The organism is Rhizobium laguerreae (genome assembly GCF_019778565.1).
GTDB classification, from domain to species: domain Bacteria; phylum Pseudomonadota; class Alphaproteobacteria; order Rhizobiales; family Rhizobiaceae; genus Rhizobium; species Rhizobium laguerreae.
The window spans coordinates 1-216647 of record NZ_JAAXQT010000011.1; the positions used below are offsets into that span (position 1 = coordinate 1).

Here is a 216647-nt window from a genome sequence, read left to right on the forward strand (position 1 = left end):
CGCCGTCGAGCAGGCGCAGGCAAAGGGCATCGACGTCGTCGGCCCGATCTCGGCCGATACGGTGTTTGCCCGCGCCTATAACGGCGCCTTCGATCTTGTCATCGCCCAGTATCACGATCAGGGCCATATCCCGATCAAGCTCGTCGCCTTCGATACGGCGGTCAACGTCTCGCTCGGCCTGCCGATCGACCGCGTCTCGGTCGATCACGGCACCGCCTTCGACATTGCCGGCACCGGCAAAGCCAACCACGTCAACATGCTCTCGGCCATCGCCTATGCCAGGCTGATGGCCCGCTCGCCGCGGCAGAGAGCGTGATCGCGGCTTCCAGTAAGACCGACAGGCGCCGATCGCCGACACAACGATGTCGAACTTTGTTATGACACCTCATAGCAGAACCGGACTCTGTCGTTCAGGAACGTCACGCCGTTGACGCGCAAGCATTCCGCGCCTACATAGCTAGACAGTCTAGCTAGGAGCGGAATCGATGGAATGGCAACTGCAGGACGCCAAGAACCAATTTTCGAAGGTCGTGCAGAAGGCCCGACAAGAAGGGCCACAGGTGGTGACCGTGCGGGGCGAGCGCACCGCCGTCGTTCTGTCCGCCCGCGACTACGATGCCTTGCGCGCCGGTAGGCCGACCCTCGTCGACGACCTGCTCGGTGGCCCCGCCTGGGACGATGAGTTCGCCGATGCGGTCGAAGCACGCAACAAGACTCCGAGCCGCGACGTCGCCTTCTGATGTATCTGGTCGACACCAACATCGTCTCGGGGGCGCGACGCGGCACGCCGCAGGCGGTCTCCTGGCTGCGCTCCATCGATCCGCTCACCATCCACCTGAGCGCGCTGACGCTTGGCGAGATCATGCGCGGCATTGCCCTCAAACAGAAGTCGGATCCGAAGACCGCGGCCCATCTCACCGAGTGGCTGCGCAAGCTGCGTTATGATCATGGCGACCGGATCCTGCCGGTGACCGACGAGATCGCCGTCGAATGGAGCCACATCGCCGCCATCCGGCCGCGTGGCGATATCGACGGGCTGATCGCCGCAACCGCAATCGTCCATGATCTGATTGTCGTCACTCGCAATGTCGGCGATTTCGACGACACCGGTGCAGCGGTGATAAATCCATGGGAGACGGACGCGTGAGCAGTCGAGGCAGCCACCTCCTCGTTTAAAATGGCCTCCTGTGCAGTGTGACCAAGCCCCATCTGTCCGGCGTTTTGATCGGCTCTGCGAAACGTTGATTGCACCGCCAACCCATCACATGCCGAACAAACGGCGATCCCAGAAAACCGGTTGGTGAAGGCTTGTCGTGATCGACGGGAATTCCGGGTGGGCCGGATTGATCAGCACGTTGCGGTCGACGCGGGCGACGACGCTTGGCACCAACAGGATGGCGCTGCGCTTTTCCTGGCACCACCGCTCGCCGAAAGTCTTGCTGACGTTTGCCGGCATGCAGTCCCAGCCGGGCAGCGCGGGCTCGGAGAAGACCTCGTAGCTTAGCCCCCGCGGTAGGGTGATCGTGACATAGTGCTGGTTGGGCGGCAGCCGCCCGCTGCCATGGACGAGCTTTTCGAGCAGCGCCGTCGAATAGTGCTCGCTCGTATAGATGATCGGGCTGCCCGAAGTGTTCCACCGCCCCGGCGCGATGGTCGAGCCGGTGGCGTCGAAGATCGGATAGGTTCCATGGGGATCTCCGATGCGGATGGATGTCAGCGTTCGGTCGAGATGCTGTGCGCTCACGCAGCACTGCCGTATTTCAGGCTTCCGAGGATATCGAGCACGAGCTCGCCACCGATCTCGCTCTGGATGACCACGTCGATCGGCCGCCTGTCCTCCAGCATTGCATGCGGGCGAAACAGGAAATCACGTGCCTCGGTCTCGGTCTGCCAGACATCGAGTGCCGATCCCCAGACACGCGCGAGGCGGGCGAGTTTTATGCCCTCGTCGGAAGAGAGCCGATGCTTGGATTTGCGCCGCTCATAGGTGGCCTTCGGAACGAGCCTATATTTGAACTGGGTATCATCAGGCGCCAGAAGCAGCGCCATGCGATCAAGCGCCTTGACCGGCAAGCCTTCCTCGATGCTGGAGAGCAGGCCAAAGGCGGAACGCGACGCCGGTTCCCTGGCGGGCAGTCCGAGAACGTCGGCGATGACTGCAAATCCCGTCATGGCAAAGCTCCTTTTCACTTGAGGTTATATTTAGCCTCAAGTGAGCAAATGTTCAAGAGTGCCATTCAGACACGCGGGAGGCCTTGTCATATCCTGGAAGCGTCAGCGTTTCGGTGCCCGCACTGAACGGCTTTCAGTTTCGCCCCAGCTGCAGCCGACGGAAAATCCGCTCGATCTGGGCAACAGCGGCAAAAAAGACGATGCCGGAGAAAGAGGCGAGCACGACGGCGGCAAAGAGCCTTTCCGCCTGATAGTTGAATGTCGACTGGATGATGACGGCCCCGAGCCCCTGGTTCGAACCGATCCACTCCCCGACGATCGCGCCGATCACACAGGTGGTTGCAGAAATGCGCAGCGACGCAAAAAGCAAGGGGGCAGATCGTGGCGCGCGCAGGCGCCAGAACGTCTCCCACCCGCTCGCCGAAAGCACATGCATCAGGTCAAGCTCGCTCGTCGTCGCCAGATTGAGGCCCCGGGCCGTATTCACCAGGGTTGGGAAGAAGCAGATGAGAGCGGCGATGATGACTTTTGGCAGCATACCGAGGCCGAAGATGAGGATGATGATCGGCGCAAGCGCCAGCACGGGGATGGTGTTGAAGAGCAGGACAACGGGAAAATAGGCGGCCTGGAACCGCGGATTATAGACAAAGGCAATTGCCATGATCACGGCGAGACTGTTGCCCAGGAGGAAGCCGAGGCCCGCCTCACCCCATGTCGGGATCGCATTCGACAGAAGGAAGCGCCATTCCGTTCCGAGCGTACGCAGGATCGCCAGCGGTGTTGGAACGATATAGCTGGGAATACCGAGCGCCGGCACCAGCCATTGCCAGGCGAGAAGCAGCGAGAGGGCGCCGATAACAGGAAGGCCGATTGCCTCGGTGAGGGATAGCCGACGATGCGTCATGCAGCCGAACTCCCCTGCTGCAGCAATTGGCGCAGATGGGCTGCGGTCTCCTGGACATCGAGGCTCTCGCGCCGACAGAGGCCACGCTCGTCCTTCAGCGGTGCAAGGTCGATCAGCGCCTGGACGCGGCCCGGATTGGCCGCCAGGACCAGCACGCGTCCGCCGAGATAGATCGCCTCGATGACGCTGTGGGTCACGAAAAGGATGGTCGTACCGGTCCGGCGCCAGACGTCCAAAAGCTCGTCGTTCAGTCGTTCGCGCGTGATCTCGTCGAGCGCACCGAAGGGCTCGTCCATGAGCAGGATATCCGGCTCGCATTGAAGCGCGCGCGCTATGGCGACGCGTTGGCGCTGGCCCCCTGACAGTTGGTGCGGGTACCGATCGGCCAGATGCGACAGGCCGACCAGTTCAATCCAATGGTCGGGCCGCGGATCGACCGATCGCGAGACGCTGTTCTTCCCCACCTGCAGCGGCAACGCGACATTCTCCCTCACGGTCCGCCAGGGCAACAGCGTCGCGTCCTGAAAGACGAAGGCGACCTCGCGGCGCCGGCGCGCCTCCGACGCCGTTCTGCCGAGCACCGCCAGCTGCCCGTCAAGCGGCGGGAGAAGATCCGCCACCGCCCGCAGCAAGGTCGACTTGCCGCAGCCGGAAGGGCCGAGAATGGTCAAAAACTCGCCCCTGCCGACGCTGAGGTCGACGCCGGACAGAATGCGGGTCGTCTCGCCGGCGCCGGCATAACCGACAGCCAGATCCTTGGTTTCGATGGCCGCTGCTTCAGGCAAATCCGCTCTCACGCAATCTTCGGACGGTCGTCCGCCGTCATGTCGAGGATCCTGGTCGTATAGCAGTCCTCCAGCTTCGGCGCGCCGCTCTTGAACTGACCGATCTTGTCGTAGACGGAAATCTGCTCGGCAAGCGCGGCCGGATCGAAGCTGCCCCAACCATCCTTGCCGGTCGCTGCGTCGAAGCTCAGCGACAGGATGCGCGGCACCGTCTTCAGCTCTACGGCAAGGTCGAGCTGCGGATAGGCTTCCACCGTCAGTTTGACCGCCTCTTCAGGATGTTCATGCGTCCAGGCCCAGCCCTTGGCGACGGCACGCAGCACCTTTGCCAGTGTCTCGGCATGGCCGCTCACGGCATCGTCGGTGGCAAAATAGACATTGGCGTAGGAGGGCAGGCCCGTGTCCTTCATCATCAGATCGATGCGGTCGGGACCGATGATGGAAAGCGCCTGCGTGTTGGTGATCCACCCGGTGACTGCATCGACCTGGCCGGTCATCAGCGGCGTCATGTCGAAGCCGATATTGGTGATGGTCAGGCTCGATGGATCGATATCGTTCTTCAGCAGGATGGCATCGAGCACATAACGGGCTGTCGGCTGGATGCCGATGCGCTTGCCGACCATATCCTTGACGGTGCGGATCGGCGCCTTCGGCAGCGAATAGAAGGCGAAAGGCGCCATGCGGAAACCGCAGGCGAAGATCCTGATCGGCACGCCGGATGAACGGGCCAGAAGAAGCTGTGCCGAATCCGAGAACTGTCCGAGCTGCGCATCACCCGTGATCACGGGCGGCACCGTCGCCGAATTGGGACCGCCTGGGGAAAACTCGACGTCGAGACCCTCGGCCTGGAACAGTCCCCGCTTGACTGCGACGATATCGCCGATCTGTCCGTTGCTCATCAGCCAGTCATATTTAATGACGACCTTGGATGCGGCGGCTTTCGAGTGACGCGGCACGAACACGCTGATCCCTGCCGTCGCTGCAGCAAGGGCAAAGGCTCCGCCCTTCAGGACGGTACGCCTGCCGACCACGATTTGTTTGTCATCCCCGCTCATTTGCTTGCCTTTCCCCTTGTTGGATTGTTGGACGACCGGCCGATTGCGCTCGCTATTGCGGATCGATGTCACCGATCGGGCCGCCTGCGGACCACGCATAGATTTCCCAGAGATTGTCGTCAGGATCGGCGAAATAGACGCATCGCGCGTTCCAGACATAATCCTGCGGCGGCGCGTGGAAGAGCACGCCCGCAGCTTTCAGCTCCGCATAGGCAGCATCGACCTGCTCTGGCGAGGCGAGCTCGATGGCCGCGCAGGCCTTGTGCGCACCTGGAGGGGCACGGCGGCTTGAGACACCGGTATTCTCGGCAATATGCTCGATCTCCCACAGCGCCAATGTCACGCCCGCCCCTTTGAAATCGGCAAAGCCGGGAGCCCGGCGGCGAGGTTTGAAGCCAAGACGCTCGACATAGAAAGCCGATGCTTTGTCGATATCCTCGACCAGGAAGCAAATGTCGGTAATCGGATTGGTTTGGGCAAAAGCGGTCATATGGGCCTCCTGATGGGAAATGCCTCGCAGACCGCAGCCTCAAGAGATTTCAAATTCGTGCGGTTGTCTTTCGCAAAGCTGCTGATCTGTCATCGGCAAGAGCCGGCTCAAAGACGGACCGAACGCTGGTATTCTTTCGGCGTCGCCCCGATCAGACGACGAAAGACGCTGGAGAAATGCGCCTGGCTGGAAAAGCCCGTGGCATAAGCGATGTTTGCAAGCGTCTCCTTGCCATCGGCGAGGTAAAGCCGTGCTCGTTCGATCCTGCGTTCGAGAACGAAGCGGTGCGGCGCCATGCCGGCCGCCCGTTTGAATTCCCGGCTGAAGTGAAAGGGGCTCATATGGGCCACGCTGGCCAGCTCCTCGACACTCAGATCGGATTTGCCAAGCAGGTTCTCGATGTAATCGATCACACGCCGGAGATTGTCCGATGTCAGCGGACGGTCGCCGGCTTCAGGTTTGGCGCCCAGCAGTTTTACGACGCAGCAGGCGAGCGCCATCCCCAGATGCTGCATCAAAAGCAGGTCGGCGCGCCCGCTCTTCTCGGCGGCAAATGCGAGGGAGAGTGCGACCTGCAGCGTTGTCGGATCAGTCGTCGCGCTGAGCGCGTCACTATCCCAATGCTCGGGATCGAAGCGAGAGCCGCCAATGCCGCTGTAGAGCGCAGGGGACTGGAAGATCGAAATATAATCCGCCGCATCGCCATCGACTTCGAGGACCGTGGCGGCCGGTTGAAATCCCAGGGTGAACGGCGGCCTCTCAATTTTGCGGAACGCCCCGCTTCCAAGCCGATAGGCATATTTGCCGTGCGCGGTGCGGTTGATCGAAATTCTATGAAGGGAGCCCCTCGAAACCATTTGCCCCGCGGCGCTGCGATAGGTCTCGACGATCATGTCGCGGTGAACGAAGGCCTTGTAGCCTCCGAGGGATGGCCGGCTTATTGAGAAAATCTGCGGGTCTATATCTGGCATTGTTTCATTCTCCCTGGCAGCTGAGAGGCAAGTTGCGCGCCAAGTGGAGCGAAGCTTCGCGCTAGATATCAACATCGCAGCATAAAACCCGACGGTGCCCAGAAAATCGTGATCTTACGCCTGCTGTCGCGCCACACAGCACCGCGGCCTGGCAGGAGTTCGCCTTCGGCAAATTTGGTCGCATGCGCAAGAATTATGCAGTGCATGTTCTTCTGATCTGTGGCTGCAGACCCATCTGACCGCTCCGAAAACCGCCAGGCTTCCGAAATCATTCCCGGTCGCGGGAAACCGCGGCTCAGGGATGAGCTTTCGTTCCGTCCACTCTTTCCCCCGGAGATCGTTCTTTTGGAAATTCGTTCCTATCCATCCGCATTAATCCATTTAATCTATAGACATTATTAATTGGGAGAGAAATTGCGATGAGTATCGAAAAGTCTGAAAACGGTCTCGGAAGACGAGATCTACTGAAACTGTCTGCCGCGGCCGGGGTCGCCGTCGCCGGTGCATCCCTCATCGGGCAGAAGCCGGCTTTTGCCGCCGGCGAAGAACTGTCGCTGAAAGGCAAGCGCATCGCCATCAGCGCAACCGGCACCGATCACTTCTTCGACCTGCAGGCCTATAATGCCCAGATCGAGGAGGTAAAGCGCCTCGGCGGAGAGCCGATCGCCGTCGATGCCGGACGCAACGACGGCAAGCTGGTCTCGCAATTGCAGACGCTGATTGCCCAGAAGCCGGACGCGATCGTTCAAATCCTCGGTACGCTCAGCGTCATCGATCCCTGGCTGAAGAAGGCACGCGATGCCGGAATCCCGGTTCTGACCGTCGACGTCGGCTCGACCAATTCGATCAACAACACCACCTCCGACAATTGGGGGATCGGCAAGGATCTGGCGCTGCAGCTCGTCTCCGATATCGGCGGCGAAGGAAATATCGTCGTCTTCAACGGCTTCTACGGCGTAACCCCCTGCGCGATCCGCTACGACCAGTTGGTCAATGTAGTCAAATATTTCCCGAAGGTGAAAATCCTCCAGCCGGAACTGCGCGACGTCATCCCGAATACCGTGCAGGACGCCTTCACGCAGATTACGGCCATCCTCAACAAATATCCGGAAAAGGGTTCGATCAAGGCGATCTGGTCGGCCTGGGACATTCCGCAGCTTGGCGCGACCCAGGCCCTTGAAGCCGCTGGGCGAACCGAGATCCGCTCCTACGGCGTCGACGGCAGCCCGGAAGTGCTGCAGCTCATCGCCGATCCGAATTCGCCGGCCGGCGCCGATGTCGCCCAGCAGCCGGCGGAAATCGGCCGCACCGCCATCCGCAACGTCGCCAAGCTGCTCGCCGGCCAGACGCTGCCGCGCGAAACCTATGTTCCGGCCCTGCTCGCCAACAAGACCAATGTCGGCGAAGTCACCAAGAAACTCGGCATCGGCTGACATCTGAACACGAGCGATTCGGCCATGCCGGATCGCTCGGAATCTCTGTGCCTGGAGAAATCGATATGACGGCCATTTCGTTGAAGCAACCGGTGTCGGCACGCGACGACATCATCCGCCTTGAAGGCATCGTCAAGCATTTTGGCGGCGCGCAGGCGCTTGCCGGTGCGTCGCTGATCGTCAGGCGCGGCACCATCCACGGTCTCGTCGGCCAGAACGGCGCCGGCAAGTCGACGCTGATCAAGTTGCTGGCCGGTCTTCATCAGCCCGATGGCGGCCGGATCGAGATCGAAGGGCAAACATTCGACAGGCTGACACCGCATCTTGCCGAAGAGCTCGGTATCCACTTCGTTCACCAGGATCGACTGCTGGTGCCGACCTTCACCGTCGGCGAAGCCCTGTTCCTTGGCCGGGAACCGCGGATATCGGGCACGCCGTTCCTCGATCGCCGACTGATGCAGCGCCGGACATCTGACATTCTCAACGACTATTTCGGTATCCGGTTGCCGAACGCCGCCTTGATCGGCGAATTGTCGACGGCCGAAAAGCAGATCGTGCAAATCACCCGCGCCCTCCTCAATCAGCCGAAGGTGCTCGTCTTCGACGAGCCGACGGCCGCATTGGTGCGCCGCGAGGCCGATATCCTTTTCCGGCTGATCCGCCGTCTGCGCGACGAAGGCGTCACCATCATCTATATCTCGCATTACCTGAACGAAGTCGAAGAGCTCTGCGACCACGTCACCGTGCTGCGCAACGGGCTCGACGTGGCCTCCCTGCCGATCGGGGAGACTTCCGCCGGTGCGATTGCCCGGCTGATGGTCGAGCGCGACATCAAGGAAATGTTTCCGAAGCCGCAAGTGACGCCCGGCGAAGACATCCTCAAGGTCGAGCAGCTGTCGGCGCCGGGGAAATATAGCGACATCAGTTTCACGCTTCGCCGCGGCGAGGTGCTCGGCCTTACCGGCCTGCTCGGCTCCGGCGCAAAGGAGCTGGTCCGCGCGCTCTTCGGTCTGGAGACCCCGGCTTCCGGCCATATCGAGATCAACGGCAAGGCTGCCCGTTTCACCAATCCCACCCAGGCGGCCGGCCGCGAAATCGCCCTAGTGCCGGAAGATCGACGTCGCCATGGCGTCGCGCTCGACCTCAGCGTCGCGGAAAATATCAGCCTTTCGAGCCTTGGCCGCTTCACGCGTTTCGGCTTTCTCGATCGCAGGCGCGAACAGAGACAAGTCGACGCTCTGATTTCGCGGCTGCAGGTGAAGACCAATGGGCGAGATGCTCTGCTGCGTACGCTTTCGGGCGGCAACCAGCAGAAGGTGGCCATCGCCAAGTGGCTGAGCCGCCGTTCCGAGGTCTATCTGCTCGACGAGCCGACGGTCGGCGTTGATATCGGCTCCAAGGTCGAGATCTACACGCTGATCGGCGAACTCGCGTCGCGCGGCGCCGGCGTCATCGTGCTGTCTTCGGATCTGCCCGAACTGATCGGCATCACCGATCGCATCCTGGTGCTCTTCCGCGGCCGCGTGGCGCGGGAATTCATCTCGTCGGAGACCACGGCAGATGCGGTGCTGGCTCAATCGACCGGATCATCCGAGGGACAACGCCATGTCGGCTGAAGTGGAATTCGCGCCTTCCGGTTTTTCCGCTGCCGAACTGCCTCCCCGGCCGGCCGGCAATATTGCAGCTGCGGCATTGCGCTTCGGATCGCTGATCGCATTTGCCGCCATCCTGATCATTTTTTCGCTGACCGCACCCTATTTCCTCAGCATCGGCAATATCGGCAACGTGCTCGGCCAATCGGCCATCTCAGGTGTGCTTGCCATCGGTCTGACGATCGTGCTGATCGCCGGCGGCTCCAATGTCGTCACCGGCGGGATCGACCTGTCGCTCGCGGCCAATATGGGCCTGAGCGCCGCCGTCTACGCGAGCCTGACACAGTTCGGCTACGGCGATGCGACGGCGGTTGCCGCTGCGATCCTCACCGGCGCGTTGATCGGCACGGTCAATGCCATTGCCGTCGTCTATGCCGGCATCGTGCCGCTGCTGGCCACGCTGGCCGTCATGAACGTCGTCGCCGGCCTGGAATTGGTGCTGACCGGCAATACCGTCCTGCCGGCTTCGACGCCATTCCTGTCGGCGCTCTCGGCCTCGGACGCTTTCGGCATCCCGGTTCTCGCCTATGTGCTCCTCGCCTTCACGGCCATCACCACGGCGATCGTGCAATATACGCCGCTCGGCCTGCGTCTCTATGCCGTCGGTGAATTTCCGGATGCAGCGCGTGCCGCGGGTCTGCCGCTTCGACGGCTACTCGCCGGCGCCTTCGTCGCCAGCGGCGTCTCCGGCGGCATCGCCGGCATCCTGTGGGTTTCCTATCTGAGCGGCAGCACGACCGGCGCCGGCGAGATGCTGTTGCCGGTCGTCGTGACGGCCCTACTCGGCTCGGTCTTTTCGCGCCGGCTGGTTCCAACGGTCACCGGGACGCTGCTTTCGGCCCTTTTGGTCGGCTTCCTGGTTAACGGTTTCCAGCTGCTGAACATTTCGAGCACGCTGGTCAGCGGCGTCCAGGGTGTGCTCATTCTCATCGTCGTTTCCGCGACCACGCTGCTGCGCCGGCAGGAGGCCTGACCATGTCGCTCCAGACCCCTCCCCTCGCCACCATAGGCTTGCCGCGTCTGATCGCCGGCGGCCTGGTGCGCTATGGGCTGATCCTCGCCCTGATTGCGGTGTTTGCCGCCTTTTCCGCGGCAACGCCGACGTTCCTGACGCCCGCGAACTTGCAGAGCATCCTGGTCAACAATTTCACGCTGCTTGCCATCGTCTCCATCGCCATGACCTTCGCCGTCGCGTCGGGCGGCATCGATCTTTCGGTGGGAACGGCAATGGATTTTGCCAGCTTCGCCTTCGTTTCGCTCGTCCTCGCCGGACAGCCGGTGGCAGTCGCCGCACTCGCGGGACTGGCCGCCGGAGCGTTCGTCGGGGCCTTCAACGCGCTCTTGATTTCAGGGATCGGTGTGTCGCCGTTCCTCGCCACGCTCGGCACGCTGTTCATCGGCCGCAGCGTGCAGCAGCTGCTGACCAATGGCGGCAATCCGGTCTATCTGCCGCCGAACGGCGTGCCGGAAGCCTTCCGTTTCCTCGGCCATGGGACGATTGCCGGCTTTCCGGTACCGCTTGCCGCTGCCATCGTCGTCATCGCGGCGGCTGCCGTTGTCTTTGCCCGCACGCGCTTCGGCCGCGTCATCCTGTCGATCGGCATCCAGCCGGGCGTCGTGCGCTATTCCGGCATCGCCGCGCCGGCCCATGTCGCGGTGACTTTCATGCTGGTCGGGTTGATCGCGGCAATCGCCGGACTGATCCTGACGGCAACCGTCACCACCTACATCCCCTCCTCGGGCAATGCCTTCCTGCTGAATGCGATCGGCGCGACCTTCATCGGCACGACGCTCAGCCCGCTCGGACGGCCGAATGTGGGCGGGACCGTTCTCGGCGCGCTGCTGCTCAGCATCGTCGCCAATGGGCTGCTGCTGACCGATCTGAACTTCTATTGGCAGCAGGTCGGCACGGGAACGCTGATCTTCGCCGTGCTCGCCCTCAGCTTCATCAACAGAAAGGCCGCCGGCGCCGCTTAAGAGAAGTTGCGTCTCCTCGGAAGCGGTTCTATCCCGCCGAGGCGTCCGAAATCATTCTGGATACGGCATTCTTCCAGCCGATGATCTTGCCCTGCCGCTCGGTCTCATCCATCGAAGGGCTGAAGCGGCGGTCGCAGGTCCAGGCTTTCGCAAAATCCCGCTTGCCGGGCCAGATGCCGGCTTTCGAGCCGGCAAGCCAGGCTGCGCCGAGCGCCGTCGTCTCGCGGATCGCCGAGCGGTCGACAGGGTTTCCGGTCATGTCGGCTAGGCACTGCATAGTCCAATCCGAATCCGCCATGCCGCCATCAACGCGCAGCACCGTTTCCAGCTGGTTGGCGCCCCAGTCCTTCTTCATCGCCACCAGCAGGTCGAGCGTCTGGTAGGCGACGGATTCAAGCACGGCGCGGGCGAATTCCGCCGGCCCGCTGTTTCGCGTCAGACCGAAGATCGCGCCGCGCGCGGCCGGATCCCAGTAAGGGGCGCCGAGGCCGGTGAAGGCCGGAACGATATAGACCTGCTGCCCGGGATCGGCCTTGGCCGCAAGCACTCCTGCCTCGGATGCCTGACCGATGATGCCGAGGCCGTCGCGCAGCCATTGCACGGCAGCACCGGCGATGAAGATCGAACCTTCGAGCGCATAGGTCGTCTCGCCGTCGAGCCGGCAGGCGATCGTCGTCAGCATCCGGTTGGAGGAGGAAACACGATCCCGGCCGGTATTCAACAGAGCAAAGCAGCCGGTGCCATAGGTGGATTTCATCATCCCGGCCTCGAAGCAGGCATTGCCCATCGCCGCAGCCTGCTGGTCGCCGGCGACACCGAGGATCGGAAGCTCCGCACCGAACATAGCCTTGTCGACGCGGCCGAAATCATCGGCGCATTCCCTGACGTCAGGAAGCATGGCGGCCGGAATGCGGAGGATGCCCAGAAGCTCTTCGTCCCAGGCACCGTCGTCGATATTGTAGAGCAGCGTTCTCGACGCATTGGTCGCATCGGTGGCATGCACGCGGCCGCCAGTCAGATTGTAGATCAGCCAGCTGTCGATCGTGCCGAAGCAGACATCGCCCACTTCCGCCTTCTCACGCAGGCCATCGACATTGTCGAGCAGCCAGCGCAGCTTCGTTCCGGAGAAATAGGGGTCGAGCAGCAGCCCGGTCTTGGCGCTGAACAGCTTCTCGTAGCCGTCGGCCTTCAGGCTCTCGCACATTTCTGCAGTGCGCCTGTCCTGCCAGACGATCGCGCGGTGAAGTGGCTCTCCTGACCCGCGGTCCCAGACGACCGCCGTCTCGCGCTGGTTGGTGATGCCGATCGCGGTGATATCGGCCGCATCAAGTCCAGCGTCGGCGATCGCCTTGCGCACAGTATCGACGACGGATCGCCAGATTTCGGCGGCGTCGTGCTCCACCCATCCGGGCTGCGGATAATACTGGGTGATCTCCGCCTGCGCCGAGCCGGCCATTTTCATGTCGCCATCGAAGATGATGGCGCGCGACGATGTCGTGCCCTGGTCGATTGAAAGAATATAGCCGCTCATATCCGTCTCCGGCTCGCACGAAACCGCTCCGCCTGCAGAGGGTCGGCAGGACGCGGACGTTTCATGAGAGAAAGATTGTGGGTGCCACCGGCTTGTTGCCGGTGGCAGGAAGTGATGGCCGGAAGCCTCGTCGCTTCCGGCCGGGTCCGCCTTACTTCTTCTGCCAGCTCTTGACGAGTTCGTCGTAGTTGACAGTGACCGGCTTGTCCTTCTCGTTCTCGACCTTCAGCTGCGGGGCAAGGTTGCCGTTCTTCACCGCATCCGCGTTCCAATAGGCGAGATCATGCTCCTCGGCGAGTTTCGGGCCAATGTCGCCCTGGACCTTGGCGCGTTCCAGGCGCTGCAGCACCTTTTCCTGTTCGGCGCAGAGCGAGTCCATCGCCCCCTGCGCCGTCTTGGCGCCGGAAGAGGCATCACCAATCGCCTGCCACCAAAGCTGAGCGAGCTTCGGATAGTCAGGAACGTTCGTACCGGTCGGCGACCACTGCAGGCGGGCGGGCGAACGATAGAATTCGATCAGGCCGCCGAGCTTCGGCGCACGATCGGTGAAGGACTTGTGATCCAGCGTCGACTGGCGAATGAAGGTCAGGCCCATGTGGCTCTTCTTCACGTCGACGGTCTTCGAGGTGACGAACTGGGCATAGAGCCAGGCCGCCTTTGCGCGGTCGTCAGGCGTGGACTTCATCAGCGTCCACGAACCGGCGTCCTGATAGCCGAGCTTCATGCCGTCCTTCCAGTAGACACCATGCGGGCTCGGTGCGAAACGCCATTTCGGCGTGCCGTCCGCATTGACGACCGGCAGGCCTTCCTTGACGAAATCGGCTGTGAAGGCCGTGTAGGTGAACATCTGCTGGGCGACTTCGCCCTGCGATGGGACCGGGCCGGACTCGGAGAAGGTCATGCCCTGGGCGGCAGCCGGTGCATAGGCCTTCATCCAGTCCAGATATTTCTGGATGGAATAGACCGCAGCAGGGCCGTTGGTATCGCCGCCGCGCGCGACGCACGAGCCGACCGGACGGGAGTTCTCGTCGACCTTGATGCCCCATTCATCGACCGGCTTGCCGTTCGGGATGCCCTTGTCGCCGTTGCCGGCCATAGACAGCCAGGCATCGGTGAAGCGCCATCCGAGCGATGGGTCCTTCTTGCCGTAGTCCATATGACCGAAGACCTTCTTGCCGTCGATCTCGCGGCCGGTGAAGAACTCGGCAATATCCTCATAGGCCGACCAGTTGACCGGCACGCCGAGATCGTAGCCGTACTTCGCCTTGAAGTCCGCCTTGTTCTTCTCGTCGTTGAACCAGTCGTAACGGAACCAATAGAGGTTCGCGAACTGCTGGTCAGGCAGCTGGTAGAGCTTGCCGTCAGGCGCCGTGGTGAAGGACTTGCCGATGAAGTCGTCGATGTCGAGGCCGGGATTGGTGACATCCTTGCCTTCGTTGGCCATCCAGTCGGTCAGCGAGCGGGCCTGCTGATAGCGCCAATGGGTGCCGATCAGGTCGCTATCGTTGATATAGGCGTCATAGATGTTTTCGCCCGATTGCATCTGCGTCTGCAGCTTCTCGACCACGTCGCCTTCGCCGATGAGGTCGTGCGTGATTTTGATGCCGGTGATCGCCGTGAAGGCGGGCGCCAGCACCTTCGATTCGTATTCATGGGTCGTGATAGTTTCGGACACGACCTTGATGTCCAGGCCGGCGAAAGGCTTTGCAGCATCAACGAACCACTGCATTTCCTTTTCCTGGTCGGCGCGCGGAAGCGCCGAGAGATCACCGACTTCCTTGTCGAGGAACGTCTTGGCCTCGTCCATGCCGGCATAAGCCGATGCTGTCATTGCCAGCAGCAAGCCTGCTGTCGTCGTCAATAAGTGCCTTCGCATAATATCCTCCCAGGGTTTGCGATTGCAGTCACGTCTCAGGCGGCCGGTACCCCCGGCCATCTGTCTTCTCCTTGCCGTCACACGTAGCGGAAGACGCCGATGGCGTAGACCACGGAGATGGCGAGAGCCCACCACAGGTTGGGCCCACCGAGCCCAAGCCATGCAAGATGAATGAAAGCGCTGCCCAGCAGCGAAATGAAGAGCCGGTCGCCGCGCGTCGTCTCGAAACGCAGCACGCCCGTGCGCGGCGAGCCGCCCGGCGAAAAATATTCCCAGACACTCATGGCGATCAGAAGCGCCAGGATCGTCAGGAAGAACAGCGTTGTCGGCAGCGTCCAGGCCATCCAGGAAAAATTCATGACCGTCTCCTCCTCAAACGCGCCCGAGCGCGAAGCCCTTGGCGATGTAGTTGCGGACGAAATAGATGACGAGTGCGCCCGGAATGATGGTGAGCACGCCGGCAGCCGCCAGCACGCCCCAGTCCATGCCCGAGGCGGACACCGTTCGCGTCATGATCGCCGAGATCGGCTTTGCCGCCGTCGTCGTCAGCGTGCGGGCAAGCAGCAGCTCGACCCACGAAAACATGAAGCAGAAGAAGCCCGCGACACCGACGCCACTGGCGATCAGCGGAATGAAGATCTTGATGAAGAAACGCGGGAAGGAATAACCGTCGATATAGGCGGTCTCGTCGATCTCCTTCGGCACACCGGACATGAAACCTTCGAGGATCCAGACGGCGAGCGGCACGTTGAACAGGCAATGGGCGAGCGCCACGGCAATGTGGGTGTCGATCAGGCCGAAGGCCGAATAGAGCTGGAAGAACGGCAGCGCGAAGACCGCCGGCGGCGCCATGCGGTTGGTCAGCAGCCAGAAGAACAGGTGTTTGTCGCCGAGGAAGCGGTAGCGCGAGAAGGCATAGGCTGCCGGCAGCGCCGCCGCGACCGAGATCACCGTGTTCATCACCACATAGATGATCGAGTTGATATAGCCGTTATACCAGGACGGGTCGGTAAAGATGACTGTGTAGTTACGCAGCGTCGGGTTCGTCGGCCAGAGCGAGAAGGCGCCGGTGATTTCGGAATTCTCCTTGAAGCTCATATTGACGAGCCAGTAGATCGGCAGGATCAGGAAGATGATATAGATCGTCGGAACGAGCCAGGAGAGGCTGCCTGCAGGTTTGTATTTGTTGCTCATATCTCGCCCTCCCTTAGCTCGCGTCGCTGCTGGTCATCACGGTGTAGAACACCCATGAGAGCAGCAGGATGATGAGGAAGTAGATGATCGACATTGCCGCCGCCGGACCAAGATCGAATTGGCCGACGGCCGTCTTCACGAGGTCGATGGACAGGAAGGTCGTCGAGTTGCCAGGCCCGCCGCCGGTGACCACGAAAGGCTCGGTATAGATCATGAAACTGTCCATGAAGCGCAGGAGCACGGCAATCAGCAGTACCCGCTTCATCTTCGGCAGCTGGATGTAGCGGAAGACGGACCAGCGCGAGGCGCCGTCGATCTTGGCGGCCTGGTAATAGGCGTCCGGGATCGACACCAGGCCCGCATAGCAAAGCAGCACGACGAGGCTTGTCCAGTGCCAGACATCCATGACGATAACCGTCACCCAGGCATCGATGGGATCGCGGACATAATTATAGTCGAGGCCGATGGCTTCGAGCGTGTGGCCGAGCAAGCCGATATCGACGCGCCCGAAGACCTGCCAGATGGTGCCGACGACGTTCCACGGAATGAGCAGCGGCAGCGCCATCAGCACCAGGCAGACGGGAACGCCCGGTCCTGATTTCGGCATATTGAGCGCGATGAAGATGCCAAGCGGAATCTCCAGCGCCAGGATGATGAAGGAGAAAAGCAGATTTCGCTGTAGCGATTCCCAGAAGCGGTCGGAATGCAGGGTCTGGACGAACCAGTCGGTACCGGCCCAGAAGAACTCGTTATTGCCGAACGTATCCTGCACTGAATAATTGACGACGGTCATCAGCGGGATGACGGCCGAAAACGCCACGAGCAGCAGCACCGGCAGGACCAGAAACCAGGCTTTGTTATTCCACGTCTTCTGCATGGCTCAGGCCTCCCTGCCGACACGCCAACTGTCGGCGTAGATGCTGATGGCGGACGGATCGAAGGTGACGCGGGCGTCCGCGGGAATGTCGGCGTCTTCAGCCACGACGATGGCGATCGGCTGGCCGGCAAAGCGGGCGCGCACAATCTTCTGCCGGCCGATATCCTCGACCTTGCTGATCGTGACCTGCATGCCCTCCCGTCCGAGACGAATGAATTCGGGACGGATTCCGAGTTCGGTTTTGGCCGTGCCTGACGTCTTCGGTGCGTAATCGAGCGTCAGGGTCTCGTCTCCGACCTTGACCGCGCGGCCCTCGATCCTGGCCGGCATGAAATTCATGCCCGGCGAACCGATGAAATAACCGACGAAGGTGTGGCTCGGCCGCTCGAAAAGCTCGGCCGGCGTGCCGATCTGGACGATCTGGCCGTCATACATGACGACGACCTTTTCGGCGAAGGTCAGCGCCTCGGTCTGGTCGTGGGTGACATAGACCATGGTGAAGCCGAACTGCTTGTGCAGCCGCTTCAGCTGCGAACGCAGCACCCATTTCATATGCGGATCGATGACGGTCAGCGGCTCGTCGAACAGAATGGCGTTGACGTCGTTGCGCACCAGTCCGCGGCCGAGCGAGATCTTCTGCTTCTGATCGGCGGTCAGGCCCTGCGCCTTGCGCCTGGCCCAACCGGCAAGATCGATCATTTCGAGGATATCGCGGACACGCCGGTCGACATCCGCCTCGGCCACACCGCGGTTGCGCAGGGGAAAGGCGAGATTGTCGTAAACGGTCATCGTGTCGTAGATGACGGGAAACTGGAAGACCTGGGCGATGTTGCGGCTCTGCGTCGAAAGGTTCGTGACATCGTTGCCGTCGAACAGGATGCGGCCGTGCGAGGGCTGCAGCAGGCCGGAGATGATGTTGAGCAGCGTGGTCTTTCCACAGCCGGAAGGGCCGAGCAGCGCATAGGCGCCGCCATCGTTCCATTCGTGGTCGACTTCCTTCAGCGAATAATCCTTGTCGGACTTCGGATTGGCGCCGTAGGCGTGGCGGATATGGTCGAGCGTGATGCGTGCCATTGTGCTCTCCTATACCTTTCCGGCCGCGGCGATGGCGCGGCCGTCGCTGCCGAAGGCCATCAGGTGGCGGGTGTCAAGAAAGGCCTCAACCTCCATGTCGGGATCAATGTCGTGAATGCCATGCGCCAGCATCACCCAGCGCACACCGTCATATTCCAGGTGAACGAAGCTCTCCGAGCCGGTGATTTCGGAAACCAGCGTGCGCGCCTGCAGGCGGGCCGCGTCGCCGGTCTGCGGCGCAAGGCCGAGATGATGCGGGTGAAAGGCGATGGTGACGGGACCATCCGGCACGATGGCCAGATGCGAGGGAACTGAGATCGTCACCCCGCTCGGGCGCGTGAAGACATTGCCGGATTTCGTGACGTCGAGGGCGTTCAGCGGTGGATCGGCGAAAATGCCGGCGGTGGCGAGATCGACGGGTCGGCGATAGACCTCGATCGTCGGCCCGAACTGGGTCACCCGGCCCTGGTTCAGCGTTGCCGTATTGCCGCCAAGCAGCAGCGCCTCGGAAGGCTCGGTCGTCGCATAGACGAAGATCGCCCCGGATTGGGCAAAGATCTTCGGCAGTTCCTCGCGCAGTTCCTCGCGCAGCTTGTAATCGAGATTGGCGAGTGGCTCGTCCATCAGCACGAGGCTGGCATTCTTGACGAGAGCGCGCGCAAGCGCCGTGCGCTGTTGCTGGCCGCCGGACAGATTGAGCGGGGTGCGATCGAGATAGGGCGTGAGCTTCAGCAGCTCGGCCGCCTTGCGCACCTCACTGTCGATCGTGGCGGCATCCTTGCCCGATATGCGCATCGGCGAGGCGATGTTGTCGTAAACGGTCAGCGCCGGATAGTTGATGAACTGCTGGTAGACCATGGCAACGTTGCGCTTCTGCACCGGCATGCCGGTGACGTCAGTGCCGTCGAAATGGATGGAGCCGCCGGTCGGCCGGTCAAGCCCCGCCATCAGCCGCATCAGAGAGGTCTTACCCGCGAGCGTCGGCCCGAGCAGGACGTTCAGCGTGCCCCGCTCGAGAACCAGATCGGTCGGATAGATATGATAGTCCGCGCCCACCATCTTGGCGGCGTTTCGCAGTTCCAGCATTCCGATTCCCGTGCCTCCACGCATCGGGGACCACATGGCTCCTACCCGGCCATCGCCGGCATGGCAGCCATGTACTCCTCCAGTGACTGGGCCTGCTCCTTCGAAAGGCGCAGACCATCCTTTGTTCTCCTCCACAGCACGTCTTCGGCGTGCCGGGCCCATTCCTGTTCGACGAGATAGGTGACCTCAGCTTCGTAGAGATCGCCACCGAACAGCCGACCGAGATCGTCGATGCCGCGGGCATCGCCAAGCAGCGCCTCGGCCTTGGTGCCATAGCGGCGCACCAGGCGGCGGGCATGCCGATCGGCGAGGAACGAATAACGCCGCTTCAGCTTGGCGACCTCCGCCTCGTAACCCTTGACCGCGAAGTCGCCGCCCGGCAGATGGCTTTTGGCCGTCCACGGAGCGCCTTTGGCGCCGATCGCAGCACCGATCTTCTCCAGCGCATGTTCGGAAAGCCGGCGATAGGTGGTGAGCTTTCCGCCGAAGACGTTGAGCAGCGGCGCGGCACCTTCGCCTTCCAGCTTCAGCACATAGTCGCGCGTCGCCTCCTGCGCCTTCGAGGCGCCATCATCATAAAGCGGCCTGACCGCAGAATAGGTCCAGACGATATCCTCCGGCCTGACCGGCTCCTTGAAATATTCCGACGCCGCATTGCAAAGATAGACGGTCTCTTCCTCGGAGATTCGGACATCCCGGGGATCGGCGGTGTAGTCGCGATCCGTGGTGCCGATCAGGGTGAAGTCGCCCTCGTAGGGGATGGCGAAGATGATGCGGTTGTCGGGATTCTGGAAGAAATAGGCTCTCACATCGTCGAATTTCTTCTTCACGACGATATGGCTGCCCTGGACGAGGCGGACATGGTGGGCTTCGTTCTGGCCGAAGGCGGAACGAATGACATGGTCGACCCAGGGACCGGCAGCATTGACCAGCATGCGGGCCTGATGGCTGTCATTGCGACCGGTGACTGTATCGATGGTCTCGATCTTCCACAGGCCATTCTCGCGCCTTGCCGACACCACCTTGGTGCGCGGCATGATCAGCGCACCCTTGTCGGCGGCATCGCGGGCGTTCAACACCACCATGCGGGCATCGTCGACCCAGCCGTCGGAATATTCGAAGGCCTTGGAAAACAGCGCCTTCAGCGGCTTGCCGGCCGGATCGCTGCGCATGTCGAGCACCGATGTCGGCGGCAACAGCTTGCGGCCGCCAAGATGGTCGTAGAGGAAGAGGCCGAGCCGGATCAGCCAGGCCGGGCGAATACCGCCCTTGTGGTAGGGCAGCACGAAACGCAGCGGCCAGATGATGTGCGGCGCCATCGCCCAGAGGATCTCGCGCTCCATCAGCGATTCACGCACCAGACGAAACTCGTAATGCTCGAGGTAACGCAGGCCGCCGTGGATCAGTTTGGTGGCGCCCGACGAGGTACCCGAGGCGAAATCGTTCATCTCCGCCAGCGCCACCGTATAGCCGCGCCCGACGGCATCGCGCGCAATGCCGCAACCGTTGATGCCGCCACCGATGACGAATATGTCGTGAATATTTCGGCCCAATTCCCCCTCCGAGCCCGCCGTCGATTTCGCATCGCACAAAACTTGCGCAATTGCGAAAGTAACATCAGTTAAAACGAAAGGAATACGAATGTCAAACGAATGTTTGTGAGGGTCTGTTGTCTAGCGAGATCTGCCGTTCGTTTCGATCAGTTTCACATTGTTTTCGAGGCAGAGATTGCGGATCGACGGCACAGGACAGCGATCGGTGATGAAGGTATGAACCTGGGAAAGCTGACCGATCCTGACCGGCGCGGTACGTTCGAACTTCGTCGAATCGGCAACGAGAATGACATGCCGGGCATTGGCGATGATGGCCTGGGCGACCTTCACTTCGCGAAAATCATAGTCAAGAAGCGCGCCATCGATATCGATCGCCGACGCGCCGATCACGGCGTAATCGACCTTGAACTGGCGGATGAAATCGACGGCCGCCTCGCCGACGATCCCGCCGTCCGAACCGCGCACGACCCCGCCGGCAATGACCACCTCGATTGCCGGAAAAAGGCGTAATCTATTGGCAACGTTGATATTATTGGTGATCACCATCAGCTCGTGATGGTTGGCGAGCGCCTCGCCCACCGCCTCCGTTGTCGTTCCGATATTGATGAAGAGCGAGGCCCCGCTCGGAATCAGCTCGACCGTGGCAATGCCGATCGCCTGTTTCTCGGAAGCGGCGATCTGACGGCGCGCTTCGTATTTGACATTCTCCGTCCCACTCGGGAATGTGGCGCCGCCATGGATGCGCGTCAGCACCTGCGCATCGCAGAGATCGTTCAGGTCCTTGCGGATCGTCTGGGGCGTCACCGAAAAGCGGGAGGCGAGCTCCTCGACCAGCACTCTGCCGCTCGATTTCGCAATCGCCACGATTTCAATTTGCCGGTCGGTCAAGAACATGAACGCGCGCCTTTCGATCTGCTTTCGTTTTAAAGAAAGCGAACCGCAGCGCAATGCCTATCTGTTACCGGGCCGCCTTCACGGCCCGAATTCGACGCTACCGCTTCCGCATCACGTTGACGACGAGCACACCGAGGATTGCCATGACGCCACCGACCGCGCCGAGCGCTGTCGGCGTTTCGCCCAGCCAGACGAACCCGATCAGCGTGGCGACCGGGGGAACACCGTAGAGGAAATTCGAGGCGCGGGCGGCCGTCAGCCGCTTCAGGGCGATTGCCCAGGTGAGATAGCCGATCGCGGTCGGGAAGATAACGAGATAGGCAACGCCCCAGTTCACCTCCGCCGGTGCGGCGGCCAGCGCCTGAATCGTCGCCGGGACGGCCGGAAACAGTGGTACGGAACCGATGAGCAGGATCCAGGCAGTGACGGCAAGCGCCGGCAACCGCCCGAGCAGCGGCTTCTGCAGCACGCTGGCGACTGCCGAGCAGAGCGCCGCGCCAAGGATGAGGACGGCATTCGGATCGAGCTTAAAGCCGCCGTCGGAAGCGACCGCAATCAGCGCCACGCCGCCGAAGGAAACTGCCGTGCCCACCCAGCCCCAGCGGCCGAAGCGCTCGCCAAGCGCGAATGTGGCGATGAGGGCAGTGAAGACAGGCATGGTGTTGATGATGAAGCTTGCCGGTCCCGCCGCAACGGTCTGCTCGCCGGTGTTCAGCAGAACCGCATAGGCGGCGATGAAAAGCACGGCGGCAACGGAGAGGCGGAAAAAATCACGTTTTTCCGGCATCGGCCGATAGATGACGAGATAGACGAGAGCGATGACGCCGGCTGCCACATAACGCGCCGTCGCCAGTTCGATCGGCGTCAGCGGTCCGAGACAGATGCGGATCACCACGAAGGAGGAAGCCCAGGAGAGGATGGTGACGATGATCGCCGCAAAGGCCACCAGATCGAACCCGCCTTGCTGTTTCGTCGAAACCGGTACACTTGCCGCCATGCTCATTTTCGCCTCCATGTGTTGCTGCGACAGTGATTAGGCCTTCGATGCGTGCTTGAAAAGCATCGCAATCGATGATCAGATGTGCGCATGGTTCACAGCTCGCCAATTCTTCCGCCGCTCGATACGCTCGAGACCTTTGCCCGCGCCGCCCGGCTGGGATCGTTTTCGGCTGCGGCCGAGGAAAGCGGCATCACGCACGGCGCGGTGTCGCGCCAGGTCTCGCGGCTGGAGCGCTGGATGGGCGTTCGCCTGTTTGCGCGCGAAGCCCGAGGCGTGCGTCTGACGCCGGAAGGCATGCGGTTTTTCGCGCGGGCGGAAGAAGCACTTACGCTGCTCGGCAATAGCGGCGAACGCTGGCTGCCTCGCCGCAACAAGGCGGTGGTACGCCTTTCGGTGACGCCCTCTGTCGCCTCTCTATGGCTGTTTCAACGCCTGCCGAAGCTCGAAGGAAACGAGCTGCATGTCGAGCTGACGCTCGAACACCGGCTGGCGGATTTCGGCGAAGGCACGGATCTTGCCATTCGCTGCGGCAAAGGACCATGGGCTGGCGTGCGCGCCCTGCCGCTCTGGCAGGAGAAATCGTTTCCGATCGCCGCCCCGGCGCTGGCGGAGCGGCTCGGGCAGCGCTCCGATGCCTTGGCGCTGCTCGATCTGCCGATCCTTCACGATTCGAATATTGAAGGCTGGCGGCGCTGGCTCTCTCGTGAGGGCGTCGACTATATACCGCGCGGCCATGATCGGCGCTTCGAGGACTACAATCTGGTGATCGATGCCTGTGCGCAAGGGCTCGGCATCGCGCTCGCGCGGCCGCCGCTGTCGGATGCCGCGCTGGCCACCGGGCGCGTCGTCGCGGTGTCGGAGCGGACGCTCGACTATCATGTGGCCTTTCACCTAATTAGACCGGACGAGGCCCTTAGAAGCCCGGCCATCGAATTCGCCAGCCGCTTCCTGCGCGAGGCCGGTCACGACGAGACGACGATCGCCGCGTTCACCGCGCCAGGCCGGGCCAAAACGTAGGCGGATCGGACGGCCAGCGCTAGATCGAGCCAGTTTGTCATAGAGCAGACAAACGACGGCATTGCCGCTGCGCGGGCCAGAGGAAAGAAACCGCGGCGCCAGCCACTCGATGGCAACAAAGTCGAGGCCGCTCAACTATTTATCGCGAATGCACCAGCTAGGTGTCAGACGCTCCGAGCAACAGGATTTCTTATGATACGCAGCTCTTCGCGAAGCAATATCCTGAAACACACGGTACGATCCGATGCAGAAAAAGCGCGCATCTGTGCCGCTAACAATGCAGACTTGTATCAGGCGATGTTCCGTGCCCATGGACTGCCTCATCAGCGAACCAGTGCATTTTGGTCAAGCGATGCGATCGCACCCCCTACTATTCCAACATGACGACACTTGACCCGGATGCAACGGAGGAACAGCTGATTGAAATCGGTCGGCTGACAGATCGGCTAGGACGGCGACCTGGTTTCAAAGACGGGTTTTCCAGGCTCGATCTCGTCAACAAAGGGTTCCAGTTGTTGTTTTCCGCATCATGGATTTAGGCTGAACCTCACAGAATTTCAGCGCGTGAGCCTCAAAATTGGGCACGCATTCGCGATGCCGCGGCGCTGGATCTCTGGGAAAATTCCTGGAAAGAGTCTGGTAGCCAGACCGATGCCAACGTCTTCACACCGGCCCTGCTTTCCGATCGCAACATGCATATCTATGGCCGATGGGCCGGCAACGGTATTGATGCGGGCTGCATCGTAAATCGATCACCGGAGGCTGTAGGAATCTCCAATATCTTTAACTTGGCTGGTACGCCGCAGGCCTTCCGAGATGCCATTTCGTTGGCCACTATAGCCTTTTCACCCGATGTGCCGCTAGTCGGGTATGACAGTGGCGCAGCGCTAGACGAGATGACAAAGCTGGGCTTCAGGTCAGTCGGCAAACTGAGAATTTGGCTATCTGACGACGGTTCCTAAGTGTCTTTCTTTATTTGTTCTCCAATAACGTAGTTTGATGGGAAACCAACGCTACGCCCTCTGTAGTGCTACGGCGGCGTGCCGTAGCTATCCCAGATCTTCAGACAATGCCCCACCAGGACCTCGCCCTCGTCGGGCGTTGCCGTTCGAATATCATTATGTCGTGATCCTGCTTGGGCATGCGAGAGTGCGAAATCGCGCCTCAGACGAGATGGCCTCCCCTGCCGCGACGCGGCAGGGGACGTCAAAAGGCCATATCAATTCGCTGGTGTGAGCGTCATCGAGGCGCTGCCGGCCGCAACGTTGAGGCCGAGCTGACCGGTCAGGCTGACCGTCTGCAGATGGATCGAACCGGAGGTGCCACCAACCAGGAGATTGGCGCCGACACCGGCGCCGAGCGTGGCTTCGGCGGTGGCACCGACATAGAGGCCGGCGAGCGATCCGCGGTGATAGCCGGCCGTCGGCGCGAACACGGCCCAGATCAGGCGGCTGCGCGTGGTGAAGCCAAGGTCGATGCCGAGCTTTCTCATTTCACCGGTATAACGATCCGAAAGTTCGTTGCCGACGGTCGACTGGAAGATGCAGTCGGCCTCTTTGGAGGAACCGAGCACGTAACCCGTGCCGCCGCCGATATCGCAGGTGAGGTAACCGATCTTCACGCCATTGCGCAGGTCCGGCTCTTCATATGTCCTGGTGCCTAGATCGGCGGCATTGACCGCCCCAGCGCCGACAAACGTCAACGATACCGCGGCAAACGCCGTCGCAAGAATTTTGTTCATAAGTCTCTCCTTCTCAAATCGTGACGGGAGCATACCCGGCTACTCGCCACCAGATTCGGCAACAGATAACGGACGGAACCGCAAAACGATCCCGAACCGGCATCATTTACGCATCGCATGTCAAAGCGCCTGGGGGCGCAAGCGACAAACACGCTTACGGTTCAGCTCCCATTGGGACATTTCGAAGGCACCTTTTCGCGTCATCCGTTTATTTCACGATCTTGTCAGGGATGGTTGCCGGAAAGGCACGATCCTGATCGCCGTCAACTCACGACGAGCGGTATCATGCCACATCGCAGGCGTCCTATTGGACAGTCGATGGATGATCGCGCAGGTTGCCATGTCGTATAGATAGCTGTACTGTTTGAAGATACTCTCCATCCAGCACTGAAACTGGAGAGGAAACGGCATGATTGCTTGGCATTGCCGCAGATTTTCTGCTTGTTTTCCGGAATTCTGCTTCTGTTCGAACAGCAACTAAGTCTGAATTTGAGAAATATAATCAGGCGATATTTTCGCGGGGGCCGGACAATCGTACGCCCGCCGATCTCTATTGGAGATAACGGGCAATTTATCGGGAGGGAAAGATGCGCATACGCAGGACAAACATCATACTGGCGGGATGCCTTGCCGTCTCCGCCTGCCAGTCCGGCCCGACGTCGCAAGCCGTCTCGGATCGTAATTCCGAATTCGGCTGCATCGCCGGAACCGTCGGCGGCGCGATTGTCGGCGGATTGATCGGCAGCACGATCGGCGCCGGAACCGGGCAGGTGCTTGCTGTCGGTGCCGGCATCGGCGGCGGCGGTTACGTCGGCAACCGTCTGGCTTGCCGCTAATTGGGGAGGGATATCAAGCGATGAAGACCTTGGTTTTGGTGACCACATTCATACTGTGCCAATGCGTTGGGGCAGCGGCTCAACAACAGCAACAGCCCGGATCGATGTATCAGGGCCAGATGGATCGGCTTGACGCAAATACCAGCAAGACCGTCGAGCGATCGGAATACGAGACCTTCATGGGCACGGCTTTCGGAAGTCTCGACAAGAACAAGGACGGCAGCCTGCAGTCCGACGAGACGGTGCAGATCCTGACAGTCGAGCAATTCACTTTGACCGACGCGAACAACAACGGCCGCATTAGCCGAAGCGAATTCATGCAGCGGGTGATGGCGGATTTCGCGACAGCCGACCACGACCGGGACGGAAACCTTCAGTGACGGAGACGTCAAACCAAATGTGGTAATAAAGGAAAACCCGGCGGATGTTTCGCCGGGTTTTTATACTTTAATATGGTCGCGTTATACTTTTCGCATCAGTCGCATGACGAGCGATACGACGAACAGCACCAGGAAAATGAAGAACAGAACCTGGGCAATGGAAGCTGACGCCCCTGCGATGCCGCCAAATCCGAGGACGCCGGCAATCAAGGCCACGACGAGAAATACCAGAGCGTAGTAAAGCATCGCAATCTCCTTGTACGTTGCTGCGGAGATAACGGAGGCCGCCCCATTTGGTTCCCGTCCGTCTGATGGCCGGGACATGCAACGTCGCATCAGCTTCATTCAGCCGACGTGAAAGACGCCGCTGTACATCCGATCGCCTTCATTCGGCTCGGGAGGTTCGGCCGCGTCGAGATAGGCCTTGAGCGGCCCGGTCAGGACGAACCAGATGCTGGCTCCCAGCATGAAATAGGCTCCCACCGGATCGTCGATGCGGGCGATGAACGGAAGGCAGGCCGATGCGAAGAGGACGATGATCCGCACCGACCACTCCGCCTCACGTTTGGCGATGGCGCGCGCTCTCAGCGACTTGTATTCCCGGGCGCCGTAACCGCCTTGCCCTGCCTTCACAGCCGAAAGCAGCTTTCGCGCGGACGGCAGCGCCAGCATGACCAGCGCGGCAACACTGAGCGTGAAAGTCTCGCCGGCCATGACCTGCCCGCTCGCGATCAGGAGAAAGGAGAGCACAACGAGATTCCACGTCGGCTCCAGCAGCTCCGGCGGTTGCCGCGTGCGGAGATGCCAACTCCGCAGCAAACCCGCCGCGCCGTGCAGTAGCGGCTGATCGATATAACGATTGATCCAGTCCATGCCGATGCGCCCGTCCCCGATTGCATGAAGAGGCCTCCGAACACCACGGAATTTGGTCATCATCGTGGCGACAACCGTCGAATCCGTCCGCAACCGATCGAACCGCGTGTCGCAACCCCTAAAATTTGGAGCCGATTTCAGACGCGCGGCAGCCGTCTAGCGCAATTCCTGCGCGACTTCCCAAACATGGCCGATGGATCCGCAAAGGCCGCGGTGCGTTTTCTCCTCCGTTGCCCCGAGCGGCCAATCGATGTCGCTAGCCGGCTCTTCACTGGTCGTTTCGACACTGACGGTTTCGACATGCCGGGCAAAATAATCGTCAGCTTCGCAGGCCGGGCGCCTCCTGACCGGTGCGCGCCACATATTCGGTATAGCCGCCGCCATATTGATGGATGCCGTCGGGCGTCAGCTCCAGCACCCGGTTGGAGAGTGCAGCCAGGAAATGCCGGTCGTGCGACACGAACAGCATCGTACCCTCATATTGCGACAGCGCCTTGATCAGCATTTCCTTGGTGTCGAGGTCGAGGTGGTTCGTCGGCTCGTCGAGCACGAGCAGGTTCGGCGGGTCGAACAGCATCATTGCCATGACCAGCCGCGCCTTCTCACCGCCTGACAGCACCCGACACCGCTTTTCGATATCGTCGCCGGAGAAGCCGAAACATCCGGCTAGCGCACGCAAAGGCCCCTGCCCTGCCTGGGGAAACCGGTGTTCCAACGATTGGAAGACGGTGTGCTCGCCGTCGAGAATATCCATGGCGTGCTGGGCGAAATAGCCCATCTTGACGCTGGCGCCGAGAGCGACGCTGCCTTCGTCAGGCTCGGCCGTGCCCGTCACCAATTTCAACAGCGTCGATTTCCCGGCGCCGTTGATACCCATGATGCACCAGCGTTCCCGGCGCCGCACCATGAAATCCAGCCCTTCATAAATGCTTCGACTGCCGTATTTCTTGTGAACGTTCTTCAGGCTGACTACGTCCTCGCCGGAACGCGGCGCCGGCTGGAAGTCGAAGGAGACCGCCTGACGGCGCTTGGGCGGCTCCACCCGGTCTATCTTCTCCAGCTTCTTGACGCGGCTCTGCACCTGCGAGGCATGCGAGGCACGCGCCTTGAACCGTTCGATGAACTTGATTTCCTTGGCGAGCATCGCCTGCTGGCGTTCGAACTGGGCCTGCTGCTGTTTCTCGTTCTGCGCCCGCTGCTGCTCGTAGAATTCATAGTCGCCGGAATAGGCCGTCAGCGTGCCGCCGTCGATCTCGATGATCTTGGTGACGATGCGGTTCATGAACTCGCGATCGTGCGAAGTCATCAGCAGCGCGCCCTCATACCCCTTCAGGAACTCTTCCAGCCAGATCAGGCTTTCCAGATCCAGGTGGTTGCTTGGCTCGTCGAGCAGCATGACATCCGGGCGCATGAGCAGGATGCGGGCAAGCGCTACGCGCATCTTCCAGCCGCCCGACAGCGCGCCGACATCGCCGTCCATCATCTCCTGGCTGAAGCTCAGGCCCGCGAGCACTTCGCGGGCGCGTCCCTCGAGCGCGTAACCGTCCAGCTCCTCGTAGCGCGCCTGCACCTCGCCATAGCGCTCTATGATCTTGTCCATGTCGTCGGCCTGCTCGGGATCGGCCATGGCGGCTTCGAGCTCGCGCAACTCCGCAGCAACGATGCTGACCGGCCCAGCGCCGTTCATCACCTCGGCGACGGCGCTGTGGCCGGCCATCTCGCCGACGTCCTGGTTGAAATAGCCGATGGTGACGCCCTTCTCGCAGGAGACCTGCCCCTCGTCGGGCTGCTCCTCGCCGTTGATCATCCGGAAAACGGTCGTCTTGCCGGCGCCGTTCGGGCCGACGAGACCGATCTTCTCGCCTCTGTTGAGCGCTGCCGAAGCCTCGATGAAGAGGATGCGGTGGCTGAGCTGCTTGCTGATATTTTCGATACGGATCATGATTTACGCGGCGCCTGGAGAAAGAGATTTTGGCGCGCTTATGCCATGCGGAGAAACCGCAGGATAGCCCCGTTTCCCACCCCGTCGATCAAGAATATGATGCCGAAAAGCCTGAGTGGTTTTCGAACCACATCATGCTCACCTTCTTTAATTTGCAACAGGATTGGATAATATCGCGGCTCACGCCAACGGAGACCTGTGCCAATGAGCGTTCGTCCGCCGCAATCCTTCAGACAATCCGAGCAGGATAGAAACGGCTTCAACGTCCTCGAATACGAGTTGATGTCGGAACGCGCGGAATCGCTCGGACGTCACGGGCTAAAGGTGGAGGCAGCCCTTGCCGCCCTGAGGACCTGGACTGCCGACCACCAGAGCGGCGAAGACCACGAGAGGCTTCTCAACGAAGCCTCCGACGCCGTCTGGGCGTTCTTCATCCAGCGTGAGATTTGCGGCTTGCGGAACAACCGCGACGCCATCCAGCGCTACGGCATCCCGAACGAAGTGATCGCGAGATTGGGCGCGATCAGGAAATAACGAGGGCGGCGGATGGTGTGGCTGCCGTCCCGCCCTCTATTGGGTGGAAATCCCCCGTGCGGAACGGTATGGCTTGGTGCCGAACCAATGCGAAAGGAAACGCGATGCCAATCTCCATCCGGATCGGGAATGAGGATCTCACCGTCGATGTCTCCTCTCTCGGCGCCGAGATGCAGGCGCTGAGCTCAAGCGACGGACGCTCGTGGTTATGGACCGGCGACGCAGCCTTCTGGACCGGGCGGTCGCCGATCCTGTTTCCGATCGTCGGCAAGGCGCCTGATGACAAGGTAGCGATCGGCGGCACGGTCTATCCGATGGCCCAGCATGGGTTTGCCCGCCGCAGCGAATTCGTGCTTGCGGCCTCCACTGAGACGATGTGCCGGTTCGAACTGGTCGCCTCGGATGCGACGCGGTCGGTGTATCCTTTCGATTTTCAGCTGGCCGTGGTGCATGCGGTCGAGGGCCGTGTGCTGACTGTCACGGCGGAGGTCACCAATCGCGGCCGGAAGGCGATGCCCTTCGGCCTCGGATTCCATTCGGCCTTCGCCTGGCCATTGCCAGATGCTTCCGGGCGCGACCATGTCGTGACGCTCGACAATAAAGGCGAGCCGGGTCTTGTGCGGCTGGAAGGCGGTCTCATCAACCCCGCGCCCCTGCCCTCGCCGTTCGATGCCGGCCGGCTGGTGCTCGATCACGCCATGTTCGAGCAGGATGCGATGATTTTCCCTGATGGTGCGGGCGAAAGCTTGAGTTACGGCGCCGAAGGCGGGCCGGTCATGCAGTTCCATTTCGAAAACCTGCCCAACCTTGCGCTGTGGACCAAGCCGAGTGCGCCCTTCCTCTGCATCGAGCCCTGGCATGGGACGGCTGCGGAAGCTGGAGGGTCGAGCGAGCTGTCGGAGAGGCCGTCGACCACGATCCTAGCGCCGGGTGCGGTGGCGAGCTTCGCCTTCACGGTCAAAATTCCGGAATAGGGACAGGCAGAAAGCGCTCGCCGGGAAGCCGGGCGAGTGCCGCTGTTTCAATGAGCGCCGGCGCCACCACCGGCCTGCGGTTTTAGGGTGAGCAGCAGGGCGACGGCTCCAATGGCGAGAACCACGCCGATGACGGCGAATGTATCGGCAAACCGAGGATCAGAGCCTGGCGTTTGACGATCTGGCCAAGCGCCACGACGGCCTTCTGGGCTGCGACGGCATGGTCGGAGACCCATGCTGGACGAAGTAGGCTGTCAATTGGTCGAGACGGGTGCGGACTTCATCGCGGCCGGGTGAGCGACACTGGGAGTGAATGCACAGAGCGCAAGCGAAGGGCAATATTGAGCGACGTGCCGCGCGGCCCCCTCAACCGCCTGCCGGCACCTTCTCCCTGCTGGGGAGAAGAGGCGTGTGGCAGCGTCTTGCCATCTCTCCTTACCCGATACCCTTCGACGATACCGTCAGTTTGGCGGAGCGCCCAGCGCATGCAGGATGCCGCGCAGTTCGGCGAGGCCGCGCATGCGGCCGATGGCCGGGTAGCCTGGTGTGACGACCTTGTCGAGGTCGTCGAGCATGCGATGGCCATGGTCCGATCGGAACACGATGGTGTCTTCGGGACTGCGGCGGCGGTCTTCCGCGACCAGTTCGCTGAGAACGGCGACCATATCGACGTCGCCTTCCAGATGCGCGCTTTCATGGAATGTCCGGCCGTCACCCTCGCGCGTCGTGGCGCGCAGATGGGCGAAGTGGATGCGCGAGGCGAAGCGTCGGGCGATCGCCGGCAGGTCGTTTTCGGCGCGCACACCGAGGCTGCCGGTGCAGTAACACATGCCGTTCGCCGCCGACGGCACCGCATCGAAGAGAGCGGCATAGTCGTCCGCCGTCGAGGCGATGCGCGGCAGGCCGAACAGCGAACGCGGCGGATCGTCTGGATGCAGCGTCAGCTTGACGCCGCGCGCTTCGGCAGCCGGCGTCACCGCCTCCAGGAATTCGACCAGGTGCCGGCGCAGCCTCGCGGCATCGATGCCACTATAGGCGACGAGCTTTTCCCGGAAGGCCGGAATGGTCAGAGGTTCGGTGGTCGAACCCGGCAGAGCCGAAGTGATGATGCGGGTGATGTCGGCGATCTCGTCGTCCGTCATCGCCTCGAAGACGATACGCGCCCGTTCGCGGTCTTCGCTGGAATAGTGCTGCGCCGCATCCGGCCGCTCCAGAATGAAGAGATCGAAGGCTGCGAAGCGTTCATGGTCGAAGCGCATGGCGGTGGCGCCGGTCGGCGTCACGAAATCGAGTTCGGTGCGAGTCCAGTCCACCACCGGCATAAAATTATAGCAGACGATCGGAATACCGCAGGCGGCGACCGCTTCTAGGCTGGCGATCCACGCCTCGATTTCGGCCTTCGCCTCCCCGCCCTTGCGCTTGACGGCGTCGGGGATCGGGATGCTCTCGACCACCGACCAGACGAGCGGGGAACGGTCGCCGGGCGTCGTCTCGATCAGAGCTTGCCGTTCGCGCACTTCCTTCTCCGTCCAGGCCCTGCCGATCGGCACCTGATGCAGCGAAGAGACGATATTCGTCGCGCCCGTCTGGCGGACATCATCCAGCGTCACCGGCGCTTCCGGCCCGAACCATCTCCAACCCTGTCGCATCCTTCTTCCTTCCCTCTCGCTTTTCGTTTCGTGTTCTGGCCTGCTGTCAGCAGAAATAATCGGGGTAACGCGCGCGCAACTCGTCGACATCGGGAATGACGGCGCTTAAGTGATGGGTCATCGCGCTTCGTGCAACCGCCGCATCATGGGCGGCCAGTGCATCGCGGATGATCATGTGTTCCTGCACCACATTATCCATGCGCCCAAGGACCGGCAACGTCAGGCGCCGTGCCCGGTCGATCTGCACCTTGACCGTTTTCAGGATTGCCCAGATGCCGGGATAACCCGATATCTGCGTGATCGCCTCATGAAAGGCCTCGTCCTCCTCATGGAAGCTCGAAGCATTGCCGGTCGCGGCATGGGCCTGCTGGCGGGCTATGATGGCGTCGAGACGGGCGATATCGGTGGCCGTCGCGGTCAGAGCCGCAGCCTCGACGGTCGCGCCTTCGAGCGCCTTGCGCACGACGACCGCCTCAGGGATCGCCGAGACCGCCACCCGCGACACGAGGGTGCCCGACTGCGGGTAGATATCGACCAGTCCGCCTTCGGAAAGCCGGAGCAGCGCCTCGCGTACCGGCGTGCGGCTGACGCCGAAATCATCGGCGATCCGCTTTTCCTGCAGCAGCATGCCGGGCGGCATCCGCAGCGACACGATGTCGGCATAGAGGCGATCATAGATGGCGCCGGCCGTGGTGATACGGCGCAGCCTGCCCCCGGCCTCCCGCGACGTCGGGACGACCAAAACTTCGGTTTCTGATGCTTGCTGCATGGGGTATACCGGGACGCTGAAACCTCGTGGCATACTAGTATATCAGTTTTATCGCCGTGCCAAGACATACTGCTCGAGGTTCGACGCTTCGCGAATTGAGCAAGTCGACCCCCGGGCGGAGGCAAAAACATGGAACGGCAATTACAGTGCGCAAGCGCTGGTGAACGGCATAGACCTCGCGGAAATGAAAAGCTGATCTCTACGCCGAGGCACTCTTTGTTTGGAACTTAGATCGGCCAAGTTGGTTGAGATCCGCAAGGAGGCCCTCATGAAAAAGCCAGCACCACGCAAGACAAACGAAAATACGACTGACGGCGGCCGGCCGAAAACTCCACCCGCCGCGGACGCTGGCGGACGGAAGATGGTTCGGCGAGCCGCAAACCAAATCGACAGGCCGAGCGGCGGGTCGCCGGCAGCCAGCCGCGAGGAGGAGATCCGAGGAAGGGCATATTCCCTGTGGGAGAAAGAAGGCAGGCCGGAAGGCAAGCACGGGCATCACTGGACCCTGGCCGAACATGAACTCGATGCGCAGCAGGGCGAAGCCGACAATCCTCCAAACCTCGCAGCATTGCGAGAGGCCTCGCGCGAACATACGGATGCCTTCCTCGTCAAGACCGATCTCGAGGACGCCGATCAACGCGAAGCCTCCCCCGGCACACGCGAGCAGGATTGAACTTCCGCCTCGCGCCAATCTCAGACCTCTTGCCATTCAGAAAGGTGCCCGACATGACCGACAAACAGAACTTGAACGCCGGATTCACCGGAACGCCCGCTGAGCAGCCGGAGGGATTGACCAAGGTCGCGAAGTCGGCAGCCAAAGAGATGAAACGTGAGGCTTATGCCGTCGCCTTGGGTGCCAGAGAGCACCCGCATACCGCAAGCGCATTGCTGCTCACCACCGGCATTGTCGCATTCGGGCTTGGCTATCTCCTTGGTCGATCGTCGGCGGAAGGTTCGACACGCCCATATTGGCGATAGCGGCAGCCGCGTCACTTCAACGAGGCGCATGCATCGGTTCTTCGACTAGCCATGCCGATCCCGATGGCGCCGCCTTCTCTTTTCTCGGAGCGCCCCGTCGGGCTGCTTGCTACACCGTCACATCAAGCTCGCACCTCAGACGTGTTTTCTGTTCAAGCTGGCCTTACCGTCGCACGCACTTGCCACCCATCATCGAAAAGAACTACGTCTGTCCGGATGCCTGTTGCCGGAATACCACGTCGAATAAAGCCATAGATTGCACCGTTATCACAGCTTGACAGCTGTGATGACGATCCTTAGCGAGGCAGCATCGACACGGTCAGGACCGGCAAAGTGAATTATTTTAGACAACTCAAGATGGCAGTGCTTTATCCGGGGGACGAGGCCGGAAGCGCACTCGACCGAAACAACCGCATTGCCGTCTTTCTCTTTGCAATCCTTCCAGGGCTTTCGCCGAACTTTAACTCCTTCATCCTCCTCGCGTCGATGGTGTGGGGCGTCTACTGTCTGGCGACGGGCAGCCTCGCCTTGAACCTGTCGAAATCCGACCGGCTCGTTGCCATTTTCATGTCGATCTATCCGCTGGTGATGATTGCCAGCATCTTCATCAATCCGCCTTACTCCGAAGTACCGGACTGGATATTCCGGCTCCTGCCTTTCTTTTCCATCTGGCTGATATTGCCGCGAATGCGCCAATCTCCCGATGGCCGTCTCGTGCCGCTCTTTATCCTCGGCGCAGGCATCGGCATGATTGTCACCTTTCTTTTCAGTCTCCTGCAGATCATGTTTCTGATGGAGAGAGCAGAGGCTGGAACGTCCAACGCTGCACTCCTCGGCGTGATAGGTATTCTGTTCGGCGGCATTGCGCTTCTCAACATTCAATCTCCCAGAAGCGTGGAGCAAAGAATTGCGATATTGGGATATGCCGCGGGTCTAGGCTGCGTTCTGCTTTCCGGAACGCGCTCGGCCTGGCTGGTCATTCCCATCCATATCGTCATCTTTCTCTGGTATTTTCGCAAACACAGCTTCCATCTGAGTTTGCGCAGCCTGGCTATTACCAGCTCTCTGCTGTTGGTGGGACTTCTCACCTTGGGCAGCGGCCAGATCCTCCATCGCATCCAGGCGCTTCAGGAAAATCTGACGTCGCTCGAACGCACCGACGGCGAGATCACGTCGCTGAGTGCCCGGTTCGCCTTGTACAAAGGCGCACTATCAGCAATCAGTAAGGACCCGTTGACAGGTTATGGCCCGCAGAACCGAATGAGTTCGGTTTTGGCAGAGCTTCCCGATAATATAAGGCCGCAGTTGCCTTACTCGCATGTCCATAACGGCTTTCTGACCGCGGGAATCGACGCCGGCGTTTTCGGCATTGCAGCGCTTTCGCTGATGCTGCTGACGCCCGTGATCGGCGCGTGGAGAAAAGAACCAGGACCGGGCCGGGATTTAGCGATTGCGCTCGCTCTTCTGCTCGTTAGCAGCTACGTCATAACAGGCAGCTTTGGCATCATGTTCAATCAGAAAGCTTTGGATCCGATCTTCGCCTACATGGTCGCCCTTATTTGTGCGGATCGGGGCAGCACGTGTTTTGCGCCCGTCGTTCGGAACTGACGTCGGGCACGCCTTGAGCCTGCAGACCTTACAGCGTGCTTTGAATTGTCTGAGGCAGCCGTATTGGCTCGGCGCCGGTGAAAGCCAGATCCGAGACCTCACCTGTTGAGGAATAGCCGGAAACAAGCTCCGCCAATGTCGCACGTGCAGCGATCATATCGTTCCGGTCCAATGCCGCGTTGAGCGTGTTGAGCCTTCGCGACAGCTCCGGCCAGGACAGGAAATCCTCACGCGCCTTCATAATCCGAGGATGTTCGGTTGTTTCAGGGTTGTCCCCGATCAACAGTTCTTCAAAGAGCTTCTCGCCGGGCCGAAGACCGGTAACGGACAGCTCGATATCGCCTTCGGGATTGTCTTCGTCGCGGACGGCCAGCCCGGAAAGCTCCACCATCTTGCGGGCGAGATCTGCGATGCGAACCGGCTCTCCCATGTCGAGCAGGAAGACATCTCCGCCCTCGGCCATCGCGCCGGCCTGTATGACGAGTTGAGAAGCCTCCGAAATGGTCATGAAATAGCGGGTTATATCAGGATGTGTCAGTGTCACCGGGCCGCCCTCCTTGATCTGCTGCCGGAAAAGCGGCACGACGGATCCGGAGGAGCCGAGGACGTTTCCGAAACGGACCATGGAGAAATTCGTCCGCATTTTGTCGATAGCCGATTCCGCCGCAAGCGCCTGCAGAACCATTTCCGCCAGCCTCTTGCTGGCGCCCATTACATTTGTCGGACGTACGGCTTTGTCTGTGCTGATCAGCACGAAATTCGAGACGCCGCATTTATTCGCCGCGCGTGCCGCGACCAGCGTACCCATCACATTGTTCTTGATGCCTTCCACGGCATTGTGTTCGACAAGGGGAACATGCTTGTAAGCGGCTGCATGATAGAGCGTCTGAGGTCGCCAGCTCTGCATGACATGTTCCATGCGATCCTGATCGCGGACGGAACACAGAATCGGAACGATCTGCATATTTTCATGCTTGTACAGTTCGGCGAGCTTCTGCAATTCGGCATGGATATTATAAAGCGCAAACTCATTCTGATCGATGAGGATCAGGCTGGAAGGCCCGGTGCGCAATATCTGACGGCATAACTCGCCGCCGATCGAGCCGCCAGCGCCGGTGACCATCACCACCTTGTTGCGCATCGACTTGTCGAGTAGCTCCTGGCGCGGCGCGACCGCTTCTCTTCCCAGCAGATCTTCGATTTCCAGCTCTCGGATGTCGGAGACGGCGATGCGTCCCTGAGCCAGGGCAGTGAGATCCGGCAAGGTGCGAACATTGACCCTGGCTTTACGGATGTGCTCCAGGATTTCGTTGCGACGCTGCCGCGATGCGGAGGGAAGAGCAAGAAGCACGTTGTGCACGCCGAGAGATTCGGCAAGCACTGGAAGATCCGAGGGGTCGTAGATCGGCAAACCACCCATGACGCCGCCCTTGAGACGCGGATCATCATCCAGATAGCCGACGACATTGAGTTCGGCACTGTTGATCAAGGCACCGGCCAGTTGCCGCCCGGCCGTCCCTGCCCCATAGATCAGCACCTTGGCGAGCATATTCTTGTGAAGGATGCGCTGGTAGGCATCCCCGAGCCAGTAGCGGATACTCAACCTCGACAGCCCGATCGCAATCAACAGAAGGAAGGGCTGGAGGATGCCGACGGTTCTCGGAACACCGGGGACGCTGAGTGCTGTAAATATCGTCATGAAGGCGACGCCGTAGATCGCAATCGCCTTCAGAACAGTAATGAAAGCAGCCATGTTGGCATAACGGAAGATCGCCCGATACATGCCCATGACGATGAAGATGGGAAGGGCCATGCACAGTGAAACGAAGACCGGCAGCCACTGCACACCTGTCAGCACCGTCCATTCGTTCAGGCGGAAACAATAGGCCAGCCAGATCGTCAGAACACAAAAGCTGGAATCCAGCAGCAAGGCCAGAGCGCGTTTGGCAACCCGCGGCATCGCCAGCAAAGGGGCGACGAGCGCTTGCATCGGCATTAAGAACCATCCTGAGCGCGGCGTCTCAGTGGGGGTATTTTCGGGCATTGCTTACCAGCGTCTCGCGGATCAATCAGACAACCACCTTCTTGTCATTTTCTGCAACGAGCGCAACTGAAATAATCGGAAAGTAAGGTCTCCCGCACCGCTTATCTATCAGAAGTAGGTAGCTTAATGCCTTATTCCCTTACGGCGAATGACCTTCTCGGCCGTCATAAACAGGATGCTTATGTCGAAGCCGAACGAGCGGCGTTCGAGATATTCGACATCGAATTTTACCTTCTCCGGAATCGGCAATTCGTCCCGGCCATTGATCTGTGCCCATCCCGTCAGTCCGGGCAGGAGCTTGTCGACACCATGGGCCGTCCGCAACTCTATCAGATCATATTGATTGTAGAGTGCCGGCCGCGGTCCGACGAAACTCATCTTCCCCTCGAGAATGCACCAGAGCTGTGGCAGTTCGTCGAGGCTGGATTTGCGCAGAAACGAGCCGATGGGTGTCAGAAAGCGATCCGGATTTTCGAGCAGATGCGTGGCAACCGTCGGTGTGTCGATGCGCATGCTGCGAAATTTCGGCATCAGGAAGATCTGATTGAAACGGCCGACACGTTTTGACCAATAGAGGACCGGTCCGGGCGAGGTAAAGCGAACACAAAGAGCGACGACAAGGATTGGAACGAGCAGGATCGCCACCGCAATCAAAGCCAAGAAAAAATCCATCGCCCGTTTCAAACCCATGCTCCGCAGCTCTTCCGCCCCCATCGCCCGACCATCGCCATTCGCGCCGTCGCCTGCCGTATCGTCAAAAAGCGTTTCGCGTCAACTGCTGGGATGTAGTGTTTTTTCCATGAATCGGCTTGGTCGATCATCGCCTGCGGGGCTCTTCCGTCTCTCAAAATTTTCTCGGCCCTAACCCTCTGATCCGAAAGCCGGAAGCTGCCAACCAGAAACTATTTCGGCCTTTATTTCCGTTACACTCTGTTAACCATAATCGTTCGTCAACAGATCGTGAAGCGGCAGCTGGGTCACAACGCCGATGGCTTAGTGTCGCTTATGCTTTCACAAAGCCTGCTTGCGTTTAGAAGCCCCCACCCGAACACCGGGTCTTTCCCTGGCTTCCCAATGTCGTCGGTAAATTGCCTTATCTTTGCCTCCAGACTTTCGTGCGACATATCAGGATCGCCAGCAATCAGCACCGAGACCGCCGCCGTGATGAAGGGCGCAGCGAAGGATGTGCCGGTTTTTTGTCGGGCGCCGGAGATGGACGCCGCAGTCCAGACCCCCACGCCAGGAGCGGCAATGTCAATATAATCGCCACGCACGGCACGGCGATAAGGGTTGCGCCCCTTGTCAACTGCCGTCACGGCAATCACTTCGTCATAGGCCGCAGGGTAAACAGGCTTTGCGTTCGGGCCATCATTGCCGGCGGCGGCCACCAGGATCATCCCGCTTTCGGTCGCTGCTTTCACGGATTTTTCGAGCACCGCGTTCGCCGGGCCGGTCAAGCTCAGGTTGACGACCTTGACGTCGCGCTGAACGAGCATATCCAGCGCCCGCACGAGGTCGTAAATGTTGGCGATATCCGCAAATTTTCCGGAGCGCTGAAAGGCGTCGACGGCGATGAGTTCCGCTCCAGGCAGGAGCCCGGGGACGCGGCTGTCCGATGCACCGATCAAAAGGGCAGCAACGGCAGTACCATGCTGCGCGCCCGATTTTGTCGCCTCCCCTTCGCTGAGGCGGATGACCTCCAACCGCGTATTCATCAGGGTCACATGATCGATATTGATCGCCGTGTCGATGAGACCGATGCGGGGCGGCTTGGCACATCGGGTGATCTCACTGGTCGGCCACCCGACGATCTCGCGGACGAGTGCGCACCCCTCCCCCGAGCAGCCTGCCTTGTTCTCCGATTGCGGCTGGTAGAAATGGTTGAGATCGACCACGGCCGTCGCACTGCGGGCCACGACGGCAGCGCGCGCCGAATCGAGCGTCGTGCCTGCCGGCACGATGAGCCTCACCATTTCGCTGCCGATGAGCGAAACCTGGATGCGATCCTCAACGGCAAAGCCCTCCTGGGTCAATCCGGCAATCGCGTCTTCTTCAAGACCAATCGCGACGAGCTCGTTTTGCGCCTGTTCCGGCGTCGAGGCTGCGCGGCGCATGGGTGTACGACGCTCGCGGGATGGCCAGCGAAAGAGCGAGCGCAGATCATGGAAGCCGCCTCCGCCCCGATGGTATGCGGGATTGTCACGGTCTCCACCGCGGCCGTTATCGCCGCCACCACCACCACTGCCGCCGTCGTCGTCATCTCCATCATCGTCATCGGCAAGCGCAGCGGGCATGGTGAACCCGGCGTCACCCAACGGCAGGGGCAGAAGAGTAAGTACCCCGCCGATAGTTGCAGCAGCGAGGAGGCGCAACGACTTAATCTTGACTGTAAGCAGCATGGTCGGTCTCCTGCGGCAGTTTCCGATTGGATTCTCAGATCGAGAAGCCACTTTCGATCAAACTATCCCGAGAATACGTTTGACTCGACAGCTTATTCCCTCGCGTGCGAAAAAGCGAAATGACCAACGACACGCAGACAGTACCCGAACGGCTGGTTGCCTTCCTGCCGAACCTCAGGCGTTTTGCGATCTCGCTGTGCCGTTCCCGGGAATTGGCAGACGACCTTGTACAGATGGCCTGCGAGCGCGCTATCCTCGCAGCCGACAGCTTTGTACCCGGCAGCCGGTTCGATGCCTGGATGTTCCGCATTCTGCGCAATTTGTGGATCGACCACCTGCGCCGCCAGAAAACGGCCGGCCCCCAAGGAGATCTGGAGGATGCGCGCGATGTGTCGATTCCCTCCGGCGAGGCTGCATCGCTTGCGCGCATGGATCTGCTCGAAGTGACCGCCGCCCTCCAAAAGCTGCCGGCCGAACAGCGTGAAGTGCTGGTGCTTGTCTGCGTTGAGGAGTTCAGTTACCGCGATGCCGCCGAGGTTCTCGCTATCCCGATCGGCACGGTGATGAGCAGGCTTGCCCGCGCACGGAAAAATCTGATGGAGCTGACGGGAATAAGTTTTGGCGAGAGACGTTCGCCCGATTCGAAAGGCGGCGTTCTATGAGCAAGAAAGATTTTGACGATGAAACATTGATGGCATTTGCCGATGGCGAACTGGACGAGACGCAAAGCCGCGCGCTGGAAGAGGCACTTGCTAGCAACGAGGCGCTCTGCGAACGCCTCGCCGTCTTCCTCGACAGCCGCCAGTTGGTGGGTGACGCGCTGAAACCCCTGATCGACGAGCCGGTGCCTGAGGCGTTGCTTGCTTCGGTCCACAGGATGGCGGATGAGGTACGGCACCAAAAGCCGCAGGATAACGTCGTTTCCTTCCGTCCAAAACAACAGCAGCAGACGATGCGGCGCTGGCTCGTGCCGGTCGCGGCAAGTCTTGTGGCGATCGTGACCGGCGTTGTCGGTTTTACGCTGGGCCGCATAAACCCGTCTGCATCGAATTCCGGCGCAGAGATCACCGCTGTCCTCGACCGCGAGGTGTCTGGCCGGGACGTGACGCTGTCTTCCCCGGAAACCGTGCTGCATGTCGTCGCCTCATTCCGCGATGAACGCGGCGAACTCTGCCGCGAATATGAGCTGAAGCAACCGAAAAGCAGCACCCTCACCGTCGCTTGCCGGCAGAACGGCGTCTGGGCGACGCGGCTCGCACTAACATCTGCGAAAGCCGACGGATACGTCCCTGCCTCGTCACAGGAGACGATCGACGCCTATCTGGCCTCGATCCAGGCTGGGGCACCACTTTCGCCTGAGGAGGAACGAGAGGTTCTGGCCCCTGAATGAATATTTGCCATCATCGGGAATAAGTCCTTCCGGGCGCCGTTCATCCCGCATCGATTGACGGGAGAACAGCGATGACAATGGCCTTTTTGAATAAACCGCAGCCCGGATTGACATTTCTCTGCCGCAAGGAGGACGAGGGGGTTATCCCCGCTCCCGTGCGCGCCAAGACGGCGCTGCCCGACTGGTTCCGCAGGCTGCCTGCCGTCGATGAGGCGCATGTCTCATCCAACAACAGCGGCTTGACCGTGAAGCGTTGCATGCCCTTCCTCGACGCGATGGCGACGGGCTGGGTGATCGGGCTGGCGGCAAGCGTCCGCATGGAAATCTCCGACAATGGCAAAACGGTCGATTGCGGTTGGGATTTCGACCGCACGCTCGTCAGCAACCATGCCAGCCATCAGGTTGCCGGCAATCCGCGCGAGCCGCTGCCGCCGTGCAAGTTCCACAATTATTGGACCATCCGTACGCCGCCCGGCTGGAGCTGCCTGTTCGTGCCGCCGCTCAATCGACCGAATGGCGTCTTCGAGGTCGTTGCCGGGGTCGTGGATACCGACACGTACCAGTCGGAAATCCACTTCCCGTTCTTCGCCACCGGTGAGGACGGCCTGCATATGCTGGAGCGCGGCACACCGATTGTCCAGGTCATTCCATTCCGCCGCGACGCATCCGACCTCGACGCCGACATCCGCACGGAAAACCCGGAGGAAGGCACCGTTCGCAAGACGATCCTGCGCAAGACACTCGCATCGGACGGCTGGTACCGCCGCTTCGCTCGCGCGCAGCGATAGTTTTTTGACACGGATTTCCGGTTCGCCGTCGCTGCCCATCGCAGCGGCGGTGCTTCCGCGTGTGTTGCGGATTCAAATTATCCTATTGAAAATATTTCTGTTTTTTGAGGAATAAACATCCCTCGCCGCCGTTTCTCCCTCGCAGCCAAGGAGGCTGTCACTCAAAGGAGAAACGTCATGAAGAAGTTCATCGCAATCCTGAGCGCGTTCCTGGTGGTCGGTGCCGCGGCACCCGCGCCCGCCATCGCCGATGACCCGGTCACACGCCTTTTGCAGAAGATGACGCAAAGCAACAAGGCGAGCCACGCCCGCTATAACCGCGACCGGGACGATGACCGGCGCAGCAGCTGGAGTTCGAACCGCAACTCCAACAGTTCGTCGAACTCCTCCCGGAATTCCAACTCGAATTCCAACTCGAATTCCAACTCGAATTCGAGCTCAAACAGCAGCTCCAATTCGTCGAGCAACTCCAACTCGAACAGTTCATCGAACTCTTCGAGCAATTCGAACTCGAATTCTTCCTCCAATTCCTCGTCAAATTCGTCCTCCGACGACGATTGAGGCTCAGTCTGAAACCCGAAAGGAGGGCGATCGTGGCCCTATATGCAATCGCCCCTCTGGACCCCCACGCCAACCGGCGTGGGGAACCCTCTATGGCAACCGAGCGCACCGTGCCGCTTGCCCGCGTCAAGCAGATCGTCGCGGCGATCGTGCTCGCCTTCAGCGCCATGCTGATCTTCCTGGCGATCGACGATCTCACCCTGAAGATGCGGCTGACACTCGCCGTCTTCGTCGCATCGATCACCGCCTGGACCATCCTCGACCTGCCGGACACGCCCGTGGCGCTCGCCGCCGCCGCTCTTCTGCCGGTCGCCGGCGCGATTGACGAGGATGTGCTTTACCGCTCGCTCGGCAATGATATCGTTTGGCTGATGCTGGCGGCCTTCGTTGTGGCCGGCGTGCTGCGTCAGGTCGGCGTAATCGAACAAATTATCCGTCGGCTGCTCGCCCGGTTCGCCACCGTGCGAGGCTTGTTCTGGGCGCTGACGCTCTTGATCTTCGCCACCGCCTTCATCATCCCCTCGACCTCGGCGCGCGCCGCCATGCTGGCACCGGTCTATCTTGGTCTCGCCACCGCGATCGGCAATACGCGGGTCAACCGGGCGCTCGCGCTGCTCTTTCCCTCGGTCATCCTGCTCTCCGCCGGCGCTTCGCTGATCGGCGCTGGTGCCCACCTCGTCGCGGCCGGGATGATGGAGCGCCTGCAGGAGAAAGGGCCCGATTTCCTGGGCTGGATGGCGCTTGCCGGACCCTTTTCGCTGCTATGCTCGCTGCTCGCCTGCGCCGTGCTGCTGCGTCTTTTTCTTACCCGCGAGGAGCGGGCGATAGCGATAGCCGAGCGCGACGCCGACGAGGCCCCGACCCCTTTGACACGCCAGCAATGGACCGTGCTCGCCGTGACCGGCGCGATGATCCTGCTCTTTGCAGCGCAGCCCATGCACGGCATCGGCATGCCGCTCATCGGCATCGCCGCTGCCCTGCTGTTGGCGAACCAAAAGGTCTCCGGCCTACCGCTGAAGGCGGCGCTCAAGAGCGTGGAATGGAACCTCCTGCTCTTCCTCGCCGGCACGCTCGTCATCGGCGAGGCGCTGTTGGAGACCGGCACCGCGAAAGTGCTGGCCGAGCGGATGGTCGACCTTGCCGGAAACAGCATCGCGGCATCGCCCGCACTCCTGGTCTTTTTCGCTGCCGTAGTCGCGACACTTTCCCACCTCGTCATCACCTCGCGCACGGCGCGGGCGACCATTCTCATACCTGCGCTTGCCCTGCCGGTCGCAGCCCTCGGTGTTGACCCGCTCAATCTCGTCATGGTCGTTACGTTGGCGAGCGGCTTTTGCCAAACGCTGATGGTCTCCGCCAAACCGGTAGCGCTATTCGGCGCGATGGATCCGCCCCCCTTCGGGCAGGCCGACCTGTTCCGGCTCGCCGGTTGGCTGATCGTGCCCTTCGTGGTGCTGCTGGTCATCTTCGCCACACTCGTCTGGCCGCTGCAGGACCTGCCGCTGTACTGAACAGTTCGGATAGACAAAAGGGAGAGACCGCTGCGTGCGGTCTTTTTTATTTAGTCGGCTAATTTATTTTTATAATGCTGGAATAGCCTCGGTCCTGTCCCGTTCCTCCCCTGTCACATCATTGTCATAGTAGAAAGGAACATCCCATGTCGTTCACGGTTCTCGTCGCGCCCTCCGGTTTCAAGGAAAGTCTGTCGGCAGATCAGGCAGCGGATTGCATCGAAAGTGGCGTTCTGCGCGCCTTTCCCGGCCTTGCCGTCATCAAAACGCCTATGGTCGATGGCGGCGAGGGTTTCACCAAAGCGCTCATCAAGGCGACCGGCGGTACACTTCACCAGTTGACGGTGAGCGGCCCGGTCAACGAGCCGGTCGAGGCGCATTTCGGGTTCCTCGGCGGCAGCGACGAGCCGACCGCCGTCATCGAGATGGCCGCGGCCGCCGGGCTCAGCCTCGTGCCGCGCGACCGGCGCAATCCCTGCGTGACGACGAGTTATGGCGTTGGCGAACTGGTGCGTGCAGCGCTCGACCGAGGTGCACGCCGCATCCTTCTCGGCTGTGGCGATAGCGGCATCAACGATGGCGGCGCCGGCATGGCCGAAGCGCTCGGCATCCGTCTCCTCGACCAGGAAGGCAATCGCCTGCCCCACGGTGGCGCAGCGCTTTCCCGCCTCGCCGCCATTGATATGAGCGGCCGAGATCCTCGTCTTGAAGGCGTGCGCATCGATGCTGCCGTCAACTGGCACAATGTCCTCCTCGGTGAACGCGGTGTTGCGCGCATTTTCGGGCCGCAGAAGGGCGCAACGCCGATGCAGGTGGAACTGCTTGCTGCTGCCATGGAGACGTATGCCACCGCGATTCGGTGCACGACGGGCATCGATGTCGGCATGGCGCCCGGATCCGGCGCCTCCGGCGGGCTTGGTGCCGCGATACTCGGCCTCCTTGGCGGCAGATTGCATCCGCGTTACGACATCGTCATGCAGTATCTGGAGCTCGACCGGTTTATCGCACAGGCTGATTTGGTCATCACCGCGGAGGGCAGCCTTGACGGGCAAACCCCATATGGAAAGGTGCCTGCCGAAGTGGCTGCACGGGCAAAAATTGCCGGAGTGCCCGTCATCGCACTCGCCGGCACCATTGGCAAAGGCGTACGCCTTAATTTCGAGCATGGCATTGATGCCTTTGCGTCGATCCTGAGCAGGCCCTGCTCGCTGGAAGACGCCATCTTCAGCGCCCCGAAACTACTCTCCCGAGCGGCAGAGGATGCAGTCCGCATGGTCATGGTGGGCATGAGGCTTGGGGGCACGCTGGCGCCAGGTGCCTGACCTTGAGCAAGGGTAAAGGGGACAAAGTCAGCTTCTGCAAGCACCAATTCATCCCGTCTTAGCTCTAATCGGCGAATTGCTGCGGGCAAGGGCCATCAACATTGGTCCGATGGCGAATTCGCCTTTCTCGGCGCGTCGCGTCAGGTCGCGCAGGTAACCGCCGGCGGAGTTGATGTGCCCTGCCCTTTCGAGAACGCAGGCCATGACGGTGGCCGCATTTTCAGGTCCCATGATTTCGCAGGCCTGCTCATACGCCGATGGGCTGACGCCGAGCATCGAGCGAACGACCACAGCCGCGGCCATCAGCTCGCGCCATGTGCCGACCGAGCCCTGCGGTCCATAGGCTGCGATTTCCGGGCAGGCCTGCAACACCAGCCCCAGTGGGAAGGATTTGAGCGCGGCGCTGGCAGTGGGGGCAGAACTTGCGGCCGGCACACGCCCGTTCTTCTCTTCATCTTTCTGTATTCGGACTGTCGGTTCGGCCCGGCCCCCCGATCGTTCGTCCGCCGTTGCGTCCTGCTTCATTTCGGAAGCCGGTTCAAGTTCAATAATGGATTGTGGGTTTGAATTCTGTATGTGCCGCTCATAATGTTGGGCATTGCCGCTATGATTTCGAGTTTTAACCTGCATTTCCAACTGATTGGTGATTTCTTCGCGCAGCAGCTCCAATTCGTCGAGTGCGGCTGCAACCTGTTCGGCGGAAGGCGACCGTGGCAGCCGCTCGACGACATCGCGAAAATGCAGATGAACCCGGCTCCAATCGCCGGCGGCGCCCTCCTCCAATGCCATCTCGATGAGCTTGGCGACATCGCGCCGGCAAAGCGTCAGGCGTTCTCTGAGCCGCTGCAGGTGCAACCGTTCCGCAACCACCTCTGCCGCCAACCGCTCGATTTCCTCAGCACGCACTAGCAGCGGCGCCAGCGAAAAACCGAATGCCTCGCGGATCTCCCCACCCTGCTCCTTGCGGGCGTAGCGCTTGCCGTTCGGGCTGTCCTTGCGGATCAGCAGCCCGGCCTCGATGAGGGTCGCCAGGTGGCGACGGATCGTCTGCTCCGCCATTCCATGTGCGCGCAGCGAGAGCTGTGCATTGGAAGGGAACACCACGAGCCCGTTTTCCTCAGAGAGCTCCCCCTTGGGATGAAAGCTCAGCAAGGCGTTCAAGATAGCGAGCGCCCGGTCGGTGATGCCGAGCAGCGGCTTGGCCTCGCACAGGGCACGATAGAGTTTCCACTTGTCGATAGATTGGCCGGGCTCGATTTCTCGAGCAGCCGCCTGGCTTGCTAACATGCCAAGCGTCATCGGCCGCCGCCCGAAGGGCGTCGTCACATTTCCGCTTTCCATTTTCTTCGCCTTCTTCAAGGCAAAAGATCGCGGCTCACCAAATTCGGTGCCAAAGACTCTTGACTATGATTCGCGGAAATGTGATTCTCTGGGTGTCTAGATCAGAGAGGGCTTCCGCGACGGCAACGTTCGGGGGCCTTTTCTTTTGCTTATTGATCTCCGTTCTTGGTCAAATCCTGTGTCTTCTCGAACGCCTCGTAGAGACGATCCAGATTGCTGGCGATGTAGGCTCCAAAGGCAGACGCCTTCTCCGCCTTCAACGCGATGGTGAATTGTTTCCCGTCATCCTTGATCTTCGCCTTGACCGCGCCGTCCTTGCGCTGCCAGGCGTGAGCGGCGGGCTGAATTGCCGCTATGGATGAGGCCTGTTGTTGCCTCCTACTGATGAAGGCAACCAGCATATCGAAGCGGGCATCCGGCTCCGCCGTCCCGAATTCCCCCGATCTGGTGAACTCGATCGCTCGTGCGGCAATGTTTTCGGTCTCGAATTTCACTGACAGATCGTGCCACCGATCACGGCCGGTGGTCTTGGCCGCACCGATCGCGGTCAGGACTTCGGCCGGGATCCGCCTGGTGACGGACAGCATCTTGGAAACCGTCGTCTTGTCGGCGCTGAGCGCGGACATGATTGTTTCCCTGTCGAAGCCCAACGCGTCGAGCTTGTCGGCAAACATGGTCCTCTCGATGAAGGAGAGATCGGCGCGTGCCGAATTCTCCTGGCCCTGCGCAATGACATGGTCGCGATCGTCGAGTTTCTTGACCACGGCACGGACAGGTCGGCCGAGTTCCTTGGCGGCCCGGGCGCGACGGTGGCCGAAGGCGATCTGATATCGGCCGTCCTTCTCAGGATGCGGCCGGACGAGGATCGGCGAATCCTGACCGCGCAACCGGATCGCCTCGACCAATTCGCGAAACTGTTCGTCGGTATGCGCCAGCCGGTCCGTTACGAAGGAATCTTCGATCAGGGCAGGGTCGAGATCAATCACCGTCTCACCGGTCGCCAGCTTTTCCTCGATCGCTTTGGCCGCATCGGCCTTGGCAGCCAGCGCATCGATACTGCGCGTCACGGCACCGAGAGCGCCGATTCCCTTATAGGTAATCTGCTGCTTCTCGTCCCTGTGGAGTGGTTCGTCCTGATCGTTTACCGCAGTAAACTTCTTGGAATCGTCCATCAGGCCCGAAAGGAGATTCTTACGCGCCATCAGCCAGCTCCTCGTCCCAGTTTACCGCAGTAAACTTCTCGGTCATTTCCGCCCCCATGCCTTGTGGATGAGATCGGCGATCTCGGTATTGACGGAATCCATCGCCTCCATGGCGCGGTCATAGGTCGCGCGGGTAAACTGGTTCCGCTCGACTTCGTAAAGCGTCTGATTGGTCATCGCCGCATCGGAGATCGCGACGCTGCGCAACATCGGATTGGTGAGCACGTGGTTCTTGAACATCGAACGCATGAAGGCGACCATTTGCGTCTGCGGCCCGTCCTGCGGATCGTAACGGGTGACGAGATAACGCAGCCAGTCGAGGTTCATGTTGCCGCCGGCACCTTTCAGTGTGTTGAGCACCTCGCCGAGCATCTGCAGAAATTGGCACATCGACATCACGTCGAGCATCTGAGGATGAACGGTGATCAGAACTGCTGTTGCGCCGCAAATGGCGCTCATGGTCAAGAAGCCGAGCTGGGGAGGGCAGTCGATGATGACCACGTCGTAATCGTCGGCGACTGAGGACAGCGCCTCGTCCAGCCGCGCGAAGAAGACGCGTCCATAGTCACCCGCCTTGCCCTGAGCAAGGACGCGCGGCGTATCGTGCTCGAATTCCATCAGTTCGAGATTGCCCGGCACCAGATGAAGGTTCGGGAAATTCGTCGGACGGATGATCTCTCTCAGCGGCCGCCGCTGATCGTCATAACGAATGGCGGCGTAGAGCGTCTCATTTTCGTTGACGTCGAACTCCGGTTGAAAACCGTGGATGGCGGAGAGAGAGGCCTGCGGATCGAGGTCGACGGCAAGGACACGGTGACCCGTCAGGGCAAGATGCTGGGCAAGGTGTGCCGCACTCGTCGTCTTGCCGCTGCCACCTTTGAAGTTGACGACGGCAACGACCTGCAGATGTTCGTTGCCGCGGCGATGACGCATATAATGCGTCCCGGCGCGGGCATTGTGCTCCAGGAAGCTGCGCATCTCTTCCATTTGCTCAGCCGTATAGGATCGACGTCCCGACGGCGTGACCTGGGGAAGGGCGCCTTTGCCCTCCAGCGACAGGTTGCGAAGATAGCCGCTGGTGACACCGAGGAAACGCGCCGCCTCGGCAAGCTGAAATTCCCTCAGACCCTTCAATGCACGCGGCGGAAACATCTCGAGCCGATGCTGCTTCAGCTTGTCGGACAGTTCCTGCGCCTGACCAATAATCAGCTGGTCGACATCAGAAATTGCTTTTTCTATATGCGGTGCCATATTCATGGAAATCTCGAAAATGCGATTTAAAAGCCCCAGGCGCTGTGAAACCGCATTTAGCGCCGATTCTGGAGGGGTGGCAAGGCAAATAGGGTTAACAAGACCTTACCGTGAGGTTGTCCAATCTTTTTCAAAGGCTTGAACATGCCGCCCGGGCGGCCGCTGTCGGAGCAGCAATCGCGCATTCGCCAGCCGAATCGCAAGAGCAAGGCCGCGCAACCGGCATCATAGCCGATTGGATACTTCGGAAGCGAGATATCGAGCGTGCACAGCTCTTTGAAGTACGCCCGCAATGGGCAAAGCACCTGGACGGTCGGTGGCTGTTCAGGCCGCGTGGCGGAGAGCCGTCTTGATTGCTTGCCTGGGGGAGGGACACGCCGCTCCCGCCGAGGTTCTGCAACAGTACGCCCAGCGCAAGATCCAGGCGATAGGCCGAGAATTCAGCGCCCAGCTCGGCGCCGTCCCTAGGCCGTAGTGACGATTTAACTATTTGAGCCAAATAGCGATAGCGGCGAGTTTAACGAAGCCCATGAAGTTTGCGAGCAGCTTGTCGTATCGGGTTGCGACGCGTCTGAACCGTTTGAGCTTGTTGAAGAAGCGTTCGATACGGTTTCGCTCCTTGTAGAGATCGGCATCATAGTGGCGCTGGAGCTTGCGGTTGCGTTTCGGCGGAATGACGACGTCAGCACCGGTTTCAGTGATCTTGTCGCACAGATGATCGGCATCATAGCCCTTGTCGGCAATCGTAGCCGCAGCCTGGATGCCCTCGACGAGATCGTGAGCAAAGGCGATGTCGTTACGCTGTCCGGGAGACGCGATCAGACGAACCGGAAGCCCGAGCGACTCCGTTGCCGCATGGATTTTGGTGCTTAATCCGCCCCGAGACCGGCCCAGGCCCTGGGCATCCGCCCCCCTTTAACCTTACGCGCCCCTGCCGCATGCTGGTGTGCCCGCACGATGGTGCTGTCGATCATCAGCCATTCCAGGTCTGCTTCTCGGGCAAGCATCGCCAGCATCTCATCGAGCACACCCATTTCGATCCAGCGGTAGTAACGCCGTTTCACCGAGCGGTAGTCGCCCAGTCGCTCGGGCAGGTCGCGCCAGCGGCCGCCGGAACGGGCCATCCACAATAGCGCGTCCAGAAACAATCGATTGTTCGTGCGCGGACCACGTTTGCCCCTGGTCCCTCCCGGTACAAACCCTCTGATCCGTTCCCATTGATCATCCCGAAGGGCATCGCATTCCATCACTGACCTCCAAAAGTCAGCGTTGAATCTGATTTGCTTGCCCTTGGGAATCCCAAGACGTTAAATTGTCACTACGGCCTAGATAACGATCAAGCAAATGCCAAATCGCAAGCAGACCCTTTCGGGAAATGCCACTGATTGTCCGGTCGGCCCGCCAGGCGCAACGCTGCGATACCCGCCTATTCTCCGAGCGGAAGGATGATATCCGCTGCGGAGGCTCCCGATGTCAGACCGCGACTTTCCGCCTGCGCCATCGCCTTCACCAGCGCGATGACCGTTTCGCGGATATTGCTGTCCGCGATCTTCAGAAAGGCGCGATTGAGCACCAATCCCTCTTTCGTTCGCAGGAATTCGGCGACCGGATCCATATTCGCGGATAGATCCAGCCCTTGCAGCGTCAACGGCTCGGAATTCTCCTGTTCGAAGAAGAAGCTCGGCGACGTGTGCAGCACCTCGGCGATCCGCTGCAGCCGGCTCGCGCCGATGCGGTTGATGCCCTTCTCGTATTTTTGAACCTGCTGAAAGGTCACGCCGATCTGCTCGGCAAGCCGTTCCTGGCTCATCCCGAGCAACTGCCGGCGCATTCTGATGCGCGCTCCGACATAGCTGTCTATTGCATTCGCTGTCTTGACATTCATCACGTGTGTTCAGCCTCGATCGCATTTTCAATCGGCGCAGCTGTAGTATCACCCGCATGGCTTTTCCATGGTTGTTTTCATACAGCACAGCGGATATGCGACGATCGCGGCCGACTGTGATATGAAAGCCCCCGTCCAACGACGTGAAATCACGCAGAAATCACTCGGCGGCAGCGCAAATCGAGCAAAAGCCGTACCAATACGGATAAAACTGGGCTGTAATTGCGTTTCGGCTTACGCTAAATGCAATTCAGCGACCGTCGCACGAGAGTCTTCCCAGCCCCGATCGCCCGAAAATCCATCGAATAAAAGCGACATCGCACGGCACCGGCCGTGCCTGTGCAGGAGAAGTATTGATGGCAACCGTTGCCGAGGGTGCGCCCCGTTTCGAAAAAACAACGATGTCTATCCTCGTGGCGGTCAGCTTCTGCCACATGCTGAACGACATCATGCAATCGCTACTCGCCTCTCTCTATCCGCTGTTCAAGGCGAACTACGATCTCGATTTCGTGCAGATCGGTCTCCTCACCATGACTTTCCAGGTCACGGCTTCGCTGCTGCAGCCGCTGGTCGGCATCGTCACCGACCGCTGGCCGATGCCCTATTCGCTGCCGGTTGGCATGGCGAGTACCCTTTGCGGCCTCATTCTGCTCGGCAACGCCGGCAGCTTCGAACTGCTGCTGGTTGCCGCCAGCTTGATCGGCTTCGGCTCGGCGGTCTTCCATCCGGAATCTTCGCGCGTTGCCCGTCTTGCCTCCGGCGGTCGCCACGGTTTCGCGCAATCCTTCTTCCAGGTCGGTGGCAATGCCGGCCAGGCGATCGGTCCGCTGCTTGCCGCCTTTATCGTGCTGCCGCTCGGCCAGCACAGCGTCTCCTGGTTCGCCGCCATCGCCATGGTCGGCATGGTCGTGCTGAGCTGGGTCGGCAACTGGTACATGAGCCACAGGCGCCAGAATGCCAGCAAGCCGGCAATAAGCCGGACCCTGCCGCTGCCGCAGAACCGGGTCATCTGGGCGTTGCTGATTCTTGTCCTGCTGACGGCAACGAAAAATGTCTACATGGCGAGCGTATCAAGCTACTTCACCTTCTATGTCATCGACAAGTTTGCCCTCAGCGTGCAGCAGGCACAGCTGATGCTCTTCCTGTTCCTCGGCTCGGTCGCCGTCGGCACCTTCCTCGGTGGACCGATCGGTGACCGCTTCGGCGCCCGTTTCGTCATCTGGTTCTCGATCCTCGGCGTCATTCCCTTCGCGCTCTTGCTTCCCTATGCGAACCTTTTCTGGACGGGCATACTCAGCGTCGTCATCGGCCTGGTCTTCGCTTCGGCCTTCTCGGCAATCGTCGTCTTCGCACAGGAACTGGTGCCGGGGCGGGTAGGGTTAATCGCCGGGGTCTTCTTCGGCTTCGCCTTCGGGGCAGGGGGGCTTGGCGCAGCGCTGCTCGGCAGTTTCGCCGATACCCACGGCATCGATTTCGTTTACCGCATCTGCTCATACCTGCCGCTGCTCGGTCTCCTCACGGTCTTCCTGCCGCGTATTCCCAAGCAGAAACCCGTCTGAGGCGACATCGCTTGCGGTCAATCGATCGAGCCGGAATGTCACCGACACTCCGGCTCGATGCATGATGCAGTTTTGCACGTCGCCATCGCCCTCAGGCTCGAACGTATTTTTCTCCTCCTATGGGGAAGAGGGATCGCCATTCCTTTAATCCACTATTTTTATAGATAATATTCGTCCAATAATGACGTCGGTCTCGGCACGATATTGGAAGGAAATGGCATGTCTGCTCACAAACTGGTCGGCCTTGCGGGTAGCTTCAACCGCCCCTCGAAGACGTTTGCGCTTGTCGAAAACATTGCCGATCTCGCCGGCGAGAAATACGGCTTCGACAACACCATCTACGATCTGACAGATGTCGGCCCCTCGCTTGGGCAGGCGCTGCGCCGTGACGACCTCGACAGTCGCGCCAGGGAAGTTATCGACGACATCGTCAATGCCGATGTCCTGGTAATCGGAGCGCCAACTTACAAAGGCAGCTATCCCGGCCTCTTCAAGCATCTGATCGACCTGATCGACCCGCATGAACTGCGCGCCAAGCCAATCATCATCACTGCGACCGGCGGCGGCGACCGCCATGCGCTGATGGTCGAGCACCAGCTCCGCCCGCTCTTCGGTTTTTTCATGTCGCACACGCTGCCCACAGCCGTTTACGCGTCCGACCGCGACTTCACCGATTACCGTGTCTCGTCCGATCCACTTTCCAAGCGGATCGGCGAAGTCATCGGCGAGCTCAAGACGTTCTTTCCTGCGCGAAGTCGCGCCCTGATTGCTGCCGAATGAGGAATGCCGGAATGGGCTTGAGACGGCGCCGAGGAGGCGCCGTTTTCATTTTTGGAGCATGCTCTCGAGCCGCAATTAATCCATAAATTTGGTGGAAATTTATCCTGCCGATATCGATGGCAGGGCAAGAGTTTTTCCGGCCCTTCCTCCACATCAGACATTCGTGCTTCGCTCCCGACCCGCGCATTTGCCATGATCGGCCTGCTCGGGGCGTTCGGCCTCATTCAGTCAGACGGGATATACAATGACCAAGAACAAAAATCTTCACGGCTTCCACCTTTCGCGCCGGGCGGCTCTTGCCGCCGTCGCCGTTTCGGTGGCCGCAGTCTTTTCCTTTGCCGCTCCCGCTCCTTCCCATGCCGAGGATAAGTCGATCAAGGTCGGCATCATGGCCGGCGAGGAGGAGGATATCTGGCGCGTGGTCGCGAGCGAGGCGGGCAAGGAGGGTCTCAAGATCGAGACCGTCATCTTCAACGACTACACCCAGCCGAATGAAGCGCTGGAGCGCGGCGAAATCGATGCCAACGCCTTCCAGCACCAGCCCTATCTCGACAACCAGATCCAGCAGCACGGCTATCACATCGTTCGCGTCGGTTATACCGGGGTCTGGCCGATCGGCCTTTACAGCAAGAAATACAAGTCCGTCGCAGAGATCCCGGAAGGTGCCGTCATCGGCGTGCCGAACGATCCCTCGAACGAAGGCCGTGCGTTGCGCGTTCTCCAGAGCGAAGGCCTGATCAAACTGAAGGAGGGCGCCGGTATTCTCGCGACCGTCGCCGACGTCACCGACAATCCGAAAAAGATCGAGATCAAGGAACTAGACGCCGGCATCGTCGGCCGTTCGATCGACGATCTGGATGCCGGTATCGTCAACACCGACTGGGCGCTGAAGAGCGGTCTTTCGCCAGCTGAACGCATTGCCCAGGAACCGGTCGCCGACAATCCGTACCGCAACTTCATCGCCGTCAAGGACGACAACAAGGATGCCGAATGGGTCAAGACGCTTGTGTCTTCTTATCAGAACGACACCGTCAAGGCCGAATTCGACAAGGTCTACAAGGGCACGGGTCTCAGCGCCTATTGATCAGAGGCAGGGCTGGGGTTAGAGCCTTTCCGGGTTAGATTGAAGCATTCTGTTGGCTCAAACGGAGTCGGATGGTCGACCGGCCGGCGCGCGTCGTAGCCCAGCTCTACGGCCAAGCCGGCCGGTCGATCAGCCGGTCCGTTTTAGCCAACCCGAAGGGCCGGGCATCTTTTCGCCAGGGCAGAATGCTTCAATCTAACCCGGAAAGGCTCTAAGGCCTGCCGAGAGGCGGTCCGGGCGTTCTCTGCCCGGACCGCCTTCAGTATTTGTAAGGAAAAACACATGAATTCCCTTGTTTCTACCACGGCGATCGAGGCACAGTCGCAAGCGGCGGCTTCCGAAGAGGTGGTGAGACTGACCGACGTGAAACGGCGGTTCGGAGCCACTGCAGCCCTCGACGGTATTTCGCTGACGGTGAGGAGAGGCGAGATTCTCGGCATCATCGGCCGCAGCGGCGCCGGCAAATCGACGCTGATCCGCTGCCTGAACGGCCTGGAGCGCGCCGATAGCGGCGAGATCCTTATCGAAGGCCGAGACATCACCGGACTTTCAGAACAGGAATTGCAGCCGCTGCGCCGCCGCATCGGCATGATCTTCCAGCATTTCAATCTGCTTTCTGCCAAAACAGTCGAGGAAAACGTCGCGCTGCCTCTGAAGATCGAGGGTCTTGCAAAGAACGAGCGCCTGAGGCGGGCGCATGAGCTGCTCGAACTCGTCGGCCTTGCAGACAAGGCGAAGGCTTATCCCGCGTCGCTGTCCGGCGGCCAGAAGCAACGCGTCGGCATCGCCCGGGCGCTGGCGGCACGCCCGGCACTGCTGTTGTCCGACGAGGCAACATCGGCGCTCGATCCAGAAACGACCCGGTCGATCCTGGCATTGCTGAAGGACATCAATCGTAAGCTCGGACTGACCATTCTGCTGATCACCCACGAGATGGAAGTGGTACGCGGCATTGCCGATCGCGTCGCGGTCATCGATGCCGGGCGGATCGTCGAGGAGGGGCAGGTCTGGTCGGTCTTCGCCAATCCGCAGGCTGAAATCACCGGGAGCCTGCTTGGCGGCATCCGTCCGCAGCTTCCTGAGCATATCGCCGGCCGGCTGTCGGCGACGGCGGGCAGCGAAGCGATCCTCAGCGTCGATCTCGCCGGGCCACAGGCGCAGGGCGCGCTGTTTGCCGAACTCTCGGCAGCATTGCCGCATTCCTTCCGCCTCGTCCATGGCGGCATCGACCATATCCAGAACCAGCCGGTGGCGCGGTTCTTCATCGCCGTTCCCGCGCGCGACCCCGCGCTTGCCGGAAAGGTCGAACAATTCCTGACGGCCCGGTCCGCCCGGGTGGAGGTGCTTGGTTATGACACCGATCATGCTTGAACTGCTTATTCGCTCCCTTTGGGAGACAGTCCTGATGACCCTCGCCTCGGGATTGATCTCGCTCGTCGCCGGCCTGCCACTCGGCCTTGCCTTGGTTGCGACGGCGCGCGGCGGCATCGCCGAAAACCTCTGGATCAATCGCGTGCTAGGCGCAGTCATCAACGGCTTTCGCTCGGTGCCTTTCATCATCCTGCTGGTGGCGCTGATCCCGCTGACGCGGCTGATCGTCGGCACCGCGCTCGGCACTTGGGCGGCCATCGTGCCGCTCGCCATCGCCGCAACGCCCTATTACGCCCGTATCGCCGAAGTATCGCTGCGCGAGGTCGATCGCGGGCTGATCGATGCCGTGCGTGCCATGGGCGGCAATCGCTGGACGATCATCCGCGAGGTGCTGGTGCCTGAAGCGCTGCCGGGCATCGTCGCCGGTTTCACCGTCACGCTGGTAACGTTGATCGGCGCCTCGGCCATGGCCGGCGCCATCGGCGCCGGCGGCCTCGGCGACCTCGCCATCCGCTATGGCTATCAACGTTTCGAAACCAGTGTGATGATCGCGGTGGTGGCCGTCCTCATCGTGCTCGTCTGCGGTATCCAGTGGCTTGGCGACCGGCTGGTCGCCGGGCTGGACCACCGATAAATCAGCGCCGGAACTGGGCGGCGGGATGAGCAGCGGGCAACCTGCCGTTCCCGCCGAAAAGCTTCTGCCGCAACGGTCCGGCAGCATAATCCGCCTTGAAGACGCCGCGCTCTTGCAGCACCGGCACGACCAGATCGACGAAATCGCGCAGGCTTTCCGGCGCCACTGTCCGCGCCAGATTGAAGCCGTCGATATCACCCTCTTCGATCCATGTCGCGAGATGATCGGCGATCTGTTCCGGCGAGCCGACCACCGGTTTCATCCGGCTGCCGAGTATCATCTGGTCGATGATGTCACGCAGCGTTACCGGCTTTGGCGCCTGTTTCGTAATGGCCGCAAGTGCGGATTGATTGGCGTTGGTCGAGCTCTGGTCGATGACGTCGTCCAATCCATATTTCGAAAAATCGACGCCTGTCGAAGCGGAATAATGCGCAAGCGAGGCCTCGACGCTCGCATGGCTGCGGTACTCCTCCAGCTTGTCCTGGGCTTCCTTGTCCGTCCGACCGACGACAACAGTGATCAGGCTCAGGATCTTCAATGCGTCGGCGCCGCGGCCGAATTCCTCCGCCTTCGCCCGCAGCGCATCGACGGTCGGCCTCGCCGCCTTGGGATTTGGCCCGGCAATGAAGACGCATTCGGCGTGGCGGGCGGCGAAATCCTGGCCGCGTGCCGAGGCGCCGGCCTGGAAGAGCAGGGGCGTGCGCTGCGGCGAGGGTTCTGAGAGATGGATGCCTTCCATCCGGTAATATTTGCCGTCGTGACGGACAGAGCGCACTTTGGAGGGATCTGCATAGACGCCGCCCGCCTTGTCGCGCACCACCGCATCGTCGTCCCAACTGCCTTCCCAGAGCTTGTAGAGAATTTCGAGATATTCTTCGGCTGCGTCGTAACGCGCATCATGTTCCGGCAGCTTGTCGAAACCCATGCTGCGAGCCGCACTGTCGAGATAACCGGTGACGATGTTCCAGCCGATCCGTCCCTTGGTCAGGTGGTCGAGCGTCGACATGCGCCGCGCCAGCAGGAAGGGTGGCTCGTAGGTGGTGTTGACGGTGACGCCGAAACCCAGGTGTTTGGTGACATAGGCCATCGCCGAAATCGGGATCATCGGATCATTGACCGGGATCTGCGCGCCCGTCTCGATCACCGACGACGGGCTACCTCTGTAGATATCGTAGACACCGACGATGTCGGCCAGGAAGATGCCGTCCAGCTTGCCGCGTTCGGCGGTCTTGGCAAATTCCGTCCAGTAGTCGAGATCGGTATAGTGCGCTGAGCGGTCGCGCGGATGCGTCCACAGACCGTGGTTGATGTGCCCGACGCAGTTCATGTCGAAGGCATAGATCTGCATTCTCTTCATGAGGCGGGTCTCAAAGCCGGCAATAGAAATCAAGGATTTTTGGCATTAATTATCCAAGAGCATGATGCCGAAAAGTGTGAGCAGTTTTCGGACGACATCATGCTCTAACTCTATAATGTAGAATAGGATTCACATTGAGCCGGCTCGGCCTAAAATGATCCTCTTTCGGGCTCTATCGCACGATGAGCCTGTGAAATGGTAGGGTGGGGATGAAAAAAGCCGGAGGAACCGCATGACGAAGAAGACGCTGTCGGATTGGGCGGAGCTTGCTCAAAAGGAACTGCGCACCTCGCCCGAGAAGCTGACCTGGCAGACGCCGGAAGGCATTGCCGTCAAGCCGCTCTACACGGTCGAGGATCTTGACGGCGCCGGGCACCTTGGGTCGCTTCCTGGTTTTTCACCTTTCACCCGCGGTCCGCGGGCGACGATGTATGCCGGCCGGCCTTGGACGATCCGCCAATATGCCGGCTTCTCGACGGCAGAGGAATCGAACGCCTTTTATCGCCGCAATCTCGCCGCCGGCCAGAAGGGCCTGTCGGTCGCCTTCGATCTTGCCACCCACCGCGGTTATGACAGCGATCATCCACGCGTCGAGGGCGATGTCGGCAAGGCGGGTGTGGCAATCGACAGCGTCGAGGACATGAAGATCCTGTTCGACGGCATTCCGCTCGGCGAAATGTCGGTGTCGATGACCATGAACGGCGCCGTCATCCCGATCCTTGCCTCCTTCATCGTGGCCGGCGAGGAGCAGGGCGTCCCACGAGCCGACCTTTCGGGGACCATCCAGAACGACATCCTCAAGGAGTTCATGGTCCGCAACACCTATATCTATCCGCCCGAACCATCGATGCGGATCGTTGCCGACATCATCGAATATACGGCCAAGGAGATGCCGAAATTCAATTCGATTTCGATTTCCGGCTATCACATGCAGGAAGCCGGCGCGACGCTGGTGCAGGAACTTGCCTTCACGCTGGCTGACGGTCGCGAATATGTCAGGGCGGCGATTGCAAAGGGCCTCAACGTCGATGATTTCGCCGGCAGGCTCTCCTTCTTCTTCGCGATCGGCATGAACTTCTTCATGGAGGCGGCAAAGCTTCGCGCCGCCCGCCTGCTCTGGACCCGCATCATGGAGGAGTTCCAGCCGAAGAAGGCTTCCTCGCTGATGCTGCGCACCCATTGCCAGACCTCCGGCGTCTCGTTGCAGGAACAAGATCCCTATAACAACATCATCCGCACCGCTTTCGAGGCGATGTCGGCCGTGCTCGGCGGCACGCAGTCGCTGCATACCAACTCCTTCGACGAGGCAATCGCCCTACCGACGGAATTTTCCGCCCGCATCGCCCGCAACACGCAGCTGATCCTGAGCCACGAAACTGGCGTCACCAAGGTGGTCGATCCGCTGGCAGGCTCCTATTACGTCGAGAGCCTGACGAAGGAGCTTGCTGACAAAGCCTGGGCGCTGATCGAGGAGGTGGAAGCGCTCGGCGGCATGACGAAGGCCGTCAATGACGGCCTGCCGAAACGATTGATCGAGGAAGCGGCCGCGCGCCGCCAGGCAGCCGTTGACAAGGGCGAGGAGGTCATAGTCGGCGTCAACCGCTACAGGCTCGACAACGAGCAGCCGATCGACATTCTGGAGATCGACAACAGCGCAGTGCGCAAAGCGCAAATCAGACGTATCGAGGAAACCAAGCGGCGGCGCGATGGCGGAGCGGTGCGCGAGACGCTGGCGGCCCTGGCAGAGATCGCACAGAGCGGCAAGGGCAACCTGCTGGAAGCCGCCATTGAGGCGGCGCGGGCCCGCGCCACGGTCGGCGAGATATCGGATGCCATGCGCGATGCCTTCGGCGATCATGCCGCCACGCCTGTGGTGATCAAGGGCGTCTATGGCCGAGCGTATGAAAATGAGCCGGAGCTCGCCGTGCTCAAGACTCGCATGACCGAAGTGACGGAAGCCATGGGTCACCGGCCGAAGATCATGGTCGCCAAGCTCGGTCAGGACGGACACGACCGAGGCGCCAAGGTGATCGCCTCGGCATTCGGCGATATCGGTTTCGATGTGCTCGCCGGTCCCCTCTTCCAGACACCGGAGGAAGCCGCCGGTGTCGCGCTCAGCGAAAAGGTCAACGTCGTCGGCGTCTCGTCATTGGCGGCCGGTCACAGGACGCTGCTACCACAGCTGATCGACAGGCTGAGGGAACAGGGCGGTGGTGATATCATTGTCGTCTGCGGCGGTGTCATCCCGCGGCAGGACTATGAATTCCTGCATGAACACGGCGTTGCAGCCGTGTTCGGCCCGGGGACAAACGTTCTCGAGGCGGCAAACTCCGTTCTCGATCTGCTGCAGGGCAGGCGGAGAAACCAGTAGCTTAGCATCTCAGGAAAACGCGAAGCGGTTTTCCGCCCGGTAATGCGCGAACTCAAAGAGTTAGAGCAGGCCGCGCTTTGCCAGGTTGCTCATCAGCGCCGAAATGCCGAAGGTCCAGGGCGGGCATTCGGTGGAAAGGCGCACGGTGTTGACGAGGTCGCCGAGGCCTGCCGAGGAAATCTCGACGACGTCGCCAATCTTGTGGGTGAAGCCTTGCTTCGGCGCATCGCGGTCCTGCGTCGGCGCAAACAGCGTGCCGAGGAAAAGCATGAAACCGTCGGGATATTGATGATGGGCGCCGACCGTCTGCTTGACGAGATCGGTCGGGTCGCGGCTGATCTGTGACATCGAACTCTTGCCATGCAGCACGAAACCGTCCTGGCCGGTGACTTTCAGGTTGAGTTCGGCCTTGCGTACGTCATCCAGGCTGTAACCGGCATCGATCAGGCGGATGAAAGGACCGATCGAGCAGGAGGCGTTGTTGTCCTTGGCCTTGCCGAGCAGCAGCGCCGAGCGGCCCTCGACGTCGCGCAGGTTGACGTCGTTGCCGAGCGTCGCACCCTTGATTTCGCCGCGGCTGTTGACCGCGAGCACGATTTCCGGCTCGGGATTGTTCCAGGTCGAGATCGGATGCAGGCCGACATCCGCACCCCAGCCGACAGAGGAGAGCACCGGCGACTTGGTGAAGACTTCGGCATCCGGCCCGATGCCGACCTCGAGATATTGCGACCACATGCCCTCGTCGATCAGCGCCTGCTTGACCTTCGCGGCCTCCGGCGAACCAGCCTTCAGATTGGTGAGGCTGCCGCCGATCAGCGTGCTGACACGCTCGCGGATCGATGCGGCGCGTTCCGGACTGCCGGCGGCCTTCTCCTCGATGACGCGCTCGATCATCGACTGCGCAAAGGTAACGCCGCAGGCCTTGACTGCCTGCAGGTCGACGGGCGCAAGGAGATAAGGGCGCGTTTGATCCGGAGCTCCGGTGCTGTTGGCGGCGATGTCCGCCAGCGAGCCAACCGCCTTGCCACTTGCTGCACGGACGAAGGTGGCGGCATCCTGCCGCTCGAGCAGGGCGCTCAACGTCGGCGCCTCGCGCGAGGTGATGTCGACCAGCACCCCCTCCCTAAGCGTCACGATGCTCGGTCCCTCCACTTCGGGATTCCAGATGCGACCGACAAAAAGACCATCCGAAGCGGCGACATCGAGCAGAGGTTGAGACATGGTGATCTTCCGTCACAGGCGAGCGGGGAGCGCTCTTCAAAACATTGCGGGGTGTTGCCGCCCTCCAGCTTGGCAGCAGCCGAAATCGATCACATTCACGGAGGCGGGGCAAGATGCGTCGGGGAAAAAGACTTTCGCCTGATCGGCTCGGGCGGCTGGCTTCCTCGGGAATCCAACTGCAAAAGCTCACAAAATAACTATTTAGATACAAAATAACTGTTATATTTCAGATATTTAAATACAGGCTGTGACGATTTTTCCCTTCATCTCGCCTTGACAGGAGCCGGCTTTCGTTATCTGTTTTGCCCAACATGGAGGAGGCTGGCATTAGCCGGCCACACGAAAATCCCAGGAGGATATTGCAGCGATGTTGAGATTTGCCGTCGTCGGAATCGACCATGGGCATACGTTCGATCACGTGAAGGGATTGCTGGCCGCAGGCGGCGAATTCGTCGGCTATTGCCCGCAGACCTCGGTGCCGGCACTGCGCGAGGCCTTTGAGAAGACCTATCCTGACGCGCCGCAGATCGACAGGGAAAAGCTGTTCGACGATCCGTCGATCGACGTCATCTGCATCTCGGCGATCCCGCGCGATCGCGCCGGTCTCGCCATCCGTGCGATGAAATCAGGCAAGGACGTGATGACCGACAAGCCTGGGGTGACGACCTTCGCCCAGCTCGAGGACGTCAAGAAGACCGTCGCTGAAACCGGCAAGATCTTCTCGATCTGCTTTTCCGAGCGCCACTGCGTGCGCTCCGCCGTCAAGGCCGGCAAGCTCGTCGCCGAAGGCGCGATCGGCAAGGTGATCCAGACGCTTGGTGTCGGTCCGCATCGGCTGCAGCTGCCGACCCGGCCGGACTGGTTCTTCGATCCCGAAGCCTTCGGCGGCATTATCGTCGATATCGCTTCACACCAGGTCGACCAGTTCCTGTTTTATACCGGCTCGACCACAGGCGAGGTCATCGCCAGCTCGATCGGCAATTTCGGCATGCCCGACAAGCCCGCCTTCGAGGATTTCGGCGAGGTGCTTCTGCGTTCTGACAAGGCGGCGGGCTATGTCCGTGTCGACTGGTTCACGCCGGAGGCGCTGCCGACCTGGGGCGACGGGCGCCTGACCATCCTCGGCACCGAAGGCTACATCGAACTGCGCAAATATATCGACATTGCCGGCAGGCCGGGCAAGGATCATCTCTTCCTGGTCAACGGCAAGGAAATGACCCATATCGATTGCAGCGGCGAAAAGCTTGATTATTTCGACGCTTTCACCGCCGACGTCGGCAACCGCACGCAGACGGCGATGACCCAGGATCACGTTTTTGAAGTCTGCCGTCTTTCGCTCGAAGCCCAGGCGAAAGCCGCGCGCATCGGCGCTCGCTGAGGAGGATATCATGACCAGGAAATTGCGCGTCGGTGTCATCGGCGCAGGCATCGCTGCGCGGCATCTGGCCGGCTTCGGCTGGAACAAGGAGCTTTTCGAAGTTCCCGTGCTCTGCTCGCTCGATGAGGAGCGCGGCAAGGCGCTGTGCGAGGAGTTCGGCATTGGCGAATACACGCAGGATGCGGATTCGCTGATTGCCCGCGACGATCTCGACATCATCGACATTTCGACGCCGCCGAGCTCGCATTTCGAACTTTGCCGCAAGGGCATCGAATCCGGCAAACACGTGATCTGCGAGAAGCCGCTCTTCGGCTCGATCGCCGAGGTCGACGAGATGGGGCGCATCCTCGATCGTTACCCCGGCAGGAAGCTGATGCCGATCTTCCAGTATCGCTACGGTTCCGGTCTGCAGAAGCTGAAGCTGCTGATCGAACGTGGCCTCGCCGGCAAGCCGTTCCTGACCACGATCGAAACACATTGGTGGCGTGGACCGGATTATTACGCCGTGCCGTGGCGCGGCAAATGGGCGAGCGAACTCGGCGGCGGTCTTCTCGGCCACGCCATCCACGCCCATGACATGCTGAACTATGTGCACGGTCCCTGCGCCGAGGTGTTTTCCTATGGCGCCACGCTGGTCAATCCGATCGAGGTCGAGGATACGGCAGCCCTTTCGGTGAAGATGCAGAACGGCTCGCTGGCGACGCTGTCGATGACGCTCGGTTCGCGCAAGGAGATCTCGCGGCTGCGCTTCTGCTTCAACGACCTCGTCGCCGAAAGCATCATCGAACCCTATACGATGGGCCGTGACCCGTGGACATTCGTCGCCGGGACAGAGGAACATCAGGCGCGGATCGACGAAGTGCTCGCCGCCTATGTGCCTGGCGAGGATGGCTACACCCGTCAGTTCGAGCTCTTCCACAAGGCGATCGTCGAGGACACCGACCCACCGGTGACATTGCAGGATGCCCGCAATTCGCTGGAACTGGTTACGGCCGCCTATTCCTCGCAGCGAACCGGACAACCGACGCCGATGCCGATCGCCGCCGATCATCCGCTCTATCGTTCCTGGCTTCCGGCAGCGGAATGGCGTGCTGCGGCCACCGTCTGAACCGGGAAGGGCGCTCCGATGCTGAAATCCTTCGAGCATGTCGGCATGACGGTCAGCGACATGGACCGCACCGTCGATTTCTACTGTGGCCTGCTCGGCCTCAACCTCGCGCTGCGCAAGACGATGGCGAATGGCATGCAGGTCGCGTTCCTCGATGCAGGCGGCGGCATGCTGGAGGTCTTTGCGCCGCCCGGCGGCGCGTCGAGAGCGGTCGACGTGCCTGACGATACGGCCGGCGTCCGGCACCTCACCTTCTGTTTCGACAATGTCGACGAGACCTTCGCCCGCCTTGAACAGGCGGGCGTCGAGATCAAGGAGCGGCCGCGCTTCGCGGTCCACTCCGAGATGCTGAACAGGATCGCCTTCGTTCGCGATCCCGACGGCATCATCGTCGAGCTTGCCGAACGTTCTCAGAAACGCCAGGGCTGACACAGGTGCTGCCGATCGCTTCGCTGCGGGCGGTCAGACCGTCCCGCAGCAGATCGATCAGGCGCCGGACGAGTTTTGCCGCCATGCACTGTTCTTCCTCAGCTCGCCAACTTGGCGCTGATATAGTTGCGCCAGCCGCCAAGTGCGGTGATTTCCTCGGCACCTTTCACCGCATGGGCCTCGCAGACGAAGCCGGAGACGCTGGAACCGTCTTCGAGCGTGAGCTTACCGATGCCGAGGGGTGCCGGAATCTTCTGGACGAACCTGCCGAAAGCATCGGCCGGCAGTGCCCAGACCTCGACCTCCAGCCCCTGACCCTTATGGCCGGGTTCGCGCAGCAGTCCCGGTTTCGGCGGCGTGGTATTGGGCAGAACGAAGAGGCGATAATCGCCGGCCGTGCGGCAGGTCTTGATCAGACGCCCGTCGGAGCCTGCCAGTTCGTGATTGAGCGGCATGCCGGTCAGATGCGCACCAACGACCGCGATTTCGATGAAACCGTCATCGCCAGGCGCAATGCGGCTCGCTTCCGGTATTGCCGCCTGCCGGTCGATGCCCATGCCGGAACCTGCTGCGCGATGCAGCGCATCGGCAAGTGGTGCCAGCGCATCGTCGGTGAAGGCAGGCGCGATGACGGTGACGCCGCCCGGCAAGCCGCCTTTGCCGAAACCGGCCGGAACGGCGATCGCCGCGCAATCGAGCAGGTTGACGAAATTGGTGTAACGGCCGAGGCGGCCATTGAGCACGACGGGATTGGCCAGCATGTCGGCGACCGTGTAGGTGGTCGGTGCGGTCGGCAGCAGAAGCACGTCCGCCTTTTCCCATTCGGCTTCGGTCTTGCGGCGCAGCTCCTCCAGCCGGTATCGGCCGTTAAAGGCCTCGACCGCGGTCTTGCCCTTGGCGCCTTCGATAATCCCTCTGACCGTCGGGTCGAAATCGGCGGCGTTGGTGGCGAGGAAGGTCTCGACCGCGGCCAGGCGCTCAGCAACCCACGGCCCGTCGTAGAGCAGGGCCGCGGCCTCGCGGAACGGTGTGTAGTCGAAAGGCACGATGGTCGCTCCGAGCGCTTTGGCGCGTTCGATCGCCTGGTCGTAGAGCGCCTCCACCTCCTTGTCGCCGAAGAATTCTCGCTCGGCGTCGGTCAGGACGCCGATGCGCAAGCCTGATACCGGCAGGTTCGCCGGCTTGGCGTGACGCGAGAAAGGATCGGCGGCATCGAAGCCTTCGGCGACCTTGCGGATCGCGACGCCGTCGCCGACGGTCGCGGTAAAGATCGTGATGCAGTCGACGCTCTTGCAGGCCGGTATGGCGCCGGTATTCGGCAAGAGACCCGGCGTCGGCTTGATGCCGACCAGATTGTTGAAGGCGGCCGGCACGCGGCCGGAGCCGGCCGTATCGGTGCCGAGCGCGAAGGCGGCGAGGCCGGAGGCCACCGTGACCGCCGATCCGGAGCTCGAGCCGCCGGAGATATAGGCTGCATCGAAGACCGAACAAGGCGCGCCATAAGGCGAGCGCGTGCCGTTGAGGCCGGTCGCGAACTGGTCGAGATTGGTCTTGCCGATGATGATGGCGCCGGCTGCCTTCAACCGGGCAACGACGGTGGAGTCCTCTTCCGGCCGATACGCATAGGCTGGGCAGGCGGCGGTCGTCGGCAGGCCGGCGGCATCGATATTGTCTTTCACAGCAAAGGGAACGCCCCAGAGCGGCAGGCTGTTTGCCTCAGGCGCGCGTGCCATCAGCGCGTTTGCGGCAGCGCGTAATTCCTCATCCGGCACCGGCGTGATGAAGATTGCCGGATCTTTCGAGGCGGCACGCCGCGCGATCACCTCTTCGATGGCGTCGAGCGGCGTCAGGCCGGACTGGTAGGCGGCGCGAAGGCTTGAGAGATCGAGGATGGTCGGCAGCATGTCAGCATTCCTCCAGAACGACGATGATATCGCCGGCTTTGACGTTTCTTCCCGGCCCGGCACGCAGGTCGCGGACGCGGCCTGCCGCATGGGCGGTGACGTTGATTTCCATTTTCATCGATTCGATGATGGCGAGTGTATCGCCGGCCGCAACCGACGCACCCGGCTCGACCAGCAATTTCCAGATATTGCCGGGCACGGCGCTGGCAACACCGAAGCAGCCGTCGGGAATATCCCCATCCGGACTTTCGCCCGTGCCTTCGTCGGTGACGAAGCTGTCGAGCCCGGCTTCCTTCCAGCGCTGGCGTTCGGCATCGAAGGCGGCCTGCTGGCTTGCCTTGAAGCGGCCGATCGACGCTGCGTTCGCCTGCAATTCTCTCTCATAGGCGGCATAGGAGAATTCCGTTTCCTCGATCCGGATCGGATAGCCGCCATGCGGGAAGGCGGCGCGCGCCTCCGTCAATTCCTGGTTACTAACAGGGAAGAAACGGATCTGGTCGAAGAAGTTCAGCAGCCAGGGTTTGCCCCTGGCAAAGGCCGGTGTCTCCCGCCATGTGTTCCAGACCTGGATTGTGCGGCCGAAGAGCTGGTAGCCGCCCGGTCCTTCCATGCCGTAGATGCACATATAGGCGCCGCCGATGCCGACGGCGTTCTCAGGCGTCCAGGTGCGGGCGGGATTATACTTCGTCGTCACGAGGCGATGGCGCGGATCAACAGGGGTCGCAACCGGCGCGCCGAGATAGACGTCGCCGAGACCGAGCACCAGATAGCTTGCATCAAAGACGATATCGCGGACGGCCTGTTCGTCAGGAAGGCCGTTGATGCGGCGGATGAACTCGATATTCGATGGGCACCAGGGCGCATTCGGGCGCACGAGCTCCTGATATTTGCGCATCGCAAGTTCCGCATCCGGATCGTTCCAGGAGAGCGGCAGATGCACGATGCGGCTCGGCACCGTGACCTCCTGGGCTGCCGGAAGGGTCGCCTCGATCTCGGAGAGCAGCCCAAGCAGGCGCCGGCGCGTCAGCTGCGTGCCGTCATAATGGATCTGCAGCGAGCGGATACCGGGGGTGAGGTCGACGACTCCGGGAAGGCGGGCCTCCACGACCGCCTGCATCAGCAGGTGCACCCGCAGCCGCAGCGCGATATCGAGCGTCATCGGCCCATATTCGACGAGCAGATTGTCGTCGCCCTGGCGGCGATAAACGACAGAAACCGGGCCATCCTCGCTGATGCCGAGGATCGGCGAACCTGTTTCTTCCGTGACCCGCCGCACCGCCGGGCCGGCGATCGGGTCTTCCGGCCGCGCCATGGCATGAAAACGGATGCGGTCGCCGGGCTTGAACTGGCCCATCTTCCACTGCTCGTCGCGGGCAATCACCGCCGGGCAGACGAAGCCGCCAAGACTTGGGCCGTCAGGGCCGAGAATGATCGGCATGTCGCCGGTGAAATCGATCGCCCCGATCGCATAGGCATTGTCGTGCAGGTTGGAGGGGTGCAGCCCCGCCTCACCGCCGTCGCTACGTGCCCATTGCGGGGCTGGGCCGATCAGGCGCACCCCGGTGCGGGCACTGTTGAAATGCACCTCGTAAGCCGTCGAAAACAGCGTCTCGATATCGCCGTCCTGAAAGAAGTCAGGTGCGCCATGCGGGCCGTAGACGACGCCGACATTCCATTCGCGCGTCAAGGCGGCCGGCTCCGTCGCAGGCGTTGCCGGTTCGGCCGGCACTTGGCGGGCAAAATGCAGCACATGCCCCGTCTTCAGCGTGCCGGTGGCATTGCCGCCGAACTGGCCGAGGCCGAAAGTCGCCCTCGAGCCGAGCACGACGGGCGCGGCAAAACCGCCGGTAACGGCAAGGTAAGCGCGTTGCCCCGGTCCTTCGATCGAACCGATCGACAGGACCTGGCCGGCCCGGATCAATACCGGCGTGTCATGCGGCAATCTTGCGCCGTCGCATGTCATTGGCATCCGCGCGCCGGCAAGCGCGATCGTCTGGTCGACATAAAACCGCAACGTCGGGCCGGAAACCGTCAGTTCGAGTGCTGCCGTTACATCGGCATTGCCGACCAGCCGGTTGGCATGACGGAAGGAGCGTTCGTCCATCGGCCCGCTCGGTGGTACACCGACATGCCAGAGGCCGAGCCGGCCCGGCAATTCCTGAATGCTTGACTGCGCGCCGGGCGCGAGTACCTCGACGACATCTGGAACGAAAGCGAAGTCGCGTAAAGCCGTCGTTGCCACTTTGGCGCTAGCCAGCAATTCGGAAGCGGCGATCGTTCTCAAATAATCGAGATTGGTCTCGATGCCTGATATCGACGTTTCGGCGAGTGCTGCCTTCAGTTTCTCGATCGCCGCTGGCCGGTCTTCCGCCGCCACGATCAGCTTGGCAAGCATCGGGTCGTAGAAGGGCGTGACCTCGGTTCCCGTCTCGATCCAGCCGTCGACGCGGGCATTATCAGGGAAGACGACCTCAGTCAGCAGGCCGGCACTCGGGCGAAAATCCGCATGCGGCATCTCGGCATAAACACGCATCTCGATCGCCGCACCCTTCGGCGTCAGGCCCCTGGCTCCCGAGAGCACGTCCTCGCCGGCCGCCTGCCGGATCATCCATTCGACGAGGTCGATGCCGAAGACGGCTTCCGTGACGGGGTGCTCGACCTGCAGGCGAGTATTGACCTCGAGAAAATAAAATTCCTCGCGCTGGGGATCATAGATGAATTCGACGGTGCCGGCCGATTCATAAGAGACCGAGCGTCCCAAATCGACCGCCGCCTTGTGCAGCAGCGCCCTTGTCTCCGCAGAAAGGCCAGGCGCAGGCGTCTCCTCGACGACCTTCTGGTTCCGCCGCTGCAGCGAGCAGTCGCGTTCGCCGAGCGCAATCACTCCACCCTTGCCGTCGCCGAAGATCTGCACCTCGACATGGCGCGCTTCGGCAACGAAACGCTCGATGTAGACGCGCGCATCGCCGAAGCTGGCGCGCGCGGTCCGCTGCACGCTTTCGAAAGAGGCCTTCAGGCTTGCAACATCGGTGCAGAGCTGCATGCCGATGCCGCCGCCGCCCGCCGTACTTTTCAGCATGACGGGATAACCGACGGTTTCGGCGGCCGAAAGCGCCTCGTCAACGCTCTGCAAGAGATCGGTGCCGGGCAGTAGCGGCACGCCACTCGCTTTCGCCAATTCGCGTGCCGTATGCTTCAGGCCGAATGCCGACAGATGCTCCGGCCGCGGGCCGATGAAAGCGATACCTTCGGCGGCGAGCCGCTCGGCAAAGCCGATATTCTCCGAGAGGAAGCCGTAGCCTGGGTGTACGGCCTCAGCGCCCGTCGCCTTGCAGGCGGCAATGACGGCATCGACGTAAAGATAGCTTTCGGCAGCAGGCGCCGGGCCGAGGCGCATGGCCTCGTCGGCGGTCAGCGCCGGCTTGGAGAACCGGTCGGCATCGGAATAGACGGCGACCGAGGCGATGCCCATCCTCTTCAATGTGCGGATAACGCGAACGGCGATTTCGCCGCGATTGGCGATCAGGACCTTGGTGAACATCGATCAGTCCTCGCCGTCCCAGATCAGCACCCGGATCGGTGTCGGATCGAAGCCGTTGCAGGGGTTGTTGATCTGCGGGCAATTGGAGATGACGCAGAGCACGTCCATCTCAGCCACCAGTTCGACATAGTCACCGGGTGCGGAAATGCCGTCGACGATGGTCATCTCGCCATTCGGCTTGATCGGTACGTTCATGAAGAAATTGATGTTCGGCACGATGTCGCGCTTGCTCATGCCGTGCTTGGTCACCTCGATCACGAAATTGTCGCGGCAGGCATGCAGGTATTTGGTGCCGTGGCCGAAGCGCACGGTGTTGCTCTCGCAGGAGCAGGCCCCGGCCGATGTATCGTGGCGGCCGCAGCTGTCGGCGGTCATGACCAGCATGACATTGCCTTCGTTCGAGATGATCTTCGTGCCGGTGCCGATATAGGCGCCACTCTGCGCCCGCATCGTATCCTGGTTGGAATAACGCTCGGCAAAGTCGTCGGCACGATAAAATAGCGTGTCGATCGCCTGCTGGCCGTAACTGTCCTCGATGCGGATCGTCTGGCCCTTGCGCACGATGCCGGACCATGGCGCTTCGGCCGCGATGAAATGATCCTGCACGGCATTTTCGAGGCTGCGCGAAGCTGAAGTCTTGATGAAATCGGTCATCGTATCTTCCCTCAGGCCAGCATCGCGGCGTTGTTCTCAAAGCCGCGAAGGGCTTCGGCGGTTGCCGTGCGCGCGAGGTCGTCGACTGCGGGCGTGGCTGCGCGAAAGCGCGTGACGATCACCGGTTGCGGCGCATAGACCGGGTCGGGGTCGAGCGGATGCGGGCAGTTGGAGAAGCCGACGATCATGTCCATCTCGGCGCGCAGCTCGGCATAGTCGCCGCTGTTGGAGAGCTTGCCGCGCCAGTGGAAGCCACCGTCATCGTCGACGCGGACGGGGGCGAAGAGGTTGAGAATCGTAGGAATATCGCGTCGTTCGAGACCAAGCTTGCCGGCGACGAGCACGAGATTGTCGCGGGTGTTGCGGGTCTTGACGCCAGGATATTTTGTAGCGTTCGAAGCTGCCGTCGAGCCGCCCATCAGGCAGTCATGGGCGCCGGAACTATCCTCGATCAGCGAAAACATCACCCGGCCCATGTCCGAGAAGATAACGCGGCCCTTGCCGGGGGCGGTCGTCCACTGCACCTTGACCGTATCGACGAGATTGAGCCGTTCGCTCGTGTCGGTGGCGTTCCACGCAACGAGCGCCACGGTCGATCCGCCTTCGCCCTGATCGATGCGGAGAGCTTCGCCGCGCTTCAGCGCGGTCGACCAGTACCAGCCGCCGGGGATGATTTCCTGATGGATGATCGCGGCAGCATCGATGGCGGGGGCGGGCAGGGGGCTCGGCGCCGGCAGGGCCTTCGGGGCAAATTCCAGCCCCTTTTTCTGATGTTCCTCGTAACGCTGCCGGTTGGCGGCGATCTCCTCGGGCGAACGTCTGACATGCATCATGGTTTTTCTCCTGGCGGACTGGAAGCCGGGTCGTCCCGGCGAAGGCCCAGAGAAATGACCGGGCCGTCCCGGTCGGGGCTGAAGATGGAGGGCGCGCCGGCGAGCCTGGGCGGCCAGATCGAAATATCCTTGGTGATCGTCGCGCCGTAGCGCTCCTTTTCCTCCGGGCGATCACGCTTGCGCTCGAAGGCGACGACGCGCGTCGCCAGGGTGAAGGCTTCGCGCATGTCGTGGGTCACCATGACGACGGTCATCTGCGTTTCGTGCCAGAGGCGTTTCATTAATGTGTGGATCTCCGCACGAATGCCGGGATCGAGCGCGCCGAAGGGCTCGTCGAGCAGCAGCACCTTCGGTTTCATGATCAGCGCCTGCGCCAGCGCCAGGCGCTGCTGCATGCCGCCTGATAGTTGCGCCGGATATTTGTCCTCAGCGCCGGAAAGGCCGACTTCGCCGATCAGCCTCCGGGCTTCGTCGATGGCGTCGCGGCGGGCGGCGCCGAAAAGCTTGGCCTTGTAGCGGGACGCAGAGAGTTCCCGCCCGAGCAGCACGTTTCCGAGCACGGTCAGATGCTGGAAGACGGAGTAGCGCTGGAAGACGACGCCGCGATCCGGTCCCGGCTCAAACGGCAGCGGCTCGCCGGCGAGCAGGATCGTGCCCTTGGTCGGGCGCTCCTGGCCGAGCAGCATACGCAGGAACGTCGACTTGCCGCAGCCGGATGGGCCGACGAGAGCGACGAAGGCGCGCGCGGCGACGGTCAGCGACACGTCTTCAAGCACGATCTGGTCGCCATATTCCTTCCAGACCTTTTCGATCACCAACTCGCTCATGCCTGCTTCTCCAGCTCGGACCAGGGGAAGACGGCGATGCGGATGCGATCGAGAATATAGTTCGTGACCACGGCGAGCAGCGTGATCCAGACGACATAGGGAAAGATGATGTCCATCGAGAGATAGCGGCGGACGAGGAAGATGCGGTAGCCGAGGCCGGAATCCGACGAGATCGCCTCGGCCGCGATTAGGAACAGCCAGGCCGGGCCGAGCTGAAGCCTCAGACAAGTGATCAGCCGCGGCAGGATCTGCGGCAGCACGACACGAAGGCCGATCTGCCAGGAGGAGCCGCCGAGTGTTTCAGCCTTGACGATCTGTTCGCGCGGCAGCTCCAGCGCCTTCAGCGCGAGGTCGCGGATCATTGTCGGCGCAACGCCGATGACGATCAGCGCGATCTTCGAGGCTTCTCCGAGCCCTATGGCGATGAAGAGGATCGGCAGCAGCGCCAGCGGCGGCACCATGGAGATAACGGCGACGAAGGGGGAGAGCAGCGCTCTCAGATAAGGCAGCATGCCGATCAGCATGCCGATGACGAGTGCGATGATCGTGGAGATGCCGAGGCCGGCAAACAGCCGTATCAGGCTCGCGCCCGTATCGGACCAGAGCAGATATTGTCCGGTGCGCGGATCGGCGACGAAGGCCAGGCGATCGATCGCATCGGCAAATCCGGCAAGACCGGGCAGCAGCTTGTCGTTGGCGTTTTCCGCCAGCCGTGCTGCCGAGCCGAAAGTATAGGCAACGATCAGCAGCACGAAGGGCAGCAGCGTCAAGGCTAGCTGCGCGCCCCGGCTCGGCCTCGTGTTGATCCAGCGCATGAGGAAAGCTCCGCTGATGAAGGTTGGGCGGCGCGGTCAAAACCGCACCGCTGCTTTGACATCGCTCAGAGCGAACCGTCGGCGGCCGCCTTCATGTAGGTCTCGGTGAAGCGCAGCTTGACATTGCCGCTATCGCCGAGAACCTTGCCGTTGGGCATTTCGATGCCGATGACGTCGGCCGACGGCGCGCCGTTGCCGAGCAGGCCCTTCTCGAACAGGAAGTTGCGGACGAGATCCATTGTCTTCGGCAGGCCGTCCGAGGCGGTGAAGGCAACGGCATCGGCCGGCTTGGCAAACAGCTTGGTGACGGCAAGCTGGGATTCGAAGCCCTTGAGATCGGTGCCCGATGCCTGGCCCATCGCCTCGCGGGCAGCCTTGCCTTCGGCGCTGTCGGCAGTCAGCAGTGCTGCGGTTTCATACCAGATGCCGGCGAGCGCCTTGCCGAAATTCGGATTGTCCTTGAGCACGCTTGAGTTGGCGACCATCAGGTCGATGATCTCGCCCGGCACCTGCGAGCTGTCGAAGACCTTCTTGGCCGTGGGATCCTCGAGGATGGTCGAGACCAGCGGGTTCCAGGTGACTACGGCGGTGACATCTGCCGTCTTGTAGGCGGCGACCATATCGGCGTCGGAGGTGTTGACAACCTTGACGTCGCGCTCAGTCAGCTTGATGCTTTCGAGCGCGCGGGCCAGCAGATAATGTGAGACGGAAAATTCGACGAGATTGACGTTCTGTCCCTTGATGTCGGCAAGGCTCGCCTTGTCCTTCAGGATGACCGCATCATTGCCGTTCGAGAAGTCACCGACGATCACGGCCGTGGTATCGACGCCGCCGGCAGCCGGGATCGACAGGCCGTCCATATTGGTCAGCGTCACGGCGTCGAAGGCGCCGGCCGTATATTGGTTCATCGATTCGACGTAGTCGTTGAACTGGGTGACCTCGATCTTGATGCCGTATTTGTCGGCCCATTTCTTGACGATGCCGTGATCGGCGGCATAACCCCAGGGCATCCAGCCGACATAGATCGACCAGGCGACCTTGAAGTCGGTCTTCTGTTCGGCCTTGGCGATGGAGCCGAGTCCCAGCGCCAGGGACGCCGTCAGTGCGGTAATCGATAGTATCTTCGAAAAAGTCTGCATTGAAATTCCCCTTTTGCTTTTCTTCAAAAGGGATCGGCAATGACCATCGTGCCGCCAATCCCTTGGCTTACGAGGTCTCCCGGGCTTTTGTCCCGCCGTGCACCCGGCGGGATGTCTCCCTCGCCGGTGGCAGCTCTCGGACCAGCGCGTCTTGCGACGCCGGAACCCTAGCCACCAACTCTGCAACTATCGAAGCAAAGTGTGTGCCAAATTATAAACCATTGATTTTATTGAGAGTGCGATGGCGTCAATTCCCCGGAAAATGCAATAGTGCATGCACTTGCACAGAAAATGTGCGCATTCTGCCGATACCTTAGGCGTTGGTTATTTTTTGCCCAGTGAAAAGCAAGCGGCAGGCAGAACGCACAGAACGCCGAATTGCGGCTGGCCCTGAGCTAGTTCCGGAAGGCCCCGGCCGGGACCGTCGTCACCAGCCGGATATCGCGGCGGAAGTCCGACGGCGACATGCCGGCGATATGGCGGAAGGATTTGTTGAAGGCACTGATCGAACCGAAGCCGCTGTCCATCGCCACCTGCAGCACATTGGCGCCTTCGCTCATCAGCATTGCCTGGGCGCGCGACAACCGCAGCAGCGTCACATATTTGCTGAGCGTCATGCCGGTCGATCGCTTGAACAGGTTCATCGCATATTTCGGATGCAGGTCGGCGGCGCGGGCGATATCGACCGAATCGATGTCGTGCAGGAAATTGGCGGCGATGAAATCGCACATGCGCGCGACGCTGCGCGAGGAATGCGGATACGGATGATCGCCGTCGAGATTGATGGCCGCCTGCGACGTCATCGAATAGGGTTCGAGCGCAATCCGTTCGATGCGCAGCAGCAGCTCGTCGACAGCGTGCTGGGCCTTGGCGGGATCGCCTGAGTTGGCATAGTGGAACCAGCGGGTGAAATTCTCGCTGTCGGCGGCATCCGTTGCCGAGGTCAGCAGCGTCTCACCCTTCATAAGCCGGCTGGAAACGCTGATCGGCAGGCGCAGCCGGAAGAAATAGACGAGCGGCAGATGGGCGCCGGCATAGAGCGAATCATCCGAGGATTCGTCCATCTGATGCGGCTGACCACCCCAGAAGAGGCACATTTCGCCAGCGCTCAGCCGGAATTCGTGATCGCTCATCCGGTAGTGCACGGTGCCGCGCATCACGTAGTTGACCTCGACCTGCGCGTGCCAGTGCGGCATGGCCATAACAGGCGGATGGGCATGAAACATCTGCAGCGCTGTCGGCAAACCCTCGATGCTGCTCGCGCCGGGCTGATAGATTGCACGTGTGCCGACCTTACTTTCCGCCAAATTCATGTTCCCTTTTTAGGAGACACCCGCTCCCTTACAGATAGTCTAACCGCGTTCGTGAAAGATCGGCAATTGAAAAGGGAGGATTTTCAATGCGCTTCAAACTTCTCGCTGCGACCGCAGCTGTCGCAGTGCTTGCTTCCGGCTCCGCATACGCGCAGTCGGCCAATCTCACCATCTGGAGCTGGAATGTCGCCGCGTCGGCATTGAAGTCCACGCTTCCAGGCTTCAACAAACAGTTTCCCGATATCAAGATCACCGTCGAGGATCTTGGCAACAGCCAGGTCTTCGACAAGACGCTGGCTGCCTGCGCCGCTGGCGGCGACGGCTTGCCCGATATCGTCAGCATCGAGAATTTCGAGGCTGAGATCTTCTGGAGCCGTTTCCCGGATTGCTTCGCCAATCTGAAGGAGCTCGGTTACACGCCCGAGATCCAGGCGAAGTTCCCCGAATTCAAGCGCACCGAGCTTGAGGTCGGCGACGTCGCCTATGCCATGCCGTGGGATTCCGGCCCTGTCGCCGTCTTCTATCGCCGCGATCTCTACGAAAAGGCTGGCGTCGATCCAAGCACGATCGGCACCTGGGACGACTTTATTGCCGCCGGCAAGAAGATTTCCGCCGCCAATCCCGGCGTCGTCATGGCGCAGGCGGACTTCAATGGCGACAGCGAATGGTTTCGCATGATCGCCAACGAACAGGGCTGCGGCTATTACTCGGCCGACGGCCAGTCCATCACCATCAACCAGCCGGCCTGCGTCTCCTCGCTGCAAAAGGTGAAGGAAATGAAGGATGCCGGCACGCTGACGGCGGCCAATTGGGACGAAAAGATCCAGGCCAACACCGCCGGCAAGGCCGCGAGCCAGCTGTATGGCGGTTGGTATGAGGGCACCGTCCGCTCGACCTCGCCCGATCTCAAGGGCAAGTGGGGCGTCTACAAGATGCCGAGCCTGACGGCCGACGGCCCGCATGCCGCCAATCTCGGCGGTTCGTCGCTCGCTATTTCGGCGACCTCCGCAAATAAGGAAGCCGCCTGGAAATTCGTGAACTACGCCCTCGGCACGAACGAGGGTCAGGTTACGATGCTGAAGGAATTCGGTCTGGTGCCATCATTGCTCTCGGCCGTACAAGATCCCTTCGTCAACGAAGCGCAGCCCTATTGGGGCGGTCAGAAGGTCTGGGCCGATATCCTCGCCACGCTGCCGAAGATCGTGCCGAGCCGCGGCACCGCCTTCCAGAGCGATGCCGAAGCCATCTTCAAGGCGACGCAGACGAAGTTCTTCTCCGGCGGCTATCCCGATGCGAAGGCGGCTCTCGACGATGCCGCCAACCAGATCGCTTCGGCGACCGGCCTTCCGATCGCGCAGTGAATGACGAAGCCGGGCGCTTGACGCGCCCGGCTCTCCGTCCGCCGCAAGGCGGCTGGTCATTCGTTGGTTTTGTCAGGAGGAGGCTCGATGCCATTCAGAACCCGGAGCGCTTATGCGTTCCTCGCCCCTTATCTGCTGATCTTTGCCACCTTCTGGGTGTGGCCGATCATCAATTCGTTCCTGATTTCCTTTCAGAACACCCGCATCAACCCGTGGAAATATAGTTTCCAGTCCAATTGGGGTCGGCTCTTCTACGACCCGGCCTTCTACAATGCCCTCTACAACACGCTGATCATCCTGGTGATCCAGGTGCCTGTCATGATCGCGCTTGCGACCGTTATGGCCGTAATGCTCAATTCGCCGCTGCTGAAAGCGCGGCCGCTCTTCCGCTTCGCCTTCTTCGCCCCCGTGGTCGTCGGCGAGGTCGCCTATGCCGCGGTGTTTCGGCTGATGTTCAGCCTCGATTTCGGCATCATCAACAAGCTGATCTCGGCCGTCGGTCTCAGCCCGGTCTCCTGGTTCGACAATGCCAATGCCGCCATGGCGCTGATCATCCTTGCCGTCACATGGCGCTGGGCGGGCTACAACGCCATCATCATCCTCGCCGGCCTGCAGTCGATTCCCGATGATGTCTACGAGGCGGCGACGCTCGACCGGGTGAGCAAGGTCCAGCAGTTCTTCCACATCACCCTGCCGCTCCTGAAACCGATCATCCTCTTCTGCGTGGTGCTCTCGGTGATCGGTACCATGCAGCTCTTCACCGAGCCCTTCCTCATCACCAATCGTGGCGGTCCCGGCGGCGGCACCGAGACGCTCGGCCTGCTGCTTTATCGACAGGGCTTCACCTCGCTGAACTTCGGCTATGCCTCGGCGATCGCCTATACGATGGCTGCCCTTGCCGTGGCGATCTCGCTTCTCAATCTCTGGGTCGGGAGGGATCCGAAATGAAATCCAAATCGCAATCGCTTCTGCTGCGCCAGATCGCGTTGCATGCCGCACTGGCGCCGCTCGCTCTCATCTGGCTGTTTCCGCTCTGGATGATGTTCGTCTTCTCGACCATGCCCGACAACGGTATCTTCAGTCCTGACATCGTGCTGTGGCCATCGACCAACTTCGTCGAGAATTTCAAAAACCTACAGGCCGATACCGATTTCATCGGCGCAATGGTGATCTCCATCGGCGTGGCGCTCATTTATACAGTGCTCTCGGTGCTGCTGACGTCGATGGCCGGCTGGGCACTGGCCCGTTACCGTTTCGTCGGCCGCTCCGTCGTCATCGCCATCATCCTCGGCACGATCACGCTTCCCTTCTCCGTGGTCGTCATCCCGCAATTCATCATGGTGGCGCGCGAGTTCAAGCTGGCAAACACCTGGGTAGCTCTGATCGTGCCGCCGCTGTTCAATTCGCTCGGCGTGTTGTTCATGCGGCAATCCTTCTCGATGATGCCGGGCGAGCTCTTCGATGCGGCCCGGGTCGAGGGCGTTAAGGAATGGCAGATCTTCCTGCGCATCGCCTTGCCGCTGGCCCGCCCAACCATGGCGGCATTGGCGATCATTCTCTTCCTGCACTCGTGGAACAATTACCTCTGGCCGCTGCTGATCAATTCCAGACCGGGGATGATGACGGCGCCTGTGGCACTGGGAACGCTGATCGGCCTCACCAAGGTCTCCTGGGGCGGCATCATGGCCGGCGCGGTACTGCTGACGGCGCCGATCCTCGTCATCTTCGTGGCTCTTCAGCGCCATTTCATCGCCGGCATCGCGGCCGGCGCAATTAAATAATCGGGAGGCTGCATGGCAGAGCTTTCACTCAGCAACATCGTCAAGCGCTTCGGCGGCTTTGAGATCATCCACGGCGCCAATCTGGAGGTTAAAGACGGCGAATTCGTTGTCTTCGTCGGCCCCTCCGGCTGCGGCAAGTCCACGCTGCTCAGGATGATCGCCGGCCTCGAGGACATTACGTCAGGCGAGCTTCAGATTGGCGGCAGGGTCGTCAACGACGTCGAACCGGCCGATCGCGGCATCGCCATGGTCTTCCAGTCCTATGCGCTCTATCCGCACCTGACCGTCGAGGAAAATTTGAGCTTCGGCCTGCGCATGAATGGCAATCCGAAGGCCGACACCGAGCGGCGCGTGCGCCATGTCGCCGAGATCCTGCAGATCACCGAACTCATGAAGCGCCGGCCGAAGCAGCTTTCCGGCGGTCAGCGCCAGCGTGTCGCGATCGGCCGCGCCATCGTCCGTGAACCACAGGTCTTCCTGTTCGACGAACCCTTGTCGAACCTCGATGCGGAACTGCGCGTGCAGATGCGCGTCGAAATATCAAGACTGCACAAGAAGCTCGGCACGACGATGATCTACGTCACCCACGACCAGACGGAAGCGATGACGCTCGCCGACAGGATCGTCGTGCTGCGCGCCGGCAATATCGAGCAGATCGGCGCACCGCTCGACCTATACGACGATCCGGCAAACCAGTTCGTCGCCGGCTTCGTCGGCTCGCCGAAGATGAATTTCCTCAAGGCCGTGGTGGTTGATACGCAGCCGGGCAGGGCGGTGATCGCGCTGGAAAGTGACGCCAATACCCGCTTGAAGCTGCCGGTCGCCGATCCCATCGAAGCCGGCGCTAAAGTGACGCTCGGCATCCGTCCCGAACATTTCGTCGATGCGGGCACGGGCGATGCCGACCTCACCGTCACCATCGACGTCGCCGAACACCTCGGCAATACCAGTTACATCTACGCCACCATAGGCCCCGAGCAACTGATCATCGAGCGGCCGGAATCGCGCGTCGCCGGCAATCGCGAGACGCTGACAGTCGGCCTTCCCGCCAACCGCTCATTCCTTTTCGACGGCGCCGGCAAGCGGCTTCGCTGAACCAAATCCCAGGACAGAAAGACGAAAGAGGATTTTCCATGACTTCAGATCAACCGATCCGCTGGGGCATCATCGGCCCCGGCACCATCGCCCGCACCTTTGCAGACGGCGTCGCCCATTCGCGCACCGGCAGACTGGTGGCGATCGCCACCCGCAATCCGGCAAAGCCGGGCCTTGCCGAAGGTTTCCCCGGCGCCCGCATCGTCGATGGTTACGAGGCGCTGCTCTCCGACAAGGAGGTCGATGCGATCTATATCGCCGTCCCTCACACCGGCCACGCCGAATGGGCGATCAAGGCGGCACGCGCCGGCAAACACATCCTGGTGGAAAAGCCGATCGCGCTCTCGGCCTATGATGCCGAGGCGGTTTACTACGAGGCGAAAAAAGCCGGGGTCTTTGCCGGCGAGGCCTTCATGTACCGCGTGCATCCGCAGACGGAGAAGCTGGTCGAGCTCGTCAAAAGCGGCGTCATCGGCACCGTTCGCATCATCCGCTCGAGCTTCGGCTTCAACATGGGCAGCTATAAGCCCGAACACCGGCTTTTCGCCAACGACACCGCCGGCGGCGGCATTCTCGATGTCGGCGGTTATCCGGTCTCGATGGCCAGACTGATATCAGGCGCCGCGGAGGGCAAGACCTTCCTCGAACCGGAGAAGGTCTCGGGCGTCGCCCATCTCGGAGAGAGCGGCGTCGATGAATGGGCATCTGCCGTGCTCAAGTTCCCGAACGAGATCATCGCCGAAGTCTCCTGCTCGATCATGGCGCAGCAGGACAATGTGCTGCGCATCATCGGCTCCGAGGGCCGGATCGAGGTCCAGGACTTCTGGTTCGCCTCCGGCCACAAGGGCGGCGTCGGCAAGATCGAGATCTTCAAGGGCGGCAGCCGAGAAACCGTCGAGGTCAAGGAAGATCGCTGGCTCTATTCCTTCGAGGCGGACGCGGCGGGTGATGCCATCCACGCCGGCAAGACCGAATTCAGCTCTCCCGGCATGAGCTGGGCGGATTCGATCGGAAACCTGCGTGTACTCGACCAGTGGCGCGCGTCGGTGGGTCTTGAATACGGCGTAGAAAAAGCCAGCAAGCGCACGGCAAACATTGCCGGCGGCACGGTCGCGCGCGGGAACAGCGTTCCGCAGCGTCAGATTCCCGGCATTTCCAAGCCGGCCTCGGTGGTGACACTCGGCTTCGAGTTCTTCCCGAATTTTGCCTCCGCCTCGCTGACGCTCGACGCCTTCTATGAGGCCGGCGGCAACGCCTTCGACACGGCCTATGTCTACGGCGGCGGCAAAACGGAAGCGATCTTCGGCGACTGGCACACGAGCCGCAAGGTGCCGCGCGAGGAGATCGTGCTGATCGGCAAGGGCGCCCACTCGCCGCTCTGCTATCCTGACATGATCGCAAAGCAGCTCGACCAGTCGCTTGCCCGGCTGAAGACCGACTACGTCGACATCTATTTCATGCATCGCGACAATACCGACGTGCCGGTCGGCGAGTTCGTCGATGCCATGGATGCCGAGCTCAAGCGCGGACGCATCCGCGGCATATTCGGCGGCTCGAACTGGACGCGGGCGCGCTTCGACGAGGCGATCGCCTATGCCGGAAAGACCGGCAAGACGGCGCCGGCAGCACTTTCCAACAACTTCTCGCTTGCCGAGATGCTCGATCCGATCTGGGCCGGCTGCGTTGCCGCCTCCGACGACGACTGGAAGAAATGGCTGAACGAGAAGCAGATCCCGAACTTTGCCTGGTCGAGCCAGGGCCGCGGCTTCTTTACCGACCGCGCCGGCCGCGACAAGCGAGACGATGAGGAGATCGTGCGGGTCTGGTATTCCGAGCGCAACTTTGGACGCCGCGACCGGGCCATCGAGCTTGCCAACAAGCTCGGTCGCAATCCGATCCACATCGCGCTCGCCTATGTGATCGCCCAGCCTTTCCCGGTCATTCCGCTGATCGGGCCGCGCACCGTCGCCGAATTGGAAGACAGCCTCTCGGCGCTCGACATCAAGCTGACGCCCGAGCAGGTGAAGTGGCTGGAAGGCTGAAGCAGTGGAGAAATGGCTGCGGCTTGAACCGCAGCCATTTACCTACAAAATGGGCGTAAGGCGACGCGCCGAGCGTTGCGCCACCGTCATACGGTCTTCTCTTTGTCTTCTTCATCATGGTCGTCTACGGACAGCATCTCGACTGGAGCGTATGCATCCTTCTGCCGTGCATCCCTGATTGCCGCAATCTCAACAATGCCGCCTCGTGAGCGAATTGTGAGCACGAGGGGAGGCATACTCACTTTGCGAGTTCCTTCCAGGATCCCCCTTTCGGTCATTTGGGAAACGATGAAAGAAGGTCTCTTTGCCTTTCCAGGCGTTCAACGAGTTTCCTTACGGCGGCTGGGTTAACCTCTGCGAGTTCGGCGATCCTGCTCAAGAACCAGCGTTCTGCACTTTTGGAAAGGCGAACGGGAGGCATCAACCCACCCGCGTACGGCGTCGATATTCGGCGGCATTGACGATTGCCCGAGCCTTCTCGAGCACATCCTCCAGATCGACGCTATCCCCGCGATCCAATTCGTCGAGGCCTTGCGCATCTGCTAGGATTTCGGCCCCTTCAGTTGCAAGGTATTGACTAAGCGCCTTCTGCATTACCCAGGTACGATCACGTTCAAGAATTGCGGCGATACGATCAAACTCCGAAACCAGCGACGTGGGCAGTCTCAGAGAAACTTGAGATTTTTCACTGTTCAGCATGGTTATCGCTCCGTAATACAGTGAATTACACGGTAACCCAAACCCAGGCGAAGTCAATTCCCTTGGCCTTACGACGCCGCGATCAGCTTTAGCGGCATCATGCTCTGGAAAGGACGATGCCGCCCATTCCGCCGATTCCACATTTAAGTAAAGGGCGCGGTTTGAACCGCGCCCTTGCATTTCACTTACGCGGCTCGGAAGCCTTCTTTTTGGCTGCGTCGTCCATCAGCTCATACCACATGGCGTTGAGGACGGCGAAGGCGGCGGCCAGCGGCAGGCCGAGGATCCATGCGAAATACCACATCGTTTCGTCTCCCTCAGTAAGCGTGGCTATTTTTATCGGTGATCGACTTCTCATCGACCTTGCCCCACAGAACCTTGTAGACCCAGGCCGTGTAGGCGAAGATGATCGGCAGGAAGATCACCGTCACGACTAGCATGATGAACAGTGTCATATGGCTGGAGGATGCATCCCAGACCGTCAGGCTCGATCGCGGATCAAGCGAGGAGGGCAGGATGAACGGGAACATCGAGAGGCCGACCGTCGAGATGATCCCGAAGATCGCGAGTTTGCTGAAGAGCAGTGTCATGATCTCGCGCCTCGCCCGCATGGCAATGAAGGCCAGTGCCGCGCCGACGAAGCCGAGGACGGGCGCGATGATCATCCAAGAATGGGCGGTGTAGTTGGTAAGCCACGCGCCTTTCTCCAGCGCCACGGTCTTCAGCAGCGGATTGGAGGGGCCGATCGGGCTGATATCGCTGGTGATGCGATAGCCACCGACGCTGATCCACAGGAAGAGACCGCCGAGTGCGAAAAGCAGAATAACGGCAAGGGCGGCGACGCTGCCATAGCTTCTGGCACGCTCGGCGACCGGGCCACTCGACTTCAACACCAGCCATGCCGCACCATGCATTGTCAGCATGGCTAGGGAAAGCAGGCCGGAGAGCAGCGCATAGGGGTTGAGCAGGGCGAAGAACGAACCTTCGTAGAAGATCCGCATATCGTCGGCAAAGCGGAAGGGAACGCCCTGCAGCACATTGCCAACGGCAACGCCGAAGATCAGCGACGGCACGAAACCGCCGATGAACAGCGCCCAGTCCCAGCCGTTGCGCCAGCGGGCGCTTTCCCGCTTCGAGCGATATTTGAAACCGACCGGACGCAGGATGAGCGCGAAGAGGATCGCGAACATCGCCAGATAGAAGCCCGAGAAGGAGACCGCATAAAGCGGTGGCCAGGCGGCGAAGATGGCGCCGCCGCCGAGGATCAGCCAGACCTGGTTGCCTTCCCAGGTGGCGCCGATGGTGTTGATCGCCACGCGCCGTTCCGTATCCGTCCGGGCGACGAAAGGCAAAAGTGTGCCGACGCCGAGATCGAAGCCGCCGGTCGTCGCAAAAGCGATCAGTAGGACGCCGAGCAACAGCCACCAGATGAGACGCAGGGTTTCATAGTCGATGAGTTCGTGAAGGATCATGGCAGTCACTCCGCGGCCGGGACGAGGGTTTCGGAAATCAGAACTGCTTCCAGCACGTCGTCCGGCTCCGGTCCTTGCTTGATCGCCTTGATCATCAGGCCCATCTCGATGACGATCAGCGTCGTGTAGAGTGCCGCAAAACCGATGATGGTCAGAAGCACGGTGCCGGCGCCGAGGCTGGAGACAGCTGCGGCCGTCGGCAGAACGCCTTCGATCACCCACGGCTGGCGGCCGAATTCGGCGACGACCCAGCCGAGCTCGATGGCGACCCAGGGCAGGGGGATCGCCAGCACGGCAATCTTCAGAAGCAACGGATATTTGTCGAGATGGCGGCGCGCCGACAGCCAGAAAAAGGTGGCGGTCAGCAGGATAAAGAAGATACCCAAGCCAACCATGATGCGGAACGACCAGAAGAGCGTCGGCACGTGTGGGATGGTATCACGCGCCGCCTGAACGATCTGCTCGTCGCTCGCCTGGCGCGGATCGTCGACGTAGCGCTTCAGCAGAAGCGCGTAGCCGAGATCATGGCCGAGATCCTCGAAGGAGCTGCGCACTTCCTGTGCAACCTGATCCTGTACCGGTGCCGAACGGATCTGCATCAACGCGTCGTAAGCCTTGATGCCGTCCCGGATCCTGATTTCGGCCTGTTGTTCGAGCTTGTCGATGCCGGGGATTTCGGTGGTCAGCGACCGCGTGCCGATCAGGCCCATGACCCAGGGTATATGCACGGCAAAATGCGTTTCGCGCGCCTCCTGGTCCGGAAAGCCGAAGGCGGTGAAGGCCGCCGGCGCCGGTTCCGTCTTCCACATGCCCTCGATCGCGGCGAGCTTCATCTTCTGGTTCTCGGTGGCGAGATAGCCGCTCTCGTCGCCAAGCACGACGACGGATAGAGCCGAGGCGAGGCCGAAGGAGGCGGCGACCGTCATCGAGCGCTTGGCAAGCTCGATATGCCGGCCCTTGAGGACATACCAGGCAGAAACACCGAGCACGAAGATCGAGGCGCAGACATAACCCGCCGACACAGTGTGGACGAATTTTGCCTGGGCAACCGGGTTGAAGACCACGTCGAAGAAGCTTGTGATCTCCATGCGCATGGTCTGCGGATTGAGCGCCGATCCCACAGGGTTCTGCATCCAGCCATTGGCGATCAGGATCCAGAGTGCGGAAAAGTTCGATCCGAGCGCCACCGCCCAGGTGGCGACGAGATGCCCGACCTTCGACAGCTTGTCCCAGCCGAAAAAGAATAGGCCGACGAAGGTCGCCTCGAAGAAGAAGGCCATCAGGCCCTCGATCGCCAGCGGCGCGCCGAAGATGTCGCCGACATAATAACTGTAGTAGCTCCAGTTCATGCCGAACTGGAATTCCATGACGATGCCGGTGGCGACGCCGAGCACGAAATTGATGCCGAACAGCGTGCCCCAGAATTTTGTCATCTGCCGCCAGATCTGGCGGCCGGTCATGACATAGACGGTTTCCATGATCGCCAAAAGCACGGACAGGCCGAGCGTCAAGGGCACGAACAGGAAGTGGTAAAGCGCCGTCAGCGCGAATTGGAAGCGCGATAACGCGACGATATCTAGTTCCATTGTCTTTCTCCCACGGTCCCACGGGGTACAGGGCGTTCCTCAGCGCCGACCGGCGCGTGAGGGCATGCAGTCTCGCTCAGTCCGGCCGAAGCCGGTCGAGCGCCTTTTCGAACGCCGCCTCTCCGCGGCGCGAAACTTCTGTGATGCGACCACCTTCGATGATGGCGATACGGTCTGCGATCGCCGCCTCCCGGCGGATATGCGTGGCGATCACCAGCGAGCGGCCCGCCGCCATTGCCGACAGCCGGCTGAGCACGTCGCGGGCGGTGACGCCGTCAAGACCCTCGGTCGGCTCATCGAGCAACCAGAGCGGCGTGTCGCGCAGGAAAAGCCGGGCAAGCGCCAGCCGGCTCGACTGTCCACCGGAAAGACCGAGCCCGCCTTCGCCGAGCCGGGTATCGATCCCCCGCCGCATGGCCTCGATATCGGCAAGCAGGCCGGCGGCGGCGAGCGCTTCGCAAAGACGGGCCTCGTTCGCATCCGGGTTTGCAAGGAGCAGGTTGCCGCGCAGGCTGTCCTCGAAGAGCTCCGTCCGTTGCGTGAGCAGGGTTGCTGTCATCACGGCAACATTTCCTTTCCTTGCCGGCAATTCGCCGGAAAGCAGGGCAAGCAGGCTCGACTTGCCGGCACCGCTGCTGCCGATGACGGCGAGGCGTTCGCCCGGTTGAAGCGCAAGATCGATATCCTCGAGCGCCGGCACGGCGGAGTTTTCATGGAAGGCTGACACCTTCTCCAGCGAAAAAGCGCATCCCGGCAATGGCGCCGGCAATGGTTCGAGTGCCGCCGCGACGGCAAGCCGCGGCGCGATGCGCCTTGCCGCAAGCAGTGTCCGCCCAAGTTCCAGGGCGCCGCGGCGGAGCGCCGCAAAGGGTTCGACTGCCGCAAAGGCGACAAGCAGGCCGAGCGCGGCGACAGGGGCGGTGATCGCCTTCGTTTCCGCAAGCGCTGCGACGGCGAGCAGCGAAGCCGTCAGCAGCAAGGTCGAGACGAGGCCGAAGCCGAATGTCAGGCCGGTCTCGACGCGGTTCAACTGGTCGTCGGCGCGGGCAGAGTAAGCGTCGGCCGCAGCGATGGTACCAGTCTGCGCGGTAAGCCGGCCGGCCATCAGCAGATCGGTCTGGCCGGCGACGAGATCGATCGTCCGCGACCGCAGCGCCTCGATGCCATGGGCGCGTCTGCGAGCATGTTTGCGCGCCACCCGGCCGGCGATCAACGGCAGACCGAGGCCGGCACCGGCGAGAAAAAGGCCGAAACACAGGCCGAACACGGGATGCATCAGCCCCAGCACGAGGCTTGCCGCCAGTGCTGCACCGATCGCCACCGCGGCCGGCACGAGGATGCGCAGGTAGAGGGAATCGAGCGCATCGATATCGGCCGTCAGTCGGAAGAGCAGCCGTGCGGGACGATGGAGCAGGGCGCGGGCAGCACCCGGTTCGGCAAAGCCGCGAAACAGCCTTTCGCGCAGGGCGGCGAGCACGCCAAGCGTTGCGTCATGGGTCGCAAGCCTTTCGCCGTAGCGCGCGGCCGTACGGACGATGGCGAGCAGGCGGATGCCGGCTGACGGCGCAAAGACGTCGAAGGTTATGGCGGCAGCAGCCGAAAGGCCGGCGAGTGCGGTGGCGGTGATGAACCAGCCGGACAGGCCGAGCAGGGCGATGCCGGCGGTCACCGTCGCCGCCGAAAGTGCTGCGCCGAGCAGCAACGCACGCCGGCGCTCGGCAAGGAACAGGCGCAGGATCGGCTTGAGGTCCGCAGCAAATCCGCTCATTCGGCGGCCTCCCTCATAACGATGCCGGCATCGACGCGCATGGTGCGATGCATACGGGCGGCAAGCAGCGGATCGTGGGTCGCAACGATCAAAGTGCGGCCCCTGGCGAGCGAAAGCAGGCTCTCGGTCACCTCGGCGGCGGTGACGGCGTCGAGATGTGCGGTCGGCTCGTCGGCCAGGATGATCCGGAGATGCGGATTGCAGGCGGCACGCGCGATCGCAAGCCGCAACGTCTCGCCGCCGGAAAGCCCGATCCCGCCTTCGCCGAGCGGCCGGTTGCCATAGGCGGCGGCGACTTTTCCAAGCCTGGCGACGTCGAGCGCATCCGTCACGTCGCCGCGCAGGATACCGGGCCTGCCGAGCGCGATATTGCCGGCGATCGTGCCTGCGAAAATATGCGGTCTTTGGCCGATCCATGCCATGCTGGCCCGCAAGGCGTGGGCGCTGTCATCCGCAAGTGCGGTGCCGCCGATGACGATGCCGCCACCGGTACAGGGCGCCAGTCCTGATATGAGCGAAAGAAGCGTCGACTTGCCGGAACCGCTGGCGCCGAGAAGCGCCAGATGTTCGCCGGCCGCGACATCGAGGTTGAAACCGTCGAGGATCAACGGTTCGTCGGCGTTGTAGCGGAAATCGACATTCTCAAGTCGGATGGCCGGCGCTTCGACGACGGCAGATGCTGCTGGCGCAACGTCGGCTGCTCCTTGGACGGACAGCCCGCCGGCAGCGAGGGCGTCCAGGGCCTTCAGCGCCGCTTCGCCGGCCGCCCGATCATGCCAGACGGCCGAGAGTTCACGCAGAGGCTCGAAGAAGGCCGGTGCCAGCAGCAGGATGAACAGTCCCTCGGTCAGGTCGAGCCGGCCTACCCAAGTGCCGAAGCGGATCTCACCGAGCAGGCTGAAGCCGACATAGACGGCAATCATCGCCACGCCGAGTGCGGCGAAAAGCTCGAGCACCGCCGAGGACAGAAAGGCGATTTTCAGCACCGCCATGGTGCGCGCACGCAGCGACTCCGCCTCCGACCGCAGGCGGAGTGCCGTTGCATCGACTGCGTCGAGCGCACGGATGGTCGCCAGTCCGCGCAGCCGATCGAGCAGGAAGCCGTTTAGGCCGCCGGTCGCGACGAGTTGCCTTTCACTGGCCGCCTGGGCACGCCAGCCGATCAGCGCCATGAAGATCGGGATCAGCGGCGCGGCAAACAGCAGAACCAACGCCGCGATCCAGGAGACCGGAAGGATAAAGGCAAGGATGATGAGCGGCACGAGGCTGGCCTTCATCCGTGCCGGCTGGAAACGGGCGAGATAAGGCACGATCAGCTCGGCCTGTTCGCCAACGACACTTGCCGCTTTGCCGGAGGCAGATCGGTCGCGATCGACCGGCGACGACACGGAAATTGCCGCGGCGGCGATCTGCCGCCTGCGGCTGAGTTCAGCGCGGGCGGCTTGAAAAGCCAGGCGGCCGCCAGCCGCATCGAGACAGCTTCTTGCAAATCCGAGGACGAGGATACCGAGGGCGGGCCAGAGAACGTCATGCAATCCGCCGCCATCGGCGATGCGGCCGACCGACACGGCCAGCAATGCCGCCTGCGGGATCCAGACGGCAGCAGCCAGCGCCTGCAGCATTGCCGCTCTGCGCAGCGCACCTTTCGCATCATCGGGGCCGGTGACAGACGAGACCGTATCGCCGTCCGGCACCGGCTCGGCGCCCCGTCCGTCCTTCGCGTCGAAGAAAGCAGTGCTCATGGCGCTAACTCTTGTTCGCAGGATTTGGCCGGCGGCTGCGGCCGAGCGAAACGACGCGGTCCTTGGCCTCCAGAAGCTTGGTCACTTTCGCGCCCAGCGAGAGTAGCGTTGCGAGCCTTTCTGTTTCAAGTTGTTTTACGTCTTCATACCAATGCGTCAGTTGCTCGATCAGCGTGTGCATCTCGCTCATGCGCTGCTGCGCATGCCGCTCGGCGTCGCTGGCCGGCCGCTGCATCAGGATCTCACGCAGAACCGACAGCGTCGGATCGACTTCACGCTTCTTTCGCTCCTCGGCAAGCGTCCTCAATATCTGCCAGACATCATCAGGCGTGGTGAAGAAATCGCGGCGGTCGTCTGGCTTGTGTTTCAGGATGACAAGGTTCCAGGCCTGCAGTTCGCGCAGGCTCATCGAAACATTGGAGCGCGAGATGCCGAGCGACCCGGCGATTTCCTCGGCGCAGACCGGCGCGGGCGAGACGAAGAGCAGGGCATAGATCTGGCCGACCGTGCGGTTGATTCCCCAGCGGGACCCCATTTCGCCGAAGTGGAGAACGAAGGACTGGACGAGAGGCGGAAGGTTCATGGTCGTTTCCGTTGCGTCTGTGATTTCAGAAATTTCTGAAATCACTATACTGACTTTCGCGTCTCACCGGCAATCGGCAAGGCAGGCCTGCGTCAATTTGGATGTCCGTTCGTTGATCGTGGGCTAGATATAGCCGGACGCGACGTGGCTGGATTTGACCTGAGTCAAGTCCACAGCACTTTGCAGCGATGACGCAGAAACGCCCGGCGATGCGTTACGCAAGCCGGGCGTCCTCTCGGATTGAGATGTCTAGGCCGCCGATGCCGCCCAGTTCTTGTTCAGGAATGCTGTCAGGCTCAGATCAAGCCGGCCAGAATGCCGACACCGGCAACAGCAGCAAGACTGCCGGCCGTGCGTGTCACGAAGAGGCCATGACGTTCACCGGCGCGGCCGATGAGATAACTAAGGACGAGGCCGGCGACATGCAGCAGTGCGGTCGCGACCATGAAACCGGCGGCATAGGCGGCACCGGCGGCATTTTCCGGCATTTCGGCGCCATGTGCAAAACCGTGGAAGATGGCGAAGAGGCCGACGATGCCGAGTGCTGCGGCGAGCGGCGCCTTGACGTGGAGCGCAACGACGGCGCCGAGGACGACAACGGAAAGCGCGATGCCGATTTCAACGAAGGGAACGTTGATGCCGGCAACGCCGAGGGCACCACCGAGCGCCATCACCAGAACGAAGGTCGTCGGCACGAGCCAAGTGGCGCGGCTGCCGAGCTGAAATGCGAAAACACCGACCATCACCATGGCGAGAACATGATCAAGGCCAGAGATCGGATGGGCAAAGCCATGGCTGAAGCCGGCAGCTTCGCCGATGGCGGGATGGGCATAGGCGACAGCCGGAAGCGCTGCGGCAGCCAAGGCAAGCAGGCCGCTCTTGAGTGCTGATTTCATTGGCTCATTCCCCTCGTGAGTTTTCGAATATCCTGCGGCCGCCGAACACAGGCACGGTTCCAAGTCGCGCGCATCACGCTAATTCAAAGAATTCACGCCGTCAACGAAAATGCCATGAAATACCGAGCCAATTCAACTGCTTATCTGATAGGCAGATGCCACTTTCGATAGCTTCTCCCGGCGGGCCGCGCCTCAAGATCGAACTGGAAACAACTCTGCACAGAGGCTATCAATCGTCCGGCAAAAACGGCGCAGGCCGCCGCGATGGAGGAGACGCCATGACGAATACCGAACGGCCGCTGGCGATCAGCGCGCCCGAGCCGCGCACTCTCGATCTGATCTTCAGTGACAGCGCACGCGCAGAACTGCAGGCGAAATACGAGATCGTCGAGGCCGACCCCGAGAATATCGCCGGGCTCGGCGACGGCATCCTCGGCAGGGCACGCTACATCATCGGCCAGCCGCCGCTTTCGGCGGAAACGCTGGCCAGAATGCCAGGCTTGCGCTCGATCCTCAATGTCGAAAGCAATCTGCTCAACAACATGCCTTATGAGGTACTCTTCCAGCGCGGTATCCACGTCGTGACGACCGGCCAGGTCTTTGCCGAGCCGGTCGCCGAAATCGGTCTCGGCTTCGCGCTGGCCTTGGCGCGCGGCATCGTCGATGCAGATGTCGCTTTCCGTCAAGGCACGGAACTCTGGGGCGGGGAGGGGAATGCAAATGCGCGGCTGATCGCCGGCTCCGAGATCGGCATCGTCGGCTTCGGCGATCTCGGCAAGGCGCTGCGCCGGGTGCTTTCCGGCTTCAGGGCGCGCATCCGGGTATTCGACCCCTGGCTGCCGCAATCGATCCTCGAAGAAAACGACGTCGAGCCCGCAAGCCTTCAGGAGGTCCTGACAAAGAGCGATTTCATTTTCGTCGCCGCCGCCGTCACCAGTGAAAACAGAGGATTTCTCGGCGCTCAGTCCTTCGCCAGCATGCGCAAGGGCGCGGCCTTTATCCTGCTCAGCCGCGCCGATGTCGTCGACTTCGATGCGCTGATGGCGGCGGTTTCGTCAGGCCATATCGTCGCGGCGAGCGACGTCTACCCCGAGGAACCGCTGCCGCCCAATCATCCGGTGCGGAGCCTGAAAGGTTTCATCCGCTCGGCGCATAGGGCAGGCGCCCTCGACAGCGCCTTCAAGAAAATGGGCGACATGGTGCTTGAAGACATGGACCTGATGGATCGCGGACTGCCGCCGATGCGCTGCAAGCGGGCGGAACGCGAGACGGTCTCCCGCATGCGTTCCAAACCGGTCGCGGTGAATTAAAGACAGAGCATTGGTTTTGAGCGCCGCATCAAGCGGCGCGCTGCTCGGCACCCTGGATCGCCGCAAGCTTCCAATCGGCGCCAGACTTGCGCACGAAGGTCCAAACCTCGGTGCTTTCGCTCGGACGGCGGTCGTCGCCGGAAACCAGGCGGCCGCTGTCGCGTTCGACCATCGCGTCGATCGAGGAATAACGCATGGCGAGCGTCGCATATTCCTGGCCTTCCTCGCGCCAGGCCTCGGCAATATCGCCCTGCAGCAGCTTGACGTCGGAGACACTGTTGCGCACGCCGTTGGTGGCGTTTTCGCCGAGCTCCTCGGCGAGATAGGACATCGCCTCGGGCGTCGTCAGCCGGCGCAAGGTGCCGTAATCTTCGGCACCGTAGGCAGTCTGCACTTGAGTCAGCAATTCCTCGAACTGATCGAGATCAGCCTGCGTCAGCCCGATCTCGTCGCTCGGCCGATTGCCGCGCGACTGCCCGCCGAAACCGCCCCCCGAACCGATCGTCGGGATCTGGAATGACGAATTATTCGTGGGCGACATGTTGTAGGACCGGCTCTGACCGCCACCGACGCCGTAGGAAGGCTGGCGGCGGTTTGCGAAATAACGCATGGCGAGCATGACGGCGCCGCCGATCAATGCGATCTGCAGCAACATACCGAGCAAGCCGAAGCCGCCGCCGAAACCGTGGCCGAGCAGCATGCCGAGAAGGCCACCGGCAATCAGGCCGCCGATCATCGAACGGCCGAAGCCGCCGAAGAAACCGGGGCGCTGAGCGCCGAGGGGCTGCTGAGCGGTAGCAGGTGCCGTTGTCTGCGGACGTGGAGTCATCGACCGTTCGATCGGCGCTGCGGTCCCAGGCGCGGTGCTGGTGACAGGCGGGGCCTGGAAGGTGCGCGTGCCGCGGCTTCCGAAACCGAAGCTGCCGGCGCGGCGGGCCTCGGCATCGTCGAGGGAAGCAAAAACGGTGGCGCTCGTCAGAGCGGCAATGGCCGCGATCTTGGCAAAACGCGAAACGGCACTCGGCATTCCTGATCTCCTGTCATGCGCAATCACGGCATGTCGAGATGTAATATAGGGACTCTTTCCGCCGTGTGAAGCTCTTCGGCGCCATTACTGGCAGACGTCGACCCAGCTGGCGCCGGTCAACTCCGCCAGCCGTCCGGTTTCGATGCGCACGGCCGAGTTTATCGAGCCCGCGGCCGGCACGACTTCATCGAAGCGTTTCAGCGAGATATCGCAATAGATGGGCAACGGCGAGGGCAGGCCGAAGGGGCAGACGCCGCCGACCGGATGGCTGGTGACGGCCACAACCTCTTCGGCATCGAGCATGCGCCCCTTGGCTCCGAAGGTGTCCTTGAACTTGCGATTGTCGAGCCGCGCCGTGCCGCCGGCAACGACCAGCATCATTTGCTCGCCGACACGCAGGCAGATCGTCTTGGCGATCTGGGCCGGCTCGACGCCATGGGCTTCGGCGGCAAGCGCCACCGTCGAGGAGCTCTCGGCGGTTTCGATAATTTCGATATCGGGTGCGTGGGCGCTGAGGAAGGCGCGGACGGATTCAAGGCTCATGACGCGATGCTAGCCCAGGAAATACGCAATTTGAAGCGTAAAAGACGCCTGTCAAAACCGCCGCTTGCAAGTCGTGCAGACATCGTCATAATAATTTTTGCACACGTGCTCAATTTTGTCATTCGGCCGTTACGTTCAACCCCTAGAGCGGGATACGCCACGTTTTCGTGGGGTTTCGGAGCGGTCGTCATCAGCAGTGCTGACCCGTCAAGAGGCCTCACACTGCTCTTCTAGGGAGACGAAGAAGATGACCATTTTGCCGACACTGAAATCGCTCGCCGTCGCGGCCGCCATCCTGGCCTCGACCTCTGCAATTGCACTTGCCAAGGATGTTCACATCAGCGTCTGGGCCGGCGGCACCGGCCCGAACGACGTCTATCGCCTCGACGCCATCGAGATCGCAGCCCAGCAGCTGCAGCGCGAAGCCGCCCTCAAGGGCGAAGAGCTGAAGATCACCGTCGAGAAGAAGCCCTATTCGGCCTGGGAGGACTTCAAGCAGGCGCTGACCCTTGCCGCCGAAGCCAAGACCGCTCCGAATATCGTCGTCAGCGGCCATGAAGACATCGCACCCTGGTCGCAGGCCGGGCTCATCGTTCCGATCGAGGACTATGTCGATCTCGATTCATGGCCGCTCAGCGACATCTATGAAAACCTGTTGCAGATCGCCTCCTACAACGGCACCGTCTACGGTATCCCGCAGGATGCTGAATCCCGTCCGATGTTCTTCTGGAAGCCTTACATGAAGGCGATCGGCTACAGCGACGCCGATCTGGATGCGCTGCCGCAGAGCGTCCAGGACGGCAAGTACACCATGAAGAACCTGCTCGAAGACGCCAAGAAAATGCAAGACAAGGGCCTCGTCCAGGCCGGCTACGGTTTTTATCCGCGCACCAGCAACGGCCCTGATTACTGGCAGTTCTACACCAGCTTCGGCGGCACGATGGAAGAAGGCGGCAAGCTCGTTTTCGACAAGGCCGCGATGACCCGCACCTATCAGTTCTTCGCCGATGCCGTGAAGGCAGGCGTCACCAAGAAGAACCACATCGGCATGCCGGGCGACCAGTGGTGGAAGGAAGTCGCCACCGGCAAGGCCGGCATCTGGGACGGCGGCACCTGGCACTATGCCCGCCTCGTCAACCAGGAAGGCCTGAAGGACTTCTTCGGCAACGTGATCTTCACGCTGATCCCCGCCGGTGAAGGCGGCAAGGCCAACACGCTGACCCATCCGCTCGTCTACCTGCTGACCGCAGGTCATGACCAGGAAGACACCGAGATCGCCGCCCAGCTGGTCAAGATCGCCTCCGAGCCGCGCACCAACGCGCTGCATGCGGTCAAATCCGCCCATCTCGGCATCTCCAAGTCGGAATCCACGGTCGACTTCTACTCGGCTGACCGCTGGACCCGCGAAGCCACCGAGCGCCTGCTGCCGCATGCCAATGCGATGCCAAACAATTCCGATTTCGGCAAATATTGGAACATCATGTGGAAGAACCTCGAAGCGTCCTGGACCGGCGCCAAGACCGTCGATGCCGCGATCGGTGACGCCGAAAGCGAGCTGAAGAGCACGCTCGGCGACAGGATCGTCATCCGTTAGAACAGGATGATCTCAGGCCGGTTCGGCCTGAAATCTGAATCCTGTTCTAAATTAAAGGGTTAGAGCATGATGTCGTCCGAAAGCCGCTCACACATTTCGGCATCATGCTCTGGGATCGAAGCACTCTTCTGGGCGGCGGAAACGCTGCCCGGTCGGTCCGCGAGGAGGCTTCCATGAAATCGTCCAGAACGCTCGGACTGGTGATGATCGCGCCTGCGGCGATCATGATCGTTCTTTTCTTCCTGATGCCGGTCGTTCTGACGGCGGTCTTTTCGATGACCAGCATGACGACGGCGACCGGCATATCCGGCGGTGTCTACCAGATCGCGCCCAACTCCCTGATCGCGCTGAAATCGGCGATACCAGACATTGCCGCCGAAATGGCCGAACCGCGCTACACGATCGACGAGGCGGGCCTCAAAGCCATCGAGGGCCTCGGGCTTACACCGGGGATTGCCGCGGAATTGCGCGCCAAACATGCAGGTGAGGTGTTCACGGCGCGCCGCGACGTCGAGCGCATGATCAAGGATCTCGCCGACCGGCCTTCGACGCGCGACGTCAAACAGATTTCCGAACAGTTCAACCGCTCCGTCCTCAACACCCGCTTCGACAGCAAGGAACAGCTCTTTTCGGCACTGGACAGTCTGGGGTTCAAACTGACACCCGAGCAGAAGGAAACGGTCGCCAAAGCCACTTATACCGGCTGGGTTTGGACGACCGACAATTTCTCGCGCATGACCACGTCACCCGATATGGCGCGCGTCCTCTTGAATACCGTGCTCTACGTCGCGCTGGTGCTGATGCTGTTCAATGTCGGCTATGCGCTGCTGCTGGCCATCTGGACGCATTACATGCCGCCGACGCCAGCCTCGATCTTCCGTGGCATCTGGCTGCTGCCGCGCATCACCCCTGTCGTCATCTACGTGATGCTATGGAAGTGGCTCGCCTGGGACACCGGGTTCATTTCGATCCTGATGGGCAAGTTCGGCTATCCGCCGAAGAACTACCTTCTCGACAACGCCTATAACGCCTGGTTCTTCGTCGTGCTGATCAACGGCTTCATCGGCGCCTCGATGGGCATGCTGGTCTTTTCTTCGGCGATGAAGGCCATTCCGAAGAGCCAGTTCTATGCGAGCGAGGTCGACGGCGCCTCGCGCTGGCAGCAGATCCGCTACATCATCCTGCCGCAGATGCGCTGGCCGATCCTCTTCGTCACCTGCTATCAGACGCTGTCGCTGCTTGCCTCCTTCAATGAAATCCTGCTTGCGACCAATGGCGGACCGGGCAATGCGACCGAGGTCTGGGCGCTGTCGGCCTATCACACTGCGCTGAGGAACTATGCCGGCAACCTCGAATACGGCTTGGGTGCCGCCATGGCCTTGGTGCTCGTCGTCATCGGCGTGGCGATGTCGCTTCTCTATCTGCGCGTCTTCAGCTACGGCACGCTTGTCGCCAAGCCCTTGATCGAGGATTGACCATGGCCGAACGATCGCAGCCCTCGGCAAATTACCGCAGCTGGCCTGTCATAACGGCGCTGACTATCGTCAGCCTGCCACTGCTGCTGATGTATGTCTATCTTTTCCTCGACACCGTGACGGTGAAGCAGGCGGACGCGCTGCTGCCTTCGGGCTTGACGCTCAATCACTGGCGCTTCCTGTGGCAGACGACAGAGGGCAAGGCGAACATCTGGCAGGTGACTGTGAATACGCTGCTCTTTGCTGCCTGCACCACCAGCCTCGTGCTCATCGTCTCGTCGATGGCGGGCTATGTTCTGTCGCGGCTGAACGTCCCGGCACGCGGCTTCTTCCTTGCCGGCGTCATGGTGTTGCATGCCTTTCCGTCGGTGACGCTGATCATCGCCATTTTCATCGTGCTGCAGATGATCGGTCTCTACAATTCGCTGATCGGCGTCATCCTGGTTAAGGCGGCGATCGACCTGCCGCTCGGCATCTGGCTGATGAAGGGCTTCTACGACACGGTGCCGTGGGAAATCGAAATGGCCGGCGTCGTCGACGGCGCCTCGCGCTTCCGGGTCTGGCGCAGCCTCGTGCTGCCGCAGGTCAAGCCCGGGATCATGGCGCTCGGCCTCTTCTCTTTCCTCTCCGGTTGGGGCGAGTTCATCCTGCCGCAGGTGCTGGCGCCTGGTAATCAGGTGCAGGTACTCTCGGTCTATCTCGCCGGCTTCCTCGCCGATGACAACAATTACGACTTCAACATGTTCAAAGCGGTCGGCGTCTTCTACCTCGTTCCGGTGCTGCTCGTTTACGCGCTCTTCAACAAATACCTCATGAACATCTACGGCGGCGGGAGCAAAGGCTGATGCGCATCCTCCTCGACAATTTTTCGAAGAGCTTCGGCTCCACCAAGGTCATCGAGAACATGCGGCTCGAAGTCCGCAACGGCGAGATGCTGGCGCTGCTCGGCCCTTCCGGCTGCGGCAAGTCGACGACGCTGTTTTCCGTCTGCGGCATCCACCGGCCGAGCGGCGGGCGCATCCTCTTCGGCGACCGCGACGTCACCGACCTGCCGAGCCAGGCCCGCAATGTCGGGGTCGTTTTCCAGTCCTATGCGCTCTATCCGCACATGACGGTTACCGAGAACATCGGCTTTCCGCTGAAGGTGAAGGGCATACCGGCCGCCGAAATCCGCAAGGAAGTCGACCGCATCGCCGCCCTCGTTCAGATCGGCAACCTGATGGGCCGCCGGCCAGCCGAGCTTTCCGGCGGCCAACAGCAGCGCGTGGCCCTGGCGCGCGCGCTGATCCGCAAGCCCGATGTGCTGCTGCTCGACGAACCGCTCGCCAATCTCGATGCCAAGCTGCGCCTCGAAATGCGATCGGAAATCCGCCGCCTTCAGCGCGAAACCGGCATCACCGCCATTCTCGTTACCCACGACCAGGTGGAGGCGATGAGCATGTGCGACCGCATCGCCATCATGAAGGAAGGCGAGATCGTTCAGATCGCCACGCCCGCCGAAATGTACAATGATCCGAAGACCGCCTTCGTCGCCGGCTTTCTCGGCAATCCGCCGATCACCTTCCTGCGCGGCGTCGTGGACAAGGGCGCCTTCACAATCCCGCAAAGCGAGATCCGTGTGCCGCTGCCGGATACTGTTGGTGCCGCTGACGGCACCAAGCTGATGCTCGGCGTCCGGCCGGAGCATTTTACGCCATCAGGCGATATCGCCGTGCCGGGCAAGGTCACCTTTGCCGAAACGCAGGGCCGCGAAAACCTCTACGACGTGGCTCTTGCCGGCGGACCGCTGCTGCGCTCGATCCAGCCGGTGCGCAGCGATATCCATGTGGGCGACGACGTCCGCTGGGCGATCGACAGCCGCGGCGTGTTCATCTTCGACGAAAATGGCAGGAGGCTCTGATGACCCGCGATTTCTCGGCATTTTTCGAGCGTTACGGCTGGCCATTGGGCAAGGGCCGGCTTCCCTTCTGCATCGGCCATCGCGGCGCCAGCGGCCATGAACGCGAGAACACGATCGCTGCTTTCCGCCGCGCCGCCGAACTCGGCGCGGAAATGTGGGAGCTCGACACGCAGCTGACCAAGGACGGCGTGGTCGTCGTCTCGCATGACGATCACCTCGAGCGCGTCTTCGGCATCGACCGCCGCATTTCCGAAATGACGGCGGCAGAGCTCGCCGGTCTCGACGGCGTCGACGTGCCGAGTTTTTCGGAGGTGGCCGCGCTCGGCCGCGAGACCGGGACCGGTCTCTATGTCGAACTGAAGGCACCTGGGACCGGCATGCGCTGCTGGCAGCACCTTGCCGAGATGAACCAGCGTTTCGCCTGTCTCGGCTCCTTCGACACGGCACAGGTGCGCGAACTTAGCGACGCGGCCTGCGATTTCCCGCTTTCGGTGCTGATCCGGGTCGGCCACGATCCGCATGCGCTCGGCGACGAGGCCGGCGCCGATATCCTGCATCTATGCTGGGAGAGGGCAGGCGAACGTCCGCAGGATCTGGTGACCGACGCGCTGATGCGCCGCGCCTTCGATGCGGGCCGCGAAATCGTGCTCTGGCACGAGGAACGGCCGGCCATTCTCGATGACCTCATGAAGCTTCCGGTTCTCGGCATCTGCACGGATCTGCCCGATCTGATGCGGCCATCGGCGGTCAAGGAAAAAGCAGTTGGCAGACAAGGATAAGGGACCGCGCAAGGTAACCTCCTTCGACGTGGCGCGCGTGGCCGGCGTCTCGCGCGCTGCCGTGTCGCGCGCCTTTACGCCGGATGCCAGCGTTTCGCCGAAGACGCGCGAAAAGGTCTACCAAGCCGCCAAGGAACTCGGCTACCGGGTGAACTATCTTGCCCGAAGCCTCACCAACAAACGCTCCGATCTCGTCGGCCTCGTCGCCGCTGGCCTCGACAATCCGTTCCGCACGCTGCAGATCGAAAATCTGGCAAGAGTGCTGCTTGCCCGCAATTTCCGCCCCATCCTGCTCCCGACCTCGCCGGAGGCCGATACCTCGACGGTCATCGGCCAGCTGCTGCACTACGCCGTCTCGGGCGTCATCGTCACCTCGGACGCACCGCCGACCGAGATCTGTGAACAATGCGCAGCCGAGGGCGTGCCGATCGTGCTGATCAACAAGGGCAACGACATTCCCTTCGTCGACCGCATCATCTCCGACGACGACATGGCCGGCCAACTCGCCGCCACCCACCTGATCGACAGCGGCGTGCGAAAGCCCGCCGTGATGGCCGCGCCCGCCATATCCTACACGGCGCGGCGGCGTAGCGAGGCGTTCGTCGCACGCTGCAAACAGCTCAGCGTCGAGCCGGAATTTCTGCATATCAAAATCAACGACTACCGAAGCGGCTATGAAGCGGCCGCCGAACTTGCCGCGTCCGGCATCGACGGACTGTTTTGCGCCAACGACTACATGGCCTGCGGCGTCATCGACCGCGTCATGCAGGGCCGCGGCCGTGATGATGCGCCGCCACTCTCCATCATCGGCCATGACGACATTCCTCAGGCGAGCTGGACCGCTTACGATCTCACGACCATCCGCCAACCCTGCGACGTCCAGGCCGAAAAGACGGTCGACCTGCTGATGAGCCGGATGGCTGAGCCGGAGCTGACGGCGCGTGTCGAATTCACGCCTGTGACACTGATCAGAAGAAGGACCGCCTGATGAATGCCGCATTCGATGCCGCCGCCATCCGCGCACGGGCGGAGGTCGCGATTACCGTTGCCCTCGAGGCCGGACGGGAGACTGCCCGGTTCCGGCGCGACTCGAATTTCGGAACGCTTGCCGTCGAAAACAAGGGATTGCAGGATTTCGTCACCATCGCCGACAAGAATGCCGAGCAGGCGATCCGTGACGGACTGCTCTCGCGTTTTCCGGATGATACTTTCATGGGAGAAGAGAGCGGCGGAAGATCGGGCGAGGGCGGCACCTGGGTCGTCGATCCGATCGACGGCACGACCAACTATATCAGGGGCTTCCGGCACTGGGGCGTCTCGATCGCCTTCGTCGCCGGCGGCAAGGTGGAGATCGGCGTGGTCTACGACGCCGCCGGAGACAAAGTGTTTCACGCCGTGCGCGGCGGCGGCGCCTTCAAGGACGGGCTTCCGGTGCATGCGGCTGCGACCGCCGATCCGGCCAATGCGCTTGTCATTCTCGGCCATTCCCGCAAGACGAGCTTCGACGACCATCTCGCGCTCTCGCGACGGCTCCACGAACGCGGTATGGATTATCGCCGCATGGGCGCGGCCGCGATCGACCTCGTTCGCGTCGCCGAGGGGTCTGCCGATCTCTACTACGAACGCCACCTCAATGCCTGGGACATGCTCGCTGGCGCGCTGATCGCCGAAGAGGCCGGCGCGATGGTGGCGATGCCGCCGGTCGACAGGCTGCTTGCGCAGGGCGGGCCTGTCATCGCCCACTCGCCAGGGCTTGCCGGCGAATTCGCGTTCATCCTCGACATTGAGGGGCTATAGATACACCGTCCCAGAGACGCGATCCGCCCGAATGGCGAAACTGCGAGCGCTACCCAACAACGCGATTGCGACCGCTCTTTTTCGCCGCATAGAGATTCTGATCGGCGATAGCCAAAATCTCGTTCGGAGACTTGGCAGACAGGGTACCGGCAACACCTATGCTGATCGTAACGTGCAGCCCGTTGCAGATCTCGGACCAATCCCACTGTTCAATGGCCGAACGCAGCTTTTCGCAGACATCGGCGGCGCCTCGGGGAGCGCCGGCGAGCAGGACGACGAATTCCTCGCCGCCAAAGCGAACTGCCTGATCGGTAATTCGCAACTGGCTGCGCAATATGGCCCCAATGGTACTCAGGACCCGGTCGCCGATCATGTGAGAGAAGTTGTCGTTGATCGACTTGAAGTGGTCGACATCCAGCATCGCGATGGAATGTGGACGCTTCTCAGACGTCAGTTCCTGAAAGCGGCTGTCGAGATATTTGCGGTTATAGAGCCCGGTCAGCGTGTCCAGATAGACGGCACTGGCAAGGATATCGGTTTGCTCCTGCAATTTCTGATAGGAGGCCTCCAGCGTTTCCGCGCGCTTCGTCTCCGTTTCGGCGACTTCCTTAAACCGCCTGGTTTCATAGTAGATTCCGCGAGACGTGCGCGCTGCTGGGTTCTCTCGGCGCTATTGCGCAAATAGGCTTGGTGGTATTTTTTATGTGCCGCCAGCGCCGGATCGAACTGTCCCAGCCCCTCATAGGCCTGCGACAGATAAAGATAGATCTGGATACAGGAATCGAAACTGCCGCCGGCGTCGATCAGCTCCACCGCCTCGAGCAGCGGTGACAGGGCTTCTTCGAATTTTCCGGAATTGTTGTAGATCTGGCCCAAGGTGTAGAGATATTGCTGCCTGTCCCTGACATAGCTGTTTTCTTGGAATAACCGGTAGCGGACCATGCACTGGAGCGCCTCGTCATGCTCGCCCAGGTGGCTGTGGAACTCGGCTTTATTGCCGAGACAGATGCGAGCAGCCCAGCTGTCACCGGTTTCAGTTGCGATGTCGAGCGCCTGTTCGGTCAGTTCCAGCGCTCTCACCAGCATCTGGCGTCCTTGTCCCGGCTGGCCGAGCGCCTCCGCGATATATCCGCCTTCCGAATGAGCGCCGCCGAGATTGATCAGCCACCAGCATTCATAGGTCTTGTTGCCGATCGATCTGGCGAGTTCGACGGACCTCTCGCTCATCAAGATGGCCCGGTCGGGCTGCTTGTTGTACCAGAAGATAATTCCAATCACGTTGGTCGCTAGGCTTTGCGCTTTCGGATCTGCTGTCTTGTCGGCCAGATCAAGCGCGCGCGTCGCTTCTTGGATCGCTTCCTCCGGCAAGCCCAATTCCAAGAGCAACCATCCGAAATACGCCCGGGCACAGGATTCTTGTTTGGGCTCCCCGCTCAATTTCCAGAAGTCTACCGCCCGGCGGACATGCGTCAGTCCAAGTTCGGCTTTGCCGATTTGAAAACAGTACCAGGCAATGTCAGTATCGCATTGAGCGGCGAGCCGATCGTCGCCCCGAGTCTTGGCATCAACCAGAATTTCGCCGGCCAGTGTGAGTGCCTCAAGCGAACGGCCTGTACAGCCAAGATGCCACGCGTCCTGCAAGTTGGAATTTGCTTGTCGAGTAATTGTATCGGCATCAACAACTTGCATTTCGGACACCAACATTTGTCTGCTGGCTATGGATAGCATCAGAAGTTTAAAATGATGCAAACTGCAAAAAACATGCAACAAACCCCAGAAACAGGGTATCGAAACCTCTCACACCTTTCGGCATGATGCAGCAATTCGAAGTGCTGCAGCGTCCTTTGCGCATCTCGAAAAGACGCGCGGTGCTGTAAGCCGGCCGGTTAATCCGCCATGCGGCGGCGCCAGGCACGTTCGGTCCCCGGCGCCTCATCGGTGGTGATCTGATCCGGTTTCAGCGCCATCAGCGCCGAAAAGCTCCGCCATTCTTCTTCGCTGAAACCGGCCTCCGAATCCTTCAGGGTGAAGGTCCAGGCATCGACACGTTTGCCTTCGTCCTGGCAGAGCGCGATCATATCCAGCCCCGCATTGGCGGCATCAAGGATCAGCGGCCAGTGCAGATAGATCGTGTCCGGTTCGGTCGGGCCGCTGAGGTCGGCGCGCAGTTCCGTCTCGACCGCCTTCCAGCCGTTGGCCATCCTGATATCGTAGAGCTTGTTGGTCGGATCGATGCCGCGCAGGAGATGGGGAAGCTTCTCCTTGACCGCGACGATGAGGTCGAGACTGTCGCCACTGACGATCACCGAGGCTGTGATATCGCGGAAATGCGTGGTCAGATGCGCGACGCCCCTGGCGCCGATCGCTTCGTAGTCGTCCTTCATGTCGAATTGCAGCAATGCGGCTGGATGCGCCGATTGCATCATGGCAGCGAGATCCTCGCTGAGGATCAGCGGCCGGTCGCCCTCCTGCATCCTGATATCGCTGAGGTCACTGACGCTCTTTTCCGCGACCGGTCCATGTCCTGTCGTCTCGCCTTCGAGTTCCTTGTCGTGCAGCACGACGAAACCGCCGTCGGCGCGCACGCGCAGATCGAGCTCCATCGAGGCGCCCGCCGCAAAGCCCTCCGCCATCACTTCGGCTGAGAACAGCGGGTCGGAAAACCGCTTGCGCAGGCGGTGCCATTTCAGGCGGGTGCGATGCCCCTCATGCGAAATCTCCAGCCCCTGCGCATCCAGCAATCTCGTCATCTGCACCAAGTCTCCGCGATGCCACATTCCTGCCCTGACGAACCGTGATGATCAAGAGCCGAATACGGTTTTCATCGGCTATAGGCCGAGGATATTGCCTCCGAAGCGGCTGCTATGTCCGAGGGATGCCCGGCCTGCCTGAGGGCCGCGCCATACGCCACGACATTCGAAAGCACCATCTGGAATCCGGCGCGCGGACCAGTGTGGTTCAGCCGCACGAGACGGGCCGGTGCGGTTCCGACGCCTTCGCTCAGCTCGACCCCGAGCTGCCCGGCGGTTGCGATCAGCGCGGCAGGCTCCAGTGTCTGCGGCACTGGTACCGACGTCACCAGGTTCGAAGCCTTTGCTGTCGGTACCCAGGCCGAGGCTCCGAGTGCGGCAAGCCCTGCCCGTGTCGCCGATGCCGCCAGGGCATGGCGGGCGACGACATTCTCCAGGCCTTCAGCCTCGATGCGGTCGAGCGCCGTCTCCAGCGCGAAGAATTCCAGCGGCGCCGGTGTTCCCGGCAGGCTACGCCGGCCGCCGTCGATCCAGCTCTTCAGATCGGCCAAAGACAAGATCGACTCGCGCGGGGCGCCGTCTCTGAGGATCAGATCCCAGGCGCGGCCGCTGACCGAAATTGCGGACACGCCGGCCGGGCCGCCGAGCGCCTTCTGTGGCCCGATCACCGCGATGTCAATGCCGAGATCGTCGACGTCGAGCTGATGGCCGCCGACCGAGGCGACCGCGTCGACGACGGTGACGATGTTGCGAGCTCGGGCAAGCGCCAGTATCTCGGGCAGGGGGTTGAGAATGCCGCTTGCGGATTCGGCATGGACCAGCGCCAGGACATCGATGTGAGCACCGGCGTCGAGCGCGTTTGCAACGGATTCGATCTCAATCGGCAGGCCCGGTTCGGCGACAACATCCTCAACCGTCGCGCCACCCTGGCGCAGCCATTGCCCGAACCAGCCACCATAGGGGCTGGTGATGATGTTGAGCGCTGAAAGGCCGGGGCGCGCAAGGCTGGCCGCCGCCGCCTCCAGCGCCACCACCGCCTCGGCCTGCACCAGCACTATGTCGTTGCGGCTGTGCAAGATACCGCCAATCCTGTCGGCAAGGACGGCGTAGCGCCCGGCGGGATAGGAGGGCACGCCATGCAGGGGATTCCAATCAAGATCGGACATGGATACTTCCTTCAGCAAGGATCGGTCACGAGACGGGGGACGGCGGCAACGAGTGCGCGGGCGGCCGCCGATTGCGGCGCGGCAACGACCGCCGCTGCCGGTCCGGTCTCGACGATCCGTCCGCCATCCATAACGGCGATGCGGTGGGAGACGGCGCGCACCACGGCAAGATCGTGCGAAATGAACAGACAGGCAATGCCCTGTTCTTTCTGCAGATCGACCAGAAGCTCCAGGATCCTGCCGCGCACGGTCACATCGAGCGCCGAGACCGCCTCATCGAGCACCAGCAGCGAGGGCCGTGTCGCGATCGCCCGCGCAATCGCCACACGCTGCCGCTGGCCGCCGGAGAGTGCCCGCACCGGACGGGCGGCATGATCTGCGGTGAGGCCGACACGCTCGAGTAGCATGATGATCTCGCCGGGGCGCCGATCCTTGCCGGCGATGCCGTGGATGCGAAGCGGATCGTCGAGCACTGCACCAACGCTCGCCAACGGATTGAAGGCGGCGAGCGGATCCTGAAACACCATCTGCATACGCGCCCGCCGGTGGCGCAAAGGCGCACCATTCAGCGCCAGCCAATCCTCTCCCTCGAAGCGAATCGAGCCGGCATCGGCAGCAACAAGCCGTAGCAGGATACGCGATAGCGTCGATTTTCCACTGCCGGAGGCGCCGACGAGACCGAGCGTTTCTCCGGCCGCGATGATAAGCGACACATTATCGAGAGCAGTAATCCGGCGTCCCGCAGACGAAAAACCTTTTGACAGGTTTTCGATGGAAAGCAGCCTGTCGTTCATCACGGCACCTCCGCGATCAGCGGCGGCGTCGCGAGATCGCGATGGCTGGCGATGAGGGCGGCGGTATAGTCGCTCTCAGGCGCCGAAAGCACCGAGCGGACGGGACCTGCCTCGACCAGCCTCGCATTGCGGAAAACGGCGATGCGATCGACGAAGCCCGAGGCCAGCGCGATGTCGTGGGTGATGAAGAGCAGCGTCATGCCATCCTCGCGCACCAGCCCGTCGAGCAGGCGGACGATCTCGGCCTGGACGACGACGTCGAGCGCACTGGTCGCCTCGTCGGCGATCAGCAGTGCCGGCCTCGCGGCAATGGCCGCGGCAATCGCCACGCGCTGGCGCTGGCCGCCGGAGAGCTGATGCGGAAAGGACCGCATCGCCTTGTCGGGCTGCGGTATCCGTACCCGCCCGAGCAGTCCCTCAGCCCTGGCATAGGCCTGTTTCCAGCTGAGGCCGAGATGGCGCCTGGCGCCCTCGGCGATCTGCTCGCCGATCGTCAAAACGGGATTGAGGCTGGAGCCTGGATCCTGGAAGACGAAGCCGAAATCGCGGCCTGGGCGGGGCGGATGGCCAAGGCCGGGCCAAAGTATCTCGCCGCCGACCTTCGTTCCCTCCGGCAGCAGACCGGCAAGCGCGCGGGCAAGCGTGCTCTTGCCGGAGCCGCTTTCGCCGATGATCGCCAGCCTTTCGCCGGCGACGATATCAAGATCGATATCGTCTAGCGCGGCCGCACCGCTGCTGCCGCGCCCATAGGTGACTGAAAGCTGTCGCAGGCTCAAAAAAATGCCGGTCATGCCGCCCTCACGCCATTGTCGCCAAGCGCCTTGCCCAGACCTTCGCTGAAGAGATGGACGCCGAGCACGGTCACGGCGAGTGCAGCACCCGGTATGACCGAGAGATAGGATGCCGAACGCAACACGCTGCGGCCCTCTGCGATCATCGAACCCCAGGTGGCGATATTGGGATTGCCGAGACCCAGGAAGGAAAGCGCTGCCTCGGTGAGGATCGCACCGGCGACGATGGTGGCCGAAAGCGCCAGCACCGGCGGCAATGCGTTCGGCAGGATTTCGCGGAAGGCGATCTCAGCGGGATGCATGCCGATCACCCTTGCCGAAGCGACATAGTCCTGCTCTCGGATCGCAAGCACCTGCGCTCTCGTCAACCGCGCCGGATCGGCCCAGGTGCCGAGTGCGATGGCAAGGACGACAATGGGCGTCGACACGCCGATGGTGCTGACGAAAGCGAGGGCGAGCAGGAAAGCCGGCACGATCTGGAAGGCGTCGACCACGCGCATCAGCGCCTCGTCGACGAGCCCGCCGGCAAAACCGGCCGCAAGGCCGACGCAGAGCCCAAGCACCATCGCCGCAAACGCTGCCGCCAGGCCGACGGCAAGCGAGGTTCTGGCACCATAGAGCAGGCCCGCCAGGACGTCGCGGCCGAGACGGTCGGTGCCGAGCGGAAAAGCCGGATCGGTGAACGGCGCCAGCAGGGCGCGGCCGGCAATTTTCAGCGGATCGCCCGGCGAAATAACGGGAGCGAGCAGCCCGGCCAAAAGCAAGACGAGAAGGATCGCAAATCCGGCCGCACCTTCCGGCGTGCGTAGCAGGCGCCGCAGCCAGCTCATGCGCCGCCCTCCGATGCGCCGATGCGCGGGTCGAGTGCGGCATAGACGAGATCGACGAGGAAATTGACCCAAATGACCAGGACGGCGCTGGTGACGATGATGCCCATCAACAACGGCGCGTCGCGGCCGTTGACCGCCTCCTGCGCCAGTCGCCCGAAGCCCGGGATTGCAAAGATGCTCTCGATCACCACGCTACCGCCGAGCATGGCCGCCGATTGCAGCCCGAGCATGGTGACGAGGGGCAGCAGCGCGTTGCGCGCGACATGGCGCAGCACGATCCGGCTCCGCGACAGGCCCTTGGCCCGGGCGAAGAGCACGAAATCGAGCTTCCAGGCCTCGGCCATGCCGCTGCGCATCACCCGCAGAAACAAGGCAAGATAGATCAGCGCCAGCGCGCCGACCGGCAGAACCAGATGATCGGCGATATCGAGCGCCCGCGAAAATCCTGTCTTGCCGGAAGCAATCGTCTCGACGCCGGCGATCGGAAACCAGCGCAGCTTCACCGAAAAGGCGATGCTCAGGACCAGGCCAAGCCAGAAGCTCGGAATGGCATAGACGATCAGCGAGCCGATCGACAGCAGCCGATCCCGCAGGCCGCCCGGCCGCGCCCCGGCAAGGATGCCGAGCGCCGAGCCGAGGCCGAAGGATAGCGCCGTCGCACTGCCCATCAGCAGCAGCGTATTAGGCAGGCGTTCGGCAATGAGCGCACCGACCGGCCGGCCGAAGGCGACCGACCAGCCGAGATCGAAGCGTGCGAGTGAGGAAAAATAGAGCCAGAGGCGCGCGAACATCGATTGGTCGAGGCCGTAGCTCTCGCGCAGCGACTGCCTAAGTGCGGCATCGCCGCCGCCGATCGAGCCGAGATAGGCGTCGACAGCATCGCCCGAGGCTGACTCAAGCAGGAAAAAGGTGAAGACCACCACGATCAGCAGCACTGGAATGCTGCTGATCGCCCTGCGCCTCAGGAGGATGATGGCTCGTTTCACGCCTGACAGGGCCTCTGGAAGGGAATTGCCGCCGATCCTATCACGATTGCAACGCGGTATCGCCCCAGTTCGAGACGGCCCAGCGCGGATTGTCCGCGACGTTGAGCACGCTGTCGCGCGCAACGGTGATGAAGCCCCACTCCGCAACGTTGATCAGCGGCAGGTCGGCTGCGACGAGCTGCTGGAACTTGCGGTAGAGATCGGTGCGCGCCGCCGTGTCGACAGTCTCCGATGCCTGCTTGATGATCTTGTCGAGCTCCGGATTGACGTAGCCGCCCTGATTGGAGAAGGGCACGCCGGCTGGCGTGCCGGACTGGACGAGAATGGTGGTGGAGATCGCCGGATCACCGCGGAAGACCGGCGGACCGACGGCGAGGTCGAAGTCGTGGTCGGTATAGACCGCTTTCTGGTGCGCGGCCGCATCGGCATTGACGATCTCCGCATTGATGCCGATCACCGCGAGCGCCTGGCGAAGGTAATCGCCGAACTGCCGGGTCTCGTTGAAATAGGGCGCGGGGCGAAGCTTCAGCGTAAAGCGGTTGCCGTCTGGCCCTTGTTTGTATCCTGCCTTGTCGAGAATGTCGTTGGCGGCCGCAGGGTCGAACGCATAGGTCGCGACATCGGGTGTATAGAACTCCGGCGCATTCTTCGGCACCGGGCCGGTCGAGGCGGCGGCATAACCGAGGAAGATCGTGTCGACCACGAATTTCTTGTCGATCGCCTGGGCGATCGCCTGCCGCACCCTGAGGTCGGCCAGTTCCTTGCGGCGATGATTGATCTCGACGACGAGCTGGTAGGTCAGGGCCTCATAGCCCTTCGAGATCACCTTGATGCCGGCGACCTTCGAAATACGGTCGAGATCGGCGAGCGGCACCGCGGAGAAGGCGGCAAGCTGGATTTCCTCTGCTTCGAGTGCTGCACCCGCCGACTCGCGATCGGGCAGCACCCGGAAGATGATCTCGTCGAGTTTCGGCTGTTCCTTGTCCCAGTAATTCTCGTTGCGCGTCAGCCGGTAATATTCGCCGGGCTTGTGTTCGGCGAACTTGAACGGACCGGTGCCGATCAGTGTATTGTTAGCCGGGTTGGTGGCGATATCGGTACCGTCGAAAATATGTTTGGCAACGACGCTGGTCACGACAGGCAGGGCGTTGCGGATCAGCTGGAACGGCGTCGGCTTGGAGAAGCGGAAGATGGCGGTGTAATCGTCAGGTGTGTCGACGGCTTCGAGATTGGCGAAAACCAGGCGGCCAAGATTCTGCAGCGGCTTCCAGATGTTGAGCGCGGAGAAGGCGACATCGACTGAGGTAAACGGCTTGCCATCGTGCCAGGTGACGCCGTCGCGGAGTTTGAAGGTGACCGAGAGGCCGTCATCCGAGCCCTCCCAGGAGGTGGCGAGGCGCGGGGAAAGCCCGTCCTTGCCGTCAAACGACGCTTCGGCGAGCGGCTCGATCACCTTGCTTGCGACAAAGAAGACACCGTTCGAGGCGACGATGGCAGGGTTGAGGTTCTTCGGCTCGGAATCGGCCGCAACGATCAGCCGGCCGCCGCCAGACGCGGTCTGCGCAAGCGCCTGCCGGGCGAGGGCCGTCGAGGCAAGCAGCAGGGCAGTGCCCTTCATCAGCGTGCGCCGCGAGATAGATGGTACGGTCATGCCCCCTCCTGGTCGGTGAACAATTCGCCAGACTATATTCGAAGCGAAAAGATCATTGCGACGGATATTAAATTCAAATGCGCGAGCCGGGCGAGATATTTTTCTGCCCTGTGCGCATTCGCCACTGCATAATTCAAAGAATTATGCAGCAATTCAAAGTGTTACAGCGACCTTTGCGCGTCTAAAAAGACGCGCGACGCTGTAATCAATCACTGCCGGTCAGCCGCCGGCGGCAAGCCTGACCGGTTCTCCGGCGAGGTTGCGATAGGCCGCCCCCGGATGCGGCGCGACGAGCCGCGGCCCCGCTCCCCCGAGTTTTTCCCGCAGCGTTCCCTTGGCGTAGTCGGTCTTGTAGACGCCGCGCTTTTGCAGTTCCGGCACCAGCAGATCGACGGCATCCTCGAAACTCTCGGGTGTCACGGCATAGGCGAGGTTGAAGCCGTCGACATCGGTGTCCTCGATCCATTCCTGCATCAGATCGGCGACCGTTTGCGGCGAGCCGACGAAAACCGGGCCGAAACCGCCGATGCCGACCCACTCGGCCATTTCGCGCACCGTCCATTCCTTGGTGGGATCGATGGTCGTGAAGGTCTCGACGGCCGATTGCACCGCATTGGTATGGCGGTGCCGCAGCACCTCGTCCGGCCCGAACTGGCCGAAATCGATGCCGGTCCAGCCGGAAATCAGCGTCAGCGCTCCTTCGAAGGAGGCGTATTTGCGGTATTCGTTGAACTTCCGCTGCGCCTCCGCATCCGTTTCGCCGAGGATGACGGTCTGCAAATTGAAGGCAAGGATTTCTCGCGGGTTGCGGCCGACGCGTTCGGCCGCCTCGCGGACATTGGCGACGTAACGCTTCAGCACCGGTTTCGACGGGGAGGCGACGAAGATGCACTCGGCATGGGCGCCGGCGAAATCCTTGCCGCGGCTGGAGGCGCCGGCCTGGTAGAGCACCGGCGTGCGCTGCGGCGAGGGTTCGCTCAAGTGAATGCCGGGCACGTTGAAATGCTTGCCGGAATGGCGGATCGGGTGGACCTTGTCAGGATGGGTGAAGATGCCGCTTTCCCGGTCGCGGACGACGGCGCCGTCTTCCCAGCTTCCCTCCCAGAGCTTGTAGCAGACCTCGAGATATTCCTCGGCGAGGTCGTAGCGATCGTCATGCTTCGTCTGCGCCGGCTGGCCGATATTGAGCGCACCGCTGTTGAGGTAGGAGGTGACAATATTCCAGCCGACGCGCCCCTTGGTCAGATGGTCGAGCGTCGAGATGCGGCGGGCGAAGGTATAGGGACGCTCGAAGGAGAGCGACGCCGTCAGGCCGAAGCCGAGATGCTCGGTCTCGTAGGCCATGGTGGGGATGAGCTGCAGCGGGTCGTTGACCGGCACCTGCGCCGAATGGCGAAGTGCAGCATCGACGTTGCCGTTCAGCACATCGTAGACGCCGAGCACGTCGGCGATGAACAGCCCGTCGAACTTGCCGCGCTCCAGCGTCTTTGCCAGATGCACCCAGTAGTCGAGATCCTTGTAGGTTGAGGACTTGTCGCGCGGATGGCGCCAGAGCCCCGGCGACTGGTGTCCGACGCAATTCATATCGAAGGCGTTCAGCCTGATTTCGCGGGTCATGTCTTTCTTCCTTGGAATTAGGGATTGCTGCGGCCGAGGCCGTAGGTCAGCGCCAACGCGCCGACGAGCACGGCGCCCTTGACGAAATCCTGGGTGTAATAGGGAGCGTTCAGCATGGTGAGGCCGTTCAGCAGCACGCCGACGAAGACGGCGCCGGCGATGGTGCCGAGCACGTTAGGACGCCTGAGATTGAAGACGGCAAAGCCGATCAACGCGGCGGCGACCGAATCCATCAGCAACGAGCCGCCGGACGAGATGTCACCACGCCCGACGCGGGCGGCGATGACAACGCCGCCGAGCGAGGCCAGCGTGCCCGATAGGACATAGGCGAGCGTCTTCAGCCGCACCGTCGAGGCGCCGGCAAGCCGGGTCGCGACCTCGTTGCCGCCGGTCGCAAACAGCAGCCGGCCGATGCGGGTGCGTTCGGTGAGAATGAAGAGTGCGATGGCGACCACCGCCATCAGCACCACGGCAACTGGCAGGGTGCCGAGGATGCTGTAGCGGCCGATCAGCAAAAAGGCGGGGTCGAAAGCGCCGGTCGCCTTCGAGCCGTCGGGCAGGGTGAGGCCGGCCGAAATCGACCGGCCGGCGGTCGGGATCAGCTGCAGGCCGGAAAGCAGGAACATCATCGCCAGCGTCGCCAAAAGATCCGGCACCTTCAGGCGCACGATGAGGAAGGCGTTGACGAGGCCGACCAGAGCGCCAAAGGCGAGCACCAGCGGTACCGTCGCATAGGCATCAAGATGCCAGACGATCATCGCATAGCTGGCCGCCATCACGCTGGATGCGGCGACTGCGCCGATCGACAGGTCGAAACCGCCGACCGCCAGCGTGACGGTGACTCCGGCGCCGAGAATGGCGACGACGGACACCGCCTGCAGGATGCTCATCAGATTGGCGATATTGATGAAGGCGGGCTCGGCGACGGTGAAACCGACGACGAGCAGCGCAAGCAGGATGAACACCGCGCCCGCCCGGAGGAACGCCCCGAGTGCTGCAAGACGACCGCTATCGGCTTGCGGCGACGCCTTTGGCCGGGCACTTGCCTGTGGAAGAGTGTCGTCGTCGATCGTCGTCATGCGGATATTCCCTGAATGGCGGAGGCAAGAGCGGCCCCCTCTGCCGCGGGCCTCAACACGTGGCGGTCGATGACGAGGATGCGATCTGCCACCTCATAGGCTTCCTCCGGGTCGGAGGTCGCAATCAGCGTCGCCCGATCCCTGCGGGCGCGGATTGCCCGGATGATGTCATGACGGGCGCCGACGTCGACACCCTGGAAAGGTTCGTCGAGCAGCAGCAGCCGGCTCGGTTCCGCCTCCCAGCGGGCGATCACCGCCTTCTGCTGGTTGCCGCCGGAGAGCGACCAGACCGAGGCGAGCGGGCCCGGGGCCTTGATACCGAGACGAGTGATCGCCTGTTCGGCCTCGCGTCGTTCACGGCCGCCGACAAGGAAACCGCGCGGATACCATTTGCCAAGATGCGGCAGGCTGATCGTCGCCGACAGCGAATGGCCGGGCCATGCCGGCGGCATCAGCGAAGAACGATGACGGTCTTCGGCCGCCATCGCCACACCTGCGGCGATCGCCTCGGCCGGACCTTTCGGCCGGTAGGGCCGACCGCCGAGGAACATCGCACCGCCGGCAAGCGCCGCCACCCCGAAGATCGCCGACAGCAGCCGGCTCTTGCCGGCGCCGAGCACACCGGTCACCGCCACCACCTCGCCCTCATGCAATGACAGATCGAAGGATGCGGCCTCAGAGAGCAAGCGGGCATTGCGCATCTCGAAAATCGCCGGACCAATCGCAGGCCGCGCATCCGGCCGGGCCGCATCTAGTCTGCGGCCGATCATCGTCTCGATGGCGCTCGAAAAATCGATCGGCCGCGAGAAGGTGCCGACGACGCGGCCGCCGCGCATGACGAGCGCGCGGTCGGCGATGGCTTCGAGATCGGCGGTGCGGTGCGAGATATAGAGGATCGCCAGGCCCCGCTTGCGAAGCTTCAGCAGAATATCGAAGAGGCGGCGGCTTTCCTCTCCGGAAAGGCTCGCCGTCGGCTCATCGAGGATGAGGAGGTCGGCACGGTTGGCAAGCGCCCGGGCGATCGCCACCAGCTGCCGATCGGCGCTGGCGAGGTCCCCGAAATCACGGTCCAGCGGCAGGCTAAAGCCGGCGGCATCGAGCATGGACTGCGCGGCACGGCGGATGCCGGCGCGCGAGACGAAGAAAGGTGTGCTGCGGTCGGCGAGGCGATTGAGCAGCAGCGCGTCGGCAACGGACAGACCGGCCGCGCCGACGAGATCCGTCGACTGATGCACCGTGACGACACCGGCCCTTGCCGCTTCGGCCGGGCTACGCGGCGCAAAGTCGCGGCCATCGAGTCTGACCATGCCGCCATCGGCCGGAAGCACGCCGGAAAGGATCTTGACCAGCGTCGATTTGCCCGCGCCGTTTGCGCCCATCAGCGCCACGATCTCGCCGCGTTCCATAGAAAAATCAGCGCCGGCAAGCGCCCGCGTCGACCCGAAACTGCGGGCGATATTGTCAATGTGAAGAAGCGGCATCGATAAAGGTCCGGGACTGCAATCGAAGCCGGAGTGTGCCCTGTCTGGGCGGTCGAACTCCAGGCACGCCTTTCCCTCTCGAACTGCCCTCGGGAAACAAAGAATCTCCCACAGCCCATAAAATCGGATCATTTAATCTATTAAAAACATAGATATTATATCTAATAATCCGATGCGTCGCGAGGGCTGCCAGACCTGTCAGACGACGCTCCCGATTGCTAAAAGGAACGCGACGATGAAATCCCTCGCACGGCTCGCACTGTCTGCCGCCGTCATTCCGTTCATTTTCATTCAAGGCGCAAAAGCCGACGGTCTGTCCGGCGCTCCCGCCCCTTTCGACAAGGGCGGCGTTAAAGTAGCACTGATCAGCTACATCTCGGCCGGTGACTTCTTCCAGGCCTATCAGGCGGGGGCTGAAGCCCAGGCCAAGGCGCTGGCTATCGACCTGCGCATCTTCCCCGGCCGGCAGGATGCCGCCGAGCAGCGCGAGCAGATCCTGCAGGCGATCAATCTCGGCGTCTCCGGCATCGTCATCGACCACGGTCTGCCGGAATCGCTCGGCGACGTCGTGCAGCAGGCGCTCGACAAGGGCATCAAGGTCGTGGCCTTCGACGTCAACCTCAACAACCCCAAGATTCCGCAGGTGGAGCAGAGCGATCACGAACTCGCGTCACTGGCGCTCGAGCAGGTGGTGAAGGACAACGGCAACAGCTTCAGCGCCGGTTATGTCTATGTCGCGGGCTTTGCGCCGCTCGACCGCCGCAACGAAGTCTGGGACAAGTTCAAGTCGGACAATAAAGGCGTGGTCGAAAAGGCCCGTTTCGGCAATGTCAGCGACACGACGGCGACTTCGACCGCCGATCAGGCGAAGGCCGTGCTGACCGCCAATCCCGATATATCGGTCGTCTTCGCCCCCTATGACGAGTTCGCCCGCGGCGTGAAGCTCGCCGCCAACGATCTCGGCATAGCAAGCAAGCTCAAGATCTATTCGGCCGACGTCTCGACGGCCGATATCCAGGAAATCACCGAGGAAGGCAGCCCTTGGGTCGCGACCGTCGCGACCAATCCTGCCGTCGTCGGCGCCGTCTCCATTCGCGCCGCAGCACTCGAAATTGCCGGGCAGACGGTTCCCCACCAAATCACCGTGAAGCCGACGCTTCTGACGCAAGAAAGCCTGCGCGCAGCCGGCGTCAAGACGATCGAGGAGCTGGCCGAAAGGATCCCGGCCTTCAGCACGAGCGATGCGGCGACCGCCAGCTGGATCCCGGACAAGCTGTTCTGAGAACTCGCACTTCGATCCTTCCGGCGGAAGCGTGCGGCTCCCGCCGGATCATCTTTTTGGAGAATTGGAGTTCCGCCCATGAGCCAATCCAATGTCATCTTCGCGGCCAGCCGAAATCCGACGCGCGAAGAACTCTTTGCCCGTGCCGAGGAGATCTCTGCCGACCTGTCGCGGCGCGCCGCAGACCTCGACCGCGAAGGCCGTCCGCCGCTCGCCGAGATCGTCAAATTGAAGAATGCCGGGCTGCTCAATGCGCTGCATCCCACGCAAATCGGTGGCGGTGGCCTCGATTGGGTCAACGGGCTGAGGCTGGTGCGCATTCTCGCCCGTGGCGAGAGCTCGATCGGCCAGCTGCTCGGCTACCACTACGTCAACAGCCAGTACATCTATTGGGCGCTTGATGCGGCGCGCGCTCATGCGCTGGGCAGCGATACGGTCGCCAGGAACCTCTATTGGGGGGCGTCCGTCAATCCGCGCGATCCCGGGCTGGTGCTCACCCGTCGCGGCAACGGCTATGTGCTGAACGGACGCAAGTCCTTCTCCACGGCGGCTCGGGTCTCCGACTATATCAATGCCAACGCGACGCTCGACGACAAGATCGCCAGCTTCGCCGTGCCGACCAATCGTCACGGTTACGTCGCCAACGACGACTGGGACAATATCGGCCAGCGCCTGTCGGACAGCGGCAGCGTCGAGTTTCGCGACTTCCCCGTCTACGAGGAGGATTTCGTCGGCGCGCCGGCTGCACCCGACGCAGCACCTCCGGTGCTGTCGACTTTCAATACGCCGTTCATCCAGCTGGTCTTCGTCAATTTCTATCTCGGCACAGCGGAAGGCGCGCTCAAGGCGGCGGTCGATTACGTCCGCAACACGACCCGGCCGTGGATCACCTCCGGTGTCGAGCGGGCTGCCGATGATCCCTATATCCTCGAACGCGTCGGCGAATTCACCGCCGCGCTGAAGGCTTCGGCGGCCCTTGCCGACAGTGCGGCAGCCGCCGTGCAGGCGGGCTTTGCCCGCGGCCGCGACGTCACCGCGCGTGAGCGCGGCGAGGCGGCGGCGGAAGCCTATGCCGCCAAGGTCCACGCCACCCATGTCTCGCTCGACATCACCTCGCGCGTCTTCGAGCTGACGGGCGCGCGCTCGACGGCCGACAAATACCGTTTCGACCGGTTCTGGCGCAATGTCCGCACTCACACGCTGCACGATCCTGTCTTCTACAAGGCGAAGGAAGTCGGTGAATTCGTGCTGAACGACAAGATACCGGAGGTCAGCCTCTATAGCTGAGGCGGCCATCTTTCATCAAACGCAAAATCTCCACTGCCGGCACCGGCGGTGGAGTTTTCGGTTGGAAGACGGGGAGATTTCAGAGCGCGCCGTTCTTCGGCGGCGTTACGCCGTTCAAATGGTAGTTGCCGACGACGTGGTATTTCCAGCGCACTGGATCGTGCAGCGTATGGGTGCGGGCATTGCGCCAGTGGCGGTCGAGGTTGAGGCCAGCCTGCACCGACGAGGTCCCGGCAAGCTCGAAAAGCGTGTTTGAGGCCTCGAGCGCCACTTCGGTGGTCAGCACCTTGGCGGCGGCAACCGCAAGCGTCGCCGCGACCACCTTTTCCTCTGTCGTCTCGACCTGCGCGGCATCGACCTTGTGCCCGGCGCGCTCCACCAGAGCCGTTGCGGCTTCCAGCCGGATGGCGATCTGGCCGACTTTGGCGATCGTCAGCGGATCGTCTGAGGCACGGTCAAGGCCGCTATCCATCCAGGGGCGTGATTTCGTCCTGACGAACTCCAGCGTTTCTGCAAAGGCCGCCCGCGCGATACCGAGATCGACGCCGGCATGGATGATCTGGCCAACGGAGCCGATCGTCGTCGGCCGCTCGAAACCCTTGTGATGGAAGACCACGGAATCGGCGCTGACATAGACATTCTCGAGGATCGTCGTGCCGCTGCCGGTGGTGCGCTGGCCGAAGCCGTCCCAGTCGTCGATGACCTCGACGCCTTCGGTGCCCTTCGGCACGAAGGCCATGGTCAGCCGATCCTCCGGATCGAGCGCAAAGATGGTGATCCAATCGGCGAAGAGGACGCCGGTCGAATAGAATTTGCGACCATTGATCCGGTAACCCGGACCGTCGCGGGTGATGCGCGTGTTGTAGTGGCCGACCGTCTTGGTGCCGCGCTCGGAAAGCGCATTGCCGAAACGGTCGCCGGCCAGCACCCGGCCGAAGAAATAGCGCTGCTGTTCCTCGCCGCCGTCGGTTCTGAGCGCCTCGAGAATATAGAAATGGTTCTGCGGGATCTGGCCGATCGAACCGTCCGCCTCAGACAGGATCGCGGTGATTTCGGCAAGCACGGCGTTGGAGACGTCAAGCCCGCCATATTGCGCCGGCACGGTGATCGCCAGAAGGCCGGACTGGGCGAGAAGATCGAGTTCGCTAAAAGGCAGGATCCTGTCGGCATCGCGCTCGGCGGCGCGTGCGGCAAATTGTGCCGCCAGTCTGCGGGCGGTGGCGATCGCCTCATCATCGCTGCCGATACGGTCGGCCACGGGCCGGATCTGATCTGCTTGCCTTAGCACGGTGTTCATCGATGTCTCCAATTCTGACGAGCCTATCGGTGAAAGAAATCGCGCGCCGAGATAAGAGTACAAATTCTATAGATGTGGTAGAAAATGAAAAGTGTTTGCTTATCGGCTTCTGGCTGCCGCGATTAGTGTCTCAGTCGGGCGGTTCTGCGAAAACGTGGCCGGAAAAGCGCGGAAATCGCTACCGGAAATTAGCGGAGCCGGCCTCGATTTGAATTCGTCGAGTTCCTACGTAACCGATATCCGATGCGTCGCTGCAGCGGCTTCAGACAGAACGCCCAATGCGGGGCAGGCGGCCGCCTTGCCCGATCCATGAGGAAAGTCATGACCCCACGGCAGTTGCGCCTCGGCGCCTTCATGCGTCCCGTCAGCCTGCATACCGGCGCCTGGCGCTATCCCGGTTCTTATCCCGACGCCAATTTCAATTTCGCGCATCTGAAGTCCTTCGCGCAGGCGCTGGAACGGGCGAAATTCGACGCCTTCTTCATGGCCGATCATCTTGCCGTGCTCAACATGCCGGTCGAGGCGCTCAGGCGCAGCCACACCGTGACCTCCTTCGAGCCCTTTACGCTGCTCTCGGCGCTGGCAGCGGTGACGGAGCGCATCGGCCTCGTCGCCACGGCCTCCACCACCTTCGACGAGCCCTATCACATTGCCCGGCGTTTCGCCTCGCTCGACCATATCAGCGGCGGCCGCGCCGGCTGGAACATCGTCACGACGTCGAACCCTGATGCCGCGCTCAATTTCGGCCTCGACGAACACGTGGAGCATGGCGAGCGGTATCATCGCGCCCGGGAATTCTACGACGTGGTAACCGGGCTCTGGGACAGCTTCTCCGACGATGCCTTCATCCGCGATCGGGAAAGCGGCCTGTTCTTCGATCCGGCAAAGATGCATGTGCTGGGCCACAAGGGCGAGGAACTGAGCGTGCGCGGGCCACTCAATATCGCCCGGCCGCCGCAGGGTTGGCCCGTCATCGTCCAGGCCGGCCAGTCGGACCCCGGCCGCCAGCTTGCCGCGGAAACCGCCGAGATGGTCTTCTGTTCGCCGCGCGATCTTGCCGCGGGCAGGGCGCTTTATGCCGATATCAAGGGCCGCATGGAAGCCATCGGCCGTAACCGCGACCACCTGAAGATCCTGCCCGCCGCCTTCGTCATCGTCGGCGACAGCATCGAGGAGGCGCGCGCCAAACGCGCCACGCTCGACAGTCTGGTGCATTACGACAGCGCCATCGCCTCGCTTTCGATCGCGCTCGGCCATGACGCTTCGGGCTTCGATCCCGACGCACCGCTACCATCAGACATCCCCGACACCAATGCCAGCAAGACCGGCCGCGCGCAGGTTCTGAAACTTGCCGCCGAAGAGAAACTGACGGTGCGCCAGCTCGCACAGCGCTATGGCGGCTATGCCGGCCTTGCCTTCGTCGGCACGCCGGCAAGCATCGCCGACGAGATGGAACGCTGGCTTGATGAGGAAGGCTCGGATGGTTTCAACGTCGTCTTCCCCTATCTGCCGCAGGGTCTCCTCGACGTCACCGACCGGCTGGTTCCCGAGCTGCAGCGCCGCGGTCTGTTCCGCAGCGAATATCAGGGCACGACGCTGCGCGAACATCTCGGATTGCCGCGGCCGGAGAACCGGTTCTTTGCATCAGGTGCATGAGGGGGTTCGCTTCTGCATTCCGGAAGCAAACCGATCGCGCTCAGGCCATGACCCCAACCCGAAACGCGTCGCTTTCACCCGCCATCAGTTCGAGCGGCCAGATGATGTTGCCCCCATCGCCTGGATAGAACTCCCGATAGATCGGCATGTTGGCGAGAAGCATCCGGCCGAGCGCTACACCGAGATCGTAGAGCGAGATGCGGAAGCAGCTCAGCGACGGCTGCAGGAACCGTGCGCGCGGAGCGTCACGGAAGCCGATCACCGCAAGGTCGCGGCCGGGCATGACGCCCGATTCCATCAGGCGGCGGTAAAGGCCGATCGCCATCAGCTCGTAGATCAGGATCACCGCCGTCGGCCGCTCTTCGAGCAGCAGCAACTCATGGGCCGCCTGATATCCGCCCTGTTCGCTCGACCTGACGCGGATGACGAGCGACGGATCGAAAGGAATATCGTGCCGCTCGAGCGCCCGGCGATAGCTTTCGATAAAGAGATAGCCGAGGTTGGCCTCGCTCGACGGCGCGGTGATCGCGATCCGGCGGTGGCCCAGCGCGATCAGCCGCTCGACGGCATGGTCGGCCACGCCCTCGAAATCGAGATCGATCCATGGAAAATTGCTGGCCGAAAGGCTGCGGCCGAGCGCGACGAAGGGAATCTTCGCCCGTGAGAGAAAGTCGATGCGCCGGTCGACGCGCTGCGTGTCCGAGATAATCATCGCATCGACGATGCGCCGCGCCACCATCCGCTTCAGATATTCGTGCGGGTCCTCGTCGCTCGGGCAGGGCAACATGAGGAGGTCGAGCTTGTGGCGGGCAAAGACGCTCTGCAGGCCGCTGGTGACACCGAGGAAGAAGTTGTCGGCGTTCTCGACCGTCTCCTTGCTGGATTCGATCATCAACCCGATGACCTTCGTCTCCCCCTGCCTCAGGCTCCGCCCAGACTGGTTGGCGACATAGCCGAGTTCCTCGGCCGCCGCCAGCACGCGCCGGCGGGTTTCCTGATTGACATCAGGCTTGCCGTTCAGCGCGCGGGAGACCGTGCCGATCGAGATATTCAAGTGTTCGGCAAGCTGGCGAATCCCCTTCATCGCTGACGATTTTCCCGGGAGCATGATGCCGAAAAGTGTGCGCGGTTTTCGGACGACATCATGCTCCATTTCTATAATTCAGATCCGTCCGGATCTGGGCCCGTAATTTCCCATTTGGCGTCTATTGACACCGCAAAATGTTTTCGCCTACAGTCGTAAACGTTTACGGAGTGCGTGTCACGAGGAGAGTTGACACCGTTCCCCTGGAGGAAATCGTGAAATTCAGTGCCATTCTGTGCGGGTGCGGAGCTATGTCCAAAGGTTGGTTGCGCGCCATCGCTTCCAATCCTCTGCTGGCCGACTCCATCACCATCGTCGGCCTCGTCGACCTGAACCGGGAGACGGCGGAAAAGCTTGCCGCGGAATTTGACCTTGATAGCGCCGCCATCGGTTCGGACCTGTCCGACGTCATCGCGGCCACGAAGGCCGACCTGGTCTTTGACATCGTCATTCCGGCTGCGCGCTACGACGTCGTTTCCACCGCACTCAAGGCCGGCTGCCATGTGCTCAGCGAAAAGCCGATGGCGGCCACGCTTGCCGAGGGTGCCGCGCTGGTCGATCTTGCCGCCGAGACCGGCCGCATCCACGCCGTCATCCAGAACCGCCGCTTCATATCAGGCGTCAGGCGCCTTCGCCGCTTCGTCGAAAGCGGCGCGATCGGCGAACTCACCGGCATCCATTGCGACTTCTTCCTGGCGCCGCATTTCGGCGGCTTCCGCGAAGAGATGGACAACGTCCTGCTTCTCGACATGGCGATCCACACTTTCGATGCGGCCCGCTACGTCGCCGACAGGAAGCCGCTTGCCGTCTATTGCGTCGAGCGCAATCCGAAGGGTTCGTGGTACCGGCACGGCGCCTCGGCCAATGCCATCTTCGAATTTTCCGACGACATCGTCTTCACCTATCGCGGCTCCTGGTGCGCCGAGGGCGAGCGCACCAGCTGGGAAAGCCAGTGGCGCCTCGTCGGCTCGAAGGGAATGCTCGCCTGGGATGGCGAAGAGAATTTCAAGGCGACCATCGCCGGCGAAGAGCCCGGCCTTCTACGCGGCTCTGTTGCCGTAAACGTTCCCGGTCCGGAACACGACGAGGAAACCCATGGCCACGCCAGCGTCATCGCCGACTTCATCGCGGCGATCGGCACCGGCAAGCGGCCCGAGACGGTCAATTCCGACAATATCCGAAGCCTTGCCATGGTCTTCGGCGCGATCGAAAGCGCCAAGACGGGCAGGCGCATCGAAATTTCAGCATAGGATGATGTGACGTGAGCAACCCTGCAAAATCCATTCGTATCGGCACCATGGTCAGCGGCAACAAGGGCGATGCCGCAACCCGTATCGGCGAGATCGCCGACTTGGGCTTCGAAAGCTTCGAACCCTTCTTCTGGCAGACGACGAAGGGCCAGGACCTTGCCGAGCTCGGCAAGCGCTGCCTCGATGCGATCGGCGACCGCGACATCACCATCTCGACGCTCGGCATGTTCGGCAATCCGCTGGAAGAGACCGCAATCGACCTTGAGACGCTGCAGGGCTGGAAGGACTGCATCGACAATGCACATCACTTCGGCGCCACCTGCGTTGCCGGCTTCACCGGCCGCATCCGCGGCAAGCCGCTGACAGACAGCCTGCCTCGCTACAAGCAGATCTGGAGCGAGCTTGCCAAGCGGGCGGCCGACAAGGGCGTCAAGATCGCCTTCGAGAATTGCGCCATGGATGGCAACTGGGCGAGCGGCGACTGGAATATCGCCCACAATCCCGACGCCTGGGAACTGATCTTCAACGAGACGCCTGACGATAATATCGGGCTGGAGTGGGAGCCGTGCCATCAGATGGTCTATCTGATCGACCCGTTGCCGCAGATCCGCAAATGGGCGCACAAGTTCTTCCACGTCCACGGCAAGGACGCGACCATCCGCTGGGAGGTCATCAAGGAACACGGCATCTTCGGCAAGGAGAAGTTCGTCTTCATGCGCACGCCGGGCTTTGGCGACAGCAACTGGACCGACATCATTTCCGAGCTGCGCCTTGCCGGCTGGTCGGGCTCCATCGATATCGAAGGCTGGCACGACCCGGTCTATCGCGACGCGCTTGAAATGACCGGCCAGGTCTATGCGCTCAACCACCTCAAGCATGCCCGGGGCGGCGAATTCGTCGTCGATCCGGTCTGATGATATCGTGGCCGGCAAGGAGGAATTGCCGGAAACGGGGATAACCACAAAGGAGGAGAATCATGGCTATCCGCAAATATGCAATTCTGGGCGCTCTGGCGCTTGCAGGCATCTCGCTCACCGGCCTTTCGGCCAGGGCCGAAGACGTCACGCTGACGCTCTGGTCGCTGGACAGGGACATCCAGCCGGCGCCGAACCTCGTCAAGGAGTTCAACGCCCAGAACAACGGCATCAAGATCGAATACCGGCTGATCCAGTTCGACGACGTCGTCACCGAGGCCATGCGCGCCTATGCGACCGGCCAGGCGCCCGACATCATCGCCGTCGACAATCCGGAGCATGCGCTGTTCTCGTCGCGCGGCGCCTTCCTCGACCTCACCGACATGATCTCCAAGTCGACGGTCATAAAGCCGGCAAACTATTTCCCCGGACCGCTGAAATCCGTGGAGTGGGACGGCAAGTATTTTGGCGTGCCGAAGGCGACGAACACGATCGCGCTCTACTACAACAAGGACATGTTCAAGGCGAAGGGCCTCGATCCGAACAAGCCGCCGCAGACCTGGGACGAACTCGTCGAGGATGCGCGCAAGCTGACCGACCCCGCCAAGAACGTCTACGGTCTCGCTTTCTCGGCCAAGGCCAATGAGGAAGGCACCTTCCAGTTCCTTCCCTGGGCTCAGATGGGCGGCGGCAGCTATGAGAACATCAATGCCGACGGCGCGGTGAAGGCGCTTGAGGTCTGGAAGACGATCATGGACGAGAAGCTCGCTTCCCCCGACACGCTGACGCGCGGCCAGTGGGATTCGACCGGCACCTTCAACTCCGGCAATGCGGCAATGGCGATCTCGGGTCCCTGGGAACTCGACCGCATGAGCCAGGAAGCGAAGTTCGACTGGGGCGTCACATTGCTTCCGGTTCCCAAGGAAGGCGCTGAACGCTCCTCGGCCATGGGTGACTTCAACTGGGCGATCTTCGCCACCAGCAAACATCCGGCCGAAGCCTTCAAGGCGCTCGAATTTTTCGCCTCGCAGGACGACAAGATGTTCAAGAATTTCGGCCAGCTTCCGGCTCGCTCCGACATTTCGATCCCGGAGACCGGTCAGCCGCTGAAGGATGCCGCCCTCAAGGTCTTCCTCGAACAGCTGAAATACGCCAAGCCGCGCGGCCCGCATCCGCAATGGCCGAAGATCTCCAAGGCGATACAGGACGCTATTCAGGCAGCACTGACCGGCCAGATGAGCCCGAAAGACGCACTCGACCAGGCAGCCGACAAGATCAAGGCTGTATTAGGCTAGTTGGCGTCGAGCCAGCCGCTCGCTCCCTCTTTCCCCAGCGGGGGTCCGAAGGACGGGGCGAGACCGGTGGCTCGACCCAGGCAAAGATGCCCAAAGGGCAGATGAGGGGGTGAGGAGCGACAGCGACGAATGTTCTGAACGCAAGTGAAGAACAGCAGACGCCGAGTTCGCCGCCACCTCATCCGGCTGCCGCCACCTTCTCCCCGCTGGGGAGAAGGGGATCCACCGATGGCTCAACAGCCATCCAACCATTTCCTCCCGGCAGGGGCCGTCTTCCGCATCATGCGCCAGACGGCCCCGTTCGGAGTATCGGAGGACCCATGAAGAGGATCCTGATGAGCGTCAGGGACGGCCGCGGTTTCGATATCGTACTGGTCGCTTTCCCGCTCGGTTTTCTGTTCCTGATGGCGGGGCTGCCGCTGATCTACAATGTCGTGATGAGCTTCCAGGAGGTCGACATGTTCAGCCTCGGGACCTTCTCGCGTCCCTTCGTCGGCTTCAAGAATTATACCGACCTCTTCGCGCAGCCGGAGACGCTGCCGATCCTCTACAACACCATCATCTTCGTCGTCGGCTCCATCGCCGGCCAGTTCCTGATCGGCTTCGGCCTGGCGCTGTTCTTCTGGGTCAATTTTCCCGGCGCCTCATGGATGCGCGGCCTGTTCCTGGTCTCCTGGGTGATGCCCGGCCTCGTCGTCGGCGCCATCTGGAACTGGATTCTGTCGGGCGATTTCGGCGTGTTGAATTTCATTCTGAAGGAAAGCGGCATCATCTCCGGCAACATCTTCTGGCGCTCGGACCCGCATTATTCGCTCTATGCCGTCATCATCGCCAATGTCTGGCTCGGCACCTCGTTCAACATGATCCTGCTTTCCGTCGGTCTTGCCGGCATTCCGGCCGACCTCTACGAAGCGGCCGAACTCGACGGCGCCAACGTCTGGCAGCGCTTCTGGACGATCACGCTGCCGATGATGCGCTCGACCATCGGCGCCATCATCGCGCTCGGCCTGATCTTCACCTTGCAGCAGTTCGATCTTTTCGCCGCGATTACATCGGGCGGACCGAACAATTCGTCTAATGTCACGCAATACTGGGCCTGGGATCTCTCCTTCCGCCAATACGACTTCGCCAAGGGCGCGACGATCTCCGTCATCATGATCGTCTTCGTCATGTTCGCGTCCGTCGTCTATGTCCGGTCCACACGCCACGAGGTGCGCGGATGAATACGACGAACCGCGACCGGCTGATGCTCGCGATATCGATCGTCATGGCGGCGATCTATCTGTTCCCGCTCTACTGGATGTACATCACCGCGCTGAAAAGCGGCTCGGAGATGTTCGCGACGCCGCCGAGCTTCTGGCCGACCTCGCCGCAATGGGGCACCTATGCCGCGGTGTGGGAAAGCCGCGACATGGGCCGCTACCTCTGGAACTCACTGGTCATCGCTCTTGGTTCCGTGGCGCTGATCACCCTGCTCGGCGTCGGCTGCGCCTATGTGCTTGCCAGGTACCGCAACGTCTGGGTGGATATCGGCCTGTTCCTGATCCTGATGCTGCAGGTCCTGCCGGCCTCGCTGATGATCACGCCGATCTTCGTCGGCTTCTCGCAGATCGGCCTGCTTTCCACTCCGCGCCTTGCGGTCATCATCGCGGTCGCGGCAAAGAGCATGCCCTTCTTCGTCATCCTGGTGCGCGCCACCTTCATGAGCGTTCCCCAGGAGCTGGAGGAGGCGGCACTCGTCGACGGCAATTCGCGCGTCGGCGCCTTCTTCAACATCGTGCTGCCGCTGGCCCGCAACGGCATCCTGGTCAGCGCCATCCTGATCTTCATGCAGGCCTTCGGCGAATTCGTCTATTCGAAGTCGATGATCCAGGCGGCCGAGCTTCAGCCGGCAAGCGTCGGCCTCAATTCCTTCATGGGGCCGAACACCAACGAGTGGAACAACATCATGGCCTACGCCACGATGTATGTGACGCCGATCCTTGCCATCTTCGTTCTCTTGCAGCGCCGCATCGTATCCGGCCTCACCTCTGGAGCCCTCAAATGACCACACAGATCGAGCTCAGAGGCGTCAACAAATATTACGGCGCCTTCCACGCCCTGAAGAATATCAACCTCTCGATCGCCAAGGGCACTTTCGTTGCGCTCGTCGGCCCATCCGGCTGCGGCAAGTCCACGCTGCTGCGCTCGCTTGCCGGCCTCGAAAGCATTTCGTCGGGCGATCTCAGGATTGCCGGCGAGCTGATGAACGGCGTGCCGCCGCGCAAGCGCGACGTTGCCATGGTGTTCCAGTCCTATGCGCTTTATCCGCATATGACGGTCGAGGAAAACCTGACCTACAGCCTGCGCATCCGCGGCATCGCCAAGGCCGAGGCCAAGAAGGCCGCCGAGGACGTGGCAGCGACGACAGGTCTTTCGCATCTCCTGAAGCGCTATCCGCGCGAGCTTTCCGGGGGCCAGCGCCAACGCGTCGCCATGAGCCGTGCCATCATCCGCCACCCCAAGGCGTTCCTGTTCGACGAGCCGCTGTCCAATCTCGACGCTGCGCTGCGCGTCCACATGCGCAAGGAAATCCGGTCGCTGCACGACCGGCTGCACGCAACCTTCGTCTACGTCACACACGACCAGGTCGAAGCGATGACGATGGCCGACCATGTGGTGGTGATGCGCGACGGCGTCATCGAACAGCAGGGCGCGCCGCTGGATCTCTACGACCGGCCGGCGAACCGGTTCGTTGCCGGTTTCATCGGTTCGCCGGCCATGAATTTCATCCCCGCGATTGCGGCGGAAGACGGAAAGAGCCTTGTCCTGGATTTCGGCGCGGTGAAACAGACGCTTGCGATATCACGCGCCATCGAACCCGGGCGTAAGCTCGTCGCCGGCATCCGGCCGGAGCATATCGGCGTCGTCGAGCCCGGGCATGGCAGCTTCGATGTACCGATCGCCTTCGTCGAATCGACCGGCTCGTCAACCTTCATCGTCGCGGCGACGGAGCCGGAGCTGACGATCGTCGAGACGCGGCGCGACAGGGTCAAAGCGGGAGACATGATCGGACTTTCGATCGATCCGGGCCAGATCCATCTCTTCGACGCGTCGACGAATCACCTGGTATAAGCTCATTCGAGCAGCCGGTCGGGCAGGGGTTTCAGCGGGTAGGCCTGCCAGAAGAAGGTATCGGCCGCCGCCTGATCATAGGAGAAGTTGCGCGCCTCTTTGATCTTGCCGTTCTCGATGCGGAAGGCGAGCACCCAGATGGTGTCGACATTGGCCAGGCGGTCTCGTCCCGACCAGCCGCGATGCATGTCGATCACCCAGTACTCGTCGGCCGTCAACGCGATCAGCTCGGCGCGGAAACCGGCCTTGCCCAGCTGCTGGAAGAATGCCGCCACTTCTTCCTTGCCGCGTTTGACGCCGGCCAGCGGATGATGGCCGGGAATGTGCCATTCGATATCGTCGGCGAAGAACGCGGCGACACGGCTCATGTCGCCGCTGCCGTAGGCGGCGTAGTAGTCGGTGATGACCTTGCGGTTTTCTTCCGGGCTTGCGGCTATGACGGTTCCTCCGGAAAAGAGTGCGACTGAAACGGAGAGTGCTCGAACGAGCGATGGTCTGCGCATGCGGATCTCCTTGAAGGTATATTGGAATGAGAGTGGCAGGCCGGATCAGGCCGGATCAGCCCGGCTGCCCGGCGCGTTCCGCGGCCCTGTTGACCAGAGCCCGGTCGCCGGTCTCGTGGGCGGGCGTCATCACCAGCCGGGAGACTTTCCAGGTGCCGTCGATCTTGGTGAGGTCATATCGATAATGTCCCATCAGTACCCAGCTCTCCGCGCCGATCCGATGGACTGCCTGGAAATCGGCCTCGGCCACCGCTGTCGGGCCGGCACTTTCGATGATGGCGTGGTTGCTGACGAGATGCAGCGTGCGATCGAAGCCCGGCAGAAAGGCAGACCATTGCCGGATGACGGCTTCGGCCGGCTGGGTGGTCGGCTCGCCGCCCCAGAGGCCGGTATAATCCAGCGTCACCGTGTCGGCGAAGGCGCCGCGCACGCGGTCCCACTGGTGGCGGTCGGCGCCAGCGGCAATGTCGGTAATGGTATCGATGATGGCCGCGCGGTCGTCGGCATCGATCGATTCGGCACTGGCGGTGAATGACGCCAGCAAGACGCCGGCGGCAGCTGTGAGCATGAGGGTTTTCATGGTCACCTCCTTGTCAGGTATCAGGAGCCTTTGTTGATCCGTTCGAAATGCGCAGCCGCGGCATCGGTCGCCCGCGTGACATGCTGGGGATTGTCGTAGAAGTCGAACTGGGTGACGCCGTCGAGCCAGATCTCGGATGCATCACCATGAAGGCGCGCCAAAAAGGCATGTGTGCCTTGCGGAACGGGGGCCGCTTCCGAGTGGACGATCAGCGTCGGTTTGTCGAGGCGGTCACCGGTGGCAACCGAGTCATAGGTCAGCCATGGCTCCCAGGAGGCGAGATTGAACTTGTTGTCATATTGCGGGATGAGGCCGCGAGTGGGCTCGGTATAATAGGGGATCTGGTACATCAGCGTCGTGCTGTCATTGGCGCTTGCGGCAACGATCATCCGGGGCTGGCCGTTGCGCTCGGCTTCCTCAGCCTCGCGGGATATGGCGATCGGCCTGGAGACACCGTCCGCACTGCCATAGATCCGCTCGACGATCGCCTTGTCATGCAGCCACGGCGCAACCAGCGATATGGCGGTGAAATCGGGATTGCCCGAAGCCGCCGCCGCCATATAACCGGCGGAGGCGCAGATGCCGAGACCGGCGATCTTGCCGGCGTCGATTTCCGGCAGCGTCGTCATGTAGTCGGCCGCCGCTACGATATCGTCGGTCTTGGCCGCCGGATCCTCCTTGAAGCGGATATTGCCGCTGGACTGGCCCCAGCCGCGGAAATCGAAGGCGAGGGCAATGAAGCCGCGCTCGGCCATCTCCTCCGCGTAAAGGCCGGACATCTGCTCCTTGATCGAGGTCCAGGCGCCAGTCACCAGAACGCCGGGGCGCTTTTCGCCCGGCTTGTAGTCGGCCGGGAGATAGAGCGTGCCGGCAAGCGTCACTCCCTCGTTCTGGAAGGAGACGGGACGGGTCTCGATGCCAGCCGCAAAGGCCGTCGAATGGAGCAGGGCTGCTCCAATTGCAGAAAGGGTCGATAGTCTCATCGAAGGTCTCCTCGCCGTCACCGCCAGTTTCATGAGGTACGAGGAGGAGTTTCGCAGCATCGGCGCGCAGGCGCCGGAGCGATACTTGGCATTTGTTATGTGTTTATTGTCATTCTGGGTCGGAGCGCTATCTTCTGCGAAACGCTGCCGGCGTGAGCCCTGTACTGCGCCTGAAATGCCGACCGAAGCGGGACACGTCGTCATAACCCACGCGGATGGCGACGGCAGCAACCGGAACGCCCGTGGTCCTGAGCAGCACCTTGGCCCGTTCCATTCGCTCACGGATGACATATTGTAGCGGCGACGTGCCGAGCGCAGCGGTGAAGATGCGCACGAAATGGAACCGGCTCATTGCCGCCTCGGAAGCCATGTCGTCAAGGGAAAGATCCTCGGTGAGATTGTCGTGGATATATGCCAGTGCACGGCGCAGCCGCCGGTCCTCGACCCCAATGGATGACAGCGGGGCAGGCGAGAGCAGCTGGGCCAAATGTGCTGCAACCGCAAGGTTCATCGTATCGCGATAGAGGGATTGCGGTGCATCCCGAAGAGAGGCCGCGTGACGAACGAATTGAACCAGCAGCGGATCGAGGCTGCCGACGACGGGATTGAAGACGGCCCTGTCGAAACCGACATCCTTGAGCAAGGCATCCGACAGATCCACCCTCAGAAACGAGAGCTCATCGTCATATTCGCAGGTGCCCGACGAACCGGCCGGCAGAATCCAGCCGTCGCCGGCACGCAGCGGCACGACCCGCTTACGATCGGAACCGACGGCGATGCGGTGCCGGTCCTGATCAACCAGAAATAAGCCGATGGCCAGCCGGGGAATCGCGAACGCACCACCGCCAGCAGGCAGATCCAGCCTGCCCGCCGTCAACCAGTCTCCGCTCGAAACTCCTCGCGGTCCGCTCATGGGACAAATCTAATTTGTCACGCCGGGAATTCAACCATGCAGATTTCGGCTGTCTTGGCGTCGGAAAGCAACTGTTATTAGCCGGAAGACGAAGAAAGCCCGATAGCGAGAGCCGGGGAGCCGCCTCACGCGGTGAACGGCTGTTGTGTCGCAAGTATTACAATCTTATGACGCTCATGGAATAAAAGCGAAGAAAGCCACGATCCGTTTAATGTCATGGAACTTTGAAAAAGTGGTCATCGCGCTGAAATAATCGCGGTTCAAACAGCCCCGCACAAGTGGGGGCTCCATGCGAAAGAAAAACGTTCTACTCATCGTCGTTGACCAATGGCGAGCCGATTTCGTTCCGCACGTTCTGCGTGACGACGGGAAAATCGATTTCCTGAAGACGCCTAATCTCGACCGGCTCTGCCGCGAGGGCGTGACCTTCAGGAACCATGTGACGACCTGCGTTCCCTGCGGTCCGGCCCGCGCGAGCCTGCTTACCGGCCTCTATCTGATGAACCATCGCGCCGTGCAGAACACGGTGCCGCTCGACCAGCGCCACCTCAACCTCGGCAAGGCGTTGCGCGGCGTCGGCTACGATCCGGCGCTGATCGGCTATACGACGACGGTGCCGGATCCGCGCACCACTTCGCCGAACGATCCGCGCTTCACGGTGCTCGGCGACATGATGGACGGTTTCCGTTCGGTCGGCGCCTTCGAGCCTAATATGGAGGGTTATTTCGGCTGGGTGGCACAGAACGGCTTTGAGCTGCCGGAGCATCGTCCTGATATCTGGCTGCCCGAGGGCGAGGACGCCGTTGCCGGCGCCACCGACCGTCCGTCACGCATCCCAAAGGAATTTTCGGACTCGACCTTCTTCACCGAGCGGGCGCTGACCTATCTCAAGGGTCGCGACGGCAAGCCCTTCTTCCTGCATCTCGGTTATTACCGGCCGCATCCGCCCTTCGTCGCCTCCGCTCCCTATCACGCCATGTACCGGCCGGAAGACATGCCGGCGCCGATCCGCGCGGCCAGCCCGGATATCGAGGCTGCACAACATCCGCTGATGAAATTCTATGTCGACAGCATCCGCCGCGGCTCCTTCTTCCAAGGCGCCGAAGGGTCGGGCGCAACGCTCAACGAAGCGGAACTGCGCCAGATGCGGGCGACCTATTGCGGCCTGATCACCGAGGTCGACGATTGCCTTGGCCGAGTCTTCGACTATCTCGACGACACCGGACAGTGGGACGATACGCTGATCATCTTCACCAGCGACCACGGCGAGCAGCTCGGCGATCATCACCTGCTCGGCAAGATCGGCTACAACGATCCGAGCTTCCGCATTCCGCTCGTCATCAAGGACGCCGGCGAAAATGCCCGCGCCGGCGCGATCGAAAGCGGCTTCACCGAGAGCATCGACGTCATGCCGACCATTCTCGACTGGCTCGGCGGAAAGATCCCGCACGCCTGTGACGGCCTGTCGCTGCTGCCTTTCCTGAGCGAGGGCCGGCCGCAGGATTGGCGCACCGAATTGCACTACGAGTACGACTTCCGCGACGTCTATTATTCCGAGCCGCAAAGTTTTCTCGGCCTCAGCATGAACGATTGCAGCCTCTGCGTCATCCAGGACGAGCGATACAAATACGTTCATTTCGCAGCGCTACCGCCGCTGTTCTTCGATCTGCAGCACGATCCGAACGAATTCACCAATCTCGCCGACGACCCGGCCTATGCCGCGCTCGTGCGGGACTATGCGCAGAAGGCGCTCTCCTGGCGCCTGAAACATGCCGACAGAACCCTGACCCATTATCGCTCCGGCCCAGAGGGCCTGAGCGAACGCAGCCATTGATCCGATCCACCAGAGAACCCAAGGAGATATTCCCATGGTCACCTTCACCCGTCGCGGTGCTCTCGGCCTTGCCACCGGCGTCGCCAGCTCGCTGATCCTGCCGCGCTTTTCCATCGCCCAGGCCGACAATCGTCCTTCAATCACCATCGCCGTACAGAAGATCTCGAACTCGAACACGCTGGATACCTTGCGCGAACAGTCGAATGTCGGCCAGCGCATCTTCAATTCGTCGCTCTGGGAAAGCCTGATCGGCCTCGACTGGCTCGGCAACCTCTCGGCCGTTCCGTCGCTCGCCACTGAATGGCGCCGTATCGACGACAAGACCGTCGAGCTGAAACTGCGCCAGGGCGTCAAATTCCACAATGGCGACGAGATGACTGCCGAAGACGTCGCCTTCTCCTTCAGCAAGGAACGCATGTTCGGCGATACGCAGCCGAGCGCCGGCAAGACGATCTTCGTCACCGAAAAGAACCCGCTCGGCCGCGAAAGCAAGGAACTGCCGGTCGAAATTCCGGCCGTCGCCCGCCGTATCTGGCCGGCCCTGCTCGGCATCGAAATCGTCGACAAATACACCGTCCGCTTCGTCAACGGTTCGCCTGACGTGACGATGGAAGGCCGCATCTCCGTTGCCGCCAGCGCCATCGCCAACCGCCGCAGCTGGGATGAGGCCAAGAGCTATCTCGACTGGGCCCGCGCACCGATCACTACCGGTCCCTACCGCGTCGCCGAATTCAAGCCGGACACCTACCTGATCTACGAAGCGCATGACGAGTATTGGGGCGGCCGTCCTCCGGTGAAGCAGATCCGCTTCGTCGAAGTTCCGGAAGTCGCCTCGCGCGTCAACGGCCTGCTGTCCGGCGAATATCATCTCGCCAGCGACATCCCGCCGGACCAGATCGAAGGCATCGAAAAGAATGCTGCCTTCGAAGTCCAGGGCGGTATCATCACCAACCACCGCCTGACTGTGTTCGATAAGACCCATGCCCAGCTCGGCAACCCGCTGGTTCGCCGCGCCTTCACGCATGCCATCGACCGACAGGCGATCGTCGACTCGCTCTGGGCAGGCCGCACCCGCGTTCCGGCCGGCCTGCAGTGGGATTTCTATGGCGACATGATGGTCAAGGATTGGACCGTGCCGGAATATAATCCTGATCTCGCCCGCCAGCTCCTTAAGGAAGCCAACTACAAGGGCGATCCGATCCCGTATCGCCTGCTCAACAACTACTATACCAACCAGACCCCGACGGCGCAGATCCTCGTCGAAATGTGGGCGCAGGTCGGCCTCAACGTGCAGATCGAGATGAAGGAAAACTGGCAGCAGATCCTCGAAAAGACGCCGACGCGTGCCGTCCGCGACTGGTCGAACTCCGCAAGTTTCCCCGATCCGGTTTCCTCGATCGTCGCCCAGCACGGTCCGAACGGCCAGCAGCAGCAGGTTGGCGAATGGACCAACGCCGAGATGAACACGCTGTCGACCTTCCTCGAGACCAGCACCGATCGCGCCAAGCGTCATGACGCTTTCGCCCGCATGCTGCAGATCTGCGAGCGCGAAGACCCCGCCTATACCGTTCTCCACCAGAACGCCGTCTTCACCGCCAAGTCGAAGTCGATCAATTGGAAGGCCGCATCGGCCTTCGCCATGGACTTCCGCCAGGGCAACTGGTCCTGATCAAGACCTGACGACATCAGCGAGCCGGGGGAAACCCTGGCTCGCTGCCATTTGGTGCACCGGCTACCCGGAAACCAGGCAAGCCCGACAGGCACGAGCATGATGCCGAAAAGTGTGAGCGGTTTTCGGCATCATGCTCTCATTCGGATCTGGCTGCCGGCGGGAATGCAAGAAAGAGAGGCTGAAATGCCATTGGTCGAAATTTCCAATTTGAAGGTCGCTTTCAGCGGTATCGAAGTCCTGCACGGCGTCGATCTGGCGATCGAGAAGGGCGAGGCGGTGGGTCTCGTCGGCGAATCCGGCTGCGGCAAGTCGGTCACCTGGCTGGCGGCACTCGGGCTCCTGCCTGGAAAGGCTTCCGTCTCAGGCAGCGTGCGTCTCGGCAGCGATCAGCTGATCGGCGCGTCGCGTACGAAGCTCGAAAGCATTCGCGGCGGCCGCATCGCCATGATCTTCCAGGATCCGTCGAGCTCGCTCAACCCGGTCATCCACGCCGGGCGCCAGATCGCCGAAGCCGTCGAACTGCACCGCGGCCTGACCGGTAGGGCCGCCCGCAACGAGGCCGTCCGCCTGATGGAAATGGTCGGCATTCCCGACGCCGTGCGCCGTTTCGACAATTTCCCGCATGAATTTTCCGGTGGCCAGAACCAGCGGTTGATGATCGCCATGGCGCTCGCCGGCAATCCTGATCTGCTGATAGCCGATGAGCCGACGACGGCGCTGGACGCGACGATCCAGGCGCAGATCCTCGATCTGCTGATTTCGATCCGCGAGGAAACCGGCATGGCGATCGTCTTCATCAGTCATGATCTCGGCGCGGTGTCGCAGATCTGCGAACGCGTCTGCGTCATGTATGCCGGCAACATCGTCGAGAAATGCCCGACGGAATCGTTGTTCCGGTCGCCACGCCATCCCTATACGCGCGGGCTATTCGATGCCATTCCGCGTATCGATGCCGGCCGCGACCGGCTGGTACCGATCCCCGGCACCGTGCCGCAGCCCGGCCGGATGCCCGGCGGCTGCGCCTTTGCGCCGCGTTGCGGCCATGCCTCGGAACTCTGTCATAACAAGGTGCCGCCGCTCCTCGCGCTTGACGACGACCGTGCGACCGCCTGCTTCCATCCGCTCAGTGACGGCGCCACCGCATCGAAGCCGAACCTCATGCAGGTCCAGCAGGGAGTGGCATGGGCATGAGCGAACCTCAGCTGATCGAAGCGAACGACCTCGTCAAGACCTATACGATGCGCCGCGGCGTCTTCGGAAAGCCGAGCCATGTCCGGGCGGTCGACGGCGTTTCGCTGTCGGTCGCGCCGAAGACGACGCTCGGCATCGTCGGTGAATCCGGCTCAGGAAAATCGACGATGGGCCGGCTGCTGCTCGGGCTCGAAGCTCCGACAGAGGGCAGCGTTCGCTTCGACGGGGAGGCGATGCCGGCACTCAGAACGCCGCGCTGGCGTAGCCTGAGGGCGCGCATGCAACTCGTCTTCCAGGATCCGCTGGCAGCCCTTGACCGGCGCATCTCGATCGGCGTTCAGATCGGCGAACCACTTGCCATCCATGCCGTCGGAAGCGAGGAGGAGCGGCGCGAACGTGTCGATGAACTGCTTGTCGCTGTCGGTCTTCGCCGCGATCAGGCGGAGCGTTATCCGCATGAGCTTTCGGGCGGTCAGCGCCAGCGCGTCGTCATTGCACGCGCTATCGCCACCAATCCGGAGCTTCTGGTCTGCGACGAGCCGGTCTCGGCTCTCGACGTCTCGATCCAGGCGCAGGTGATCAACCTGTTGCGTGACCTGCAGGAAAAGCGCGGCATCGCCATGGCCTTCATCAGCCATGATCTGAAGGTCGTGCGCAACATCGCCGATCGCGTCGCGGTGATGTATCTCGGCCGGATCGTCGAGGAAGCAGCCTCGGAGGATATTTTCCGCAGCCCGTTGCATCCCTATACGCAGGCACTGGTCTCCAGCGTTCCGGTTCCCGGCACGGCGCTGCGCGACCGTATCATCCTGCAGGGAGAACCGCCGAATCCCGCTGCCCGGCCTGCCGGCTGCGCCTTTCATCCCCGCTGCGGCCATGCGATCGAGCGCTGCCGCGTCGAGACGCCCGAACTCGTCACCATCGAGGCGGGCCGAAAGGCTGCTTGCCACCTGGTTGCGCCCGCATCCGTCTCAACGCTCATGGAGAGCTGAGCCATGATCCGTTTCTTCCTGATAAGGGCGTTCCGCGCGCTGATGACCATCGTGCTGGTGGTGACTTTCGCCTTCGTCGTCCTGCGCCTTTCCGGCGACCCGGCCCTGACGATCATGGGTCCGGAAGCGCCGCCGGAAGCGATCCGCGCCTTCCGTGCCGCCTGGGGTCTCGATCAGCCGATCTGGGTGCAGTATCTGCGCTATTTCGGCGCGATCGCCCGCGGTGATCTCGGCATTTCGATGCGCGACGGCCAATCGGCAATCCAGCTCGTGCTCGACCGCATTCCGGCAACGCTGGAGCTGACGATCCCGGCCCTCATCCTTAAGCTGGTGATCGGCATTCCGGCCGGCGTCTACGCCGCCCTCCATCGCGACAGCTCGACCGACCGCGCCGTCATGGCGAGCGCGGTGGTCGGCTTCACCATGCCGAGCTTCGTGCTCGGCCTCGTGCTGGTGCTGATCTTCTCCGTCACGCTCGGCCTGCTGCCCTCGGGCGGCCAGGATAGCTGGATGCATGCCATTCTGCCGATCATCACCATGAGCATCGGTGGTGCCGGCATTCTTGCCCGCTTTGCCCGAAGCGCGATGATCGAGGTACTTGGCCAGCCTTATATCCGTACGGCCAGCGCCAAGGGCACTGCCTGGCGAAACGTCGTCTGGGGCCATGCGCTGCCGAATGCGGCGATCCCGATCGTGACGATTGCCGGCTTCATGGTCGGCACGCTGATCGCCGGCGCCGTCGTGGTGGAATCGCTGTTCTCCTGGCCGGGCGTCGGCCGGCTTCTCGTCGTCGCCGTCTCCAACCGCGATCTCGCCGTCGTCCAGTGCATCCTGCTGTTGGTGGCTGCGACCATGGTGTTTTCGAATTTCGTCGTCGACATCCTTTACGGCTATCTCGACCCGCGTCTGCGCAGCAACCAGGCAAGGCATTAAGGAGCGGAACCATGACAAATATCTCTGCTCAACCGGCGACCGTCATCCACGAAGTGCGCGCGAAGAAGAAGCGCGGCGTGCCGGTTTTCGTGATGATCGGCTTCGCCTGGATCGCCGTCGTGATCCTGATCGCGCTGACCGCCGACTGGATCCGGCCCTACAATATCACCGCCTTCGACCTGAAGAACCGCCTGTCACTGCCCGGCAATGCCGCGCATTGGCTCGGAACCGACGAACTCGGCCGCGATGTTTTCTCCCGCCTCATCGTGTCGATCCGCATCTCGCTGCTGATCGCCTTCGGCGCAACGCTGATCTCGGCTTTTGTCGGCACGACGCTCGGCTTCCTCGCCGCTTATTTCCGCGGCGTCGTCGAGCAGCTCGTCGTCATGCTTGCCGATTTCCAGGCGGCCATGCCCTTCCTCATCATGGCACTTGCCGTGCTCGCCTTCTTCGGTAGCTCGCTGCCGCTGCTTATCTGCCTGATGGGCTTCTACGGTTGGGAACGCTATGCACGGATTGCGCGCGGCCTTGCCATCGCTGCCAGCGGCCAGGGCTATGCCGCCGCTGTTACACAGCTCGGCGCCAAGCCGGCGCATGTCTATCTCAAGCATATCCTGCCGAACATCGCCTCGACGCTGATCGTCTCGATGACGCTGACCTTTCCTGAGATCATCCTGATGGAAAGCAGCCTTTCCTTCCTCGGCCTCGGCGTGCAGCCGCCGATGAGCAGCCTCGGCAATATGGTGGGTTACGGGCGCGAATATCTGACCCGTGCACCCTGGATCATGCTGGCGCCGTCCTTCGTCATCATGCTGACGACGCTGTCGATCAGCATCACCGGCGACTGGCTGCGCGACAAGCTCGACCCGACGATTGCCTGAAGGCTCCCGGTCGAGACTTCGATCGGCTCGCAAGAAAACAGATCTTCAACATTCATCGCTGTTGACAACGGTGAGCAATCAATATTGTCTTGTAAAGCGCTTTACTAAACCGCTTTACAATAGGTCCAGTCAATGGCCAGGGGAACGACACCAAGCTTGAAGGATGTTGCGGCCGCCGCCGGCGTGTCGGTCACCACCGTGTCGCGCTTCGTCAACGGCAGCCTCGACCTTCCCTTTCAGACCAAGAAACGCATTGAGGATGCGATCAAGACGCTGAACTACCGGCCGAACCCGCATGCGCGCCGGTTAAGCAGGGGGCGCTCGGACACGATCGGCCTCGTCGTGCCCGATATCGCCAACCCTTTCTTCGCGACTCTCGTCGCCGCCGTCGAGCAGGCGGCCGATGAAAAGAAGCTCGCGGTCTCGTTGCACGCGACGCTCAACCGGCCGGGGCGCGAGATCGAATATCTGCAGCTGATCGAGCGCAATCACGTCGACGGCCTGATCTTCGTCACCAACCACCCCGACGATGGCGCGCTTGCCGCACTCATCAACGGCAGCGGCAAGGTCATCATCGTCGATGAGGACATTCCCGATTCGAAGGCGCCGAAGCTGTTCTGCGACAATGAGCAGGGCGGTTATCTCGCCGGCCAGCATCTGGCCGAGCAAGGCCATCGCCATGTCCTCTTCATCGGCGGCGACGAGCGCATGATCAGCGCCCGCAGGCGTTATGACGGCCTGTTGAAAGCGCTCAGGGAACGGCATGGCGGCGAGGCCCAGGCCGATCGTTATGCCGGCGAATATACGATCGAATACGGCCGTGCGGCGGCGCTCGACTATCTCTCCGGAGACCGAAAGGCGACGGCGATCTTTGCCAGCTCCGACGAGATCGCCATCGGGCTCGTCGAGGTCTTCAGAAGCCGCGGCGTCTCGATCCCTGGCGACATCTCGGTCATCGGCTTTGACGATGTCGGTCCGCTTCATCTCTTTGCGCCGCCGCTGACGGCCATCCGCCAGCCGGTGCGTGAGATCGGAAGGCGGTCGCTGGAACTGCTTCTGGAAACCAATTGGCACGAGTGGAAACCATCCGCCTCGGAAGAACTCCTGCCTGTCGAAATCGTGGTGCGGAACTCCGTTGCGCCGCCTGCGAAATAATAATCAGCAACGTCAAAAACCAAAAGAGGATGAGAACATGACATTGAATTTGACAAGACGAACGATGATCGCAGCCGCCGGCTTTACGGCATTGACCTTCATCAGCCTGTCCGGCGCCGCGGCGCAGGAAAAGAAGACCATCGCACTGGTGCAGATCAACCAGCAGGCGCTTTTCTTCAATCAGATGAATGAGGGCGCCCAGAAGGCGGCCGATGCCGCCGGCGTCAAGCTGGTGATCTTCAACGCCAACAACGAGACGACCGCGCAGAACAGCGCGATCGAGACCTACGTCCAGGAAAAGGTCTCCGGCCTTGCGGTCGTCGCGATCGACGTCAACGGCATCATGCCGGCCGTCAAGCAGGCGGCCGATGCCGGCATTCCTGTCGTCGCCATCGACGCCATTCTGCCTGATGGTCCGCAGAAGGCGCAGATCGGCGTGGACAATGCCGCAGCCGGCGCCGACATGGGCAAATACTTCCTCGACTACGTCAAGGCGAACATGGGCGGCAAGGCCAAGCTCGGCGTTGTCGGCGCGCTGAACTCGTTCATCCAGAACATCCGCCAGGAGGGCTTCGAGAAGACCCTGAAAGGCGTCGACGGCATCGAGATGGCCGGCGTCGTCGACGGGCAGAACATCCAGGACAACGCCCTTGCGGCGGCCGAAAACCTGATCACCGCCAATCCTGACCTGACGGCGATCTACGCCACTGGCGAGCCGGCCCTGATGGGGGCAATCGCCGCCGTCCAGAGCCAGGGCAAGCAGGACAAGATCAAGGTGTTCGGTTGGGATCTGACTGCCGAAGCCATTGCCGGTATCGATGCCGGCTTCGTTGTCGCCGTCGTCCAGCAGGACCCGGCCGCGATGGGCGGTGCCGCCGTCGACGCGCTCGTCAAGGCCTCGGCCGGCGAGGCCGTCACCAAGACAATCTCGGTGCCGATCACCATCGTGACCAAGGAGAATGTCGAGCCATACCGGGCCGTCTTCAAATGATCGAAAGCGGACAGCGTGACATCGCTGCCGCCGCTTCCGGAGGGGTCGCACCCTCCGGAACCGGAACATCCGGCGGCACCCGATCCGACCCGCGTATCTCGCTGCGCGGCATCCGCAAGTCGTTCGGCTCGCACCAGGCGCTGCGCGGCGTCGATCTCGACATCTTCCCTGGCGAATGCCTGGGCCTTGTCGGCGATAACGCCGCCGGCAAATCGACGCTGACGAAAATCATCTCTGGAACCTACATTCCCGATGCCGGCACCATCACCATGGAAGGCGAAGAGGTTCGCTTCTCCGGCCCCGCGGATGCGCGTGGGCGTAACATCGAAATGGTCTTCCAGGATCTCAGCCTCTGCGATCATATCGATGTCGTCGGCAATCTCTTCCTCGGCCGCGAACTCAGCCGCGGACCGTTTCTCGACACCAGGACGATGTTGGCCGAAGCACGCAAGATGCTGGATTCGCTTGAGATCCGCATACCCAGGCTGACCGGCAAGGTCGCCCAGCTCTCCGGCGGGCAGCGTCAGGCGATCGCCATTGCACGCGCCGCCTCCTTCAAGCCGAAGGTGCTGATCATGGACGAGCCGACGTCTGCACTTGCCGTCGCCGAGGTCGAGGCGGTTCTAGCCCTGATCAACCGCGTCAAGGCAAATGGGGTTTCGGTGATCCTCATCACCCACCGGCTGCAGGATCTCTTCCGGGTCTGTGACCGTATCGCGGTGATGTACGAGGGCACGAAGGTGGCAGAACGGCAGATCGGCAGCACCAACCTCGAAGATCTCGTCAGGCTGATCGTTGGTGAAGGAGCCAGACAATGACGGCTTATACCGAACGTGGTCACGGCTCGCGCGTCGCCGATTTCTTCGGCGAACACGCACAGGTGCTGTCGATCGCCATTTTCTTCCTGGCCTGCATGATCTTCTTCTCGATCGGCAGCGAAACCTTCTTCACGCTCGGCAACATCCTGAACATCATCAGGCAGGCGGCCCCCATCCTGATCGTCGCCATTGCCATGACCTTCGTCATCATCACCGGCGGCATCGATCTGTCAGTCGGCTCGCAGGTCGCCCTCGTCAATGCGGTCGCGGCGATCGTTATGGCGATGGGTGTTCCCTGGCCGTTGGTGGTCATCGGCATGCTCGTGCTCGGCGCCTTTATGGGCCTGGTCCAGGGCTGGTTTACCGCCTATCAGTGTATTCCGGCCTTCATCGTCACGCTTGCCGGCCTGTCGATCCTGCGCGGCCTGGCGCTCTATCTGACCCAGGGCTATTCCATCCCGATCAAGGATGCACCGGGCTTCTTCGCGCTCGGCCGGGGCGAAATCCTCAGCTTCCCGATCCCGGCGATCATCGCCGTCATCATCGCCATTCTCGGTTATGTCGTCATCACCGCGACCAAATATGGCCGGCAGGTCGTGGCGGTCGGCTCCAATGCGGAGGCGGCGCGGCGCGTCGGCATGCCCGCCAAATGGATCATCGCCTCGGTCTATATCATCTCCGGTATCGCCTGCGCGGTCGCCGGGCTGCTGATCGCCGCCCGCCTCGGTTCCGGCTCGTCCAATGCCGCCGTCGGTTTCGAGCTGCAGGTGATTGCGGCCGTGGTACTCGGCGGAACGTCGCTGATGGGCGGACGGGGCACCATCCTCGGCACCGTACTCGGCACGCTGACTATCGCCGTCATCGGCAACGGCCTGATCCTGATGCACATATCGCCGTTCTTCACCCAGATCGTCACCGGTGCCATCATCCTCGTCGCCATCTGGCTGAACACGCGCATCTTCACGGCGAATTTCCACTTCAGGCTGGGCAGGAGAGGATGAAGCGATGAGCGAGCAGACGGCAGAAAGCCTGTCCGAAGCACATGTCCGCTCCGGCAAGGTGATGACGGTTACCGGCCCGGTGTCGGCGGGTGCGCTCGGCGTGACGCTGATGCACGAGCATATCCTCAACGACTGCCGCTGCTGGTGGCATGCGCCGAAGACGCCGGAACGGCAATATCTCGCCGAAAGCTTCGTCTGCATGGAGATCCTCGGCGAACTCAGGCAGGATCCCTTCGTCAACAAGCACAATATCACGCTCGACGACGAACATCTGGCGATCTCCGAACTCCAGGATTTCGCAGCAGAAGGCGGTCGCACGGTGGTGGAGCCGACCTGCAAGGGCATCGGCCGTGATCCCTTGGCGCTGCAGCGCATCTCGAAAGCATCCGGTCTCAACATCGTGATGGGGGCGGGGTATTACCTCGGCTCTTCACATCCGGAAGGCGTCGCGGCAATGAGCGTCGATGACATCGCACGGGAGATCGTCCGCGAGGCAAGAGAAGGCGTCGACGGCACCGGCGTTAGGATCGGCCTGATCGGCGAGATCGGCGTCTCCTCGGATTTCACCGCCGAGGAGGAGAAATCGCTGCGCGGTGCCGCACGCGCGCAGGTGCTGACCGGACTTCCGCTGATGGTGCATCTGCCGGGCTGGTTCCGCCTCGGCCACCGCGTGCTCGACGTGGTGGCGGAAGAAGGAGCGGATCTCCGCCACACCGTGCTTTGCCACATGAACCCGTCGCATGACGACATTGCCTATCAGAGCGAGCTGGCGGAGCGTGGCGCCTTCATCGAATACGACATGATCGGCATGGATTTCTTCTATGCCGACCAGCAGGTCCAGTGCCCGAGCGACGAGGAGGCGGCGCGCGCGATCGTGCGTCTCGTCGACGCCGGCTATCTCGACCGGATTCTCCTGTCGCACGATGTCTTTCTGAAGATGATGCTGACGCATTACGGTGGCAATGGCTACGCCTACATCCTTCGCCACTTCCTTCCCCGTCTTCAGCGGCACGGCCTCGACAAGACGGTTCTCGACGAAATGATGCGCAGCAATCCGCGCCGCGTCTTTCATGCCGGGGCCTAGCTACATCAACTCAATCGATCACAGGTAACGCAGACCATGACCAAGAAAATTCTCCTTGTCGGCGAGAGCTGGGTCAGCTCCGCCACACATTACAAAGGCTTCGATCAGTTCGGCAGCGTCACCTTCCATCTCGGTGCCGAACCGCTGGTGAAAGCGCTTGCCGGCAGCGCCTTCGAGCTCACCTATATGCCGGCGCACGAGGCAGTGGAGAAATTCCCCTTCGATATGGCGGGGCTCGACGCCTATGACGCCATCATCCTCTCGGATATCGGCGCCAATTCGCTGCTGCTGCCCCCGGATGTGTGGCTGCATTCGCGCACTGTGCCGAACCGGCTGAAGCTTTTGAAGGCGTGGGTGGAAAAGGGCGGCGGCCTGCTGATGGTCGGCGGCTATTTCTCCTTCCAGGGCATCGACGGCAAGGCGCGCTGGCGGCGCACGCCAGTCGAAGACACGCTGCCCGTCACGTGCCTTCCTTATGACGACCGCGTCGAAATTCCTGAAGGAACCGTTGCCGAGGTGGTGAGGGCGGACCATCCGACGATGCAGGGCCTTGAAGGCGCCTGGCCGGTGCTTCTCGGCGTCAACGAGGTCGAAGTACGCGACCGCGCCGATGTCGAGGTCGTCGCCCGCCTGCCGCAGGATCAGGGCGGCCATCCGCTGCTCGTCGTCGGCACGCATGGCGCTGGGCGGACGGCGGCCTGGACGTCGGATATCGGCCCGCACTGGCTCTCGCCCGCTTTCTGCGAATGGGAAGGCTACGGCCGGCTCTGGAAGAACATCCTTGGCTGGCTCACCGAAAAGCAGGCGTAATTTCAGCACGCGCCAGGAATTGGAAAGGGAATGACATGCAGGAAATTTCGGACAGGCCGTCCAACGCCATCAGGGACGTCTTCGGCAGGGACAAGGTTCTGATCGGCATGATCCATTGCCCGGCCTTTCCGGGCGCGCCGCGCTACCGGGGGGCCGCGATGGATGCGATTTACGACCCGTGCATGCGCGACGCCGAAGCCTGCGTGGAAGGCGGCCTGCATGGGCTTATCATCGAAAATCATGGCGATGTACCGTTCTCGAAGCCCGAGGATATCGGCCCTGAGACGACAGGCTTCATGTCCGTCGTCACCGACCGGATCGCGCGCGCGGCCGGCATTCCGCTTGGCGTCAACGTGCTGGCCAACGCGCCGATCCCGGCTTTTGCCATCGCCATGGCCGGCGGCGCCAAATTCATCCGTGTCAATCAATGGGCCAATGCCTATGTCGCCAATGAAGGCTTCATGGAGGGCAGGGCCGCCGAAGCCATGCGCTACCGCTCGCTGCTCAGGGCCGAACACATCAAGGTCTTCGCCGACAGCCACGTCAAGCATGGCAGCCACGCCATCGTCGCCGACCGCTCGATCCAGGAGCTGACACGCGACCTTGCCTTCTTCGATGCCGACGGCGTCATCGCCACCGGCCAGCGGACCGGCAATTCGGCAACAATGGAGGAGATCGAGGAGATCGGCGCGGCGACACACCTGCCGCTGCTCGTCGGCTCCGGCGTCAACAAGGACAATATCGTCGATATTCTGAGCCGCACCAATGGCGTCATCGTTGCGTCTTCGTTGAAACACGGCGGCGTCTGGTGGAACCCGGTCGATATCGAGCGCGTGCGCGCCTTCCGTGCGGCAGCCGAACCAGGTCTGGAGGGGTGAGCATGGCGGCAGAGAGCCTTTCGGCCCGCATCCTGCGCGAGAACGACGCTGTCCTTGGCGCGATGCTGAACCACCGCTTCGTCGAGGACGTAAAAAACGACAGGTTGAGCAAGGAGGCTTTCGAGCGTTATCTCGTCTATGAAGGCGCCTTCGTCGACAGCGCCATCTCGATCTTTGCCTATGCGGCGGCGACCGCCATGACGATGACGCAGAAGCGCTGGCTGATCGCGGTTCTCGATGCGCTCGCCAACGAGCAGATCGCCTATTTCGAGCGCACCTTCGTCAGCCGCGGCATCGATCCCTCGTCCTTCGACACCGGCATCGCCGAGGTCGAGGCTTTTCGCGCCGGCATGCTGGAGATCGCCCGCCAGGGCGGATTCCTCGACACAGTCGCGGCGATGTTTGCGGCCGAGTGGATGTACTGGACCTGGTCGAAGGAAGCAGCCAGCCGCCCGATCAGCGATCCGCTGCTGAAGGAATGGGTCGACCTGCATGTCGATCCGAATTTCGCGGCCCAGACACAATGGCTGAAGAATGAACTCGACATGACAGGAGAAACGCTGGAAGAGGATGAAAAAGCGCGGCTCAGCGCGATCTTCGGCCGGGCAATGCAACTCGAGATCGATTTTCACGATGCGCCTTATCTTTAGCTTCAGCCTTGTGAAAGCGGATGCATGCGCGCCTACATAGTCGGCAATGTCGCCATTGACGAAACCATCGCGGTTTCCGAGCTTCCCGTCATCGGCGCCTCCATCCTCGGCAATGCCGGTGGCATCGATCTTGGCGGCAAGGGCACGAACCAGGCGGTCGTCATGGCCCGCTGCGGCGTTCCGACAACGCTGGTCGCACCTGTCGGCAGGGATGCAAGGGCGGCCACGATACGCCGCTACCTCGCGGACGAGCCGCTTCAGAGCGAACTGATCGAAATGGAAAATGCATCGAGCGATGTCTCGATCATCTTCCGGCTGCCGGGCGGAGAGAATGCCATCGTCACGACGACGGAAGCGGCGCAGAGCCTGTCCCTGTCCGATGTCAGGCGCATCCTCTCGACGGCCGGTCATGGCGATCTCATGATGCTGCAGGGCAATCTGTCCGACCAGACGACCCGCGAGATCCTGGAATATGCAAGAGCGATCGGCATGGTCAGCGCCTTCAATCCCTCACCGGTGCGCTCCTATTTCTCTGATCTTTGGGGGTTGATCGACATCGCCTTCCTCAACAAGGGCGAGGCGCAGACCCTGACGGGAACGACAGGCAGGGAGGCTGCCGAATATCTACTGAGCCGCGGGCTGCGCGAAATCGTCCTGACGCTGGGTGGCGACGGCGCGATGCTCGTGAACCGGCACGACAGCATCGAAGTGCCCGCCCAGGTCTGCGATGTTGTGGATACAACGGGCGCAGGCGATACCTTCATGGCCGCAGCACTGTCATCCTGCGCGCTGCGCGGGCAGCGGCTGGACAGGTTAGCGGTCGAACACGCAGTTGCAGCCGCGGCCATCACCGTCTCAAGACATGGAACAAGAAAGGCGTTTCCGACTATTTCCGAACTTGAAGCGATACTGAGATAATCCGCTCGGCATGAGCGCGCTTCATAAAACCATCATCGGCCTCTGCGAAGGGATGGGCTCCTCGCGATTCACTCCGTCATATCAGCAGCATCCGGACTTTTCACATGACATCTTCCCCGATTTCCGCGCGTCTTTCCCCGACCGCCTCGTCCCGCCTCGTCGTGCTTGCCGAAACGGTATTGAAAGCGGGCGAAACTGCCCGCGGCTCCCTGCGGCGGCGCACATCCCAGGAAATGCTCACCAAGGCGCCGCGCGACTATCAGACCGAGATCGATGTCGCCGTCGAGCGGATCATCGTCGACGAGATGGCGAAGGCCTTCCCGGACTATGCGATCCAGGGCGAGGAAGCCGTCGGCAACCGCACGGCCGGTCCGGAAACGCCTGTTATCTACATCGACCCGATCGACGGCACGACCAATTACGCCTGGGGCGTTCCGCATTTCGGCATGACGATCTCGATCTTCGAAAGCGGCAGGCTCGTCATGGGCGTCGTCTATGACACCATGCAGGACGAGCTGTTCAGCGCCGAGATCGGCGGCGGCGCCTATCTGAACGGCGAACGCATCCGCTGCGCCGATGTCGGCGACATCGAGAATGTGCTCGTCGGCGCCGGGCTGCCGATCCCGGGCCAGGTCACGGCGGTTGCGGAAGAGACCTATTTCGAAGCCAGCAAACGCCTGATGGCAAATACGGCGGGCGTGCGCCGCCTCGGCTCGGCGGCACTGTCGATCGCCTATGTCGCTTGCGGCCGGCTGGACGGATTCTTCGAAGACGGGCTCGCGATCCATGATTTCGGCGCCTCGGCGCTGCTGGTCGAAGAGGCGGGCGGCATCGTCACCCGGTTTTCCGGGGTCGAAGTCGACGGGCGGGGCGATATCCTTGCCGCCAGCAAGGCGCTGCATCCCTGGCTGCTGGAGGGCTTCCAGAGCAAGGCGTGAACCGGCGCATTCCTACCGTCTAAACCCGCAGGAGCTCTTCGATCTCCACATCGCCGTTTGCCGGCATCGACTGATGGACCAGCTCGTTGTCGCGAAAGACGAAAAAGCCGGCGAAGCTCGGCTCGACCCTCATCCCGGCCCGGATCCGATCGTCCGGCGCCACCATCGCCTTCAGGCGGGTGCCGTCGGCAAGATCGATATCGACCATCTTGTGGGTGCCGAAATCGACGGCGCGGTGGACGGTTGCCGCGTCCGGCCGGTCGGAGGGACGGATCGTCAGCGCTTCCGGGCGGGTGGCAAGCGTCACCGGCCCGTCCCCGACGGGAACGGCAAGCGAAAAGAGCGGATGCTCGCAGACACCGTTTCTAACGCGGCTCTGGACGAAATTCATCGAGCCGATGAAACCGGCGACGAAGGCCGTTTGCGGCTGTCGATAGATGGTGCTTGGCGGCGCGATCTGCTCCGTGCGTCCGTCGCGCATGACGACGATGCGGTCGGCGAGCGCTAAGGCCTCGTCCTGACCGTGTGTGACGAAGAGCGTCGTGATGCCGAGGCGCTGCTGGATATCGCGCACCTCCTCCCGCAGCCTCTCGCGCAGATGCTGGTCGAGGCTGGCGAAGGGCTCGTCGAGAAGAAGGATCTTCGGCTCGAGCACGAGCGAGCGGGCAAGGGCGACACGCTGCTGCTGGCCGCCTGACAGTTGCGCCGTCATCCGGCGTCCGTAATCAGCGAGGCCGACCAGATTAAGTGCAGCCTCGACACGCTCACGGATTTCCGCTTTCGGCAGCCGGCGAAGCTTCAGGCCAAAAGCGATATTGTTGAAGACGTCCATGTGCGTCCAGAGCGCATGGCTCTGGAACACCATGCCGGTCGGGCGCCGCTCGGGCGGCAGCGTCGTCACATCCTTCGCATCGATGCGGATGGTTCCGCCGCTCGGTCGCTCGAAGCCGCCGATCATCCTGAGAAGCGTCGACTTGCCGGAACCGGATGGGCCGAGCAGGCATACGAGCTCGCCGTCGCCGACTTCGAGCGAGAAGTCGCGAACGGCAAAGGTCGTCGCGAACAGCTTCGAAACGCCCTCGATCGCCAGATGTGCCATTCTCAAACCCTTCCCTGGACTAACGCGTGGCGTTTCATGCGCCGAAGCCTCTCGCAAAGGCGCCGGTGCCGATCACGCGGCGTGCAAACATCAACGCGATGAAGGACGGCACCCACAGCATGACTGACAGTACGGCGCCGTATTGCACGACGATCTGGTTGTTGATGAAGCTGATCATCAGCACCGGCATGGTGCGAACCTGAGGCGCGCCGATCAACCAGGCGCCTTCGGTCTCGTAGAAGGTGCCGACGAAAGTCAAAAGCAGTGCGGCGGCGATCGTGGGTCCAGCCTGCGGCAGGGTGATCGACCAGAAGACGCGCAGCGGCGTGGCGCCCGCATCGCGCGCCGCCTCTTCCATGCGCCGGTCGACATTCTGGAAGGCTGCGACCGGAATCCAGATCATCAGCATCAGCGTGCCGACAAGCTGGATCAGCACGACGCCCCAGAAAGTGCTGATCAGGCCGAACTGCAGGAAGATGCCGGCAATGGCGACGAGTAGGCCGAATTTCGGGAAGGCGTGCGATGCGAGGAACGACAGGAACAGGATGTTCCTGCCGGGAAAACGCATGCGCGCGAAGGCGTAAGCCGCGGGAAGGCAGATCACGGCGGAAAGAATGGTCACCGTCGTCGTCAGCCGCAGGCTGAGGAAGAGCGCGTCCCAGACATCCGGACGCGCCAACGTCTGGCCCCAGAAACGCAGGCCGAACTGCTGCGGGATCACCGATGGATAACGCCAGACCTCGGTGAAGGCCCATGTTCCGACGACGATCAGCGGCAGCGCGATGAACAGCGTCAGCAGGCACGCGAAGAGCATGCCGATCCAGTCGAAGCGAAGATCCGTGCCCGATCTGCCGGCACTCATGGCTGGGCCTCGCGGTTGCGGGCGATCGACCTGATATAGAAGATACCGAAGACCAGGCAGAAGCCGAAGGTGATGACGGCCTGGGTCATGGCGTTCAGCGGGTCGTTCATGTCGGCGAAGGTGCGCTGCATGAACGGCCCCATCATCTCCGGCGATGCGGAGCCGAGCACATAGGGCAGGGTGAAGGCGGAGAAGATGCCGAGCACGGCGAAGGACGCGGTCACCAGCAGGGAATTGCCCATGCGCGGCAGGATGATTGAGATGAATACCCGGAGCGGGCCTGCGCCGACATCGCGGGCGGCCTCGATGGCGCTGTTCGAAACGGAGGAAAGCCCCGCCGTCAGCATCAGCACCGTCAAGGGAAGATTATCCCAGACGAGGCCGATGACCGGTCCCCACGGCGTCAGATAGGGCGTGCGCAGCTTGGGCAGGCTGACGGCATTCAGCAGCAGATCGACGGTGCCGTTCGGCCCGATCGTCCTGATCAGCGCATAGGCGAGAATGATCGACGGCACGAACATCGGGAAGATCGCAAGAGCCTGCACATAGGCGGCAAGGCGTCCTTGCGAGAACCGGAGATAAAGCGCGATCGGAAGGCCGATCGCCAGAAGCAGAATGCCGCAGACGGCGGTGGTCCAAAGCGTCAGCCACAGATTGCCGAGGCTGTAGCCGTCGGTGAAGAAGAAGCGATAGGAGGCAAGCGAGAATTCCGTCGCGCCGTCAGGGCCTCGAACGAAGATCGTGCCGACGACCGCCGAAAAGATCGGAAAGACGATCAGCCATGCGAGCAGGAGGACCGGCAGGGCAACGAGGAGGAGCCCGATAGAGCTCCCCCTGTTGATGGACCGGTGACGGCGCAGAACCGCCGGCGCAGTATCAGTGGACATCAGGTGCGGCTGATGCCCGGAGCAACGTTGCGATACCAGCCGTCAGCGATCGCCTTTTCCCAATCGCCACCCGGGAAGGTCGGGATGGTCGCCGGAATGACGTCGGCATATTTCTTGCGGAGATCGTCGGAGATGTGGTCCCAGGAGACGGCAGGGAAACCGCCGATCCCGGTGATGATCGCTTCCTGCATTTCCTTCGTCAGCATGAATGCGGCAAGCTTCAGGGCCGCATCCTTGTTGGCGCCGTTCGAGAAGACGGTGATGCTGGAGAAGCCGCCGCAAAGGGCAAGATCGCTAAGCTGCACCAAGCCGGTCGTATCAGGCAGTACGCCCTGGGAGATTGCCTGCAGCACCTGGTCCGACCAGACCGGCACCATGGTGACGACGCCCTGGGCGAGCAGCTGGATCGACTGGGTGTTGCCGGCCGTATAGGCGCCCTTGTCATAGAGCGCCGGGGCGAGGTCGTTGAGGATCTTCCAGGCCGGCGTCAGCGCCTCAGTGGCGAAGTCGGCGGTGAAGTTGTCGATCTTGAACTTCTTCGGATCGCGGCCATTGGCCTCATGGATCGCACGGCGGACGAAGTTTCCGCCCGAACCGCCCTTGTCAGGACGGTTGTAGATGAACTGGCCCGGATTGGCCTTGATCCAGGCGGTTAGCTGATCCCAGCTTTTCGGCGCATCCTTCGGATCAAGCTTGGTCGTGTCGTAGGCGAGAAGGACCTGCGAACCGCGATAGGGAAGGGAGAAGGGGGTATCGAAGGCAAGCGGGTTGATATGGTCGTAGCCCTCGATGTTCTCGGCGGAGAATTTCACCCAGAGGCCGGCATCGATGCCGCCGGATGGCAGGCGCGGATCGAACTGCTCGAAAAGGTCGGCTTGCGGATCGGTCTTCGTCTTCAGCGCGGCGAGCGCACGGCCGGCGATGGCGCGCAGACCATTATTGTCGCCGGCATCGGTCACCTTCAGGGCGACGCCGGGATGTGCCTTTTCGAAGGCCGGGCGGATGACGTTGTTCCAGAGGTCGACGATATTGGCATCGGAACCGCTGTAGAGGTCGATCGTGCCGGCCGCAGCCGATGCGAAACGCGGAAGCGCCAGCAGACCGGCTGCAGCTGACGATTTGATCAGAAATTCGCGTCTATTCATAACCCGTCTCCATCAGGTGTCGAGGCTCAGCCTCCGCAGGATTGTCTGAGGCCTTGCTAGCGCCGGCGCGTAACATCGACATGACAGATCGGGCGTATCTGGGGGAAATTGCACAGCTGTGCTCTTTGCACCCTGTGGAAATCGGCGGCAGGAAATACTATCTCTTGCGGAAAAGGAGATATCCAATGACCGAAGAACGTGCAGTCCTCGCCGGTGGTTGCTTCTGGGGCATGCAAGACCTTATCCGCCGATACAAGGGCGTAATCTCGACCCGCGTCGGCTATACCGGCGGCGATGTGCCGAATGCCACCTATCGCAACCACGGAACCCATGCCGAGGCGATCGAGATCATCTTCGACCCCTCAAGGATCAGCTATCGGGAAATCCTCGAATTCTTCTTCCAGATCCACGACCCGAGCACGCGCAACCGCCAGGGCAACGACGTTGGCTTGAGCTACCGCTCGGCAATCTTCTACGTCACCCCTGAGCAGGAGCGCGTCGCCAAAGACACGATCGCCGATGTCGACGCATCAGGCCTCTGGCCCGGCAAGGTCGTCACCGAAGTCGTGCCGGTCAGCGATTTCTGGGAGGCGGAACCCGAGCACCAGGATTATCTGGAGCGGATTCCAAACGGCTATACCTGCCACTTTGTCCGGCCCGGCTGGAAACTGCCGGTCCGCCAGAAGAGCGCCTGAAATTGATCAGGCTCCCATCGCCGCGCGGCTGGTTTCCAGAAGCGCGGCGACGAGGTTTGCCCGTGGCGAGGATCGCGTCACCACGATGCCTACGGTGCGCACAGCGGACGAGCGGGGCAGGGGCAGCTTGACGACATCTAGTCCCGCTGGCCAGGGCGGCGCCCAATCCGGCACGATCGAGATTCCGAGACCGCGGTCTACCATCACCGCGATCGCCTCCAGCGCGTCGAGCTCATAACGCTCGACCGGATGGATGCCGGTCTCGCGCAGATATTCGTCGGCGATGTGACCACCCCACTGGTTGCGGTCGTAGCGGATGAAGGGCAGGGTCTTCAACAGTTGGAGCGGATCCGCCCCCTCACGGTCCCGCGGCGCGATCAACACCAGGGGTTCCTGGCGCAGCTTGTTGAAGGTTAGCGTCTTCTGCATCGGAAATCGCGGTTCGATGATGAAGGCCGCATCCAGCCCGCCGTTCAAAACCTCGGCATAGAGGTCCATCGACGCGCCCGGCTTGAGGAAGATCTCGATCAGCGGATAGTCCTGGGCGAGACGGTGGAGAATGTCGGGAACGAGACCGGTCAGCGCTGTATTGATCGCCCCGATCCGCATCTCGCCCGAAATCGTCGCGGTGCCGGCCATCGCCTTCAGGTCGCGTGTATCGCGAACCAGATCCCTGCAGCGTTCGAGAATGGCAAAACCCGCCTCCGTCGGCCGCATGACGCGGCCGGAGCGCACCAGCAGCCGCACCCCGAGCTCGGCCTCCAATGCGCGGATGCGCTGGGCAACGGCCGCAGGCGTGAGGTTCAGCCGCTGGGCGGCCTCCGCCAGCGAGTGCCGCTCCGCAACGACAATAAAGGTTTCGAGAAAGCGGGTGTCCATCGATAGTTTTTCTATCTCCTGAACGAAGCAAAAGCGATATTTTATTTACGATCCATTGCTCCGAAAGATGGCCCGACCCTATGAGGAGATGAATGAAATGGATTTCGGCTTGAAGGACAAGACGGCCCTGGTGCTTGGCGCCGGTGGCGGACTGGGCAGCGCGATTGCCGTCAAGCTTGCGCGCGAAGGCGCCAGTATTGCCGCGGCTGATATCGATCTCGCCGCCGCTGAGAAGACCACGGCTGCGATCGAATCCGAAGGCGGCAAGGCGCTGGCACTGCAATGGGATCTTTCCGATCTCGGTTCGATCGATGCGCATGTCGCTGCAATCGAGCGCCAGTTCGGACCGGTCGACATCCTCGTCAACAATACCGGCGGTCCGCCGCCGACCACCGTCTCCGGCCAGGATCCGACGATCTGGAACCAGTATTTCCAGAGCATGGTGCTTTCTGTCATCGCGATTACCGATCGCGTGCTGCCTCAGATGCGGGCGCGCAAATGGGGACGCATCGTAACCTCGACCTCGTCGGGCGTGGTCGCGCCGATCCCCAATCTCGGCATCTCCAACGCGCTGCGTCTGTCATTGGTCGGCTGGTCGAAAACGCTGGCGCGCGAGGTCGGGCGCGACGGCATCACGGTCAACATCGTCCTGCCCGGCCGGATCGCCACCGGCCGCATCACCTTCCTCGACGAGCAGAAGGCCAAACGCGAAAACCGCTCCATCGATGACGTCGTCACTGAGAGCACCGGCAGCATTCCGCTCGGCCGCTATGGCCGGCCGGAAGAATATGGCAATGTCGTCACCTTCCTGGCGAGCGAGCCTGCCTCCTATCTGACCGGATCGGTGATCCGCGTCGATGGCGGCATGATCCAGAGCATCTGACAGAAACCGAATTGGAACCGAACACCGATGGCCCTCAGCGCTGAAGCGATAGCAATTCTCAAGACCGTCTCGACGGCGACCCTGACGACCGTTCTTCTGAAGAAGGGCCTGCGGAACGTCTGGATTCGCGGCGCCGTTCCCCTGAAGCCCGGCCAGCCGCGCATCGTCGGCCCGGCCTTCACCCTGCGCTTCGTTCCGGCTCGCGAAGATCTGGCGACGCCGGCATCCTGGGCCTCGCCGATCTCAACGCGCGCCGCGATCGAAGCGATGCCGGAAGGCTGTGTCGCCGTCGTCGACGCGATGGGCGTTACCGATGCCGGCATCTTCGGCGATATCCTCTGCGCCCGCATGCAGAAGAGAGGCGTTGCCGCCCTCGTCACCGACGGCGTCGTACGCGACCTTGCCGGCGTGCTTGACACCAACCTGCCGGTCTGGTGCCGTGGCGTCGCAGCACCGCCGTCGGTCGCCGGCCTCACCTTCGTCGCCTGGCAGCAGCCGATCGGCTGCGGCGGCGTGGCTGTTTTCCCTGACGACATTATCGTCGTCGACCAGGACGGCGCGGTGCTGATCCCAGCCGATCTGCTCGAGGTGGTGCTGGCCGAAGCGCCGGAACAGGAGCGCATGGAAGCCTGGATCATGACCAGGATCGATGAGGGCGTACCGCTGCCCGGCCTCTACCCGATGAACGCGGAAACAAAGGCGCTCTACGAGGCCTCGAAGAAGTAGGCTCCAGGCCAAGCGGATTGAGGAGGTCGCGGCTTCGCGGCCCTTTTGCTTTCACCGCACCTCAATACCGAGGTGTATAATCCAACCCGCCGTCGATCCGTGCCGGGCGTCCGTCGAGGAAAAGCTCGCCGATGCGCGGCGCCGATCTGGCGATGACTTTGCCGCGGCGGATCACCGCCAGCCGGTTGGGTTTCAGCCGCAGCGCTTCCAGCGTGTCGCTGGCCTGGAGGATGACGAGGTCGGCATTGCATCCCTTTTCCAGGCCGTAGCCCTCAAGCCCCATCGTCTTTGCCGAATTGACGGTCAGCGCGTCGAAGATCTTCTTCTTGTCGTCGATGCCGGCCATCTGCGCGACATGGATCGCCATATGGCCGACCTCCAACATGTCGCCCGACCCCATCGAATACCAGGGGTCCATGACGCAATCGTGCCCGAAGGAAACATTGAGCCCCGCATCCATCAATTCCCTGACGCGGGTCATGCCGCGGCGTTTCGGATAGGTGTCGTGCCGGCCCTGCAGCATGATGTTGATCAGCGGATTGGGGATGACGTTGATCTCGGCCTCCGCCATCAGCGGAATGAGCTTGGAGACGTAGTAATTATCCATCGAATGCATCGAGGTTAGATGCGAGCCGGCGACGCGCCCCTGCAGGCCGAAGCGGATGGTTTCCGCTGCCAGCGTCTCGATATGGCGCGAGAGCGGATCGTCGGTTTCGTCGCAATGCATGTCGACCGGCAGGCCGCGATCGGCGGCGATGCGGCAAAGCGCCTCGACCGACGCCGTACCTTCCCCCATCGTCCGTTCGAAGTGGGGAATGCCGCCGACGATATCGATGCCCATGTCGAGAGCGCGGTTGAGCGTATCGATCGCGCCGTGCGAGCGGTAATAACCATCCTGGGGGAAGGCGACCAGCTGCAAATCGATATAGGGCGCGACCTTTTCGCGAACCTCGATCAGCGCCTCGACGGTCACCAGCCTGGGATCGCTGGTATCGACATGGCTGCGGATGAAGAGCAGACCCTGTGTCACCGCCAGGTCGCAATAGCGTAGCGCGCGATCGACCAGTTCCTCCTTCGTCACGATCGGGCGCAACTCGCCCCAGAGCGCGATGCCTTCGAGCAGGGTGCCGGAGACGTTCATCCGCGGCAGGCCGAGCGACAGGGTGGCATCCATGTGGAAATGCGGATCGACGAAAGGCGGGCTGACCAACCGGCCTGTCGCATCGATTTCTTCTTGCGCCTGAACCTGGAGATTGCACTCGACAGCGGCGATTTTGCCGCCCTGGATGCCGATATCGATGCCGGTTCGGCCATCAGGGAGATTTGCATTTCTGACGATCAGATCGAACATCGGAGCCTCATTGGATGTGGGCGGTTTCAGCGTTCGCCGCGGCGATAGGGCTGCATCAGCGCCTGCGGAACGCGGGCGCGGCGGGCCATGACGGCAAGGGCGGCAATGGAAAGGATATAGGGCGTCATCAGAAAGAGCTGATAGGGCACGAGCCCGCTGAGTGCGGTTTGCAGCCGAAGCTGGAAGGCGTCGAAGAAGGCGAAAAGCAGGGCGCCGAACAGCGCACGGCCCGGCCGCCAGGAGGCGAAGACGACGAGCGCGATGCAGATCCATCCGCGTCCCTGCACCATGGTCGGGAAAAAGCTGTTGAAGGCCGACAATGTCAGGAAGGCGCCGCCCATTCCCATCAGCGCGCTTCCGGCAATGACTGCGCCATAGCGCACCTTCATCGGATTGACGCCCTGGGCTTCGGCCGCATGCGGATTCTCGCCGGTCATGCGGATTGCAAGGCCGACTGGCGTGCGGAAGATGATGTAGGCCATCAGCAGGGAGATCATGATCGCGAGATAGGTCGGCGCCGTCTGGGTGAAGAAGGCTGGCCCGATGAAAGGCAGCGTCGAGAGACCCGGAATGGCGATCGGCTGGAACGGCACGATGGTGGGTGGGGTATTGGCAAGCGGCACGATGAGCCGGAAGACATAATAGCTGAAGCTGGAGGCAAACAGCGTGACGCCGAGACCGGAGACATGCTGGGAGAGACCCAGCGTCACCGTCAGGCCTGCATGCAGCAGGCCAAAGACGCCGCCGGCCAGCGCCGCAATCAGCAGGCCGGTCCAGAGATCGGCGCCGTGATAGACGGAAAGCCAGCCGATCATTGCGCCGAAGGTCATGATGCCTTCAATGCCGAGATTGAGCACGCCCGCCCGCTCGCAGAGCAGAGCGCCGAGCGTGCCGAAAATCAGCGGCGTGGCGATCCGCAGGATTGCCGCCCAGAGCCCGGCGGAAGCGATGATGTCGAACAGCTGCATCATCGCCTGATCCTGTATTGGGTAAAGAACAAGGCAATCAGCATCGTCAGCAGCGACAGCGCCACCGTGACATCGGCGATATAGGTCGGGATGCCGAGGCCGCGGCTCATGCCGTCCGCACCCACGAACATGGTGGCCGTGAAAATGGCGGCGAAGACGACGCCGAGTGGATTGAGGTTGGCGAGCATGGCAACAACAATACCGGCATAGCCAAAGCCCGGCGACAGATCGGTCGTCACATAACCCTTGACGCCCATGACCTCGATCGCTCCCGCTAACCCTGCAAGCCCGCCGGAGAGACAGGCGACTTTCACCAACGTTCTGCCGAGCGGGACGCCGGCGAAGACCGCGCCGCCGGGATTGAGGCCCGCGGCGCGCGACTGCATGCCGAACACGGTGCGGGACTGGACGAAATGGACGACGACCGCCAGCGCGATCGCGATCGCAAAGCCGATATGCAGGCGCGAGCGAGCGATCAGCTTCGGCAGCATGGCGTGATCGCTGACGGATTGCGACTGCGGCCAGCCGAAGGCCAGCGGATCCTTGAGGATGCCATCGATCAGCATCGAGACGAAGAGCACGGCGATGAAATTCAGGAGCAGGCTGGTGACGACTTCATCGACCGAGAAGCGCAGCCTGAGCCAGAGCGGGATCAGGATCAGCACCATGCCGGCAATGGCGCCGACCAGCAGCAGCAGCGGAATGAGGATAGGGGCGGGAAGATTGCCAAGCAGTTTCGAGCTTGCCGCCGCAACGGCGATGGCGCCGAGATAGAACTGGCCCTCGGCGCCGATATTCCAGAGCCGCGCCCGGAAAGCGACGGCGGCGGCAAGCCCCGTCAGCATCAGCGGCGTTGCCCGCGTCAGCGTCTCGGTCGCCGACAACCGTGAGCCGAAAGCACCGGTCACGATGCGCCAATAGGCATCGAGAACAGGCGCGCCGGCGATTGATATCAGGATCCCGGCCAGCGCGAGCGCTGCGATCACCGCGATCACTGGCGTGACGATCAGCAGGGAAAGTGGACGGTGTTCGCGGCGCTCAAATCGCATGATCGGCCCCGCGAGTCTCTTGCCATTCGCCGGCCATCATCAGCCCCAGCCCGCGGGCGTCGGCGTCTTCGGCCTCGACAGGCGGCGACAGGCGGCCGCCGACGATTGCCTGTATGCGATCGGCAAGCGCGATCACCTCATCGAGGTCCTCCGAGATCAGCAGCACGGCGGTACCCTGCCGACGAGCTTCGAGCAGGCGTGCGTGCACTGCCGCAACGGCTCCTTCATCGAGGCCGCGCGCGGGCTGCGCCGCGATCAGGATGCGCGGCCGCCGATGCAAGTTGCGGCCGAGAATGAGCTTCTGCATATTGCCGCCGGAGAGCAGGCGGGTGCGGATGGCCGGCCCGCCGCCACGGACATCGAAGCCGTCGATAATTTCGCTCGCGAAGGCCATGCCCGCCTTGCGGTTGACGAGACCATGGCGCGAAAAGGCCGGTGAGGTGATGCGCTCCAGCACGGTGTTTTCCCAGATCGCCATTTCGCCGATCACGCCCTCTTCGTTGCGGTCCTCGGGTATGCGGCCGATGCCGGCGTCGACAACATCCTCGACACTGAGATTGCCGACGGCTTCGCCAAACAGCATGAGATCGCCGGCACTCCGCGCCAGCGTGCCGGAGAGAAGATGCGCCAGCGCCGCCTGGCCATTGCCGGAAACGCCGATGATGCCGAGGATCTCGCCCTGGTGAAGCCGGAAGCTGATCGATTTCAACCGGTCGACGCCGCCGATACGCACCGTCACATCGGCCGCTTCAAGGGCAACGGCACCCGGTGTCGACGGCTCGCGCACGGGCCTGGTCACGCGACGCCCGACCATCAGTTCGGCGAGTTCCGCCTTGCTGGTGTCCGACGCCTTGCGTTCGGCAACCATCTTGCCGCCGCGTAAGACCACGATGCGGTCGGCCGCTGCCATCACCTCGTCGAGCTTGTGCGAGATGAAGATCAGCGACAGGCCCTGGCGGGCCATTTCCCTCAGCGTCGTGAACAGCCGTTCGGCCTCGATGTTGGTCAGCACCGCCGTCGGCTCGTCGAGGATCAGGATGCGGGCGTCGTTGTAGAGCGCCTTGAGGATCTCGACTCTCTGCTGCTCGCCGACCGACAGGTCGCCAAGGCGGGCATCCGGATCGACCTTGAGGCCGAAGCGCTCGGAAATTGTGAGCAGCTTCTTCCGCGCCGCCGACGTTCCCGAGCGCCAGGACCACAATCTTTCGGTGCCGGTCATGACATTTTCGAGAACGCTCAGATTGGGTGCGAGCGAAAAATGCTGATGCACCATGCCGACGCCGGCGCGGATCGCCGCACGCGGCTTGCCCTGCGGCACCTCCGCGCCCTCGATCAGGATGCGGCCGGCATCCGGCATGTAGTGGCCGAAAAGAATGCTCATCAGCGTGGTCTTGCCGGCGCCGTTCTCGCCGAGCAGGGCGACGACCTCGCCCCGGGCGAGGGTCATGGAAATATCGTCATTGGCGAGATTGTCGCCGAAGCGCTTGCTGACGCCGATTATTTCCAGCACAGGCCCGGTCATGACGGCAGTCCCGCAATGGGAAAACGGTGCTGCCATCGCCCCTCGGCCTCCAAACGCGCTGCAAGCGATAGGAGACGCGATTCGTAACCCATCGGCGCCATGATCTGCACCGGCAGCGGCATGGTGCGCTCATCCTGACCGAAAGGCAGCGTCAAAGCAGGAAAACCCGAAATATTGGCGAGGCAGGCAAGCGGCGCAAATGCCGTCATCCGCTCGAGATGCAGATCCGTGTCGGCATGATCTGATGGAAAGGAACCGATCGCAAGAGGCGCGGAAGACAGCATCGGCATGACGATGCAATCGACCCTGTCGAACAGCGCCCAGAGCTTATGGCTCACCAGGACGGCCTCGTTCAGCGTGTTCCAGAGCGATGTGGCCGACAGCGCCCGTCCGCGCGCCGCAAAGGCCTGCGTCAGAGGCTCGGCCCTGCTTTCATCAAGAGCCGCAACCTCGATGAGCGCCGCAAGGTTGACGGAGACGATATCGGCGAAGGCGCGACCACTGGCGGCGACGCTCAATTCGAACTCGGCCCAGCTCAGCGGAACGATCTCGTGTCCGTCGCCCTCGAGTGTATGGGCCGCAGCCTCGACGGCTGCGAGCCGATCACCCTCAGTCGGATAGACTGAGCCGGTATCGACAAGCAGCCCGATCCGCAAACGGCCGTTGTCGATATCGACACGGGAGGGGTCAGGAAAGGGTCCTTGTGATTTGCCGCTCAGCCTGTCGAATATCAGCGCGGTATCCCGAACCGAACGGCAGACCGCAAGTTCGCTGGCGATACCGGCCAAATGGTTGCCGAAGGATGGCCCGCCGGGGATAGCGCCGCGCGTCGGTTTCATTCCGACAAGGCCACAGCAGGCGGCGGGAACACGGATCGAGCCGCCGGCATCGGTGGCATGCGCAATCGCGATGATCCCGGCGGCAACCGCTGCCGCCGCACCGCCGGAGGAGCCGCCCGCGGTTCGTGTCGGATCGAGGGGGTTGCGACAGACGGGCCCGATCGCCGGTTCGCTGGCGAGCGACAGGCCGAATTCCGGGCTCGTCGTCAGGCCGAACAGGCAGAAACCGGCGTCGCGAAAACGCGAGGCGAGATCGGAATCCGCTTCGCCGCCCTTTCTCTCGAACAGGCGGGAGCCGGCCGTCACCGGCAACCCGGCGAATGGGCCGCCAAGATCCTTTGCCAAGGTCGGTACACCTGCGAACGGCCGTACGGCAAAGCGACTGGGCGCGCTCCGCCGCTCCCGGTCGCGGTCCTCTGCCGAGACGAGGCCCATGGCGGCATCGAGATAGGCGATGGCGCCGAGCGGCTCCTGCCGCGCAGCCGCCTCAAGGGAAGCTTGCATCGCCTCCGCAGCGCTCAGGCTACCACGCCTGATCGCTGCCGCCAGGTCTGTTGCATCGCCTTGCATGAGCCGAATTACTTCGGCTCGTCCATCATCTTCGGAACTTCGAAGGTGCCGGCCTTGATCTCCGCCCGTTTGGCTTCCATCGCAGCCTCGGCCTCGGCGGGCGCGACACCCTTCACGAAGACGATATCGCTGCCGCCTTCCTTCATCAGGCCGTAGGACGTGTAGTTCCTGCCGACCGGTTTTCCGGCAGCGACATCGGCGATCGCAGCGTCCAAGATCGGGCGGAAATACCACATGGCGTTGGCAAACACCGTATCGGGATAACGCGGCGTATAGTCGATCAGCGAGCCGACCGACTTGATGCCGCGTTCCTTGGCGGCATCGGCTGTGCCGATACGCTCGCCAAATAGAATGTCGGCGCCGGCGTCGATCTGGGCAAGACCGGCTTCGCGGGCCTTCGGCGGATCGAAGAAGGTGCCGATGAAGGAGACGAGGTGTTTTGCGTCCGGGTTGACCGCCTTGACGCCCGCCGCGAACGCATTGATCAGCATGTTGACCTCGGGGATCGGAATGGCGCCGACCGACCCGACGACATTCGACTTGGTCATCTTGCCCGCCAGCATGCCAGCGAGATAGGCGCCGTCATGGTTCCAGGTGCCAAAGACGCCGAAATTGTCGCCGGCCTGCTCGCCGCTCGAACCCAGCACGAAAGCGGTGTCGGGATAGTCGGTCGCGACCTGCCGGGCCTCTTTCTCCACCGCATAGGCCTCGCCGATGATCAGCTTGTTGCCCTGTTCGGCATATTCGCGCATGGCGCGCGGGTAGTCGGTGCCGGAGACTCCTTCGGAGAAGACATATTCGATCACGCCTTCCTTGGCCGCGTCCTGCAGGGCCTTGTGCAGACAGGAGTTCCAGGCATTTTCGACCGGCGACGCATGAATGCCGGCAACCTTCAGCGGCGCAGCCGCCCTTGCCAGCGGGGCAAAGCCGCTGACCCCAAGCGCAATGCCGGACGCGATCACTGCCCGGCGTGAAATCAGGATTTCTTTGGTCATTGATTGTTCCCCTTTTTTACCATTTGGTTCAAAAATCATAGTAGCGCCCAAAAATGTGTCAAGCAGCAAACAGGCTTAAAAATCAGGCTGTTCGACCCATGCTCGCCGCCGGCTCGTCGAAGCGCGGAGGCGATGGGCTGGATTTACAAGGTGTTATGTCTTGGCGTGACGACGTCGGCGGGATATGCAAGGATTATTGGGGTTGAGGGATATGAAATGGGGGAAGAAGAGGGCGCCTCGCGGCGACCGATCGCGAGCCGGTCGTCGTCCTGGGCCATCGGCCTCAGCGCGTGGCTGGCGCGGAGCGGCGCGACACCGAACGGCATTTCGCTTTTATCGGTCGTATTCGCGGGTATAGGCGCAGCGCTCATCGTTTTCAAAACACATCCGATTGCCATGGTTTGTGCCGCGATCTCGGTGCAACTGCGGCTGGTCTGCAATCTGCTGGACGGAATGGTCGCGATCGAAGGCGGCAAGAAAACCAAGAGCGGGCCGCTCTACAACGAATTTCCCGACCGGGTGGCCGACAGCCTGTTTCTCGTCGCGACTGGTTATGCCTGCGGCTTTGGCTGGCTCGGCTGGCTGGCTGCGCTGCTTGCCGCACTCACTGCCTATATCAGGGTCTTCGGAGGATCGGTCGGTCTTCCCCAGGACTTCAGTGGCGTCATGGCCAAGCAGCGCCGCATGGCGGTGCTGACGGCGGGCCTCCTCGCCCAGAGCGTCGAGACGCTGATATCAGGCAGCCACTGGTCGCTGATCCTGGCATGCGCGGTCATCGCGGCCGGCAGCCTTGTCACCTGCATCACACGCACGATAACGCTTGCCCGTTCCCTGGAGAGACAATGATAGCGCTCATCCGTCGCCTTCTCGTGCTGTTCGTCCGTATCCTGGTCGGCGCCCGAAGCGAATGGCGGGGCTGCACGCCCGATCCCCACCGCCGCATCTATTTCGCCAATCACAACAGCCATGTCGATACCGTCGCCGTCATGGCCGCCCTGCCCTGGCCGGTGCGGCGGCTGACCCATCCGGTTGCGGCGCGCGACTATTGGGGAACAAGCGCTTTTCGCCGCTTCATCGCGGAGAAAGGACTGCGCGCCGTCCTGATAGACCGCAAGCCTCTGCCCGACAGCAATCCGCTGGAGCCTCTCGAGCGCCTGCTCGAGGAGGGTCGTTCGATCCTGATCTTCCCGGAAGGGACGAGAAGCGCCAGCGAGGAGATCGCCCCCTTCCGCAGCGGCATCTATCGCCTTGCATGCCGTTTTCCGGATGTCGATCTCGTGCCGATCCATCTCGACAATCTTCAGCGCATCCTGCCCAAGGGAAGCATGCTGATCGTCCCAATCACCTGCACGGCGCGCTTCGGCAAGCCGCTGCGCGTCGAGCCGGGCGAAGGAAAGGACGCGTTCCTGGCCCGCGCCCGTGCAGCAGTCATCGAGTTAGCAGACGGAAAGCACTTCGCATGACCAGCCTTTTCTCCATCGTGCTTGCCGCGATCCTCGGCCTGCTTGCCGTCGCCTCCGCTATCGGCTTCATTCTGCAGCGGCGCGCGACCGAGCCCGGTTCAGTCGCCACCGTCCAAAACCTCAACGCCCGTATCCGCTCCTGGTGGATCATGGTCGCGGTGTTCGGCGGCGCGATCCTGCTCGGCGACACGGCGACGGTCATCCTGTTCGCATTCCTGTCCTTTATGGCGCTTCGCGAATTCTGGACGCTAACACCATCGCGGCGCGGCGATCACCTGGCGCTTTTCCTGTCCTTCTTCGTTGTGCTGCCGCTGCATTATGTCCTGCTCGGAACGGAGTGGTACGGCCTGTTTGCGATCTTCATTCCGGTCTATGCCTTCCTGATCCTGCCGGCGGTGGCGACCTTGACGGGTGACGTCAACGAATTCCTTGCCCGCAGCGCCAGGGTGCAATGGGGATTGATGCTGACGGTCTATTCGATCAGCCACGCTCCCGCCCTGCTCATGCTGGAGACCGGCACGCCGTCCGCACTTCTCCTGGTCTATCTGGTGGTGGTCGTGCAGCTCAGCGACGTCTTCCAATATGTCTGGGGCAAGCTCCTCGGAAAGCATCGCTTCTCGCCGAATATCAGCCCGTCGAAGACGATCGAAGGACTGGTCGGAGGCGGCGTCTCGGCCATCCTCGTGGGAACGCTGCTTTATCGCCTGACGCCGTTCTCGCCGCTGCAGGCAGCTGCCGTCAGCACGGTCATCGTCGTCGCAGGCTTCTTCGGCGGCTTCGTGCTCTCGGCCATCAAGCGCGATCTCAATGCCAAGGACTGGGGCTATGTGATCGAGGGCCATGGCGGCGTGCTCGACCGCCTGGACTCCATCACCTTCGCCGCACCGCTGTTCTTCCACATCGTCCGCTATTGGTTCACCACGTAGAAGCTGGTTCTGGTTAAAACCGGTCGATCTCCTCGAGGCTCTCGAACAGCCGGCGCTGAACATCCTGCTCCTGCTTGCCGATGGCGGTCATCAGCTTGCCCATCGTTCCCCGCAGGCCGTGCAACTCGTCCACCAGCTCCATGACGATATCGACGCCGGCTTCATTGACACCCATGTTTCCCATGAGGTCGAGGATTAGCCGGGCGCGGGCGACGTCGGCGTCGCGAAATTGCCTCTGGCCGCCTGATGTCTCCGGGATCAGCCAACCCTGTTCGATCCAGAAGTCGAGCTGGACGATGTCGATTTTCAAGTAAAGACGGAATTCGAGATCATCCATGATCAAGCCTCCATGTTCTTTCTCGGATCGTAGGAGTTTGCCGTCGCCCATTCCTTCATGAAGGCCGTCAACCGCTCATCCGAGGCGTCGGGCAGCACGATCTTCAGCGAGATGTAGACGTCGCCGTGTCCGCCGCCGCGTTTTGAAACACCTTTGCTCTTGAGACGCAGAATCTTGCCCGTGTTCGAATGAGGCGGCAGTGTCAGATTGACCGGTCCCGATGGCGTCGGAACGCGAACCTTGCCACCAAGCACGGCCTCACTGAGGGAGATCGGCAGTTCAAGGCGGATATCGTCGCCGTCACGCGTAAAGAAGCGGTGCGGGCGCACACGGATTTCGATCAGGGCATCGCCCACCGGCCCACCGCCGATGCCCGGCTCGCCCTTGCCGCGCAGCCGCAAGGTCTGGCCGTCGCGCGTCCCCGGCGGGATCTGTACGTCGAGCGCCGGACCATTCGGCATCTTGACCTCCGTCCTGGTGCCGTTGACGGCCTCGAGAAAGTCAACCTCCATGGAAAATTGCCGGTCACGGCCACGACCACGGGTCTGGCCGCCGCCGGCACGACGTGAAAAGAAGCTGGCGAAGATATCGTCGGCATCGCTGAAATCGGCAAAGCCGGCGCTGTTGTGGTAGGGATCGCCAGGCCCGCTCTTCGACGCGTAGTCGCGGTAATAATTGCGCTGCGCCCGCTCGGCGCCCGTTATATCGATCTCGCCGCGGTCGAAGCGTCCGCGTTTTTCCTCATCGCTCAATATCTCGTAGGCCGTTGAAATTTGCTTGAAACGTTCCTCAGCGCGTTTGTCGCCGGGGTTAAGGTCGGGGTGAAGTTTCTTGGCGAGCTTGCGGAACGCGCTTTGAATATCCTTTTGCGTCGCATCGCGTTTCACGCCCAGAAGCTCGTAGGGATCCTGGCTCATACATGTCTCCGGTCGGGCAGCGAATACTGCTGGTTGGCTTGGAAAGATATAGGTTGTCGAGCCGCCGCCGGGGAGGGGAGGCCGGCCGCTATGATCGACGTCAATCCGACAAAGCGCCCGCTGTCACACAAGCTCGCCAGAGCTTACTTAGAACAACGCCCTTAGAACAACGCCGCGTCTTCCGCTGGGGACGCCGAGCCTTCCTGCGCGTGATCGGGGCGCCGATCGATAAGAACCGAGCACCCGGCATGGCGCACGACCTTGTCGACGATCGAGGAGAAGACGTAGTCGGTGATATCGGTCACATGGGATGAAACCAGGATAAGATCGGCCGATTTCTCCCTTGCCCTGGAGACGAGCAGGGAGGCGGCAATGCCGATACGAACCTCGACCATCGCCGGAATTCCCAGCTCCTTGCAGAGCGATGCCAGTTTCTTTTCGGCATCGACGATGGCGGTCGTTTCGAATTCCTCGGGAAGCTCCGTCAGGTGACGGCGGGGGATATTCTCGATGACGTGCATGACGACGATGCTTCCGCCTTCGTCCATCAGCGCAGCAGCCCGGCGCAGAAGGCGGCAGGCCGTTTGGCGGGGACCCATGCCGATGCCGCAGATGATTGTCCGATACATTTGAAATCCATACCCTCGAATGCGAATGATAGCACCGATCATACCGGTGTCGACCGTCCCGGCATTGACGAATATCGAGAAAAAGTGCCGCAACGGCAGCGCGCACGAAGCTGCCAGCTCTTTGGAACGAACCTCCGGCTGAATCGTCGCAGTTGACGATATGGCCATTGGCAACAGTTCTAACCCGATGGCGTCATTGATTGAGGTTCACATGCCGAATTTTGCGATAATCGGATCGGGCGCAATGGGAAGTGCCGTCGCCAGACGGCTGATCGACCATGGCGCTACGGTGCTGACCTATCTCGAGGGCAGGAGCGAGCAGACGATTGCGCGGGCAAAGGCAGCCGGCCTGGTGCCGGTCGGCCGCCAGGAGCTGACGAAGGCCGAGCTGATCCTGTCGATCGTTCCACCGGCGGAGGCGATCAAGGTCGCCGACCTCGTCGCGGACATATCGTCGGGGATGCAAGCGCCGCCGCCCTTGATCGACCTCAACGCGATTGCGCCGAAAACGATGCAGGCTTTGGCGGCACGCTTCGAAGGCAGCGGCGTGGAAGTGGTTGATGGGGCGATCATCGGCGGGCCGCCGGTCCCCGGCACATCAGGTCCGACCATCTATATCAGTGGCGATACCGCGGAGCGGAGCCGGCCGCTCGAGGATTGCGGCCTGCGGATCCGCAGGCTCGACGGGCCGCTCGGCGCCGCCTCGGCACTGAAGATGTGTTATGCCGGCATCAACAAGGGATTTGTCGGCCTCGGCACCGCCATGCTGCTCGCCGCATCGCGTTCCGGTGCGGCCGAAAGCCTGAAGGCGGAGCTCTCCGAAAGCCTTCCCGACATCGACCGCAAGCTGTCGAGATCCATTCCCGACATGTATCCGAAAGCCTATCGGTGGGTTGCCGAAATGCAGGAGATTGCCGATTTCCTTGGCGAGGATGATCCGGCCGCGACCATCTTCCGCGGCATGGCGGATGTCTTTGCCAAGATGGCTGATGACGTGGAGGGCAGCCGTGTGCTCGTCGGGCAGTTGGATGAAATCCTCGCGCGCCCCGACATCGATCGCTGACCGAAGCAGTTTTATAGGTGCTTTACGTCCATTCTTTGATGAAGGATGCGCACGATGATGATCTGGCCCGCATCATTGCTTTTGAAATACAGAAAATGAGAGCCAACAGGGACCTTTCTGTACCCTTTCCGAATATCCGATGGGCGGCTCATCCGTCTTCCCTCCGCCAGTTCGTGGCAGGCGTCTCTTATGTCCTGGATGTAACGTTCTGCCTGATCGACATTCCAACTCGTCGCCGTGTAATCCCAAATCTTGTCAATATCGGTTTGCGCAGCAGGAGAGAATATGATGCCTGTCATTTCGCCTCGAACGCCGCACGTTTGCGAGCGTTGAACGCATCGAAATCAAAGGGCGTGGCAGGGCCGGATTCCTCGCCTTCAATCAAGGCGTCCTGTAATGCCTTCACTTTGGCTTCGTGTTCTTCAAGTAGGCGAAGGCCGGCCCGAACAACGTCAGTTGCTGAACCATAGCGGCCAGCCTGAACTTGCGTATCGATGAAGCTGGTGAAATGCTCGCCGAGCGATATGGACGTATTTCTGGCCATGCTGAATCTCCTTTAAGCCAATATACCAATTTTTGGTACATAACAAAACCCAGTCTTCACAGCGTGAATCTGATCCCTGGCCAAGGCTCTGACGATTGCGTGAAACCGCGCCGACACCTGTGACAAAACCTCGTCGCCTCTGCTATGTCAGGAAAAATGCGGTGGCCAAACCCATTGGCATCGCGATCCTATCTGACCAATGCCAGGAGTTTGAAAGATGAGCGGTTCTCCCGATTATACACCCCCGAAGGTCTGGACCTGGAATAAGGCGAATGGCGGCCAGTTCGCGAGCATCAATCGCCCGATCGCCGGACCGACGCATGACAAGGAGCTTCCGATCGGCCGCCATCCGCTGCAGCTCTATTCGCTCGGAACGCCGAACGGCCAGAAGGTCACCATCATGCTCGAGGAACTGCTGGCCCTTGGCCATGAAGGTGCGGAGTATGACGCCTGGCTGATCAAGATCGGCGATGGCGATCAGTTCGGAAGCGGCTTCGTCGCAGTCAATCCCAATTCCAAGGTACCGGCGCTGATGGACCGCAGCGGGCCAAAGCCGATCCGTGTCTTCGAATCCGGCGCGATCCTGACCTACCTCGCCGAAAAATTCGGCGTTTTCCTGCCGACCGAGCCGAGCGCGCGGGCCGAATGCCTGTCCTGGCTGTTCTGGCAGATGGGGAGCGCGCCCTATCTCGGCGGCGGATTCGGCCATTTCTACGCCTATGCGCCGACGAAGATCGAATATGCGATCGACCGCTTCGCCATGGAAGTGAAGCGTCAGCTCGACGTGCTCGATCGTCGCCTTGCCGAAAGCGAATATCTGGCAGGCAGCCAATATACGATCGCCGATATGGCCGTCTGGCCGTGGTATGGCGGGTTGGTGAAGGGCTGGACCTACGGGGCAGCCGAGTTTCTGCAGGTCGAGGACTATAAGAACGTGCTGCGCTGGGCCGACGCCATTCACAGCAGGCCGGCCGTGCAACGCGGCCGAATGGTCAACCGCCTTTCCGGCGAGCCCTCGAGCCAATTGCACGAACGCCACGACGCCAGCGACTTCGACACCAGGACGCAGGACAAGCTCGCGGCCGCCGAGTAAGCAAGCGGCCCCAGCCACGTGTCGCAGCAATAAATGAAGCTCCGCCGCCTTTACGGCGACGGAGCTTCTGCATGCTGCCCAAACTCAGTTCTTGACCGTGTCTTCCAGGAAGAAGCGGCCGAGCGGGTTCTGATAGAAGTTCTCGATATTCTTGCGCGAGACGTTGATGTAGGGGCTGTAATAGAGGTCGACCCAGTTGACGTCGTCCTTTGCCATCTTCTGCAGATCGACATACATCTGTTCGCGCTTCTTCGGGTCGAGCTCGAGACGGGCCTTGGCGACTAGTTCCTTCACCGCCTCGTTTTTGTAGTTGGTCAGATAGTTGTTATTGGAATCGTGGCCGAGAACGAAAGTCGTCTTCTGGTCCGGATCGAGAATGTCGTTCGTCCAGTAGTTGACCGAGATGTCGTAATCACCGGCAACCGTCATATCCCATTCCTGGCTTGGATCGACCTTCTGCAGTTTCGCCGTGATGCCGGCCTTGGCAAGCTGTTGCTGGACAAGCACTGCCGTCTGCTCGTCCACTTCGTCGCCGGCGCGGATGAGATAGTTCAGCGTCAAGTTGGAGACACCGGCATCCGCCAGCATCTTCTTGGCCTTCTCAGGGTCGTAGGGGCGCTGCAAATTGTCGGCATAATAATAGAGCGCGCCCTTCGGAACGTACGAATTGGCGACCGTGCCCTGGCCGAAGGTGACGGTATCGACGATCGCCTTCTTGTCGATCGCCATATCAAGCGCCTGACGGACTTCCTTCTTGCCGAGCGCGCCATGCGCATGGTTGATCAGCAGATGGTCCTCACGGGTCGAAGCGTCGATACCGACGTTGAGATTCGGGTCCTTCTTCAGCTCCTCGACGCGGGAGAAGGGCACGAAGATCGCCGTATCCAGCTCGCCGGCCTGAACGTTCAGCATGCGGGTATTGTCGTCAGGCACCGAGATCCACTCGACGCCGTCGAGCTTGACGCGGTCGGCTTGCCAGAAATTCGGGTTCTTCTTCAGGATGACGCGGTCACCGCGCCGCCATTCCTCGACCACGAAAGCACCGGATGCGATCGGCTTTTCGCCATAGGCATCGGCGCCTAGCGATTCCATGCCCTTCTTGGAGATGACCGAGGCATTCGGCAGCGCCAGCGTCGATAGGAACGGCGCGGACTGGTTCTTGAGCTTGATCGTCAGCGTGCGCGCGTCGGTCGCCACGGCCGTGTCGATCACCTTGTAGGAATCGCTCCAGAGCGAGGCCGCGTCATCGCGGATGCGCAGCAGGCTGTAGGCCGCGTCCTCCGCCGTCAGCGGCGAACCGTCCGAGAATTTTGCATCGCGGATCTTGAACGTGTAGGTCAGCCCGTCATCCGAGGTGGTCCAGCTTTCGGCAAGACCCGGCTCCAGTTTCGTGCCTGTCTTGTCGACGCGGATCAGCACGTCGTAGACGTTGGAGAACACCCAGTTGTCGATGTTCTGCGCGGTCTTGATCGGATCGAATGTCGTCGAATCCTCGCGGCGGCCGATGGTGAGTACACCGGCGGCCTCGGCATAGCTTGCGCTGAGCGTCAGACCGGCGAGCAAGGCTGCAAGCCCGATTGATTTCCACCTGTTTGTCATGTGTTCGTTCCCTTCGTTGTTATGGCATGCGTTTGATTGATTGAATCGGCATCGAATGCGGACCGTCCTTGCCGTCGGCGCCTTGCAGCAGCCGCTTGTCAGGATCGATATCGGGAATGGCGGCGATCAGCGCCGTCGTATAGGGATGCTTCGGCCGCGCGAAGACTTCTTCGGAGCGGCCTTCCTCGACGATCTCGCCGCGATACATCACGACAACGCGTTCGCAGAGATTGCGGACGATTGCGAGATCATGGGCGATGAAGATCAGCGTGAGGTTCATCTTCGCCGTGAGATCGCGGAAGAGCTCGATGATCTGCGCCTGGATGGTGACGTCGAGGGCCGCCACGCATTCGTCGGCGATGATCAGCTTCGGATCGACGGCAAGGGCTCGGGCGATGCCGGCGCGCTGGCACTGGCCGCCGCTCATGCTGCGCGGTTTGCGGCCGGCGAATTCGCGTTCGAGGCCGACGAGATCGAGCAGTTCGCCGATTCGAACAGGGATATCGCCCCTGGCGACCTTGCCCTGCACCTTCAGCACCTCGGCCAGCATCTGCCCGATCGTCAGTCTCGGATTGAGCGCATTGTATGGGTCCTGGAAGACCATCGCCGTCTCGCGCCTGAGCTTTGCCAGGCCAGCGTTTTTCTGCAGCGCCAGATCGACGCCGTCGAAGGTGACGTGACCCGAGGAAAGCGGGGTGAGGCCGAGCACGGCGCGGGCAAGCGTGCTCTTGCCGCTGCCGGATTCGCCGACGATGCCGACCGTCTCGCCCGGCATGATCTGCAGGCTGACGCCTGCAACGGCGCTGACCGTCTTCGCACCGCCCCTGAGCAGGGCGCCGCCGGCTCTGAAGCGCACATGGAGATCATCGATTTCGAGCAACGGTCTCGCCGGGTTTTTGGCTTCGGCAAGCTCGGGCAACGGCGCTGATATCGCGCCCGGTATGGAAGGGTGGCTGTTGATCAAGTTGATCGTATAGGGATGCTGCGGCCGCGCCAGGATCGTCCGCTTCGGCCCCTCTTCGAGTAGTTTGCCGCCGCGCAGCACGGCAATACGGTCGCAAGTCTGGGCAACGATACCGAGATCGTGGGTGATCAGAATGATCGACAGGCCACGCCGATCGCGAATGTCAATCAACAGCCGCAGGATCTGCGCCTGGATAGTCACATCGAGCGCCGTCGTAGGCTCGTCGGCGATCAGGATCTTCGGATTGCAGGACAGCGCCACGCCGATCATCGCCCGCTGCCGCATGCCGCCGGAAAATTCGTGTGGGTAGCTATCGTATTGGCGCGCGGGATCGGGAAAACCCACCTGCGCCAGGATTTCCGTCGCCGCGGTGCGGGCCTCGCGGGCGCCGAGGCCCTGATGATAGCGGATGCCCTCGGCGATCTGATCGCCGATCCGCATGACAGGGTCAAGATGGCTGGTCGGGTTCTGGAAGATCATGCCGATCTCGCCGCCGCGCACTTTCAGCATCTCGCCATCATCGATCCGCATGAGGTCACGCCCTTCGAGCAGCACGCTACCGCTTTCGATCTTCAGCAGCGAGGAGGGCAGCAGGCGCACCAGGGAACGGCAGAACAGGCTCTTGCCCGAGCCGCTCTCGCCGACAAGACCGAGGATCTCACCCCTGCCGAGGTCGAGCGAGACCGCATCGAGCAGCATGCGCGGGCCGGAATCGACATGCGCCCTGACGGTGAGATCACGGACGGACAACACGGAGCCGCTCATTCGTGCACCCCCAGCAGTTCGCCGAGCGCGTCGCCCAGCATGCTGAAACCGAAGGCGAGGCAAACGATGGAGAGGCCGGGAAACAAAGTGATCCACCATGCCGTGGTGATGAAGCTCTGTCCTTCCGCGACCATGACGCCCCATTCGGCGATCGGTGGCTGGACGCCGAGGCCGAGATAGCTGACGGCGGCGCCGCTGAGCAGCACCAGCGTCGCATCGGACATCGAAAAGACGATCGAGCCGGCGATCGCGTTCGGCAGCAGGTGGCGGAACATGATGCGCGGGCGGCTGAAGCCGAGGCTGACGGCGGCAACGGCGTAGTCGCTGCCTTTCAGCACCAGCATCTGCGCCCGGATCAACCGCGCATAGGAAACCCAGCCGACCAGCGCCATGGCGATGTAGAAGCTGCCGAGGCCCGGGCCGAGGATCGCGATGATCGACAGCATCAGCACCAGGAAGGGGAAGGCGAGGATGATATCGACAAGACGCATGAACAGCGCATCGACGATCCCGCCGAAAAAGCCGGCGATCGTGCCGACCGTCGTGCCGATCACGAAGGGGAAGATGACGCCGATCAGCGCCATCTGCAGGTCGAGGCGAGCGCCCCAGATGACGCGGGAGAGGATATCGCGGCCGAAATTGTCGGTGCCGAAGGGATGTAACAGCGAAGGCGCTTGCAGGCGCACCTCGGCATTCTGCATGATCGGGTCGTAAGGCGCGACGATGGGCGCACCGATCGCCAGCAGGACGAAGAACAGCAGCAGGCCGGCACTGAACACAAGCATCGGCCGCTGGCCGAAGAACCGGCGCCAGCCGGGGGAGGCGGGGGTGATCGCCTCGATGCTCATAGCTTCACTCTCGGATCGACGGCGACGGTGACGATGTCGGCGATGAAGTTGATGAGCACGGTGGCGCAGGCAAAGACCATGGCGACGCCCTGCACCACCATGTAGTCGCGTGAGAAGATCGCCCTGACGAGCAGCTGTCCCATTCCGGGCAGCGCAAAGACGCTCTCGACCACCACCGTGCCGCCGATCAGCCAGCCGATGTTAACGGCAAGCAGATTGATGGTCGGCACAAGCGAATTCGGCAGGACATGCCGCCAGAAGACGATTCCCTCCGGCATGCCGCGGGCTCTCGCCGCCGTCGCGACATCCGACTTCAGCTGCTCGATCATCGCCGCCCGCAGGCTGCGCGTCAGCACGGTCGAGAGCGACAGCGCCACCGTCAGGCTCGGCAGCACGAGATGCGACAGCTTTTCGCCGATCGTCGCACCATAGCCCGAAACCGGCAGCATACCGAGTTCAACGCTGAAGAGGATGATCAGCATCAACCCCAGCCAGAAGGGCGGAAAACCGATGCCGAAGGTCGAGACGATGCGCACCGCATGATCCGGCGCCCGGCCGGCATTGCGCGCGGCGATCGCCGACATCGGCACCGCGATCAGGACCGAAAGCACGACGCTGGAGACGACGAGTGCAAGCGTCGGCTCGATACGAGTGACGATCAGCTTCAGCACGTCGATCTTGTAGAGGATCGACTTGCCCATCTCGCCGTTGGCAAGGTTCTTGAGGAAATAGACATATTGCAGCCACATCGGCTGGTCGAGGCCGTATTGCGCACGGATGCTGGCCAGTGCGGCCGGCGTCGCGCGCGTCCCGAGGATGTTGCGTGCGGGATCACCGGGGATCAACCGGACCAGAATGAAGGTGATGACGCTGATACCGAAGATCACGGGCAGGAACTGCAGCGGTCGCGTCAGAACGAATTTATAGTGATGCATGACGGCGATCGCCCCTTTGTCTTCGTCTGGTTCGGTCCGCTTCCTGTTGCATCAGCCTGCCTCGTGCCGGGTGAGAAAATCGAGAAGCGCCGGATAATAATCCTGCGGGTTCTCATAGAACGGCATGTGGCTGGCATTGGCAAATACCTTCAGCTCGGCATCCGGCAGCGCAAGCTTCATCCTGAGCGCACAGGCCGGCGTCAGCTCGTCATGCTCTCCCGTCGTGATGAGCACCGGCAGCGTCAGCCGCGGCAGGTCGGGGATGCGGTTCCAGTCCTTGAGGTTGCCGATATAGAGAAACTCGTTCGGCCCCTGCATCGTCTCATAGGGCGCCATGTTCCAATCGTCGAGCGAGCGGCGCACCGGCGCCGGCCATTCCGGCAGGCGGCAGACATGGCGATAGTTGAGGATGGTGACGGCGGCGAGATATTCCGGATGATTGTAGGTGCCCTGCGCCTCGTGCTTTTGCATCATCGACACGGTTTCGGGACCGAGTGCCGCGCGCAGCCGTTCCAGTTCCGAGATCAGATGCGGCATATCGGCGACGGTATCTTCGAGGATCAGCGTCTTCAAGTTCTCAGGATAGGTCAGCGCATATTCGATCGCCAGCCACCCGCCCCAGGAATGGCCGAGCATGTGGACCTTGCCGAGCCCCAGCGCCTTGCGCACCGTCTCCGTCTCCTCGACATAACGGCCGATCGTCCAGAGCGTGAGATCGTCCGGCCGGTCGGAGGCACCGGTGCCGAGTTGATCGAAGGCGATAACGCGATAGCCCTTGTCCATGAGACAGGAATGCGCCTCGCGCAGGTAATCGCAGGGCAGACCCGGCCCGCCGTTCAGGCAGAAAACTGTCTCGATGCCGGTCCCGAAACTATAGGCAACGACGCGATAGCCATCGACATCGATCTCGAATCGCTCGTCCGGCCGTATTTCACGCCACATTGATCGCTCCGGCAGAAGATTTCGCTTGCTCAATATTTGGGCACGGCTAAATTTTTACCTTAAACCGCATTCAGTGCCAGCTATAAGAAGTGATAGGGTGGGCCGCGATGCCGATCCCCGGGAGCAGCCCATGCTTGACGACCCCATTCTTGACGACATCGGAACGATCCGACGGCAGTTTACGGCGCACGAAACGCTGGACGGCCGGATCGACCAGGCCTTCGAGGCGATGAAGCAGATCGGTTTCGAGGCGCTGATCTACGACTATACGCCGGTGCCTTACGATCTCGACGGCGCGATCATGATACCATCGCTGCTGAAGCTGCGGAATATTTCAGACGATATGCACGACTACTGGTTCAATCGCGGCTATTTCCGTATCGATCCGGTGCAGCAGGTGGCGCTGCGAACCTCCGCACCTTTCTTCTGGAACTACGACCCGGACGCTGACACGCTGATCAACCGTTTCATGAACGACGACACGGCGCCGGTGACGCGCTATTTAAGCGAACGCGATATGTCGACCGGCGTCACCGTCCCGGTTCACATGCCACGCGGCGACTATGCGACAGTCACCGGCATCCGCTTCGGCCGGAACAAAGATTTCGAACGGCACGCACTGCGCTATATCGCCGACTTCAACCTGCTTGCCCATGTTTTCCATGAGACCGCCTATTCGCTTTTCGACACGCGGGCGAAGAGCGTCGGCACGGTCCGCCTGACCGAGCGGGAACGTGAATGCCTGCGCCATTCGGCGGAAGGCTACTCCGCCAAGGAAATTTCCCGCATCATCGACCGTTCCGTACCGACTGTCGTGATGCATCTGAACGCCGCGACAAAGAAACTCGGCGCCCGCAACCGCACCCAGGCCGTGGTGCGCGCCACCCACTACCGCCTGCTCGAAGACCGGCCGACCCATAATTGGCCACCCTATAACTTGTGATAGCTGCCTTCGCCCTTGCCGCCGCGTTATGATTTTTTTCATGACGCCGAGAGATGGAGACGCCCGTGGGCGAAGTCACGACCAACGAAGCCTATTTGCCCTTTCGCGATTATCGCACCTGGTATCGGGTCACCGGCTCGCTGGAGAGCGGCAAGCTGCCCCTCGTCGTCGCCCATGGTGGGCCTGGCTGCACCCATGATTATGTCGATTCCTTCAAAGATATCGCCGCCCTCGACGGCCGTCCGGTCATTCATTACGACCAGCTCGGCAATGGCAATTCCACCCGACTTCCGGAAATGGGCCCGGATTTCTGGACGGTCGGCCTATTCCTTGAGGAGCTGGACGCACTGCTTTCCCATCTCGGCATCCAGGACCGTTACGCCTTTCTTGGCCAGTCCTGGGGCGGCATGCTCGGCGCCGAACACGCGGTGCGCCGGCCGCAAGGGCTGAAGGCGCTTGTGATAGCCAACTCGCCGGCCAACATGCATACCTGGGTTTTAGAGGCGAACCGGCTTAGGCAGGAACTGCCGAAGGAGGTACAGGACACGCTGCTGAAGCATGAGCTGGCGGGAAGCCTCACCGATCCGGAATATATCGCCGCCTCACGCGTCTTCTATGACCGCCATGTCTGCCGCGTGGTGCCGTGGCCGCCTGAAGTGGCGCGGACCTTTGCCATCATGGACGAGGACAACACCGTCTACCGCAACATGAACGGCCCGACCGAATTTCACGTCATCGGCACGATGAAGGACTGGACGATCGAGAACAGGCTCGACCGCATCGAAGCCCCGACGCTGCTGATCTCGGGAAAATACGACGAGGCGACGCCCCTGGTGGTAAGGCCCTATCTCGAACGCGTTCCCGGCTGCGAATGGGTGCTCTTCGAAAATTCCAGCCATATGCCGCATGTCGAGGAAAAGCAGCTTTGCCTGGCGACCGTTTCCGGTTTCCTGTCCCGGCACGATTGAGGAAGCGGTCGTCTATCGGCGAACCAGCCATTTTTTGGCGACACGGCAGGCCATCGTATAGGCCGGATCGAAGACGTTGCCGACATCGTAACGCACCACCTGGCCCAGCAGATGGCTGGCCGCCGTCCTGTCCAGGCCATAATCCGCCGCCAGCCAGTTCAACATTTCGCTGGTGGCGTGCTGGAGCGCCTGATCGAGGGGGCGGGCGTTGCCGATGGTGAAGATGTCTTCGGCCGTTTCTCCGCGCGGCCAGACCAGTCCGGCCTTCTTTTCCACCGTCAGCCGCACCGTGACCTCGAACGTCGTCTCGACGCCGGTTCCGACGATCTCGCCATCCCCTTGCACGGCATGGCAATCGCCCAGAAAGAATAGGGCGCCGGGGGCCGCTACAGGCAAGCGGACCGTGGTGCCGGGGCCGAACAGCCGATAATCCATGTTGCCGCCATATTCGCCGCTGGTCGCAGTCGATATCGCCTGGCCGAGGCTGGGCGCCACGCCGAAACAGCCGATCATCGGGTCGAGAGGCAGAACGAAATCTTCAAGACCTGCAACCGGTTCGGAAAGCCGGACTGTCAGGGCTTCGCGGTCGATCGCCCAGATGGCGATATCGCGCGGCGGCAGGTCGCGAACCGCGTCGGGATCGACCACATTGGCGGCGACGACGCTGCGGGTAAAACCCGTGTCCCTGGTCGGGATCATGCTGATGATCTCGACCTTCAGCGCATCCCCGGGCTCAGCCCCTTCCACGAAGATCGGGCCGTTCATGGGATTGGGGCCGGATGCCCGCTTGATGCCGTCCTTGCCATGCCCGGCGGCATCGAGCGTTTCGGTGACCACGGTATCGCCGTCGGCGATGTGCAGGGCCGGTGGAAGAGAGCCGATGACATTGTGAAAGCTCGTCGGAATGAAGCGGTGAGTGGTCATGAAATACAGCTCTCGCTCGTTTCGATGGTCATGAGCCTGCAGTTGAAGTGCCCGGCCGAGAGAGTTGCAGACTAGATCAGAGATTGCCTGCAATGCCAATATCCGCGCGGCACCACGCGAAACCGGCAGCCGATGGCGCGGTGCCGAAAGGGTGGCACGAGGGGCGTCTTTGTGATCGCGGCAACCGCATAGGGGAGTACATCACCCATATCCACCCCGGTGGAGGCGACTCTTGCCGCAGCGCTCGAAGGGGTTTCGGCCACGTGTTTGCACAGGAAAGATCATTCAGGCAATCGCCGAAACGCGATACCATGATCACGACCTTGACCGCCTCGCCCACCTTCCTTTCAGACAGATAGGCAGATCATGACAAATGTCGAACAGATGCAGGAACAGCGACTTGAAGCGCTCCGACTGACGAAGTCGGGAACACCGAAGCTGCCATCCAATCCGTTTTTCGGCGTCGGTCCGATCACGGATGCGACCACCGACGAGGTGGATAGCCGCCTGCGGCGCATCGCTTTCGATAGATGGATCGAGAAGACCTATCGCAAGTTCGACGACAGGGGTAACGACATCGGCGGTTTCACCACCGCCGAAATTTCCCGCAGCATGCATCGCGGCTACCCTGCGGACAAAATTCTGACCGACATGATGCGGGCGATCCACCGCTATTTCCACTTCCCGAAGACGAACCGGATGGCTGTGGGACTCGGCGGCGGTCACAGCGGCTATACCGTCTGCGTCCAGCACCTGATGAACGCCAACGACGCCTCCCAGCGCGTCTACGTCGATACGCCGCGCCCGGAAAGTGATCCGGCCCGCGCGGCAGGCTTCTTCCGTCAATCCTGGGCCACGCAGCTGATCGAGATGCAGCGCTTCGCCGAAAAAGGCTGCGAGAGCCGCATTCATTTTGCCGCCTCCGAAGGTGTGATCCCGACGGCCGCCGAGCTGTCCGCTCTTGGCATGTCGATCTTCGTCGGCGTCGGCCACGAGACGACCGGCGCCAATGCCTATACCAGCCGCGAGATCCACGAGCTGCTGAACTGGATCGATGGCGATCCGGCAAACCGCCATGCAGTGTTCGACGCGACGTCGATGCTGGGCGCCATGCCTTGGCAGCCCGAGTTGGTCGATGCCGTGATGGCGAAATGCTGCTTGTTCATGCCGTTCCAGAAGGCGATCGGCGGGGTGTCGGGATATTTCGTCGCCTCCTTCACGCCGCATGCCCTGGCGCTCGTCGAGAAGAACCAACAGGATCCGTCCTGGGCGATCCCGCGCCAGCTCAAGATCGCGCCGCCGATCGATGCCCGGCAGCCGCTTTCCGCCAAGCGATCCGTGGATGCCGGACCGTTTTACGATGCCGCGGAAGACCGCATGCTCGGTGGCGTCATCAACACCTACAGCGCGCTTGCCTTTGCCGAAACCACCTTCGGTCTCCTGCAGTCCGAGGCGCGGGTCGGCTCGGTGGTCGAGCTCAACAAGCGGTCTGCGGCCAATCGGGCGGTGATCGACGACTGGGTCGCGGCGCATCCGCTGTTTTCGCTGACCGTCACCGATGCCGAGCGGCGCGGCGCGGCGGTGACGCTGCTTAAGGTGCAGGACGCCGGCATCACCGATCCTGCGATCCATGCCCGCATTATCGCGCGTTCGAAGCAGTTGCTCGGCTATGAGGGCTTTACCCATTCGAATGGCGCGTTCGAGCCCGGCCTCGACGCGGCGCGCTACGTCAACGCATTCCCGGGAACGCCCGGCGACTACCGCGCCTGGGTCGGCGGCATCCGCGAGCCGGCCGATGTCGTCGCGCTGCTGGAGAACCTGCAGTATGCCTATCTGCGCGCCAAGATCGTCGTGATCGAGGAGGAACTGGCAAAGCAGGGCGTCACGTTCGCGGCGCCTGCGAAGGCCGGCGCGATGGTCCGCAAGGACGATCCCGAACACGCCTATACGGTGCTGATCGCCGATCTGGTCGGCCTGCGCCTCGGCGCCGATGGGGAGCCCGACGACAGCGAAATCAGGACCTATGTCGAGGAAAAGGGCGGCGTCTTCCATGCCGGTCCGATCGGCGACAGGGCGGCGCTGGAAAAGGGCCGCATCCATTTCTTCTATCAGCCAAATCTCAGCACCGAGGCCGAAATCCTGCCACAGACGGACAAGGGCCAGTATGACGCGCTGATCGCGGCGGCGACCTTCATCCCGAAGGCTTCCGTCTTCCCGTTCGGCGGCGTGCGCATCGGCGCGGGGACCGGCAATATGGGCTCGGCCTCCTGGGGCGGCGGCAACGGCGAGGGCGGCGAGGCGCCTTTGATGAACACGCCGGGTATCAACAGCCGGGCGACCGCCCAGATGGCGGTGAAGGCGATCCTCAAGGTTGTTCCCGACCTGCCCGTCGATAGGCTGCACCAGATGGTCGCCAACGGCGACTTTGATACCGGGCGCCAGCTCAAGGATTTCCCGACCGCCAAGCTGGAAGGCCGGAAAATCGCCATTCTCGGCTACGGCAATATCGGCCGCGAGGTCGCCAAGCTCGCCAGGGCTTTCGGCATGAAGGTGATGATCTACGCGCGCCGGCATCACCAAGGCTGGATCGAGTCGGAAGGCTTCGATTACGCCGCAAGTCCGATTGAAGCGGCGACCGGCGCCGACGTGCTTTCCGTCCATATCGGTCTCGGCCGGCTGGATACGGCGACCGGCGTCTATTCCAACGCAGGTGTCGTCGACACGCAAGTTCTCGACGCGATGAACGACGGCGCAGTGCTGGTCAATTACGACCGGGGCGAGGTCGTCGATGCGGCGGCGCTCGACCGGGCGCTGTCATCAGGAAAGATTGCCCATGCGGCAATCGACGCCGATCTCTTCAAGGATGCAGTAACCGGCAAGCTCAGCGGGCCGATGGTTCCCTATCTGCCACTCGAAGAGCGCCATAAGGGCAAGCTGGAACTGCTGCCGCACGCCGCCGCCGATACCGACCATCCTTCTCGGGTGACCGGCGCCAAGCAGGCGGTGGATCAGATCTTCGATGTCATTCGCTTCAAGTCGGTCACCAATCTGAAGGGTGATCTGCCGGAAGGGTACGTCTCGGCAGGCGGACGCACACCGGCCGGAATCGGCAGGGTGACGAAGCGGGTGGTCAGCGAGATAAGCAGCAATGCGGAACTGCTGGACGAATTGCGGCGGACCTCGGAAAAGGTCGCGGCGATCGTCGGCGCGCTCTCCGTCGTCTCCGACCCGAGCCACCGCGACCGGATCATCGATCGCTATACCGGTCTGCTGGCCGAAAATGCCGGCCGGCAGCGGGCGCTTATCGAGCAGCTTGGCCTCTACGGGCCGGCGGCGGAGTAAGCCGCGGTCATGCCCGATGTACGCCGTTCTTTTTCCGACCGCGCCGGCTCGCGCCACATTCGGAGCGGGGGCTGATCGGCGGAGCAAGCCGGACGCCAGTGTCGCGTTTCTAACTGGCCAGCGACGTCGCAGCCCTAATCAGCTTTGACAGAGTTTCAAACAAAACCAACGGTTTAGATAAACCAGGGCAGGTTCGACGGTTCGCCGCGTATTGCGCCTATCCCGGTCGGGCAAAGGGACGGCTTCGAGGAGCCTCGTGGTGCAGTCATGCTAAGGGTTGGCAAAATTTCCGTTCGGGTGCCGATTTCGACCACCTCGCCTTGGCATTGAACGGCAACCAGGGGATCGATGCGGTCCACGACCGCCATGTCATCTCCGCACGCTTCTCGACCGCAGATATCTCCTTCGCCGGCAGCAGCCTAGATCTGCTGCGAATTTGCGACAGTTTGCGACAAATTCCCCATGCCGCGGCACAGTTGTGCGACAGCGATGAGCTATTCCTGGCGAGTAACCGCCGCGTCCAGACATTGGTTTGAAAGTCCAGGAGGAGAGCATAAATGGCAGAGCAAAGTCCCGCAGACTCTCAAGGCGTTGGTGTGACGCGTCGAGCCGTCCTTGGCACCGGTGCCGGTGTTGCAGTCGCTACGATGCTTCCACTGCAATCCGCTGCCGCCCAGGAGATTTCCGTTTCGAATGAAACGGGCACAACTCTCTTCGTTTCGACGACGGTGAATGGACGGGCCGTCGCTCTCGATATTGACTCACGCGCATCGCTTCTTGACCTGCTGCGCGAGCGCCTTGGCTTCTCAGGAACAAAAAAAGGCTGCGATCACGGCCAGTGTGGTGCATGCACGGTGCACCTCGACGGCCGAACGGTAGTGTCCTGTCTGACGCTTGCGGCGAAAGTGGACGGACGTCAGGTGACGACCATCGAAGGGCTGGCCGACGGGGATACACTTCATCCGATGCAGACCGCCTTCATCGATCACGACGCATTGCAGTGCGGATACTGCACGCCGGGCCAGATCATGTCCGCCGTCGCATGCGTTCGACATGGTCACGCAACGGACAAAGCCTCGATCCGCCAATTTATGAGTGGAAACATCTGTCGTTGCGGCGCGTATGCCGGGATCGTCGCTGCCATCGAAGATGTGGCAGCCAATTCGAAGGAGGGCTGAAGATGCGAGCTATCGATTACACTCGGGCGGACAGCCTCGAAGCAGCCGTCGAAGCCTTTGCTGCGGTCGGCCTAGACGCGCGCTACATCGCCGGCGGCACAACGCTCTATGATCTGATGAAGCTCGGCGTGGAGCGGCCAGCGCATCTTATCGACGTTACCGGCATCATGGACCTCGACACGATCGACACTGACGGCGACGTATTGCGGTTTGGTGCTTTGGCGCTGATGAGCGACGTCGCGTATGCACCAGCGGTGCGAGACGAATATCCGGTCCTTTCCGAGAGCTTGCTGAAAGCAGCCTCGCAGCAACTGCGCAATATGGCCACAGTTGGCGGCAACCTGCTTCAGCGAACCCGCTGTCCCTATTTCCGCAACGGCGCGGGGTCACTGTCTACGGTAGGCATGTACCCCTGCAACAAACGTGTCCCCGGTTCCGGTTGCGCGGCAATCGGCGGATTGGACCGAGGCCATGCGATCCTTGGAGTGAGTGACGCTTGTATCGCGGTCTCACCGGGAGACTGGCCAGTGGCGTTGACGGCGATGGGCGCATCGGTCGAAATTCATGGACCCGCAGGAACGCGCACCGTCCCGATTTCGGACTTCTACAGGCTGCCCGGCGATACGCCGCATCTGGAATTCGATATAGCCCCAGCCGAACTGATCACGGCCATTACCGTCCCGAAAGCGCCAAGCCGTTCCTCGACCTATCACAAGATTCGCGACCGGGAGAGTTTTGCGTTCGCGGTGGCATCCGCCGCAGTCGTGGTTGAAATGGAAGGAGCCAATGTCCGAACGGCCCGCATTGCACTTGGCGGTGTCGCAACGATCCCATGGCGAGCGCAGAGTGCCGAAGAGACGTTGCGCGGCAAGCAATTAACGCCCGAGCTGGCACTTGAAGCCGGCCGGGCCGCATTCAGGGATGCGCGTCCGGGCCAGCACAACGCCTTCAAGTCCGATCTGGGAGCCCGGGTTGTTGCCGATGCCTTGATGATTGCCGCGGAAAGGAGAGCGTGATGCCGTCACAAACCTTCTCAGAAATCGCCCGCGTCGACGCCAGGGACAAGGTACAGGGCCGCACGACGTACGCAGCCGATATCAGGCTGCCCGGCATGCTGCATGCGATGCTGGTCCCTGCCACCATCGCGAAAGGCAAAGTCACAAACGTTGACGTCACCGCGGCGACCAAAATCCCCGGTGTCGTTCATGTCCTGTCCATCGGCGATTTTCCCTCGCTTCGTCCACAAATATCATTTCGCGGGCAGCCAATTGCATTGGTTGTCGCGGAGACGATCGAGGCCGCGATAGAGGGTGCTGAAGCCATATCTGCTGACTACGAAGCGGCACCATTCGTGCCCTTGATGACCAGTCCCGGCGCACAACGCGTTCCGGCAGAAGGCTTTAATACAGGCGACGTCGACAAAGCGTTTGAAAATGCAGGCGTTATTGTCGAGGGCACTTTCGAGACACCAACCCAGCACCATAACGCCATGGAATTGTTCGGGACCGTCGCGGAATGGTCTAACGGGCGACTGACGGTCCATGAGGGCTGCCAGAATATTGAAGCAGCCAAGGGCGCACTCGTTAAGGCCTTGGGCCTTGCTCCGGACCAAGTTGCGGTCAAATCCGAACATGTCGGAGGTGGGTTCGGGCAGAAATCTCCTCCCAAGCTTCAATCCGCGTTGGTTGCCCAGGCTGCCAGGCTTGCAGGGAGGCCAGTTAAGCTGGTCACACCGCGTGGGCAGTTGTTCCATATCGCCAACTACCGGCCGCGCAGTGTTCACAATATCCGTCTTGCCGCCGATGCGCAGGGGCGCCTGGACGCCGTCCTCTATGATGTGGTGCAAGAAAATATCCCTGACGGCGGATTCCGCTCAAGCGGTTATCATGAGGATATCGCGCGTCTTTATGCCATCGAAAATTTTCGGGCGACGGCAGGCGATATCCATATCGACCGCCAGATGCCGCGACATACCCGCGGGACGCATCCGTTCCCTGCCGGGTTTGCGCTGGAAAGCCTGATCGACGAGATGGCTTACAAGCTCGGCAAAGATCCGGTTCAACTTCGTCTCGAGCATGAAGCAAAGAACGACATCATCTCTAGGCAGCCTCTGTCGCCGCATTTCCTGAATGACTGCCTGCGGGAAGGTGCGAGGCGCTTTGGCTGGAGCCGGCGAACACCTGAACCGGGATCGATGCGACTGGACGACGGCACGATGGTCGGATACGGCGTCGCATGCGGGATTTTCGGGGCGTCGGGCTCAGCTGCCGAGACGACACTGCGGGTACGTGCGGACGGCACGACGCGGGTGATATCGTCCGGGCACGAAATGGGCCAGGGTATCCGGACTGCGGTCGCAAACACGATCATCCAGGGACTCGACATCAACCCCGATCGTCTAGAGATTTTGCTTGGGGATACGACAGTCGGTCCGCAGATGATGACCGTTGGCGAGCGCGGCACGGCCAGCATCATCCCTGTCACGGCGAAGGCTGTCAGGGCGTTGCGCGCCCGCTTCGATGAGCTTGCAGGTCCGAACCCGCCGGCGGGCAATTTGCATGAGCAACTGGCGCGCCTGAAACGTCCCCAGATTGAAGTGGTGGTTTCGGAGCTCGCGCCCGGGCAGGACGCCTCCGCTCTTGAAGCCTTTCGAACCGGGGGTCGTGCAGGTGCGGGCCCTGAATACCCGGGCTTTACATCAATGAGTTACATTGCCCAGTTCGTCGAAATTCATATTGAACCCAGAACGGGCCGCATCCGCATGCCGCGGGTGGTCAGCATTGCCGATGTCGGTCGGGTCGTCAGTCCGGTGACCGCTCGCGGGCAGATGTATGGCGGCGTTGTCTGGGGGTTCAGCACGGCGCTTCGCGAGGAGACTGACGTCGATCCGCGTTTTGCCGGCTACCTCAATGCCGATCTCGCCGACTACCTCATGGCGGTTAATGCCGACATCGGTGACGTCGACGTCGGCTTCATCGACAAACCGGACACGATGGTCAATTCGGTCGGCGTCAAGGGCATGGGCGAACTCGTCATGCTTGGCACGGCTCCTGCCATCGCCAATGCGATTTATCACGCGACGGGCAAGCGCGTCAGAAAGCTGCCGATCCGCGTCGAAGATGTCCTTTGAAGAAAGTCGGCCGCCAAGCGCTGCGTCATGCGGGTCCAAATGACTATTTGTATTGGTCGACGGATCGCCTCTGTCGTTGTGGCGCTCCCATGTAGAAACTTGTCCCATGGCGGCATCCGCCGGCCGGATCCGTCTAATGATCGAAGCAGGCACCCGCATGCTCCGGGGCATTGGTCATGATCTGCGCACGGCGCTGACGCGGCTGAAACTGCGCGTGGAGCGGACGGGAAAGCGGTCAGAAGGACGCCTGCTCTCCGATATCGATCGGATTGAGAGCCTGCTCGTCGAGAACCTGAATTATCCTCGAAACGACTATGCGACAGAGACAGTTGAGCTTATCGACGTCGCAGGCATCTTGCAAACAGCCTGCAGCGAATTCGCCGTATCGGTCACGCGTCCGATACACCGAGCCAAACAGGCTTCTTGCCAGATGCCGGCCACTTTCCATTGCACCCGCGGTCACCAATTTTACGACAACGCCGTTGAGTTCGCAGTCGTGGTCCCCATAATCCGGCAAGCGAAGGGGGCGTTCGATCCCGAGGCGGCCATTTGAGATCCTTTTAGGACATGTGAGAAAATGGGTTTGGCCGAACCGCTGTGAAACTTTGATACACTTTTTTCGATGCGAACCGCGCTCTCTTCTGTAAAAATAGCTCAAGAGGTTATGCAGATGCAGAATTCATCGCATGTCGTGGTTGTCGACGATCACAGCGATATCCGGGATCTGGTTCGACAGTATCTCGAACAGCAAGGCTACAAGGTGAGCGTGGCAGAAAGCGGCGCGGCCCTTCGACGCCTGCTCGAGCGCGAGCGCCACGTGGTGGATCTGATCATCCTCGATGTCATGATGCCGGGCGAGGACGGATTGAGCGTGTGCCGTCAGGTGCGTGCCGCGACAGACATCCCGATCATTTTTCTGACCGCATTGGTCGAAGATACCGATCGTATCATCGGACTGGAACTTGGCGCTGACGACTACGTCGTGAAACCATTCAATCCCCGCGAGCTCCTGGCTCGCATCAGAGCGGTGCTTCGGCGCGCGAGCAATCCGCTGACACAGCAGCGCATGACACAGCAGCAAAGGGCCGTCCGCATCGGCCAGTGGCGCGTCAACATGGGACGTCAGGAAATTTCCGGTAGCGACGGCGTTGGAATACCCTTGAGCACTGCCGAATTCCGTCTGCTGAAAGTCTTCATCGAAAGGCCGGGCCTGATCCTGAGCCGCGAACAGCTGCTTGATCTGACCGTCGGCAGGACGGCCGATATCTTCGATCGCAGCATCGACAATCAGGTGAGCCGGCTTCGCAAGAAAATCGAAGAGAACCCTAAAAATCCGTCGATCATCAAGACGCATTGGGGCGGCGGCTACAGCTTGGCTGCCGAGGTGGCGTTCGAATGAACCACCTCTGGAACAGAAGCCTGGCGACGCAACTTATCGCGTTTACGCTTGCGGCTTTGATCATTTCCCAGGCGCTGACATTTCTAATCTCCTGGAAGGAGCATTCCAAAGCTCTCGACGCTGCAGCCAAGAGCGAATTCCTCAGTCGAGCGCGCACGCTGACCCGACTGGTGGAAACCGTACCGCCCGAATATCAAAAGCAGGCTCTGCTTGCGAGCGAGACGAGGGACTCGCGTTTTTGGGTGAGCGATCGTGAAGCGGAAGACCCCGCCGCCTGGCGCCTAACGGCTGCCGCCGAATTTTCCCGGCCTCTGGAGAATTTCGTGGACCTCGTCAGGATCTTTCAAGATGGCTCAGCCAGGACGCAGATCCCTGATGCGAAGAGGGTCGCAGCGTCGAACGGCGGTGAGGGATGGCGCGTTCCAATGCAGAGCCTCTGGGCGCTCCCGCAGCCGATCAAATATGTCTATTTCGACGGCTCGCGGGGCTATGGCCTTGTCATCAAGGTCGATGACAGGACCTGGCTGAACGCAGCCTTCTATATGCGACAGACTGGAGGCTGGTGGACCTCCACGTCGCTCGCCTCGCTCAGCCTGACGGCACTCATCCTGGCTCTGCTCGGCGTGTTCTTCGCCAGCCGCATATCAAGACCGTTGCGACATCTTGCGACCTCGGCCGAAGCCTTGGGGCGGGGAGAAAACCTGCCGCCGCTTTCGGAAGAAGGACCGGAAGAGGTCCGGCGCACCGCCGAAGCCTTCAACAAGATGCAAGGCCGGCTGCACCGTTTCCTTGAAGACAGAACGAAGATGCTGGCCGCGATCGGTCACGATCTGCGAACGCCCCTGACGACCTTGAGACTGAGGACGGAGTTCGTGCAGGATCAGGAGATCCAGCGAAAAATGCTGTCGACGATCGATGAACTTCAGGGCATGACCGAGGCCGCCATTTCTTTTGCGCGTGGGGAATCGACGGAAGAGGAAACGCGCGACATCGATCTGGAAGCGCTGGTTGGAAGCATCTGCGACGACCAGTCCGATCTTGGCAAGCCTGTCAGTTTCGTCGAAGGCGTGAAATTGTCCTATCGCTGCCGGCCTGATGGTCTCAGACGCGCTGTGCGAAATCTCGTCGAAAACGCCGTGCGATATGGCGGAGAGGCGCGGGTCTTCATCCGGCACACGGCTGCGACCATCGACATCGTCGTCGAGGACCGCGGTCCAGGCATTCCCGACCTTATGAAGGAAAAGGTGTTCACGCCGTTTTTCCGGCTCGAGGCTTCGCGCAATCGCGACACCGGCGGGATTGGACTTGGCCTATCGATCGCGCGTGCTGCAGCCAGGCAACATGGCGGTGACATTTCCTTCACAACAGGAGATGGCGGCATGCAAGCCGTTCTTTCTCTGCCACGCGATGGCCGTGTGGAAACGCCTGCTGTCCCCAAGGGGCGCGACTGGAAATCCCTGCGCGGGTCGATTGGGCTCCGTGCGCCGAACCTTGCCGAGAAGCCGACAAAGCCGCGGACGCAACATTGATCTCGGCGCCGTTGCACCTCCATCGTCACCCTCGGCAGGCGGCAGCCACCATCCACATTCATGCGTGTCGATCGAAAGTGCACCTTGGACAGCTATTCTGGTAGCGGTGCCGCAGCCTCGCCGCTCATGCTGCGACACTTGATTACATTTTGACTCGTCTGCGGCAAAGCTCTGCGACAAGGCCGAACTAACCTTCCCCTCATCAAGCACAAGGCGCGAACAAGACGGGCGTCTTTCAATCGTCGCCTCGACGATCGTCGGTTGGCCGCCCTGCGCTTCCAGCCCCCGATGGAGACCACGGGCCGATCAACCGACGCGCGATCAACATGGAAAGGAATGGTCATGGCAGATCAGAACAACAGCTACAGAGTCGAACAACACAGCATTTCGGCGATCGCCAGAGGAGTGTTGGCCGACATCATTCTGTTTGCCTCCCTCATCTCACTGACGGCCGTCATCAGCCTGGCGGGCAATTGATGGTGGTTGATACACTTGGTTACAGTTTTGGTCGCGTTCGGCACACCCGTGCGACAGAGCCGGCTTAATTTCCCGCCGATCGCGATCCTGGTGGGGCGCATGGGCGCCCGCCTCGCGTGAAGACCGTTCACAGCCGCGCAAAGGTGTTCGATGATGCGAGCCAAATGCTTTTCGACCGTCTATGTTGCCATGATTTTTTGCCTCCCGGCCCTGCTTTCAAGTTGCAACGCTGACGTGGCAGCACAGGAGCGGCCAGCTCGTTCGAAACCTGAAGTCAGCGCGCAGACCTTGCATCGCCAGGCAGTGACACTGACGACAGAATTGGCGGGCCGTACCGGTGCACAGATGGTTTCGGAGGTCCGCCCTCGCGTGTCCGGCATCATTCTCAGGCAAAGTTTCGATGAGGGCGGCTTGGTAAAAGCCGGAGACGTCCTTTACGAACTTGACCCCATGCCGTTCGAGGCCTCCTACCGCAATGCCGAGGCTGCTGTGCAGCGGGCCGAAAGTGCCCTTCCGAGCGCCCGAGCGCGCTCGCAGCGCTATGAGAGCCTCAGTGCGAGCAGTGTCGTCAGCCGCCAGGATTTCGATGAGGCACGAACACAGATGCTGCAGGCCGAGGCGGACGTCGCCGCTGCCAGGGCAGCTCTTGAAACCGCCCGCATCGAACTGGAATATGCCAAGGTCCGCGCCCCGATCAGCGGGCGTGTGGACGCTTCAAATGTGACCGAGGGTGCGCTGGTTACCGAAGACCAGGCGTCGCCAATGACGACGATCCGCCAGACGGACATCATCAATGTCGACCTTGTGCGCTCGAGCGCCAGCCTTCTCGCGCTCAACAAGGCACTCGCGTCGCAGGATATCAAGCCACAGGAAGGCTCGGTGACCGTCGAACTCCGGCTCGAAGACGGCAGCAAATACGGCCATCCCGGAAAGTTGCAGTTCCGCAACGGCGCCGTATCGCAAACGACCGGCATGGTTCTGATGCGCGCCGTCTTCCCCAATCCGGAAGGCGCGCTCCTGCCCGGGATGTATGTGCGGGCACTCGTTGAAGACGGCTATGTCGAAGATAGCGTGCTCATTCCGCAGCGCGCGGTCTCACGCAATAGCCGCGGAGAGGCCACGGCGCGTTTCATCAGCGCCGACGGGAAGATCGAGGAACGTGTTCTGGCCGTCGAGCGCGGCATCGGCAACAATTGGTTGGTGACCGCTGGCGTCGGGGAGGGTGATCGTGTCGTCGTCGAGGGCCTCCAGAGGGCGGCGATCGGCGAAGAGGTCCAAGTCACCGCAGTGACCGTCGATAACGAGACGGGGGAGTTCGTTGCCGTCGCCGAGGCGGGTCGGCCATCTGCAGGAAAACCCGCAGAGGTTTCCGTGCGGTTGCCTGACGCCGTAACGCGGTGAGGCGGCGCCATGTCGCGTTTCTTCATCAGCCGCCCGATCTTCGCATGGGTGCTTGCAATCGCCGTCATGATGACAGGCGCGATCGCAATCACGACCTTGTCCATATCGCAGTATCCGCAGATTGCTCCCACATCGGTTCGCATCACCGCCAATTATCCGGGCGCCGACGCGAAGACCGTCGAGGACTCGGTGACCAAGGTGATCGAGCAGGGCATGACGGGCATCGAAAATCTGGACTATGTGTCCTCGAACTCATCCTCCACCGGCGAGGCGTCGATCACATTGACCTTTACCAGCGCCGCCGACCCCGATGTCGCACAGATGCAGGTCCAGAACAATCTCCAGCTCGTCCAGGCACGTTTGCCGAGCGCGGTCCAGGACACGGGGCTGACGGTATCGAAGTCGACGTCCAGTTTCTTCCTGATCGCCTCCTTCCTGTCTGAGGACGACAGTCTGTCCGGAACGGATATCGCCGACTTTGTCGACAGCTCCCTTATGGACTCGTTGCGGCGCGTGCCAGGCATTGGCGAGGTGCAACTGCTTGGCTCCTCCCGCTATGCCATGCGCATCTGGCTTGACCCCGACCGGCTCGCCCAGCATGGGCTTATGGTCACTGATGTGACGCAAGCGATCAGAGCGCAAAACACGCAGGTGGCCGCCGGTCAATTCGGGGCTCTGCCGCAGCGGCGGGGCCAACAGCTCAATGCCACCGTGACTGCGGGAAGCCGTCTCCAGAGCAAGGAGCAGTTCGAGGCAATCATCCTCGCGCGCGCTTCCGATGGCTCGGTCGTGACATTGAATGACGTTGCTGAGGTCGAACTTGGCTCCGAGAGTTATACCACGAGCGGAACCTATAGCGGTCATCCCTCCGCAGGCGTCGGCTTCCGCCTGGCGGCCGGCGCAAATGCGCTTGAAGCTGCTGAGGCGGTGCGCGCCGAGATCGAAAGCTACAGAGGTAGCTTCCCTCCAGGCGTAGAGGTCAAATATCCCCTCGACACGTCTCCTTTCGTGCGCCTGTCGATCGAGAGCGTCGTGGTGACATTGATCGAGGCTGTCATCCTCGTCTTCATCGTCATGTTCGTTTTCCTGCAGAACCTGCGCGCGACGATCATCCCGACGCTTGCGGTACCTGTGGTGCTGTTGGGGACCTTTGCTGTCATGGCTGTGTTCGGATACTCGATCAACACACTCACCATGTTCGGCATCGTTCTTGCGATCGGCCTTCTCGTTGATGACGCGATCGTCGTCGTCGAGAATGTCGAGCGGGTCATGGAAGAAGAGGGGCTCGGACCGCGCGAGGCGACCTTGAAGTCCATGGGTGAAATCAGCGGCGCCCTGATCGGTATCACGACCGTGCTGTCGGCGGTTTTCATCCCCATGGCCTTCTTCTCTGGTTCTGTTGGAATCATCTACCGGCAGTTCTCGATCACTATCGTCTCGGCAATGGTGCTTTCCGTGCTGGTGGCCCTGGTTTTCACGCCGGCGCTTTGCGCCACGATCCTCAGGCCGCCCGGATCCGGATCCGAAAAGGCCGCGCCGTTTCGCTGGTTCAATGCCGGCTTCCAGAGGTTCACCGCACTTTACCGGCGCGCCACGCTTTCGATCGTCCGCCGGATCGGCGTGGCGCTCGTCCTGTTTGCGGCGCTATCGGGCGCGACCGTCCTGCTTTTCGCGAGGTTGCCGACCGCTTTTCTGCCAGAGGAGGACCAAGGCAGACTGATGACCTCTATCCAGCTTCCGCCGGGAGCGACGGCTGACCGGACGCGGCGGGTGCTGGACCAGGTGCTCGAATACTACCTGACCAGCGAGGCAAGCTACGTCGACGGCGTATTCGGCGCTACCGGCTTCAGCTTCGGTGGCCAAGGTCAAAATGTTGCGACAGTGTTCGTCGCTTTGAAGGATTTCGATCAGCGCTCGGAACCCGAAGCCTCTGCGCAGGCGATTGCCGGACGTGCGATGGCAGCCTTCGGCGCAATTCGCGATGCGCGTGTCATTGCCTTGTCGCCACCCGCCCTGCCGGGCTTCGGAAACAATAGCGGCTTCGATTTCTTCCTGCGTGACACCGGTGGCGCCGGGCATGAGGCGCTGATGGCGGCTCGTAACCAATTTCTGAGGACAGCTGCGGCGAATGAGAGGTTGTCGGGCACCAGGCCGAATGGCCAGGAGGATACACCGCAATATTCCGTTTCGATCGATCGTGGGCGGGCGAGCGCGCTCGGCATTACGCTTTCCGATATCGATGCGACGCTGTCGACGGCTTGGGGAGGCAGCTATGTGAACGACTTCGTCGACCGCGGGCGGGTCAAACGTGTCTATGTCCAGTCTGATGCGTCTTTTCGCATGCAGCCTGCCGATTTCGACCGCTGGCATGTCCGCAACGATCGCGGGGAGATGGTGCCGATTTCGGTCTTCTCGACAGGACGGTGGGATTACGGCTCGCCGCGGCTTGAGCGATACAATGGCGTGTCAGCGGTACAGCTTCAGGGCGCGGCGGCCGTAGGAATAAGCTCAGGTCAGGCGATGGCGGAGATCGACCGCATGGTGGGAGAGCTGCCTGCGGGATTTTCGCACCAATGGACGAGCCTTTCGGCTCAGGAACGGCTTTCCGGCAATCAGGCCGCATACCTCTATGCCATTTCCGTCGTGGTCGTCTTCCTGGCGCTTGCGGCGCTCTACGAGAGCTGGACGGTGCCAGTCTCCGTCATGCTTGCCATTCCTGTCGGAGTCTTCGGGGCACTGGTCGCGGCAAGTACTTTCGGACAGGCCAATGACGTCTATTTCAAGGTCGGGCTTTTGACGACGATCGGTCTTGCGGCGAAGAACGCCATCCTGATCGTGGAATTTGCCATTACCGAGGAAGCCGGCGGGAAGGGATTGGTGGAGGCGACGCTTGAGGCCGCGCGCCAGCGGTTGCGGCCGATCCTGATGACATCCTTCGCTTTCATCCTTGGCGTCCTCCCGCTCGCCATCGCCGACGGCGCGGGGTCCGGTTCCCAAAACTCGATCGGTATAGGTGTCATGGGCGGCATGATATCGGCGACGGTCCTCGGCATATTGTTCATCCCCATGCTCTTCATCGTGACCCGGCGATTGTTTAGCCGCGGACCGCATCCCAAGCCTTACGCGGATGCGGGAGTAAGCGCTCCCGCCGAATAGGAGAGCATATCGACCGTCGGCGAGCGGCGCCCGCGAAGCCGCACTCTTCGACTTTCTTGAATACGCTTCGCCAAATGAGGATCACGAACATGCAGATGGCATTTCTCCATGGCGCCGCGCCGCAATTGCTGAGCGTTTTGCGCATCATCGCCGCCACATCATTCTTCACGCATGGAATGATGAAATTGTTCGGTTGGCCGGCACCGTTCGAATACCCGCTGAATGCGCTGCTTCTGGCGGCCGGCTTTCTTGAAGTCATCGGTGGTGTGCTTCTGGCGATTGGTCTGTTTTCTCGCCAGGTCGCTTTCCTGCTCTCCGGCCAGATGGCCTTTGCTTATTTTATCGGACACGGTTCACAAGGCTTCTTTCCCGCCCTCAACGGAGGCGAGACCGCAATGTTGTTCTGCTTCCTCTTCCTCTACATCGCTGCCGCCGGCCCGGGACCATGGAGCCTCGACGAGGTGGCTTCGAAGGCGCCTCCCGTGCAGCAGGCAGGTCCGTCTAACTGACTTTTGCGGGCGAGGTGGCGCTTGATTTATGTCATCTTATGTCATCGACGGTCCGCTGAGGTTCTCCGCGGGCGAGCGCGCCCTCCGCGGATGTGTGACAGATTGATACAAAGCGCGCGATCACTGACAAATCCATCAGACAAGTTCGCGCTAGATTTCGGTCGGACCGGTTCCTTCATCCCCCACAATCAAGGACCGGGTTCCCCCGCATCGGCAGCCTGACCCCACGGTTGCCGATGCCCCCTTCAAGACGAAGAAAACCTGCCGTTGCTCCGGACCTCGAGAGGATCTGATATGAACGAGATGGTAGCCATCACTCCGCTTCCTGCGCCCGTCCAAGCGAGGATGTCGGACGATCCGTCAGAGATTTTGCGCTTTGCCATTGAGTGCTTCGACCGAGGAGAGGTCGCGATCGCAACACTCGTCGACATTCGAGGCGGCGCGGCTCGTTCTCTGGGTTCGCTGGTTGCGGTCGCTGTTGACGGCAGCTACTGCGGCTATGTCTCCGGCGGCTGCGTGGAGGCTGCGGTTGCTTTCGACGCACTCCTTGCGATTGCCGAGGGCCGGGATCGGACTATGATGTTCGGCCAAGGCTCTCCCTTCTTCGACATAGCCCTGCCGTGCGGCGGCGGCATCACCGTTGCAATCCATGTCCTGCGCGATATTTCTGCGATCCGGCTTGTTCTCGAACGCCTGGAACGGAGGCAGCCGGTTGGCCTTCGTTATGTGCCGTCCAATCAGTCTCTCGTGGCAGTGGATCCGCCTGTTCAATCTGGTTGGTTTGAAGACGAGTTTCTGTCGGTATTCCTTCCGCGAACCCGCATCCTGATCTCGGGTCGTTCGCTCGAGGCGCGGGCCACGGCGCGCTGTGCAACGATCCTGGGCTACGATGTGATCCGGATCGAGAACGGCAATCCCCACTATGTCGCGAAAATGATTGACGCCTTCACGGCCGTGGTGCTTTTGCATCATGATCTCGAGGCTGAAGCGCCGCTTCTCGGACTGGCGCTCAGCTCGCCGGCGTTCTACATCGGTGCCCTGGGCAGCATGAGAACGCACAGCAGGCGTGTCGAATTGCTGACGAGATCTGGTTTCGCCAGGACCGACATCGATCGCATCAAGGCACCGATCGGGCTGTTCGGCCCGGCGCGCGACGCGACCTCCCTTGCACTTTCGGTGCTCGCCGACATTGCCGCGATGAGGCAAGGCATCCGTGAGTCGTGAGGCCATTGATACCAAACTCGCCCCTGTACTCGCGGGCACACCTTCTTTGCCCTGTTCGACCGTCTGTCGGTATGGAAGCTCGCCGCGATAGAAATTGCCGATAGTCAGATCTGCTGTTCCATCTCCATCATGCTGTTGGCTGCAGGCACGGACGAGGGATGATCCGGTCACGATTGCAGCCGGCCGACACGAACGACACCATGCGGTTGGAGTAGCGGCCGTCATAGATTGTCCAGCGGCACCCTCGGACGCCAGGGCATTACGACGCGGCAGCCCGCGCTGAGCGGGTAGCTCGGTTCTCGCAATGTCCACGTTTCAGGCTGAACTTGACCGCTTGTCGGCTAGTGATCAAGCAATGACAAGGAATCTCCTGTTTTTGTGCTGTCGCACGGATCTTGCGATCCCTCTCGAAAGTTCTTAGGTGACCCGAGGTCTTTGCATTCTGCAAACCCCGTGCTCGAGAGACCGAAATGATCCTCACCCTCGCAGGCGTCAGAAAATCCTATTCCACTGCCGAGGGTCCGATCGAAATCCTGAAGGGCATCGATTTGGAAGTCGCTGCGGGCGAAAGTGTTGCGCTCACCGGAGAGTCCGGCAGTGGCAAAAGCACATTGCTGCATCTGGCAGGCGGGCTCGACCGTGCAGACAGCGGCTCTGTCGTGATGGATGGTAGCGATCTGGCGCTATCTGCAGAAACCGAACGGGCCCGATACCGGCGAACAAGGGTCGGCCTGATTTTTCAACAGTTTAACCTCATCCCATCCCTGAGCGTCGCAGCCAACATTTCATTTCACGCCAAGCTTGCAAACCGGTACGATCACGCTTGGGAAAGGCAGTTGATCGAGGAACTGGGGCTGGAAGAATACACCGCCCGATATCCCGAGCAGCTTTCCGGAGGGCAACAGCAGCGCGTTGCCATCGGGCGAACATTGGCTGCTCGACCTCCTCTCATCCTTGCGGACGAGCCAACCGGCAACCTGGATGAGCAGACGGGCGATGCCGTCCTCGATCTGATGCTCAATCTCGCCCGGACAGTGGGATCGGCTCTGCTTCTCGTCACTCACTCCACGAGGCTTGCTGCTCGTCTGGACCGGACGGTGGTCCTTCGCGGTGGGAAGATTGCCGAATGAACTTCGTTGCATTCGTAGCCCTGCTGTCACACTGGCGTCGGAGACCTCTCCAGCTTCTCACACTGGTCATGGGGATTGCGCTTGCGACAGCGCTCTGGTCCGGTGTTCAGGCTATCAACGCCGAGGCGAGAGCGAGCTATACCCGGGCAACATCAGTTCTGGAGCAAGGCAACCTCCGGCAGATCGTCGCCAAGGACGGTGACGGCATAGCGACTGAGGTCTATGGCAGCCTGCGTCGAGCGGGCCTGAATGTTTCGCCCGTGATTGAGGGCAGCTACCGCTTCGGAAGCATAAGGATCCGTTTGGTCGGCATCGAGCCTCTGACGATGCCAAGGGACACCCAGAATGCGACGATCGCCAGCGGTTCAGATCTATCCGCCTTCTTTTCAGCCAGCGGACAGTTGCTCGTATCGAGCGCGACTGCCGAGCGGCTCCGTGGCGCCACGGACATGAACATCAAAAGCAATGGCAACGTTCCCGACGGCGCCGCCTTCGTCGATATAGCGGTCGCCGATCGATTGCTCGATAGGCACGGGAAGATCGACCGACTGGTGGTCGCAGCCGATCAAAAGATCACCCCCGAAGCAATCGATCAGGCGGGATTGACGATCCGCGAACCGGCTGAACAACCAGACGTCGCTCGCCTCACAGACAGCTTTCACGTCAACTTGACCGCCTTCGGGTTCCTTTCCTTCATCGTCGGGCTCTTCATCGTGTATTCGGCCACGGGCCTGAGCTTCGAGCAGCGTCGAGGCACTTTTCGTACACTTCGATCGCTTGGTATCTCCCTTCGAGCATTGACTACGATGCTCCTGATCGAGCTTTCGATGCTGGCGCTGATATCCGGGTTGATCGGCGTCATACTCGGCTACGTCATTGCGTGGCTTCTGATGCCGGGTGTCGCCGCGACCCTCAGGGGCCTCTACGGCGCGAATGTGTCAGGCTCGCTATCCATTCGGCCGGAGTGGTGGTTGGCTGGACTGGCAATTGCTCTCGGAGGAACCGCTGTTTCATCAGCTCAGAGCCTGTGGCGGGTTTGGAAGCTGCCGATTTTGGCTGCCGCCCAGCCGCGGGCGTGGGCGAGACAATCCGCTGGGTCCCTTACCTATCAGGCGGGAATCGGCGGGTTTCTGCTGATCTTGGCGGCTGTCCTTGCGATTACTGCGTCCGGGCTGGTAGCGGGCTTTGCGGTTCTTGGCTGCCTGCTTCTGGGAACAGCTCTGATGCTGCCTGGACTTCTTGCGGTCATCCTGACCGCAGCGCAGCGAACGGCGCGGAGCGCCCTGATGGAATGGTTCTGGGCAGACACCCGCATACAGCTTCCCGGCCTGTCGCTGGCTTTGATGGCTCTGCTACTGGCATTGTCGGCGAACATCGGCGTCGGCACGATGGTATCGAGTTTCCGGTTGACGTTCATCGGCTGGCTGGATCAACGGCTGGCCGCCGAGCTTTACGTGACGGCCAAGGATGAGGAGGAAGCGGCACGGCTCCGTGTTTGGCTTCCGCAACGCTCGACGGCAGTCCTGCCTATCTGGAGCGTGGATGGCGAGCTGCGTGGCGAACAGATCCAGATCTTTGGTGTCGCGGACGATCCAACTTACCGAGAGCACTGGCCCCTGATCGCTTCCGACAATGACGTTTGGGAGAAGATCGCTGCCGGTCAGGGCGCCCTCATCAACGAACAGATGTGGCGTCGCGGCGAAGCCAAGCTCGGCCAGCCATTGGTCATGCCTGGAGGTTGGAGTGTAACCGTGGCCGGTGTGTACTCTGACTATGGGAACCCGAACGGGCAAGTGATCGTCGGGATCAATACCCTGGTCGATCATTACCCCGATGTCCCGAAACTTCGCTACGGGGTCCGGGTGGCTCCCGAGCGAGCTCAGGTTCTCAAGCGCCAGTTGGTCGAGGAGTTTGGTCTGTCGGATACCGTGATCGTTGACCAGGCTTCGCTCAAGCGACAATCGAGAGCGATCTTCGACCAGACATTCAGGGTGACGGGCGCGTTAAACGTCCTCACTCTTGCTGTGGCAGGATTTGCCATGTTCTCAAGTCTTCTGACACTGTCCGGTATTCGGCTTCCTCAACTGGCGCCGGTGTGGGCCATGGGTGTGCGGCGACGGGATCTGGCGCTTTATGAAGTTGCCCGGACACTTGCGCTCTGGTTCACAACATTTGTGGCGGCCGTCCCGGTTGGTCTTGCCCTGGCGTGGGTCCTGCTTGAGATTGTGAACGTGGAGGCCTTCGGTTGGCGATTGCCAATGACGGTGTTTCCAATGGATTGGCTTTGGCTGGGAGCAATCGCCTTCATAGCGGCATCGCTGTCAGTGCTGATACCGGTTCGTCGCCTCGCTTCGATTAATCCTGCGGACCTGCTGAGGATTTTCGCCAATGAACGTTAGAAAGTTGGCGTCCCTCCTGATGGCCGCGGCTATGATCTGCGTAAGCGGTCAGGCGTTCGCACAGGGCTTCGCCGGATTGGGATCCGATGCGCAAGGTTTTGCGATCCCGGAGCGTGGCAATGGTCTTTCTTTCCCCGCCGCCCATGGCGCTCATCCTGATTACCGCATTGAGTGGTGGTATGTGACCGCCAATCTCAACGGTGATGATGGCAAGCAATACGGTGCGCAGTGGACGCTGTTTCGCTCTGCGCTGGCTCCGGGAAACAAGACAGGTTTCGCAGATCCGCAAGTCTGGATCGGGCATGCAGCGATCACCACCCGGAGCCATCACTATGTTGCGGAGCGGTTGGGCCGGGGAGGCATCGGGCAGGCGGGCGTTCAGGCAACGCCTTTTCGCGCGTGGATAGACGACTGGCGGATGGAGGACACCGAGCAAAGCGGCTCGGACACCTTTGGCAACCTTTCAGCCTTCGCCGGCGGGCCGGACTTCAGATATACCTTAAACCTCAAGGCCAATGGGCCACTCGTTCTTCAGGGTGACAAAGGCTTTTCGGTAAAGTCGGCGAACGGACAGGCGAGCTACTACTACTCACAGCCTTTCTATGAGGTGGCGGGGACGATCACGACGTCCGGATCGCCGGTTAAGGTCACCGGCAAAGCTTGGCTGGACCGGGAGTGGTCGTCGCAGCCGCTTGCGTCCAATCAGACGGGCTGGGACTGGTTCTCACTGCACCTGAATTCCGGCGAGAAGCTGATGGCTTTTCGGCTTCGTGACGACAAGGACGGGTTCATCTCCGCGAACTGGATATCCGCGGACGGGCGAACGACACCTCTGTCGAAAGATGACATCCAACTGCAGCCAACTCGGAACGCAACCGTCGATGGCCGCCAAATGCCGGTAGAGTGGCGTATACGCGTGCCGGGTAAGTCACTCGATATCACGACCAGACCGTTGAACGACCAGTCCTGGATGGCGACTTCGACGCCTTATTGGGAGGGACCGATCAACTTCAGGGGCTCTACGTCAGGCGTCGGATATCTGGAGATGACCGGCTACTAGCTGTTACCTTTCACAGGGTAACAGCTCCTTCGTTGAAGGATGCAAGCTCGCCAGCCCTTCGGCAAATTCCTGCAGGATCGACCGGAGTCTGGCCTATTCAGTAAGCGTCCGGTGGTGTGTTGATCAGCGTTTCAGGGGTTGATCCGCCTGAATGGATCGGGCGACGAGGCGTTGACGAAGGTCCTGAAGCTCTTGTTCGCCGGCGTGTCGGCTCCCGACCTGCCGGGGACAGCGGCCGACGAACGGGCAGCCGATGCCGGCTGGCCTTTGATGTAGCATGGCGGGTGGGCGGGACACGTAGTGGTCTTTGCTGAGGCCGATGCGGCGTGTCAGTATCGGCGATCTGTTGTACGACGGCGAGCTCGTGCTAAGAGCATGAGCATGTTTTCCTTGAGCGAGCGCCGAGAGGATTTCATCGCAGATCAAGAGCTTTGGATTAATCAGCAGCGCGCGGGCGATGGCTATACACTGGCGCTCGCCGTCCGAAAGCTGCTTGGGAAGCGGTCGAGATAGCCGGAGCGCAGGCCGACATTTTCCAGCGCGGTTTCAAGGGTCTTTCGTAGACTTCGATACCAAAATGGTCGAGCGGACGTTCGAGGACCGCCCGGATGCGGCAGTGGGGGTTGAGCTACGCAATCCGCGAAATTCATTTCCAAATGACCGTAAGTGACGTCGGCGCGATCGACATGAGCCTAACACTCCAGTGGAGTTCCATAATATCCGTTACGCCGCAAATTTGTTGTAGCCGCAAAGTTGAAGTGTCCTGTTTCTGCAAAGTTGGAATGTCACACTCCCCGGGTGGAGATTGCGGATGGGACTGATTACGATGAGCGAGCGTGATCTGCAGCGGATCGAGGTTTTGTCGAAGGTCGTTGACGGCCGGGCGACGCTGGTCTCGGCGGCGCGTGTTCTGCGGGCAGATCAGGCGTAGCTATGAGATGCGAAATATCTGCCTCGAAGCTCACACGGGATCTCGTCGGGGCGAACTGATCCGTCACGTCCTACGGTTCGCGTATTGCGTTATCGAGGCCACGCAGCAGCGGATACAGGAAATAGGAGATCACCGTACGGTTGCCGACCTTGATTTCCGCGGACACCGTCATACCGGGCAGCAGCCGCACCGGCATACCTGCGGCATTCAGCCGGGTATCGGCAAGCAGGACCCGCGCCTTGAAGAAGGGAGCGGCCGGCTGGCTCGGGGTCTCTGTCTGCTCCTGCTGGCCGGCGAGGAACGTGTCCTGGCTGATGGTTCTCACCTCGCCCGAGGCGGTGCCGTATTTCTGGAAGGGATAGGCGTCAAGCTTGATGCGGGCTTCCTTGCCGACGGCCACGCGGCCGATGTCGCGGGTGTTGATCGAGACTTCGGCTTCGAGCGGCACGTTGATCGGCACCAGCGTCACGACCGGCTCCGCCTCGCGCACGACTGAACCGACCGACCGCTGGGCGAGATCGAGCACGACGGCATCTGCGGGTGCGGTCAGCGCCACCATGTTGCGTCGCAGTTCCATCTTTTTCAGTTCCTCGTCAGCCATGTCGCGCTGGCCGCGCAATTCCACCAGTTGCTCCATTGCGGCGCGGCGGAAATCCTCGATGAAGGCCTGGCGGTCGGCTCGGAGCTTGGCATAGGAGTGGGCGGCCTCGTCGGCCCGGCCGCGAACGGCGGTCAGGTCGGATTCCACGTCGAGCCGGGCATCACGCGAGCCGAGCAGCGTGATCAGCGAGCCGCTCTGCTTGTTATAGAGCCGCTCCCGTGCTGCCTCGATCTGCGAGAGCCCATCGCGCCTGTCGTTGAGTACGGCCTCCTGGTTCCTGCTCGCCGCAAGAGCGGCCGACTGGCCGGCGATCTGCTGCTCGAAATTCTGCAGCTGCGCCATGTAGAAGGCCTGTCGCTGGCCGAAAAGCTGCGCCTGCAGCACCTGGTCGGGCGTATCTCCCGCCATCTTCATGTAGTCGTCGCCGGCAAGCTCGGCCTCGATGCGTCTCACCTGGGCGTCGAGAGCGGAGAACTTCGCCTGCTGCTGGTCGACATCGGCCTGGCTGAACGTGGCGTCGAGGGTCGCGAGCGTCTGGCCGGCATGCACCACTTCGCCGGCCTTCACCTCGATCGTGCGGATGATCGAGGTTTCGAGCGGCTGGACGACGATGGTCGGTTGGGTGGTGACGAGCTTGCCGGGCGCAATCACCACCTCATCGATCGACGAGACCGAGGCCCAGATGATCGCCGAAGCAATCAGCGCCGTCACGCAGTAGAGCGTCATCCGTGCAATGCGCGGCGGCGCGCGCTCCTCGAGCTCGACGGCGTCGGACTGGAATTCGGCAATTGCCGGCGGCAGCGGCGGGCGGTTGGTCAGTTCCCTTCCCTTGCCTGAGGGCGCCGTGTCTGAAGGGCCTTTGCCTGAAGGGACCGGCAGGTTCTCGCTGGGTTTTCTGGTGTGCGCATTCATGCGACCTGCCTCATCTGCTGGGACCACAGGTGGCGATAGGTCATGCAGCGCGATACAAGCTGATCGTGCCGGCCGATATCGGCGACCTTGCCACGCTCGATGACAAGAATGGCATCGGCATCGACGAGCGTCGAAAGCCGGTGCGAGACGATGATGACGGTGCGGCCGGCAGCGATGCGGCTCAGATTCTCGCGGATGATCGCCTCGCTGTCGGGGTCGAGCGCACTCGTCGCCTCGTCGAAGATCAACAGCTTCGGATCGGTGATCAGCGCGCGGGCAATGGCAAGCCGCTGCCTCTGGCCGCCTGACAGGTTGGATGCGTTTTCCTCCAGCATCGTGTCAAAGCCGCGCGGCAGGCGCTCGATGAACTCCTCGGCGCCGGCAATGCGGGCGACTTCCATGATTTCCTCGATGCTGGCATCGGGCTTGGCGGCGGCGATATTCTCGCGCACCGAGCCGCGAAACAGGAAACTATCCTGCAGCACGACGCCGATGCTCGTTCTCAGATGCACGAGGTCGATCTCGCGGCTGTCATAGCCATCCATGCGCACGAGGCCTTCCTGGCTCTGATAGAGCCCCTGGATGAGCCTTGTGATCGTCGTCTTGCCCGAGCCGCTTTTGCCGACCACGCCGAAGAGGCAGCCCGCCGGAATGGCGAAGGAGACATTGTCGAGCGCCGGCGCGCTATCCGGGCCATAACGGAAGCTGACCCTGTCGAATTCGATGCGGCCCTGCAGATGCGGCCGAACACCTCGCCCGCGGCCCGCCTGCTCCGGCCGCTGGTTCATGATCTCGCCGAGCATGCGCACGGAGAGCGCGACTTCCTGATATTCGTGCACCATGGTGACGATCTGCACCAGTGGTCCCGAGACCCGGCCTGCGAGCATGTTGAAGGCGACCAGCGCGCCGATCGTCATCGCGCCGCTGAAGACATCGAGCGCGCCGAGGCCGATGATCGCGACGCTCATCAGCTTCTCCAGCAATCCGGTCATCGCCTGGGCGATGGTCGAGATCTTGTCGACCCGGAAACGCACGGAGATCGCCTGGGCCGAATAATCGTCCCATACCTTGCGCTGGCGCGGCTCCAACGCCAGCGATTTGACGGTGCGCATGCCGTGCACGGTTTCCACCAGCAATGCCTGCCGGTCGCCTTCGGCCTGGTAGAGCGCCTGCAACCGGCGCTGGAACGGCCCGACAAGCATCATCACCACGAGCCCGACAAGGGCGGCGAAACCGAGCACGACAAGCGTCAACTTGACGCTGTAGAGAAGCAGGATCGGCACGAAGACCAGCAGCGAAACGCCGTCTAAGAGCGTGAGAAACAGCCGGCCGGTCAGGAATTCGCGGATGCGCCCGGTCTGCTGCATATGCTTGACGAGAACGCCGGCCGAGGCCTGCTCGAAGAGCGCGATCGGCAGGTTGAGCAGATGGCCGAAGGTGCGAGTCGCGACGCGGATGTCGATCCTGTTCGTCGCATAAAGCAGCAGATAGCGGCGCAGGAAGGTGAAGGTCGCGTCGAAGACGAGCGCGATCGCAATGCCCGCCGTCAAAACCGTCAGCGTCGCATAGCTCTGATGCACCAGCACCTTGTCGATGACGAGCTGAAAGAAGATCGGCGTCGTCAGCCCCAGCCCGTAGAGCACGAAGGCGGCGAGCGCGACGTCGCGGAAGAAGCTGCGCTGCTTGATGATCTCGGGGACGAACCAGCGGAAGCCGAAGGGCCGGTCCTCATCGGACATGCGATAGTTGCGCTTCAGCAGGATCACCGATCCGAGCCAGGCCTTGGCGAACTGCTCTTCGCTGAGCATCATCACCTCGGCGCGTGATGCCAGCGGGTCGAGAACGCGGATTCTCTCATCCTCCCCGCTCCCGACAGCGCCGGCGATGACCACCCAGTTGCCGTTCGTCAACTCGGCGAGCACCGGGAAGGCCTCGCCGAGTTGGAACAGGGATCGCCAGTCGAGCGTCAGATGCCTTGCCCTGAGGCCGGCATCCTTGGCCATGCGCAGCAGCTGCCGCATGGCAACGGGATCGTTGCCGACGGCATAATCGTGCTGCAATCGTTCAGGAGCAAGATCGACGCCGTGATGACGAGCGACGAGCGCAAGACAGTGCAGGTTGGTATGCAGAAAACCACTCATGGCCCACCCGAAACAATACGAGACCGAGGCAATATTTTTCAGTTGAAGTTCGGCGAGGCGTTCGAAGCGCCGGCCTGCACCGTCTGAATATCGGCAGCAGCCGCAGCTGGCATATCGCCGATGCGACGGACCGCACCCGCCTCGACTAACCCGCCAAGCGCCTTCTGCATGAGATCGACCGCATTGGCGAAGGCATCGACTGGCATGATGATGCGCTGGCGGAAGACCGGCTTCGGATTGTTGTTGGCGTCACGATCGGTGGCCGAGAGCGACATCAGGTCGATGCGCACGATCGTTCCGGTGATGGTGATCTCGCCGATGCCATCTGCATAAAGTTCGTTGCTCATTGTTCTCTCCTCTGGTTGATAATCAAAACGTCTTCACCTTAAGGCGCCTTACGTCCATTAGGACGCTCTAACTATTTGAATGTGCGTGCTGCCACGCCGGAAACGGGTCCCTAAGCCCGGCGGTGGTCTGCGGATTGATGCCTGTCTCCTCACCGGTCAGGCAGTCGTCGAGCGCGGTGCGGATTGCGTCTTCGTCGAAGCCGGCGCCGATGAAAACGAGTTCCTGGCGGCGGTCGCCCCAGACCTCGTCCCAATGCCGGTCGATGAGCTGGTGGAATTGCGGATGACGCGGCCATTGCGCCTTCGGCACCGACGCCCACCAGAAACCCTTGGTGTCGATGCGGCATTGCGTACCGGCAATCGATAGCAGGCCGATCTCGTCGGGCCTTGTCGCCAGCCAGAAATGGCCCTTCGCCCGGATGAGGCCCGGCCATTTCCTGTCGAGGAAATCCCTCAGCCTCGAGGGATCGAATGGCCGGCGGCTGCGATAGACGAAGCTCGAGATGCCGTATTCCTCGGTCTCCGGCACATGCTCGCCCCAGCCGAAGAGTTCCTTGTGCCAGAGGGGATGGCGGGCGGCTCTCGCTTCGCTGAAGAGGCCGGTATTCAGGATGGCCTCGAGCTTCAGCCGGCCGAAGCCGGTCTCGATGACGCGGGCATCGGGGTTGAGTGCGGCAATGATGCGGCGAACCTCGGCAAGCGCTGCAGGCGGCACATCCTGCGCCTTGTTGATGACCACGACGTCGGCAAATTCGATCTGCTCGACGAGCAGTTCCACCAGCTTACGCTCGTCGTCTCCGTCCCGGCTCTCGCCACGGTCCCTCAGGAACTCCGCGCTCGCATAGTCGGCCAGCAGATTGACCGCATCGACGACGGAAACCATCGTGTCGAGCCGCGCGACGTCGCAAAGCGCTGCCCCCCTCTCGTCGCGGAAGGAGAAGGTCGCTGCGACCGGCAGCGGCTCAGCAATGCCGGTCCCCTCGATCAGCAGATAGTCGAAGCGGCCGGTGCTAGCGAGCCGGCGGACCTCGCTCAGAAGATCGTCGCGCAAAGTGCAGCAGATGCAGCCATTGGTGAGCTCCACCAGCGTCTCGTCCGTCCGCGACAGGTTGGCTCCGCCGTCACGGACGAGATCGGCATCGATATTGACCTCGCTCATGTCGTTGACGATGACGGCGACGCGGCGCCCCTCGCGATTGCGCAGGACATGGTTGAGGATCGTCGTCTTGCCCGCGCCGAGAAAACCGGCAAGGACCGTGACCGGAAGTCTGTTGTCTGCACTCGTCATCGGTACTCCCCGCTCGCCTCTTTTACGCCGCGAGCTGCGGTCTGAATGCTACGTCCACATAGTAGTTTGTGCTGTTATAGCTGGCGCTCGGGAACAACCCGCTCGACCCATAGGCATAGACGCCGTTGCTGCCGCTGAGCGCCCTGAGGTCGCCATTCGTCACATCGGCGCTGAAGTAATTGCCGGTCGCCGAATAATTGCCGTTGGTGCTGTAGGAAACGACGTAGGTCGTGTCCGCGGCGATCTCCACCTGCTGGGTGAGTGTCGCGGTCTGCCAGCCGCTTGCCGTTTCGTTGCTGAAGGCGACGCTGCCGAGCAGCGTGCCCGAGGCAGTCCAGAGATAGCCGTTATGCGGGCCTGTATTGTCGGCACCCTTGTAGAAGCGGATGCCGGTGATCCAGCCAGCCGTATCAGCCTGGAACTTCATGCCGAGATTGACCTGCTGATTGTCGTTGGTGGAGACGATTGAAGGCGTCGCACTGGCGGCAAAGAGGTTCTGCTCCGGGCCTGCAGCCGGGTTGTTGATGGTGAGAGCAACCTGGGCCGTGGCCGTGCCGCCCTTGCCGTCTGATATCGCGTAGCTGAAGCTCGCCGGTCCCGAATAGCCTGCGGTCGACGTGAAGGTCACCGTCTGAGCCTGGGCATTGTAGGCGACCGAGCCGTTGACGGCGCCGCTGACGCCGGTGATCGTGAGCGGATCGCCATCGGCATCGCTGTCGTTTGAAACCAGCGCCGAGGCCTGGATGGTGATCGGCGTGCCCGTATTGGTCGAGTAGCCGCTGTCATTGGCGGCGACCGGAACCGCATTCTGCGCGCCCTGCTGATAGAGCACGTCCACCCAGTAATTGCTGGCATTGTAGGAGGCGGTCGGAAACAGGCTGCCCGTGCCATAGGCATAGACGCCGTTGCCGCCGCTGCCCGAACTTGCCGGCGCCGTCAGCGCGCCGCTCGTATAGTCTGTCGTGAAGTAGTTCGCGGTTGCCGAATAGAAGCCGTTGGAATGGTAGCTCGCCACATAAGTGACGCCGGCCGTGACATTGATCGGCTGCGTGAACGAAACCGTCTGCCAGCCGCTTGCCGTCTCGTTGATGAAGGTTGCCTGGCCAAGGAGCTGGCCGCTCGCGGTCCAGAGCGAGCCGACATGCGTGCCGGTATCCTGAGCGCTCTTGTAATAGGTGAGCCCCGTGATCTGGCCGTTGCCGGAAGCGATGAACTTGACGCCAAGTTCGACCGAGTTGGCATCATTGGCGGCGGTAACCCCCGAGGTGTCGGCGCTGGTAAACAGGCTCGAGGTCGTGCCGCCGCCGGGCTGCGAATTGACCGTGAGGCTGACGGTGGCCGAAGCCGTGCCGCCATGCCCGTCCGAGATCGAATAGGAAAAGCTTGCGACGCCCGTATAGCCCGAGTTCGGCGTGAAGATCACCGTGTTGGTCTGGCTGTTAAAGGTCACCGTTCCGTTGACCGCGCCGTTTGCGCCGGTAATGCTCAGCGGGTCGCCATCGCCATCGCTGTCATTGGCAAGCAGGTTGGCAGCGGCAATCGACAGGGCCGTGTTGGAATAGGTCGTGTAGCCGTTGTCGTTGGCGGCGACCGGCACCGTATTGCCCGTCGACTGGTTGAAGACGACGTCGACCCAGTAATTCGACGACTGGTAGCTCTGCGTCGGGAAGGTCGAGCCCGATCCGACCGCATAGACGCCGTTCGCACCGGCGAGCGCCGTCAGCGAGCCGTTGGTATGGGCCGTGTTGAAATAGCCTGCGGTCGCCACATAGCTGCCGGTCGTGTGGTAGGAAGCGACATAGGTCGCACCCGCTGTGATCTGCAGCGGCGTGGAGAAGTTTGCCGTCTGCCAGCCGGAGAGCGACTCGTTGGTGAAGGTGACCGTGGCAACAAGTGTGCCGTCGGCCCTCCAGATGGAGCCGGTATGCACGCTGGTATCGCCGGCAGCCTTGTAATAGCGGATGCCCGAGATCGTGCCGTTTGAGGAAGCGACGAACTTCATGCCGAGTTCCATCGCCGTATCGTCGTTGAAGCTGCCGCCGGTCGGCCCCTCGCTTCCCGTAAAGAGCGTCTCGCCGGCCGGAGCGGCCTGAACGGTGAGGCTGACATTGCCCTGATCCGTACCGCCGCGCCCGTCCGACAGCGTGTAGGCGAAGCTTGCCGGCCCCGAATAGTTATTAGCCGGCGTGAAGGTGATGGTTCCGGTCTGCGTGTTGAGAGCAACCGTGCCGTTGAGGGCATTGCCGACGGCGGTGATGGTCAGCGCATCGCCATTGGCATCGACATCATTTGCGACGAGTGCGGCAATCGAGATAACAAGCGTTCCGTTGTGGCCGATGATCAGCCCGCTGTCGTCCGTTGCGACCGGCTGGCTGTTGGGGCCGGCATCGAAGACCACATCCACCCAATAGTTCGAGCCGCCGGGGCTCTGACCGGGGAACGTGCTGGTGCCGCTATAGGCAAAGACGCCGCCGCCATCGACGGCCTTCAGCGCGCCGCTGGCATAGGGCTCGCTGAAATAGTTCTCGGTGACGGAGAAGAATCCATTGCTGTGATAGGAGGCCACATAGGTCGTGCCGGCGGCGATCTGGATCGGCGAGGAGAACATCACCGTCTGCCAGCCGGAGAGCGATTCACCCACCGACACGCCGGTTGCAAGCAGGGTTCCGTTGCCGGACCACAGGCTGACGACGTGGTCGCCGGTATTGTAGAAGCCCTTGTAGAAGCGGATGCCCTGCACGGAGCCTGCCGTCGTCGCCTGGAAGCGCAGGCCGAGCTCGACCGGATCGCGATCGATCGCCGTTTCGACCGCGGGCTTTTCCGCCAGCGTCCACAGGCCCTGTGTGCCCGGCAGGGTAACAGTGACCTGTTTGCCGGCCGATGGTGCCTCCAGATTGACGCTGTCGTCGACGGCGCGCGACAGGATCGTATAGGTGCCGCTTGCCTGGACGACCCAGTTATAGCTCCAGCTTTCGCGGCCGGTGGCCTTGAACCAGTGCTGGCCGCCGTCGGTGGAAACCTCCACACCGGCAATGATGCCGCCGCCGAAATCCTGCGCCGTGCCGGTGATGGTGACGCGCTGCCCCTCGACGAAGCTGGCGCCAATGATCGGCGACGAGATCGACGAGGTCGGCTTCAACGCGTCGGTCGATTGGGTCGCGAGGATCAGGCTCGCATCGAGCGTGGTCGGCTGGATGCCCATGTCCGCGAACATGTTGACCATCGCCTGCTGCACGTTGGGATCGGTCGGCGTCTGCGCTCCCTGGTGGTTGGCATTCAGGCCCCAGGACCAGAAGACGGTGCCGGCACCGAAGACGAGCGCGCCGCTTTCGGCCCGGTACATGGTGAGGCTGTGGGTCGCCACCGCATCGCCGACCGTCGTGCCGTAGTCGCGCAGATAGGTGCTGACCGCGATCGAGGAGAGCGACAGGTTGATGAGGCCATCCGGCCGGAAGCCGTTCTCGACGTCGGAATCCCACTCGTAACCGAGCAGGTTCTGCACCAGATTATAGGTCTCGCCCTCCTCAAGCTCGGCGACATCGGTGTTGCGCCAGAAGCGCAGGTTCGAATAGTCGTAGGGGATGGTGATCGTATCGGAACGGTAGCTGTCCACCTGGAACATCGTGCCGGTCAGCGAATTCTCCGGCTCCTGCCCCGGATCGGCATAACGCGGATCGCGCCATGTGCCGGTGCCGGTAGCGCTCGGATCCGTGCTCGTGCCCCAGGTCTCCTTGTAACAGACCATCGTGCGATAGGCCTGGCCGCTGCCGTCGATGCTGCTTTCCCAGCGCACCTTCCAGTAGCACTCGTTGCCGCTCCAGAAGGCGAGGTTCACACCCGCCTCGCGGGCCGCCTCGACATTGGCGCGCTGCTCGGCCGACCAGTATTCGTCATGACCGACAGAGAGATAGGCATCATGGTTCAGCAGCAGGCTGCCGCTACGCGTCGCATCGACGCCGGAGATATAGGAAACATCGTAGCCGTTCTGCTCCAGCCACTGGATCGCCGAAGACTCGACACCGAAGACGAAATCATGCGGGCCGCCGATCGGGCTGGTATTGGTGATGATCGGGCGGTTGTAGCTGACGGCCGAGGCGCGGCCGATCGCGGTCAGGCCGCAGCTGCAGTTCGGCGGCAGGTAGCCGATCATGTCGGCCGGATCGACGGGCACTTCGCCATAATAGAGGCTGGCGCCGCCCCAGGCATTATAGGCCTGCCAGGTGGTATCGGATGTCTGGAAGACGATATCGCTGGTGGAGGCGTCGTCACGCACGACGAAGGGGATGATGCTTGCATCCTCGGTGCCATCCTCGCGCACCAGCTTGGCGAAATAGACGCCCGAGACGGCATCGTCGGGAATCTGCCAGCTCGCCGATACCGACCAGTTGCCGCAATCAATGAGGCCGAGCGACATGTCGACGATCGGGTGCGGCTGGATCTGCGCCGATGTCAGCGATTGCTCGATCGAGTCCACCTTGCGCGCACCGGCCCCGCCGTAATAGCCAATGCGGTAAATATCGATGCGGTAATGGGTGGAATCGGTGGCGATCTTGAAATCGACCGTCTGGCCGATATTCGTGCTGATTTCGGTAGCGAAGCCCTGGATGGTGCCACCACCGTCGCCCTCCAGACCCCATTCGCTGATCGGGTTGCCCTGCTTCAGGTTTTCGAGCGCGATCTTGTTGGGCGTCGCCGCAGCCGAAACCGCCGCCATCGGTGCCGCCAGTGCTGTCGGGGCCGCGGTCGTCTCAGCAGAAACGTCCTGGATCGGCTCCAGAGAGACAGATGCTATCGAGGCCTGAAGGCGCAACGAAGTCGTGCCGAGAGTGCTGGAAGAGCTGACCGGCGCCGCCGTCTTGGTGCTTCCAGTGTCGGCATCGGTGGTAACACCCGTGAGCGCGGGAGCGGCAGGCAGTGTCGCAGCCTCCTCGGACGGATCCGGGGCAAGCACGGTGCGTTGCAGTGTCGAGGGAGGCGTCTGGAATACCGTCGCAGTAGACGCCGTCTTGGTGAAATTGTCTTGCGCGCCGCCATCTCCCGCAGACGCCGGCATCGCCGTCGACGATGGGGGGGACGATTGCATGTCGCCTGATGATATCAGGGAGGATGTGACCGTGCCGGAGAAGGAGGATTGGACGGTTGCGCTGCCCTGATTAGCAAAACCGTAGGGACCCTGGGTGCTTGAAGACACCACGGTCGCAGTTCCGAGCAGTGCGGTCCAGACGGAGGGTGGGTGACCGACGCTCGGCATGCCGCCGGCAGTACTTAGAAAGTCGTGATTCCTCACATGAAATCTCAGCAAGAGTGGCGTCCCCGTTTCCCGTCGACCGACATTGGAAGGCTTCATCCTGCCAGCTTTCGTATGGGAATGTACGACAGCAATCTGGGGTATGTGGGTGATACTCCGTACTCCGATATGATGACCCTCACCGCATAAGCGACCGACAAGGCCGCAACGCTGCCTCCGGCTACTGCTCAGTGGCCGACTCTGGGTGAAGAGGAATTCTAGAGCCTTTCCGGGTTAGATTGCAGCATTCTGCCGGAGCAGGTTTTCGTCAGGGCAGAGGCGATTGGCGAAGGGCATACCCCTTGGTACGTCCGAGCCGATCGCCTTTGCCCTGGCGGAAAGATGCCCGGCCCTTCGGGTTGGCTGAAACGGGCCGCCTGATCGACCGGCCGGCTTGGCCGTAGAACTTGGCTACGACGCGCGCCGGCCGGTCGACCATCCGACTCCGTTTGAGCCAACAGAATGCTTCAATCTAACCCGGAAAGGCTCTAGTTCGGTATTGTCTCGCCGGTCGGGCCGGTCGAGCCGGTACTCCCGCGTCCCGTGCTACCAGGCCGGAAACGGATCTTCGAGAGCCGACCAGTCCCGCGGGTCCGAGCTGGCCAGGCAGTCGTCCAACGCGGTGCGGACGCCTGTCTCGTCCATATCAACACCGATGAACACGAGCTCCTGCCGACGGTCGCCCCAAGCGCTGTCCCATCGGCTCTCGAGATGCTGACGAAACTGTTGATGGCTGGGCCAGTCTTGTCGGGGAACGGCCGCCCACCAGAGCCCCATAGGTTCACAGCGCCGTTGCACCCCGGCAGCCGACATCAAACCCACGTGACGCGGGCGCGTGGCAAGCCAGAAATGGCCTTTGGCGCGGATTACCCCCGGCCAAGGCTCGTCCAGGAATGCTCGAAACAGCTTGGGGTCGAAGGGACGTCTCGTGCGATAGACAAAGCTCGATACCCCGTACTCCTCCGTCTCCGGAACATGGTCGCCCGGATTGTACAGTTCCTTGTGCCACAACGGGTGAGCGGCGGCTTTTGCTTCATCGAAGAGGCCCGTACTGAGGATGGTTGCAAGAGAAACCTTGCCGAAGTCCGTCTCCACCTGGCGGGCATCCGGGTTGAGTGCAGCCACCGTCTTGCGGACTTCCGCGCGGACCTCCTCGGTCGCATCCGAGATCTTGTTGATCACGACAATATCGGCAAACTCGATCTGGTCGACCAACAAGTCGATGAGCGTGCGCCGGTCGTCACCGTCCCGCTGCAGGCCGCGATCGCGAAGCAGATCAGCGCTGCTGTAATCGGCCAAGAGGCTTGCGGCGTCGACGACGGTCACCATCGTGTCGAGTTTCGCAAAATCGGAGAGCGAAACACCGTTCTCGTCGCGGAATGAAAAGGTTGCCGCGATAGGGCATGGCTCCGCAATGCCGGTCCCCTCTATCAACAGATAGTCGTATCGCCCCTCTTCGGCCAGTCGCCGCACTTCCGTCAGGAGATCGTTGCGCAGGGTGCAGCATATGCAGCCATTGCTGAGCTCGATCAACGTCTCCGTCGTATGCGACAGGTTACAGCCACCGTCTCGAATAAGACTGGCGTCTATGTTCACTTCGCTCATATCGTTGACAATGACGGCGACCCGCAGGCCCTCGCGATTGGTCAACACGTGGCTGAGGAGCGTCGTCTTTCCGGCGCCGAGAAAACCCGAGAGCACTGTGACCGGCAGCCGGTCGATGCTGTTTATCGGCATCCCTTGAATGAGGGCATTCGGAGCGACTGTCATTTGCGTTTTATAAGCCTCATTCGAAACCGTCTCTAACCTCGTTCGACGCGTCAAGCTGCGAGCTGCGGCCGGAAGACCACATCGGCATAATAGTTTGCCGAGTCAAAAGTGCTGGTCGGGAAGAGACCTGTGGTGGCAGATCCGCCGTAGGCATAGACGCCATTGCCGCCAGCCGCAGCGCTGGACAGCGCCGACAGCGGACCGTTGCTGACGCCGTTGGCGAAGAAGCCATTGCTCGCCACGTAAGCGCCGGTGGTGTGGTAGGACGCGATATAGGTGGTATTGGCGGCGATGGTGACAGGCGTTGTGAAGTTCACCGTCTGCCAGCCGCTTGCCGTGGTGTTGGAGAAGGTGGCGGTGGCAAGTTTGGTGCCTGTCGTGGTCCACAGATCGACGACGTTCTGTCCGTTGTCGTTGGCGCTGCGGTAGAACTTGATGGCGGTAATATCACCGACGACGTTCGACTGGAACTTGACGCCGACCTCGAGCTGCTGACCGTCGTTGAGGTTCGTCTGGGCCGGTGTGCTGGAGGCGTTAAACAGGCTGTAGGTCGCGGGCGCCACTGTCGCAGTGATATTGAAGGTCTCGTTGGCGGCAAGGCCGCCGAGGTCGGTTGCCGTCACCCTGACGCCGTAGGTGCCTGATGTCGTCGGCGTGCCGCTGAACGTCCGCGTTGTGGCGTTGAAGGCGAGCCAGGCAGGCAGCGCCGTGCCGTCGGCCGCCGTTGCCGCATAGGTGAGGGTCTCGCCGCTGTCGACATCGGTGAAGGTCGTCGTCGGCAGCGTGAACGAGAAGGCAGAGCCGACGGTAGCGTTCTGGGCGGCCGTCTGGACCGCCAGCACCGGCGCGTCATTGGCGCCATGGATGGTGACGGTCAGGTTTGCCGTGGCGGTGGCACCGGCGGTGTCGCGCATCGTATAGCTGAAGACATCGCTCAGCGTATTGGTCGACTGCCGCAGCGCCTGCACGGCAGCATTGGCCTCGTTGACGGCATAGCTATAGACGCCCGATGCGCTGAGCACGAGACTGCCATAGGTGCCGTTCAGTGCCGTGCCGAGCGTGCCTGATGTAGCGCCGAAGCGGATCGCCGTCACCGCCTTGGTGTCACCGGCATCCGCATCGGTGTCGTTGGTCAGTACGTTGCCGCTGGCAACCACGCCGCCCGAACCGTTGGCCACGCCACCCTTCTCGGTCGCATCCCCCGCATCAGCAACTGCCGTCGGCGTCGTGTTGCCTGATGTCGACACGGCGATGTTGAAGGTTTCGTTGGCGGTGAGGCCGCCAAGGTCGGTTGCCGTCACCCTGACGCCATAGCTACCTGATGTCGTCGCCGTTCCGGAGAAGGTCCTCGTCGAGGCATTGAAGCTCAGCCAGGCAGGCAGCGCCGTGCCGTCGGCAGACGTTGCCGCATAGGTGAGGGTCTCGCCACTGTCGACATCGGTGAAGGTCGTCGTCGGCAGCGTGAAGGAGAAGGCAGAGCCGACGATAGCGTTCTGGCTAGCCGTCTGGACCGCCAGCACCGGCGCGTCGTTGGCGCCGTGGATGGTGACGGTCAGGTTTGCCGTGGCGGTGGCGCCGGCCGTGTCACGCATCGTATAGCTGAAGACATCGCTCAGCGTGTTGGTCGACTGCCGCAGCGCCTGCACGGCAGCATTGGCCTCGTTGACGGCATAGCTATAGACGCCCGATGCGCTGAGCACGAGACTGCCATAGGTGCCATTCAGCGCCGTGCCGAGCGTACCTGATGTAGCGCCGAAGCGGATCGCCGTCACCGCCTTGGTGTCACCGGCATCCGCATCGGTGTCGTTGGTCAGCACGTTGCCGCTGGCAACCACACCGCCCGAACCATTGGCCACGCCACCCTTCTCGGTCGCATTCCCCGCATCGGCAACTGCCGTCGGCGTCGTGTTCGGTGTTGTCGATGCCGGCCGGAAGACCACATCGGCCCAATAATTGGCAGCGTTGAAGGTGGCATTCGGGAAAATGCCTACGGTGGCGGATCCGCCATAGCGGTAGACGCCGTTGCCGCCGGCGACAGCGCTCGACTGGGCCGTCAGCGGACCACTGGTGACGGCGGTCGTATAGAAATTGTTGCTCGCCACGTAAGCGCCGGTGGTGTGGTAGGACGCGATATAGGTGGTATTGGCGGCGATGGTGACAGGCGTTGTGAAGTTCACCGTCTGCCAGCCGCTTGCCGTGGTGTTGGAGAAGGTGGCGGTGGCAAGTTTGGTGCCTGTCGTGGTCCACAGATCGACGACGTTCTGTCCGTTGTCGTTGGCGCTGCGGTAGAACTTGATGGCGGTAATATCACCGACGACGTTCGACTGGAACTTGACGCCGACCTCGAGCTGCTGACCGTCGTTGAGGTTCGTCTGGGCCGGTGTGCTGGAGGCGTTAAACAGGCTGTAGGTCGCGGGCGCCACTGTCGCAGTGATATTGAAGGTCTCGTTGGCGGCAAGGCCGCCGAGGTCGGTTGCCGTCACCCTGACGCCGTAGGTGCCTGATGTCGTCGGCGTGCCGCTGAACGTCCGCGTTGTGGCGTTGAAGGCGAGCCAGGCAGGCAGCGCCGTGCCGTCGGCCGCCGTTGCCGCATAGGTGAGGGTCTCGCCGCTGTCGACATCGGTGAAGGTCGTCGTCGGCAGCGTGAACGAGAAGGCAGAGCCGACGGTAGCGTTCTGGGCGGCCGTCTGGACCGCCAGCACCGGCGCGTCATTGGCGCCATGGATGGTGACGGTCAGGTTTGCCGTGGCGGTGGCACCGGCGGTGTCGCGCATCGTATAGCTGAAGACATCGCTCAGCGTATTGGTCGACTGCCGCAGCGCCTGCACGGCAGCATTGGCCTCGTTGACGGCATAGCTATAGACGCCCGATGCGCTGAGCACGAGACTGCCATAGGTGCCGTTCAGTGCCGTGCCGAGCGTGCCTGATGTAGCGCCGAAGCGGATCGCCGTCACCGCCTTGGTGTCACCGGCATCCGCATCGGTGTCGTTGGTCAGTACGTTGCCGCTGGCAACCACGCCGCCCGAACCGTTGGCCACGCCACCCTTCTCGGTCGCATCCCCCGCATCAGCAACTGCCGTCGGCGTCGTGTTGCCTGATGTCGACACGGCGATGTTGAAGGTTTCGTTGGCGGTGAGGCCGCCAAGGTCGGTTGCCGTCACCCTGACGCCATAGCTACCTGATGTCGTCGCCGTTCCGGAGAAGGTCCTCGTCGAGGCATTGAAGCTCAGCCAGGCAGGCAGCGCCGTGCCGTCGGCAGACGTTGCCGCATAGGTGAGGGTCTCGCCACTGTCGACATCGGTGAAGGTCGTCGTCGGCAGCGTGAAGGAGAAGGCAGAGCCGACGATAGCGTTCTGGCTAGCCGTCTGGACCGCCAGCACCGGCGCGTCGTTGGCGCCGTGGATGGTGACGGTCAGGTTTGCCGTGGCGGTGGCGCCGGCCGTGTCACGCATCGTATAGCTGAAGACATCGCTCAGCGTGTTGGTCGACTGCCGCAGCGCCTGCACGGCAGCATTGGCCTCGTTGACGGCATAGCTATAGACGCCCGATGCGCTGAGCACGAGACTGCCATAGGTGCCATTCAGCGCCGTGCCGAGCGTACCTGATGTAGCGCCGAAGCGGATCGCCGTCACCGCCTTGGTGTCACCGGCATCCGCATCGGTGTCGTTGGTCAGCACGTTGCCGCTGGCAACCACACCGCCCGAACCATTGGCCACGCCACCCTTCTCGGTCGCATTCCCCGCATCGGCAACTGCCGTCGGCGTCGTGTT

190 protein-coding genes, 3 pseudogenes and 1 riboswitch are annotated in these 216647 nt (G+C 61.8%); of the genes and pseudogenes, 94 read left to right on the forward strand and 99 right to left on the reverse strand.

Features of this window, described 5'->3' with window-relative positions; translation table 11 throughout:
* The 3 genes from HFO71_RS28545 to HFO71_RS28555 form a co-directional block, all read left to right on the forward strand.
* Nucleotides 1-316, forward strand: a 316-nt coding sequence (locus HFO71_RS28545) for a 4-hydroxythreonine-4-phosphate dehydrogenase PdxA (RefSeq protein WP_221988750.1), incomplete at its 5' end; no start/stop codon positions are given.
* 169 nt (nt 317-485) lie between these two features.
* On the forward strand, nt 486-740 hold the full coding sequence (locus HFO71_RS28550; RefSeq protein WP_011649626.1) for a type II toxin-antitoxin system Phd/YefM family antitoxin: 255 nt from the start codon (nt 486-488) through the stop codon (nt 738-740).
* Nucleotides 740-1147 carry a type II toxin-antitoxin system VapC family toxin gene (locus HFO71_RS28555; RefSeq protein WP_131641761.1) on the forward strand — a complete coding sequence of 136 codons (408 nt, stop codon included), beginning with the start codon at nt 740-742 and terminating at the stop codon, nt 1145-1147. Before HFO71_RS28550 ends, HFO71_RS28555 begins: the two co-directional genes overlap by 1 nt.
* Nucleotides 1148-1261: 114 nt before the next feature.
* Here HFO71_RS28555 and HFO71_RS28560 read toward each other — a convergent pair whose 3' ends face one another.
* The 7 genes from HFO71_RS28560 to HFO71_RS28590 all read right to left on the reverse strand — a co-directional run bounded on the left by HFO71_RS28560 (nt 1262) and on the right by HFO71_RS28590 (nt 6377).
* On the reverse strand, nt 1262-1744 hold the full coding sequence (locus HFO71_RS28560; protein ID WP_131641762.1) for an RES family NAD+ phosphorylase: 483 nt from the start codon (nt 1742-1744) through the stop codon (nt 1262-1264).
* Entirely contained in the window at nt 1741-2172 is a 432-nt protein-coding gene (locus tag HFO71_RS28565; RefSeq protein WP_077979717.1) for an antitoxin Xre-like helix-turn-helix domain-containing protein, read from the reverse strand. Before HFO71_RS28565 ends, HFO71_RS28560 begins: the two co-directional genes overlap by 4 nt.
* A 133-nt stretch (nt 2173-2305) precedes the next feature.
* Nucleotides 2306-3076, reverse strand: a complete 771-nt coding sequence (locus HFO71_RS28570) for an ABC transporter permease (RefSeq protein ID WP_077979718.1) — start codon at nt 3074-3076, stop codon at nt 2306-2308.
* A complete protein-coding gene (locus HFO71_RS28575; RefSeq protein WP_077979719.1) occupies nt 3073-3861 on the reverse strand; it encodes an ABC transporter ATP-binding protein in 789 nt (262 codons plus the stop codon). The genes HFO71_RS28570 and HFO71_RS28575 overlap by 4 nt, the downstream gene beginning before the upstream one ends.
* Before the next feature lie 8 nt (nt 3862-3869).
* Nucleotides 3870-4916 carry an ABC transporter substrate-binding protein gene (locus HFO71_RS28580; protein WP_077979854.1) on the reverse strand — a complete coding sequence of 349 codons (1047 nt, stop codon included), beginning with the start codon at nt 4914-4916 and terminating at the stop codon, nt 3870-3872.
* 52 nt (nt 4917-4968) lie between these two features.
* Entirely contained in the window at nt 4969-5406 is a 438-nt protein-coding gene (locus tag HFO71_RS28585) for a VOC family protein (protein WP_003549520.1), read from the reverse strand.
* A gap of 107 nt (nt 5407-5513) precedes the next feature.
* Entirely contained in the window at nt 5514-6377 is an 864-nt protein-coding gene (locus HFO71_RS28590; protein ID WP_077979720.1) for a helix-turn-helix domain-containing protein, read from the reverse strand.
* Between the two features lie 419 nt (nt 6378-6796).
* Here HFO71_RS28590 and HFO71_RS28595 point away from each other — a divergent pair, with 419 nt between their 5' ends.
* The 4 genes from HFO71_RS28595 to HFO71_RS28610 all read left to right on the forward strand — a co-directional run bounded on the left by HFO71_RS28595 (nt 6797) and on the right by HFO71_RS28610 (nt 11439).
* The gene (locus HFO71_RS28595) at nt 6797-7810 is read left to right on the forward strand and encodes a sugar ABC transporter substrate-binding protein (RefSeq protein ID WP_221969030.1); all 1014 of its coding nucleotides are present in this window, start codon (nt 6797-6799) and stop codon (nt 7808-7810) included.
* Nucleotides 7811-7875: 65 nt separating this feature from the next.
* A complete protein-coding gene (locus HFO71_RS28600) occupies nt 7876-9426 on the forward strand; it encodes a sugar ABC transporter ATP-binding protein (protein WP_221988751.1) in 1551 nt (516 codons plus the stop codon).
* Nucleotides 9416-10435 carry an ABC transporter permease gene (locus tag HFO71_RS28605; protein ID WP_170269360.1) on the forward strand — a complete coding sequence of 340 codons (1020 nt, stop codon included), beginning with the start codon at nt 9416-9418 and terminating at the stop codon, nt 10433-10435. Before HFO71_RS28600 ends, HFO71_RS28605 begins: the two co-directional genes overlap by 11 nt.
* Before the next feature lie 2 nt (nt 10436-10437).
* Nucleotides 10438-11439: an ABC transporter permease gene (locus tag HFO71_RS28610; protein WP_131665604.1), complete on the forward strand. Its 1002-nt coding sequence runs from the start codon at nt 10438-10440 to the stop codon at nt 11437-11439.
* A 28-nt stretch (nt 11440-11467) separates the two neighbouring features.
* Here the strand turns inward: HFO71_RS28610 and glpK are convergent, their stop codons facing one another.
* The 10 genes from glpK to HFO71_RS28660 all read right to left on the reverse strand — a co-directional run bounded on the left by glpK (nt 11468) and on the right by HFO71_RS28660 (nt 22539).
* A complete protein-coding gene (gene glpK, locus HFO71_RS28615; RefSeq protein WP_131641767.1) occupies nt 11468-12970 on the reverse strand; it encodes a glycerol kinase GlpK in 1503 nt (500 codons plus the stop codon).
* 151 nt (nt 12971-13121) lie between these two features.
* Nucleotides 13122-14846, reverse strand: a complete 1725-nt coding sequence (locus tag HFO71_RS28620; RefSeq protein WP_017957583.1) for an ABC transporter substrate-binding protein — start codon at nt 14844-14846, stop codon at nt 13122-13124.
* A gap of 77 nt (nt 14847-14923) precedes the next feature.
* Nucleotides 14924-15205, reverse strand: coding sequence for a DUF2160 domain-containing protein (locus HFO71_RS28625; RefSeq protein ID WP_003549529.1), 282 nt, complete (start codon nt 15203-15205; stop codon nt 14924-14926).
* Nucleotides 15206-15218: 13 nt separating this feature from the next.
* Nucleotides 15219-16040 (reverse strand): carbohydrate ABC transporter permease, encoded by an 822-nt coding sequence (locus HFO71_RS28630; protein ID WP_017957584.1) that lies wholly within the window; start codon nt 16038-16040, stop codon nt 15219-15221.
* Between the two features lie 13 nt (nt 16041-16053).
* A complete protein-coding gene (locus tag HFO71_RS28635; RefSeq protein WP_017957585.1) occupies nt 16054-16917 on the reverse strand; it encodes a carbohydrate ABC transporter permease in 864 nt (287 codons plus the stop codon).
* A 3-nt stretch (nt 16918-16920) separates the two neighbouring features.
* Nucleotides 16921-17991, reverse strand: coding sequence for an ABC transporter ATP-binding protein (locus tag HFO71_RS28640; RefSeq protein ID WP_077979727.1), 1071 nt, complete (start codon nt 17989-17991; stop codon nt 16921-16923).
* Between the two features lie 9 nt (nt 17992-18000).
* The gene (locus HFO71_RS28645) at nt 18001-19077 is read right to left on the reverse strand and encodes an ABC transporter ATP-binding protein (protein WP_077979728.1); all 1077 of its coding nucleotides are present in this window, start codon (nt 19075-19077) and stop codon (nt 18001-18003) included.
* 41 nt (nt 19078-19118) lie between these two features.
* Entirely contained in the window at nt 19119-20630 is a 1512-nt protein-coding gene (glpD, locus tag HFO71_RS28650; RefSeq protein WP_077979729.1) for a glycerol-3-phosphate dehydrogenase, read from the reverse strand.
* A 120-nt stretch (nt 20631-20750) separates the two neighbouring features.
* On the reverse strand, nt 20751-21524 hold the full coding sequence (locus tag HFO71_RS28655) for a DeoR/GlpR family DNA-binding transcription regulator (protein ID WP_017957589.1): 774 nt from the start codon (nt 21522-21524) through the stop codon (nt 20751-20753).
* Nucleotides 21525-21621: 97 nt separating this feature from the next.
* Entirely contained in the window at nt 21622-22539 is a 918-nt protein-coding gene (locus tag HFO71_RS28660; RefSeq protein ID WP_132614781.1) for a DMT family transporter, read from the reverse strand.
* A 72-nt stretch (nt 22540-22611) separates the two neighbouring features.
* Between HFO71_RS28660 and HFO71_RS28665 the strand changes: the two genes are divergently transcribed.
* A complete protein-coding gene (locus tag HFO71_RS28665) occupies nt 22612-23541 on the forward strand; it encodes a LysR family transcriptional regulator (protein ID WP_077979731.1) in 930 nt (309 codons plus the stop codon).
* Between the two features lie 1033 nt (nt 23542-24574).
* Here the strand turns inward: HFO71_RS28665 and HFO71_RS36340 are convergent.
* Both HFO71_RS36340 and HFO71_RS28670 read right to left on the reverse strand, forming a co-directional pair.
* Nucleotides 24575-24655, reverse strand: a pseudogene (locus HFO71_RS36340) (GNAT family N-acetyltransferase); the annotation flags it as partial.
* Between the two features lie 105 nt (nt 24656-24760).
* Nucleotides 24761-25282, reverse strand: a complete 522-nt coding sequence (locus HFO71_RS28670; protein WP_017957594.1) for a DUF992 domain-containing protein — start codon at nt 25280-25282, stop codon at nt 24761-24763.
* Between the two features lie 587 nt (nt 25283-25869).
* Here HFO71_RS28670 and HFO71_RS28675 point away from each other — a divergent pair.
* Complete coding sequence (locus HFO71_RS28675) at nt 25870-26118, forward strand: glycine zipper 2TM domain-containing protein (RefSeq protein ID WP_003552191.1); 249 nt, start codon at nt 25870-25872, stop codon at nt 26116-26118.
* A 20-nt stretch (nt 26119-26138) separates the two neighbouring features.
* Nucleotides 26139-26498 carry an EF-hand domain-containing protein gene (locus HFO71_RS28680; protein WP_027667051.1) on the forward strand — a complete coding sequence of 120 codons (360 nt, stop codon included), beginning with the start codon at nt 26139-26141 and terminating at the stop codon, nt 26496-26498.
* An 81-nt stretch (nt 26499-26579) separates the two neighbouring features.
* On the opposite strand, the gene HFO71_RS28685 is transcribed toward HFO71_RS28680, so the two are convergent.
* The 3 genes from HFO71_RS28685 to HFO71_RS28695 form a co-directional block, all read right to left on the reverse strand.
* Nucleotides 26580-26744 carry a DUF1328 domain-containing protein gene (locus HFO71_RS28685; protein ID WP_003549551.1) on the reverse strand — a complete coding sequence of 55 codons (165 nt, stop codon included), beginning with the start codon at nt 26742-26744 and terminating at the stop codon, nt 26580-26582.
* 99 nt (nt 26745-26843) lie between these two features.
* Nucleotides 26844-27434, reverse strand: a complete 591-nt coding sequence (locus tag HFO71_RS28690) for a hypothetical protein (RefSeq protein ID WP_027667052.1) — start codon at nt 27432-27434, stop codon at nt 26844-26846.
* Nucleotides 27435-27690: 256 nt separating this feature from the next.
* Nucleotides 27691-29313: an ABC-F family ATP-binding cassette domain-containing protein gene (locus tag HFO71_RS28695; protein WP_077979735.1), complete on the reverse strand. Its 1623-nt coding sequence runs from the start codon at nt 29311-29313 to the stop codon at nt 27691-27693.
* 204 nt (nt 29314-29517) lie between these two features.
* Between HFO71_RS28695 and HFO71_RS28700 the strand changes: the two genes are divergently transcribed.
* A complete protein-coding gene (locus HFO71_RS28700) occupies nt 29518-29847 on the forward strand; it encodes a DUF6665 family protein (RefSeq protein ID WP_131641887.1) in 330 nt (109 codons plus the stop codon).
* Between the two features lie 104 nt (nt 29848-29951).
* Nucleotides 29952-30821, forward strand: a complete 870-nt coding sequence (locus tag HFO71_RS28705) for an aldose 1-epimerase family protein (protein ID WP_077979737.1) — start codon at nt 29952-29954, stop codon at nt 30819-30821.
* A 47-nt stretch (nt 30822-30868) separates the two neighbouring features.
* On the opposite strand, the pseudogene HFO71_RS28710 reads toward HFO71_RS28705, so the two are convergent.
* The 3 genes and pseudogenes from HFO71_RS28710 to HFO71_RS28720 all read right to left on the reverse strand — a co-directional run.
* Nucleotides 30869-31109, reverse strand: a pseudogene (locus HFO71_RS28710) (EmrB/QacA family drug resistance transporter); the annotation flags it as partial.
* A 173-nt stretch (nt 31110-31282) separates the two neighbouring features.
* Entirely contained in the window at nt 31283-32470 is a 1188-nt protein-coding gene (gene uxuA / locus HFO71_RS28715; protein ID WP_077979738.1) for a mannonate dehydratase, read from the reverse strand.
* A gap of 46 nt (nt 32471-32516) precedes the next feature.
* Nucleotides 32517-33239: a GntR family transcriptional regulator gene (locus tag HFO71_RS28720; RefSeq protein WP_077979739.1), complete on the reverse strand. Its 723-nt coding sequence runs from the start codon at nt 33237-33239 to the stop codon at nt 32517-32519.
* A gap of 268 nt (nt 33240-33507) precedes the next feature.
* Between HFO71_RS28720 and HFO71_RS28725 the strand changes: the two genes are divergently transcribed.
* From HFO71_RS28725 to HFO71_RS28735, 3 genes are all read left to right on the forward strand, one after another.
* Nucleotides 33508-33912 (forward strand): DUF2934 domain-containing protein, encoded by a 405-nt coding sequence (locus HFO71_RS28725; protein ID WP_025398492.1) that lies wholly within the window; start codon nt 33508-33510, stop codon nt 33910-33912.
* Between the two features lie 53 nt (nt 33913-33965).
* Nucleotides 33966-34217, forward strand: coding sequence for a hypothetical protein (locus tag HFO71_RS28730; RefSeq protein ID WP_025398493.1), 252 nt, complete (start codon nt 33966-33968; stop codon nt 34215-34217).
* Between the two features lie 333 nt (nt 34218-34550).
* Entirely contained in the window at nt 34551-35825 is a 1275-nt protein-coding gene (locus HFO71_RS28735; protein WP_077979741.1) for an O-antigen ligase family protein, read from the forward strand.
* Nucleotides 35826-35853: 28 nt separating this feature from the next.
* Here HFO71_RS28735 and HFO71_RS28740 read toward each other — a convergent pair whose 3' ends face one another.
* The 3 genes from HFO71_RS28740 to HFO71_RS28750 all read right to left on the reverse strand — a co-directional run bounded on the left by HFO71_RS28740 (nt 35854) and on the right by HFO71_RS28750 (nt 40268).
* Nucleotides 35854-37869, reverse strand: coding sequence for a polysaccharide biosynthesis protein (locus tag HFO71_RS28740; RefSeq protein WP_077979742.1), 2016 nt, complete (start codon nt 37867-37869; stop codon nt 35854-35856).
* Between the two features lie 123 nt (nt 37870-37992).
* A complete protein-coding gene (locus HFO71_RS28745) occupies nt 37993-38559 on the reverse strand; it encodes a sugar transferase (RefSeq protein ID WP_077979743.1) in 567 nt (188 codons plus the stop codon).
* A gap of 287 nt (nt 38560-38846) precedes the next feature.
* A complete protein-coding gene (locus HFO71_RS28750; protein WP_245007000.1) occupies nt 38847-40268 on the reverse strand; it encodes a S8 family serine peptidase in 1422 nt (473 codons plus the stop codon).
* 119 nt (nt 40269-40387) lie between these two features.
* On the opposite strand from HFO71_RS28750, the gene HFO71_RS28755 reads away from it, so the two are divergent.
* The 6 genes from HFO71_RS28755 to HFO71_RS28780 all read left to right on the forward strand — a co-directional run bounded on the left by HFO71_RS28755 (nt 40388) and on the right by HFO71_RS28780 (nt 45840).
* Nucleotides 40388-40930 carry an RNA polymerase sigma factor gene (locus tag HFO71_RS28755; RefSeq protein ID WP_131641780.1) on the forward strand — a complete coding sequence of 181 codons (543 nt, stop codon included), beginning with the start codon at nt 40388-40390 and terminating at the stop codon, nt 40928-40930.
* Nucleotides 40927-41658, forward strand: a complete 732-nt coding sequence (locus HFO71_RS28760; protein WP_221988752.1) for an anti-sigma factor family protein — start codon at nt 40927-40929, stop codon at nt 41656-41658. The genes HFO71_RS28755 and HFO71_RS28760 overlap by 4 nt, the downstream gene beginning before the upstream one ends.
* A gap of 71 nt (nt 41659-41729) precedes the next feature.
* Nucleotides 41730-42446 (forward strand): DUF6065 family protein, encoded by a 717-nt coding sequence (locus HFO71_RS28765; protein WP_077979748.1) that lies wholly within the window; start codon nt 41730-41732, stop codon nt 42444-42446.
* A 177-nt stretch (nt 42447-42623) separates the two neighbouring features.
* A complete protein-coding gene (locus tag HFO71_RS28770) occupies nt 42624-43007 on the forward strand; it encodes a hypothetical protein (protein ID WP_165505256.1) in 384 nt (127 codons plus the stop codon).
* Between the two features lie 92 nt (nt 43008-43099).
* Complete coding sequence (locus HFO71_RS28775) at nt 43100-44518, forward strand: SLC13 family permease (RefSeq protein WP_131641782.1); 1419 nt, start codon at nt 43100-43102, stop codon at nt 44516-44518.
* A gap of 146 nt (nt 44519-44664) precedes the next feature.
* Nucleotides 44665-45840: a glycerate kinase family protein gene (locus tag HFO71_RS28780; RefSeq protein WP_131641783.1), complete on the forward strand. Its 1176-nt coding sequence runs from the start codon at nt 44665-44667 to the stop codon at nt 45838-45840.
* A gap of 48 nt (nt 45841-45888) precedes the next feature.
* On the opposite strand, the gene repC is transcribed toward HFO71_RS28780, so the two are convergent.
* From repC to HFO71_RS28805, 5 genes are all read right to left on the reverse strand, one after another.
* Nucleotides 45889-47181, reverse strand: coding sequence for a plasmid replication protein RepC (repC, locus tag HFO71_RS28785; RefSeq protein ID WP_077979751.1), 1293 nt, complete (start codon nt 47179-47181; stop codon nt 45889-45891).
* 149 nt (nt 47182-47330) lie between these two features.
* Entirely contained in the window at nt 47331-48383 is a 1053-nt protein-coding gene (repB, locus tag HFO71_RS28790; RefSeq protein WP_131641784.1) for a plasmid partitioning protein RepB, read from the reverse strand.
* A gap of 42 nt (nt 48384-48425) precedes the next feature.
* Entirely contained in the window at nt 48426-49640 is a 1215-nt protein-coding gene (gene repA, locus HFO71_RS28795) for a plasmid partitioning protein RepA (RefSeq protein ID WP_131641785.1), read from the reverse strand.
* Nucleotides 49641-50120: 480 nt separating this feature from the next.
* Nucleotides 50121-50881, reverse strand: a protein-coding gene (locus tag HFO71_RS28800) for an IS5 family transposase (protein WP_131641787.1) whose coding sequence is annotated in 2 segments (ribosomal slippage) — nt 50121-50542 and nt 50542-50881 — 762 coding nt in all. Because the reading frame shifts where the segments join, the coding sequence is not laid out codon by codon here.
* 179 nt (nt 50882-51060) lie between these two features.
* Complete coding sequence (locus HFO71_RS28805; protein WP_077979755.1) at nt 51061-51519, reverse strand: helix-turn-helix domain-containing protein; 459 nt, start codon at nt 51517-51519, stop codon at nt 51061-51063.
* Nucleotides 51520-51875: 356 nt separating this feature from the next.
* On the opposite strand from HFO71_RS28805, the gene HFO71_RS28810 reads away from it, so the two are divergent.
* The 5 genes from HFO71_RS28810 to HFO71_RS28830 all read left to right on the forward strand — a co-directional run bounded on the left by HFO71_RS28810 (nt 51876) and on the right by HFO71_RS28830 (nt 56947).
* Nucleotides 51876-53078, forward strand: a complete 1203-nt coding sequence (locus HFO71_RS28810) for an MFS transporter (RefSeq protein ID WP_168259546.1) — start codon at nt 51876-51878, stop codon at nt 53076-53078.
* 219 nt (nt 53079-53297) lie between these two features.
* Nucleotides 53298-53858, forward strand: a complete 561-nt coding sequence (msuE, locus tag HFO71_RS28815) for an FMN reductase (RefSeq protein WP_025398501.1) — start codon at nt 53298-53300, stop codon at nt 53856-53858.
* Between the two features lie 244 nt (nt 53859-54102).
* Nucleotides 54103-54942 (forward strand): MetQ/NlpA family lipoprotein, encoded by an 840-nt coding sequence (locus HFO71_RS28820; protein WP_077979758.1) that lies wholly within the window; start codon nt 54103-54105, stop codon nt 54940-54942.
* 282 nt (nt 54943-55224) lie between these two features.
* The gene (locus tag HFO71_RS28825; RefSeq protein ID WP_168339781.1) at nt 55225-56313 is read left to right on the forward strand and encodes a methionine ABC transporter ATP-binding protein; all 1089 of its coding nucleotides are present in this window, start codon (nt 55225-55227) and stop codon (nt 56311-56313) included.
* Nucleotides 56294-56947, forward strand: a complete 654-nt coding sequence (locus HFO71_RS28830) for a methionine ABC transporter permease (protein ID WP_041472702.1) — start codon at nt 56294-56296, stop codon at nt 56945-56947. The genes HFO71_RS28825 and HFO71_RS28830 overlap by 20 nt, the downstream gene beginning before the upstream one ends.
* 1 nt (nt 56948) lies before the next feature.
* On the opposite strand, the gene HFO71_RS28835 is transcribed toward HFO71_RS28830, so the two are convergent.
* The gene (locus tag HFO71_RS28835; protein ID WP_221988753.1) at nt 56949-58304 is read right to left on the reverse strand and encodes an LLM class flavin-dependent oxidoreductase; all 1356 of its coding nucleotides are present in this window, start codon (nt 58302-58304) and stop codon (nt 56949-56951) included.
* Nucleotides 58305-58536: 232 nt separating this feature from the next.
* On the opposite strand from HFO71_RS28835, the gene scpA reads away from it, so the two are divergent.
* Entirely contained in the window at nt 58537-60675 is a 2139-nt protein-coding gene (gene scpA, locus HFO71_RS28840) for a methylmalonyl-CoA mutase (protein ID WP_221988755.1), read from the forward strand.
* A 60-nt stretch (nt 60676-60735) separates the two neighbouring features.
* Here the strand turns inward: scpA and HFO71_RS28845 are convergent, their stop codons facing one another.
* A complete protein-coding gene (locus tag HFO71_RS28845) occupies nt 60736-61896 on the reverse strand; it encodes a fumarylacetoacetate hydrolase family protein (protein WP_221988756.1) in 1161 nt (386 codons plus the stop codon).
* 367 nt (nt 61897-62263) lie between these two features.
* On the opposite strand from HFO71_RS28845, the gene HFO71_RS28850 reads away from it, so the two are divergent.
* The 3 genes from HFO71_RS28850 to HFO71_RS28860 are packed head-to-tail and all read left to right on the forward strand — an operon-like array spanning nt 62264 to nt 64811.
* On the forward strand, nt 62264-63274 hold the full coding sequence (locus HFO71_RS28850; protein ID WP_132613990.1) for a Gfo/Idh/MocA family protein: 1011 nt from the start codon (nt 62264-62266) through the stop codon (nt 63272-63274).
* 10 nt (nt 63275-63284) lie between these two features.
* Nucleotides 63285-64382 (forward strand): Gfo/Idh/MocA family protein, encoded by a 1098-nt coding sequence (locus tag HFO71_RS28855; protein ID WP_077979765.1) that lies wholly within the window; start codon nt 63285-63287, stop codon nt 64380-64382.
* Between the two features lie 18 nt (nt 64383-64400).
* Nucleotides 64401-64811 carry a VOC family protein gene (locus HFO71_RS28860; protein WP_077979766.1) on the forward strand — a complete coding sequence of 137 codons (411 nt, stop codon included), beginning with the start codon at nt 64401-64403 and terminating at the stop codon, nt 64809-64811.
* A gap of 98 nt (nt 64812-64909) precedes the next feature.
* Here the strand turns inward: HFO71_RS28860 and atzF are convergent, their stop codons facing one another.
* The 8 genes from atzF to HFO71_RS28900 form a co-directional block, all read right to left on the reverse strand.
* Nucleotides 64910-66715, reverse strand: coding sequence for an allophanate hydrolase (gene atzF, locus HFO71_RS28865; protein ID WP_221988757.1), 1806 nt, complete (start codon nt 66713-66715; stop codon nt 64910-64912).
* Between the two features lies 1 nt (nt 66716).
* Nucleotides 66717-70256, reverse strand: a complete 3540-nt coding sequence (gene uca, locus HFO71_RS28870) for an urea carboxylase (RefSeq protein ID WP_077979768.1) — start codon at nt 70254-70256, stop codon at nt 66717-66719.
* 3 nt (nt 70257-70259) lie between these two features.
* Entirely contained in the window at nt 70260-70910 is a 651-nt protein-coding gene (locus HFO71_RS28875) for an urea amidolyase associated protein UAAP2 (RefSeq protein WP_077979769.1), read from the reverse strand.
* An 11-nt stretch (nt 70911-70921) separates the two neighbouring features.
* On the reverse strand, nt 70922-71743 hold the full coding sequence (locus tag HFO71_RS28880; protein ID WP_131641796.1) for an urea amidolyase associated protein UAAP1: 822 nt from the start codon (nt 71741-71743) through the stop codon (nt 70922-70924).
* Nucleotides 71740-72570 carry an ABC transporter ATP-binding protein gene (locus tag HFO71_RS28885; protein WP_131641797.1) on the reverse strand — a complete coding sequence of 277 codons (831 nt, stop codon included), beginning with the start codon at nt 72568-72570 and terminating at the stop codon, nt 71740-71742. Before HFO71_RS28885 ends, HFO71_RS28880 begins: the two co-directional genes overlap by 4 nt.
* Nucleotides 72567-73385 (reverse strand): ABC transporter permease, encoded by an 819-nt coding sequence (locus HFO71_RS28890; protein WP_131641798.1) that lies wholly within the window; start codon nt 73383-73385, stop codon nt 72567-72569. The genes HFO71_RS28885 and HFO71_RS28890 overlap by 4 nt, the downstream gene beginning before the upstream one ends.
* Nucleotides 73386-73450: 65 nt before the next feature.
* Complete coding sequence (locus tag HFO71_RS28895) at nt 73451-74524, reverse strand: putative urea ABC transporter substrate-binding protein (protein ID WP_132613996.1); 1074 nt, start codon at nt 74522-74524, stop codon at nt 73451-73453.
* Nucleotides 74525-74598: 74 nt separating this feature from the next.
* A riboswitch (guanidine-I (ykkC/yxkD leader) is annotated at nt 74599-74706 on the reverse strand.
* 213 nt (nt 74707-74919) lie between these two features.
* Nucleotides 74920-75837 carry a helix-turn-helix domain-containing protein gene (locus HFO71_RS28900; protein WP_131641800.1) on the reverse strand — a complete coding sequence of 306 codons (918 nt, stop codon included), beginning with the start codon at nt 75835-75837 and terminating at the stop codon, nt 74920-74922.
* 86 nt (nt 75838-75923) lie between these two features.
* Here HFO71_RS28900 and HFO71_RS28905 point away from each other — a divergent pair, with 86 nt between their 5' ends.
* From HFO71_RS28905 to HFO71_RS28925, 5 genes are all read left to right on the forward strand, one after another.
* Entirely contained in the window at nt 75924-77198 is a 1275-nt protein-coding gene (locus tag HFO71_RS28905) for an extracellular solute-binding protein (protein WP_131641801.1), read from the forward strand.
* A gap of 87 nt (nt 77199-77285) precedes the next feature.
* On the forward strand, nt 77286-78146 hold the full coding sequence (locus HFO71_RS28910; RefSeq protein ID WP_132614002.1) for a carbohydrate ABC transporter permease: 861 nt from the start codon (nt 77286-77288) through the stop codon (nt 78144-78146).
* Nucleotides 78143-78979 carry a carbohydrate ABC transporter permease gene (locus HFO71_RS28915; RefSeq protein WP_011649800.1) on the forward strand — a complete coding sequence of 279 codons (837 nt, stop codon included), beginning with the start codon at nt 78143-78145 and terminating at the stop codon, nt 78977-78979. Before HFO71_RS28910 ends, HFO71_RS28915 begins: the two co-directional genes overlap by 4 nt.
* A 12-nt stretch (nt 78980-78991) precedes the next feature.
* Complete coding sequence (locus tag HFO71_RS28920) at nt 78992-80074, forward strand: ABC transporter ATP-binding protein (RefSeq protein WP_077979778.1); 1083 nt, start codon at nt 78992-78994, stop codon at nt 80072-80074.
* Nucleotides 80075-80112: 38 nt separating this feature from the next.
* Nucleotides 80113-82116, forward strand: coding sequence for an aldo/keto reductase (locus HFO71_RS28925; protein WP_131641803.1), 2004 nt, complete (start codon nt 80113-80115; stop codon nt 82114-82116).
* A 420-nt stretch (nt 82117-82536) separates the two neighbouring features.
* Here HFO71_RS28925 and HFO71_RS28930 read toward each other — a convergent pair whose 3' ends face one another.
* From HFO71_RS28930 to HFO71_RS28965, 8 genes are all read right to left on the reverse strand, one after another.
* Complete coding sequence (locus HFO71_RS28930) at nt 82537-82815, reverse strand: CopG family ribbon-helix-helix protein (protein WP_077979781.1); 279 nt, start codon at nt 82813-82815, stop codon at nt 82537-82539.
* A gap of 181 nt (nt 82816-82996) precedes the next feature.
* Nucleotides 82997-83119: a cytochrome bd-I oxidase subunit CydX gene (gene cydX / locus HFO71_RS28935; protein ID WP_008529896.1), complete on the reverse strand. Its 123-nt coding sequence runs from the start codon at nt 83117-83119 to the stop codon at nt 82997-82999.
* 13 nt (nt 83120-83132) lie between these two features.
* The gene (cydB, locus tag HFO71_RS28940) at nt 83133-84287 is read right to left on the reverse strand and encodes a cytochrome d ubiquinol oxidase subunit II (protein WP_221957872.1); all 1155 of its coding nucleotides are present in this window, start codon (nt 84285-84287) and stop codon (nt 83133-83135) included.
* 5 nt (nt 84288-84292) lie between these two features.
* Nucleotides 84293-85873: a cytochrome ubiquinol oxidase subunit I gene (locus HFO71_RS28945; protein WP_221988758.1), complete on the reverse strand. Its 1581-nt coding sequence runs from the start codon at nt 85871-85873 to the stop codon at nt 84293-84295.
* A gap of 76 nt (nt 85874-85949) precedes the next feature.
* Nucleotides 85950-87641: an amino acid ABC transporter ATP-binding/permease protein gene (locus HFO71_RS28950; protein WP_132614008.1), complete on the reverse strand. Its 1692-nt coding sequence runs from the start codon at nt 87639-87641 to the stop codon at nt 85950-85952.
* Complete coding sequence (cydD, locus tag HFO71_RS28955) at nt 87638-89383, reverse strand: thiol reductant ABC exporter subunit CydD (protein WP_221988759.1); 1746 nt, start codon at nt 89381-89383, stop codon at nt 87638-87640. The genes HFO71_RS28950 and cydD overlap by 4 nt, the downstream gene beginning before the upstream one ends.
* Nucleotides 89384-89387: 4 nt before the next feature.
* Nucleotides 89388-89966: a GbsR/MarR family transcriptional regulator gene (locus HFO71_RS28960; RefSeq protein ID WP_221988760.1), complete on the reverse strand. Its 579-nt coding sequence runs from the start codon at nt 89964-89966 to the stop codon at nt 89388-89390.
* A 296-nt stretch (nt 89967-90262) separates the two neighbouring features.
* Nucleotides 90263-90862 (reverse strand): HupE/UreJ family protein, encoded by a 600-nt coding sequence (locus HFO71_RS28965; RefSeq protein WP_170269300.1) that lies wholly within the window; start codon nt 90860-90862, stop codon nt 90263-90265.
* Nucleotides 90863-91140: 278 nt separating this feature from the next.
* Between HFO71_RS28965 and HFO71_RS28970 the strand changes: the two genes are divergently transcribed.
* Complete coding sequence (locus tag HFO71_RS28970) at nt 91141-92172, forward strand: hydroxyacid dehydrogenase (protein ID WP_168336212.1); 1032 nt, start codon at nt 91141-91143, stop codon at nt 92170-92172.
* Nucleotides 92173-92200: 28 nt separating this feature from the next.
* Here the strand turns inward: HFO71_RS28970 and HFO71_RS28975 are convergent, their stop codons facing one another.
* Together HFO71_RS28975 and HFO71_RS28980 are read right to left on the reverse strand one after the other, a co-directional pair.
* Complete coding sequence (locus tag HFO71_RS28975; RefSeq protein WP_077979788.1) at nt 92201-93199, reverse strand: Tim44 domain-containing protein; 999 nt, start codon at nt 93197-93199, stop codon at nt 92201-92203.
* A gap of 84 nt (nt 93200-93283) precedes the next feature.
* Entirely contained in the window at nt 93284-93742 is a 459-nt protein-coding gene (locus HFO71_RS28980) for a YbaK/EbsC family protein (protein WP_221969058.1), read from the reverse strand.
* Between the two features lie 247 nt (nt 93743-93989).
* Here HFO71_RS28980 and HFO71_RS28985 point away from each other — a divergent pair, with 247 nt between their 5' ends.
* The 7 genes from HFO71_RS28985 to HFO71_RS29015 all read left to right on the forward strand — a co-directional run bounded on the left by HFO71_RS28985 (nt 93990) and on the right by HFO71_RS29015 (nt 101287).
* Complete coding sequence (locus HFO71_RS28985; protein ID WP_221988761.1) at nt 93990-95336, forward strand: extracellular solute-binding protein; 1347 nt, start codon at nt 93990-93992, stop codon at nt 95334-95336.
* A 173-nt stretch (nt 95337-95509) separates the two neighbouring features.
* On the forward strand, nt 95510-96811 hold the full coding sequence (locus HFO71_RS28990) for a carbohydrate ABC transporter permease (protein ID WP_221986601.1): 1302 nt from the start codon (nt 95510-95512) through the stop codon (nt 96809-96811).
* Between the two features lie 2 nt (nt 96812-96813).
* Nucleotides 96814-97656, forward strand: a complete 843-nt coding sequence (locus HFO71_RS28995) for a carbohydrate ABC transporter permease (protein WP_027667108.1) — start codon at nt 96814-96816, stop codon at nt 97654-97656.
* Nucleotides 97656-98711 (forward strand): ABC transporter ATP-binding protein, encoded by a 1056-nt coding sequence (locus HFO71_RS29000; RefSeq protein WP_221988762.1) that lies wholly within the window; start codon nt 97656-97658, stop codon nt 98709-98711. Before HFO71_RS28995 ends, HFO71_RS29000 begins: the two co-directional genes overlap by 1 nt.
* Nucleotides 98711-99490, forward strand: a complete 780-nt coding sequence (locus HFO71_RS29005) for a glycerophosphodiester phosphodiesterase (RefSeq protein WP_077979792.1) — start codon at nt 98711-98713, stop codon at nt 99488-99490. The genes HFO71_RS29000 and HFO71_RS29005 overlap by 1 nt, the downstream gene beginning before the upstream one ends.
* Entirely contained in the window at nt 99474-100478 is a 1005-nt protein-coding gene (locus HFO71_RS29010) for a LacI family DNA-binding transcriptional regulator (protein ID WP_025398536.1), read from the forward strand. Before HFO71_RS29005 ends, HFO71_RS29010 begins: the two co-directional genes overlap by 17 nt.
* Complete coding sequence (locus HFO71_RS29015; RefSeq protein WP_025398537.1) at nt 100478-101287, forward strand: inositol monophosphatase family protein; 810 nt, start codon at nt 100478-100480, stop codon at nt 101285-101287. Before HFO71_RS29010 ends, HFO71_RS29015 begins: the two co-directional genes overlap by 1 nt.
* A gap of 49 nt (nt 101288-101336) precedes the next feature.
* Here HFO71_RS29015 and HFO71_RS29020 read toward each other — a convergent pair.
* The 11 genes and pseudogenes from HFO71_RS29020 to HFO71_RS29070 form a co-directional block, all read right to left on the reverse strand.
* Nucleotides 101337-102991, reverse strand: a pseudogene (locus tag HFO71_RS29020) (sensor domain-containing diguanylate cyclase).
* 182 nt (nt 102992-103173) lie between these two features.
* Nucleotides 103174-104037, reverse strand: a complete 864-nt coding sequence (locus HFO71_RS29025) for a glycerophosphodiester phosphodiesterase (protein WP_170269305.1) — start codon at nt 104035-104037, stop codon at nt 103174-103176.
* 71 nt (nt 104038-104108) lie between these two features.
* Nucleotides 104109-105203: an aminotransferase class V-fold PLP-dependent enzyme gene (locus tag HFO71_RS29030; protein ID WP_221988763.1), complete on the reverse strand. Its 1095-nt coding sequence runs from the start codon at nt 105201-105203 to the stop codon at nt 104109-104111.
* An 11-nt stretch (nt 105204-105214) separates the two neighbouring features.
* Entirely contained in the window at nt 105215-105997 is a 783-nt protein-coding gene (locus HFO71_RS29035; protein WP_077979794.1) for an ABC transporter ATP-binding protein, read from the reverse strand.
* Entirely contained in the window at nt 105997-106788 is a 792-nt protein-coding gene (locus tag HFO71_RS29040) for an ABC transporter ATP-binding protein (protein ID WP_077979795.1), read from the reverse strand. The genes HFO71_RS29035 and HFO71_RS29040 overlap by 1 nt, the downstream gene beginning before the upstream one ends.
* Nucleotides 106785-107618 carry an ABC transporter permease gene (locus tag HFO71_RS29045; protein WP_221988765.1) on the reverse strand — a complete coding sequence of 278 codons (834 nt, stop codon included), beginning with the start codon at nt 107616-107618 and terminating at the stop codon, nt 106785-106787. The genes HFO71_RS29040 and HFO71_RS29045 overlap by 4 nt, the downstream gene beginning before the upstream one ends.
* Nucleotides 107615-108604: an ABC transporter permease gene (locus HFO71_RS29050; RefSeq protein WP_221988767.1), complete on the reverse strand. Its 990-nt coding sequence runs from the start codon at nt 108602-108604 to the stop codon at nt 107615-107617. Before HFO71_RS29050 ends, HFO71_RS29045 begins: the two co-directional genes overlap by 4 nt.
* A 40-nt stretch (nt 108605-108644) precedes the next feature.
* Nucleotides 108645-110255 (reverse strand): ABC transporter substrate-binding protein, encoded by a 1611-nt coding sequence (locus HFO71_RS29055; RefSeq protein WP_077979796.1) that lies wholly within the window; start codon nt 110253-110255, stop codon nt 108645-108647.
* Nucleotides 110256-110474: 219 nt separating this feature from the next.
* Nucleotides 110475-111872 (reverse strand): LLM class flavin-dependent oxidoreductase, encoded by a 1398-nt coding sequence (locus HFO71_RS29060; protein ID WP_221988770.1) that lies wholly within the window; start codon nt 111870-111872, stop codon nt 110475-110477.
* Between the two features lie 17 nt (nt 111873-111889).
* Complete coding sequence (locus HFO71_RS29065; protein ID WP_025398547.1) at nt 111890-112951, reverse strand: ABC transporter permease; 1062 nt, start codon at nt 112949-112951, stop codon at nt 111890-111892.
* Nucleotides 112948-114432, reverse strand: a complete 1485-nt coding sequence (locus tag HFO71_RS29070) for a sugar ABC transporter ATP-binding protein (protein ID WP_025398548.1) — start codon at nt 114430-114432, stop codon at nt 112948-112950. The genes HFO71_RS29065 and HFO71_RS29070 overlap by 4 nt, the downstream gene beginning before the upstream one ends.
* 235 nt (nt 114433-114667) lie before the next feature.
* Between HFO71_RS29070 and HFO71_RS29075 the strand changes: the two genes are divergently transcribed.
* Both HFO71_RS29075 and HFO71_RS29080 read left to right on the forward strand, forming a co-directional pair.
* Nucleotides 114668-115714, forward strand: a complete 1047-nt coding sequence (locus HFO71_RS29075) for a substrate-binding domain-containing protein (protein ID WP_077979798.1) — start codon at nt 114668-114670, stop codon at nt 115712-115714.
* 78 nt (nt 115715-115792) lie between these two features.
* Complete coding sequence (locus HFO71_RS29080; protein WP_131641822.1) at nt 115793-117001, forward strand: acyl-CoA dehydrogenase family protein; 1209 nt, start codon at nt 115793-115795, stop codon at nt 116999-117001.
* 79 nt (nt 117002-117080) lie between these two features.
* Here HFO71_RS29080 and HFO71_RS29085 read toward each other — a convergent pair whose 3' ends face one another.
* Nucleotides 117081-118298 carry an SfnB family sulfur acquisition oxidoreductase gene (locus HFO71_RS29085; RefSeq protein WP_077979799.1) on the reverse strand — a complete coding sequence of 406 codons (1218 nt, stop codon included), beginning with the start codon at nt 118296-118298 and terminating at the stop codon, nt 117081-117083.
* A gap of 321 nt (nt 118299-118619) precedes the next feature.
* On the opposite strand from HFO71_RS29085, the gene HFO71_RS29090 reads away from it, so the two are divergent.
* The gene (locus HFO71_RS29090) at nt 118620-119954 is read left to right on the forward strand and encodes an LLM class flavin-dependent oxidoreductase (protein WP_077979800.1); all 1335 of its coding nucleotides are present in this window, start codon (nt 118620-118622) and stop codon (nt 119952-119954) included.
* A gap of 40 nt (nt 119955-119994) precedes the next feature.
* Here HFO71_RS29090 and HFO71_RS29095 read toward each other — a convergent pair whose 3' ends face one another.
* Nucleotides 119995-121038 carry a substrate-binding domain-containing protein gene (locus HFO71_RS29095; RefSeq protein WP_017957463.1) on the reverse strand — a complete coding sequence of 348 codons (1044 nt, stop codon included), beginning with the start codon at nt 121036-121038 and terminating at the stop codon, nt 119995-119997.
* Between the two features lie 215 nt (nt 121039-121253).
* On the opposite strand from HFO71_RS29095, the gene HFO71_RS29100 reads away from it, so the two are divergent.
* From HFO71_RS29100 to HFO71_RS29125, 6 genes are all read left to right on the forward strand, one after another.
* On the forward strand, nt 121254-122288 hold the full coding sequence (locus HFO71_RS29100) for a Gfo/Idh/MocA family protein (protein WP_131641824.1): 1035 nt from the start codon (nt 121254-121256) through the stop codon (nt 122286-122288).
* Nucleotides 122289-122299: 11 nt separating this feature from the next.
* On the forward strand, nt 122300-123202 hold the full coding sequence (locus HFO71_RS29105; RefSeq protein WP_131641825.1) for a sugar phosphate isomerase/epimerase family protein: 903 nt from the start codon (nt 122300-122302) through the stop codon (nt 123200-123202).
* 62 nt (nt 123203-123264) lie between these two features.
* Entirely contained in the window at nt 123265-124497 is a 1233-nt protein-coding gene (locus tag HFO71_RS29110) for an ABC transporter substrate-binding protein (protein ID WP_131641826.1), read from the forward strand.
* A gap of 320 nt (nt 124498-124817) precedes the next feature.
* Nucleotides 124818-125720 (forward strand): carbohydrate ABC transporter permease, encoded by a 903-nt coding sequence (locus HFO71_RS29115; protein ID WP_131641827.1) that lies wholly within the window; start codon nt 124818-124820, stop codon nt 125718-125720.
* Nucleotides 125717-126544 carry a carbohydrate ABC transporter permease gene (locus tag HFO71_RS29120; RefSeq protein ID WP_003549270.1) on the forward strand — a complete coding sequence of 276 codons (828 nt, stop codon included), beginning with the start codon at nt 125717-125719 and terminating at the stop codon, nt 126542-126544. The genes HFO71_RS29115 and HFO71_RS29120 overlap by 4 nt, the downstream gene beginning before the upstream one ends.
* Complete coding sequence (locus HFO71_RS29125) at nt 126541-127611, forward strand: ABC transporter ATP-binding protein (RefSeq protein ID WP_131641828.1); 1071 nt, start codon at nt 126541-126543, stop codon at nt 127609-127611. The genes HFO71_RS29120 and HFO71_RS29125 overlap by 4 nt, the downstream gene beginning before the upstream one ends.
* A gap of 2 nt (nt 127612-127613) precedes the next feature.
* Here HFO71_RS29125 and HFO71_RS29130 read toward each other — a convergent pair whose 3' ends face one another.
* The 4 genes from HFO71_RS29130 to HFO71_RS29145 all read right to left on the reverse strand — a co-directional run bounded on the left by HFO71_RS29130 (nt 127614) and on the right by HFO71_RS29145 (nt 130590).
* On the reverse strand, nt 127614-128114 hold the full coding sequence (locus HFO71_RS29130; protein WP_131641829.1) for a nuclear transport factor 2 family protein: 501 nt from the start codon (nt 128112-128114) through the stop codon (nt 127614-127616).
* A 55-nt stretch (nt 128115-128169) separates the two neighbouring features.
* Nucleotides 128170-128694, reverse strand: a complete 525-nt coding sequence (locus HFO71_RS29135) for a nuclear transport factor 2 family protein (RefSeq protein ID WP_131641830.1) — start codon at nt 128692-128694, stop codon at nt 128170-128172.
* 20 nt (nt 128695-128714) lie between these two features.
* A complete protein-coding gene (locus HFO71_RS29140) occupies nt 128715-129677 on the reverse strand; it encodes an alpha/beta hydrolase (protein ID WP_221988772.1) in 963 nt (320 codons plus the stop codon).
* Nucleotides 129678-129804: 127 nt separating this feature from the next.
* Entirely contained in the window at nt 129805-130590 is a 786-nt protein-coding gene (locus HFO71_RS29145; RefSeq protein ID WP_244735606.1) for an AraC family transcriptional regulator, read from the reverse strand.
* Between the two features lie 289 nt (nt 130591-130879).
* On the opposite strand from HFO71_RS29145, the gene pehA reads away from it, so the two are divergent.
* The 16 genes from pehA to HFO71_RS29225 all read left to right on the forward strand — a co-directional run bounded on the left by pehA (nt 130880) and on the right by HFO71_RS29225 (nt 147336).
* Nucleotides 130880-132424, forward strand: coding sequence for a phosphoric/sulfuric ester hydrolase PehA (gene pehA, locus HFO71_RS29150; protein WP_168259532.1), 1545 nt, complete (start codon nt 130880-130882; stop codon nt 132422-132424).
* Nucleotides 132425-132458: 34 nt separating this feature from the next.
* A complete protein-coding gene (locus tag HFO71_RS29155; RefSeq protein ID WP_131641833.1) occupies nt 132459-134093 on the forward strand; it encodes an ABC transporter substrate-binding protein in 1635 nt (544 codons plus the stop codon).
* Nucleotides 134094-134279: 186 nt separating this feature from the next.
* Entirely contained in the window at nt 134280-135287 is a 1008-nt protein-coding gene (locus HFO71_RS29160; protein ID WP_131641834.1) for an ABC transporter ATP-binding protein, read from the forward strand.
* The gene (locus HFO71_RS29165; RefSeq protein WP_131641835.1) at nt 135278-136279 is read left to right on the forward strand and encodes an ABC transporter ATP-binding protein; all 1002 of its coding nucleotides are present in this window, start codon (nt 135278-135280) and stop codon (nt 136277-136279) included. The genes HFO71_RS29160 and HFO71_RS29165 overlap by 10 nt, the downstream gene beginning before the upstream one ends.
* 3 nt (nt 136280-136282) lie before the next feature.
* Nucleotides 136283-137212 (forward strand): ABC transporter permease, encoded by a 930-nt coding sequence (locus tag HFO71_RS29170; RefSeq protein WP_017957478.1) that lies wholly within the window; start codon nt 136283-136285, stop codon nt 137210-137212.
* An 11-nt stretch (nt 137213-137223) separates the two neighbouring features.
* The gene (locus tag HFO71_RS29175) at nt 137224-138093 is read left to right on the forward strand and encodes an ABC transporter permease (RefSeq protein ID WP_131641836.1); all 870 of its coding nucleotides are present in this window, start codon (nt 137224-137226) and stop codon (nt 138091-138093) included.
* 132 nt (nt 138094-138225) lie between these two features.
* A complete protein-coding gene (locus HFO71_RS29180) occupies nt 138226-139248 on the forward strand; it encodes a LacI family DNA-binding transcriptional regulator (RefSeq protein ID WP_131641837.1) in 1023 nt (340 codons plus the stop codon).
* Between the two features lie 37 nt (nt 139249-139285).
* Nucleotides 139286-140239: an ABC transporter substrate-binding protein gene (locus HFO71_RS29185; protein WP_131641838.1), complete on the forward strand. Its 954-nt coding sequence runs from the start codon at nt 139286-139288 to the stop codon at nt 140237-140239.
* Nucleotides 140236-141057: an ATP-binding cassette domain-containing protein gene (locus HFO71_RS29190; protein WP_131641839.1), complete on the forward strand. Its 822-nt coding sequence runs from the start codon at nt 140236-140238 to the stop codon at nt 141055-141057. Before HFO71_RS29185 ends, HFO71_RS29190 begins: the two co-directional genes overlap by 4 nt.
* Nucleotides 141054-142058 carry an ABC transporter permease gene (locus HFO71_RS29195; RefSeq protein ID WP_131641840.1) on the forward strand — a complete coding sequence of 335 codons (1005 nt, stop codon included), beginning with the start codon at nt 141054-141056 and terminating at the stop codon, nt 142056-142058. The genes HFO71_RS29190 and HFO71_RS29195 overlap by 4 nt, the downstream gene beginning before the upstream one ends.
* Nucleotides 142059-142062: 4 nt before the next feature.
* Nucleotides 142063-143142 (forward strand): phosphotriesterase family protein, encoded by a 1080-nt coding sequence (locus tag HFO71_RS29200; RefSeq protein WP_131641841.1) that lies wholly within the window; start codon nt 142063-142065, stop codon nt 143140-143142.
* Between the two features lie 36 nt (nt 143143-143178).
* A complete protein-coding gene (locus HFO71_RS29205; RefSeq protein ID WP_131641842.1) occupies nt 143179-143952 on the forward strand; it encodes a glutamine amidotransferase in 774 nt (257 codons plus the stop codon).
* Nucleotides 143953-143987: 35 nt separating this feature from the next.
* Complete coding sequence (locus HFO71_RS29210; RefSeq protein ID WP_131641843.1) at nt 143988-144830, forward strand: BtpA family protein; 843 nt, start codon at nt 143988-143990, stop codon at nt 144828-144830.
* Nucleotides 144831-144832: 2 nt separating this feature from the next.
* Nucleotides 144833-145480, forward strand: a complete 648-nt coding sequence (locus HFO71_RS29215; RefSeq protein WP_131641844.1) for a TenA family protein — start codon at nt 144833-144835, stop codon at nt 145478-145480.
* A gap of 24 nt (nt 145481-145504) precedes the next feature.
* Nucleotides 145505-146398: a ribokinase gene (locus HFO71_RS29220; protein ID WP_131641845.1), complete on the forward strand. Its 894-nt coding sequence runs from the start codon at nt 145505-145507 to the stop codon at nt 146396-146398.
* A 104-nt stretch (nt 146399-146502) separates the two neighbouring features.
* On the forward strand, nt 146503-147336 hold the full coding sequence (locus tag HFO71_RS29225) for an inositol monophosphatase family protein (RefSeq protein ID WP_221988773.1): 834 nt from the start codon (nt 146503-146505) through the stop codon (nt 147334-147336).
* A gap of 19 nt (nt 147337-147355) precedes the next feature.
* Here the strand turns inward: HFO71_RS29225 and HFO71_RS29230 are convergent, their stop codons facing one another.
* From HFO71_RS29230 to HFO71_RS29245, 4 genes are read right to left on the reverse strand one after another with little or no spacing between them, the layout of a single operon-like run.
* On the reverse strand, nt 147356-148435 hold the full coding sequence (locus HFO71_RS29230) for an ABC transporter ATP-binding protein (RefSeq protein WP_131641847.1): 1080 nt from the start codon (nt 148433-148435) through the stop codon (nt 147356-147358).
* A gap of 34 nt (nt 148436-148469) precedes the next feature.
* Nucleotides 148470-149297, reverse strand: a complete 828-nt coding sequence (locus tag HFO71_RS29235; RefSeq protein WP_131641848.1) for an ABC transporter permease — start codon at nt 149295-149297, stop codon at nt 148470-148472.
* The gene (locus HFO71_RS29240; RefSeq protein WP_020047703.1) at nt 149294-150184 is read right to left on the reverse strand and encodes an ABC transporter permease; all 891 of its coding nucleotides are present in this window, start codon (nt 150182-150184) and stop codon (nt 149294-149296) included. Before HFO71_RS29240 ends, HFO71_RS29235 begins: the two co-directional genes overlap by 4 nt.
* The gene (locus tag HFO71_RS29245) at nt 150184-151329 is read right to left on the reverse strand and encodes an extracellular solute-binding protein (protein WP_221988774.1); all 1146 of its coding nucleotides are present in this window, start codon (nt 151327-151329) and stop codon (nt 150184-150186) included. Before HFO71_RS29245 ends, HFO71_RS29240 begins: the two co-directional genes overlap by 1 nt.
* A 185-nt stretch (nt 151330-151514) precedes the next feature.
* Here HFO71_RS29245 and msrA point away from each other — a divergent pair, with 185 nt between their 5' ends.
* Entirely contained in the window at nt 151515-152024 is a 510-nt protein-coding gene (gene msrA, locus HFO71_RS29250; RefSeq protein ID WP_131641850.1) for a peptide-methionine (S)-S-oxide reductase MsrA, read from the forward strand.
* Between the two features lie 6 nt (nt 152025-152030).
* Here msrA and HFO71_RS29255 read toward each other — a convergent pair whose 3' ends face one another.
* Complete coding sequence (locus HFO71_RS29255) at nt 152031-152903, reverse strand: LysR family transcriptional regulator (protein WP_077979822.1); 873 nt, start codon at nt 152901-152903, stop codon at nt 152031-152033.
* A gap of 97 nt (nt 152904-153000) precedes the next feature.
* Between HFO71_RS29255 and HFO71_RS29260 the strand changes: the two genes are divergently transcribed.
* Nucleotides 153001-153786, forward strand: a complete 786-nt coding sequence (locus HFO71_RS29260) for an SDR family oxidoreductase (RefSeq protein ID WP_131641851.1) — start codon at nt 153001-153003, stop codon at nt 153784-153786.
* A gap of 27 nt (nt 153787-153813) precedes the next feature.
* Nucleotides 153814-154512 (forward strand): ribonuclease activity regulator RraA, encoded by a 699-nt coding sequence (locus HFO71_RS29265; RefSeq protein WP_017957496.1) that lies wholly within the window; start codon nt 153814-153816, stop codon nt 154510-154512.
* A 61-nt stretch (nt 154513-154573) separates the two neighbouring features.
* Here HFO71_RS29265 and HFO71_RS29270 read toward each other — a convergent pair whose 3' ends face one another.
* From HFO71_RS29270 to HFO71_RS29295, 6 genes are read right to left on the reverse strand one after another with little or no spacing between them, the layout of a single operon-like run.
* Nucleotides 154574-155863, reverse strand: coding sequence for an amidohydrolase family protein (locus tag HFO71_RS29270; RefSeq protein WP_131641852.1), 1290 nt, complete (start codon nt 155861-155863; stop codon nt 154574-154576).
* Nucleotides 155864-155889: 26 nt separating this feature from the next.
* Nucleotides 155890-156834, reverse strand: coding sequence for an ABC transporter permease (locus tag HFO71_RS29275; protein WP_131641853.1), 945 nt, complete (start codon nt 156832-156834; stop codon nt 155890-155892).
* A complete protein-coding gene (locus tag HFO71_RS29280) occupies nt 156831-157880 on the reverse strand; it encodes an ABC transporter permease (protein ID WP_131641854.1) in 1050 nt (349 codons plus the stop codon). Before HFO71_RS29280 ends, HFO71_RS29275 begins: the two co-directional genes overlap by 4 nt.
* Nucleotides 157870-159402 (reverse strand): ABC transporter ATP-binding protein, encoded by a 1533-nt coding sequence (locus tag HFO71_RS29285; RefSeq protein ID WP_168345683.1) that lies wholly within the window; start codon nt 159400-159402, stop codon nt 157870-157872. The genes HFO71_RS29280 and HFO71_RS29285 overlap by 11 nt, the downstream gene beginning before the upstream one ends.
* Nucleotides 159399-160811: an amidase gene (locus HFO71_RS29290; protein ID WP_131641855.1), complete on the reverse strand. Its 1413-nt coding sequence runs from the start codon at nt 160809-160811 to the stop codon at nt 159399-159401. The genes HFO71_RS29285 and HFO71_RS29290 overlap by 4 nt, the downstream gene beginning before the upstream one ends.
* An 8-nt stretch (nt 160812-160819) precedes the next feature.
* Nucleotides 160820-161806: a BMP family protein gene (locus tag HFO71_RS29295; RefSeq protein WP_131641856.1), complete on the reverse strand. Its 987-nt coding sequence runs from the start codon at nt 161804-161806 to the stop codon at nt 160820-160822.
* Between the two features lie 216 nt (nt 161807-162022).
* Between HFO71_RS29295 and HFO71_RS29300 the strand changes: the two genes are divergently transcribed.
* From HFO71_RS29300 to HFO71_RS29310, 3 genes are read left to right on the forward strand one after another with little or no spacing between them, the layout of a single operon-like run.
* On the forward strand, nt 162023-162652 hold the full coding sequence (locus tag HFO71_RS29300; protein WP_025398583.1) for a CDP-alcohol phosphatidyltransferase family protein: 630 nt from the start codon (nt 162023-162025) through the stop codon (nt 162650-162652).
* Nucleotides 162649-163269, forward strand: a complete 621-nt coding sequence (locus tag HFO71_RS29305) for a lysophospholipid acyltransferase family protein (RefSeq protein ID WP_221988775.1) — start codon at nt 162649-162651, stop codon at nt 163267-163269. Before HFO71_RS29300 ends, HFO71_RS29305 begins: the two co-directional genes overlap by 4 nt.
* Nucleotides 163266-164195, forward strand: a complete 930-nt coding sequence (locus HFO71_RS29310; RefSeq protein WP_020047717.1) for a phosphatidate cytidylyltransferase — start codon at nt 163266-163268, stop codon at nt 164193-164195. Before HFO71_RS29305 ends, HFO71_RS29310 begins: the two co-directional genes overlap by 4 nt.
* 13 nt (nt 164196-164208) lie before the next feature.
* On the opposite strand, the gene HFO71_RS29315 is transcribed toward HFO71_RS29310, so the two are convergent.
* The 3 genes from HFO71_RS29315 to HFO71_RS29325 form a co-directional block, all read right to left on the reverse strand.
* Nucleotides 164209-164532, reverse strand: coding sequence for a chaperone modulator CbpM (locus HFO71_RS29315; RefSeq protein WP_077979831.1), 324 nt, complete (start codon nt 164530-164532; stop codon nt 164209-164211).
* Between the two features lie 2 nt (nt 164533-164534).
* Complete coding sequence (locus HFO71_RS29320; protein WP_221988776.1) at nt 164535-165449, reverse strand: DnaJ C-terminal domain-containing protein; 915 nt, start codon at nt 165447-165449, stop codon at nt 164535-164537.
* A 161-nt stretch (nt 165450-165610) separates the two neighbouring features.
* Entirely contained in the window at nt 165611-166078 is a 468-nt protein-coding gene (locus tag HFO71_RS29325) for a universal stress protein (RefSeq protein WP_168282952.1), read from the reverse strand.
* A gap of 160 nt (nt 166079-166238) precedes the next feature.
* Here HFO71_RS29325 and HFO71_RS29330 point away from each other — a divergent pair, with 160 nt between their 5' ends.
* Nucleotides 166239-167141 carry an NAD(P)-dependent oxidoreductase gene (locus HFO71_RS29330; RefSeq protein WP_131665785.1) on the forward strand — a complete coding sequence of 301 codons (903 nt, stop codon included), beginning with the start codon at nt 166239-166241 and terminating at the stop codon, nt 167139-167141.
* An 11-nt stretch (nt 167142-167152) separates the two neighbouring features.
* Here the strand turns inward: HFO71_RS29330 and HFO71_RS29335 are convergent, their stop codons facing one another.
* Together HFO71_RS29335 and HFO71_RS29340 are read right to left on the reverse strand one after the other, a co-directional pair.
* Nucleotides 167153-167440, reverse strand: coding sequence for a type II toxin-antitoxin system RelE/ParE family toxin (locus tag HFO71_RS29335; RefSeq protein ID WP_168282950.1), 288 nt, complete (start codon nt 167438-167440; stop codon nt 167153-167155).
* Nucleotides 167437-167685 (reverse strand): type II toxin-antitoxin system ParD family antitoxin, encoded by a 249-nt coding sequence (locus tag HFO71_RS29340; RefSeq protein WP_072642369.1) that lies wholly within the window; start codon nt 167683-167685, stop codon nt 167437-167439. Before HFO71_RS29340 ends, HFO71_RS29335 begins: the two co-directional genes overlap by 4 nt.
* Before the next feature lie 217 nt (nt 167686-167902).
* On the opposite strand from HFO71_RS29340, the gene yghU reads away from it, so the two are divergent.
* Nucleotides 167903-168778 (forward strand): glutathione-dependent disulfide-bond oxidoreductase, encoded by an 876-nt coding sequence (yghU, locus tag HFO71_RS29345; protein ID WP_168282948.1) that lies wholly within the window; start codon nt 167903-167905, stop codon nt 168776-168778.
* Nucleotides 168779-168862: 84 nt separating this feature from the next.
* Here the strand turns inward: yghU and HFO71_RS29350 are convergent, their stop codons facing one another.
* The 5 genes from HFO71_RS29350 to HFO71_RS29370 are packed head-to-tail and all read right to left on the reverse strand — an operon-like array spanning nt 168863 to nt 174831.
* A complete protein-coding gene (locus HFO71_RS29350) occupies nt 168863-170377 on the reverse strand; it encodes an ABC transporter substrate-binding protein (protein WP_221988777.1) in 1515 nt (504 codons plus the stop codon).
* Nucleotides 170378-170396: 19 nt separating this feature from the next.
* A complete protein-coding gene (locus HFO71_RS29355) occupies nt 170397-172106 on the reverse strand; it encodes a dipeptide ABC transporter ATP-binding protein (protein WP_221946751.1) in 1710 nt (569 codons plus the stop codon).
* The gene (locus HFO71_RS29360) at nt 172103-172954 is read right to left on the reverse strand and encodes an ABC transporter permease (RefSeq protein ID WP_077979838.1); all 852 of its coding nucleotides are present in this window, start codon (nt 172952-172954) and stop codon (nt 172103-172105) included. The genes HFO71_RS29355 and HFO71_RS29360 overlap by 4 nt, the downstream gene beginning before the upstream one ends.
* Nucleotides 172951-173889, reverse strand: coding sequence for an ABC transporter permease (locus HFO71_RS29365; protein ID WP_221988778.1), 939 nt, complete (start codon nt 173887-173889; stop codon nt 172951-172953). Before HFO71_RS29365 ends, HFO71_RS29360 begins: the two co-directional genes overlap by 4 nt.
* A 51-nt stretch (nt 173890-173940) precedes the next feature.
* Complete coding sequence (locus HFO71_RS29370; protein ID WP_131641865.1) at nt 173941-174831, reverse strand: proline iminopeptidase-family hydrolase; 891 nt, start codon at nt 174829-174831, stop codon at nt 173941-173943.
* A gap of 130 nt (nt 174832-174961) precedes the next feature.
* Between HFO71_RS29370 and HFO71_RS29375 the strand changes: the two genes are divergently transcribed.
* Nucleotides 174962-175774, forward strand: a complete 813-nt coding sequence (locus HFO71_RS29375) for a helix-turn-helix transcriptional regulator (protein WP_206111896.1) — start codon at nt 174962-174964, stop codon at nt 175772-175774.
* Nucleotides 175775-175839: 65 nt separating this feature from the next.
* Entirely contained in the window at nt 175840-176742 is a 903-nt protein-coding gene (locus HFO71_RS29380) for a proline iminopeptidase-family hydrolase (RefSeq protein WP_168336228.1), read from the forward strand.
* A gap of 12 nt (nt 176743-176754) precedes the next feature.
* Here the strand turns inward: HFO71_RS29380 and HFO71_RS29385 are convergent, their stop codons facing one another.
* Nucleotides 176755-177666, reverse strand: a complete 912-nt coding sequence (locus HFO71_RS29385; RefSeq protein WP_221988779.1) for an acetamidase/formamidase family protein — start codon at nt 177664-177666, stop codon at nt 176755-176757.
* A 366-nt stretch (nt 177667-178032) separates the two neighbouring features.
* Here HFO71_RS29385 and HFO71_RS29390 point away from each other — a divergent pair, with 366 nt between their 5' ends.
* From HFO71_RS29390 to HFO71_RS29460, 16 genes are all read left to right on the forward strand, one after another.
* Nucleotides 178033-181008: an NAD(P)-dependent oxidoreductase gene (locus tag HFO71_RS29390; protein ID WP_221988780.1), complete on the forward strand. Its 2976-nt coding sequence runs from the start codon at nt 178033-178035 to the stop codon at nt 181006-181008.
* Nucleotides 181009-181328: 320 nt separating this feature from the next.
* On the forward strand, nt 181329-181544 hold the full coding sequence (locus HFO71_RS29395; RefSeq protein WP_131641869.1) for a hypothetical protein: 216 nt from the start codon (nt 181329-181331) through the stop codon (nt 181542-181544).
* 21 nt (nt 181545-181565) lie between these two features.
* Complete coding sequence (locus tag HFO71_RS29400; RefSeq protein WP_131641870.1) at nt 181566-182186, forward strand: (2Fe-2S)-binding protein; 621 nt, start codon at nt 181566-181568, stop codon at nt 182184-182186.
* Nucleotides 182187-182188: 2 nt separating this feature from the next.
* Nucleotides 182189-183202, forward strand: a complete 1014-nt coding sequence (locus HFO71_RS29405) for an FAD binding domain-containing protein (protein ID WP_131641871.1) — start codon at nt 182189-182191, stop codon at nt 183200-183202.
* Nucleotides 183202-185316 (forward strand): xanthine dehydrogenase family protein molybdopterin-binding subunit, encoded by a 2115-nt coding sequence (locus tag HFO71_RS29410; RefSeq protein WP_131641872.1) that lies wholly within the window; start codon nt 183202-183204, stop codon nt 185314-185316. Before HFO71_RS29405 ends, HFO71_RS29410 begins: the two co-directional genes overlap by 1 nt.
* 136 nt (nt 185317-185452) lie before the next feature.
* Nucleotides 185453-185869 carry a hypothetical protein gene (locus HFO71_RS29415; protein WP_183594583.1) on the forward strand — a complete coding sequence of 139 codons (417 nt, stop codon included), beginning with the start codon at nt 185453-185455 and terminating at the stop codon, nt 185867-185869.
* A 117-nt stretch (nt 185870-185986) separates the two neighbouring features.
* A complete protein-coding gene (locus HFO71_RS29420; protein WP_026264680.1) occupies nt 185987-186715 on the forward strand; it encodes a response regulator in 729 nt (242 codons plus the stop codon).
* The gene (locus HFO71_RS29425) at nt 186712-188244 is read left to right on the forward strand and encodes an ATP-binding protein (protein WP_077979846.1); all 1533 of its coding nucleotides are present in this window, start codon (nt 186712-186714) and stop codon (nt 188242-188244) included. The genes HFO71_RS29420 and HFO71_RS29425 overlap by 4 nt, the downstream gene beginning before the upstream one ends.
* Nucleotides 188245-188586: 342 nt before the next feature.
* Complete coding sequence (locus HFO71_RS36235) at nt 188587-188721, forward strand: hypothetical protein (protein ID WP_260685545.1); 135 nt, start codon at nt 188587-188589, stop codon at nt 188719-188721.
* A gap of 189 nt (nt 188722-188910) precedes the next feature.
* Complete coding sequence (locus tag HFO71_RS29430; protein ID WP_244735607.1) at nt 188911-190122, forward strand: efflux RND transporter periplasmic adaptor subunit; 1212 nt, start codon at nt 188911-188913, stop codon at nt 190120-190122.
* Nucleotides 190123-190131: 9 nt separating this feature from the next.
* Nucleotides 190132-193278: an efflux RND transporter permease subunit gene (locus HFO71_RS29435; RefSeq protein WP_131641873.1), complete on the forward strand. Its 3147-nt coding sequence runs from the start codon at nt 190132-190134 to the stop codon at nt 193276-193278.
* An 89-nt stretch (nt 193279-193367) separates the two neighbouring features.
* Entirely contained in the window at nt 193368-193787 is a 420-nt protein-coding gene (locus HFO71_RS29440; protein WP_131641874.1) for a DoxX family protein, read from the forward strand.
* Between the two features lie 294 nt (nt 193788-194081).
* Nucleotides 194082-195011, forward strand: coding sequence for an XdhC family protein (locus HFO71_RS29445; protein ID WP_131641875.1), 930 nt, complete (start codon nt 194082-194084; stop codon nt 195009-195011).
* Between the two features lie 470 nt (nt 195012-195481).
* Complete coding sequence (locus HFO71_RS29450) at nt 195482-196141, forward strand: ABC transporter ATP-binding protein (protein ID WP_131641876.1); 660 nt, start codon at nt 195482-195484, stop codon at nt 196139-196141.
* Nucleotides 196138-198540 (forward strand): ABC transporter permease, encoded by a 2403-nt coding sequence (locus HFO71_RS29455; protein WP_221988782.1) that lies wholly within the window; start codon nt 196138-196140, stop codon nt 198538-198540. Before HFO71_RS29450 ends, HFO71_RS29455 begins: the two co-directional genes overlap by 4 nt.
* Nucleotides 198530-199600 (forward strand): lipocalin-like domain-containing protein, encoded by a 1071-nt coding sequence (locus HFO71_RS29460; protein WP_170269343.1) that lies wholly within the window; start codon nt 198530-198532, stop codon nt 199598-199600. The genes HFO71_RS29455 and HFO71_RS29460 overlap by 11 nt, the downstream gene beginning before the upstream one ends.
* 1001 nt (nt 199601-200601) lie before the next feature.
* On the opposite strand, the gene HFO71_RS29470 is transcribed toward HFO71_RS29460, so the two are convergent.
* From HFO71_RS29470 to HFO71_RS29500, 7 genes are all read right to left on the reverse strand, one after another.
* Nucleotides 200602-202044, reverse strand: coding sequence for an HlyD family type I secretion periplasmic adaptor subunit (locus HFO71_RS29470; protein ID WP_132614128.1), 1443 nt, complete (start codon nt 202042-202044; stop codon nt 200602-200604).
* A complete protein-coding gene (locus HFO71_RS29475) occupies nt 202041-204185 on the reverse strand; it encodes a peptidase domain-containing ABC transporter (protein WP_065284875.1) in 2145 nt (714 codons plus the stop codon). The genes HFO71_RS29470 and HFO71_RS29475 overlap by 4 nt, the downstream gene beginning before the upstream one ends.
* A 38-nt stretch (nt 204186-204223) precedes the next feature.
* Nucleotides 204224-204532 carry a hypothetical protein gene (locus tag HFO71_RS29480; protein ID WP_003549393.1) on the reverse strand — a complete coding sequence of 103 codons (309 nt, stop codon included), beginning with the start codon at nt 204530-204532 and terminating at the stop codon, nt 204224-204226.
* A gap of 67 nt (nt 204533-204599) precedes the next feature.
* The gene (locus HFO71_RS29485) at nt 204600-205820 is read right to left on the reverse strand and encodes a GTP-binding protein (protein WP_132614130.1); all 1221 of its coding nucleotides are present in this window, start codon (nt 205818-205820) and stop codon (nt 204600-204602) included.
* Between the two features lie 22 nt (nt 205821-205842).
* Complete coding sequence (locus HFO71_RS29490) at nt 205843-211167, reverse strand: DUF4082 domain-containing protein (protein ID WP_221988784.1); 5325 nt, start codon at nt 211165-211167, stop codon at nt 205843-205845.
* A 486-nt stretch (nt 211168-211653) separates the two neighbouring features.
* Nucleotides 211654-212877 carry a GTP-binding protein gene (locus tag HFO71_RS29495; RefSeq protein ID WP_170269347.1) on the reverse strand — a complete coding sequence of 408 codons (1224 nt, stop codon included), beginning with the start codon at nt 212875-212877 and terminating at the stop codon, nt 211654-211656.
* A gap of 50 nt (nt 212878-212927) precedes the next feature.
* On the reverse strand, nt 212928-216647 hold a 3720-nt coding region (locus tag HFO71_RS29500), incomplete at its 5' end, for a DUF4082 domain-containing protein (RefSeq protein WP_221988786.1).

Coding starts and splice junctions, on each gene's coding strand:
- HFO71_RS28550 (WP_011649626.1), top strand. CDS start 486: ATGGAATGGCAACTGCAGGACGCCAAGAACCAATTTTCGAAGGTCGTG.
- HFO71_RS28555 (WP_131641761.1), top strand. CDS start 740: ATGTATCTGGTCGACACCAACATCGTCTCGGGGGCGCGACGCGGCACG.
- HFO71_RS28565 (WP_077979717.1), bottom strand. CDS start 2,172: ATGACGGGATTTGCAGTCATCGCCGACGTTCTCGGACTGCCCGCCAGG.
- HFO71_RS28570 (WP_077979718.1), bottom strand. CDS start 3,076: ATGACGCATCGTCGGCTATCCCTCACCGAGGCAATCGGCCTTCCTGTT.
- HFO71_RS28580 (WP_077979854.1), bottom strand. CDS start 4,916: ATGAGCGGGGATGACAAACAAATCGTGGTCGGCAGGCGTACCGTCCTG.
- HFO71_RS28585 (WP_003549520.1), bottom strand. CDS start 5,406: ATGACCGCTTTTGCCCAAACCAATCCGATTACCGACATTTGCTTCCTG.
- HFO71_RS28590 (WP_077979720.1), bottom strand. CDS start 6,377: ATGCCAGATATAGACCCGCAGATTTTCTCAATAAGCCGGCCATCCCTC.
- HFO71_RS28595 (WP_221969030.1), top strand. CDS start 6,797: ATGAGTATCGAAAAGTCTGAAAACGGTCTCGGAAGACGAGATCTACTG.
- HFO71_RS28600 (WP_221988751.1), top strand. CDS start 7,876: ATGACGGCCATTTCGTTGAAGCAACCGGTGTCGGCACGCGACGACATC.
- HFO71_RS28605 (WP_170269360.1), top strand. CDS start 9,416: ATGTCGGCTGAAGTGGAATTCGCGCCTTCCGGTTTTTCCGCTGCCGAA.
- HFO71_RS28610 (WP_131665604.1), top strand. CDS start 10,438: ATGTCGCTCCAGACCCCTCCCCTCGCCACCATAGGCTTGCCGCGTCTG.
- glpK (WP_131641767.1), bottom strand. CDS start 12,970: ATGAGCGGCTATATTCTTTCAATCGACCAGGGCACGACATCGTCGCGC.
- HFO71_RS28620 (WP_017957583.1), bottom strand. CDS start 14,846: ATGCGAAGGCACTTATTGACGACGACAGCAGGCTTGCTGCTGGCAATG.
- HFO71_RS28625 (WP_003549529.1), bottom strand. CDS start 15,205: ATGAATTTTTCCTGGATGGCCTGGACGCTGCCGACAACGCTGTTCTTC.
- HFO71_RS28630 (WP_017957584.1), bottom strand. CDS start 16,040: ATGAGCAACAAATACAAACCTGCAGGCAGCCTCTCCTGGCTCGTTCCG.
- HFO71_RS28635 (WP_017957585.1), bottom strand. CDS start 16,917: ATGCAGAAGACGTGGAATAACAAAGCCTGGTTTCTGGTCCTGCCGGTG.
- HFO71_RS28640 (WP_077979727.1), bottom strand. CDS start 17,991: ATGGCACGCATCACGCTCGACCATATCCGCCACGCCTACGGCGCCAAT.
- HFO71_RS28645 (WP_077979728.1), bottom strand. CDS start 19,077: ATGCTGGAACTGCGAAACGCCGCCAAGATGGTGGGCGCGGACTATCAT.
- HFO71_RS28655 (WP_017957589.1), bottom strand. CDS start 21,524: ATGTTCTTGACCGACCGGCAAATTGAAATCGTGGCGATTGCGAAATCG.
- HFO71_RS28660 (WP_132614781.1), bottom strand. CDS start 22,539: ATGGAGGCGAAAATGAGCATGGCGGCAAGTGTACCGGTTTCGACGAAA.
- HFO71_RS28665 (WP_077979731.1), top strand. CDS start 22,612: ATGGTTCACAGCTCGCCAATTCTTCCGCCGCTCGATACGCTCGAGACC.
- HFO71_RS28670 (WP_017957594.1), bottom strand. CDS start 25,282: ATGAACAAAATTCTTGCGACGGCGTTTGCCGCGGTATCGTTGACGTTT.
- HFO71_RS28675 (WP_003552191.1), top strand. CDS start 25,870: ATGCGCATACGCAGGACAAACATCATACTGGCGGGATGCCTTGCCGTC.
- HFO71_RS28680 (WP_027667051.1), top strand. CDS start 26,139: ATGAAGACCTTGGTTTTGGTGACCACATTCATACTGTGCCAATGCGTT.
- HFO71_RS28685 (WP_003549551.1), bottom strand. CDS start 26,744: ATGCTTTACTACGCTCTGGTATTTCTCGTCGTGGCCTTGATTGCCGGC.
- HFO71_RS28690 (WP_027667052.1), bottom strand. CDS start 27,434: ATGATGACCAAATTCCGTGGTGTTCGGAGGCCTCTTCATGCAATCGGG.
- HFO71_RS28695 (WP_077979735.1), bottom strand. CDS start 29,313: ATGATCCGTATCGAAAATATCAGCAAGCAGCTCAGCCACCGCATCCTC.
- HFO71_RS28700 (WP_131641887.1), top strand. CDS start 29,518: ATGAGCGTTCGTCCGCCGCAATCCTTCAGACAATCCGAGCAGGATAGA.
- HFO71_RS28705 (WP_077979737.1), top strand. CDS start 29,952: ATGCCAATCTCCATCCGGATCGGGAATGAGGATCTCACCGTCGATGTC.
- uxuA (WP_077979738.1), bottom strand. CDS start 32,470: ATGCGACAGGGTTGGAGATGGTTCGGGCCGGAAGCGCCGGTGACGCTG.
- HFO71_RS28720 (WP_077979739.1), bottom strand. CDS start 33,239: ATGCAGCAAGCATCAGAAACCGAAGTTTTGGTCGTCCCGACGTCGCGG.
- HFO71_RS28725 (WP_025398492.1), top strand. CDS start 33,508: ATGAAAAAGCCAGCACCACGCAAGACAAACGAAAATACGACTGACGGC.
- HFO71_RS28730 (WP_025398493.1), top strand. CDS start 33,966: ATGACCGACAAACAGAACTTGAACGCCGGATTCACCGGAACGCCCGCT.
- HFO71_RS28740 (WP_077979742.1), bottom strand. CDS start 37,869: ATGCCCGAAAATACCCCCACTGAGACGCCGCGCTCAGGATGGTTCTTA.
- HFO71_RS28745 (WP_077979743.1), bottom strand. CDS start 38,559: ATGGGTTTGAAACGGGCGATGGATTTTTTCTTGGCTTTGATTGCGGTG.
- HFO71_RS28750 (WP_245007000.1), bottom strand. CDS start 40,268: ATGCTGCTTACAGTCAAGATTAAGTCGTTGCGCCTCCTCGCTGCTGCA.
- HFO71_RS28755 (WP_131641780.1), top strand. CDS start 40,388: ATGACCAACGACACGCAGACAGTACCCGAACGGCTGGTTGCCTTCCTG.
- HFO71_RS28760 (WP_221988752.1), top strand. CDS start 40,927: ATGAGCAAGAAAGATTTTGACGATGAAACATTGATGGCATTTGCCGAT.
- HFO71_RS28765 (WP_077979748.1), top strand. CDS start 41,730: ATGACAATGGCCTTTTTGAATAAACCGCAGCCCGGATTGACATTTCTC.
- HFO71_RS28770 (WP_165505256.1), top strand. CDS start 42,624: ATGAAGAAGTTCATCGCAATCCTGAGCGCGTTCCTGGTGGTCGGTGCC.
- HFO71_RS28775 (WP_131641782.1), top strand. CDS start 43,100: ATGGCAACCGAGCGCACCGTGCCGCTTGCCCGCGTCAAGCAGATCGTC.
- HFO71_RS28780 (WP_131641783.1), top strand. CDS start 44,665: ATGTCGTTCACGGTTCTCGTCGCGCCCTCCGGTTTCAAGGAAAGTCTG.
- repC (WP_077979751.1), bottom strand. CDS start 47,181: ATGGAAAGCGGAAATGTGACGACGCCCTTCGGGCGGCGGCCGATGACG.
- repB (WP_131641784.1), bottom strand. CDS start 48,383: ATGGCGCGTAAGAATCTCCTTTCGGGCCTGATGGACGATTCCAAGAAG.
- repA (WP_131641785.1), bottom strand. CDS start 49,640: ATGAATATGGCACCGCATATAGAAAAAGCAATTTCTGATGTCGACCAG.
- HFO71_RS28805 (WP_077979755.1), bottom strand. CDS start 51,519: ATGAATGTCAAGACAGCGAATGCAATAGACAGCTATGTCGGAGCGCGC.
- HFO71_RS28810 (WP_168259546.1), top strand. CDS start 51,876: ATGGCAACCGTTGCCGAGGGTGCGCCCCGTTTCGAAAAAACAACGATG.
- msuE (WP_025398501.1), top strand. CDS start 53,298: ATGTCTGCTCACAAACTGGTCGGCCTTGCGGGTAGCTTCAACCGCCCC.
- HFO71_RS28820 (WP_077979758.1), top strand. CDS start 54,103: ATGACCAAGAACAAAAATCTTCACGGCTTCCACCTTTCGCGCCGGGCG.
- HFO71_RS28825 (WP_168339781.1), top strand. CDS start 55,225: ATGAATTCCCTTGTTTCTACCACGGCGATCGAGGCACAGTCGCAAGCG.
- HFO71_RS28830 (WP_041472702.1), top strand. CDS start 56,294: ATGACACCGATCATGCTTGAACTGCTTATTCGCTCCCTTTGGGAGACA.
- HFO71_RS28835 (WP_221988753.1), bottom strand. CDS start 58,304: ATGAAGAGAATGCAGATCTATGCCTTCGACATGAACTGCGTCGGGCAC.
- scpA (WP_221988755.1), top strand. CDS start 58,537: ATGACGAAGAAGACGCTGTCGGATTGGGCGGAGCTTGCTCAAAAGGAA.
- HFO71_RS28845 (WP_221988756.1), bottom strand. CDS start 61,896: ATGTCTCAACCTCTGCTCGATGTCGCCGCTTCGGATGGTCTTTTTGTC.
- HFO71_RS28850 (WP_132613990.1), top strand. CDS start 62,264: ATGTTGAGATTTGCCGTCGTCGGAATCGACCATGGGCATACGTTCGAT.
- HFO71_RS28855 (WP_077979765.1), top strand. CDS start 63,285: ATGACCAGGAAATTGCGCGTCGGTGTCATCGGCGCAGGCATCGCTGCG.
- HFO71_RS28860 (WP_077979766.1), top strand. CDS start 64,401: ATGCTGAAATCCTTCGAGCATGTCGGCATGACGGTCAGCGACATGGAC.
- atzF (WP_221988757.1), bottom strand. CDS start 66,715: ATGCTGCCGACCATCCTCGATCTCTCAAGCCTTCGCGCCGCCTACCAG.
- uca (WP_077979768.1), bottom strand. CDS start 70,256: ATGTTCACCAAGGTCCTGATCGCCAATCGCGGCGAAATCGCCGTTCGC.
- HFO71_RS28875 (WP_077979769.1), bottom strand. CDS start 70,910: ATGACCGATTTCATCAAGACTTCAGCTTCGCGCAGCCTCGAAAATGCC.
- HFO71_RS28880 (WP_131641796.1), bottom strand. CDS start 71,743: ATGATGCATGTCAGACGTTCGCCCGAGGAGATCGCCGCCAACCGGCAG.
- HFO71_RS28885 (WP_131641797.1), bottom strand. CDS start 72,570: ATGAGCGAGTTGGTGATCGAAAAGGTCTGGAAGGAATATGGCGACCAG.
- HFO71_RS28890 (WP_131641798.1), bottom strand. CDS start 73,385: ATGCGCTGGATCAACACGAGGCCGAGCCGGGGCGCGCAGCTAGCCTTG.
- HFO71_RS28895 (WP_132613996.1), bottom strand. CDS start 74,524: ATGCAGACTTTTTCGAAGATACTATCGATTACCGCACTGACGGCGTCC.
- HFO71_RS28900 (WP_131641800.1), bottom strand. CDS start 75,837: ATGAATTTGGCGGAAAGTAAGGTCGGCACACGTGCAATCTATCAGCCC.
- HFO71_RS28905 (WP_131641801.1), top strand. CDS start 75,924: ATGCGCTTCAAACTTCTCGCTGCGACCGCAGCTGTCGCAGTGCTTGCT.
- HFO71_RS28910 (WP_132614002.1), top strand. CDS start 77,286: ATGCCATTCAGAACCCGGAGCGCTTATGCGTTCCTCGCCCCTTATCTG.
- HFO71_RS28915 (WP_011649800.1), top strand. CDS start 78,143: ATGAAATCCAAATCGCAATCGCTTCTGCTGCGCCAGATCGCGTTGCAT.
- HFO71_RS28920 (WP_077979778.1), top strand. CDS start 78,992: ATGGCAGAGCTTTCACTCAGCAACATCGTCAAGCGCTTCGGCGGCTTT.
- HFO71_RS28925 (WP_131641803.1), top strand. CDS start 80,113: ATGACTTCAGATCAACCGATCCGCTGGGGCATCATCGGCCCCGGCACC.
- HFO71_RS28930 (WP_077979781.1), bottom strand. CDS start 82,815: ATGCTGAACAGTGAAAAATCTCAAGTTTCTCTGAGACTGCCCACGTCG.
- cydX (WP_008529896.1), bottom strand. CDS start 83,119: ATGTGGTATTTCGCATGGATCCTCGGCCTGCCGCTGGCCGCCGCCTTC.
- cydB (WP_221957872.1), bottom strand. CDS start 84,287: ATGATCCTTCACGAACTCATCGACTATGAAACCCTGCGTCTCATCTGG.
- HFO71_RS28945 (WP_221988758.1), bottom strand. CDS start 85,873: ATGGAACTAGATATCGTCGCGTTATCGCGCTTCCAATTCGCGCTGACG.
- HFO71_RS28950 (WP_132614008.1), bottom strand. CDS start 87,641: ATGAGCGGATTTGCTGCGGACCTCAAGCCGATCCTGCGCCTGTTCCTT.
- cydD (WP_221988759.1), bottom strand. CDS start 89,383: ATGAGCACTGCTTTCTTCGACGCGAAGGACGGACGGGGCGCCGAGCCG.
- HFO71_RS28960 (WP_221988760.1), bottom strand. CDS start 89,966: ATGAACCTTCCGCCTCTCGTCCAGTCCTTCGTTCTCCACTTCGGCGAA.
- HFO71_RS28965 (WP_170269300.1), bottom strand. CDS start 90,862: ATGAAATCAGCACTCAAGAGCGGCCTGCTTGCCTTGGCTGCCGCAGCG.
- HFO71_RS28970 (WP_168336212.1), top strand. CDS start 91,141: ATGACGAATACCGAACGGCCGCTGGCGATCAGCGCGCCCGAGCCGCGC.
- HFO71_RS28975 (WP_077979788.1), bottom strand. CDS start 93,199: ATGCCGAGTGCCGTTTCGCGTTTTGCCAAGATCGCGGCCATTGCCGCT.
- HFO71_RS28980 (WP_221969058.1), bottom strand. CDS start 93,742: ATGAGCCTTGAATCCGTCCGCGCCTTCCTCAGCGCCCACGCACCCGAT.
- HFO71_RS28985 (WP_221988761.1), top strand. CDS start 93,990: ATGACCATTTTGCCGACACTGAAATCGCTCGCCGTCGCGGCCGCCATC.
- HFO71_RS28990 (WP_221986601.1), top strand. CDS start 95,510: ATGAAATCGTCCAGAACGCTCGGACTGGTGATGATCGCGCCTGCGGCG.
- HFO71_RS28995 (WP_027667108.1), top strand. CDS start 96,814: ATGGCCGAACGATCGCAGCCCTCGGCAAATTACCGCAGCTGGCCTGTC.
- HFO71_RS29000 (WP_221988762.1), top strand. CDS start 97,656: ATGCGCATCCTCCTCGACAATTTTTCGAAGAGCTTCGGCTCCACCAAG.
- HFO71_RS29005 (WP_077979792.1), top strand. CDS start 98,711: ATGACCCGCGATTTCTCGGCATTTTTCGAGCGTTACGGCTGGCCATTG.
- HFO71_RS29015 (WP_025398537.1), top strand. CDS start 100,478: ATGAATGCCGCATTCGATGCCGCCGCCATCCGCGCACGGGCGGAGGTC.
- HFO71_RS29025 (WP_170269305.1), bottom strand. CDS start 104,037: ATGACGAGATTGCTGGATGCGCAGGGGCTGGAGATTTCGCATGAGGGG.
- HFO71_RS29030 (WP_221988763.1), bottom strand. CDS start 105,203: ATGTCCGATCTTGATTGGAATCCCCTGCATGGCGTGCCCTCCTATCCC.
- HFO71_RS29035 (WP_077979794.1), bottom strand. CDS start 105,997: ATGAACGACAGGCTGCTTTCCATCGAAAACCTGTCAAAAGGTTTTTCG.
- HFO71_RS29040 (WP_077979795.1), bottom strand. CDS start 106,788: ATGACCGGCATTTTTTTGAGCCTGCGACAGCTTTCAGTCACCTATGGG.
- HFO71_RS29045 (WP_221988765.1), bottom strand. CDS start 107,618: ATGAGCTGGCTGCGGCGCCTGCTACGCACGCCGGAAGGTGCGGCCGGA.
- HFO71_RS29055 (WP_077979796.1), bottom strand. CDS start 110,255: ATGACCGTACCATCTATCTCGCGGCGCACGCTGATGAAGGGCACTGCC.
- HFO71_RS29060 (WP_221988770.1), bottom strand. CDS start 111,872: ATGACCCGCGAAATCAGGCTGAACGCCTTCGATATGAATTGCGTCGGA.
- HFO71_RS29065 (WP_025398547.1), bottom strand. CDS start 112,951: ATGACGACGATCGACGACGACACTCTTCCACAGGCAAGTGCCCGGCCA.
- HFO71_RS29070 (WP_025398548.1), bottom strand. CDS start 114,432: ATGCCGCTTCTTCACATTGACAATATCGCCCGCAGTTTCGGGTCGACG.
- HFO71_RS29075 (WP_077979798.1), top strand. CDS start 114,668: ATGAAATCCCTCGCACGGCTCGCACTGTCTGCCGCCGTCATTCCGTTC.
- HFO71_RS29080 (WP_131641822.1), top strand. CDS start 115,793: ATGAGCCAATCCAATGTCATCTTCGCGGCCAGCCGAAATCCGACGCGC.
- HFO71_RS29085 (WP_077979799.1), bottom strand. CDS start 118,298: ATGAACACCGTGCTAAGGCAAGCAGATCAGATCCGGCCCGTGGCCGAC.
- HFO71_RS29090 (WP_077979800.1), top strand. CDS start 118,620: ATGACCCCACGGCAGTTGCGCCTCGGCGCCTTCATGCGTCCCGTCAGC.
- HFO71_RS29095 (WP_017957463.1), bottom strand. CDS start 121,038: ATGAAGGGGATTCGCCAGCTTGCCGAACACTTGAATATCTCGATCGGC.
- HFO71_RS29110 (WP_131641826.1), top strand. CDS start 123,265: ATGGCTATCCGCAAATATGCAATTCTGGGCGCTCTGGCGCTTGCAGGC.
- HFO71_RS29115 (WP_131641827.1), top strand. CDS start 124,818: ATGAAGAGGATCCTGATGAGCGTCAGGGACGGCCGCGGTTTCGATATC.
- HFO71_RS29120 (WP_003549270.1), top strand. CDS start 125,717: ATGAATACGACGAACCGCGACCGGCTGATGCTCGCGATATCGATCGTC.
- HFO71_RS29125 (WP_131641828.1), top strand. CDS start 126,541: ATGACCACACAGATCGAGCTCAGAGGCGTCAACAAATATTACGGCGCC.
- HFO71_RS29130 (WP_131641829.1), bottom strand. CDS start 128,114: ATGCGCAGACCATCGCTCGTTCGAGCACTCTCCGTTTCAGTCGCACTC.
- HFO71_RS29135 (WP_131641830.1), bottom strand. CDS start 128,694: ATGAAAACCCTCATGCTCACAGCTGCCGCCGGCGTCTTGCTGGCGTCA.
- HFO71_RS29140 (WP_221988772.1), bottom strand. CDS start 129,677: ATGAGACTATCGACCCTTTCTGCAATTGGAGCAGCCCTGCTCCATTCG.
- HFO71_RS29145 (WP_244735606.1), bottom strand. CDS start 130,590: ATGAGCGGACCGCGAGGAGTTTCGAGCGGAGACTGGTTGACGGCGGGC.
- pehA (WP_168259532.1), top strand. CDS start 130,880: ATGCGAAAGAAAAACGTTCTACTCATCGTCGTTGACCAATGGCGAGCC.
- HFO71_RS29155 (WP_131641833.1), top strand. CDS start 132,459: ATGGTCACCTTCACCCGTCGCGGTGCTCTCGGCCTTGCCACCGGCGTC.
- HFO71_RS29160 (WP_131641834.1), top strand. CDS start 134,280: ATGCCATTGGTCGAAATTTCCAATTTGAAGGTCGCTTTCAGCGGTATC.
- HFO71_RS29165 (WP_131641835.1), top strand. CDS start 135,278: ATGGGCATGAGCGAACCTCAGCTGATCGAAGCGAACGACCTCGTCAAG.
- HFO71_RS29170 (WP_017957478.1), top strand. CDS start 136,283: ATGATCCGTTTCTTCCTGATAAGGGCGTTCCGCGCGCTGATGACCATC.
- HFO71_RS29175 (WP_131641836.1), top strand. CDS start 137,224: ATGACAAATATCTCTGCTCAACCGGCGACCGTCATCCACGAAGTGCGC.
- HFO71_RS29180 (WP_131641837.1), top strand. CDS start 138,226: ATGGCCAGGGGAACGACACCAAGCTTGAAGGATGTTGCGGCCGCCGCC.
- HFO71_RS29185 (WP_131641838.1), top strand. CDS start 139,286: ATGACATTGAATTTGACAAGACGAACGATGATCGCAGCCGCCGGCTTT.
- HFO71_RS29190 (WP_131641839.1), top strand. CDS start 140,236: ATGATCGAAAGCGGACAGCGTGACATCGCTGCCGCCGCTTCCGGAGGG.
- HFO71_RS29195 (WP_131641840.1), top strand. CDS start 141,054: ATGACGGCTTATACCGAACGTGGTCACGGCTCGCGCGTCGCCGATTTC.
- HFO71_RS29200 (WP_131641841.1), top strand. CDS start 142,063: ATGAGCGAGCAGACGGCAGAAAGCCTGTCCGAAGCACATGTCCGCTCC.
- HFO71_RS29205 (WP_131641842.1), top strand. CDS start 143,179: ATGACCAAGAAAATTCTCCTTGTCGGCGAGAGCTGGGTCAGCTCCGCC.
- HFO71_RS29210 (WP_131641843.1), top strand. CDS start 143,988: ATGCAGGAAATTTCGGACAGGCCGTCCAACGCCATCAGGGACGTCTTC.
- HFO71_RS29215 (WP_131641844.1), top strand. CDS start 144,833: ATGGCGGCAGAGAGCCTTTCGGCCCGCATCCTGCGCGAGAACGACGCT.
- HFO71_RS29220 (WP_131641845.1), top strand. CDS start 145,505: ATGCGCGCCTACATAGTCGGCAATGTCGCCATTGACGAAACCATCGCG.
- HFO71_RS29225 (WP_221988773.1), top strand. CDS start 146,503: ATGACATCTTCCCCGATTTCCGCGCGTCTTTCCCCGACCGCCTCGTCC.
- HFO71_RS29230 (WP_131641847.1), bottom strand. CDS start 148,435: ATGGCACATCTGGCGATCGAGGGCGTTTCGAAGCTGTTCGCGACGACC.
- HFO71_RS29235 (WP_131641848.1), bottom strand. CDS start 149,297: ATGAGTGCCGGCAGATCGGGCACGGATCTTCGCTTCGACTGGATCGGC.
- HFO71_RS29240 (WP_020047703.1), bottom strand. CDS start 150,184: ATGTCCACTGATACTGCGCCGGCGGTTCTGCGCCGTCACCGGTCCATC.
- HFO71_RS29245 (WP_221988774.1), bottom strand. CDS start 151,329: ATGAATAGACGCGAATTTCTGATCAAATCGTCAGCTGCAGCCGGTCTG.
- msrA (WP_131641850.1), top strand. CDS start 151,515: ATGACCGAAGAACGTGCAGTCCTCGCCGGTGGTTGCTTCTGGGGCATG.
- HFO71_RS29255 (WP_077979822.1), bottom strand. CDS start 152,903: ATGGACACCCGCTTTCTCGAAACCTTTATTGTCGTTGCGGAGCGGCAC.
- HFO71_RS29260 (WP_131641851.1), top strand. CDS start 153,001: ATGGATTTCGGCTTGAAGGACAAGACGGCCCTGGTGCTTGGCGCCGGT.
- HFO71_RS29265 (WP_017957496.1), top strand. CDS start 153,814: ATGGCCCTCAGCGCTGAAGCGATAGCAATTCTCAAGACCGTCTCGACG.
- HFO71_RS29270 (WP_131641852.1), bottom strand. CDS start 155,863: ATGTTCGATCTGATCGTCAGAAATGCAAATCTCCCTGATGGCCGAACC.
- HFO71_RS29275 (WP_131641853.1), bottom strand. CDS start 156,834: ATGATGCAGCTGTTCGACATCATCGCTTCCGCCGGGCTCTGGGCGGCA.
- HFO71_RS29280 (WP_131641854.1), bottom strand. CDS start 157,880: ATGCGATTTGAGCGCCGCGAACACCGTCCACTTTCCCTGCTGATCGTC.
- HFO71_RS29285 (WP_168345683.1), bottom strand. CDS start 159,402: ATGACCGGGCCTGTGCTGGAAATAATCGGCGTCAGCAAGCGCTTCGGC.
- HFO71_RS29290 (WP_131641855.1), bottom strand. CDS start 160,811: ATGCAAGGCGATGCAACAGACCTGGCGGCAGCGATCAGGCGTGGTAGC.
- HFO71_RS29295 (WP_131641856.1), bottom strand. CDS start 161,806: ATGACCAAAGAAATCCTGATTTCACGCCGGGCAGTGATCGCGTCCGGC.
- HFO71_RS29300 (WP_025398583.1), top strand. CDS start 162,023: ATGGGGGAAGAAGAGGGCGCCTCGCGGCGACCGATCGCGAGCCGGTCG.
- HFO71_RS29305 (WP_221988775.1), top strand. CDS start 162,649: ATGATAGCGCTCATCCGTCGCCTTCTCGTGCTGTTCGTCCGTATCCTG.
- HFO71_RS29310 (WP_020047717.1), top strand. CDS start 163,266: ATGACCAGCCTTTTCTCCATCGTGCTTGCCGCGATCCTCGGCCTGCTT.
- HFO71_RS29315 (WP_077979831.1), bottom strand. CDS start 164,532: ATGGATGATCTCGAATTCCGTCTTTACTTGAAAATCGACATCGTCCAG.
- HFO71_RS29320 (WP_221988776.1), bottom strand. CDS start 165,449: ATGAGCCAGGATCCCTACGAGCTTCTGGGCGTGAAACGCGATGCGACG.
- HFO71_RS29325 (WP_168282952.1), bottom strand. CDS start 166,078: ATGTATCGGACAATCATCTGCGGCATCGGCATGGGTCCCCGCCAAACG.
- HFO71_RS29330 (WP_131665785.1), top strand. CDS start 166,239: ATGGCCATTGGCAACAGTTCTAACCCGATGGCGTCATTGATTGAGGTT.
- HFO71_RS29335 (WP_168282950.1), bottom strand. CDS start 167,440: ATGACAGGCATCATATTCTCTCCTGCTGCGCAAACCGATATTGACAAG.
- HFO71_RS29340 (WP_072642369.1), bottom strand. CDS start 167,685: ATGGCCAGAAATACGTCCATATCGCTCGGCGAGCATTTCACCAGCTTC.
- yghU (WP_168282948.1), top strand. CDS start 167,903: ATGAGCGGTTCTCCCGATTATACACCCCCGAAGGTCTGGACCTGGAAT.
- HFO71_RS29350 (WP_221988777.1), bottom strand. CDS start 170,377: ATGACAAACAGGTGGAAATCAATCGGGCTTGCAGCCTTGCTCGCCGGT.
- HFO71_RS29355 (WP_221946751.1), bottom strand. CDS start 172,106: ATGAGCGGCTCCGTGTTGTCCGTCCGTGATCTCACCGTCAGGGCGCAT.
- HFO71_RS29360 (WP_077979838.1), bottom strand. CDS start 172,954: ATGAGCATCGAGGCGATCACCCCCGCCTCCCCCGGCTGGCGCCGGTTC.
- HFO71_RS29365 (WP_221988778.1), bottom strand. CDS start 173,889: ATGCATCACTATAAATTCGTTCTGACGCGACCGCTGCAGTTCCTGCCC.
- HFO71_RS29370 (WP_131641865.1), bottom strand. CDS start 174,831: ATGTGGCGTGAAATACGGCCGGACGAGCGATTCGAGATCGATGTCGAT.
- HFO71_RS29375 (WP_206111896.1), top strand. CDS start 174,962: ATGCTTGACGACCCCATTCTTGACGACATCGGAACGATCCGACGGCAG.
- HFO71_RS29385 (WP_221988779.1), bottom strand. CDS start 177,666: ATGACCACTCACCGCTTCATTCCGACGAGCTTTCACAATGTCATCGGC.
- HFO71_RS29390 (WP_221988780.1), top strand. CDS start 178,033: ATGACAAATGTCGAACAGATGCAGGAACAGCGACTTGAAGCGCTCCGA.
- HFO71_RS29400 (WP_131641870.1), top strand. CDS start 181,566: ATGGCAGAGCAAAGTCCCGCAGACTCTCAAGGCGTTGGTGTGACGCGT.
- HFO71_RS29405 (WP_131641871.1), top strand. CDS start 182,189: ATGCGAGCTATCGATTACACTCGGGCGGACAGCCTCGAAGCAGCCGTC.
- HFO71_RS29410 (WP_131641872.1), top strand. CDS start 183,202: ATGCCGTCACAAACCTTCTCAGAAATCGCCCGCGTCGACGCCAGGGAC.
- HFO71_RS29415 (WP_183594583.1), top strand. CDS start 185,453: ATGATCGAAGCAGGCACCCGCATGCTCCGGGGCATTGGTCATGATCTG.
- HFO71_RS29420 (WP_026264680.1), top strand. CDS start 185,987: ATGCAGAATTCATCGCATGTCGTGGTTGTCGACGATCACAGCGATATC.
- HFO71_RS29425 (WP_077979846.1), top strand. CDS start 186,712: ATGAACCACCTCTGGAACAGAAGCCTGGCGACGCAACTTATCGCGTTT.
- HFO71_RS36235 (WP_260685545.1), top strand. CDS start 188,587: ATGGCAGATCAGAACAACAGCTACAGAGTCGAACAACACAGCATTTCG.
- HFO71_RS29430 (WP_244735607.1), top strand. CDS start 188,911: ATGATTTTTTGCCTCCCGGCCCTGCTTTCAAGTTGCAACGCTGACGTG.
- HFO71_RS29435 (WP_131641873.1), top strand. CDS start 190,132: ATGTCGCGTTTCTTCATCAGCCGCCCGATCTTCGCATGGGTGCTTGCA.
- HFO71_RS29440 (WP_131641874.1), top strand. CDS start 193,368: ATGCAGATGGCATTTCTCCATGGCGCCGCGCCGCAATTGCTGAGCGTT.
- HFO71_RS29445 (WP_131641875.1), top strand. CDS start 194,082: ATGAACGAGATGGTAGCCATCACTCCGCTTCCTGCGCCCGTCCAAGCG.
- HFO71_RS29450 (WP_131641876.1), top strand. CDS start 195,482: ATGATCCTCACCCTCGCAGGCGTCAGAAAATCCTATTCCACTGCCGAG.
- HFO71_RS29455 (WP_221988782.1), top strand. CDS start 196,138: ATGAACTTCGTTGCATTCGTAGCCCTGCTGTCACACTGGCGTCGGAGA.
- HFO71_RS29460 (WP_170269343.1), top strand. CDS start 198,530: ATGAACGTTAGAAAGTTGGCGTCCCTCCTGATGGCCGCGGCTATGATC.
- HFO71_RS29470 (WP_132614128.1), bottom strand. CDS start 202,044: ATGAATGCGCACACCAGAAAACCCAGCGAGAACCTGCCGGTCCCTTCA.
- HFO71_RS29475 (WP_065284875.1), bottom strand. CDS start 204,185: ATGAGTGGTTTTCTGCATACCAACCTGCACTGTCTTGCGCTCGTCGCT.
- HFO71_RS29480 (WP_003549393.1), bottom strand. CDS start 204,532: ATGAGCAACGAACTTTATGCAGATGGCATCGGCGAGATCACCATCACC.
- HFO71_RS29485 (WP_132614130.1), bottom strand. CDS start 205,820: ATGACGAGTGCAGACAACAGACTTCCGGTCACGGTCCTTGCCGGTTTT.
- HFO71_RS29490 (WP_221988784.1), bottom strand. CDS start 211,167: ATGAAGCCTTCCAATGTCGGTCGACGGGAAACGGGGACGCCACTCTTG.
- HFO71_RS29495 (WP_170269347.1), bottom strand. CDS start 212,877: ATGACAGTCGCTCCGAATGCCCTCATTCAAGGGATGCCGATAAACAGC.